General features: G+C 66.5%; 199 protein-coding genes, 7 tRNA genes, 4 pseudogenes and 1 riboswitch (2 of these 211 cut by a window edge). Of the genes and pseudogenes, 118 read left to right on the top strand and 92 right to left on the bottom strand.

All coding sequences use genetic code 11. The features are described from left to right. Together selD and senB are read right to left on the bottom strand one after the other, a co-directional pair. On the bottom strand, positions 1–422 hold the 5' end (the start) of the coding sequence (gene selD / locus HH212_RS25370; RefSeq protein ID WP_170204995.1) for a selenide, water dikinase SelD. It extends 643 nt beyond the left edge of the window; only the first 422 of its 1,065 coding nucleotides appear in the window; it begins with the start codon at positions 420–422; its stop codon lies beyond the left edge, outside the window. Next, positions 419–1,447 (bottom strand): selenoneine biosynthesis selenosugar synthase SenB, encoded by a 1,029-nt coding sequence (gene senB, locus HH212_RS25365; RefSeq protein WP_170204994.1) that lies wholly within the window; start codon positions 1,445–1,447, stop codon positions 419–421. The genes selD and senB overlap by 4 nt, the downstream gene beginning before the upstream one ends. 56 nt (positions 1,448–1,503) lie before the next feature. Between senB and senA the strand changes: the two genes are divergently transcribed. After that, on the top strand, positions 1,504–2,751 hold the full coding sequence (gene senA, locus HH212_RS25360) for a selenoneine synthase SenA (RefSeq protein ID WP_211172420.1): 1,248 nt from the start codon (positions 1,504–1,506) through the stop codon (positions 2,749–2,751). A 135-nt stretch (positions 2,752–2,886) separates the two neighbouring features. Here senA and HH212_RS25355 read toward each other — a convergent pair whose 3' ends face one another. Together HH212_RS25355 and HH212_RS25350 are read right to left on the bottom strand one after the other, a co-directional pair. Beyond that, complete coding sequence (locus tag HH212_RS25355) at positions 2,887–4,428, bottom strand: DEAD/DEAH box helicase (RefSeq protein ID WP_170204993.1); 1,542 nt, start codon at positions 4,426–4,428, stop codon at positions 2,887–2,889. Between the two features lie 475 nt (positions 4,429–4,903). Continuing rightward, positions 4,904–6,277: a transglycosylase SLT domain-containing protein gene (locus HH212_RS25350; protein WP_170204992.1), complete on the bottom strand. Its 1,374-nt coding sequence runs from the start codon at positions 6,275–6,277 to the stop codon at positions 4,904–4,906. Positions 6,278–6,717: 440 nt separating this feature from the next. On the opposite strand from HH212_RS25350, the gene HH212_RS25345 reads away from it, so the two are divergent. Both HH212_RS25345 and HH212_RS25340 read left to right on the top strand, forming a co-directional pair. Next, positions 6,718–7,287 (top strand): DUF1415 domain-containing protein, encoded by a 570-nt coding sequence (locus HH212_RS25345; protein ID WP_170204991.1) that lies wholly within the window; start codon positions 6,718–6,720, stop codon positions 7,285–7,287. After that, the gene (locus HH212_RS25340; RefSeq protein WP_170204990.1) at positions 7,268–7,507 is read left to right on the top strand and encodes a DUF1289 domain-containing protein; all 240 of its coding nucleotides are present in this window, start codon (positions 7,268–7,270) and stop codon (positions 7,505–7,507) included. The genes HH212_RS25345 and HH212_RS25340 overlap by 20 nt, the downstream gene beginning before the upstream one ends. A gap of 22 nt (positions 7,508–7,529) precedes the next feature. Here HH212_RS25340 and HH212_RS25335 read toward each other — a convergent pair whose 3' ends face one another. Then, positions 7,530–8,036, bottom strand: coding sequence for a DUF1993 domain-containing protein (locus HH212_RS25335; protein WP_211172419.1), 507 nt, complete (start codon positions 8,034–8,036; stop codon positions 7,530–7,532). Positions 8,037–8,273: 237 nt separating this feature from the next. Between HH212_RS25335 and HH212_RS25330 the strand changes: the two genes are divergently transcribed. Then, positions 8,274–11,477, top strand: a complete 3,204-nt coding sequence (locus HH212_RS25330) for an EAL domain-containing protein (RefSeq protein WP_170204989.1) — start codon at positions 8,274–8,276, stop codon at positions 11,475–11,477. A gap of 37 nt (positions 11,478–11,514) precedes the next feature. Here HH212_RS25330 and HH212_RS25325 read toward each other — a convergent pair whose 3' ends face one another. Further along, the gene (locus HH212_RS25325) at positions 11,515–11,940 is read right to left on the bottom strand and encodes a thioredoxin family protein (protein ID WP_170204988.1); all 426 of its coding nucleotides are present in this window, start codon (positions 11,938–11,940) and stop codon (positions 11,515–11,517) included. Positions 11,941–12,002: 62 nt separating this feature from the next. On the opposite strand from HH212_RS25325, the gene tsaB reads away from it, so the two are divergent. Genes tsaB through HH212_RS25305 form a run of 4 tightly spaced genes read left to right on the top strand, consistent with a single transcriptional unit; the run spans position 12,003 to position 15,341 of the window. Next, positions 12,003–12,740 (top strand): tRNA (adenosine(37)-N6)-threonylcarbamoyltransferase complex dimerization subunit type 1 TsaB, encoded by a 738-nt coding sequence (tsaB, locus tag HH212_RS25320; RefSeq protein ID WP_170204987.1) that lies wholly within the window; start codon positions 12,003–12,005, stop codon positions 12,738–12,740. Further along, the gene (rimI, locus tag HH212_RS25315; protein ID WP_370663897.1) at positions 12,737–13,276 is read left to right on the top strand and encodes a ribosomal protein S18-alanine N-acetyltransferase; all 540 of its coding nucleotides are present in this window, start codon (positions 12,737–12,739) and stop codon (positions 13,274–13,276) included. The genes tsaB and rimI overlap by 4 nt, the downstream gene beginning before the upstream one ends. After that, entirely contained in the window at positions 13,273–14,376 is a 1,104-nt protein-coding gene (locus HH212_RS25310) for a uracil-DNA glycosylase family protein (protein WP_229217459.1), read from the top strand. The genes rimI and HH212_RS25310 overlap by 4 nt, the downstream gene beginning before the upstream one ends. Then, a complete protein-coding gene (locus tag HH212_RS25305) occupies positions 14,373–15,341 on the top strand; it encodes a DUF1853 family protein (protein ID WP_170204986.1) in 969 nt (322 codons plus the stop codon). Before HH212_RS25310 ends, HH212_RS25305 begins: the two co-directional genes overlap by 4 nt. 79 nt (positions 15,342–15,420) lie before the next feature. Here the strand turns inward: HH212_RS25305 and lplT are convergent, their stop codons facing one another. Further along, positions 15,421–16,683, bottom strand: coding sequence for a lysophospholipid transporter LplT (gene lplT / locus HH212_RS25300; protein WP_170204985.1), 1,263 nt, complete (start codon positions 16,681–16,683; stop codon positions 15,421–15,423). Between the two features lie 153 nt (positions 16,684–16,836). Here lplT and alr point away from each other — a divergent pair, with 153 nt between their 5' ends. The 16 genes from alr to HH212_RS25220 all read left to right on the top strand — a co-directional run bounded on the left by alr (position 16,837) and on the right by HH212_RS25220 (position 34,604). After that, the gene (gene alr / locus HH212_RS25295; protein WP_170204984.1) at positions 16,837–17,952 is read left to right on the top strand and encodes an alanine racemase; all 1,116 of its coding nucleotides are present in this window, start codon (positions 16,837–16,839) and stop codon (positions 17,950–17,952) included. A 93-nt stretch (positions 17,953–18,045) separates the two neighbouring features. Next, positions 18,046–19,422 (top strand): DNA repair protein RadA, encoded by a 1,377-nt coding sequence (gene radA, locus HH212_RS25290; protein WP_170204983.1) that lies wholly within the window; start codon positions 18,046–18,048, stop codon positions 19,420–19,422. Positions 19,423–19,492: 70 nt separating this feature from the next. Then, positions 19,493–19,816, top strand: coding sequence for a PilZ domain-containing protein (locus tag HH212_RS25285; protein WP_170204982.1), 324 nt, complete (start codon positions 19,493–19,495; stop codon positions 19,814–19,816). A gap of 515 nt (positions 19,817–20,331) precedes the next feature. After that, positions 20,332–21,369 (top strand): phosphate ABC transporter substrate-binding protein PstS, encoded by a 1,038-nt coding sequence (gene pstS / locus HH212_RS25280; RefSeq protein ID WP_370663896.1) that lies wholly within the window; start codon positions 20,332–20,334, stop codon positions 21,367–21,369. 259 nt (positions 21,370–21,628) lie between these two features. Then, positions 21,629–22,561: a phosphate ABC transporter permease subunit PstC gene (gene pstC, locus HH212_RS25275; protein ID WP_229217775.1), complete on the top strand. Its 933-nt coding sequence runs from the start codon at positions 21,629–21,631 to the stop codon at positions 22,559–22,561. A gap of 23 nt (positions 22,562–22,584) precedes the next feature. Beyond that, positions 22,585–23,439 carry a phosphate ABC transporter permease PstA gene (pstA, locus tag HH212_RS25270; protein WP_170205692.1) on the top strand — a complete coding sequence of 285 codons (855 nt, stop codon included), beginning with the start codon at positions 22,585–22,587 and terminating at the stop codon, positions 23,437–23,439. A gap of 44 nt (positions 23,440–23,483) precedes the next feature. Continuing rightward, positions 23,484–24,278, top strand: coding sequence for a phosphate ABC transporter ATP-binding protein PstB (gene pstB / locus HH212_RS25265; protein WP_170205691.1), 795 nt, complete (start codon positions 23,484–23,486; stop codon positions 24,276–24,278). 198 nt (positions 24,279–24,476) lie between these two features. Continuing rightward, positions 24,477–25,184, top strand: a complete 708-nt coding sequence (phoU, locus tag HH212_RS25260; protein WP_170204979.1) for a phosphate signaling complex protein PhoU — start codon at positions 24,477–24,479, stop codon at positions 25,182–25,184. 3 nt (positions 25,185–25,187) lie between these two features. After that, a complete protein-coding gene (locus tag HH212_RS25255) occupies positions 25,188–25,880 on the top strand; it encodes a response regulator (RefSeq protein WP_170204978.1) in 693 nt (230 codons plus the stop codon). 30 nt (positions 25,881–25,910) lie between these two features. Continuing rightward, on the top strand, positions 25,911–27,203 hold the full coding sequence (gene phoR / locus HH212_RS25250) for a phosphate regulon sensor histidine kinase PhoR (protein ID WP_170205690.1): 1,293 nt from the start codon (positions 25,911–25,913) through the stop codon (positions 27,201–27,203). A 285-nt stretch (positions 27,204–27,488) separates the two neighbouring features. Then, positions 27,489–28,412: a patatin-like phospholipase family protein gene (locus tag HH212_RS25245; protein ID WP_170204977.1), complete on the top strand. Its 924-nt coding sequence runs from the start codon at positions 27,489–27,491 to the stop codon at positions 28,410–28,412. Between the two features lie 33 nt (positions 28,413–28,445). Then, positions 28,446–28,853: a GlcG/HbpS family heme-binding protein gene (locus HH212_RS25240; protein ID WP_170204976.1), complete on the top strand. Its 408-nt coding sequence runs from the start codon at positions 28,446–28,448 to the stop codon at positions 28,851–28,853. 214 nt (positions 28,854–29,067) lie between these two features. Beyond that, positions 29,068–30,246 (top strand): glutamine-hydrolyzing carbamoyl-phosphate synthase small subunit, encoded by a 1,179-nt coding sequence (gene carA, locus HH212_RS25235; protein ID WP_170204975.1) that lies wholly within the window; start codon positions 29,068–29,070, stop codon positions 30,244–30,246. Beyond that, complete coding sequence (gene carB, locus HH212_RS25230; protein WP_170204974.1) at positions 30,247–33,477, top strand: carbamoyl-phosphate synthase large subunit; 3,231 nt, start codon at positions 30,247–30,249, stop codon at positions 33,475–33,477. Positions 33,478–33,661: 184 nt separating this feature from the next. Beyond that, positions 33,662–34,135, top strand: a complete 474-nt coding sequence (gene greA / locus HH212_RS25225; protein WP_170204973.1) for a transcription elongation factor GreA — start codon at positions 33,662–33,664, stop codon at positions 34,133–34,135. 7 nt (positions 34,136–34,142) lie between these two features. Continuing rightward, positions 34,143–34,604 (top strand): DUF4149 domain-containing protein, encoded by a 462-nt coding sequence (locus tag HH212_RS25220; RefSeq protein WP_170204972.1) that lies wholly within the window; start codon positions 34,143–34,145, stop codon positions 34,602–34,604. Positions 34,605–34,683: 79 nt separating this feature from the next. Here HH212_RS25220 and yhbY read toward each other — a convergent pair whose 3' ends face one another. Beyond that, positions 34,684–35,154: a ribosome assembly RNA-binding protein YhbY gene (gene yhbY / locus HH212_RS25215; protein WP_170204971.1), complete on the bottom strand. Its 471-nt coding sequence runs from the start codon at positions 35,152–35,154 to the stop codon at positions 34,684–34,686. Positions 35,155–35,192: 38 nt separating this feature from the next. Between yhbY and HH212_RS25210 the strand changes: the two genes are divergently transcribed. From HH212_RS25210 to HH212_RS25180, 7 genes are all read left to right on the top strand, one after another. Continuing rightward, positions 35,193–35,840 carry an RlmE family RNA methyltransferase gene (locus HH212_RS25210; protein WP_170204970.1) on the top strand — a complete coding sequence of 216 codons (648 nt, stop codon included), beginning with the start codon at positions 35,193–35,195 and terminating at the stop codon, positions 35,838–35,840. A gap of 370 nt (positions 35,841–36,210) precedes the next feature. Further along, positions 36,211–38,097 carry an ATP-dependent zinc metalloprotease FtsH gene (gene ftsH, locus HH212_RS25205; RefSeq protein ID WP_170204969.1) on the top strand — a complete coding sequence of 629 codons (1,887 nt, stop codon included), beginning with the start codon at positions 36,211–36,213 and terminating at the stop codon, positions 38,095–38,097. Between the two features lie 103 nt (positions 38,098–38,200). Then, positions 38,201–39,043: a dihydropteroate synthase gene (folP, locus tag HH212_RS25200; protein WP_170204968.1), complete on the top strand. Its 843-nt coding sequence runs from the start codon at positions 38,201–38,203 to the stop codon at positions 39,041–39,043. A 40-nt stretch (positions 39,044–39,083) separates the two neighbouring features. Continuing rightward, the gene (gene glmM / locus HH212_RS25195) at positions 39,084–40,424 is read left to right on the top strand and encodes a phosphoglucosamine mutase (protein ID WP_170204967.1); all 1,341 of its coding nucleotides are present in this window, start codon (positions 39,084–39,086) and stop codon (positions 40,422–40,424) included. A gap of 64 nt (positions 40,425–40,488) precedes the next feature. Continuing rightward, positions 40,489–40,565, top strand: a tRNA-Pro gene (locus HH212_RS25190). 78 nt (positions 40,566–40,643) lie between these two features. After that, positions 40,644–40,720, top strand: a tRNA-Arg gene (locus HH212_RS25185). Between the two features lie 205 nt (positions 40,721–40,925). After that, positions 40,926–41,831, top strand: a complete 906-nt coding sequence (locus HH212_RS25180) for an MBL fold metallo-hydrolase (protein WP_229217458.1) — start codon at positions 40,926–40,928, stop codon at positions 41,829–41,831. 39 nt (positions 41,832–41,870) lie between these two features. On the opposite strand, the gene HH212_RS25175 is transcribed toward HH212_RS25180, so the two are convergent. Next, complete coding sequence (locus HH212_RS25175) at positions 41,871–43,178, bottom strand: family 1 glycosylhydrolase (protein ID WP_170204966.1); 1,308 nt, start codon at positions 43,176–43,178, stop codon at positions 41,871–41,873. Between the two features lie 255 nt (positions 43,179–43,433). On the opposite strand from HH212_RS25175, the gene HH212_RS25170 reads away from it, so the two are divergent. Continuing rightward, positions 43,434–44,573 carry a polysaccharide biosynthesis/export family protein gene (locus HH212_RS25170; protein WP_229217457.1) on the top strand — a complete coding sequence of 380 codons (1,140 nt, stop codon included), beginning with the start codon at positions 43,434–43,436 and terminating at the stop codon, positions 44,571–44,573. A gap of 113 nt (positions 44,574–44,686) precedes the next feature. Beyond that, a complete protein-coding gene (locus tag HH212_RS25165; protein ID WP_170204965.1) occupies positions 44,687–46,975 on the top strand; it encodes a polysaccharide biosynthesis tyrosine autokinase in 2,289 nt (762 codons plus the stop codon). Positions 46,976–47,227: 252 nt separating this feature from the next. Here HH212_RS25165 and HH212_RS25160 read toward each other — a convergent pair whose 3' ends face one another. The 14 genes from HH212_RS25160 to HH212_RS25095 all read right to left on the bottom strand — a co-directional run bounded on the left by HH212_RS25160 (position 47,228) and on the right by HH212_RS25095 (position 62,857). Further along, the gene (locus tag HH212_RS25160) at positions 47,228–48,415 is read right to left on the bottom strand and encodes an acyltransferase family protein (protein WP_170204964.1); all 1,188 of its coding nucleotides are present in this window, start codon (positions 48,413–48,415) and stop codon (positions 47,228–47,230) included. Positions 48,416–48,467: 52 nt separating this feature from the next. After that, positions 48,468–49,070, bottom strand: a complete 603-nt coding sequence (locus HH212_RS25155) for a phosphatase PAP2 family protein (protein WP_170204963.1) — start codon at positions 49,068–49,070, stop codon at positions 48,468–48,470. A gap of 9 nt (positions 49,071–49,079) precedes the next feature. Further along, positions 49,080–49,670: a sugar transferase gene (locus tag HH212_RS25150; protein ID WP_170204962.1), complete on the bottom strand. Its 591-nt coding sequence runs from the start codon at positions 49,668–49,670 to the stop codon at positions 49,080–49,082. Then, the gene (locus HH212_RS25145) at positions 49,667–50,893 is read right to left on the bottom strand and encodes a DegT/DnrJ/EryC1/StrS family aminotransferase (RefSeq protein WP_170204961.1); all 1,227 of its coding nucleotides are present in this window, start codon (positions 50,891–50,893) and stop codon (positions 49,667–49,669) included. Before HH212_RS25145 ends, HH212_RS25150 begins: the two co-directional genes overlap by 4 nt. Then, positions 50,886–52,145 (bottom strand): glycosyltransferase family 4 protein, encoded by a 1,260-nt coding sequence (locus HH212_RS25140; RefSeq protein ID WP_170204960.1) that lies wholly within the window; start codon positions 52,143–52,145, stop codon positions 50,886–50,888. Before HH212_RS25140 ends, HH212_RS25145 begins: the two co-directional genes overlap by 8 nt. Further along, positions 52,142–52,927 (bottom strand): polysaccharide deacetylase family protein, encoded by a 786-nt coding sequence (locus HH212_RS25135; RefSeq protein ID WP_170204959.1) that lies wholly within the window; start codon positions 52,925–52,927, stop codon positions 52,142–52,144. Before HH212_RS25135 ends, HH212_RS25140 begins: the two co-directional genes overlap by 4 nt. Next, positions 52,924–53,616: a hypothetical protein gene (locus tag HH212_RS25130; RefSeq protein ID WP_170204958.1), complete on the bottom strand. Its 693-nt coding sequence runs from the start codon at positions 53,614–53,616 to the stop codon at positions 52,924–52,926. Before HH212_RS25130 ends, HH212_RS25135 begins: the two co-directional genes overlap by 4 nt. A gap of 39 nt (positions 53,617–53,655) precedes the next feature. Continuing rightward, positions 53,656–54,810, bottom strand: coding sequence for a glycosyltransferase family 4 protein (locus HH212_RS25125; protein WP_170204957.1), 1,155 nt, complete (start codon positions 54,808–54,810; stop codon positions 53,656–53,658). 13 nt (positions 54,811–54,823) lie between these two features. After that, a complete protein-coding gene (locus tag HH212_RS25120) occupies positions 54,824–55,948 on the bottom strand; it encodes a DegT/DnrJ/EryC1/StrS family aminotransferase (protein WP_170204956.1) in 1,125 nt (374 codons plus the stop codon). A 58-nt stretch (positions 55,949–56,006) separates the two neighbouring features. After that, positions 56,007–56,651: an acyltransferase gene (locus tag HH212_RS25115; RefSeq protein ID WP_170204955.1), complete on the bottom strand. Its 645-nt coding sequence runs from the start codon at positions 56,649–56,651 to the stop codon at positions 56,007–56,009. A gap of 19 nt (positions 56,652–56,670) precedes the next feature. Continuing rightward, positions 56,671–57,732, bottom strand: a complete 1,062-nt coding sequence (locus HH212_RS25110) for a Gfo/Idh/MocA family protein (protein WP_170204954.1) — start codon at positions 57,730–57,732, stop codon at positions 56,671–56,673. Between the two features lie 10 nt (positions 57,733–57,742). Further along, positions 57,743–59,071, bottom strand: coding sequence for a nucleotide sugar dehydrogenase (locus HH212_RS25105; protein WP_170204953.1), 1,329 nt, complete (start codon positions 59,069–59,071; stop codon positions 57,743–57,745). Between the two features lie 84 nt (positions 59,072–59,155). Further along, positions 59,156–61,096 (bottom strand): polysaccharide biosynthesis protein, encoded by a 1,941-nt coding sequence (locus HH212_RS25100; RefSeq protein ID WP_229217456.1) that lies wholly within the window; start codon positions 61,094–61,096, stop codon positions 59,156–59,158. A 669-nt stretch (positions 61,097–61,765) separates the two neighbouring features. After that, positions 61,766–62,857, bottom strand: a complete 1,092-nt coding sequence (locus HH212_RS25095; RefSeq protein WP_229217455.1) for an N-acetylmuramoyl-L-alanine amidase-like domain-containing protein — start codon at positions 62,855–62,857, stop codon at positions 61,766–61,768. Between the two features lie 226 nt (positions 62,858–63,083). Here HH212_RS25095 and HH212_RS25090 point away from each other — a divergent pair, with 226 nt between their 5' ends. From HH212_RS25090 to HH212_RS25060, 7 genes are all read left to right on the top strand, one after another. Next, positions 63,084–66,035, top strand: a complete 2,952-nt coding sequence (locus HH212_RS25090; RefSeq protein ID WP_170204951.1) for a TonB-dependent receptor — start codon at positions 63,084–63,086, stop codon at positions 66,033–66,035. A 274-nt stretch (positions 66,036–66,309) separates the two neighbouring features. Next, positions 66,310–66,477 (top strand): hypothetical protein, encoded by a 168-nt coding sequence (locus HH212_RS25085; RefSeq protein ID WP_169433518.1) that lies wholly within the window; start codon positions 66,310–66,312, stop codon positions 66,475–66,477. Positions 66,478–66,501: 24 nt separating this feature from the next. Then, positions 66,502–66,678, top strand: a complete 177-nt coding sequence (locus tag HH212_RS25080) for a hypothetical protein (protein WP_170204950.1) — start codon at positions 66,502–66,504, stop codon at positions 66,676–66,678. Between the two features lie 243 nt (positions 66,679–66,921). Continuing rightward, positions 66,922–67,338, top strand: a complete 417-nt coding sequence (locus HH212_RS25075; RefSeq protein ID WP_211172418.1) for a LiaF transmembrane domain-containing protein — start codon at positions 66,922–66,924, stop codon at positions 67,336–67,338. Beyond that, on the top strand, positions 67,328–68,026 hold the full coding sequence (locus HH212_RS25070) for a LiaI-LiaF-like domain-containing protein (protein WP_170204949.1): 699 nt from the start codon (positions 67,328–67,330) through the stop codon (positions 68,024–68,026). Before HH212_RS25075 ends, HH212_RS25070 begins: the two co-directional genes overlap by 11 nt. A gap of 34 nt (positions 68,027–68,060) precedes the next feature. Then, positions 68,061–69,137, top strand: a complete 1,077-nt coding sequence (locus HH212_RS25065; RefSeq protein ID WP_308633230.1) for a sensor histidine kinase — start codon at positions 68,061–68,063, stop codon at positions 69,135–69,137. 18 nt (positions 69,138–69,155) lie between these two features. Then, positions 69,156–69,905 (top strand): LytR/AlgR family response regulator transcription factor, encoded by a 750-nt coding sequence (locus HH212_RS25060; protein WP_170205685.1) that lies wholly within the window; start codon positions 69,156–69,158, stop codon positions 69,903–69,905. Here the strand turns inward: HH212_RS25060 and HH212_RS25055 are convergent. From HH212_RS25055 to HH212_RS25045, 3 genes are all read right to left on the bottom strand, one after another. Beyond that, on the bottom strand, positions 69,886–72,279 hold the full coding sequence (locus HH212_RS25055) for an ATP-dependent DNA helicase (RefSeq protein ID WP_170204948.1): 2,394 nt from the start codon (positions 72,277–72,279) through the stop codon (positions 69,886–69,888). The two genes, HH212_RS25060 and HH212_RS25055, sit on opposite strands and share 20 nt — an antisense overlap. Beyond that, positions 72,276–73,925: a VRR-NUC domain-containing protein gene (locus HH212_RS25050; RefSeq protein ID WP_170204947.1), complete on the bottom strand. Its 1,650-nt coding sequence runs from the start codon at positions 73,923–73,925 to the stop codon at positions 72,276–72,278. Before HH212_RS25050 ends, HH212_RS25055 begins: the two co-directional genes overlap by 4 nt. 81 nt (positions 73,926–74,006) lie before the next feature. Continuing rightward, positions 74,007–74,819 (bottom strand): hypothetical protein, encoded by an 813-nt coding sequence (locus HH212_RS25045; RefSeq protein WP_170204946.1) that lies wholly within the window; start codon positions 74,817–74,819, stop codon positions 74,007–74,009. Positions 74,820–74,876: 57 nt separating this feature from the next. Between HH212_RS25045 and HH212_RS25040 the strand changes: the two genes are divergently transcribed. The 4 genes from HH212_RS25040 (at position 74,877) to HH212_RS25025 (ending at position 81,420) form a co-directional block, all read left to right on the top strand. Beyond that, positions 74,877–75,728: a M15 family metallopeptidase gene (locus tag HH212_RS25040; protein WP_170204945.1), complete on the top strand. Its 852-nt coding sequence runs from the start codon at positions 74,877–74,879 to the stop codon at positions 75,726–75,728. A 117-nt stretch (positions 75,729–75,845) separates the two neighbouring features. Further along, positions 75,846–79,658, top strand: coding sequence for a type VI secretion system membrane subunit TssM (gene tssM, locus HH212_RS25035; protein ID WP_170204944.1), 3,813 nt, complete (start codon positions 75,846–75,848; stop codon positions 79,656–79,658). Continuing rightward, a complete protein-coding gene (gene tagF / locus HH212_RS25030) occupies positions 79,655–80,632 on the top strand; it encodes a type VI secretion system-associated protein TagF (RefSeq protein ID WP_170204943.1) in 978 nt (325 codons plus the stop codon). Before tssM ends, tagF begins: the two co-directional genes overlap by 4 nt. Next, positions 80,626–81,420, top strand: coding sequence for an OmpA family protein (locus HH212_RS25025; RefSeq protein WP_370663945.1), 795 nt, complete (start codon positions 80,626–80,628; stop codon positions 81,418–81,420). Before tagF ends, HH212_RS25025 begins: the two co-directional genes overlap by 7 nt. Positions 81,421–81,666: 246 nt before the next feature. Here HH212_RS25025 and icmH read toward each other — a convergent pair whose 3' ends face one another. The 3 genes from icmH to tssJ form a co-directional block, all read right to left on the bottom strand. Continuing rightward, on the bottom strand, positions 81,667–82,428 hold the full coding sequence (gene icmH / locus HH212_RS25020; protein WP_170204941.1) for a type IVB secretion system protein IcmH/DotU: 762 nt from the start codon (positions 82,426–82,428) through the stop codon (positions 81,667–81,669). Continuing rightward, positions 82,425–83,771 (bottom strand): type VI secretion system baseplate subunit TssK, encoded by a 1,347-nt coding sequence (tssK, locus tag HH212_RS25015; protein WP_170204940.1) that lies wholly within the window; start codon positions 83,769–83,771, stop codon positions 82,425–82,427. Before tssK ends, icmH begins: the two co-directional genes overlap by 4 nt. An 85-nt stretch (positions 83,772–83,856) precedes the next feature. Then, a complete protein-coding gene (tssJ, locus tag HH212_RS25010; protein WP_170204939.1) occupies positions 83,857–84,480 on the bottom strand; it encodes a type VI secretion system lipoprotein TssJ in 624 nt (207 codons plus the stop codon). Between the two features lie 341 nt (positions 84,481–84,821). Here tssJ and HH212_RS25005 point away from each other — a divergent pair, with 341 nt between their 5' ends. The 7 genes from HH212_RS25005 to tssA all read left to right on the top strand — a co-directional run bounded on the left by HH212_RS25005 (position 84,822) and on the right by tssA (position 92,362). Beyond that, positions 84,822–85,295: a tetratricopeptide repeat protein gene (locus HH212_RS25005; RefSeq protein ID WP_229217454.1), complete on the top strand. Its 474-nt coding sequence runs from the start codon at positions 84,822–84,824 to the stop codon at positions 85,293–85,295. A 30-nt stretch (positions 85,296–85,325) separates the two neighbouring features. Next, complete coding sequence (tssB, locus tag HH212_RS25000) at positions 85,326–85,835, top strand: type VI secretion system contractile sheath small subunit (RefSeq protein ID WP_170204937.1); 510 nt, start codon at positions 85,326–85,328, stop codon at positions 85,833–85,835. A 3-nt stretch (positions 85,836–85,838) separates the two neighbouring features. Continuing rightward, positions 85,839–87,338 carry a type VI secretion system contractile sheath large subunit gene (gene tssC / locus HH212_RS24995; protein ID WP_229217453.1) on the top strand — a complete coding sequence of 500 codons (1,500 nt, stop codon included), beginning with the start codon at positions 85,839–85,841 and terminating at the stop codon, positions 87,336–87,338. A 41-nt stretch (positions 87,339–87,379) separates the two neighbouring features. Then, complete coding sequence (locus HH212_RS24990) at positions 87,380–87,871, top strand: Hcp family type VI secretion system effector (RefSeq protein ID WP_170204936.1); 492 nt, start codon at positions 87,380–87,382, stop codon at positions 87,869–87,871. Between the two features lie 62 nt (positions 87,872–87,933). Then, positions 87,934–88,455, top strand: coding sequence for a type VI secretion system baseplate subunit TssE (tssE, locus tag HH212_RS24985; protein ID WP_170204935.1), 522 nt, complete (start codon positions 87,934–87,936; stop codon positions 88,453–88,455). A 72-nt stretch (positions 88,456–88,527) separates the two neighbouring features. Further along, positions 88,528–91,311 carry a type VI secretion system ATPase TssH gene (tssH, locus tag HH212_RS24980; protein WP_170204934.1) on the top strand — a complete coding sequence of 928 codons (2,784 nt, stop codon included), beginning with the start codon at positions 88,528–88,530 and terminating at the stop codon, positions 91,309–91,311. Positions 91,312–91,321: 10 nt separating this feature from the next. Continuing rightward, complete coding sequence (gene tssA, locus HH212_RS24975; protein ID WP_170204933.1) at positions 91,322–92,362, top strand: type VI secretion system protein TssA; 1,041 nt, start codon at positions 91,322–91,324, stop codon at positions 92,360–92,362. 122 nt (positions 92,363–92,484) lie between these two features. Here tssA and HH212_RS24970 read toward each other — a convergent pair whose 3' ends face one another. After that, a complete protein-coding gene (locus HH212_RS24970) occupies positions 92,485–93,072 on the bottom strand; it encodes a phasin family protein (RefSeq protein ID WP_170204932.1) in 588 nt (195 codons plus the stop codon). Between the two features lie 87 nt (positions 93,073–93,159). Next, positions 93,160–93,366, bottom strand: a complete 207-nt coding sequence (locus tag HH212_RS24965) for a hypothetical protein (protein WP_308633229.1) — start codon at positions 93,364–93,366, stop codon at positions 93,160–93,162. A gap of 107 nt (positions 93,367–93,473) precedes the next feature. On the opposite strand from HH212_RS24965, the gene cueR reads away from it, so the two are divergent. Together cueR and HH212_RS24955 are read left to right on the top strand one after the other, a co-directional pair. Beyond that, positions 93,474–93,893: a Cu(I)-responsive transcriptional regulator gene (gene cueR, locus HH212_RS24960; RefSeq protein ID WP_211172417.1), complete on the top strand. Its 420-nt coding sequence runs from the start codon at positions 93,474–93,476 to the stop codon at positions 93,891–93,893. A gap of 43 nt (positions 93,894–93,936) precedes the next feature. After that, on the top strand, positions 93,937–94,881 hold the full coding sequence (locus HH212_RS24955) for an alpha/beta hydrolase (protein ID WP_170204931.1): 945 nt from the start codon (positions 93,937–93,939) through the stop codon (positions 94,879–94,881). Positions 94,882–94,973: 92 nt separating this feature from the next. Here the strand turns inward: HH212_RS24955 and HH212_RS24950 are convergent. The 4 genes from HH212_RS24950 to HH212_RS24935 all read right to left on the bottom strand — a co-directional run bounded on the left by HH212_RS24950 (position 94,974) and on the right by HH212_RS24935 (position 95,407). After that, a tRNA-Leu gene (locus HH212_RS24950) sits at positions 94,974–95,058 on the bottom strand. A 31-nt stretch (positions 95,059–95,089) separates the two neighbouring features. Further along, a tRNA-Leu gene (locus HH212_RS24945) sits at positions 95,090–95,174 on the bottom strand. Positions 95,175–95,205: 31 nt separating this feature from the next. After that, positions 95,206–95,290: transfer RNA gene (locus HH212_RS24940), tRNA-Leu, on the bottom strand. Between the two features lie 32 nt (positions 95,291–95,322). Further along, positions 95,323–95,407: transfer RNA gene (locus HH212_RS24935), tRNA-Leu, on the bottom strand. Positions 95,408–95,802: 395 nt separating this feature from the next. Here HH212_RS24935 and rnr point away from each other — a divergent pair. From rnr to HH212_RS24915, 4 genes and pseudogenes are all read left to right on the top strand, one after another. Beyond that, positions 95,803–98,017 (top strand): annotated as a pseudogene (gene rnr, locus HH212_RS27875) (ribonuclease R); the annotation flags it as partial. A 1,712-nt stretch (positions 98,018–99,729) separates the two neighbouring features. Further along, on the top strand, positions 99,730–100,476 hold the full coding sequence (gene rlmB / locus HH212_RS24925; RefSeq protein ID WP_170204930.1) for a 23S rRNA (guanosine(2251)-2'-O)-methyltransferase RlmB: 747 nt from the start codon (positions 99,730–99,732) through the stop codon (positions 100,474–100,476). A 360-nt stretch (positions 100,477–100,836) separates the two neighbouring features. Continuing rightward, the gene (gene cysE / locus HH212_RS24920; RefSeq protein ID WP_170204929.1) at positions 100,837–101,574 is read left to right on the top strand and encodes a serine O-acetyltransferase; all 738 of its coding nucleotides are present in this window, start codon (positions 100,837–100,839) and stop codon (positions 101,572–101,574) included. A 45-nt stretch (positions 101,575–101,619) separates the two neighbouring features. After that, entirely contained in the window at positions 101,620–102,315 is a 696-nt protein-coding gene (locus HH212_RS24915) for a YceH family protein (RefSeq protein ID WP_170204928.1), read from the top strand. A gap of 47 nt (positions 102,316–102,362) precedes the next feature. On the opposite strand, the gene HH212_RS24910 is transcribed toward HH212_RS24915, so the two are convergent. From HH212_RS24910 to HH212_RS24885, 6 genes are all read right to left on the bottom strand, one after another. Beyond that, a complete protein-coding gene (locus HH212_RS24910) occupies positions 102,363–103,355 on the bottom strand; it encodes a hypothetical protein (RefSeq protein ID WP_170204927.1) in 993 nt (330 codons plus the stop codon). Beyond that, positions 103,352–104,224: an ABC transporter ATP-binding protein gene (locus HH212_RS24905; protein ID WP_170204926.1), complete on the bottom strand. Its 873-nt coding sequence runs from the start codon at positions 104,222–104,224 to the stop codon at positions 103,352–103,354. Before HH212_RS24905 ends, HH212_RS24910 begins: the two co-directional genes overlap by 4 nt. Next, positions 104,221–104,610 carry a GntR family transcriptional regulator gene (locus HH212_RS24900; RefSeq protein WP_170204925.1) on the bottom strand — a complete coding sequence of 130 codons (390 nt, stop codon included), beginning with the start codon at positions 104,608–104,610 and terminating at the stop codon, positions 104,221–104,223. Before HH212_RS24900 ends, HH212_RS24905 begins: the two co-directional genes overlap by 4 nt. A gap of 166 nt (positions 104,611–104,776) precedes the next feature. Then, a complete protein-coding gene (locus HH212_RS24895; RefSeq protein WP_170204924.1) occupies positions 104,777–105,541 on the bottom strand; it encodes a UDP-2,3-diacylglucosamine diphosphatase in 765 nt (254 codons plus the stop codon). Positions 105,542–105,619: 78 nt separating this feature from the next. Further along, complete coding sequence (locus tag HH212_RS24890) at positions 105,620–106,114, bottom strand: peptidylprolyl isomerase (RefSeq protein ID WP_170204923.1); 495 nt, start codon at positions 106,112–106,114, stop codon at positions 105,620–105,622. 35 nt (positions 106,115–106,149) lie between these two features. Then, positions 106,150–106,773, bottom strand: a complete 624-nt coding sequence (locus tag HH212_RS24885) for a peptidylprolyl isomerase (RefSeq protein WP_170204922.1) — start codon at positions 106,771–106,773, stop codon at positions 106,150–106,152. Between the two features lie 250 nt (positions 106,774–107,023). Here HH212_RS24885 and cysS point away from each other — a divergent pair, with 250 nt between their 5' ends. The 7 genes from cysS to HH212_RS24850 all read left to right on the top strand — a co-directional run bounded on the left by cysS (position 107,024) and on the right by HH212_RS24850 (position 114,744). Beyond that, a complete protein-coding gene (gene cysS, locus HH212_RS24880) occupies positions 107,024–108,424 on the top strand; it encodes a cysteine--tRNA ligase (RefSeq protein WP_170204921.1) in 1,401 nt (466 codons plus the stop codon). A gap of 19 nt (positions 108,425–108,443) precedes the next feature. Beyond that, the gene (locus HH212_RS24875; RefSeq protein WP_170204920.1) at positions 108,444–109,115 is read left to right on the top strand and encodes a DNA-3-methyladenine glycosylase family protein; all 672 of its coding nucleotides are present in this window, start codon (positions 108,444–108,446) and stop codon (positions 109,113–109,115) included. Between the two features lie 117 nt (positions 109,116–109,232). After that, on the top strand, positions 109,233–110,210 hold the full coding sequence (locus tag HH212_RS24870) for an acetyl-CoA carboxylase carboxyltransferase subunit alpha (RefSeq protein WP_170204919.1): 978 nt from the start codon (positions 109,233–109,235) through the stop codon (positions 110,208–110,210). A 105-nt stretch (positions 110,211–110,315) separates the two neighbouring features. Continuing rightward, positions 110,316–111,725 carry a tRNA lysidine(34) synthetase TilS gene (gene tilS / locus HH212_RS24865; RefSeq protein WP_502572568.1) on the top strand — a complete coding sequence of 470 codons (1,410 nt, stop codon included), beginning with the start codon at positions 110,316–110,318 and terminating at the stop codon, positions 111,723–111,725. A gap of 139 nt (positions 111,726–111,864) precedes the next feature. Next, entirely contained in the window at positions 111,865–113,112 is a 1,248-nt protein-coding gene (locus HH212_RS24860; RefSeq protein WP_170204918.1) for an aspartate kinase, read from the top strand. Between the two features lie 97 nt (positions 113,113–113,209). Next, a tRNA-Ser gene (locus tag HH212_RS24855) sits at positions 113,210–113,302 on the top strand. Positions 113,303–113,523: 221 nt separating this feature from the next. After that, entirely contained in the window at positions 113,524–114,744 is a 1,221-nt protein-coding gene (locus HH212_RS24850; RefSeq protein WP_170204917.1) for a tyrosine-type recombinase/integrase, read from the top strand. Between the two features lie 236 nt (positions 114,745–114,980). Here HH212_RS24850 and HH212_RS24845 read toward each other — a convergent pair whose 3' ends face one another. Together HH212_RS24845 and HH212_RS24840 are read right to left on the bottom strand one after the other, a co-directional pair. Then, positions 114,981–115,898: a hypothetical protein gene (locus HH212_RS24845; RefSeq protein ID WP_170204916.1), complete on the bottom strand. Its 918-nt coding sequence runs from the start codon at positions 115,896–115,898 to the stop codon at positions 114,981–114,983. 228 nt (positions 115,899–116,126) lie between these two features. Continuing rightward, positions 116,127–117,089, bottom strand: coding sequence for a helix-turn-helix transcriptional regulator (locus HH212_RS24840; protein WP_170204915.1), 963 nt, complete (start codon positions 117,087–117,089; stop codon positions 116,127–116,129). Between the two features lie 377 nt (positions 117,090–117,466). On the opposite strand from HH212_RS24840, the gene HH212_RS24835 reads away from it, so the two are divergent. Continuing rightward, positions 117,467–118,716, top strand: a protein-coding gene (locus HH212_RS24835; RefSeq protein WP_229217358.1) for an IS3 family transposase whose coding sequence is annotated in 2 segments (ribosomal slippage) — positions 117,467–117,752 and positions 117,752–118,716 — 1,251 coding nt in all. Because the reading frame shifts where the segments join, the coding sequence is not laid out codon by codon here. A 48-nt stretch (positions 118,717–118,764) separates the two neighbouring features. Here HH212_RS24835 and HH212_RS24830 read toward each other — a convergent pair. Next, a pseudogene (locus HH212_RS24830) lies at positions 118,765–119,221 on the bottom strand (transposase); the annotation flags it as partial. Positions 119,222–119,899: 678 nt separating this feature from the next. Between HH212_RS24830 and HH212_RS24825 the strand changes: the two are divergent. From HH212_RS24825 to HH212_RS24755, 16 genes are all read left to right on the top strand, one after another. Then, a complete protein-coding gene (locus HH212_RS24825) occupies positions 119,900–120,181 on the top strand; it encodes a Flp family type IVb pilin (RefSeq protein ID WP_370663894.1) in 282 nt (93 codons plus the stop codon). Positions 120,182–120,268: 87 nt separating this feature from the next. Continuing rightward, positions 120,269–120,538 (top strand): Flp family type IVb pilin, encoded by a 270-nt coding sequence (locus HH212_RS24820; RefSeq protein ID WP_170204914.1) that lies wholly within the window; start codon positions 120,269–120,271, stop codon positions 120,536–120,538. Positions 120,539–120,624: 86 nt separating this feature from the next. Further along, positions 120,625–122,091, top strand: a complete 1,467-nt coding sequence (locus tag HH212_RS24815) for a pilus assembly protein TadG-related protein (RefSeq protein ID WP_170204913.1) — start codon at positions 120,625–120,627, stop codon at positions 122,089–122,091. Further along, entirely contained in the window at positions 122,088–122,960 is an 873-nt protein-coding gene (locus tag HH212_RS24810; protein ID WP_170204912.1) for a TadE family protein, read from the top strand. Before HH212_RS24815 ends, HH212_RS24810 begins: the two co-directional genes overlap by 4 nt. Positions 122,961–122,970: 10 nt before the next feature. After that, entirely contained in the window at positions 122,971–123,660 is a 690-nt protein-coding gene (locus tag HH212_RS24805) for a hypothetical protein (RefSeq protein WP_170204911.1), read from the top strand. A gap of 194 nt (positions 123,661–123,854) precedes the next feature. After that, the gene (cpaB, locus tag HH212_RS24800; RefSeq protein ID WP_170204910.1) at positions 123,855–124,970 is read left to right on the top strand and encodes a Flp pilus assembly protein CpaB; all 1,116 of its coding nucleotides are present in this window, start codon (positions 123,855–123,857) and stop codon (positions 124,968–124,970) included. 73 nt (positions 124,971–125,043) lie between these two features. Beyond that, positions 125,044–126,732 carry a type II and III secretion system protein family protein gene (locus tag HH212_RS24795; protein ID WP_170204909.1) on the top strand — a complete coding sequence of 563 codons (1,689 nt, stop codon included), beginning with the start codon at positions 125,044–125,046 and terminating at the stop codon, positions 126,730–126,732. A gap of 2 nt (positions 126,733–126,734) precedes the next feature. Further along, positions 126,735–126,935 (top strand): hypothetical protein, encoded by a 201-nt coding sequence (locus HH212_RS27780; protein WP_308633228.1) that lies wholly within the window; start codon positions 126,735–126,737, stop codon positions 126,933–126,935. Positions 126,936–126,979: 44 nt separating this feature from the next. Continuing rightward, positions 126,980–128,527, top strand: coding sequence for a TadA family conjugal transfer-associated ATPase (locus tag HH212_RS24790; protein WP_308633227.1), 1,548 nt, complete (start codon positions 126,980–126,982; stop codon positions 128,525–128,527). Positions 128,528–128,529: 2 nt separating this feature from the next. After that, positions 128,530–129,381 carry a type II secretion system F family protein gene (locus tag HH212_RS24785; protein ID WP_170204907.1) on the top strand — a complete coding sequence of 284 codons (852 nt, stop codon included), beginning with the start codon at positions 128,530–128,532 and terminating at the stop codon, positions 129,379–129,381. A 39-nt stretch (positions 129,382–129,420) separates the two neighbouring features. Beyond that, positions 129,421–130,308 (top strand): type II secretion system F family protein, encoded by an 888-nt coding sequence (locus HH212_RS24780; RefSeq protein WP_170204906.1) that lies wholly within the window; start codon positions 129,421–129,423, stop codon positions 130,306–130,308. A gap of 7 nt (positions 130,309–130,315) precedes the next feature. Continuing rightward, the gene (locus tag HH212_RS24775) at positions 130,316–130,690 is read left to right on the top strand and encodes a DUF192 domain-containing protein (protein ID WP_170204905.1); all 375 of its coding nucleotides are present in this window, start codon (positions 130,316–130,318) and stop codon (positions 130,688–130,690) included. Further along, on the top strand, positions 130,687–131,433 hold the full coding sequence (locus HH212_RS24770) for a TadE/TadG family type IV pilus assembly protein (RefSeq protein WP_170204904.1): 747 nt from the start codon (positions 130,687–130,689) through the stop codon (positions 131,431–131,433). The genes HH212_RS24775 and HH212_RS24770 overlap by 4 nt, the downstream gene beginning before the upstream one ends. After that, positions 131,430–131,909: a hypothetical protein gene (locus HH212_RS24765; RefSeq protein ID WP_170204903.1), complete on the top strand. Its 480-nt coding sequence runs from the start codon at positions 131,430–131,432 to the stop codon at positions 131,907–131,909. Before HH212_RS24770 ends, HH212_RS24765 begins: the two co-directional genes overlap by 4 nt. Next, on the top strand, positions 131,845–132,891 hold the full coding sequence (locus HH212_RS24760; protein WP_170204902.1) for an OmpA family protein: 1,047 nt from the start codon (positions 131,845–131,847) through the stop codon (positions 132,889–132,891). Before HH212_RS24765 ends, HH212_RS24760 begins: the two co-directional genes overlap by 65 nt. A gap of 39 nt (positions 132,892–132,930) precedes the next feature. Further along, positions 132,931–133,716, top strand: coding sequence for a hypothetical protein (locus HH212_RS24755; protein WP_170204901.1), 786 nt, complete (start codon positions 132,931–132,933; stop codon positions 133,714–133,716). A 158-nt stretch (positions 133,717–133,874) separates the two neighbouring features. Here HH212_RS24755 and HH212_RS24750 read toward each other — a convergent pair whose 3' ends face one another. Further along, a complete protein-coding gene (locus HH212_RS24750) occupies positions 133,875–134,417 on the bottom strand; it encodes a hypothetical protein (protein ID WP_170204900.1) in 543 nt (180 codons plus the stop codon). A gap of 147 nt (positions 134,418–134,564) precedes the next feature. On the opposite strand from HH212_RS24750, the gene HH212_RS24745 reads away from it, so the two are divergent. Further along, entirely contained in the window at positions 134,565–135,593 is a 1,029-nt protein-coding gene (locus tag HH212_RS24745; RefSeq protein WP_170203683.1) for an IS5 family transposase, read from the top strand. 190 nt (positions 135,594–135,783) lie between these two features. On the opposite strand, the pseudogene HH212_RS24740 reads toward HH212_RS24745, so the two are convergent. Next, positions 135,784–136,721: pseudogene (locus HH212_RS24740) on the bottom strand (IS5 family transposase). A 108-nt stretch (positions 136,722–136,829) separates the two neighbouring features. On the opposite strand from HH212_RS24740, the gene HH212_RS24735 reads away from it, so the two are divergent. Continuing rightward, positions 136,830–137,078 (top strand): hypothetical protein, encoded by a 249-nt coding sequence (locus tag HH212_RS24735; protein ID WP_170204899.1) that lies wholly within the window; start codon positions 136,830–136,832, stop codon positions 137,076–137,078. 185 nt (positions 137,079–137,263) lie between these two features. Continuing rightward, on the top strand, positions 137,264–138,049 hold the full coding sequence (locus HH212_RS24730) for a hypothetical protein (protein ID WP_170204898.1): 786 nt from the start codon (positions 137,264–137,266) through the stop codon (positions 138,047–138,049). A 111-nt stretch (positions 138,050–138,160) separates the two neighbouring features. On the opposite strand, the pseudogene HH212_RS24725 reads toward HH212_RS24730, so the two are convergent. The 5 genes and pseudogenes from HH212_RS24725 to HH212_RS24705 all read right to left on the bottom strand — a co-directional run. Then, positions 138,161–138,385: pseudogene (locus HH212_RS24725) on the bottom strand (IS5/IS1182 family transposase); the annotation flags it as partial. A gap of 233 nt (positions 138,386–138,618) precedes the next feature. Then, entirely contained in the window at positions 138,619–139,245 is a 627-nt protein-coding gene (locus tag HH212_RS24720) for a superoxide dismutase (RefSeq protein WP_170204897.1), read from the bottom strand. Between the two features lie 30 nt (positions 139,246–139,275). Further along, positions 139,276–139,764: a DUF2753 family protein gene (locus HH212_RS24715; RefSeq protein ID WP_170204896.1), complete on the bottom strand. Its 489-nt coding sequence runs from the start codon at positions 139,762–139,764 to the stop codon at positions 139,276–139,278. Positions 139,765–139,944: 180 nt separating this feature from the next. Next, on the bottom strand, positions 139,945–140,343 hold the full coding sequence (locus HH212_RS24710; protein ID WP_170204895.1) for a hypothetical protein: 399 nt from the start codon (positions 140,341–140,343) through the stop codon (positions 139,945–139,947). 93 nt (positions 140,344–140,436) lie between these two features. Then, positions 140,437–142,599, bottom strand: coding sequence for an FUSC family protein (locus HH212_RS24705; protein WP_170204894.1), 2,163 nt, complete (start codon positions 142,597–142,599; stop codon positions 140,437–140,439). 144 nt (positions 142,600–142,743) lie between these two features. Here HH212_RS24705 and HH212_RS24700 point away from each other — a divergent pair, with 144 nt between their 5' ends. Next, positions 142,744–143,196 carry a barstar family protein gene (locus tag HH212_RS24700; protein ID WP_170204893.1) on the top strand — a complete coding sequence of 151 codons (453 nt, stop codon included), beginning with the start codon at positions 142,744–142,746 and terminating at the stop codon, positions 143,194–143,196. A gap of 24 nt (positions 143,197–143,220) precedes the next feature. On the opposite strand, the gene HH212_RS24695 is transcribed toward HH212_RS24700, so the two are convergent. The 3 genes from HH212_RS24695 to HH212_RS24685 form a co-directional block, all read right to left on the bottom strand. Further along, complete coding sequence (locus HH212_RS24695; protein WP_170204892.1) at positions 143,221–144,459, bottom strand: phospholipase D-like domain-containing protein; 1,239 nt, start codon at positions 144,457–144,459, stop codon at positions 143,221–143,223. 154 nt (positions 144,460–144,613) lie between these two features. Next, on the bottom strand, positions 144,614–146,539 hold the full coding sequence (locus tag HH212_RS24690; protein ID WP_170204891.1) for a potassium transporter Kup: 1,926 nt from the start codon (positions 146,537–146,539) through the stop codon (positions 144,614–144,616). An 87-nt stretch (positions 146,540–146,626) separates the two neighbouring features. After that, complete coding sequence (locus HH212_RS24685) at positions 146,627–147,286, bottom strand: NUDIX hydrolase (RefSeq protein ID WP_170204890.1); 660 nt, start codon at positions 147,284–147,286, stop codon at positions 146,627–146,629. Positions 147,287–147,370: 84 nt separating this feature from the next. Between HH212_RS24685 and udk the strand changes: the two genes are divergently transcribed. Next, positions 147,371–148,012, top strand: coding sequence for a uridine kinase (udk, locus tag HH212_RS24680; RefSeq protein WP_170204889.1), 642 nt, complete (start codon positions 147,371–147,373; stop codon positions 148,010–148,012). 19 nt (positions 148,013–148,031) lie between these two features. Here the strand turns inward: udk and HH212_RS24675 are convergent, their stop codons facing one another. Further along, a complete protein-coding gene (locus HH212_RS24675) occupies positions 148,032–148,646 on the bottom strand; it encodes a LysR family transcriptional regulator (protein ID WP_170204888.1) in 615 nt (204 codons plus the stop codon). Positions 148,647–148,659: 13 nt separating this feature from the next. Then, entirely contained in the window at positions 148,660–149,529 is an 870-nt protein-coding gene (locus HH212_RS24670; RefSeq protein ID WP_170204887.1) for an amidohydrolase family protein, read from the bottom strand. A 163-nt stretch (positions 149,530–149,692) separates the two neighbouring features. Between HH212_RS24670 and HH212_RS24665 the strand changes: the two genes are divergently transcribed. Next, positions 149,693–150,616: a LysR family transcriptional regulator gene (locus tag HH212_RS24665; RefSeq protein ID WP_170204886.1), complete on the top strand. Its 924-nt coding sequence runs from the start codon at positions 149,693–149,695 to the stop codon at positions 150,614–150,616. A gap of 17 nt (positions 150,617–150,633) precedes the next feature. Here the strand turns inward: HH212_RS24665 and HH212_RS24660 are convergent, their stop codons facing one another. After that, on the bottom strand, positions 150,634–151,704 hold the full coding sequence (locus HH212_RS24660; RefSeq protein ID WP_170204885.1) for a porin: 1,071 nt from the start codon (positions 151,702–151,704) through the stop codon (positions 150,634–150,636). A gap of 108 nt (positions 151,705–151,812) precedes the next feature. Further along, on the bottom strand, positions 151,813–153,114 hold the full coding sequence (dctA, locus tag HH212_RS24655) for a C4-dicarboxylate transporter DctA (RefSeq protein WP_170204884.1): 1,302 nt from the start codon (positions 153,112–153,114) through the stop codon (positions 151,813–151,815). Between the two features lie 377 nt (positions 153,115–153,491). On the opposite strand from dctA, the gene HH212_RS24650 reads away from it, so the two are divergent. Beyond that, positions 153,492–154,235, top strand: a complete 744-nt coding sequence (locus HH212_RS24650; RefSeq protein ID WP_211172415.1) for an NlpC/P60 family protein — start codon at positions 153,492–153,494, stop codon at positions 154,233–154,235. Here the strand turns inward: HH212_RS24650 and HH212_RS24645 are convergent. Further along, a complete protein-coding gene (locus tag HH212_RS24645; protein WP_170204883.1) occupies positions 154,198–155,085 on the bottom strand; it encodes a LytR/AlgR family response regulator transcription factor in 888 nt (295 codons plus the stop codon). The genes HH212_RS24650 and HH212_RS24645 overlap by 38 nt on opposite strands. Then, a complete protein-coding gene (locus tag HH212_RS24640) occupies positions 155,082–156,278 on the bottom strand; it encodes a sensor histidine kinase (RefSeq protein WP_170204882.1) in 1,197 nt (398 codons plus the stop codon). The genes HH212_RS24645 and HH212_RS24640 overlap by 4 nt, the downstream gene beginning before the upstream one ends. Positions 156,279–156,491: 213 nt before the next feature. On the opposite strand from HH212_RS24640, the gene HH212_RS24635 reads away from it, so the two are divergent. Then, positions 156,492–157,514, top strand: coding sequence for an MBL fold metallo-hydrolase (locus HH212_RS24635; protein ID WP_170204881.1), 1,023 nt, complete (start codon positions 156,492–156,494; stop codon positions 157,512–157,514). A gap of 11 nt (positions 157,515–157,525) precedes the next feature. On the opposite strand, the gene HH212_RS24630 is transcribed toward HH212_RS24635, so the two are convergent. The 5 genes from HH212_RS24630 to HH212_RS24610 all read right to left on the bottom strand — a co-directional run bounded on the left by HH212_RS24630 (position 157,526) and on the right by HH212_RS24610 (position 163,104). Then, the gene (locus tag HH212_RS24630; protein WP_170204880.1) at positions 157,526–159,163 is read right to left on the bottom strand and encodes a L,D-transpeptidase family protein; all 1,638 of its coding nucleotides are present in this window, start codon (positions 159,161–159,163) and stop codon (positions 157,526–157,528) included. Between the two features lie 23 nt (positions 159,164–159,186). Further along, positions 159,187–160,038 (bottom strand): N-acetylmuramoyl-L-alanine amidase, encoded by an 852-nt coding sequence (locus HH212_RS24625; RefSeq protein ID WP_229217450.1) that lies wholly within the window; start codon positions 160,036–160,038, stop codon positions 159,187–159,189. A 138-nt stretch (positions 160,039–160,176) separates the two neighbouring features. Further along, a complete protein-coding gene (ligK, locus tag HH212_RS24620; RefSeq protein ID WP_170205678.1) occupies positions 160,177–160,860 on the bottom strand; it encodes a 4-carboxy-4-hydroxy-2-oxoadipate aldolase/oxaloacetate decarboxylase in 684 nt (227 codons plus the stop codon). A gap of 17 nt (positions 160,861–160,877) precedes the next feature. Continuing rightward, on the bottom strand, positions 160,878–161,903 hold the full coding sequence (locus HH212_RS24615) for an amidohydrolase family protein (RefSeq protein WP_170205677.1): 1,026 nt from the start codon (positions 161,901–161,903) through the stop codon (positions 160,878–160,880). 25 nt (positions 161,904–161,928) lie between these two features. Beyond that, the gene (locus HH212_RS24610; protein WP_170204878.1) at positions 161,929–163,104 is read right to left on the bottom strand and encodes a 4-oxalomesaconate tautomerase; all 1,176 of its coding nucleotides are present in this window, start codon (positions 163,102–163,104) and stop codon (positions 161,929–161,931) included. A 115-nt stretch (positions 163,105–163,219) separates the two neighbouring features. Here HH212_RS24610 and HH212_RS24605 point away from each other — a divergent pair, with 115 nt between their 5' ends. The 4 genes from HH212_RS24605 to HH212_RS24590 all read left to right on the top strand — a co-directional run bounded on the left by HH212_RS24605 (position 163,220) and on the right by HH212_RS24590 (position 168,570). Further along, entirely contained in the window at positions 163,220–164,461 is a 1,242-nt protein-coding gene (locus HH212_RS24605) for a LysR family transcriptional regulator (RefSeq protein ID WP_170204877.1), read from the top strand. Between the two features lie 210 nt (positions 164,462–164,671). Continuing rightward, complete coding sequence (locus tag HH212_RS24600; protein WP_170204876.1) at positions 164,672–166,012, top strand: MFS transporter; 1,341 nt, start codon at positions 164,672–164,674, stop codon at positions 166,010–166,012. A 30-nt stretch (positions 166,013–166,042) separates the two neighbouring features. Next, on the top strand, positions 166,043–167,359 hold the full coding sequence (locus tag HH212_RS24595) for a gallate dioxygenase (protein WP_170204875.1): 1,317 nt from the start codon (positions 166,043–166,045) through the stop codon (positions 167,357–167,359). 119 nt (positions 167,360–167,478) lie between these two features. Next, a complete protein-coding gene (locus HH212_RS24590; RefSeq protein WP_170204874.1) occupies positions 167,479–168,570 on the top strand; it encodes a porin in 1,092 nt (363 codons plus the stop codon). A gap of 55 nt (positions 168,571–168,625) precedes the next feature. Here HH212_RS24590 and HH212_RS24585 read toward each other — a convergent pair whose 3' ends face one another. After that, complete coding sequence (locus tag HH212_RS24585) at positions 168,626–169,375, bottom strand: siderophore-interacting protein (protein WP_170204873.1); 750 nt, start codon at positions 169,373–169,375, stop codon at positions 168,626–168,628. Positions 169,376–169,486: 111 nt separating this feature from the next. Between HH212_RS24585 and HH212_RS24580 the strand changes: the two genes are divergently transcribed. Together HH212_RS24580 and HH212_RS24575 are read left to right on the top strand one after the other, a co-directional pair. Next, entirely contained in the window at positions 169,487–169,906 is a 420-nt protein-coding gene (locus HH212_RS24580; RefSeq protein ID WP_229217449.1) for a MarR family winged helix-turn-helix transcriptional regulator, read from the top strand. Positions 169,907–169,915: 9 nt separating this feature from the next. Then, a complete protein-coding gene (locus HH212_RS24575) occupies positions 169,916–170,488 on the top strand; it encodes a M23 family metallopeptidase (protein WP_170204871.1) in 573 nt (190 codons plus the stop codon). On the opposite strand, the gene HH212_RS24570 is transcribed toward HH212_RS24575, so the two are convergent. Continuing rightward, positions 170,472–171,263: a prohibitin family protein gene (locus tag HH212_RS24570; protein ID WP_170204870.1), complete on the bottom strand. Its 792-nt coding sequence runs from the start codon at positions 171,261–171,263 to the stop codon at positions 170,472–170,474. The genes HH212_RS24575 and HH212_RS24570 overlap by 17 nt on opposite strands. Before the next feature lie 196 nt (positions 171,264–171,459). Between HH212_RS24570 and HH212_RS24565 the strand changes: the two genes are divergently transcribed. The 4 genes from HH212_RS24565 to pepA all read left to right on the top strand — a co-directional run bounded on the left by HH212_RS24565 (position 171,460) and on the right by pepA (position 177,147). Continuing rightward, complete coding sequence (locus HH212_RS24565) at positions 171,460–171,846, top strand: BlaI/MecI/CopY family transcriptional regulator (RefSeq protein ID WP_170204869.1); 387 nt, start codon at positions 171,460–171,462, stop codon at positions 171,844–171,846. A 64-nt stretch (positions 171,847–171,910) separates the two neighbouring features. Then, positions 171,911–173,539 (top strand): M23/M56 family metallopeptidase, encoded by a 1,629-nt coding sequence (locus HH212_RS24560; protein ID WP_170204868.1) that lies wholly within the window; start codon positions 171,911–171,913, stop codon positions 173,537–173,539. Positions 173,540–173,543: 4 nt separating this feature from the next. Continuing rightward, on the top strand, positions 173,544–175,742 hold the full coding sequence (locus tag HH212_RS24555) for a TonB-dependent receptor plug domain-containing protein (protein WP_170204867.1): 2,199 nt from the start codon (positions 173,544–173,546) through the stop codon (positions 175,740–175,742). Positions 175,743–176,301: 559 nt separating this feature from the next. Next, positions 176,302–177,147, top strand: a complete 846-nt coding sequence (pepA, locus tag HH212_RS24550) for a flocculation-associated PEP-CTERM protein PepA (RefSeq protein ID WP_170204866.1) — start codon at positions 176,302–176,304, stop codon at positions 177,145–177,147. A 94-nt stretch (positions 177,148–177,241) separates the two neighbouring features. Here the strand turns inward: pepA and HH212_RS24545 are convergent, their stop codons facing one another. From HH212_RS24545 to HH212_RS24535, 3 genes are read right to left on the bottom strand one after another with little or no spacing between them, the layout of a single operon-like run. Then, entirely contained in the window at positions 177,242–178,642 is a 1,401-nt protein-coding gene (locus tag HH212_RS24545) for an MFS transporter (RefSeq protein ID WP_170204865.1), read from the bottom strand. Then, positions 178,629–179,732: a glucokinase gene (locus tag HH212_RS24540; protein WP_170204864.1), complete on the bottom strand. Its 1,104-nt coding sequence runs from the start codon at positions 179,730–179,732 to the stop codon at positions 178,629–178,631. Before HH212_RS24540 ends, HH212_RS24545 begins: the two co-directional genes overlap by 14 nt. Before the next feature lie 33 nt (positions 179,733–179,765). Continuing rightward, positions 179,766–181,100, bottom strand: a complete 1,335-nt coding sequence (locus tag HH212_RS24535; RefSeq protein WP_170204863.1) for a GH1 family beta-glucosidase — start codon at positions 181,098–181,100, stop codon at positions 179,766–179,768. A 467-nt stretch (positions 181,101–181,567) separates the two neighbouring features. On the opposite strand from HH212_RS24535, the gene HH212_RS24530 reads away from it, so the two are divergent. Beyond that, the gene (locus HH212_RS24530) at positions 181,568–182,584 is read left to right on the top strand and encodes a LacI family DNA-binding transcriptional regulator (protein WP_170204862.1); all 1,017 of its coding nucleotides are present in this window, start codon (positions 181,568–181,570) and stop codon (positions 182,582–182,584) included. A 103-nt stretch (positions 182,585–182,687) separates the two neighbouring features. Here HH212_RS24530 and HH212_RS24525 read toward each other — a convergent pair whose 3' ends face one another. The 4 genes from HH212_RS24525 to HH212_RS24510 all read right to left on the bottom strand — a co-directional run bounded on the left by HH212_RS24525 (position 182,688) and on the right by HH212_RS24510 (position 187,216). Continuing rightward, entirely contained in the window at positions 182,688–183,296 is a 609-nt protein-coding gene (locus HH212_RS24525) for an OmpA family protein (protein ID WP_170204861.1), read from the bottom strand. A 218-nt stretch (positions 183,297–183,514) separates the two neighbouring features. Continuing rightward, positions 183,515–185,044, bottom strand: a complete 1,530-nt coding sequence (locus HH212_RS24520; protein ID WP_170204860.1) for a dienelactone hydrolase family protein — start codon at positions 185,042–185,044, stop codon at positions 183,515–183,517. Between the two features lie 627 nt (positions 185,045–185,671). Next, positions 185,672–186,475 (bottom strand): lipid II flippase Amj family protein, encoded by an 804-nt coding sequence (locus HH212_RS24515; RefSeq protein ID WP_170204859.1) that lies wholly within the window; start codon positions 186,473–186,475, stop codon positions 185,672–185,674. Positions 186,476–186,514: 39 nt separating this feature from the next. Then, positions 186,515–187,216 carry a hypothetical protein gene (locus HH212_RS24510; protein ID WP_170204858.1) on the bottom strand — a complete coding sequence of 234 codons (702 nt, stop codon included), beginning with the start codon at positions 187,214–187,216 and terminating at the stop codon, positions 186,515–186,517. A gap of 280 nt (positions 187,217–187,496) precedes the next feature. Here HH212_RS24510 and HH212_RS24505 point away from each other — a divergent pair, with 280 nt between their 5' ends. The 7 genes from HH212_RS24505 to HH212_RS24475 all read left to right on the top strand — a co-directional run bounded on the left by HH212_RS24505 (position 187,497) and on the right by HH212_RS24475 (position 194,954). Continuing rightward, positions 187,497–189,176 (top strand): alkaline phosphatase family protein, encoded by a 1,680-nt coding sequence (locus HH212_RS24505; RefSeq protein ID WP_229217448.1) that lies wholly within the window; start codon positions 187,497–187,499, stop codon positions 189,174–189,176. Positions 189,177–189,308: 132 nt separating this feature from the next. Then, positions 189,309–190,772, top strand: coding sequence for a Ppx/GppA phosphatase family protein (locus HH212_RS24500; protein WP_170204857.1), 1,464 nt, complete (start codon positions 189,309–189,311; stop codon positions 190,770–190,772). 17 nt (positions 190,773–190,789) lie between these two features. Next, a complete protein-coding gene (locus HH212_RS24495) occupies positions 190,790–191,761 on the top strand; it encodes an MYG1 family protein (RefSeq protein ID WP_170204856.1) in 972 nt (323 codons plus the stop codon). Between the two features lie 70 nt (positions 191,762–191,831). Then, complete coding sequence (locus HH212_RS24490; RefSeq protein WP_170204855.1) at positions 191,832–192,827, top strand: SMP-30/gluconolactonase/LRE family protein; 996 nt, start codon at positions 191,832–191,834, stop codon at positions 192,825–192,827. 257 nt (positions 192,828–193,084) lie between these two features. Continuing rightward, positions 193,085–193,249 (top strand): hypothetical protein, encoded by a 165-nt coding sequence (locus HH212_RS24485; RefSeq protein WP_170204854.1) that lies wholly within the window; start codon positions 193,085–193,087, stop codon positions 193,247–193,249. A gap of 12 nt (positions 193,250–193,261) precedes the next feature. Continuing rightward, positions 193,262–194,269, top strand: a complete 1,008-nt coding sequence (locus HH212_RS24480) for an alpha/beta fold hydrolase (protein WP_170204853.1) — start codon at positions 193,262–193,264, stop codon at positions 194,267–194,269. A 49-nt stretch (positions 194,270–194,318) separates the two neighbouring features. Continuing rightward, positions 194,319–194,954: a class I SAM-dependent rRNA methyltransferase gene (locus tag HH212_RS24475; protein WP_170204852.1), complete on the top strand. Its 636-nt coding sequence runs from the start codon at positions 194,319–194,321 to the stop codon at positions 194,952–194,954. Position 194,955: 1 nt separating this feature from the next. On the opposite strand, the gene HH212_RS24470 is transcribed toward HH212_RS24475, so the two are convergent. Both HH212_RS24470 and HH212_RS24465 read right to left on the bottom strand, forming a co-directional pair. Next, the gene (locus tag HH212_RS24470; protein WP_170204851.1) at positions 194,956–195,798 is read right to left on the bottom strand and encodes a DUF6159 family protein; all 843 of its coding nucleotides are present in this window, start codon (positions 195,796–195,798) and stop codon (positions 194,956–194,958) included. Positions 195,799–195,970: 172 nt separating this feature from the next. Then, positions 195,971–197,092 carry a Gfo/Idh/MocA family protein gene (locus HH212_RS24465; protein WP_170204850.1) on the bottom strand — a complete coding sequence of 374 codons (1,122 nt, stop codon included), beginning with the start codon at positions 197,090–197,092 and terminating at the stop codon, positions 195,971–195,973. A 373-nt stretch (positions 197,093–197,465) separates the two neighbouring features. Here HH212_RS24465 and HH212_RS24460 point away from each other — a divergent pair, with 373 nt between their 5' ends. After that, the gene (locus HH212_RS24460; protein WP_170204849.1) at positions 197,466–198,989 is read left to right on the top strand and encodes a dienelactone hydrolase family protein; all 1,524 of its coding nucleotides are present in this window, start codon (positions 197,466–197,468) and stop codon (positions 198,987–198,989) included. Between the two features lie 31 nt (positions 198,990–199,020). Further along, a complete protein-coding gene (locus HH212_RS24455; protein WP_211172414.1) occupies positions 199,021–199,716 on the top strand; it encodes an aspartate/glutamate racemase family protein in 696 nt (231 codons plus the stop codon). 3 nt (positions 199,717–199,719) lie between these two features. On the opposite strand, the gene HH212_RS24450 is transcribed toward HH212_RS24455, so the two are convergent. The 3 genes from HH212_RS24450 to HH212_RS24440 all read right to left on the bottom strand — a co-directional run bounded on the left by HH212_RS24450 (position 199,720) and on the right by HH212_RS24440 (position 203,754). Continuing rightward, positions 199,720–200,199 carry a SixA phosphatase family protein gene (locus HH212_RS24450; RefSeq protein WP_170204848.1) on the bottom strand — a complete coding sequence of 160 codons (480 nt, stop codon included), beginning with the start codon at positions 200,197–200,199 and terminating at the stop codon, positions 199,720–199,722. Further along, complete coding sequence (gene ppk1 / locus HH212_RS24445; RefSeq protein WP_170204847.1) at positions 200,165–202,324, bottom strand: polyphosphate kinase 1; 2,160 nt, start codon at positions 202,322–202,324, stop codon at positions 200,165–200,167. The genes HH212_RS24450 and ppk1 overlap by 35 nt, the downstream gene beginning before the upstream one ends. 503 nt (positions 202,325–202,827) lie before the next feature. Then, positions 202,828–203,754: a LysR substrate-binding domain-containing protein gene (locus HH212_RS24440; protein ID WP_170204846.1), complete on the bottom strand. Its 927-nt coding sequence runs from the start codon at positions 203,752–203,754 to the stop codon at positions 202,828–202,830. Positions 203,755–203,905: 151 nt separating this feature from the next. Here HH212_RS24440 and HH212_RS24435 point away from each other — a divergent pair, with 151 nt between their 5' ends. The 3 genes from HH212_RS24435 to HH212_RS24425 all read left to right on the top strand — a co-directional run bounded on the left by HH212_RS24435 (position 203,906) and on the right by HH212_RS24425 (position 206,498). Next, the gene (locus HH212_RS24435) at positions 203,906–204,607 is read left to right on the top strand and encodes a pirin family protein (protein WP_170204845.1); all 702 of its coding nucleotides are present in this window, start codon (positions 203,906–203,908) and stop codon (positions 204,605–204,607) included. A 37-nt stretch (positions 204,608–204,644) separates the two neighbouring features. After that, positions 204,645–205,589, top strand: coding sequence for a pirin family protein (locus tag HH212_RS24430; protein WP_170204844.1), 945 nt, complete (start codon positions 204,645–204,647; stop codon positions 205,587–205,589). Positions 205,590–205,769: 180 nt separating this feature from the next. Then, on the top strand, positions 205,770–206,498 hold the full coding sequence (locus tag HH212_RS24425; RefSeq protein WP_170204843.1) for an SDR family oxidoreductase: 729 nt from the start codon (positions 205,770–205,772) through the stop codon (positions 206,496–206,498). A gap of 222 nt (positions 206,499–206,720) precedes the next feature. Here HH212_RS24425 and HH212_RS24420 read toward each other — a convergent pair whose 3' ends face one another. After that, a complete protein-coding gene (locus HH212_RS24420) occupies positions 206,721–207,422 on the bottom strand; it encodes a glutathione S-transferase N-terminal domain-containing protein (protein ID WP_170204842.1) in 702 nt (233 codons plus the stop codon). Between the two features lie 159 nt (positions 207,423–207,581). Between HH212_RS24420 and tssF the strand changes: the two genes are divergently transcribed. The 3 genes from tssF to HH212_RS24405 are packed head-to-tail and all read left to right on the top strand — an operon-like array spanning position 207,582 to position 213,310. Further along, complete coding sequence (gene tssF, locus HH212_RS24415; RefSeq protein WP_229217447.1) at positions 207,582–209,477, top strand: type VI secretion system baseplate subunit TssF; 1,896 nt, start codon at positions 207,582–207,584, stop codon at positions 209,475–209,477. After that, positions 209,468–210,577, top strand: a complete 1,110-nt coding sequence (tssG, locus tag HH212_RS24410; protein ID WP_229217446.1) for a type VI secretion system baseplate subunit TssG — start codon at positions 209,468–209,470, stop codon at positions 210,575–210,577. The genes tssF and tssG overlap by 10 nt, the downstream gene beginning before the upstream one ends. 51 nt (positions 210,578–210,628) lie before the next feature. Next, positions 210,629–213,310, top strand: coding sequence for a heavy metal translocating P-type ATPase (locus tag HH212_RS24405; protein ID WP_170204841.1), 2,682 nt, complete (start codon positions 210,629–210,631; stop codon positions 213,308–213,310). A 191-nt stretch (positions 213,311–213,501) separates the two neighbouring features. On the opposite strand, the gene HH212_RS24400 is transcribed toward HH212_RS24405, so the two are convergent. The 6 genes from HH212_RS24400 to HH212_RS24375 all read right to left on the bottom strand — a co-directional run bounded on the left by HH212_RS24400 (position 213,502) and on the right by HH212_RS24375 (position 221,179). Continuing rightward, complete coding sequence (locus tag HH212_RS24400; protein ID WP_170204840.1) at positions 213,502–215,589, bottom strand: TonB-dependent receptor; 2,088 nt, start codon at positions 215,587–215,589, stop codon at positions 213,502–213,504. Between the two features lie 65 nt (positions 215,590–215,654). Beyond that, a riboswitch (cobalamin riboswitch) is annotated at positions 215,655–215,884 on the bottom strand. 43 nt (positions 215,885–215,927) lie between these two features. Further along, positions 215,928–216,986: an AI-2E family transporter gene (locus HH212_RS24395; protein WP_170204839.1), complete on the bottom strand. Its 1,059-nt coding sequence runs from the start codon at positions 216,984–216,986 to the stop codon at positions 215,928–215,930. A gap of 108 nt (positions 216,987–217,094) precedes the next feature. After that, positions 217,095–217,883 (bottom strand): class D beta-lactamase, encoded by a 789-nt coding sequence (blaOXA, locus tag HH212_RS24390; protein WP_170204838.1) that lies wholly within the window; start codon positions 217,881–217,883, stop codon positions 217,095–217,097. A 26-nt stretch (positions 217,884–217,909) separates the two neighbouring features. Further along, positions 217,910–218,857 (bottom strand): subclass B3 metallo-beta-lactamase, encoded by a 948-nt coding sequence (bla, locus tag HH212_RS24385; protein WP_170204837.1) that lies wholly within the window; start codon positions 218,855–218,857, stop codon positions 217,910–217,912. Positions 218,858–218,906: 49 nt separating this feature from the next. Continuing rightward, positions 218,907–220,784, bottom strand: coding sequence for a M56 family metallopeptidase (locus HH212_RS24380; protein WP_170204836.1), 1,878 nt, complete (start codon positions 220,782–220,784; stop codon positions 218,907–218,909). Next, positions 220,781–221,179, bottom strand: coding sequence for a BlaI/MecI/CopY family transcriptional regulator (locus tag HH212_RS24375; protein ID WP_170204835.1), 399 nt, complete (start codon positions 221,177–221,179; stop codon positions 220,781–220,783). Before HH212_RS24375 ends, HH212_RS24380 begins: the two co-directional genes overlap by 4 nt. Positions 221,180–221,363: 184 nt before the next feature. Between HH212_RS24375 and HH212_RS24370 the strand changes: the two genes are divergently transcribed. After that, positions 221,364–223,649, top strand: coding sequence for a putative bifunctional diguanylate cyclase/phosphodiesterase (locus tag HH212_RS24370; protein WP_170204834.1), 2,286 nt, complete (start codon positions 221,364–221,366; stop codon positions 223,647–223,649). A gap of 92 nt (positions 223,650–223,741) precedes the next feature. Here the strand turns inward: HH212_RS24370 and HH212_RS24365 are convergent, their stop codons facing one another. Beyond that, positions 223,742–224,152, bottom strand: a complete 411-nt coding sequence (locus HH212_RS24365; protein ID WP_170204833.1) for a hypothetical protein — start codon at positions 224,150–224,152, stop codon at positions 223,742–223,744. A gap of 156 nt (positions 224,153–224,308) precedes the next feature. Here HH212_RS24365 and HH212_RS24360 point away from each other — a divergent pair, with 156 nt between their 5' ends. Continuing rightward, positions 224,309–224,557, top strand: coding sequence for a DUF6582 domain-containing protein (locus HH212_RS24360; RefSeq protein ID WP_170204832.1), 249 nt, complete (start codon positions 224,309–224,311; stop codon positions 224,555–224,557). A gap of 23 nt (positions 224,558–224,580) precedes the next feature. Here HH212_RS24360 and HH212_RS24355 read toward each other — a convergent pair whose 3' ends face one another. From HH212_RS24355 to HH212_RS24340, 4 genes are read right to left on the bottom strand one after another with little or no spacing between them, the layout of a single operon-like run. Continuing rightward, complete coding sequence (locus HH212_RS24355) at positions 224,581–225,957, bottom strand: multicopper oxidase family protein (protein ID WP_170204831.1); 1,377 nt, start codon at positions 225,955–225,957, stop codon at positions 224,581–224,583. Further along, positions 225,954–227,399 (bottom strand): TolC family protein, encoded by a 1,446-nt coding sequence (locus tag HH212_RS24350; RefSeq protein ID WP_170204830.1) that lies wholly within the window; start codon positions 227,397–227,399, stop codon positions 225,954–225,956. The genes HH212_RS24355 and HH212_RS24350 overlap by 4 nt, the downstream gene beginning before the upstream one ends. Continuing rightward, positions 227,396–227,848 carry a hypothetical protein gene (locus HH212_RS24345; RefSeq protein WP_170204829.1) on the bottom strand — a complete coding sequence of 151 codons (453 nt, stop codon included), beginning with the start codon at positions 227,846–227,848 and terminating at the stop codon, positions 227,396–227,398. Before HH212_RS24345 ends, HH212_RS24350 begins: the two co-directional genes overlap by 4 nt. A 60-nt stretch (positions 227,849–227,908) precedes the next feature. Continuing rightward, positions 227,909–228,346, bottom strand: a complete 438-nt coding sequence (locus tag HH212_RS24340; RefSeq protein ID WP_170204828.1) for a hypothetical protein — start codon at positions 228,344–228,346, stop codon at positions 227,909–227,911. Between the two features lie 156 nt (positions 228,347–228,502). Here HH212_RS24340 and HH212_RS24335 point away from each other — a divergent pair, with 156 nt between their 5' ends. Beyond that, complete coding sequence (locus HH212_RS24335) at positions 228,503–228,847, top strand: hypothetical protein (protein WP_170204827.1); 345 nt, start codon at positions 228,503–228,505, stop codon at positions 228,845–228,847. A gap of 109 nt (positions 228,848–228,956) precedes the next feature. Here the strand turns inward: HH212_RS24335 and HH212_RS24330 are convergent, their stop codons facing one another. Then, positions 228,957–229,297, bottom strand: partial view of a cation diffusion facilitator family transporter gene (locus HH212_RS24330; RefSeq protein ID WP_170204826.1) — the 3' portion only. It continues 655 nt past the right edge of the window; 341 of the gene's 996 nt are visible here — the last part of the coding sequence; the start codon falls outside the window, past its right edge; the stop codon is at positions 228,957–228,959.

Below are 229,297 nucleotides of genomic sequence, written 5' to 3'. Positions count from 1 at the left end.
GGGATGCCGGCTTCGGCACAGATCGATTCGCCGCCCTGGATGATCTTGCCGATGGTGTCCAGCGGCAGCTTGTTGACCGGCATGCCGACCAGCGCCAGCGCCATGATCGGCGTGCCGCCCATGGCGTACACGTCGGAGATGGCGTTGGTGGCGGCGATGCGGCCGAAGTCGAACGGGTCGTCGACGATCGGCATGAAGAAGTCGGTGGTGGCGATCAGCGCCTGCTCGTCGTTGAGCTTGTAGACGGCGGCGTCGTCGGCGGTCTCGATGCCGACCATGAGTTCCTTCGGCACCGGGAAGCCGCTCGACTTTTGCAGGATCTCGGCCAGCACGCCGGGCGCGATCTTGCAGCCGCAGCCGCCGCCGTGCGAGAACGAAGTCAGTTTGAGGGGTTGTTCGGCTTGGCCGGAGGGAGTGCTCATGTCGGTTCCTGTGATGAAGATGCGCCGCCGTGCGGCAAGGTCAAAAGATTATCCACTAACTCCAGCAGGCGCGCTCGCTCGGCGGCGGGCCGGAACAGCCCGGCGCGCGCCGCGCACTGGCGCCGCAGGCGCGCGTGGAAGGCCGGGTCCTGCGCGCTGCGCTCGATCAAGCCTGCCAGCGCGGCCGCATTGCCCGCCGGGAACAGGCCGGCGTAGTCGTCGCCCAGCATGCCGCGGTTGCCGCCGACGTCCGACGCCAGCACCGGCACGCCGCTGGTCACGGCCTCGATGATGACGTTGGCGCCGCCTTCCATGCGCGAGGCGATCGCCATCGCATGGCAGCGCCGCAGCAGACGCCGCGTGGCCGTGTGGGGCAGGGCGCCCAGCCAGCGGTAGCGCGGCGCGGCTTCCTGCGCGGCGCGCGCGGCGTGCGCCAGCGCCGGGTCCAGCGCCGCGCCCACGTGCAGCAGGCGCACGCCGGGCAGCGTCACCAGCGCGGCGGCGCGCATGTAGGCGAGCGGATCCTTTTCCGGGCGCAGGTGGCCGATCATGACGATGTCGCACGGCGTGTCGCACGGCGCGCCGCGGTGCTGCGCGCGCGCGCGCAGGCGCGGCGCCGACTGGTAGATCACCTGCGCCTTCGCCGCCGCGCCGCCGGGCAGCGGCGCCAGCTGGCGCAGGCCGTCCGGCTGCAGCACCACCAGCGCGTCGGCCAGCGCCAGCGAGTCGCGTGCCCGGTCGTCCTCGAACACGTCGCGGTACAGGTCGGTCCCGGTCAGCACCAGCAGCGCCGGCCGCCGCGGGAACGCCGCCTTGAACGCGGCCAGCGCCGGCGCCGAGCGGCGCGCGTGCAATGCCACCAGCAGGTCGGGCGCGCCGCCGCCGTCCGCTGCCTGCCAATCGCGCGCGATGGCGACGCGGTAGTCGTCGCGCAGGAAGCGTTGCCAGCGGCTGGCGGTCTGCCAGTTGCCGTTGTTTTCGCGCGCGGAGGCGGGGCTGACGATGAGGATGTGCGGGCGTGGCATCGAGGGTGGGATGGATGGTGAAGGGGGAATCGCGTGATTCGCCGTAGAATACCGGCATGACAGAAGAAAACGCACCTTTCCGCCTGGCCGGACCGCGCGAACTGGGCGCCGGCATGCGCGCCGCGCGGCATTATACGCTGGCGCTGTTCGACGCACTGGCCGCGGCCGGCTACGACGCGCCCGAGCGCGTGCCGCGCCTGCCGATCGTCAATCCGCCGCTGTGGGAACTGGGCCATGTGGCCTGGTTCGGCGAGTGGTTCGTGCTGCGCGAAGCCAGCGGCAGCCATCCGGGCGAGGCGCTCGGCAATTCGCTGCTGGCGCGCGGCGACGACTGGTTCGATTCGAACACGGTGCCGCACCGGGCGCGCTGGACGCTCGACCTGCCGGCGCCGGGCGCATTGAAGACCTATTGCCGCGAGGTGCAGGACCGCATGCTCGACCGCCTGGCGCGCGAGCAGGACCTGGACGACGCGCTGTATCCGTACCGCCTGGCGCTGGCGCACGAGGACATGCACGGCGAAGCCTCGCTGTATACGCTGCAGACCCTGGGCGCGGCGCCGCCGGCGGCGCTGGCGCCGATCGGTCAGGACCTGCTGCCGGCGGCCGTCACGCCGGCACAATCCGGCGACGGCACGGACGCCGCGGCCGGCGACATCGCCTTCGATGGCGGCGTCTTCCTGCTCGGCGGCGACCAGGCGCGCGGCTTCGTGTTCGACAACGAGCGCCGGGCGGCGCCGTGCCGGGTGGCGCCGTTCGCGATCGCCGCCGACCTGGTGTCCAACGCCGACTATCTCGAATTCATGCGCTGCGGCGGTTACCAGAACGCGCGCTACTGGAGCGAGGCCGGCCGCGCCTGGCTGATGGGACAGGAGCGCTCGGCGCCGCGCTACTGGCGCCGCGACGGCGACGGCGGCGGCTGGCACGAACTGCGCTTCGGCCGCCGCAGTGCGCTCGACCCGGCCGAGCCGGTGCGCCACGTGAGCCTGCACGAAGCCGAGGCCTATTGCAGCTGGGCCGGACGGCGCCTGCCGCTGGAAACCGAATGGGAATACGCGGCCGCCGCGGGCCGCCCGGAATTCCGCTGGGGCCGGCTGTGGGAGTGGAGCGCGTCGCCCTTCCTGCCGTACGAAGGCTTCGGCGCCGACCGCTACCGCGAGTATTCGCAGCCCTGGTTCGGCACGCGCCAGGTGCTGCGCGGCGCCTCGTTCGCGACGCCGGCGCGCCTGCGCTCGCCGCGTTTCCGCAATTTCTTCACGCCCGGGCGCGACGACATCTTCAGCGGCTTCCGTACCTGCGCGCCCTGATCGGTGGGCACCGCGCCGCACGCTGCGTGGCAGGAACAAAAGAAAAAGGCTGCCGACGGCAGCCTTTGTTCTTGTCAGGGCGCGGCGACCGGATGTCGCCGTCACGGCCGGGCAGGAGAGCGCCCGGCCACCCGGTCAGCGATCGCCGAAGCTGCGGCGGGCGCCGTCGGCCGAACGCGGTTGGGCGCTGCCGCCGCTGCGGTAGCCTTCACGGCGCTGGCCGTCGCGCGGTGCGCCGGCGCCTTCGCGGCGCTGGCCGCCATCGCGGAAGCCGCCGCCATCGCGCGGGGCGCCCTGGCGGAAACCGCCTTCGCGGGGCGCGGCATCGCGCTGGCCGTCGCGGAAACCGCCGCCTTCACGGGCGCCGCTGCCGCTGCCCGGCTTGTGGAAGCTGCGCTGGCCCGGCTTGCCGGCGCTGCGGCCGTCGCCCGGTTTCCAGCCCGGACGGGCGCCGGTGCGTGCCGGCGCGGCGCGCTTCGGCTCGAAGCCTTCGACCACGTCGACCGGGATGGTCTGCTTGGTGAAGCGCTCGATGCGGCGTACGTTCATGTTCTCGGCGTGGTTGACCAGCGAGATCGCCACGCCGTTGCGGCCGGCGCGGCCGGTACGGCCGATGCGGTGCACGTAGTCTTCCGGGAACTTCGGCAGGTCGTAGTTCACCACGTGGGTGATGTTCGGCACGTCGATGCCGCGCGCGGCGACGTCGGTCGCCACCAGCACGCGCAGCTGGCCGCGGCGCAGGCCGTCCAGGGTGCGGTTGCGGGCGCCCTGGTGCATGTCGCCATGCAGCGCGGCGGCGGCGAAGCCGGCGATGTTCAGGCGGTCGGCGATGGTGTCGGCGTCACGCTTGGTGGCGGTGAACACCACGGCCTGGTCCAGGGTTTCGTCGCGCAGCAGGTGGTCCAGCAGGCGGTTCTTGTGCGACAGGTCGTCGACGAAGTGCACGCGCTGGGCGATGTTCTCGTGGCGGTTGCTGGCGCTGGCGATCTGGATCACTTGCGGATCCTTGGTGATGCGGCGCGCCATGTTGCCGACCACGCCGTCCAGCGTGGCCGAGAACAGCATGGTCTGGCGGCTGTCCGGGGTGGCGGCGACGATCTTCTCGATGTCCTCGATGAAGCCCATGTCGAGCATGCGGTCGGCTTCGTCCAGTACCAGGATTTCCAGCTGCGAGAAGTCGATCTTGCCCGATTCCATGTGGTCGATCAGGCGGCCCGGCGTGGCCACCAGGATTTCCGGGTTCTTGGCCAGCAGCTGCATCTGTTTCGGGTACGGCATGCCGCCCAGGATCGACACGGCGCGGATGCGGCGCATGTGCGCGGTGTACTGCTCGGTGGCGGTCGTCACCTGCAGGGCCAGTTCGCGGGTCGGGGTCAGCACCAGCATCTTCGGCTGGGCCGCCTTGAAACGCACGCGCTCGCCACGGGCGCGCGCCGCCTGCGCTTCCTGCGCCGGGGTGCGGCCGGCCGCAGCCGGCTCGGCGTTGGCGAACTTGTTCAGCGCCGGCAGCATGAATGCGGCGGTCTTGCCGGAACCGGTCTGCGAGGACACCAGCAAGTCGCGGCCGGCGATGCCGGCCGGCACCGCTTGCGCCTGCACCGGGGTCGGGTTTTCATAGCCTGCGTCGGCGACTGCCTTGACGATGGACGCGTGTAAGCCTAATGCTTCAAAACTCATTATCTGATTTACTTTCGGAATAACTTGTGGGCGTTCACGCGATCTGCGGAACGCAAAATAGCAACGCGAGCCAACAATACGAAATGACTCAAAAACGAAAGAGATTTCGGCACAAAAGCTTTGCGCCGGGACGGTGCCTGTTTCGGCACGCAGGGCGGGAGGGCTTTATGAAGGGGCATCCAACGAGATGCCGCCTGGGCTTGCGTAGCTGCTGTTTTTACTGCTGTGTTCTTGCCGCTGGCCGCTTGCGCATTATCGCTCGCGGCTGCCTGACTGCATCCGGTACGGTGCGTCATGCTGCAAAATCAATCCGCTGAATCCGCTGTCTCGAACAACGATTTGCCAGTGCATTTTGCAGCGCACAAACGACATCATACCGCAATTTCGTCGAATTTGCACGGACTCTGCAAAAAGTGCCGGCAGCCCGGCAGCATGATGCGGCCGGGCTAGATGAAACGGGATGCGGCCCGTCGGATCAGCGATGCTTGCGTCCGTTGCTGCTGGCGCTGGGCTTGCCGACGCGCGACACACGGCTCTTCAGCTCGGCCATGGCATTCGCGGCGGTGGCCTTGATGCGCTGGGCGCCGGTCAGCTTCTGGGTACCGCCCTTGTGCTTGGCGTCGCCGCGGTCGGCCTCGAACGCCAGTTGCGCGTTCTCGATGATGTTTTCGGCGATGTCGCTGGTGCTGCCGCTGGCCTTCGGCACCAGGATGGTCGAGCCGGCCTTCAGGCGCATCTGCGGCGGGATGTTGTTGGCCTGGCGGATCACTTCCGGGGTGGTGCCGAACTTCGACGCCAGCGACGCCAGGCTTTCGCGCGCCGAGGTGATCTTGTGCGTGGTCCAGGTCGACAGCGCATGGCCCCATTGCGCCAGGTTCAGGTGGAACTTCTCGGCGTTTTCCTTGGGTAGCAGGATCTTGGTCGACTCGCCGGTGATGACCGGCTTCTTGAACTGCGGATTGAGCGCCTTGAATTCGTCGATCGACATCTCGGCCAGCTGCGCCGCCACGGCCAGGTCGATGTCCGAGGTCTTGTCGACGGTGATGAAATACGGCTGGTTGTCGATCGCCGGCAGCGTCATGCCGTACTGGGCCGGGTTGGCGATGATGTTCTTGACGGCCTGCAGCTTCGGCACGTAGTTGCGGGTTTCTGCCGGCATCAGTTCGGCCAGGCTTTCGAAATCGGTGGGCTTGCCCAGCGAACGGTTCTTCTGGATTGCCTTCTGGACGTTGCCTTCGCCCCAGTTATAGGCCGCCAGCGCCAGCTGCCAGTCGCCGAACATGGTGTACAGGCGCTGCAGGTAGGTCAGGGCGGCGTCGGTCGAGGCCAGCACGCCGCGGCGCTCGTCCTTGAACATGTTCTGCTGCAGGTTGAAATCCTTGCCGGTGCCCGGCACGAACTGCCAGATGCCGGCCGCGTTCGCGTTCGACAGCGCTTGCGGATTGAAACCCGATTCGATCACCGGCAGCAGCGCCAGCTCGGTCGGCATGCCGCGCTTTTCCAGCTCCTGCACCACGTGGTACAGGTACAGCGAGGCGCGGCCGGAGGTGCGCACCAGGTTGTCGGAACGGCTGGCGAACCACTGGGTATGCTTGGCCACCAGCGGGGTGTCGAGGTCGGGAATCGCATAGCCGCTGCGGATGCGGCCCCACAGGTCCGGGTCCTTGTAGTCGTCGGCCTTGGCCGGCGCCAGGGCGGAGGGCAGGGCAGTCCTGGCGAGCGTGGCGCTGCCGCCTTGCGAGGAAGCGGTTGCGGCGCTGTCGGCGGCGTGGCCCAGGGCGGGAATCAGCAGGGCTGGGGCCAGGGCGGCGATGGCAAGGGCTTTGGTCGTGCGGGTCGTTTCGTACATGGCTTTCCAGTGTTGCGTCCAGGAACGTCAGAACTGACGAGTGAAAGCGGAGTTTAAGGACCAGTTCGCAAGTCAGTCAAGAATTAAGTCGGTGCGGTTACAAAAAACTTTGTCTACTACTTTTGATAACACCTTGTTTCAATTGAATGATCGAGATGGGAGTATAGGGTTCGTCAGAGTGGTCTTTGCCTTGGAAAGTTTGTGTTTGGAAGCCATACACTGGGGTGTATCAATGATTTCGTAAGCTAAATTGCATTGGTGCCAAATGTTTTAGTTGGTATTTTTATATTCGCAGGATTTGCCCGCGGCGGGTAATACCAGTGCATGACGCGGCGTTTCCCACGCTACCCGCATGCCCGGTCCGACCTATGAGGTGTGGCAAAGTGCGCGTACAATGCCGTCTTTGCACCACGCAATTTGTCATTTTTGAAAGCATGTCCATGAGTGTTGCCAACCTCAATGCCGACGACGACGAGATCGTCGCCGCTACCCGGCGCTGGCTCGAACGCGCCGTCATCGGCCTGAACCTGTGCCCGTTCGCCAAAGCCGTGTATGTCAAGGAACAGGTCCGCTACGTCGTCTCGCCGGCGCGCACGCCGGAAGAACTGCTGGAAACCCTGATGAACGAGCTGCAGGAACTGGCCGACACCGATGCCGACAAGGTCGACACCACACTATTGATCCATCCGTTCGTATTGAACGATTTCCTGGATTTCAATGAATTCCTGGACGTGGTCGACGCCGCGGTCGAAGACATGCAGCTCGATGGCGAATTGCAGGTCGCAAATTTCCATCCGGATTACCAGTTCGCCGATACCGATCCCAACGACATCTCGAACTACACCAACCGCGCCCCGTATCCGATCCTGCAATTACTGCGCGAGGACAGTATCGACCGCGCCGTGGAAGCGATTCCCGACGCCGCCGACATCTTCGACAAGAACATCGACACCATGGAAGCGCTCGGTCATGAAGGCTGGGACAAGCTCGATGTCGGCCCCGCCCGCTGAACGCGACTGCGGCGAGGGGCCGGCCTGCCCGGTCGACGCGCTGCCCAAGCGCCCGGACACGCCCTGCGTGGCGGTGTGCTCGACCACCTTCGACGACGTCTGCCGCGGCTGCGGCCGCACCGTGATCGAGGTGGCGCACTGGGTGTCGATGAGCGCCGAGCAGAAGGAAGGCGTGTGGCTGCGCATCCTGGCGCAGGGTTACCCGCGCCGGAATACCTGATCCGTCAAACAGGATAGCCGGTTCAGACGTTGCCGATGAAGTCGCGCTTGCCGATGTCGACGCCGTTGTGGCGCAGGATGTCGTACGCGGTGGTGGCGTGGAAATAGAACTGCGGCAGGGCATAGTGCAGCAGGTAGGGCAGGCCGGCGAACTGGCGCTGGTTGGCGCCCGTTCCGACCGTCACCTCGCGCGCGGCGCCGCCGTCGATCGCTTCGCGCTCCACGCTGTCGAGGAAGGCCAGGGTCCTTGCCAGGCGCGCCTGCAGGCCGGCGAAGTCGCGCTCGACGTCGTCGTAGCGCGGCACCTCGATGCCGGCCAGGCGCGCCGCCGCGCCCTTGGCGAAATCGGTGGCCAGCTGGACCTGGCGCAGCAGCGGGAACATGTCCGGGAACAGGCGCGCCTGCAGCAGGGCGTCGTGGTCGATCTTCTTCAGGTCGGCGTGGGACTCGGCTTTCTCCAGGATCGCGGCCAGGCTGCCCAGGATCTGGCGGAACACCGGCACCGAGGCGGCGTACATCGACATCGTCATGATTTTGATCTCCAAAGGTGTCTATCATAGCAAGCCCGGCGTGCGCCCGCCCGGCGCCGCGGGACGGGCGTGCGAACCGTGCATGCGGCATGAAGCCGGCCATGCGGCGCGTATCCGGCGGTTATCATTGCGCACGATAGTATTAGTAAGTGACGCAAGGAAATATTACGGGCATAATCAATTTCGTCGTATTCGCCCGCCATCGTCCACTGCGCCGCCGCTCGCCCATTCTCGCTCATGTCCACCACGGTTTCTCCGTTACGCGCCCTCCGGCGCGCCCTGTCCACGCGCCGTGCCGGGTTGCCGGGCCGCTCCCTGTCGCGCGCCCTGCTGCTGATGGCGATCGGCGGCCTGGTGGTGCCGGCGGCGATCGGCGGTTATCTGCTGATCGGCGTCCAGGAACGCCAGGCCGCCCGGGACGGATTGGACGACATCCTGCAGCGCGATGCCGACATGCTGGCGCTCGGCATGCAGGAGCCGCTGTGGAACGCCGATGCCGAGGCGGCGCGCCTGCTGGTAGATTCGGTGATGCGCGATCCGGCGGTGGTGCGCGTGCAGGTGCGCACCCGCGACGGCGTCGACCTGGTCGAGCGGAGCGCGCCGCAGGCGCCGGCCGGCCGCGTGCTGCAGGCCGAGCGCGACGTGACGGCGCACGACGCGCCGGTCGGCCAGGTGCTGGTCGAGATCGACGACAGCCGCAGCCAGCATGAATTGCGCGCCCGGCGCTGGCGCTATGCGGTGGTGCTGGCGGGCCAGCTGGCGGTGTCGCTGCTGCTGATCGCGCTGGTGCTGCGGCGCCGGCTGCTGGCGCCGCTGGGCACGCTGACGCGCTTTTCCGACAAGCTGGCGCAGGCCGACTTCGCCACGCCGCTGGCCTTGCGCGCCGACGACGAACTGGGCCGGCTGGGCGTGCAGATGGAGCGCATGCGGGTCGCCATCCGCGCCCTGTTCGAGGACGTCGAGCGGCGCGAGGAACGTTTCCGCACCATCGTCGCGCAGGTGCCGGGCGCGGTGTTCCGGGCGCGCCCCGGCGTCACGATCGACTTCGTCAGCGAGGCGATCGAGGACATCACCGGCTACCCGGCGCACAAGTTCATCGGCGCCAGCACCGACCGCTGGTCCGACATCACCGTGCCCGAGGACCGCCGCATGCAGCGCCGCCTGATCAAGCAGGCCCTGCTGGACGGCCTGCCGTACCAGATCGAATACCGCATCCGCGACGCCGGCGGCGTCGAGCGCTGGGTGCTGGAGAGCGGCCAGCCGGTCGGCTTCGGGGGCGAGGCCGCCTTCTGGGTCGACGGCATCATCTCGGACGTCAGCGAGCGCAAGCGCAACGAAATGCGCATCGAGGCGCTGCTGGCGCAGCAGAGCGCGATGCTGGACAACGTCATGTTCGGCATCCTGCACGTGCATCAGCGCCGCGTGGTGTCGACCAACCGCCACTTCGACGCCATGTTCGGCTATGCGGAAGGCGAACTGGCCGGCGATTCGATCGCCGTGCTGTTTCCCAGCATCGCCGATTTCGAGCGCGGCTGCGCCGCCAGCGTGCCGCTGCTGGCGGCGGGCAAGGACTATACCGACGAACTGCAGTGCCGGCGCCGCGACGGCAGCCTGTTCTGGTGCCGCGTGAGCGGCCGCCGCATCGACCCGGCGTCCGCCGCTGCCGGCAGCATCTGGGTGTATGCCGACGTCACCCAGCAGCGCCAGGCCGAGGAAAAACTGCGCCTGGCTGCCACGGTGCTCGAGCATATCGCCGACGGCGTGATGGTGCTCGACGCCCGCGGCGCGGTCGTCGCCGTCAACCGCGCCTTTACCCGCATCACCGGGCATGCCGAGGCCGAGGTGGTGGGCACGCGCCCGGCGCGCATCGTCGGCGGCGCGCAAGGCGTCGACGATGCCCCGTGGCGCGCCGTGGCCGGCACCGACTTCTGGCGCGGCGAGCTCTGGAACACGCGCAGCAACGGCGAGCGCTACCTCGAGAAACTGACGCTGTCGGCGGTGCGCGACGCGCACGACGCGGTCAGCCATTACGTGTGCGTGTTCTCGGACGTCACCGCGGCCAGGGAGGCGCAGGACAAGCTCGACCACCTGGCGCACCACGATCCGCTCACCGGCCTGCCGAACCGGCTGTTCTTCCACGACAGCCTGGAACGCGCGATGCGCCGGGCCGAGCGCGACGGCACCCAGCTGGCGGTGCTGTTCATCGACCTGGACCGCTTCAAGAACGTCAACGACACCCTCGGCCACGAGGCCGGCGACCGCCTGCTCGAACAGGTGGCCGCAGCGCTGGCCGGCTGCCTGCGCGCCGGCGACGTGCTGGCACGCCTGGGCGGCGACGAATTCATCGTGCTGGTCGAGGACGTCGACGGCGAACGCGGCGCGCGCCAGGTGGCGGACATGCTGATGCAGCTGTTCGAGCGTCCGCTGCAGGTGGGCAGCCACGAACTGTTCGTCAGCGGCAGCGTCGGCATCAGCCTGTTCCCGCAGGATGCCGGCGATCTCGACATGCTGATCCGGAATGCCGACGTGGCGATGTACCAGGCCAAGGCCAGGGGGCGCAACGGCTACCGTCTGTATGCGCCGTCGATGGCGGGCGAGGGCGTCGAGCGCCTGCGCCTGGAGGCGCTGCTGCGGCGCGCCATCGAGCAGCACGAGATCTGGCTGGCCTACCAGCCGCAGGTGGACATCGAGAGCGGGCGCCTGACCGGGGTCGAGGCGCTGGTGCGCTGGAACAGCGCCGAGCTGGGCCAGGTGCCGCCGGCGCGCTTCATCCCGCTGGCCGAGGAAACCGGCTTCATCGACCAGCTCGGCGCCTGGGTGCTGAACGAAGCCTGCCGCCAGATGGTGCGCTGGGAGCGCGCCGGCCTGCGCGTGCCGAAGATGGCGGTCAACCTGTCGGGGCGCCAGTTCGACCGCGGCGGCGTGGCGCCGCTGGTCGGCCGGGCGCTGGCCGAGACCGGACTGGCGCCGCAGCGCCTGCAGCTGGAAATGACCGAATCGGTGATCATGAACACCGGTGACGCGCTGCAGTACATCAACGACCTGCACGGGCTCGGGGTGCAACTGGCGATCGACGATTTCGGCACCGGCTATTCCTCGCTGGCCTACCTGCAGCAATTGCCGGTGCAGACCCTGAAGATCGACCGCAGCTTCATCAAGGACCTGGCGGCCGACGGCGCCAGCCAGAACGCGATCGCCATCGCCATCATCCAGCTCGGCAAGAGCATGGACTTGTCGGTGATCGCCGAGGGCGTCGAAACCGAGGAACAGGCCGCCTTCCTGCTGCGCCACGGCTGCCGGCGCGCCCAGGGTTACCTGTACGGCAAGCCGGTGGCGGCGGCGCAGCTGCTGGCGCAATGGGGCGTCGGGGCGCGGCGCGGCAAGGGCGGCGCCGCACCGGCGCAGCCGGCAGTGGACGCGCCGGTCCGGCAGGACGGCTGAGGCCGCAGCGGACGGCGTTGCGGCGGCGCCTGCCGCGTCAGGCGGCGTCGGCCAGCAGGGTGCGCAGGTTGCACTCGCGCTGCCAGCCGCGCCGCTCGGCGCTGGAAGCGGCCAGGCGCGCCAGTTCGGCGGCGTCGGCGCCGGCCTGGGACTGGATCAGGCGCTCGGCCACGTGCGCGTCCGGCAGCGTGGTGCCGAAAAAGGCGACGGTGTCGCCGCGCTGCAGCAGCAGGGTCGGGAAATTGTCGACGTCGAGCTCGCCGACCACGGCGGCCTGGTCTTCGATGTCGATCCAGACGAAGGTCTTGTCCGGATGGCGCGCGGCCAGGGCGTCGAAGGCGGCGCGCCAGGACGAGCAGGTGCCGCACCAGGCGGCGCACAGGCAGGCGACGATCCAGCCGCCTTCGCCGAGGACGGCGGCGACCCGGTCGCGGTTGTCGGACTCGAGGGTGAGGGAATGCATGGACGGGATTCTACAATGGCGCCGGCATTCCTTCAGGGATTTCGCTCGGGTTAAAATACGGCATGGCTATCATCCTCGCAATCGAAACTTCCTCCGAACTCGCCTCGTGCGCGCTGTTCGACAGCGCCGCCGGCAACCAGGCCAGCGCGCGCGAAAGCGCCGGCGTGCGCACCCATTCCCAATCCGTGCTGCCGATGGTGCAGGAACTGTTGCGCGAGGCCGGGATCGCGCTGGCCGACTGCGACGCGATCGCCTTCGGCGCCGGCCCCGGCTCCTTCACCGGCGTGCGCACCGCCTGTGGCGTGGCCCAGGGCCTGGCCTTCGGCGCCGGCCTGCCGGTGCTGCCGCTGGTCACGCTGGAAGCGATGGCCGAGGCCTGCCGCGCGCGCAGCGGCGCCGACCACGTGCTGGCGGTGCTGGACGCGCGCATGAACGAAGTCTATTGGGCGCAATACCGCCATGTCGGCGGCGCCTGGGAAGCCGTGAGCGCGCCGGCCCTGTGCGCCCCGCAGGCGGTGGCGCCGCTGGCGCTGCCCGAGGGCGCCGCGCTGGCCGCCTGCGGCAACGGTTTTACGGCCTATCCGGATGCATTCGCCGGCCAGGCCTTCGCCGCGGGCGCCCTGGCCGACATCCTGCCGCATGCGCGCGCGCTGGCGCTGCTGGGCGCGCGCGCACTGGCGGACGGCCGGGCAATGCCGGCCGATGCGGCGCAGCCGATCTACCTGCGCAACAAGGTAGCGTACACCAGCGCCGAGCGCCAGGCCCTGAATGCGGCGGCGCCGGGAGCGGGCGCCCGATGATGGACCGGTTCGCACGGGACGGGGTGTCCGGCGCGGCCGCGCCGGCCGGGCTGCAGGCGCAGAGCCTGGCGCTGCGCCCGATGGTGGCGGGCGACGTCGATGCCGTCCACGCGCTCGAATGCAGCGTGTTTCCGCATCCGTGGAGCCGCGCCAATTTCGTGGATTCGCTGTCCAGCGGCTACGACGCCTGGGTGCTGTGCGCGGACGATGGCGACGCGCAAGCCGATGGCGCAGGGGGCGCGCTGGCCGGGTATTTCCTGTTGATGTATGCGCTCGACGAAGCCCACCTGCTGGACGTGGCGCTGGCCGCCGCGCGCCAGGGCGCCGGCCTGGGGCGCTGGCTGCTGGACCGCATCGCGGCGCGCGCCCGCGCGCGCGGCATGGCATCGATCCTGCTCGAAGTGCGCCCGTCCAACGAACGCGCACTGCAGGTCTACCTGCGCTACGGCTACGCCGAGATCGGCCGGCGCAAGGGGTATTATCCGGCGCACGACGGCAAGCGCGAGGATGCGATCGTGATGAGGTACCCGCTATGAACGGATTTGTCGAGCGCGACGCCATCTTCCTGGCCGAGATGGGCCTGGGGCCGCTGTGGCGGCTGCGTGCGGCGCCGGCAGCGGCTGCCGGTGCGCAGGCGGGCGATGCCGGCGGCGATGACGTCGCCGTTTCCGAAGCGGCGTTCGCCGTGGCGCCGGCGCCTTCGCAGGGCGCAGCGCATCCGCCGTCGGGCGCCGGTGCCGAAGCCCGTGCTGCGGCGCAGCCGGCGCCGCCCGCGCCGCAGCAGGCGGCGGATGCCGTCCGTCCGCCGCCCGTTTCGCCGCCTGTGCTGCAGCAGGCGGCGCCGCAGGGGCGCACGCAGCAGGAGCCGCCGGCCGCGCCGCGTCCCGCCGCAGCGCAGACCGCGCAGCCGCTGCCGCCGGCGCCGACCGGGCCGCGTCCGCTGCAGCCGGTGGCGCAGGCGGTATCCGCGCTGGCGCCGGAGGCATCGGCCTGGGACGACGGCCCCGCCGCGCCGGACGCCACGCCCGAACAGATCGCGGCCATGGACTGGGACCAGCTGAACCTGGCGATCGCCACCTGCCGCCGCTGCAGCGCCTGCCGCGACGGCCGGGCGCCGGTGCCGGGCACGGGCGCCCGGACGGCGCGCTGGCTGGTCGCCGCCGGCGCCAGCACCGCCGCCGACGAAAAGGCGCGATTGCCGCTGGCGGGCGACCCCGGCAAGCTGCTCGACAACATGCTGGCCGCGGTCGGCATGGGGCGCGAGCGCGACGTCTATGTCACCAACCTGATCAAGTGCCGGCCCTTGACCGCCGCCGGCGCCGAGCGCGCGCCCTCGGCGACCGAAGCCGCCGCCTGCCGCCTCTACCTGGAGCGCGAGGCGGCGTTGACCGGTGCCGCCACCGTGCTGACCCTGGGCCAGATCGCCGCCAACACGCTGCTCGGCCGGCCGCTCGCGGAACCGCTGGCGGGGGCGCGCGGCGCCGTGCACGCGGTGCCGCTGAACGCCGCCGAACTGGCGCTGGTGGCGACCCTGCATCCGGGCGAGCTACTGCGGCGCGGCGCCGACAAGGCGCAGGCCTGGGCCGACCTGTGCCGGGCGCGCGCGGCGCAGCCCGGCCAGGCGGACGGCGGGTGACACCGCCGGCCGACAATTACCAGGCCGCATTCGAGCGGCGCTGGGGCCACCTGCGCCGCGAGCGGGTGCGCGCGCTGGCCTGGCTGCTGGATGCGCCCGACCTGCTCGACGTCCACGATCCGCACTGGCAGGGCCGCATCGCCACGCTGGGGCCGGTGACGCCCGCCACCGCCGCCTGGCTGGCCGAGCTCGACCGCGATCCGGCACGGCTGGACGCGGCGCTCGGCACGCGCCCGATGACGCGCCTCGGCCTGTACGCGGAAAAGCTGATGGCCTTCTATTTCGCCGAGCAGGGCCGGCTGGTGCTGCACGGCCTGCAGGTGCGCGCCGCGCGCAACGACACCGTCGGCGAATTCGATTTCCTGCTGGACGACGGCGCCGGCGGGCTCGAGCACATCGAATTCGCCACCAAGTTCTACCTGCTGCAGGATGGCGTCCACGGCGGCGCCGGCGGCAGCCTGGCGGCCGGCTTCGACAGCTTCGTCGGCCCCAACCTGGCCGACAGCCTGGGCCGCAAGATGCGCAAGGTGTTCGAGCGCCAGCTGGCGCTGGGCGACCATCCGGCCGCGCGCGCGGTGCTGCCGCGCCCGGTGACCGCGGCGCGCGCGCTGGTCAAGGGCTGGCTGTTCTATCCGGCCGGCACGTACATGGACATGAAAGGCATTTCGGCGCTGCATTGCCGCGGCTTCTGGTGCGCGGCCGGCGAGATCGGCCGCCTGGAAGCCGAGCGCTTCCTGGTCCTGCCGCGCCTGCAATGGCTGGCGCCGTTCCGCGCCGCTTCCGCGGCGTGGATGCTGGACCGAGCCCAGCTGGCGGCCGAATTGGCGGACCACTTCGCCGCCTCGGGGACACCGTTGCTGGTGGCGCTGGTGCGCGAGGAACCCGGCAGCATCGTCGAGATCGACCGCGGCTTCATCGTCCCCGACGACTGGCACACCCGCGCCGGCGCACGCCTGCATCCCTGATCGTGGATAGCAATTCGGGGTCAGAGCAATTCGGGGTCAGAGCACAATCCAGCATTGTGCTCTGACCCCGAATTGGAAGTCAGTGCTTGTGCTCGCCGATCAGCCCCAGCGAGTCGTGCTGGCGCTGGTTGGCCGTGTGGCGGCGCTTGATCAGGTACATGATGCCGGCCAGCGACAGCCCGAACAGCACGATGATGATGTTCAGGTCGAGCTTCAGCGTGATCATGATGGCGTACAGCGCCAGCATCGACAGGATCGACAGGTTTTCGTTGAAGTTCTGCACCGCGATCGAGTGGCCGGCGCTCATCAGGACGTGGCCGCGGTGCTGCAGCAGGGCGTTCATCGGCACCACGAAGAAGCCGGACAGCAGGCCGATGATCATCAACAGCGGCACCGCCACGTACAGCGAATGCACCATGGTCATGCTGGTGACCACCAGGCCCATGATGATGCCGAGCGGGATCACGCTCAGCGACTTGCGCAGCGGAATGACCTTGGCCGCCAGCGCGGCGCCGACCGCCACGCCGATCGCCACCACGCCGATCAGGCTGGTCGCCTTGTCGAGCGGCATATCCAGCGAGCGTTCCGCCCAGTTGATGACCACGAACTGCAGGGTGGCGCTGGCGCCCCAGAACAGCGTGGTCACGGCCAGCGAGATCTGGCCCAGCTTGTCCTTCCACAGCGTCGACGAGCACTCGGCGAAGTCGGCGATCAGCCTGGCAGGATTGCGTTCCTGGTGTTCGTAGCGGGCGCCGGTGTCCGGGATGCGCAGGTTGAAGCCGGCCGCCAGCGCGTACACGCCGATCAGCACCGCCAGCGAGGCGCGCGTCGGGCTGTTGATCGGTGTGTCGATGAAGGGAAAGTCGAGACTTGCCAGCCAGGCGCCGCCATGGGTGCCGACCAGCAGGCCGCCCATCACGGTGCCGAAGATGATCGACATCACGGTCAGGCCCTCGATCCAGCCGTTGGCGGCCACCAGCTTTTCCGGCGGCAGCAGTTCGGTCAGGATGCCGTACTTGGCGGGAGAATACACGGCGGCGCCGAAGCCGACCACCGCGCAGGCGATCAGGGGGTGCACGCCGACGAAGATCAGGCTGCAGCCGGCCACCTTGATCAGGTTGGCGATGAACATGACCCGGCCCTTGGGCATCGAGTCGGCGAACGCGCCCACGAACGCGGCCAGCACGACGTAGAACAGCGCGAAAGACAGTTTCAACAGCGGAGTCAGCTCCGCCGGTGCGTTCATTGCCGTCAGCAGGCCGATCGCGACAAAGATGAGCGCGTTATCGGCCAGCGACGAGAAGAACTGCGCCGCCATGATGGTATAAAAACCGCGATTCATTGAGACGTTCTAAAAACTAGTGTGGGTTGCTTTATACCATGAAAGGTCGCGCCACCAAAATAATCGACAATACGCCATTTCAATGGCAGCGTTAAAATAGACCGTTCGTTCGATCCCTCTTTGTTTGCTGTCATCCGACCCCATCTGCCGTCCATGCCCCGTCCTCTCCACGCCACCATCCACCTCGACGCCATGCAGCGCAACCTGGTCCGTGCCCGCACGTTTGCGCCGGCGGCCAGGATCTGGGCGGTGGTCAAGGCGAATGCCTATGGCCATGGCCTGGAGCGCGGCATGCGCGGCTTCGTGCAGGCCGACGGCCTGGCGCTGATCGAGACCGAGAACGCGCTGCGCCTGCGCGAACTGGGCTGGGTCAAGCCGATCTTGCTGCTGGAAGGAATCTTCGACGCGTCCGACGTGCCGCTGCTGGCCGAGTACAACATCAACAGCACCGTGCACTGCCTGGAGCAAATCAAGATGCTCGAATATACCCAGCTGTACCGGCCGATCGACGTGCAACTGAAGATGAACACCGGCATGAACCGTCTCGGTTTCCGTCCCGACGAATTCCGCACCGCCTACGCGCGCCTGCGCGCGATCCGCGGCATCCGCCACATCACGCTGATGACGCACTTCGCCAATGCCGACGAGCTGGAGCATCCGCGCCTGTCGATCGGCGAACAGGTGCGCCGCTTCCGCCAGGGCGCCGACGGCTTGCCGGGCGAGCGCAGCCTGTCGAATTCGGGCGGCGTGCTGCACCAGGCCGCGCTGTTCGGCGACGAGGCGGGCGAGCTGCACAACGACTGGGTGCGCCCCGGCATCATGCTGTATGGCGGCACGCCCGGCGCACGCCCGGCCGCCGACTTCGGCCTGCTGCCGACCATGACCCTGAAATCCGAGATCATCGGCATCCAGGAACTCGAGGCCGGCGACAGCGTCGGCTACGGCAGCCGCTTCCAGGCGCCCGGGCCGATGACGGTGGGCGTGGTGGCCTGCGGCTATGCCGACGGTTATCCGCGCCATGCCGGGCACGGCACGCCGGTGCTGGTCGACGGCGTGCGCACCAGCCTGGTCGGGCGCGTCTCGATGGACATGATGACGGTCGACCTGTCGCCGGTGCCGAACGCGCGCGTGGGCAGCAAGGTCACACTCTGGGGCGACGGTTTGCCGATCGACGAGGTGGCGCAGGCCGCCGGCACCATCGGCTACGAGTTGATGTGTGCGCTGGCCCCGCGCGTGCGCGTGGCCGAAGGGCGCGTCGACAGCGACTGAGACGGGCCTTCCGTCCGGCGCCGGCCGCGATCGCTGCCCGACCGCGGCCGCTCCCGTATACATTAGTTACCCAACACTGGATTCCACACCGACATGGCTAAACCACGTACCAGTTTCGTTTGCAGCGAGTGCGGCGCCGTCGCCAGCCGCTGGAGCGGGCAATGTCCAGACTGCAAGGCCTGGAACACCATGACCGAACAGGTCGAGACCGCGGGCCTGAACCGCATGTCGCAGACCCAGCATCATAAAAGCCTGGCGCAGACCGCGCCCGTGCTGTCGCTCAAGGACATCGAGGCGATCGACGTGCCGCGCTTCGGCACCGGCATCGAGGAATTCGACCGCGTGCTGGGCGGCGGCCTGGTCTCCGGCGGCGTGGTGTTGATCGGCGGCGATCCCGGCATCGGCAAGTCGACCCTGCTGCTGCAGGCGCTGTCGAGCCTGGCGGCCACGCGCAATACGCTGTACGTGTCGGGCGAGGAGTCCGGCGCCCAGATCGCGCTGCGCGCGCGCCGCCTGCAGGTGGAAGCGAAGGACCTCAAGCTGCAGGCCGAGATCCAGCTGGAAAAGATCCTCGGCACGCTGGCGGACCTGAAGCCGGACGTGGCGGTGATCGACTCGATCCAGACCCTGTACTCGGACGCGCTGACCTCGGCGCCGGGCTCGGTCTCTCAGGTGCGCGAGTGTGCGGCCCAGCTCACGCGCGTGGCCAAGCAGACCGGCGTGACCATCATCCTGGTCGGCCACGTGACCAAGGAAGGCGCGCTGGCCGGCCCGCGCGTGCTGGAGCACATCGTCGACACCGTGTTGTACTTCGAGGGCGACACCCAGAGCAGCTACCGCCTGGTGCGGGCGATCAAGAACCGCTTCGGCGCGGTCAACGAGCTGGGCGTGTTCGCGATGACGGAAAAGGGGCTGAAGGGCGTCTCGAACCCGTCGGCGCTGTTCCTGTCGCAGCACGACAGCCAGGTGCCGGGTTCCTGCGTGATGGTGACCCAGGAAGGCACGCGCCCGCTGCTGGTCGAGGTGCAGGCGCTGGTCGACGCCAGCCACCTGCCGAACGCGCGCCGGCTGTCGGTGGGCCTGGAACAGAATCGCCTGGCGATGCTGCTGGCGGTGCTGCACCGCCATGCCGGCATCGCCGCCTTCGACCAGGACGTGTTCATCAACGCGGTGGGTGGCGTCAAGATCACCGAACCGGCGGCCGACCTGGCCGTGTTGCTGGCAATCAATTCTTCGATGCGCAACAAGCCGCTGCCGCGCGGGCTGGTGGTGTTCGGCGAGGTCGGCCTGGCCGGCGAGATCCGCCCCGCGCCACGCGGCCAGGAGCGCCTGCGCGAAGCGGCCAAGCTGGGCTTCTCGGTGGCGGTGATTCCCAAGGCCAACGCGCCCAAGCAGCCGATTGAGGGCATGACCATCATCGCGGTGGAGCGCATCGACCAGGCCTTCAGCAAGCTGCGCGAGCTGGATTGAGCCGGCCTCCCTCATGACGGTGTTGCCAAATTGCACTATAATCGCTGCCTCGTTCGCAAGGCAGGGGTAGATGGTGTTTACGGAACAACGACAATCGGCGCGCAAGATCCTCAAGGTCAAGGCGCTGGTGGCGCTGGAGGGGCAAGCGCCGCTGCCGGCGCGCACGGCGGACATCGGCGCCAACGGCGTCAGCGTCACGCTGCAGCAGCCGCTGCAGGTGGGGCAGGGCGCCCAGGTCGGCTTCGACCTGCTGGTGGAGGGCAGGCCGGCGACGCTGCAGGCGCGCGTGAAGGTCATGTACTGCATCTTCGGCGGCGGCGAATTCAAGGTCGGTTTCCAGTTCGTCAACCTCGACCTGAAGGCCATGGGCCACCTGGCGCGCTTCCTGCGCTAGGGATTCGTACCGGCCAGCCACGCGAAAAGCGGCGAGTGCCTCGATGGCCTCGCCGCTTTTGTTTTTGCCTTGGTAAAGAACCGAGCGGTCCTGCGCTATTCGTGATAGCGGTCTTGCAGCTTGCCCGAGCAACCACGTCCCTCGACGATGGCTTCGAAGAGGACCAGGCCGGCGATGCCGCTTAATACGCCTGTAACAAACAACCCGACAATCATGACTCGAAACGCCGTTCAGCGAACCCTCCCGTGGTGTTGATCATGCTTTCAGGGTAGCAGGGACCGGCGTCTTTACAAGGAGCTTTTTCTTCTTCCGCCTGCTCGCGGCCCCCTGCAAGCGGTCTCTACCATTTATGACAGCCGGCGGCCTCTTGTATGACACGCGCCAGGCGGTGCCGCGGCGCGTGTCATCGTTTCATGACAAGCCATGTCATAAAGGCGTCATATTTGCTCATTACACTGCGCAGCATTCAAGGATTTCAACCCTCGTCAACACTCCATCAAGGACTTGATATGCGCATGAAGCAACTGCTGGCTACCATCATCATCGGCACCTCGGCCGCCTTTGCGGCCAACGCCGCGCTGGCTGCCGACATCACCGGTGCGGGCGCCACGTTCCCGTATCCGATCTACGCCAAGTGGGCCGAAATGTACAAGAAGGCCAGCGGCAACGGCCTGAACTACCAGTCGGTCGGCTCGGGCGCGGGCATCAAGCAGATCAAGGCCAAGACGGTCGACTTCGGCGCTTCGGACATGCCGCTGGCAGCCGACGAGCTGAACCAGGCCGGCCTGTTCCAGTTCCCGGCCATCATGGGCGGCGTGGTCACCGTGGTCAACCTGGACGGCATCGCTCCGGGCCAGATGAAGCTGACCGGCCCGGTCATCGCCGACATCTACCTCGGCAAGATCACCAAGTGGAACGACCAGCAGATCGCCGCCCTGAACCCGGGCGTCAAGCTGCCGGCCGAGGACATCACCGTGGTGCACCGCGCCGACAGCTCGGGCACCTCGTTCCTGTTCACCGACTACCTGTCCAAGACCAACGCCGACTTCAAGACCAAGATCGGCGCCGGCACCGCGGTCAAGTGGGCCACCGGCGTGGGCGGCAAGGGCAACGACGGCGTCGCCGCCAACGTCCAGCGCATCAAGGGTTCGATCGGCTACGTCGAGTGGGCCTATGCCAAGAAGAACAAGATGGCGCACACCCAGCTGAAGAACCGCGACGGCGCCTACCTGCAGCCGGACGACGACGCCTTCAAGGCCGCCGCCGCCAACGCCGACTGGGCCAAGACCCCGGGCTTCGCGGTGGTCCTGACCGACCAGCCGGGCAAGGCCGCCTGGCCGATCACCGGCGTGTCCTACATCCTGGTGCACAAGCAGCAGGCGGATGCGGCCAAGGGCAAGGAAGTGCTGAGCTTCTTCGACTGGTCGTTCAAGAACGGCGCCGCCGCGGCCACCGACCTCGACTACGTGCCGCTGCCCGCCAGCGTCACCAAGCTGGTGCAGGATGCCTGGAAGGCCAACATGAAGGATGCGTCGGGCAAGGCCGTCTGGTAAGCCGGATGCAGGCCGGCCCGGCAGCGTGAAGCGAGCGCCGCGCCTTCCCTCCCTGCGAGGGTGGGCGCGGTTCGCCGCTTGCACGCCCCGACGGCGAGCAACGGACGAGCAGTAAAACACGAGCAGTAAAAACACGAGCAGCAAAACAGTCAACAACGCAGTGAACAACGACATGAACGCACATTCCGCGATCGCCGCCGGCGGCGCCGACCGGCCCGCCGGGCTGGACGACGCCAGCCACGCCGCGCTGCGCAGCACCATGCGCACGCAAAGGATGCAGGACTTCATCTTCCACAAGGTGACCTTGCTGTTCGCCGCCTCGGTGCTGGTGGTCCTGGTCGGCATCATCATCTCGCTGGCGATCGGCGCCGCGCCGGCCTTCCGCGAATTCGGCCCGGCCTTCATCGCCAGCGCCGAATGGGATCCGGTCAACGATAAGTTCGGCGCCCTCATTGCCATCACCGGCACGCTGGCGACCTCGGTCATCGCGCTGCTGGTGGCGTTCCCGATCAGCTTCGGCATCGCGCTGTTCCTGACCGAGATCTGCCCGGCCTGGCTGCGCCGCCCGATGGGCATGGCGGTCGAGCTGCTGGCCGGCGTGCCGTCGATCATCTACGGCATGTGGGGCCTGTTCGTGTTCGCGCCGATCTTCGGCGACCACGTGCAGCCGCTGCTCAAGCACACGCTGGGCGTGCTGCCGGTCGTCGGTCCGCTGTTCCAGGGCCCGACCATGGGCCTGGGCGTGCTGACCGCCGGCCTGATCCTGGCGATCATGATCATCCCCTTCATCGCCTCGGTGATGCGCGACGTGTTCGAGATCGTGCCGACCGTGCTCAAGGAATCGGCCTACGGCCTCGGCTGCACCAAGTGGGAAGTGGTGCGCAAGGTGGTGCTGCCGTACACCCGCGCCGGCGTGGTCGGCGGCGTGATGCTGGGCCTGGGCCGCGCGCTGGGCGAGACCATGGCCGTCACCTTCGTGATCGGCAACGCCAACGAACTGTCGCTGTCGCTGTTCGCCGCCGGCAATTCGATTTCCTCGACGCTGGCCAACGAATTCGCCGAAGCCAGCTCGCCGCTGCACGTGTCCTCGCTGTTCGCGCTGGGCCTGATCCTGTTCGCGATCACCTTCATCGTGCTGTCGGCCGCCAAGCTGATGCTGCTCGGGATGTCGCGCAAGGAAGGGGCGAAATGATGGACACCACCGTACATACCGCCATGGACGCCGGCGCGAAAAACCCCGTCTACCGCCGCCGCCTGCTCGGCCACCGCATCGGCATCGCGCTGTCGATCGGCGCGATGGCCGTCGGCCTGGGCTTCCTGGCCTGGATCCTGGCCACCCTGCTGATCCACGGCGTCGGCGCGCTGTCGCACACGCTGTTCTCGCTGGACACGCCGGCGCCCGGCAGTGCCGGCGGCCTGCGCAACGCCATCCTCGGCAGCCTGCTGATGGTCGGCCTGTCGACCCTGGTCAGCACCCCGATCGGCATCCTGGCCGGCATCTACCTGGCGGAATACGGCCAGAACAACCGCTTCGCCGCCGTCACCCGCTTCGTCACCGACATCATGCTGTCGGCGCCGTCGATCGTGATCGGCCTGTTCGTGTACGCGCTGTACGTGGCCAAGGTGCAGCATTTTTCCGGCTACGCCGGCACCATCGCGCTGTCCCTGATCGCGATCCCGGTGGTGGTGCGCACCACCGACAACATGCTGCACCTGGTGCCTAACAGCCTGCTGGAAGCCGCGTTCGCGCTGGGCGCGCCGCGCTGGAAGGTGGCGCTGACGGTGCGCCTGCGCGCGGTCAAGGCGGGCGTGGTCACCGGCGTGCTGCTGGCCGTGGCGCGTATCGCCGGCGAGACCGCGCCGCTGCTGTTCACCGCGCTCAACAACCAGTTCTTCACTGCCGACATGAACCAGCCGATGGCCAACCTGCCGGTGGTGATCTACCGCTTCGCCATGAGCCCGTACGACGATTGGCAGTCGATCGCCTGGGGCGGGGCGTTGCTGGTGACCTTCAGCGTGCTGCTCCTGAATATCCTGTCGCGGACCGTGTTCCGCCAAAAGAATCCGTGATGATGACCAAGATGAACCAGTCCGCCTTTATTTCGACACCCGCCATGCAAGCCGTGAACGTGAACCAGGCCGCCGGCCAGCCGAAGACCAGGACCATCGATATCGCCGGCCTGAATTTTTACTACGGCAAGACCCAGAGCCTGAAGAACGTCAGCCTGGCGATCCACGACAAGCAGGTGACCGCCTTCATCGGCCCGTCCGGCTGCGGCAAGTCGACCCTGCTGCGCACGCTGAACCGCATGTACGATCTGTACCCCGGCCAGCGCGCCGAAGGCAGCATCCTCTACCGCGGACGCAACATCCTGGAGCCGGGCGTGGACGTCAACATGCTGCGCGCCAAGGTCGGCATGGTGTTCCAGAAGCCGACCCCGTTCCCGATGTCGGTGTACGACAACATCGCCTTCGGCGTGCGCCTGTACGAAAAGCTGTCCAAGGGAGAAATGGACGAGCGCGTCGAATGGGCACTGAAGAAAGCGGCGCTGTGGACCGAGGTGAAGGATAAGCTGAACAAGAGCGGCCTGTCGCTGTCCGGCGGCCAGCAGCAGCGCTTGTGCATCGCGCGCGGCGTGGCGGTGAAGCCGGACGTGCTGCTGCTGGACGAGCCGACCTCGGCGCTGGACCCGATCTCGACCGCCAAGATCGAGGAATTGATCAGCGAGCTGAAGCAGGATTACACGATCGCCATCGTGACCCACAACATGCAGCAGGCGGCGCGCTGCTCGGACTACACCGCCTACATGTACCTGGGCGAACTGGTCGAATTCGGCGAGACCGACCAGTTGTTCATCAATCCCACGCGCAAGGAAACGCAGGACTACATCACCGGCCGCTTTGGATAGGGGGCTCGGCAACCTGCTGCGCGTTGCAGGGCCGGTTTGCGATGCTCCGCTACGGCGGACCGGCCGTACAGGAGTACGGCTGCGCTTCTCAACCACCCCTGCCGCCGCTCGCGACGGTCGTCGAGACCCCCGAGACGCTGGCGCTAGGCTATGGACAGCCTAGTAATGTAATATCCATCTACATACAGGAAGCACAACATGGTAGGCGATCACTCTTCCAAGCAGTACGACCACGAACTCGAAGGCATCCGCTCCAAGGTGCTGCTGATGGGCGGCATGGTGGAAACCCAGTTCGACGAGGCGCTGAATGCCTTCCGCGTCGATAACGCCCAGCTGGCCGACAAGGTGATGGCGGACGACCAGGCCGTCAACCAGCTCGAGGTGCAGCTGGACGACGCCTGCAGCCACCTGATCGTGCGCCGCCAGCCGACCGCCAACGACCTGCGCACCGTGATGGCCACCATCAAGGTGATCACCGACCTCGAGCGCGTCGGCGACGAAGCCAGCAAGATCGCGCGTACGGCCAAGAGCCTGCACGAGCGCGGCCTGGTCAGCTTCAACCACTACGACATCGTGCGCACCATCTCGCGCGCCACCGCCGACATGCTGCACGACGCGCTGGACGCGTTCGCGCGCCTGGACGGCAAGTCGGCGCTGCAGATCATCGCCCAGGACGACGAGATCGACTACGAGTTCCGCACCATCCTGCGCAACATGATCACCTTCATGATGGAAGACCCGCGCACCATCTCGGCGGCGCTCGACACGCTGTGGGTGGCCAAGGCCATCGAGCGCATCGGCGACCATGCCAAGAACATCGCGGAATACGTGATCTACGTGGTCGAGGGCCGCGACATCCGCCACTGCAAGCCGGCCGCGGTCGCCGCCGGCAAGGGCGCCGGCTGAGCGATGGCGGCCAACACGAGCGTCCTGATCGTCGAGGACGAGCCGGCCATCGTCGCGCTGGTCAGTTATTCGCTGCGCGAGACCGGCTGGGAAGTGCGCAGCGCCGGCAACGTGGCGCAGGCATGGGAGTCGATCGTGCAGGCGCGCCCGGACCTGCTGCTGCTGGACTGGATGCTGCCCGACCAGAGCGGCCTGCGCCTGCTGTCGCGCCTGCGCGGCGACCGCGATTTCCAGGACGTGCCGGTGATCATGCTGACCGCCAAGAGCATGGAAGAGGACAAGATCGCCGGCCTGAACACCGGGGCCGACGACTACGTGACGAAACCGTTTTCGCCGCGCGAACTGCTGGCGCGCTCCAAGGCGCTGTTGCGGCGCAAGAGCCCGCACCTGGCCGAGGCGCCGCTGTCGGCCGGCGCGCTCACGCTCGATCCGGCCAGCTGCACGGTGACGCTGGAAGGACGCCAGCTCGACATGGGCAACGCCGAATACCGGCTGCTGAAGTTCCTGATGGCGCACCGCGAGCGCGTGTTCTCGCGCAGCCAGCTGCTCGACAAGGTCTGGGGCGACGCCGCCGCGGTCGAGGAGCGCACCGTCGACGTCCACGTGCTGCGGCTGCGCAAGGCGCTGAAGGAAGCGGAAAAGCTGATCCGGACGGTGCGCAGCGTCGGCTACATGCTGAGCGAAAAAGAAAAATAGAAAAGTAAAAGCATGCAAGTCAGTTCCGCCTTGAATCCGAAATTGCTGTTCTGGGTGCCGGCCGCGCTGCGGCTCGGCATGGTGCTGGCCGCGTCCGGCGTGGTCTGGTGGCTGCTCGGGCCCCTGGCCGGGCTGGCGCTGGCGCTGGCCACCACCATCGTGCTGCTGTTCGTGCAGCTGTCCTACCTGCACCAGCTGGGCGAATGGCTGGACGACCCGCACAGCAGCCGCCTGCCGGACGGCTGGGGCGCCTGGACCGACGTGTTCGCGCGCCTGTACCGCCTGCGCCGCGACGACGAGCGCCACCAGGAAGAGCTCAACGAATGGCTGGCGCGCTTCCGCCAGGCCATGCACCTGCTTCCGGAAGGGGTGGCGATCATGGACGACGTGCTGCGCATGGAGTGGTGCAATCCGGCAGCCGAACGCCACCTGGGCCTGACCCTGGAGCGCGACAAGGGCCGCCGCGTCACCAACCTGATCCGCCATCCGGAATTCGTCGACTACATCATCCTGGGGCGCTACGAGCAGCCGCTGACGCTGGCCTTCCGCGGACGCAAGCTGGTGGTGCAGATCATCCCGTTCGAGAACCGGAGACAGATCCTGGTCACCCACGACGCCACCGAGACCGAGCGCATCGAAGCGATGCGGCGCGACTTCATCGCCAACGCCTCGCACGAACTGCGCACGCCGCTGACCGTGATCGTCGGCTTCCTGGAAATCGCGCTGGCCGACCCCGGCCTGGACGCGCCCACGCGCACCGCCCACCTGACGCTGATGACCGAACAGGCCGAGCGCATGCAGCGCCTGATCGAGGACATGCTGACGCTGTCGCGCCTGGAGTCGGACGAATACCTGCTCAAGCGCGAGCGGGTCGACATCGCCGCGCTGGTGGAAGGCGTGGCCGCCGAGGCGACGGCGTTGTCGCGCGGACGCCATCGCATCGAATTCGTGGTCGACGGCCCCGACGTGATGGGCAGTGCCGACGAATTGCGCAGCGCTTTTGCCAACCTGGCCAGCAACGCGGTGCGCTACACCCCGGCCGGCGGCCATATCCGCCTGTCCTGGACGCGCGGCCCCAACGACCTGCGCTTCGAGGTGATGGACGACGGCATCGGCATCGACGAGCAGCACATCGCGCGCCTGACCGAGCGCTTCTACCGCGTCGACAAGAGCCGCTCGCGCGAGACGCAAGGCACCGGGCTGGGGCTGGCGATCGTCAAGCACGTATTGCTCAGGCACGGCGGCAAGCTGGCGATCCGCTCGGCGCCGGGGCAGGGCAGCGTGTTCACGGCGTCGCTGCCGAATACGTCGTTGCCGGGGTGAGTTTCACGGGGTGAGTTTCACGGGGTGGTGCCGGTTTTGGCGGCGCTCGTGGCATGCCGGCGTTTGCAATTCTGAAGCCGAGCATGGGTCCCCGCCTTCGCGGGGACGACGGATCGAAGGCTGTCGGTAAAAGTCGGCGCTTTTCCTAGAGCACACCTCGAAGCCGTCGTCCCCGCGCAGGCGGGGACCCAAGCTGACAGCGCAATAGAGTGAAATTTCGCGTCGCCACGCTATTGCGAAGGATCGGGTTACAATCCCCACTTTGCCTGCCCACGCGATTCCCGGATGACCCTTTCCCGCCGCTGCGCCCTGTCCGCGTTCGCCGCCGCCCTGCTGGCCGGCTGCGGTTCCACCCCCACCCAACCCGCCGCGCCCGTCGCCGCCGTCCCCGCGCCGCAGCCGGTCGCGCGCCACGTGAAGATCGGACTGGCCCTCGGCGGCGGCGCCGCGCGCGGGTTCGCCCACATCGGCGTGATCAAGGCGCTCGAGGCGCAGGGCATCGTGCCCGACATCGTGGTCGGCACCAGCGCCGGCTCGGTGGTGGGCGCCATGTACGCGGCCGGCTACAACGGCTTCACGCTGCAGCGCATGGCGCTGGAGATGGACGAGGCGTCGATTTCCGACTGGGCGATCCCGTTCTTCAGCAAGGCGCCCGGCGTACTGAAGGGCGAGGCGCTGCAGGCCTACGTCAACAAGACCGTGCGCAACCAGCCGATCGAAAAACTCAAGATTCCGTTCGGCGCGGTGGCCACCGACCTCAAGACCGGCCAGCCGATCCTGTTCCGGCGCGGGAACACCGGCCAGGCGGTGCGCGCCTCGTCGGCGGTGCCGAGCGTGTTCCAGCCGGTGAGCATCGGCGGACGCACCTATGTCGACGGCGGCCTGGTGGCGCCGGTACCGGTGCGCTTCGCCAAGGAGATGGGCGCCGAATTCATCATCGCGGTGAACATCTCGAGCGCCACCGAAGCCCAGGCCACGGCCAGTTCGGTGGACGTGCTGATGCAGACCTTCACCATCATGGGCCAGCGCCTCAACCAGCACGAGCTGCGCGACGCCGATATCGTCATTACCCCTTCGCTGGGCACCATGGGCAGCGCCGACTTCGCCGGCCGCAACCTGGCAGTGCTGGCGGGCGAGCAGGCCGCCGCCGCGGTCATGCCGCAGATTAAGGCCAGGCTGCGCGCGAAACAGTTCGCGCCCGCTCCCTGAGCATTTTCATCACCGAACCACGAGGAGACCATCATGCAGACCAAACCCATCCTGACCCTGGAAGACATCAAGAAGATCGCCGCCGCCGCCGAGCAGGAAGCGCTGTCGAACGGCTGGAAGGTCGTGATCGCCATCTGCGACGACGGCGGCCATCCGCTGTGGCTGCAGCGCCTGGACGGCGCCGCGCCCATCTCAAGCCACATCGCCCCGGAAAAGGCCAAGACCGCCGCGCTCGGCCAGCGCGAATCGAAGATCTACGAAGAGATGATCAACAACGGCCGCTTCGCCTTCTTGCGCGCGCCGGAACTCAACGGCGTGCTGGAAGGCGGCGTGCCGATCGTGGTCGACGGCCATACCGTGGGCGCGGTCGGCGTGTCGGGCGTGAAGGCGGCGCAAGATGCGCAGATCGCCAAGGCCGGCATCGCCGCGCTCGGCTTGTAAACCTGTCAACGCGCCGCCGCCGATGGCGGCGCGTCGATTGCGGGCGGGCGCAAATCGCGCTATAATTCAGAGGTTTAGCCATCACTTATCTGCCGTAGCGACTACCCACCCATTCCCCTCTCTAACGACCTGCAATCCGGGCCCGACGACGGCCCACACGCATGCAGAACGGTCTGACGTGGCGCAGCTACGGCAACTTTAACGGGAGTTGCCCTTGCCGCCATTTTTTTCCGGCCCAGCTGTTCCAGCCATCCTGGCCCTCGCAGACGGAACCATTTTCAAAGGATATTCGATTGGCGCCGCCGGTCACACGATCGGGGAGGTGGTGTTCAACACCGCCATCACCGGCTACCAGGAAATCCTGACCGACCCCAGCTACTTGCGCCAGATCGTCACGCTGACCTATCCGCACATCGGCAACCAGGGCGTCAACCCGGCCGACGTGGAAGCGTCGAAGGTGCATGCCGCCGGCCTGATCATCCGCGACCTGCCGCTGCTGGCGTCGAACTTCCGCTCGACCCAATCGCTGTCGGACTACCTGAAGCAGGAAAACACGGTCGCCATCGCCGGCATCGACACGCGTAAATTGACCCGTTTGCTGCGCGAGAAGGGCGCCCAGAACGGCGCCATCCTGACGGGCACGCAGGGCAACGAGCCGTCGGAAACGCAGGCGCTGGAACTGGCGCGTTCGTTCCCGGGCCTGAACGGCATGGACCTGGCCAAAGTCGTCTCGGTCAAGGCGCCGTATGAATTCCTTGAAACCGAATGGAAGCTGGGCGAAGGCTTCGGCAAGCAGGACAAGCCGACCTTCCACGTGGTCGCCTTCGACTATGGCGTCAAGCGCAACATCCTGCGCATGCTGGCCGAGCGCGGCTGCAAGGTCACCGTGCTGCCGGCGCAATCCACGGCCGCCGACGCCCTGGCCCTGAACCCGGACGGCATCTTCCTGGCCAACGGCCCCGGCGATCCGGCGCCCTGCACCTATGCGATCGAAGCCTCGCGCGAACTGATCGAACAGGGCATCCCGACATTCGGCATCTGCCTCGGCCACCAGATCATGGCGCTGGCTTCCGGCGCCAAGACTGTCAAGATGAAGTTCGGCCACCACGGCGCCAACCACCCGGTGCAGGACCTGGATTCGAAGCAGGTCTTGATCACGTCGCAGAACCACGGCTTCGCGGTGGACGCGGCGACCCTGCCGGCGAATTGCCGCGTGACCCACGTGTCGCTGTTCGACGGCTCGCTGCAGGGCTTCGAGCGCACCGACAAGCCGGCGTTCTGCTTCCAGGGCCACCCGGAAGCCTCGCCCGGACCGACCGACGTGAGTTATCTGTTCGATCGTTTCATTAGCAACATGAGCAAGCACACGAGTGCCGCCCGCGGAGAAAAATAAATGCCAAAACGTAGTGATATCAACAGCATCCTGATCATCGGCGCGGGCCCGATCGTCATCGGCCAGGCGGTGGAGTTCGATTACTCCGGCGCCCAGGCTTGCAAGGCCCTGCGCGAAGAGGGCTACAAGGTCATCCTGGTGAATTCCAACCCGGCGACCATCATGACGGACCCGGAAACGGCCGACGTCACCTACATCGAGCCGATCACCTGGAAGGTGGTCGAGCGCATCATCGCCAAGGAGCGCCCGGACGCGATCCTGCCGACCATGGGCGGCCAGACCGCGCTCAATTGCGCGCTCGACCTGCACCGCCACGGCGTGCTGGAGAAGTACGACGTCGAGCTGATCGGCGCCAGCCCGGAAGCCATCGACAAGGCCGAGGATCGCTCCAAGTTCAAGGATGCGATGACCAAGATCGGCCTGGGTTCGGCGCGTTCCGGCGTGGCCCACTCGATGGAGGAATCGCGTGCGGTGCAGCGCGAGCTGGGCTTCCCGGCCATCATCCGTCCGTCCTTCACGATGGGCGGCTCGGGCGGCGGCATCGCCTACAACGAAGAGGAATTCGAGGCGATCTGCAAGCGCGGCCTGGAAGCCTCGCCGACCTCGGAACTCTTGATCGAAGAGTCGCTGCTGGGCTGGAAAGAGTACGAGATGGAAGTGGTGCGCGACAAGGCGGACAACTGCATCATCATCTGCTCGATCGAGAACCTCGATCCGATGGGCGTGCACACCGGCGACTCGATCACCGTGGCGCCGGCGCAGACGCTGACCGACAAGGAATACCAGATCATGCGCAACGCCTCGATCGCGGTGCTGCGCGAGATCGGCGTCGACACCGGCGGCTCGAACGTGCAGTTCGCGATCAACCCGAACGATGGCCGCATGATCGTCATCGAGATGAACCCGCGCGTGTCGCGTTCCTCGGCGCTGGCCTCGAAAGCCACCGGCTTCCCGATCGCCAAGGTCGCGGCCAAGCTGGCGGTCGGCTTCACGCTGGACGAGCTGCGCAACGAGATCACCGGCGGCGCCACCCCGGCCTCGTTCGAACCGTCGATCGACTACGTGGTCGTCAAGATCCCGCGCTTCGCCTTCGAAAAATTCCCGGCAGCCGACAAGCACCTGACCACCCAGATGAAATCGGTGGGCGAGGTGATGGCGATGGGCCGCACCTTCCAGGAATCGTTCCAGAAGGCGCTGCGCGGCCTCGAAGTCGGCGTCGACGGCCTCAACGAAAAGACGCGCGACCGCGAAGTCATCGAGGAAGAGCTGGGCGAGCCGGGACCGGAGCGCATCTGGTACGTGGGCGACGCCTTCGCCCAGGGTTTTACGCTGGAAGAGGTGCACGGCCTCACCAAGATCGATCCGTGGTTCCTCATCCAGATCAAGGAAATCGTCGACATCGAGCTGTGGCTGGACCACCAGAAGCTGGACGGCCTGGACAAGCCGACGCTGTACAAATTGAAACAGAAGGGCTTCTCGGACCGCCGCCTGGCCTTCCTGATGCACACCACCGCGCAGGCCGTGCGCGAGAAGCGCCACGCGCTCGGCATCCGTCCGGTATATAAACGCGTCGACACCTGTGCCGCCGAGTTCTCGACCGACACCGCCTACATGTACTCGACCTACGACGAGGAATGCGAGTCGAACCCGACGGATAAAAAGAAGATCATGGTGCTGGGCGGCGGCCCGAACCGGATCGGCCAGGGCATCGAGTTCGATTATTGCTGCGTGCACGCCGCGCTCGCCATGCGCGAGGACGGCTACGAGACCATCATGGTCAACTGCAATCCGGAGACCGTGTCGACTGACTACGACACCTCGGACCGCCTGTACTTCGAATCGCTGACGCTGGAAGACGTGCTGGAAATCGTCGACCTGGAAAAGCCGGAAGGCGTGATCGTGCAGTACGGCGGCCAGACCCCGCTGAAGCTGGCGCTCGACTTGGAAGCCAACGGCGTGCCGATCATCGGCACCACCCCGGACATGATCGATGCCGCCGAGGACCGCGAGCGCTTCCAGAAGCTGCTGCAGGACCTGGGCCTGCGCCAGCCGCCGAACCGCACCGCGCGCACCGAGGCCGAGGCGCTGGCGCTGGCCACCGAGATCGGCTACCCGCTGGTGGTGCGTCCTTCGTACGTGCTGGGCGGACGGGCGATGGAGATCGTGCACGAGCAGCGCGACCTGGAGCGCTACATGCGCGAAGCGGTCAAGGTCTCGAACGATTCGCCGGTGCTGCTGGACCGCTTCCTGAACGACGCCATCGAAGTCGACGTCGACTGCATCTCGGACGGCGACGCCACCTTCATCGGCGGCGTGATGGAACACATCGAACAGGCCGGCGTACACTCGGGCGACTCGGCCTGCTCGCTGCCGCCGTACTCGCTGTCGCAAGAGACCATCGACGAACTGAAGCGCCAGACCGCGCTGATGGCCACGGGCCTGAACGTGGTCGGCCTGATGAACGTGCAGTTCGCAATCCAGCAGCAGCAGGTCGAGGGCAAGCTGCAGGACACCGTGTACGTCCTGGAAGTGAACCCGCGCGCCTCGCGCACCGTACCGTTCGTCTCGAAAGCCACCGGACTGCAGCTGGCCAAGATCGCGGCGCGCTGCATGGCCGGCCAGAGCCTGGCCAGCCAGGGCATCACGAAAGAGATCACGCCGCCGTTCTACAGCGTCAAGGAAGCGGTGTTCCCGTTCGTGAAGTTCCCGGGCGTGGACACCATCCTCGGACCGGAAATGAAGTCGACCGGCGAGGTGATGGGCGTGGGCGCAACCTTCGGCGAAGCCTTCGTCAAGTCGCAGCTGGCGGCCAGCATCAACCTGCCGACCTCGGGCCGCGTGTTCCTGTCGGTGAAGGGCTCGGACAAGCCACGCACCGTGAAGGTGGCGCGCGACCTGGTCGACCTCGGTTTCTCGCTGGTGGCGACCAAGGGCACCGCGGCCGTGATCGCCGCGGCCGGCATCCCGGTGGCGCCGGTAAACAAGGTGATCGAGGGCCGTCCGCACATCGTCGACATGATCAAGAACCACGAGATCGCGATGGTGGTGAACACGGTCGAGGAAAAGCGCAGTGCGATCACCGATTCGCGCGCGATCCGTACCTCGGCCCTGCAGGCGCGCGTGGTGACCTACACCACCATCGCCGGCGCCGAGGCGGCGGTGCAGGGCATGCGCCACCTGGACGAGTTGCGGGTCTACGATTTACAAGGCCTGCATAAGTCTCTACACTAAGCGGGAATCGTCAACCTGCTGCGCGTTGCAAAAGCGGCGCGCCACGGTTTCCGAATCCCCCTTCGAGCTGGGGGAGCAGTACCGTAAAAAACCACAGAGTTCGCGCGGCCCGGGCCGTGCGGCCCTGTGGTTTTCACTTTTGCACGCGGTACGCCATGTCTTCTAACATCACAACAGAATATTCATGAACACTCCTTTGACCAAATACGGCGCCGAACTCCTGAAGGACGAGCTGCACCAGCTCAAGACCAAAGAGCGCCGCAATGTGATCGATGCGATCGCCGAAGCGCGTTCGCACGGCGACCTCTCCGAAAACGCCGAGTACGATGCCGCCAAGGAGCGCCAGGCCTTCGTCGAGGGCCGCATCGCGGAACTGGAATCCAAGCTGTCCACCGCCCAGGTGATCGATCCGGCTACGCTGGACGCCGAGGGCCGCGTGGTGTTCGGCGCCACTGTCGACCTGGAAGACTTGGAGAACGGCCAGCAGGTGACCTACCAGATCGTCGGCATCGACGAAGCCGACCTCAAGCAGAACAAGGTATCGGTGACCTCGCCGATCGCGCGCGCCCTGATCGGCAAGTACGCGGAAGACGTGGTCGAGGTGCAGGCGCCGTCCGGCCCGCGCGAATACGAGATCCTGGAAGTGCGCTACGTCTGAGCCGGGCATGCCGACGATGAAGGGGGCGAGCGTCGCCAACCTCCGCCTGCTGCTGGCCGCGCTGTGGGCCGGCAGCATCTGGGGCGTGAGCTACCTGGCGGCGCCGAGCGCGTTCGCGGTGCTGGACAGCACGCTGGCCGGCAGTGTGGTCGGCACCATGCTGACGCGCGAGGCCTGGCTGTCGATCGTGCTGGCCGTGCTGCTGTTGGTGCTGTTGCGGCGCTCCGCCGACCTCGATGCCGGACGCCGGCGCTGGGCGCTGTGGTGCATCGGCAGCATGCTGGCCTGCAGCCTGGCGGTGTACCTGGGGCTGCAGCCGGCCATGGCGGCGATCCGGGAAAGCGCCGGGCCGGCCGGCGTCCGCGCTTCGCCGCAGTGGGGCACCTTCGCCGCGCTGCACGGGGTGTCGCAGCTGCTGTACCTGGTCGAGAGCGTGCTGGGCGCGGTGCTGGTGGTGAAGAGCCGGTAGGGTAGGCGGCTCCGCCGTCCACCCTACAGGCAAAAAAAACCGGGGCATCGGCCCCGGCTGTTCTTCGAAGCCGCTTACGTTATTTGTTGAGCGCGTTCTTCTTGGTGCTGGCCTGGCGCGGCTTGGCGCGCTTGATGTTGCCACCGGCGGTAACGCGTTCGTTACCCTTGAGCAGGACCTTGGTCACGGTCGGCTTCTTGGTACCGCTCGGGCTCGGCTTGACGATGGTGACTTCGCGCATGCCCTTGCCGGTACGGGTAGAGCGTTCCTTGACGGCTTCCTTCTTGGGGCGGTACAGGACCAGCAGCTTGCCGATGTGCTGCACGGGCGCGGCCTCGAGTTCCTCGCAGACCCGTTCGTAGATCGCGATGCGGGCCTCGCGCTCGTCGCCGAACACGCGCACCTTGATCAGGCCGTGCGCGTCCAGGCTGGCGTCGATTTCCTTCATGACGGCCTCGGTCAGGCCGGCTTCGCCGATCATGACGACAGGGTTGAGTCCGTGGGCTTCCGCACGCAAGGCGGCACGCTCGGCCGGTGTTAATTTGATCATAATAATTGAAGTACCTATAAAAGCAGTATTCTACGCGAATGGCCAAGAACAAATTCAACAAAAACTGGGTGCACGACCACATTAACGATCCGTATGTGAAATTGGCGCAAAAAGAGGGGTACCGCGCCCGTGCCGCCTACAAGCTGAAGGAAATCGACGAAGCCGAAAAGCTCATCAAGCCGGGCCAGGTGATCGTCGATCTCGGCTGCACGCCCGGCAGCTGGGGCCAGTACACGCGGCGCAAGCTGGCCGGCGGCGACGAAGGCGGTATCAAGGGCACGATGATCGGACTCGACATGTTGCCGATGGAGCCGATCGCCGATATGCAATTTATTCAGGGCGACTTCCGTGAACAGGGCGTGCTGGATGAATTGGCCGGCATCCTGGAGGGACGCATGGCCGACCTGGTCTTGTCCGACATGGCGCCCAACTTGTCGGGAATCGCTTCCGCGGATGCGGCGCGCATGGAAGATTTGATCGATCTCGCCATTGAGTTTTCTCAAGTGCACTTAAAGCCGTCGGGAGCATTGTTAGTAAAGTGCTTTAAGGATATGGGCTTTACGCAAATCCTCGAGAAGTTTCGCAGCGAATTCAAGGTCGTCAAGCAGATCAAGCCCAAGGCCAGTCGCGATAAATCTTCGGAAATCTTTTTGATGGGTCGCGGTCTGAAGAATCCGGCGCAGTAAAAACTGTCTCGGCAAAAAGGCACCTCGAAAAACCGGTGTCATAAAAACCGCAGTAATGTTCCATAAAAACCGCAGGAAGGGAGGCGCTGCTGATCTGCACTGCGATTTACCCTGGACGCGGCAGCATTTTCGCTCCTGGATACCCTTGATTTTCGGGAGTGCAACCGTATATCAGCCAGGGGCGGCATGTCGTGCAAGGCAAGCCGCATGGCGCCGTCGGATTTTCGGCGCCGTCCGTGCGCGGTGGAAATGAAAACCCGTTATAGTGTCGATTGGACATCTGGGCGGATGTGCGTGGCACGGCCTGCTTTTGCGGTAAAATCCGCCTTTGAAAATTGGGAAAAGATGCATCCGCATCAGAGGAGTCTTCGTGAATAATATGTTTTCCAAATCCGCCATCTGGGTGGTGGTCGCACTGCTGTTGTTCATGCTGTTCAAGCAGTTCGACAACCACAGTGTCGCGGGCGGCAGCAAGACCATTGCTTATTCCGAGCTGCTCGATGACGTGAAGGCGAAAAAGATCAAGGACGTGGTGATCGAGGGATCGAGCATCACGGCCACGCGCCAGGACGACAGCAAGGTGCGTACCACGGCGACCATGCTCGACCGGGGCCTGATCGGCGACCTGCGCGACAACAACGTGCGCTTCGACGTCAAGCCGCCGGAAGAGCCATCGTTCCTGCAGCAAGTGTTCATCTCCTGGTTCCCGATGCTGCTGCTGATCGGCGTCTGGGTATTCTTCATGCGCCAGATGCAGGGCGGCGGCAAGGGCGGGGCGTTCTCGTTCGGCAAGTCGAAGGCGCGCATGATGGATGAGACCAACAATACCATCACCTTCTCCGACGTCGCCGGTTGCGACGAAGCCAAGGAAGAAGTGGGCGAGATTGTCGATTTCCTGAAAGATCCGACCAAGTTCCAGAAACTGGGCGGCCGTATCCCGCGCGGCGTGCTGATGGTCGGTCCTCCGGGTACCGGTAAAACCCTGCTGGCGCGCGCCATCGCCGGTGAAGCGAAAGTGCCGTTCTTCTCGATCTCGGGTTCCGATTTCGTCGAGATGTTCGTCGGCGTCGGCGCCTCGCGTGTGCGCGACATGTTCGAGAATGCCAAGAAGCATTCGCCTTGCATCATCTTCATCGACGAGATCGATGCGGTCGGCCGTCACCGCGGCGCCGGCATGGGCGGCGGTAACGACGAGCGCGAACAGACGCTGAACCAGCTGCTGGTCGAGATGGACGGTTTCGAAGCCTCGTCGGGCGTGATCGTGATTGCCGCGACCAACCGTGCCGACGTGCTGGACAAGGCGCTGCTGCGTCCGGGCCGTTTCGACCGCCAGGTGATGGTGGGCCTGCCGGACATCCGCGGCCGCGAACAGATCCTGAACGTGCACATGCGTAAAGTGCCGATCGGTACCGACGTCAAGGCCGACATCCTGGCGCGCGGCACCCCGGGCTTTTCCGGCGCCGACCTGGCCAATCTGGTCAACGAAGCCGCGCTGTTTGCCGCACGTCGCAGCAAGCGCCTGGTCGAGATGATCGATTTCGAGGATGCCAAGGACAAGATCTACATGGGTCCAGAGCGCAAGTCGATGGTGATCCGCGAGGAAGAACGCCGCAACACCGCTTATCACGAGTCGGGCCATGCGGTGATCGCCAAGCTGTTGCCGAAGGCCGATCCGGTGCACAAGGTCACGATCATGCCGCGCGGCTACGCGCTGGGCCTGACCTGGCAGTTGCCGGAGCATGACAGCCTGTCTGGTTACAAGGACAAGATGCTGGAGGAAATCTCGATCCTGTTCGGCGGCCGTATCGCCGAGGAGATCTTCGTCGGCCAGATGTCGACCGGGGCCTCCAACGACTTTTCGCGTGCGACCAAGATGGCGCGTTCGATGGTGACCAAGTTCGGCATGTCCGAGAGCATGGGCGTGATGGTGTACGAGGATTCCGAGAACGAAGGTTTCTTCGGCGGTTCGGTCAAGACGATTTCCGAAGCCACCCAGCAAAAGGTCGATGCCGAGATCCGCAACATCCTCGACACCCAGTACTCGCTGGCGCGCCGCCTGCTGGAAGAAAACCGCGACAAGGTCGAAGTCATGACCAGGGCGCTGCTCGAATGGGAAACCATCGACGCCGACCAGATCAACGACATCATGGCCGGCCGCGAGCCCAAGCCGTCGGGTTCGGTACAGCTGACCAAGCGTTCGCCGCCGAGCGACACCGGCTCGGGTGGCGTCGCCACCAACGCGCCGGCACCGGCCTGACATCGATCCAGCTGGCAGCGTTACAAAAAGACACCCCTCGGGGTGTCTTTTTACGTTAACCTTCGTGCTTTTCCGCCTTCCTGCTTCAAAGCTTTGCCTCTTCATGCGCCAATATCTGCAGTGCGGCCGTTTCGGCCATGACCTCGCCAAGCGTCCGCTGGTGATGGGCATCCTCAATGTCACCCCCGATTCATTCTCGGACGGCGGCCGCCACCAGTCGCTCGAGTTCGCCTTCGAGGCGGCCGAGCGCATGATCAAGGATGGCGTCGACATCATCGACATCGGCGGCGAATCGACCCGACCGGGCGCGCCCGCCGTGCCGGTGCAGGAAGAATTGCGGCGCGTGATGCCGGTCATCTACGCGCTGCGCGAACTGGGCGTACCGCTGTCGATCGACACTTGCAAGCCGGAAGTGATGCGCGAAGCCATCATCGCCGGCGCCGACATGATCAACGACGTCAACGCCTTCCGCGCGCCCGGTGCGGTCGATGCCGTCAAGGACAGCGATTGCGCGCTGTGCGTGATGCACATGCAGGGTACGCCGCAAGACATGCAGGCACATCCCGGTTACGCCGATGTGGTCGGCGACGTGATCGGCTTCCTGCGCGAGCGGATGGACACCTTGCGTGCGGCCGGCGTGGCACACGAGCGCGTCACGATTGACCCGGGATTTGGATTTGGCAAGACAGTCGATCATAATTACATCTTGCTACGCAACATTTCCCGCATGCAGCATGAGCTGGGCTTGCCGGTACTGGCCGGCCTGTCGCGCAAGTCGATGATCGGCGCCGTTACCGGGCGCCCATTGGAGCAGCGCCTGGCCGGCAGCCTGGCTGGCGCCCTGGCTGCGGTAGCGCAGGGTGCACGCATCGTGCGCGTCCATGATGTGGCAGAGACGGTGGACGCGCTGAAGGTATGGCAGGCGGCCACCACGGACAATCGATAGACGACGTATCGTCAAATAAAGAACATTGAGCGAGAATGACATGGCACGTAAATATTTTGGTACGGATGGCGTACGCGGCCTGGTGGGCGCCGGACCGATCACCCCCGAGTTCGTGATGCGGCTCGGCTATGCCGCCGGCAATGTGCTGGCCAAGGGCAGCGCCGCCAAGGGCGGACGTCCGACCGTACTGATCGGCAAGGACACCCGTATTTCCGGCTACATGCTGGAAGCAGCGCTGGAAGCCGGCTTCTCGGCGGCCGGCGTCGACGTGATGCTGGCCGGCCCGATGCCGACCCCGGCGATCGCCTACCTCACCCGTGCGCTGCGCCTGCAGGCTGGCGTCGTGATCTCGGCTTCGCACAATCCGTTCCAGGACAACGGCATCAAGTTCTTTTCCGAACACGGCACCAAGCTGCCGGACGCGGTCGAACTGGAAATCGAAGAGATGATCGACCAGCCGATGGGCTGCGTCGCATCCGAGAAACTCGGCCGCGCCACCCGACTGCGCGATGCCCAGGGCCGCTACATCGAATTCTGCAAGGGAACCTTTCCCAACGAACTCGACCTGCGCGGCCTGAAGATCGTCGTCGATTGCGCCCATGGCGCCGCCTACAACATCGCCCCGCACGTGTTCCACGAACTGGGCGCCGAAGTGATCGAGCTGGGCACCAAGCCGGACGGCTTCAACATCAACGCCGGCGTCGGCGCCACCGCGCCCAAGGCGATGGCCCAGGCCGTGGTCGAGCACGAGGCCGACCTCGGCATCGCGCTGGACGGCGACGCCGACCGCCTGATCATGTGCGACGCCAGCGGCCGCCTCTACAACGGCGACGAGTTGCTGTATGTGATGGTGCGCGCGCGCATGGCGACCGGCCCGGTGGCGGGCGCGGTCGGCACCCTGATGACCAACATGGCGCTCGAGGTGGCGTTCAAGGAAATGGGCATCGGCTTCGCACGCGCCAAGGTCGGCGACCGCTATGTGCTGGAAATGATGCAGGAGCGCGGCTGGCTGTTCGGCGGCGAGGGATCGGGCCATTTGCTGGCGCTGGACAAGCACACCACCGGCGACGGCATCGTTTCGGCGCTGCAGGTGCTGTCGGCGCTCAAGCGCGGCAACCAGAGCCTGGAAGCGTGCTGCAGCGGCCTGCAACTGTATCCGCAGACCCTGATCAACGTGCGCGTGGCGCCGGGCTTCAAGTGGAACGATCACGCTGCCGTGGTGGCCGAGAAGGAAGCGGTCGAGGCGGAACTGGGCGAACGCGGCCGCGTGCTGATCCGTCCATCCGGCACCGAACCCCTGGTGCGCGTGATGGTCGAGGCCAAGGAGCCGGGCCTTGCAGAGAACATGGCGCGCCGCATCGCCGCCCGTTTCGAAGTGTGACGCGCATGCCGGGCGGGCTGGCCTCGATTGACGCTGCCCGCCGCGAGGGGTATGATCGCCCCATCGGAGTGTAGCGCAGCCCGGTAGCGCACCTGCTTTGGGAGCAGGGGGTCCAAGGTTCGAATCCTTGTACTCCGACCACCGTTTTCGAACGCGGGCTGTCTTCGACGGCCCGTTTTTCGTTTCTTGGCGCCGCGTTTCGTATCAGGCGCCGCATGACTGCCCATAGCTCAGTTGGATAGAGCATCAGCCTTCTAAGCTGAGGGTCGCTGGTTCGAACCCAGCTGGGCAGGCCAATCTTCCGCATCGTCGCTGCCGGTCTTGCCGTTCCATTTCGCCATGGTATGTGGGCAAGCGAACGCCATCGCCGCGACCTTCATGTTAGTGTCCGTTTCGACAACTGGCTTGCTAGATGCCCGATAGGGGCCGACACGAGGAGAAACGATGCCGTATCGCGGGTGGATGGGACGCACTGCCTTGCTGGCAGCGCTGGCATGTGGAATGAATCTCGGCGCCGATGTCCGTGCCCAGGAAGCGGCGCCGCTCGCCGCCGTCGATACGTTCACGCTCAAGCTGCCGCCCGCGGCGGCGCCGGTGGCTGGCGCCGAGGGCAGCGTCCAGTTCATCGGCACCGCTACCGTGCTGGTGCGCTACCAGGGTTTCACCATCCTCACGGATCCTAACTTCCTGCACAAGGGCGACCACGTGCACCTGGGCTACGGCCTGACGGCCGAGCGCCTGACCAATCCGGCGATCGACCTCGACAAGTTGCCGCCGATCGACCTGGTGGTACTGTCGCACATGCACGAAGACCACTTCGACAAGCTGGTGCAGGAAAAGCTGGACAAGAATACGCCGATCGCCACCACCAGGGAAGCGGCGGAGGCGCTCAAGCGGCTCGGCTTCACGCGCGCCATCGGCCTGTCGACATGGGACCGGCTCGAGGTCGAAAAGGGCGAGGCACGCCTGCGCATCACCGCCGTGCCGGGACGCCATGGCAAGGCCGGCATGCAGGCGCTATTGCCCAGCGTAATGGGCTCGGTGTTCGATTTCGGCCCGAACGTGGCCACGCCTGCCTACCGCATGTACGTCAGCGGCGATACGCTGATCTACGATGACCTCAAAACCATTCCGCAACGTTTTCCCGGCATCGACCTGGCACTGCTGCACCTGGGCGGCACGCGCATCCTCGGCGTGTTCAAGGTGACCATGGATGGCAAGGATGGCGTGCGCCTGATGCAGATCGTGCAGCCGCGGCGCGCGATTCCGATCCATTACGACGACTACGACGTGTTCAAGTCGCCGCTGTCGGCATTTGCGAGCGAGGTCAAGGCGGCCGGGCTCGACAAGCAGGTGACCTACCTGGCGCATGGCGAGACTTACACCTTTGCACCAGCGAAACGGTGAATGGCTGTGCCGTGCCCCTTGTAAAAAGGCTTTCCGAACCTATTCGCGCTCTTCGGTATTCGGCGCCATCGTCTGGTGCGCAACATCCTCGAACGGCCAGCCCGTCGGCGGCGCCACCTGGCGCTGGAATTCGTGCGGCATCATGATAGGCAGTTGCAGGCACACGCTCTGGGTCGGAAGGACTTCCATCCAGTCGCGCACCAGTTCCTTGTAGGCGGTGCCGACCGGACGGATCTTGCGGTCGAGGTCATACAAGCCGAGTGCATTCACGTTGCCGTTGTTCTCGCGCAGCGCGCTGTCCCAGTCGACCTGGTCGATCAGCGAGTACCATGTGAACCCCAGCAGGGGCACGCCATTGTTGCGAACGCGCAGCACGTTGGCCCATTCCTTGCGCAGCCATTCGACCGCCTCGGTGCCGCGCGGCCCCTGGCACAGGTTGGTTTCCGTGTGCATCACCGGGAGGCGGTAGCGGTTGTAGTACTGGTGGGTGATGACGGCGTAGCCGAAGATCTCACCGGCCGAACGCGTCAAGCCTTCCTTGGACACGTAGTGCTCGTTGGTCTGGTAATAATCGTTGCCCATGATGCAGTGGTGCTTCAGATTATTATTCAGGAAAAAATGGTATTCCTCGCGCGTCATGCCGTTGTCGAGCATGTACTCGTACATTTCGGAATCGACGCGGCGCCCGTAGTTCAGGTCGAGCGACAGGAAGCGGCGCGCGTTGTACAGTTCGGCCGGCCCGATCGCTGCCGGGTTTTCGGCATGGAAGTACTCGGTCGATTCGCTCTGCACGAACAGGGCGTCCGGGCGCACCTTCAGGATCGCGTGCATGGCCAGGATATTGGCCTTGACCAGATGCTTCATCGCCGTGATGAAGCTGCGGTCGGTGGTCATCTGTTCGTTCCACCAGCCGTACAGCGCAGAAAACAGCGCGCAGATCGACATTTCGTTGATCGGCGTATATAGCTGGATCCATGGATAACGGCGCGCGAAGGCACCGGCGTAATCCGCGAACAGGGCCGGAAAATCGGGATTCTGGAAGTTGCCGATCCAGTCGGGCACCCCGAAATGGCAGAGGTCGACGATCGACGCGATGTTACGGTGGCGCAGGTCGTTGAAAGCCAGGTCGGCGAACTCCCAATCGTAGCGTCCGGGACCGAGCCAGGTACGGTGCAGGGGCGGGCCATAGCGCAGCACCTTCAGGCCGAGTTCCTGCACCAGGTCGAAATCCAGCTTCCAGTGTGTGTAGTGGCCGCACTTTTCCAGTTCATCCATCCGCACCCGCCCGTTCTGGATGGTCGGATTGCTGTTTTCGATACCGGTGGCAAAAATAAATCCTGGAGACATTCGAATCCTCGCGCCTGATCGCTACGATGCATTGTAGTCCCGATGCCGCGGGCGGGTACTGCGCGCTTCGAACCGTGCGCAGCCGCGTTGCCTGGTTCGCCCCGATTTTTCCGCCATGTCATCCAATGCACCGGGAATAGGCGCGCCTCCGTCGACCTAAGCCTGCCGTTTGACATACACCAAAGCCCGGCTGGGTAGCGGGCTTACCCTGACTTTGATCGCCAGAGGCTGGCAGCACATTTCGACAGGCACATCATGGATGCTTCCAACAAGCAATTTCTTCTTCGGATGACCGGCGCCAGGTCGCTGGCTGCCGCTTTCCTGCCCATCATGCCCATCCTGTTCGTCGTGGCAGGATGCGCTTCGGGCCTGCAGTTCCGTGACGAGGGCGGCAGCAATGCCGACCCGGCGCCACCTACGGAGCTGATTACGGAACGCCTGATCAGCAACGAGCGCCAGGAACACCTCGACCTGTCCAACCAGAACCTGGAGAAGTTGCTGGTGCCGAACCCGCCGCCCTACAAGATCGGCGGCGGCGACGTCCTGGCGATCGTGGTCTGGGACCATCCCGAACTGGCCGGCAACATGGCGATTCCATCGTCCACCGATCCCGCCGGCGCCGCGTCCGCCGCGCCGCAGGGCTTCGTGGTGGACCACCTGGGGCGCATCCAGTTCCCGCTGGCCGGCTTGCTGACGGTCGAAGGCTTGACCGAGGAACAGGCGCGCGCGCTGCTCACCACGCGCCTGGCCAAGTACCTGGCCAGGCCCAACGTCACGCTGCGCGTGCAGGCCTACCGCAGCAAGCGCGTGTACATCGACGGCGAGGTCAAGTCGCCCGGCCTGCAGGCCATCAACGACATTCCGATGACCCTGGTCGAGGCGCTCAACCGCGCCGGCGGTTTGCTGCCCACCGCCGATCAGAGCCGCATCGCGCTCGAGCGCGGCCAGGAGCGCTATCGCATCAACCTGCGCGAGCTGGTGCAGAAAGGCGTCAATCCGGGACTGGTGATGCTGGCGCCGGGCGACGTGGTGCGCGTGCATTCGCGCGACGAAAGCAAGGTGTTCGTGTCCGGCGAGGTCATCACGCCCAAGGCGCTCACGATGCACGACGGCCGGCTCACGCTGAACGAGGCGCTCGGCGAGAGCGGCGGCATCAGTCCGCTGAGCGGCGATGCGCGCCAGGTCTACGTCGTGCGCAAGACGCCGGAGCGCACCCGCGTATTCCAGCTCGATGCGCGGGTCGCCGGTTCGCTGGCGATGGCGGAATCCTTCGAACTGCAGCCGAAGGACATCGTGTACGTGGCGGCGACCCCGCTGGCGAACTGGAACCGCCAGTTGAGCCTCCTGATCCCGGGCGCGCTTACATCGGCGGTCACCGCGACCAACCGGCCTTGAACCCAAGCGGCCTTGAACCCAAGCGGCCTTGAACCCAAGCGGCCCTGAACACGATCGGTTTGCACACAAGCAGCCTTGATCGCACGCGACCTTCGTCCGCACGGAGCACAACCATGAGTACCGCAAGCGAGCAGCATGCCCTGACCCAGATCGCGCCCAGCCCGCCGATCCTGGGCGTTCCGTTCGACCCGCGCGTCGTCGACGGGCCATCGGACGAAGCTTCGTTCGACCTCAAGGGCTACCTGCACACGCTGTTCGACAACCGCTGGCTGATCGGCGGCATCACCGCGATCATCACGCTGGTCGCGGTGCTGTACGCGCTGGTCGCCAAGCCGGTATACGAGGCCAACCTGATGATCCACGTGGAGGAAGAAAGCCCGAATGCATCCAAGAACATCCTGAGCGAGGCGTCGTCGCTGTTCGAGACCAAGAAGGCCGCCATCGCCGAGATGGAACTGCTGCGTTCGCGCATGGTGGTCTCGCGTGCGGTGGACAACCTGCAGCTGTACATCGACGTACAGCCGCGCTACTTTCCGATCGCCGGGTTCTGGTTCGCCAAACAGAACGGCAACAACCTGTCCGAGCCGGGCCTGTTCGGCTACGGCGGCTACGTCTGGGGCGCGGAAAAGGCCGAAGTATCGCTGTTCGAAGTGCCCGACGCCTGGCTGGGCCGTGAATTCACGCTGACCTCGCTGGGCAACGGCCGCTTCCGCTTTTCCGGCGGCGGCCAGCGCATCGTCTTCGACGGCAACGTCGGGCTGCGCTACCGGGTGCCGACGCCCGAAGGCGTGATCGAGCTGAAGGTGGACCACCTGTCCGCCAATCCCGGCGCGCGCTTCCTGCTGCGCCGCATGTCGCGCCTGGCCATGATCCAGGCGGTCCAGAACACGCTGGTGATCACCGAGCAGGGCAAGCAGTCCGGCATCATCGAGGTCAAGCTGCAGGGTGAAAACGCGCGCCGTACCCATGGCGTGCTGAGCGAGATCGGGCGCGAGTACATGCGCCAGAACCTGGCGCGCAAGACCGAGGAAGCGGAAAAATCACTCGCCTTTCTGAACCAGCAGCTGCCGATCCTGAAGCGCCAGCTGGAGCAGGCGGAAGACCGCTACAACCAGTTCCGCAATGCGCACGGCACGGTCGACCTGCAGGAAGAAGCGCGCATGAGCCTGGCGCAGGCGGCGGCGGCCCGTGCGCGCCGCATCGACCTGATCCAGAAGAAGACCGAGCTGCTGGCGCGCTTCACCGAAGACCACCCGGTGGTGGCCGCGGTCAACCGCCAGCGCCGCGCGGTCGATGCCGAGATCGACGAAGTCAATGCGCGCATCAAGGCCATGCCCGTGCTGGAACAGGACGAAGCGCGCCTGACGCGCGACATCAAGGTGAACACCGACCTGTACACTGCCTTGTCGAACACCGCCCAGCAGCTGCGCTTGATCTCGGTCGGCCGCGTGAGCAACGTGCGCATGGTGGATGCGCCGATCCCGCCGGAAAAGCCGATCAAGCCGAACCGTCCGCTGATCGTCGCACTGGCCGTGGTCACCGGGCTGTTCCTGGGCGCCCTTGTCGCGTTCACGCGCAAGGCCATGATGGGCGGGATCGACGATCCGCAAAAGATCGAGCAGCTACTGCGCGCGCGCGTGGTGTACGCCACCATTCCGCACAGCGCCAACCAGGAAAAGCTCATGCGCAAGGCGAAGGGCGGCAACGGCGTGCTACCGCTGCTGGCAACGATCATTCCGGAAGATCCGGCCGTCGAGAGCCTGCGCAGCTTCCGCGCCGCGCTGCAGTTCTCGATGCCGCACTTCAGGAACAATATCGTCATGTTCGCCGGTCCGACGCGCGGCATCGGCAAGTCTTTCGTCAGCGCGAATTTTGCCGCCGTCATGGCTGCCAGCGGTAAACGCGTGCTCCTGATCGATGCCGACTTGCGCAACGGCCAGCTGCACCATTATTTCGGCATCGGGCGCGACCGTGGCTTGTCGCGCGCCATCCTCGGGCAGTCGGCGGTGGACGAGGTCATCCACCACGACGTGGTCGACAACCTGGACTTCATCCCCACCGGAGAATTGCCGCCGAACCGTTCCGAATTCCTGCTGCACCTGAATTTCGGTAGCCTGCTGCAGCAGGTCAGCGCCCGCTACGACATCGTGCTGCTCGATCCGCCGCCGCTGCTGGCGATTGCCGATGCGCTGATCATCGGGTCGCACGCCGGCGCCGTGTTCATCGTCGCGCGTTCGGGACAGACCAACGAGTCGGACATCAACGAGTCGATCAAGCGCCTGAACCACGCCGGCATTTCACCGCAAGGCGTGCTGTTCAACGACATGTCGCCGCGCCTGGGCAGCTATGCCGCTTACCAGCGTCTCGGCACGACGAGCAGGATCGGGTATTCGGCGCATTGAATGCCCGGAACGGCATGCAGGGAACGTATCCTGCCATGCCACATTGCGCTCATGCGTTGCTGCTTCCGAAGCGTACCGACAAAACAGCCTTCTGGCGCGACTGTGGGGTTTGCGCAGCACGGCTGCCGTTCGGATCGGTGGCGTGACGATGACAGTGGCACCCGCCCTTGTCATCGCACGCATCAGTTCAGCGCTGCCACATCATTCACACTGCATCGACAGCATCGACTGCATTGCTTCGCGTCGTGCGGATCAGGCCGCGGTCATCGATGGGCGCTTGCTGCTCGGCGGGAGCACGGCCTTGACGGCGCGCCGGATGCGGAAGGTGTTCGACTCGAACAGCAGATAGGAACAATAGGATGCCAGCAGCACGAACAGCAGCATGCCGGCATACACCGCATAATCGGCCGGCGCGGTAACTGCGAGGCGATCGCGTCCGAACAGTTCCATGCCGAGATGGCGCGAGAGCTTGATCAGCGGTACGTGGATCACGTACAAGGTGAACGAACATTCCGACAGCAGGTGCACCGACCGCGCCAGGCAATGCCGCAAGGGCGAGGCGAGATCGAGCGGACGGTACAGCGCCGCCAGCAGAGCCAGCAGCGGCAGACTATAGGCCAGGTGCTGCAGGAACGAGTCGGCTTCCAGGTCATCCACCTGGCCGAACACGCGCGAGCCTGCGGCGATGGCCAGCGCCGCAAGCAGCATGGCGATGCGCCACGGCGGCGTGCAATCGATGCGGATGCGTGAAAACAGGGTGCCCAGCAGCCACAGCGCAAAATACAGCGTGATCGGCAACGGTAACGCAGCGCCCATCAATAGCAGTGCGGTGCATGCGCTCAACTGGCGCAGGCGGTTCTTGCCCGTGAAAGCGATCAGCAGCAGCGGGAACTGCACGTAGTACCAGGTTTCGTTGGCCAGGCTCCACAACGCGTAGTTGCCGGCAAAGGTCGGGACCACGATCGTTTGCAGGCCGAGCAGATTGCCGGCGAAGCTGGCGGCCGAGTACTCGTTGGCGGTCGAGAAGTCGGCCTGGCCGGACTGCACGGCGCCGATGACGCCGCCGATCGCCAGCATCAGGCACAGCGCCGGCATCAGCACCGTCCACAGCCTGGTGGCGCGGTCGATCGCATAGACGTGCAGGGCGCCCGGCTGGTCCAGCTTGTTGAGCAGGCTGCCGCCGACCAGCCAGCCGCTGATCAGGAAAAAGATCACCACCGCCTGGTGCGCGAAGCTGGTGGCCAGGGCCAGCATCTGGTAGTGCAGCGGCGGATTTGCCAGCTCGCTCAAGCCGGGAAACATCTCTGCGCGGAGGTGGGCGGCGGCGACTTCGAGCGCCGCCAGTCCGCGCATCAGGGCAATCAGGAAGGAATTGGCACATCGGCCGTCCAGCTGGTTCTGGCGCTGCCACTGGATCGTGGGAAATTGCAGACTGATCATGAAAAGCTCCTGTCAAAAAGGAGTGGAAAAGGCGGTTATGACATGGGCACCATCAGCCATCCTGGTCCCAGGGAAAAGGCGCATGGTTGCCAGATAGAAGCAAGGCCAGCTTGATCAGCCAGTAACCGACCGGCAGCCACCGGATGGCCCATGCCGTGGCGATGAATGCGGCGATGGCGCAAGCCAGGGCAACTGGACGCGGTGCAGGGGGCGCGTCATGCGTCAGCCGGACCGCGCACACGAATGCGCCGATGCCGATCAGCCAGCCGACCGTGGCCTCGGCCGGTGTATGTTCGCCTGCGTGCACCAGCGCCGCGGCAACCACGGCGGCCAGCGCCAGTGCCGTGCCGGTCACGGCGCGGCGCATGGCAGGCGCCAGCCGCGCCGCCAGCACGTGGCACAGCGTGGGAAAGGCCAGCGCAAAACCGGTGGCATGGCCGCTGAGCGCCTTGAATTGCAGTGCGGGCACGCCGGCGTCCCAGCCCAGGAAGGCGATCTTGCTGGCTGCCACCAGGCCCAGCGTGCATCCGAACACCAGCGTCCAGCCGGCGGCCGCGCGCCAGGCGCGGCCGGCCAGCAGCCAGGCGGCGATGGCGCTGCCCGTCGGGACCGTCAGGGACAGGTCGCCGAGGTGGAGCAGGTCGGACCATGACATGTCCGGCACCTACCTGACGATGGCGGCCAGGGTATGGAAAATGATGCGCAGGTCGAGCCAGAACGATTGCTCGCGCACGTAGCGCTGGTAATACCCGAGCTTGACCGGCAAGATGGTGTCGATGTAGGCGCGCTCGGGGTCGGCGGCGCGGCCGAGGATGGCGCTTTCCTCCTTGTACAGGATCGATGCCCAGTCGGTGATGCCCGGCGCCACCGACAGCACCGTGTCGCGCACGGCGGGCGGATAGCAGGCCACGTAGCGCGGCACTTCCGGACGCGGGCCGACCAGGCTCATGGTTCCCTGCAAGACGTTGAACAATTGCGGCAACTCGTCCAGCTTGGCGCGCCGCAGCAGGCGGCCGGCGCGCGTGACGCGGGCATCCTGGCCCACGGTCAGCTGGCGTTCCTGCGGCGCCCGGTGCGCCATGGTGCGGAATTTGAGGATCGCGAACGGCACCCCGTGGCGGCCGACGCGCTGCTGGCGGAACAGGACCGGACCGGGAGAGTCGAACTTGATCCACAGGGCGACGGCCAGCAGCAGCGGCGACAATACCAGCAGGCCGGCGCCGGCGGCGAGCACGTCGAACAGCCGCTTGCTCATGCCAGCAACTCGCGCACGGCCTGGATGACGCGGTCCTGGTCGGCATCGCTCATCCGGGTGTACAGCGGCAGCGTCAGCATGCCGCGATAGCAGGCTTCCGCTACCGGGAATTGTTCCGCCGACAGGCGGCAGGCGTCGCGCCAGTACGGCTGGCGGTGCAGCGGAATGAAGTGCACGCTGGTGCCGATGCCGCGCTGCGACAGCTGGTCGATCAGCTCGTCGCGCGCGAGCGGCGCGTCGTCCGTCAGGCGTACCACGTACAGATGCCAGGCGTGGGTGCTGGCGCCGCTCGCCTCTGCCGGCAGGCGTAGCGGCAATCCAGCCAGGCCGGCGTGGTAGCGCCGCGCCAGGTGTTCGCGGCGGCGCGCGAAACGGTCGATCTTGCGCAGCTGCTGGATGCCGATGGCGGAAGCGATGTCGGTCAGGTTGTACTTGAAGCCGGCGGCCACGACCTCGTAGTACCAGGCCGGCGTGCGCGAGACGTAGCGGTTGAACGCGTCCTGGCTGATGCCGTGGATGCGCATCAGGCGCACGCGGCGCGCCAGTTCAGCGTCGCGCGTGACCACCATGCCGCCTTCGCCGGTGGTCATGGTCTTGTTGGCGTAGAAGCTGAATACCGTCACGTCGCTGTCGAGCGTGCCCACCAGCCGGCCCTGCCAGCGCGTCGGAAAGGCGTGCGCCGCATCCTCGACCACGCGCAGGCCGTGGCGCCGCGCCAGGTCCAGCAGGGCATCCATGTCGCAGGCCAGGCCGGCGTAATGCACCGGGATGACGGCGCGCGTGCGCGGCGTGATGGCGGCTGCGACGGCCTCCACCGAGATGTTCATCCGTTCCGGATCGACGTCGACGAACACCGGCTGCGCGCCCAGGTAGCGCACCACCTCGGCGGTGGCGGTGAAGGTCAGCGTGGGAACGATGACTTCGTCGCCGGGACCGATGCCGAGCGCTTCCAGCGCCAGGTGCAGGCCCGCCGTGGCGGAATTCACCGAGATCGTTTCCAGGCCGCCGCCCAGGTAGGCATTGAAATCGTGCTCGAACTGGCGCGTCACCGGCCCGGTCGTGACCCAGCCGGAGCGCAGGCAGGCCACCACGGCGTCGATCTCGGCGTCGTCGATGTCGGGCAGCGCGAACGGCAGGAACGGCGCGGCAGCGGCTTCGGTGGCGGAGGTGGCGGCAGATGCGGCGGAAGCGGCGGCAGATGCGGCGGCTTGATGTTCAGCCATGGCTGGGTTCTCCTGCAAGGGCGGTTAGGAAGCGTTGTGCGAGGACCGGATACGTGTGGTGGGCGAGCGCAAAGGCGCGCCCGCGCCGGCCGAGCGCGGTGCGTTCGTCCGCGCCCAGCGCCAGCATGGTCAGGATGCCGTCGGCGACCGCGTGCGGGTCTTCCGGCGCCACGGTGAGGCCGCAGGCGGCGTCGCGCACCGGGTCGTTGCCGGCGTCGACCGCGTGCAATACCGGACGCGCCGCCATCATGTAGTCGATCAGTTTGTTGGGCGAGATGCCGAAGCGGTACAGCGCCTGGCGCTTCCAGCCGATGTAGGCGAGGTCGAAGCGCCGCAACAGGGCCGGCACCCGGGCCTTGGGAACCGGATCGAAGAAATGGACGTTGGCCAGGCCCAGCGCCGCGGCGCGCCGCACCAGTTCCGGCTTGGCCGGCCCGCCGCCGACCAGCACGAAGGCGACCGGGCGATCGCGCAGCAAGGCGGCGGCGTCCAGCAGGGTGTCGAGCGCGTTGGCGAGGCCGTGGGTGCCGGCATAACCGACCACGAACCGGCCCTGGATACGCAGGGTGTCGAGTGCACCGTCCAGCACCGGCGGCAAGCCTTCGGCATCGCCGCAGGCAGCGTCGCGCCATTCGTCCGGGTCGACGCCGTTCGGCACCAGGTGCAGCTTGTGCGGCGCCATGCCGTGCGCTTCCAGGTGCGTGCGTACCTTCGGCAGGATCGAGACCACGGCGTCCGCGTGGCGGCAGGCGAAGTTCTCGGCGGCTTGCAGCAGCATGATGAAGGGATGGCGCCGCGAATGGCCTCCCAGTTCCATCGGCGACAGCGGCCACAGGTCGTGCAGCTCGAACAGCAGGCGCGCGCCGGCGCGGCGGGCGATGCGGTGCGCCGGCCAGATATCGAGCGGGTAGGTGCTGGAGGCGATCACCGCGTCCGGCTTCAACGTGTCGGCCAGCCGCGCGCCTTCCCGCTGCAGGCGCAGCACGAAGGCGGCCATGTTGCGCACGCGCGCCAGGCCATTGCCGCGGTAGGGCGGCGTGGTCAGCCAGACGTAATCGATGCCGTCGATGGTCTCGCACTGGCGCCAGGCGCCTTCCATCGCCGGCGCCTGGGTGCGCACGTGCGATTCCGACGAGGCGACGATGGTCACCTTGTGCCCCTGGCGCACCCATTCGCGCGCCAGGTAGTAGGGCCGGTATTCCATCCCGTGGCGCACCGAGCCGGCGTAGTGGTTGATCAGCAGGATGTTCATGTGCGCCACGCCAGTTCTTCGGCCAGGCGCACCATGTTGCAGCGCGTCGTGTCGACCCAGTTGGTTTCCCATTGCAACGGATGGGTCAGGAAGCAGATGCGCTGGTGCCGGCCCAGCGCCTCGAACGGCGACAACGGAAAGTAGAACACCGGATACGGCCGGTCGCTGATGTACAGGTCGAAGTGGCGCAGCAATTCGCTGTCGTAGGATTCGCATTCGATGCCACAGCGCCGGCGCAGGTCCGGGTCGCGCAGCAGTTCGTGGTTGATCACCTTGAGGCGGCGGTTGGCGAAGTCGCCATGGCTGGCGACGGTGGCCAGCGGCGTGCCGAGATCGTCGCGGATGCGCTGGTAGTTGTGCACGAACATTTCGCGGATCTCGGGGAAGCGCTCGCGTACCTGGCTGCCGCAGCGCAGCCGGTGGCGCTTGGCGAAGGTCGCCACTTCCTCGTAGTGGTAGCTGGCCTCGCTGCCGGCAGCCTCGATGGCGCGCATGAAGCCATAGTCGAGCGTGCTCAAACGGAAGTAATAGCTGGCCCGCACCCCATGCTTGACCTCGAGCGCGAACATCTTGCGCGCCGTGCGCAGGTCGCTGTCGATATCGTGGCGGTGCACCACCACCTTGCCGGTGTCGCTTCCTTCCTGGCGGATCGCGCGGTGGAAGTCGCGCACCGACAGTTGCCGGTAACCGGACTGGCGCGCCTGCACGAGCAGCGCTTCGTACTCGCACAGGCGGGACGGCATCAGGTAATCCGAATAGACGCGATTGAGCAAAGTCTTCATTGCAAGCTGTACTTGGCGCGGTAGGGTTGGAAGCCGACGATGCGCTTGAACTGTTGCAGCCCCGGCTGGGCGCCGAAGAAGGTGTCGTACATGAGGTAACGCACGTCGTTGCGCTCGATCAGGCGCGACACGATGTCGACGACGAGCAGATGCATGATCCCGTCGTTGTTGCGCAGCCCCATGAGCTGCGAAAAGGCGTCGAAATTGCCGTAGTGGCCGACGTTGGCGTACGCTACCAGGCGTCCTTTGCCGTCGAGCACGCCGTAGTAGCTGAAATGCGGCTGGCGCTCGAAACGGGTGGTTTTTTCCAGGTAATGGCGGTCCATCGGCCGGCCCTGGCGGCTGTCCAGCGCCGTATTGATGGCGTGGATGCCGTCGACATGCTCGTTGCGCTCGATCTCGGTGCACACGTAGCCGCGCGAGCGGGCGCGCCTGGCGTGCCAGGCGCCCTGGTTCTTGCCCTGGATCGCATCCAGGTAGGCCGGCGTGTTCGCGAAGTGCTTGAGGTCGATCAGCGCCGCGCCCATCGTCTTGTTGCGGATCAGCTTGTAGCGTGGATGCCGCCTGGTGAAGTTGCGGTAGGTCGATGGAATGTCGTGCGGTTCGATGTGCGCTTCGAAGCGCAGGTCGGCCACGGGCAATTGCAGGATCTGGCGGACGGTCTCGTAATGGCGGAGGAAGGCGTTCATGGTCTGGCGCTCACGGTTTGCTTTGTGCTCACGGGTTGCTCATGCGCTGCGCTTGGCCGGGTACGGCGTCCGGCTGCCACCGGCGCGGCCATTGGCCAGGCGTTCGTAGAAGCCGGCCAGCTTGTCGGCTTCGCCGCGCCAGTGATAGGTGGCATGCGCCGCGCGCCGTCCGTTTTCTCCCATGCGCCGCGCCACGTCGGGGTGGCGGCACAGGTAGTCGATGGCGGCGGCGATGGCGGCCGGGTCGAGCGGGTCCACGCACAGGCCGCACTGGTTGCCTTCGACGATGTCCTGCCATAGCGGAAAACGCGAGGCGATCACCGGCAGGCCGGCCGCCATGTACTCGAACATCTTGACCGGCAAGGCATCCAGGTAATTGACGACCGGATGCAGCGTGACCAGCCCGGCCATCGCGCGCGCCATCGCGCGCTGCACGCCGGCACGGTCGAGGTGGCCGTGCGCATCCACCTGTTTCCAGCCGGGCAGGCGCCGCACTTCGTCGGCCAGCGCCGGCTCGGCGAAGCCGCCCACCAGCGACAGCCGTGCCGGCGATTCCAGCAGTGCGCACGCCTGTACCAGTTCACGGATGCCGCGGATGGCGGAGATGCTGCCGACGTAGCAGACTTCCTGCGTCTTGGCACCCCAGTCCGGCGCCGCGCCGAATTCCTGCAGCAGCGGATAATTGTTGACCCCGACCGTATTCGGATGCAGGCGCGCCAGCCGCGTGCGGATGAAGGGGGTGGCGGCGACCAGGCCGTCCAGGCGCGGGTAGGCATGGCGTTCGACCACGCCGAAAGCGCCGGACAGCAGGCGCCGCGCCAGCGGCGTCAGGTAGGGCTTGGCCAGCAGCTGGGCCGGCACGTCTTCGTGCGAATCGAATACCACCTGCTTGCCGCGGCGCTTGAGGAACAGCCCGGCCAGGAGCAGCTCGGGATCGTGCAGGTGATACACGTCGGCGTCGAGTACCAGCGCCGCGCGCAGCACCCGGCGCGTGGTGCGCAGCACCCGGTTCACGCGTCCGGGCAGGCGGCCGACGTCGACGATGCGTACGCCATCCTCCCATTCGTCGCCGAGGCCGTCGGCCACGACCAGGCTGACCCGGTGGCCGCGTTCGGCCAGGCTGCGGCATTGCTTGACGAACACCCGGGTGTCGTAGCGCGGGTGTACCGAGGTCAGGTGGACGATGTCGGCCATGATGGGGGTTGCTTCAAGCGGTCAGGATTGCGGCGTCGGCGGTGCGCGCCTCGCCCACGCAATCGAGCAGGGCGGCGCACACCGCGCCGATGTCCTCGTCCGTCAGGTATGGGCCCATCGGCAGGCTCATCACCGTGCCGGCCAGCGTGCAGGCGGCGGGGCAGGGGTCGCCGCCGCTCAGGGCGGCGTAGGCCGGCTGCCGGTGGACCGGAACCGGGTAGTGCACCGCGGTCGGAATGCCGGCGGCCTGCAGCGCCTGCTGCAGCGCTTCGCGCCGCTCGACCAGGACCGTGTACTGGGCGTGGACGCTGCTGCGGTCGGCGCGCCGGGCGACACGGCGCACGCGCGTGCCGAGCAGGGCGTCGTAGGTGGCGGCGGCGCGCCGGCGCTGGTGCAGCTCCCACTCGAACAGGGGCAGCTTGGCCAGCACGATCGCGCACTGCAGCGTGTCCATGCGGCCGCCGACGCCGATCCGGGTATGCACGTAGCGCCGGCTCTGGCCGTGTAGGCGGATCTCGCGCATGGCGCCGGCCAGTTCGTCGTCGCTGGTGAACAGGGCGCCGCCGTCGCCGTAGCAGCCGAGCGGCTTGCTGGGGAAGAAGCTGGTGCAGCCGATCGTCGACAGGTTGCCGCTCTTCCTGCCGCGGTAGTCGGCGCCGAAGCTCTGCGCGCCGTCCTCGATCACCGCCACGCCGTGGCGCGCGGCGATGGCGTTGATCTCGTCCATGTCGGCGGGCTGGCCATACAGCGACACCGGGATGACGGCGCGGGTGCGCGGCGTGATGCGCGCGTCGAGCTGGCCGGCGTCGAGGTTGGCGGTGAGCGGGTCGACGTCGACGAACACCGGCGTCGCCCCCAGCAGCACGATGACCTCGGCGGTGGCGATGAAGGTGAACGGCGTGGTGACGACTTCGTCGCCGCGACCGACACCGAGCGCCATCAGGGCGATCAGCAGCGCTTCCGTGCCCGAGGACACGGTGATGCAGTGGCGCGCGCCGGTGTACTGCGCCAGCGCGGCTTCGAGTTCGGCCACTTCCGGCCCCATGATGTACTGGCCATGGTCGAGCACGGCCTGGATGCGTGCGTTGACGAGGTCGCGCGTTGCCTGGTACTGGGACTTGAGGTCGATGAATTCCATGATGGTCGGGCCGGGTTGGATTGGGCTGGTTCGGAGCGCGTGGTCGGCGGGGACAATGTCATTCGCCGGCGTGCCGGCCGCAAGCCGGGGCAGCGCCGGCCGCCAGCGTGCAGACGCCGCCGCGCAGCAGGTAGGTCTCGCCGGTGTGCGGGCAGTGCGCTTCGCCGTCGCCGTGGCGCGGCAGCGCCAGGCGCTCGCCGAAGCGGCTGATCCAGCCGATCTGGCGCGCCGGCACGCCGGCCATCAGCGCGAAGTCGGGCACGTCGTGCTTGACCACGGCGCCGGCGCCGACGAAGGCATAGCGGCCCACCGTGACGCCGCACACGATGGTGGCGTTGGCGCCGATGCTGGCGCCGCGCCGCACCAGCGTGCGCCGGTACTGGTCCTTGCGGACTATGCCGGCGCGCGGGTTGTAGACGTTGGTGAACACCATGCTCGGACCGCAGAACACCTCGTCCTCGAGGGTGACGGCGTCGTACACCGAGACGTTGTTCTGGATCTTGACGCGGTCGCCGATGACGACGTCGTTGCCGACGAATACGTTCTGGCCGAGCGAGCAGGCAGCGCCGATGCGCGCGCCCGCGCACACGTGCGAGAAATGCCAGACGCGGGTGTCGGCGCCGAGCTCGGCGCCGGCATCGACGATGGCGCTGGGGTGGACCGCGCCGGAACGGCAGTCCTGGGATGCATCGGGAAGTGTCATGTTCAATACTCCAGCACGTTCAATATTCCAGAGGCAGGGCGACGCGCTTGCCGTCGCGCGCCGATTGGTAGGCGGCGACCAGCACCTCGAGCGATTTCAAGCCTTCGCGGCCGTCGGTCTCGGGTTCGGCTTCGCCGCGCAGCACGCGGATCACGTTGTCGTAGTACAGCGGGTGGCCGAAGCCGTACACCGACGTGGTCTGGTAGCTGGCGTCGCCGACCAGGTCGTCCTCCGGATCGGGCGCGGCGAATTCCCATTGCTGCACCTGGTTGACGGCGACGCCGCCGATGCGCACCGTGCCGCGCTCGCCCAGGATCGTGATCGAGCCTTCCAGGTTGTGCGGATAGGTGAGCATGGTGACGTTCATCGAGCCGAGCGCGCCGTTGCGCCAGCGCAGGCTGATCACGCCGGTGTCCTCGACCTCGATGTCGCGCGCCAGCGTGGCGGTGTAGGCCTGCAGGCTTTCCACCGGGCCGACGATCCAGTCGATCAGGTCGACGTAGTGGCTGGCCTGGTTCATGAAGGCGCCGCCGTCGAATTCCCAGGTACCGCGCCACTTGGCGCTGCGGTAGTACTCCGGCGGGCGGGTCCAGAACACGTTCAGGTTGACCATGTAGATGCGGCCGAAGCGCTTCTTCTCGACGGCGCGCTTGAGCAGCTGCAGGGTGGCGTTGCGGCGGTTCTGCTTGACCACGAACAGGCGCACCCCGGCGGCGTCGGCGGCCGCCACCATGCGCTTGCCGTCTTCCCAGCGCGTGGCCATCGGCTTCTCGGTGATCACGTGGCGGCCGGCCTGGGCGATGCGGATCGCCTGCTCCGGATGCAGGCCGGACGGTGTGGTGACGATGAAGGCGTCGGCGTCGCATTCGCGCAGCATCTGCTCCAGGCTGGCGTAGCCGGCGGCGCCGGTGGTGCCCACCGCGCGGTCGAGCGCACGCGCATCGACGTCGCATACGCCGGCCAGCTCGGCCCGCTCGTGGTGCTGGCGCAGCGCCTCGAAGTGGTTATTGGCGATGCGTCCGCAGCCGACCAGCGCGAAGCGGATCCTGCGGTCGTTGATGGGCGCGGGGTAGTTGCGCATGGCGGCTCCTTCAGGCCTTGACGACGTTCGGCAGCGAGGACAGGTACACGCCGCGCGTGTCGACCACCAGGTTCGCGTACTGGCCGATCAGGTCGTAGTCGAAGGCGCTGTGCGCGGTGGCCAGCAGCACCAGGTCGTACGAGGCGACGGTGCGGGCATCCAGTTCGACGCTCTTCAGGTCGAAATGGTGTTCGCGCATGCGCGGGAAGGCCGGCACGTGGGGGTCGGAGTAATCCACCGCGGCGCCCTTGTCGCGCAGGATTTCCATCAGCTCGACCGAGGGCGATTCGCGCATGTCCTCGATGTCCTTCTTGTAGGCGATGCCCAGCACCAGCACGCGGCTGCCCATCACCGACTTGCCGCGCCGGTTCAGGGCGTCGGTGACCTTGCCGACCACCCAGTGCGGCATGTCGCTGTTGATCTCGCCGGCCAGTTCGATGAAGCGGGTGTGCAGGCCGAACTCGCGCGCCTTCCAGGTAAGGTAGAACGGGTCGATCGGGATGCAGTGGCCGCCCAGGCCGGGGCCGGGATAGTAGGGGGTGAAGCCGAACGGCTTGGTGGCGGCGGCGCGGATCACCTCGTGGATGTCGATGTCCATGCGGTCGGCGATGATCTTCATTTCGTTGACCAGGCCGATGTTGACCGCGCGGTGGATGTTTTCCAGCAGCTTGGTGAGTTCCGCCGCCCGCGTCGAGCTGACCGGCACCACGCGGTCGATCGCCGGGCTGTACAGGGCGATGCCGGCTTGCAGGCAGGCCGCGGTGGCGCCGCCGCAGATCTTGGGAATGGTGCGGGTATGGAAATCGGGATTGCCGGGGTCTTCGCGCTCGGGCGAGAACACCAGGAAGGTGTCGCGCCCGATGACGAAGCCGCGCGATTCCAGGCGCGGCTTGAGCTCCTCGTCGGTGGTGCCCGGATAGGTGGTGCTTTCCAGCGACAGCACCTGGCCGGGACGCATGAAGGGCAGCAGGGCGTCGGCGGTATCCAGCACGAAGGAAAGGTCGGGCTCGCGGTAGGCGTTGAGCGGGGTCGGCACGCAGATGATCAGGGCGTCCGGCTCGCCGGCGCGGGTGAAGTTGGTGGTCGCTTCGAAGCCGCGCTCGCGGGCGGCGGCGATGTCGCTGCCGGCGATGTGCTTGATGTAGCTTTCGCCGCGGTTCAGGCGTTCGATCTTGGCGCCGTCGATGTCGATCCCGAGGACGCGAAAACCCGCCTCGGCGTAGCGCAGCGTCAGCGGCAGGCCGACGTAGCCCAGGCCGATGATGCCGATGACGGCGGTGCGGTCACGCAGCTTGCTGGTGAGCTGTTCGAGAAATGCCGGCTTGCTTTCGTCACGCATGAGTTTCCTCGCGAATCGGTAAGTAATGAATGAACGTCAAAAAAGTGCGTCGTACGGTTGCCCGGGCGCTGCACGCCGTGGCCGTCAGATGCGGAACGGCGTGAACTTCCTGATCAGCGCCAGGTGGTCGGACGCCGGCTCCGCAGGCGGCGTCGAGGCGGGCGCCACAGCCGCCGCGCCGGGCGCGGTTGCCGGCGTGGCCGGCTGCGGCTGCGGCTGCGGCTGCGGGTTGTATTCGGTGACGATGGCCTTGACCATCGATTCGATCATGGCGCGCTCATGGGTTTCGCAGGCCATCATCAGGCAGGTGATGAAGGTTTCCAGCACGCTGGGACGCAGCGCGCTTTCCTTCATGCGCATGATGCGCGGGTGCTCGCTCGGGAACACCACGCCGTCGGTCAGCAGTTCCTCGTGCAGTTTCTCGCCGGGGAACAAGCCGACGTAGCGGATCTCGATGTCGCCGCCCGCATGCTGCGCGCTGCGCTCGGTCAGCCCCGACAGGGCGATCAGGCTGCGCGCCAGGTCGACGATGCGCACCGGTTCGCCCATGTCGAGCACGAACACGTCCCCGCCCTTGGCCATGGCGCCGGCCTGGATCACCAGCTGTGCGGCTTCGGGAATCAGCATGAAGTAGCGCGACACGTCCGGGTGGGTGATGGTCAGCGGACCGCCGCGCGCGATCTGGCGCTGGAACAGCGGGATCACCGAGCCGGACGAACCGAGCACGTTGCCGAAGCGGACCATGGAAAAGGTGGTCGGGCTGTCGTGGCGCACCGCCGCAGCCTGGAAGATCAATTCGGCGATGCGCTTGCTGGCGCCCATGATGTTGGTCGGCCGCACCGCCTTGTCGCTGGAGATCAGCACGCAGGTCTCGACCGCGTGCTTGGCGGCCTGGGTGGCGATCACCTGGGCGCCGACCACGTTGTTGCGCAGGCCTTCGACGATGTTGCTCTCGACCAGCGGCACGTGCTTGTAGGCGGCAGCGTGGTAGATGGTGTCGACCTTGCCGTCGCGCAGGATGCGTTCGACCAGTTCGGCATTGCACACCGAGCCCAGGTGCGCGTCGATGGAAATCTGCGGGAAGCGCGTGGCCAGTTCCTGCCTGATCGTGTACAGCGCGAATTCGGAGTGGTCGAGCAGGTGCAGGCGGCGCGGCGCGAGCGTCACGATCTGGCGGCACAATTCGCTGCCGATGGAGCCGCCGGCGCCGGTGACCAGCACGGTCTTGGCATGCACGCAGCGGGCGAACAGGTCGAGCCGCGGCGGCACCGGCGGGCGGCCCAGCAGGTCTTCGAACTTCAGTTCGCGAATCGCCTCGCGCGGCGTGACCTTGTCGTCGCCCAGGTCGACCAGGCGGCTCAGGATGCGGGTGGCGACGCCGGCCTGGGCCAGGCGCTGCATGATGTCGCGCAGGCGCTCCGCCGAGACGCCGGGAATCGCGATGACGATCGAGCGGATGCGCATGGCGTTGACGATCTCTACCAGGCGCTCGGTATGGAACACGCGCAGGCCGCCGATGTTGCGTTCGATGAGCGCGTGCTTGTCGTCGAAGAAGCAGACCGGGCGGTAGTCCTCGCCGCCGAGCATGGTCTGGGCCAGCTTGGCGCCGGCCTCTCCGGCGCCGTAGATCGCCACCACTTCGGACACGGCGCGGCCGCGCGCATGGTGGTTGCGCAGGAAATTACGCATGCCGACGCGCGAGGCGACCACGTAGGAAAACACGATGAACCAGTAGATCGCCAGCGCGCTGCGTGGAAAGCTTTCCTCGTTGATGGCGAACATGACCAGGTAGGCGCACAGGATCGCCAGCGCCAGCGAGGCGCCGGTGACGCTCAGCAGGCGCTGGTCGATGAAGCGGATCACGGCGCGGTACAGGTCCGACACCGAGAACGCCGCGATGGTGAGGACGGCGACCAGCACGTACGAGGCCGGGCCGAAGTGGGACGCCAGTTTCAGGTCGCCGCCGCGCAGCAGCATGGCGATCAGGAAGCAGCATGGCAATGCGATCAGATCTGCCGTGACCATCAGCGCGATCTTTGCTGTTCGATGCAATGAAACCATTTTTGAACAGAATTGATTAATAACGCTGGAATGAATTGTTGGCATGATTCCGAAAACTGCATGAGGTTTCAGGGTTATCCGTCTTATTTTGGAATTTATTGAATAAATGAATTAAATCGATTCATTTTTTATGCCCGATCGACAAGGATCGATGGGATGTAAGTGGCTACTGTTTAGATCGTCTATTGCTGAGTAAGTTTATTATCTGAGCGCATAAGAATCGCGGATTTGACCATGCTCAACTAGGGAAATGGAATTAATTTTTTTCTCTATTAAGTGAAAATAAGAAATTTATTCTTAGAATTAAGTCGAGCTGAAAGCACTGCTGCAAAACCGCGCAATTCTGCAAACCCTGTTATTGAGCGCGTTCGGCCAGATGGATCGATGATCTTGGCCAAATGGCGCAATTGAAGGGTGCGATTATTAGATATGGAAAATGGCGCGAATTAAATTCAGGCCAATCGCAATAGAAGGGGGATGAATTGCCGATAAGAACACGCGACCCTGCGGCCGGGCCGGCGCCGGACATGGCGGCAGGCAAGACAGTTCAGAACGGATGGGAAGCGAACGCCGCCGGGAATGCAGCGTGGGAAGAAGGCTACGCCGGGATGCCTTCGCATCCCCGGCGGTGGATCACGGCGCGCCGGCCGTGCCGGCTGCGGCGCCGGCGCCGGGTTGCGGCGCGGCGGCTGGCCCCGGCATGCCCGGCCGCGGTTGCGGCGCCATCGGCGGCACCACGATCTCGTCGTTCAATCGCAGGAACTTGAAGCCGGCCAGCGACTGGCCATGCTTGCCTTCCTGGCGGTTGCGTTCCTCGCGCGCGGCGGCGCGCGCGATGTACGACGCGAAGGTTTCCTCGCGCACCTGCGGTTCGGATGAATGCAGGAAATGGCGTTCGCCGTCCGCACCCAGCACCACCAGTCCCACGTGCGAGGCCCAGTACTCGCCGTCGCGGGTCGAGATCACGTTGACGAAGTCACCTTCGCGCAACTGGCCGGCGATGGCCGCCACCCGCTCCTTGGCGACGTAGCTCTGGCGGCTGGATTCGACCGGGATGCCGGTCTCGGTGTGATGGCGCATGCGCAGGAAGCGCGCGCGGTCGACCGTCATGCCGTAACCGGGGCCGTCCGGCCCGGCCAGTCGGGCGCTGACGTCGGTCACCAGCCAGCGGTTGGCGACGTTCCAGTCCATCTCGGTGTAATGGTTGCGCGTGGCGACCCCGATCACGCCGTCGCGGTAGCGGATGCGCTGCAGCATCCAGAAGAATTCTTCCCACGATCGCGACAGCGCCATCGCGTAGGTGTGTTCCGCGAACACCACGCAATCGCTGTGGTCGAGGCTGAACATCGGCAAATCGTCGTGCACTTCGAACGGATACTCACCCAACAGGTTCAGCCGGTAGGGCTGGCCGATGTTCTTGCGGCCGATCGCCGCGATGCGCTTGCGCAGGTCCGGCTCGGCGTCATGCACCCAGGCCACGTAGCGCCCGGCCTGCACCGGCGTCATGCGGTAGATCGGCATGGCCAGGATGGCGTCCAGCGGCGTCTCGGCGGCGCGTCCGGCGGCGGCAGTTGCGGGCACCGCCCTGGCGGCGGTCGGCGTTGCCGCAGGCGGGGCGGCGCAGCCGGCGAACAGGGCGGCGCACAGCGGCGCCAGCAGGCGCATCGGACGCGCAGCGCAGCGAGCGGCGTAACGGGAAGGGCGGGATACGGCGGTTGGCAGCATGGCAAATCCTCGGTGGCCAGAACGCTACGCTAGCGCGTCCGGCAGGGATGCATGAAATGAAAAGTTTTCGTGCAGGTATAACACCACGTTGTGGGCTGAAACCATTCCTTGCGGTTATATATTCTGCAACACTAATCATTATCCAGGGACTTTACGCTCGTCAATACTGGACGCGCGACAGGGATCCACCTGGCCCAAAAAAAGAGACCGATTCAGGAGAGAGAACATGTTCAAACGGAAGCCGCTCGCGGCCGCTGTCTCGATGGCGCTGCTGGCTGCCGCCGCACCCGCTCGCGCCCAGAGCGAGGCCGGCGCCGCCCAGGCCCCCATGCAGAAGATCGAAGTGACCGGCATCCGTGCGTCGATGGCCAAGTCGCTCGCCGTCAAGCGCGACGCCAGTGCCAACGTCGAGGTGATCACCGCGGAAGACGTCGGCAAGATGCCCGACAAGAACCTGGCCGATTCGCTCCAGCGCCTGGCCGGCGTGGCGGTGCGCACCGACTACGACGAGGCCGAAAAGGTGTCGATGCGCGGCACTAATCCCGACATGTCGCTGATCGTCTTCAACGGCCACACCGTGTCCGGCGGCGACTGGTACGTCGGCGACCAGTCGTCCAGCAGCCGTTCGACCAGCCTGTCGCTGGTGCCCTCCTCGGTCCTGAACCAGGCCACCGTGTACAAGACCTCGCAGGCCGACATCGTCGACGGCGGCCTGGCCGGCACCATCAACGTCACCACCAGGAAGCCGCTCGACCAGAAGGAGCGCCTGTCGGGCGTGGTGAGCGTCGGCGCCAGCTACGCCACGCTGCCGGGCAAGACCGGCCCCGACATGAACGCCACCGTCAACTGGAAGAACGAAGCCAACACCTTCGGCGTCATGCTGCAGGGCTTTTCCGAGAAGCGCTACGTGCGCCGCGATTCCGTCTCGCGCCTGGCCTACGGCACCAGCAGCGGCTGGGACGTGATCAACACCAGCACGATGAAGGGCATCACCGACGAGTCGCTGGCCGGCACCGGCTACAAGGCCGCCGACCTGAACGGGGTGCGCCTGCCGGGTTCGATGAGCAGCGAATTCGTCGAGGGCGTGCGCGACCGCAAGGGCGGCCTGTTCTCGCTGCAGTTCAAGCCGAACCGCGACATCGACGTGACCATGACCGGCTTCCATTCGGCCATGAAGGCCAACAACTACGGCCGCCTGAAGGCGGGCGCGATCTACAGCATGCTGCTCGGCAGGGCGTCGCTGGCGGACGGGGCTACTACCGGCGCCAATGCACCGCTGACCAGTTCCAACGGCCAGCAGGTGTTCGCCTCGATCAGGAACCCGGTGATCGTCAACGAGACCACGCTGTACGGTAACCAGCTGCGCGTGCTGAAGAGCGCCGACATCCTGTTCCCGGACGGCACCACGCCGCAATACATCGGCAATTCGGAGGGTTTCTACCGCGACGGCGCCAAGGCCACCAGTTCCTTCCTCGACCTGGACGGCAAGTGGCGCGTCAGCCAGGACCTGACCCTCAAGACCCTGCTGTCGACCACGCGCGGCGTCGGCCAGACCGATACCGACCAGGGCCTGACCTACGCCAGCTTCGGCACCGGGGTCTCGTACGCGCTGGGCGACGTCCACGATGCGCCCTACGTGAAATACTACGGCACCGGCATCAAGCCGGACCAGCTGGTAATACGCACCATTTCCGGCCTGAAGACCACCGACCGCGAGAGCAGCGCCCAGCTCGACGGCGAATACAAGCTGGCGCAGGGCTGGCTGCAGTCGCTGCAGAGTGGTGTGCGCTTCGCCGACCACCGCCGCGACAGCGCGCGCCGCTCGCCCGCCTACCGTACGGCCGACCTGAACGCGGGCGCACCCGCCGGTAGCGTGCCGTGGCCGTCCGATTTCGGCGCCGGACTGGATGGCCCGGCCGGCTGGGACAACAGCGGCTATACCCTGACGCCGGAAGCCTTGAAGGCCTACTTCGCGTCGGGCACCAAGCCGACCAGCGCCGACTTCGAGCGCCGCGTCGCGTCCGAACTGCACATGCGCGAGCGCCAGAGCGCCATCTACCTGATGGCCAACCTGGAAGGCGAGCGCTGGTCGGGCAATGCCGGCCTGCGCTTCGTGCAGACCCGTGTCAACGCCGACGTGCCGACGCCGATCGCGGCCGGCATTTGCGCGCGCGCCGCACCGAACCAGCCTGCGATCCCGTGCGCCGCCTACCCGGGCGCGATCACCAGCGCCGGCGATCTGCAGCCGTACTATGACAACACGGTGTTCAATCCGCTCACCGGCAACACCTACTACTTCACCCGGACCGACCGCCGCTTCGACAACTGGCTGCCGAGCATGAACCTGCGCTACGAACTGACCAGGGAACAGATCGTGCGCTTCGGTGCCAGCCGCACCGTCGGCCGCCAGAACTACAACCTGCTGGGCGCGGGCTTCACCAGCGCCACCTGCAATGCCCAGGGCTGTACCGTCAACGGCCCGAACCCGGACCTCAAGCCGCTCACCGCCGACAATGTCGACCTGTCGTGGGCCTGGTATTTCTCGCGCCGCTCGCTGGTGGCAGCCAACGTGTTCTATTCGCGCATCCAGGGCTATGCCAAGACCGGCGCCTCGAACGGCGTGACGATCGACCTGTACGACGCGGCCTCCGGCGCCAACAAGACCTATGCGGTGAACACCACCGGCCAGCAGGGCGCGCACATCGGCGGCGTCGAGCTGTCGTACGAACAGCCGTTCGGCAACACCGGCTTCGGCTTCACCAGCAACGTCAGCCGCGCCAAGACCCGCGTCGACGACGGCCGTCCGCTGGTGGGCGCCTCGGAATGGGCCGCCAACCTGGGCGGCTACTTCGAGAACGACAAGGTGTCGCTGCGCCTGGTCGCCAACTACCGCAGCGAATACGTGAACAGCAGCACCGCGCCGGCGCCGAGCGCCAACAGCCAGGGCCTGTACAGCGTGAATGGCGTGCTGATGCCGACCGCACCGACCATGGCGGCGCCGGTGACCACGCTGGCCTTCAATGCCAGCACCAACCTCACGCCGCATCTGCTGCTCACCTTCGATGCGACCAACCTGACCAACGTCAAGCGCGCCTATTACCGTTACAGCGAAGCAGAGCAGCAGAAGCTCGATGTGATCGGCCGCCAGTTCTACCTGAACCTGAAATACCGCTTCTGATCGGTTGCCGCTGGAAACCGGCAAGGGGCTGCAGCCCCTTTTTCGTCCCGAAATAAGATCAGCGAGACGTTTTTGTAGGACTACAGCTCGTCCATTCATGCAGTGTGCGTCAGCTAACGGTGCACTTCACCCGCCGGCGATAGGATGAAGGCGTTGAGTGAGGGCCAGCGATCTTCCGCAGGTGCCGACTACCTCAACAGGTTAGCCGGTCGCCTCGAGGATCGGCACCAATTCCATGCCGGCGCGCCGGCCCCGTGGAAAGCGGAGGTTGTCCATGACCATGCCAACGACGAGCCATCCACCCAAGCACCTCGTGCGCGAGTATCTCGAGCGCCGTGCCAGGGAACCCGGCCCGCCGCCGTCGCCGGAAGAGATCCGGCGCCAGTTGGGATGGGGCATGTCGCTGCAGGCGGACGACGACGTCGCGCCCACGCTTTCCTGAATCGTTTTTTACAAGGAGAACACCATGACCGCCAAGATCGGCAACAAGAACATCGCCCAGCACCGTGGCCGCAAGGAGCGCCAGGATATCCGCAAGACCAACATTGCCCGCGAAGCCGTGCGCCAGGCCGAAGCCCGCGCCAAGTACCGCAACCAGGTCAAGGGCCAGCTGCCGCTGGCGCTGTCGGCAGCGGCAGCCTGACCCGCTTCACTCGATCCTAGCCCGCCCCGGTCACGAGGCGGGCTTTTTTGCGTCCGCGTCATCGTTCCGCTGATTCCGCTGATTCTACTTTCTTTGCCGCCGTGGGCTTCACTGCCCGCCGCGGGCGCCATTCACCGATGCCGGCGTCATTCACCGCCGTCCAGCCGCCGTTCGCCGAAAAGCGCTTTCCGTCCGCAGCACCGTTGCGGTATCGTGGCGCCATCCTGACAAACGGAGCGTGACATGAACAGCGAAGCTTCCTATCACTTGCGGCGCCAGGTCCTGTGGGGCCTGTTGCTGGTCGGCCTGGGCGTGGCCTTCCTGCTGGACCAGATGAACATCCTCGCCATCGAAAGCCTGTGGCACTATGCGCCGCTGTTGCTGGTCGTGATCGGCATTAACCAGACCATCGGCTATCCGAACGGGCGCGAATTCGCCAACGGCTTGTGGACCGCCTTCATGGGCATCTGGCTGTTCGCCGTGCTGGAAGACATGTTCGGCCTGACCTTCCGCAACAGCTGGCCGATCGCCATCATCATCTGGGGCGTGACGATGGCGGTGCGGCCCATCGCCGAGCGCAAGTTCGGCAAGACCGGCCGCCGCGACCGCCAACGTGGCTACGGCATCGACGCCAATGGGGAGAACGGCCATGGAAACTAGGACCAACCGCGCTTCCAGCCAGGTCATCCTCGGCCTGCTGGTGATCGGCATGGGCGTGCTGTTCCTGCTCGATAACCTGGACATCCTCGACTTCCACCGCGCCATCGGCTTCTGGCCGGTCGTCTTCGTCGCCGCCGGCGCGATCGTGTTGTCCGGCGACGGGCCGCGCAGCGGCAACGTCACCGGCCTGGCGTTGATCGCGCTCGGCGTGCTGATGATGCTGGGCCGGCTCGGACTGTTCCACATCAGCTGGGCCATGATCTGGCCGCTGCTGCTGATCGGGCTCGGCGGCCTGATCCTGTACCGTACCCTCGGCCCGGGACGCGTGGCGCGGCCGAACATGGTCGATGCGTCCGGGGACGAGACCGTGGTCGACGTGGTGGCGATCCTGGGCGGGGTCGAGCGGCGCGTGCGCACGCAGACCTTCCTGGGCGGCGAGATCACCGCGATCATGGGCGGCTGCGCGCTCGACCTGCGCGAATCGTCGATCCTCAAGGAAGCGGTGCTGAACGTGTTCACCATCTGGGGCGGCATCAACATCAAGGTGCCGCCGGACTGGACCGTGGTCCTGAACGGCACGCCGCTGATGGGCGGCTTTTCCGAAAAGACGGCGGCGGCGCCGGACGCCGGCAAGCGCCTGGTGATCCGCGGCTACGCCATCATGGGCGGGGTCGAGGTGCGCAACTGAGCGCGCGCGCCGGAGCAGGGCGCACGGAGCGCGGATGATGCACGGCGTGTTCGCCAGCTGGCGCGCGGCGCGCCTGTACCTGCTGGCCTGGCTGATGCTGGGCGTGCTGCTGGCGGCGATGCTGGCCGCCGGCGGGGCAGGCTTCGGCGCCAGCCTGGCATTCGCCCTGCCGCTGGCGCTGGTGTATGCGTACGCCACCGGGTTTTCTGCCTACTATGTGTGCCGCGCCTGGCCGCTCGGGCAGCGCCATCCGCTGGCGGTGTGCGCCGGCGTCGGCCTGCCGGCCCTGTGCGCCGCCGCCCTATGGTGCGCGCTCGGCGCCGCCTGGCACGGCGTGCTGGAAGCGCTGGCGCCGCAGGCGCGCGCCGTGGCCCTGGGCGCGCCCTTGCTGGCGTCGATGTTCGGCCTGGGCGTGATCCTGTACGGCCTGTCGGCCGCGGTGAACTACCTGATGCTGGAAACCGAGCAGGTGCGCCGGCTCGAGACGCACACGCTGGAGATGCGCCTGGCGGCCCAGGATGCCGAGCTGCGCCTGCTGCGCGCCCAGATCGATCCGCATTTCCTGTTCAACAGCCTGAACTCGATCAGCGCGCTGACGTCGCTCGATCCGCCGGGCGCGCGCGCGATGACGCTGCGGCTGGCGGACTTTTTCCGCCACAGCCTGGGGCTGCAGGCCGGGCGCATGGTCACGCTGGACGCGGAGCTGGCGCTGGTGCGCCATTTCCTCGCCATCGAACAGGTGCGCTTCGGCGCGCGCCTGCATGTCGAGGAAGCGGTGGATGCCGACGCGCTGCGCTGCCTGCTGCCGCCGCTGCTCCTGCAGCCGCTGGTGGAGAATGCGGTCAAGCACGGCATCGGCCGCATGCTCGGGCCGGGCCTGGTGCGCATCGCGGCGCGGCGCGCCGGTTCGATCCTGCGCATCCGCATCGAGAACGACGTCGATGCGGATGGCGTGGACGCCGGCGCCGGACTGGGACTGGGACTGGACAACGTGCGCCGGCGCCTGGCGGCAGCCTACGGGCACGAAGCGGCGGCGCACCGGTCGAACCAGGATGGACTGTTTTGCGTGGAGCTGGCGCTGCCGGCCCGCGAGCAACCGGGAGAGACGTGAGCGATGGGAACCGACACCTTGCGCGTACTGATCGTGGACGACGAGCACTTGGCGCGCGCACTGCTGCGCGAGTACCTGGCGGCGCATGCCGACGTCGAGATCGCCGGCGAGTGCGCCAACGGCTTCGAGGCGGTCAAGGCGATCGCCGAACTGGTGCCGGACCTGGTGTTCCTGGACATCCAGATGCCGAAGCTGGACGGCTTCGAGGTGGTCGAGCTGGCAGGGGCAGGACCGCAGTACGTGTTCGTCACTGCCTACGATGCGTTCGCGCTGCGCGCCTTCGAGGTGCACGCGCTCGACTACCTGTTGAAACCGTTCGGCCGCGAACGCCTGGATGCGGCGCTGGCGCATGCGCGCGCACTGCGCGGCGCCGCGCCCGCTGCCTCCACGTCGGCGCCCGGCGTGCAGGCGCTGGCGCAGGAGGCCGCACAGCGCCATGCGCCGCTGGAACGGGTGCTGATCCGCGACGGCGCGCGCGTGCACGTGGTGGCGGCCGCCGCCATCGACTACATCGAGGCCCAGGACGATTACGTGGCGATCTGCGCGGCCGGCAAGCGCTGGCTGAAAAACCAGACCCTGGGGCAGCTGGAACGCCAGCTGGATGGGCACGCCTTCCTGCGGGTGCACCGTTCCTATCTCGTCAACGTGGGCGCCATCGTGCGCATCGAGCAGGCCGGCAAGGACAGCTGGTGCGCCGTGCTGCGCGACGGCGCGCGCATCCCGGTCAGCCGCAGCGGCTACCAGAAGGTCAGGGAACTGCTGCGTTAGCCGGCCTGCCGCTGCCGCTGCTGCTGCTGCTGCCACTGGCGCCGGTCACGTCGACGTCCCACCAGCGCGGCAGCAGGTCGAGCACGTCGGCGCGCGCGAAGCGGTCGTCGATCAGCCACACGGTGCCGCAATCGTTCTCGGTACGGATCACGCGGCCGGCCGCCTGCACTACCTTCTGCATGCCGGGATACAGGTAAGTGTAGTCGTAGCCGGCGCCGAACATCGCCTGCATGCGTTCGCGCAGGCCCTCGTTGACCGGGTTCACCTGCGGCAGGCCGAGCGTCGCCACGAAGGCGCCGATCAGGCGCTTGCCGGGCAGGTCGACGCCCTCGCCGAACGAGCCGCCCAGCACCGCGAAGCCGATCCCGCGTCCGTCCGCCGTGAAGCGTCCGAGAAAGGCGGCGCGGTCCGCTTCGCTCATGCGGCGCGACTGGTGCCAGGTCGGGATGTCCGGATGGCGCGCCGCAAAGGCACCGGCCACCTGCTGCAGGTAGTCGAAGCTGCTGAAGAAGGCCAGGTAATTGCCGGGTGCGGTATGGTACTGGCGCGCCATCAGCTCGGCGATCGGCGCCAGAGACTGGCGCCGGTGCTGGTAGCGCGTCGAGATGCCCTGCGCCACGTGCACCTGCAGCTGGCTGGCGCGGAACGGCGATTCGACGTCGATCCAGGCGGTGTCGGCCGGCATGCCGAGCAGGTCGGCGAAATAGTTCCACGGTCCGAGCGTGGCCGAGAACAGCGTGGTCGAGTGGGCGAAGCCGAAGCGCGGCGCCAGGAACGGCGCCGGCACCACGTTGCGGATGCACAGCTCGGTGTCGCGCGCGTCGGCGCGGGTGACGTCGAGGATCGAGTGTGCGCCGAACGATTCCGCCAGCCTCGCGAAGCCGAGCAGGGCGAAGTAGAATTCCTGCAGCGCCGGGTCGAGCGGCGCCGGGAACGCCGCCAGGTGCTCGGTGATGGCGCTGCCGGCGCCCTGCAGGGCGTTCACCAGCTTGTCGGGAATCGTGTCCAGCACCTGGTAGGGCAGCGGCGCGGCCTTGCTGACGTCGAGCCAGGCGCGGCCGATCTTTTCCAGCGGCTTCTGCAGCGCCGGCGGGGCCACCGCGCGCGCCGCGCGCAGCGCCGCCCGGTCCAGCGTGGCGGTGTACATGGCGCGCGCGCGCGACACCAGGTTGTGCGCCTCGTCGGCCAGCACGCTGGTCTTCCAGCCGTTGGCCAGGGCCAGCGCATACAGCATGGCGCCGCCGTCGAACCAGTAATTGTAGTCGCCTACCACGACGTCGCTCCAGCGCACCATTTCGCTGGCCAGGTAGTACGGGCAGACTTCCTGCGCCAGGGCGATCGCGCGTACGGTCTCGCGGTCGAGCAGGACCGGGCCGGCCGGCATGGCGCCGTCTTCGCCGGCCACCGGGGCGGGCAACGCACCCGCCACCGTCACCGCCATCGCGCGCGCCGCCGGCAGGCGGTCGTAGAAGCCGCGCGCCAGCGGGCAGGATTCGCCGTGGCAGGCCTTGTCCGGGTGCTCGCAGGCCTTGTCGCGCGCGGTCAGTTCCAGCACCCGCAGCGGCAGCGCTTCGCGCTCCCCAGCGCCCTTCATCAGCGTGGCGGCAGCGTCCAGCGCCAGGCGGCGGCCGGGGGTCTTGGCGGCCAGGAACACGATCTTGTCCAGGCCTTCGCGCGGCGCCGCCTTCAGCACCGGGAACAGGGTGCCGACGGTCTTGCCGATGCCGGTCGGCGCCTGCGCCAGCAGGCTGCGCCTGCCGGCGTTGGCGCGGAAGATGGCCTCGGCCAATTGGCGCTGGCCCGGGCGGAAATCGGCGTGCGGAAAACGCAGCGCGCCCAGGGCGGCGTCGCGCGCCGTGCGGTGCGCCAGCTCCTGCTCGGCCCAAGCCAGGAAGCGCGTGCACTGGTCGGCGAACAGCGCCGCCAGTTCCTCGCTGCTACGGGTTTCGCGCAGCACGGTCTCGTGCTGGCTGCCGATGTCGAAGTACACCAGCGCCAGGTTGACCCGGTCCAGGCCGAGCTGGCGGCACAGCAGGTGGCCGTAGACGCGCACTTGCGCCCAGTGCAGGTGGCGGTGGTTGTCGGGGATGGCGTCGAAGCGGCCGCGGTGGGTCTTGACCTCTTCGATCAGGTTCTGCTCGGGGTCGTAGCCGTCGGCGCGCCCGCGCACGTGAAGCGTGCCGAATTCGCCTTCCAGCGGCAGCTCGGTGCGGTAGCCGCCGCCGCTGCGGCGCTCGGCCACCACGGCGTGGCCCTGGATACCTTCCTGGGCGGTGGGCGAGGGCGTGAAACGCAGGTCGAGGTCGCCCTGCTTGGCCGTGAATTCGCACAGCGCGCGCACGGCCACGCTGTACTTCCTGCTGGTTTCGCTCATGCCGCCGCCTGTTCCCACTGCAGGTAGCAGACGGTCAACGGCATGCCGTGCGCCGCGCAGTAGTCGATCCAGCGCAGCTGGTTGTCCTGCAGGCGGTCGCCCGGCCCCTTCACCTCGACCATGTTGTAGCGCCGCTCGGCCGGCCAGAACTGAATCAGGTCGGGAAAGCCGGTGCGGTTGTCGCGCACGTCCTGCAGGATGCGCAGGAACCACAGTTTCAAGTGCGCGGCCGGGATGCAGTCGAGCGCCAGTTCGATGATGTCCCAGTCCAGGTAGCCCCAGGAGACGAAGGGCGATTGCAGCCCCGCCTTCTGTTCCCAGGTGGCGCGCATGGCGGCGCGGTGGCTGCCGTCGTCCAGGCGCGCCAGGCAGGCGGCGAATTCCTGTTCGCGGCGCCGCGCGAAGTCGGCGCTGTACAGGTCGGCCGGGCCGCGCTGGAATGGGTGGAAAAAGGCGCCCGGGATCGCCGCGAACAGCGCCGGCCAGCACAGCAGGCCGAACAGGGTGTTCGCCAGCGTATTCTCGACGTAGAACACGGGCGCATCGTCGCGCCGCAGGTGCTCCAGCACCACGCCCTCGACGCGCCAGGCGCCGCCCGGCTGCGCCAGGCTCAGGTCGAGGCGGGCGGCCGGGGCGGCGCGCCGCGCCGGACCCTTCGGGTGACCGAGCTTGCGCGCCAGGCGCGGGCCGATGCGCAGCAGGTGCTGGCGCTCGGCTTCGCTCTCCGGCGCCGCATTCGCCTGTTCGAACAGGGCGTAGGCCTGGTCGAATTTCTCGTGCTTTTCCAGCACGCGCATGGCGCGCCCGCGCGCGCCGGGATAGCGGCAATCGGCGTAGACGGCGTGGGCGGCATCCCAGTCCTTGCCCTTTTCCAGCTGCTGGCCGAGCTGGAACAGCAGGCGCTCGCGCCGGCTGTCGAGCCAGTCGTTGTTAAAGGCGTGGCGCGGCAGGTCGCGCAGCACGTCGAGCGCCGGCTCCTCGGCGTAGTAGCGCTCCTTGCAGGCGTGCAGCTGCAGGTAATGGTCGATGTCCTGGCGGTTACGGAAACCGCGCGAGGCCGGCGAACATTCGACCTGCTCGTAGCGGAACACGCCCAGGTCGGACAGCACGAACTCGGTCCAGTCCTGGCGCAGGTTGCCGAAGAAGATCAGGCGCAGGCGGTCGCACAGTGGCTTGACCAGGATTGCGAACAGGGTGTCGGGACAGTCGCGGAACCAGGCGGAAAAGGCGCGCCCGTCGCTGCAGTCGGGACGCAGCGCCTCGAGCTGGTCACCCTTGCGCGCGGCGCGTTGCTGCGGCGGCAACTGGAAGGCGTCGGCGATCTCGGGCTTGGACAGCAGGTCGAACAATTCGTCGATGGAGAGCACCGGATCGAGCGCGATCCAGCCGGTGGGCAGCAGCGCCTGCACCGCGGCCACCGGGCAGCCGATTTCGGCATAGTCGAGCTTACTGGCGCGGAACAGGGTGCCCTTGCGCATCACCATGCGCACCAGCAGGGCGCGCGAAGCCTGGGGCAGGACGCCGAAGGCGTCGATGAAGGCCCGCTCATCGTCAGTGAGCAGGTCGGCGTAGCGCTCGGCGATCCAGTCCAAGACACGCTGGAAGTTGTCCAGGTAATAAAACGCGTTTTCCAACACCCTGATCATCGCCGACGCCAACTGGTTTTTTGTACAGTATAGCGGCGGCGCCGATCTTGTCCCAGCGCTTTTGGGGCATTTTCGCCACAGTCACGGCGTTTCGTGGTTTTTGTGGCCGGATACGGCGCCCATGCTGTCGTCCGCTGCCTGTGCGTGGGTATTGACGTGCTGGATGATGGCCGAGATCAGGGCGACGTCGGTGTCGAGCGCCGGCCTGGCGCCGGCCGCCCCTTTCGCATTGGCGGGGACCGTTCTGGCGCGCTGCGTTTCCTTGCGGCTGGACTGGAGCGTTGTGTGCGCCAGCGCGTGCGCTTTCGGCGTTGCTGGATGGGGTTTCGGCGCAGGTCCGTGGGCGAGGGCGTGCCGCAGCGCTTCGCTCGTGGCGCTGCGCTGGCCGGCGTGCCGGCTGGCCGAGCGCTGGGACGGGATCGAGTCCGGGGCAGCGGCCGGTTCCGGCGCCGGCCGCGCGGCTGCTCCTGCCGCCGCTGCCGGTTCCGGCGTCGGCTGCGAGGCCAGCTGCGTGGCCAATTCCTGCGTCTGGCGCGCGGCCGACGGCAGGGGCGGGGCTGTAGCGGTGCCCGCGTCGGACGCCGGCGCCGCTGTGTTCGCGGCTCCTGGCATGATCGCCGTCGCATCCGGCACGGCAGCGATGGCATCGTGCGCGCCGCCATCGCTGCCGGCGTCGTGCACCGCCCAGGCCAGTCCGGCAATCAGGCAACACGCGAGCACCCCGCCCGCGCCGTACCAGGCCGGCATGGGCCAGCCCAGCCAGCGCTTGCTGCGTGGCCGCGTGGCGTGGCGGTCGAGCATCGCCAGGATATTCACGTCGGTGCCGCTGCGGCGCGGCGCCGACATCAGGTTGGGCCGCCTGGACCCGGCTTGATCTTCATCTGTAGGGCGCACCGCGTAACTCCTAAGATTTGCACACTAATTCCCATTAGAAACAAACTGGAGAAGCGGATGCTGATCTTCCTCGTGTTGTCGTATTTTTGCCTGACCTGCGGCCTGATCTGGCTGGTCATGTTTCCCTCCGGCCGCGCCTCGGTGCTGCAAGTACTGGGCGCGTTGCAACGCCGGCTGCAAACGCGCGCCGGTGTCTTGCAGCGATCCGGCAGCGCTACCCTGCATGGCGCCGTCGATGCCGCGCGCGACGGGGCGCGCGTCCGCCTCAAGGAATGGCGGCGCCTGTTGCGCCGCCATTGGGCGTTCTGCGCGGTCGGCGTGCCGCTGGTCCTGATTCCGCCGCTGGTGGCGCTGCTGCTGCGCAATCCCGACATGCTGCCCGGCTACGAGCCGGCCGAGACCGTGGTCGACCCGCAGGTGACGGCGCTGCTCAAGGGCGAGCAACTGGTGCCGCCGGCTGCCTTGCCGCCGCTGGCGTTCACCACGCGCGAAGTCGAGCTGGTGCGGCCGATGCTGGTCGACGCCAGCCGCAACTGGGGCTTGCTGCATGCCGATTTCAGCCAGCGTCTGCTGCTTGTATTCAAGATCATGAAGGAAAAGCATGGCTACGAAATGGCACTGCTGGAGGGTTACCGTAGCCCGGCGCGCCAGGATGCGCTGGCGCAGATGGGCAGCGCGGTAACCAACGCGCGCGCTTTCCAGAGCTGGCACCAGTACGGCCTGGCGGCCGACTGCGCGTTCTGGCGCGACGGCAAGCTGGTCATTTCGGAAAAGGATCCGTGGGCGATGCGCGGTTACCAGCTGTACGGCGAGGTGGCCGAATCGGTCGGCCTGACCTGGGGCGGGCGCTGGACCATGATGGATTTCGGCCACACCGAACTGCGCCTGCGCGGGGTGATGCAGCGCTGACACGCATGCTGGCAGGGCAATGCAGGCACGGGGGCGGCCTTGTTTTCGCTCAAACTTTCGCGCTGGAAATAGTGCCAGACTTCGCCGTGGTCTCCCTCAACTTCCGACTCCACCGCCATGGCCCGACTCCGGCAATTCTTCACCGATCGACGCACCTTGACCGCGATCGGCCTCGCCGCATTCGCGGCCCTTCTGTACCTCGGCGCGGACACGCTCGAGATCGCCGCGCTGTGGACCCTGCTGGCCGGCCTGGTGCTGCTGGCGGCCTGGGGCGCCTGGTGGCTGGTGCGGGCGTCGCGCCGCAAGCGCGCGGCGGCGCAATTGAGCGACGCGGTGGTGGCGGCCGCGCAGGAGGGCGACGGCAGGTCCGCCGATGGCACCAACGGCGATACCGCCGTGCTGCGCAAGAACATGCTGGAAGCGATCGGCACCATCAAGACGTCCAAGCTGGGCCTGACGCGCGGCGCCGCCGCCCTGTATGAGCTGCCGTGGTACATGATCATCGGGAATCCGGCGGCGGGAAAAAGCAGTGCCATCAAGCATTCCGGGCTGACCTTCCCGATCCCCGGCCGCAAGGCGGTGCAGGGCGTGGGCGGTACCCGCAATTGCGACTGGTTCTTCACCACCGACGGCATCCTGCTCGACACCGCCGGCCGTTACGCCGTGTACGAAGCCGACCGCACCGAGTGGTTCAACTTCCTCGACCTGCTGCGCAAGCACCGCCCGCGCGCACCGGTCAACGGCATCCTGGTCGCGGTCAGCGTGGCCGAACTGGCCGGCGGCGCGCCGGGCGCCTCGATCGAACTGGCCAAGAGCCTGCGCACCCGGGTGCAGGAACTGACCGAGCGGTTGGGCGTGCATGCGCCGGTGTACGTCATCTTCACCAAGGCCGATCTGGTCGCCGGCTTTGCCGACTTTTTCCATGGCAGCGAACGCGGCGAGCGCGAGCGCGCCTGGGGCGCCACGCTGCGCTACAACCGGCGCAGCACGCCGCAGGACGTGCTGGGCTTCTTCGACCAGCATTTCGACGAACTGGTCGACGGCCTCCGGGAAATGAGCCTGGCCGGCATGGGCGCCAACCGCAGCGCCGCGATGCGGCCCGGCGTGTTCACCTTCCCGCTCGAATTCGCCTCGCTGCGCCCGCAATTGCGCGCTTTCCTGGCCACCCTGTTCGAGGAAAACACCTGGCAGTTCAAGCCGGTGTTCCGCGGCTTCTATTTCACCAGCGCGCTGCAGGAAGGCACGGTCGAGAACCTGTCGTCGCGGCGCGTGGCCGGCCGCTTCGACCTCAAGCTGCGCGAACAGCCGCACGGCCAGGCCGAGGGACAGTCCTTTGAACAGGCCGGCTACTTCCTGCTGGAGCTGTTCAGGAACGTGATCTTCGCGGATCGCGACCTGGTCAAGCGCTATACGAATCCGCATGCCGCGCGCATGAAGTACGGGGTGTTCTTCGCCGCCACCCTCGTGCTCGGCTGCGCGCTGGGCGGGTGGAGCTGGTCGACCATGGGCAACCGCCAGCTGGTGACCGGCGTGCAGGCGGACCTCGCCAGGGTCAACAAGCTGCAGGCCGGGCGCAACGACCTGCAATCGCGCCTGGAGGGACTGGAAATCCTGCAGGACCGCATCGAACAACTGGAAAAATACCGCAAGGAGCGGCCGCTGGCGCTGTCCTTCGGCTTGTACCAGGGCGCGGCGCTGGAGCGCAAGCTGCGCGACGAATACTTTGCCGGCGTGCGCGAGGGCATGGTGCTGCCGGTAACGGGCGCGCTGGAGGCGCTGCTCGCGGACATGAATGCCAACGCCGCCCAGCTCGATCCGAACGCCAAGGCGGCGCCGGTGGCACGTCCCGGCCAGCCGTACCAGGACGCCTCGCCCACCAACGTCGGCGATGCCTATAACGCATTGAAAACCTACCTGATGCTGGCCGATAAGTCGCACGCCGAACCGGGCCACCTGAACGACCAGCTGACCCGCTACTGGCGCGGCTGGCTGGCCCAGAACCGCGGCGCCATGACGCACGAGCAGACCATCCGCAGCGCCGAGCGCCTGCTGACCTTCGTGCTGGCGCACCTGGACGACCCGGCCTGGCCGCAGGTTACGCCCAAGCTCGGCCTGCTGGACACGGCGCGCGAAAACCTGCGCCGGGTGGTGCGCGGCACGCCGGCGCGCGAGCGCGTGTACGCCGACATCCGCACCCGCGCGGCCACCCGCTTCCCGGCGGTGACGGTGGCGCGCATCGTCGGCGAGCAGGACCAGGCGCTGCTGGTCGGCAGCTACGCGGTCAGCGGCGCCTTTACCCGCGACGCCTGGGAAAAATTCATCCAGGGCGCGATCCGCGAGGCGTCCAGCCGCGAACTGCAGAGCACCGACTGGGTGCTGAAGAGCGTGGCCAAGGACGACCTGACGCTGGAAGGCAGCCCCGAACAGATCCAGCGCGCGCTGGTCGACCTGTACAAGGCCGACTACGCGAAGGAATGGGCCAAGTTCGTGCAGGGCGTGACGGTGGCCGACCTGAATGGTTTCGAGGGCAGCGTGCAGGCGATGAACCGCCTCGGCGATCCGCAGGCCTCGCCGCTGGCCAAGCTGCTGCGCACCGTGTACGAGCAGACCGTGTGGGACGATCCGGCCCAGGCGCGGGTCGTCAACGAAAAGGTCAAGCGCGGCCTGCAGGGATGGTTCCGCGAAGTGATCCTGCGCCGGGCGCCGAGCGATGCGCGCCAGCTGGCCGATGCGGTCGGTCCGCTGCCGCTGGGCGGGGCGCCGGTCGCGGCGGGCCCGGTCGGGCGGGAGTTCGCCGGCGTGGCGCGCCTGGTCGGCACCAGGGAAAAGGACGCGTCCCTGATGACCGGCTACCTGGATGCGCTGTCGAAACTGCGCAGCCGGTTGAACGCGCTGAAGAACCAGGGCGATCCCGGCCCCGGCGCCAAGCAGCTGATGCAGCAGACGCTGGAAGGCAGCGGCTCGGAACTGGCCGACGCCTTGAAATACGTGGACGAGCAGATGCTGACCGGGATGAGCGACAGCCAGAAGCAGATGCTGCGCCCGCTGCTGGTGCGGCCGTTGACCCAGACCTTCGCCATGATCGTGCTGCCGTCCGAATCCGAGATCAACAAGACCTGGCAGGCCCAGGTGGTCGAGCCGTTCCAGAAGAACCTGGCGGCCAAATACCCGTTCGCGCCCTCGGCGCAGATCCAGGCCACGCCGGCCGAGATCGGCCAGGTGTTCGGACCGGAAGGCACGGTCGCCAAGTTCGTCGGCACCACCATGGGGCCGCTGGTGGTGCGGCGCGGCGACGTGCTTTCCAGCCGTACTTGGGCCGACCTCGGCATCACGCTGGCGCCGCAGGCGGTGAGCGGCTTTCCGGGCTGGGTGGCGCCGCTGTCGGCCAACGGCGTGGCGGCCAGCAGCGGACCGCAGCAGGTGTTCCAGCTGCTGCCGCTGGCGGCATCCGGCGTGACCGAATACACGATCGAGATCGACGGCCAGCAGCTACGTTACCGCAACACGCCGCCGGCCTGGGTCAACATGGTGCATCCGGGACCGCAGGGCACCAGCGGCGTGAAGATCAGCGCCGTGGCTTTCGACGGGCGCACGGTGGAACTGTTCAGCGAGCCCGGCCAGTTCGGCCTGCAGCGCATGATCGGCGCCGCCGAGAAGAAGCGCCTCGGCCCCGGCGTGCACGAGCTGCGCTGGAGCGCCGGCGGCGTGGCGGTGGCGGTCAACCTGAAGATCGTCAGCGATACCAACACCAGCGATGGCGCCGGCGGCGGCGCGGCCCAGGCCAGTCGCGGCTTCAACGGCTTGCGCCTGCCGGAAGCGATCGTCGGCCGCGCCGCGCCGGCCGCCGGTGCGGCGGCATCGGTTGCCGCCGGCGCCACCGCGGCCGCGGCTGCGGGCAGTGCGCCGGCACTGGCGAGAGCATCGCAATGACGCGCGCCGCCAACGCCAGCCGGGTCGGCTACTTCGGCAAGATTCCGGCGCACGACGACTTCATCAAGGCTGCCGACGACCAGCCGGTGGTGACCATGCTCGACGACTGGCTGGCGCAGGTGATGGCGCGGCTGCCGGCCGACGCGCGCTGGAAGCTGAACTACGACGGCATGGCGCCGGCCAGCTTCGTCTTTGCCGGACCGGCACGCCGGCACGCGGTGGCAGGACACGTGGTCGCCAGCCGCGACCGGTCGGGGCGGCGCTATCCTTTCCTCACCATGCGCACGCTGGACCTGCTCGACCCGGCCGCCTATTTCGCGCATTGCCCGCTGGCGCTGGGCCCGCTGTGGCGCCTGCTGGAGAATGCGGTACCGTGCGTGCTCGGCGCCGCCGATCCGGCCGCGCAATTGCAGGCGATCCTGGACGCGCCGCCGGCGCTGGGCGAGCCGGATGCCGCGCACGATGCGGCGCTGGCCGAGTTCCTGGCCGTGCATACGGTCGGTTCGCTATCGAGCCAGCTCGGCCTGGCGGCCAACCGCACGATCCTTGGCCTGGGATTGCTGCTGCAGCCGGTGATGCACAGCCGCCCGGCGGCGCTGCACAAGAGCCTGGTGTTGCCGCTGCCGCGCGACGATGGCGCCCGCTTCCTGGTGGCGGCGTTCTGGCTGGCGCTGGTCGCGCCTTTCGTGCGCCGCGCCGGCTACGACCTGGTGCTGTTCCTGACCCGGGTGCGCGAACGGCCGGCGCTGGTGATCGGCTTCGGCGGGGCCGCCGCCGCCGCCCTGCATGCGCTGATCGATCCGCTGGTCGCCGCCGAGCAGCAGGTGCACCTCGAGGACAACCGCTGGATCGACGAGCAGATGGGCATCGACATCGACGTGCGCGCACTGGCCAGCTACCTGGAACAGCCGATGCTGCCACTGCGCCTGGCGCGCGAACTGTTCCTGAAAACCTTTATCGGAGCCGCATCGTGAACACATCTCTCCCGTTTGCCGCCGCGTTCCTGGGCGCGGCGCTGGCCTGCGCCGTGCTGCCGGTGCGGGCGGCCACGACGGCGCCGGCAGCGGCGACTGCGCCGATCGTGGTGTCCGGCACGGTCGCCGACGATGCCGCCAAATCCGCCCTGCTGGCGCGCCTGCGCGCGCTGTACGGCACCGAGCGCGTGGTCGACCAGCTGGCGGTAGGACGGGTGGTGGCGCCGCCGGATTGGAACGAGCGGGTGGGCAAGCTGATCGGCCCAAACCTGAAGCTGGTCAGCCGCGGCCAGCTGCAGGTGGACGGCGTCATCGTCAGCCTGCGCGGCGACGTCGCCAGCGAGGAACAGCGCGCCAGGATCGGCGCCGACAGCGCGCTCGAGCTGGGCCAGGGCTACACGCTCAACAACGGCCTGCGCGTGGCGGCGTCGGAGCAGGGCATGCTCGATGCCGCGCTGGCCGACCGCATCATCGAATTCGAGTCGGGCAAGGCGGCGCTGACCGATTCCGGCAGGGCCATCCTCGACCAGATGAGCGTGGCGTTGCTGCGCATGAAGGACAAGAAGGTCGAGGTGATCGGCCATACCGACAACGCCGGTTCGCGCGCCGGCAACCTGTCGCTCAGCCAGGCGCGCGCCGAGGCGGTCAAGAGCTACGTGGCGGGGCGCGGCGTGAACGGCGACATGATCGCCGTCTCCGGCGAAGGCCCGGACCGCCCGGTGGCCGACAACCGCACCCCCGAAGGCCGTGCCCGCAACCGCCGCATCGAATTCAAGGTCGTCCAGTAGATTCGGGGTCAGATTCGGGGTCAGAGCACAATGTCGGGGTCAGAGCACTTCAGAAAGACATGGCCCTGCAGCAAAATCAGAGTGTGAGCGCGCTGTATCGACCAATGCTTCATTGCGAATGCCTGGGCTCGTCGACGTTGGATATGCTCAAACAATTGATCGACAAAGTGCTCTGACCCCGAATTGCGCCCGAATTGTGCCAGGGTCATTGCCAAAATTCGGGCTCTGACCCCGGTTTGATGCGTGTCAGGGAAGGGTAATGGTCACGTTGGCGGAGCGGGGCGGCAGTTTGACCAGGTCGTTGTAGCCGGCCAGCGCGCGGTCGGTCTCGTGGGCGAGGGCGGTGCGAAAACCCAGGTAGCCGCCCAGCGCCGTCAGCGCGAACACGGCGCTCAATACCCACAGCGACAGGTCGCTGCCGAGCGTGTGGACGATCTGGTCGGGCCGTTCGGCGTGCGGGGCGAAGCCGCGGCTCTTGCCGCGCATGCGCGCGATCTCGTCGCCCAGGCGCGCGGTCAGGTAGTTCAGCTTGTCCTTGCCGTCCAGGGCAAAGCGGCCCTGGAAGCCGAGCAGCAGGCACATGTGGAACACCTCGAGCGCCTGCAGGTGCACGCTGCCCTTGGCGCGCAGGTCTTCCAGGCGCTGGAAGAAGTGCTCGCCGGCGAGCTGGTCGCCGAACAGGCGCAGTTGCAGCGGCCGGGTTTCCCAGGCGTCGCGGATGTCGTAGTCGGAGCGCAGGATGATCTCGTCGACCGCCGCGCAGAACGCGTACTTGGCCGCGGTGACGTCTTCCGCCGGGATGCCGAGCGCCTTGGCGTTGCGGTCGACGTCGCCCAGGAACGTGGTCATGTGGTCGGCGAATGCGGTCTTGTCCTGCGGCCCGCTGCCGCCCTTGAGCAGGAACAGCGCGTAGAAACCCTCGGTCATGAGGTCGACCAGGGACTGGGGCGCGGCGCCGGCGGCGTTGCGCGGAGTGGGCGCGGCGCGCCGTTCGACATGTGGGCTCATGCTGCGATCGCGATCAGTTCGAGTTTGAGGTCGCGCAGGCCGTTCGGCACGTAGATCGAGATCGCCTGCGCCTTGAGCATGCTGTCGTACAGCACGCCGCGGTTTTCCAGCACGAAGTAATAGGTGTCCGGGCGCACCGGCAGCGCCGCCGGCAGCTGCGGCGCGTGCACCAGCTTCACGCCCGGCATGGCCGACAGCACCAGCTTGTCGACGTCTTCCGGGGCGCCGATCTTGAAGCGCAGCGGTACGATATCCACCAGCTGCAGCGCCGCCATGTCGGCCGACACGCCCAGGTACAGCGCGGTGTGGTGGTTGATCTTGCCCGAGTCGAGCATGCCCAGGTGATACGACGGACGCTCGTTCGACAGCGCGATCGAAAAATATTTCGAGGAGATCACGGTGTCGAGCAGTTCGCGCAGGATGCCGTCCAGGCGCGCGAACGCGGGGCCGGGATCCTGGTGCGCATAGGCCGGCAAGTCTTCCAGCTTGACGCTGCGCGAAAAGGTCATCAGGCCGCCCGCCAGCACCAGCAATTCCTGGAACAGCCGTTCCGGATGCAGTTCGCGGTGCGCCAGGTAATGGGCCAGCGCCGCATACCCGGCGCTGGCGGTGTGCAGCAGCCAGAACGAAGAGACGTCGCCGCCGCGCAGTTCGACCACGTTCTTGCTCGGCTCGCGGTAATGGCCGTACAGCGCGTGCACCTTGGCCAGCAGCTTTTCCATCAGGCGCGCCAGTTGCGCGTGCAGGCCGGGTGCGCCTTCGATCGACAGGCTGGGCGGGATGAAGTCGTGGTCTATCTCGAAGCCGCCGGTGGCCACGCGCCGCAGCCGCAGCAATGGAAAACTGTCGTAGAAATCCAGCGCTTCGCTTTCCAGCACCAGGCGCAGGCTCTTGGTCAGATACGCCACCGGGGCCGGCGCTGCATCGGTGAACAGGTCCTGGGTATCGTGCTCGCGCTGGCCGAAACGCGCGTCCGGCCGGGCTTCGCCGCGCGCGGCGCAGTTCTCGCCGTGCACCTTGAGCGAGGGCAGGGCGGCGTGGAAGCTGATGTCCTGCATCGCCGACGGCAGCTCGCCCAGGCGCACCTGGGGCGGCAGCATGTCGTGGTCGGGCGCGCGATAGACTTCGCCGTCGGGGAAGATCAACGACAGCTCGATGATGCGCAGCACGTCGGCCTTGAGGGCGTCGGCGTCGATGGTCAGTTTGCGTACGCCCCAGCAGTAAGGGTGCAGCGCGCCGGCGGTTTCGTTCAGGCGCGCTTCATGGTAGCGGTCCTGCTGCTGGAAATGCTGGGGACGCAGGAACAATCCCTCGCCCCACAAGACCTTCGACGCTGTCGTCACGCTTGCCTCCTTGTGCTGGTACGGGTTGGTTGCGGCATATCGTTAGTTGCTACCAATCCCTAGCTTGCTGGAAACTCTCGGCACGTCATTGACAGCGCACAAGCGCCAGGGACGTGGACCCGGCTTTGGCCACAGCGCCGGCGGCCGGCGCGCCCGCCCCGGCGCTCATCGCGCAGGCGTGCAGGCCGAGCGTCACGCCGGCCTGTTCGGCATCGGCGGCGGCAAACGCCAGGCGCCAGCCGTCGCGCGCAGGCGAATGGAACAGGGCGACGACGCCGATGTAGGAAGCGTCGCGCGCCAGCTTTTCGTTGAGGTCGAGACGCTGGCCGGGCACCAGCGTAAATTCCTTGACCTCGACCAGGTCGGCGCCCAGCGCCTCGCGCTCGGCCTGCGGCGACAGAAAGGCGGCATACGGCGCCTGCTCGAACGCGGCGCGCTGGCGCAGCTTATAGACGCGCACCAGCAGCGCCAGCGATTGCCCGCGCGGATCGAGGTTGAGACGCTTGGCCGCATGCAGGTGCAGGGCAACGTTGCGCGGCGGCTGCAGGGCTTCCGGCAGCGCCGGCGGTGACGGCTTGCGCAGGCCGGTCGCTTCCAGCGCGGCGCCGGCCAGCCCGTTGCCGCCGCCGGCGCAGCCGCCGACCAGCGCCAGGCAGGGCAGCGCAAGCAACAGCGGCACGAACGGACATGAGGTGGTAATGCGCGGCATCGTGGACCTCCATGGAATCGACAGACAGGCGGGCTGAACGGTGGCGGCCATCGGTTCCGATGGCGGCATGAGCATCCCTGCAACGTGCGCAATTTTCCCGGCAACAGCGCCACTAAAAATTGATTGCACGCAATTCTTTGCGGAAACTGTTCACGAATAATTGGCGCTTGCATCCAACCTGGGAGAGCCCAATGACATTCCACCGCTTCGTGTCCTGCTTATCGTCCCGCTTGTTATCCCGTTCGACTCCCGTACTCTGCGCAGCCCTGCTCGCGGCCTGCGCCGGCAACCCGCCCGCGGCCCCCGCAGCCAGGAAGGGCGCGCCGACCATCGCTGCCGCCATGGCCGAAGTCGACGCCGCCGTCCTGGCCGGCCAGAACGACAAGGCCTATGCGATCCTGAAGCAGGCCGGCAGCACCTTCCCGACCGACAAGACGCCCTGGGTGCGCATGGCCCAGATGCGTTTCGACAGCACCAACTACGGCGACGCCATTGCCAACGCGCTGGAAGCGCTGGAGCGCGACCCGGACGACACGCTGGCCAACAGCATCGTCGCCGTCAGCGGCCTGCGCGTGACCAGCAAGGCGCTGACCGACCTGAGCAAGAAGAACAACCTGACCGGCAACGTGCGCACCGAGGCGCAGGACCTGGCCAAGCTACTGCGCACCAGCCTCAACGAAGAAATCCTGGTGCCAGGCGGCGCGCGCGGCGCGGCCGGACGCGCCAAGGACGTGCCGAAGAAAGTCGTCGCCAATCCCGCCGCCCCGGCCGCGCCGCGTGCGGGTTCGAGCGATCCGTTCGGCGCGCTCAAGTGAGCCCGCATCATCACCATCCCCGGAGACCCCATGGCCAAGAATGAAAGCGTGCAGAAACGCCTGCAGAAAGTGCGCGCGCCGCGCGTACAGATGACCTACGACGTCGAGATCGGCGACGCCATCGAGAACAAGGAACTGCCCTTCGTGGTCGGCGTGCTGGGCGACTTCGGCAGCGATCCGGATGCGGCCAAGAAGCGCCTCAAGGACCGCAATTTCGTGAATGTCGACGCCGACAACTTCGACGAGGTGCTGGGCGGCGTCGCCCCGGTGGCATCGTTCCGCGTGCCGAACCACCTGTCAAGCGAAGGCGGCGAATTCGCGGTGCAGCTGCAGTTCCGCGAGATGGCCGACTTCCGTCCCGAAGCGGTGGTGCAGCAGGTGGCGCCCTTGAAGGGCTTGCTGGACGCGCGCAGCAAGCTGGCCGACCTGCGCAACAAGCTGGCCGGCAACGACCGCCTGGAAGACATGCTGAGCGAGGTCCTGAACAATACCGAAAAGCTGGGCAGCCTGCGCAAGGCCGGCGGCGCCAAGGAGGAATGACCGATGGCCGCCATTCTCGACAACATCAATGCAGCGCCGGCGCCGGCCCGGGCGCTGGAACTCGATACCGGCCTGCTCGACCAGATCGTCGAGCAGAGCCGGGTGGCGAAATCGACCAGCGAGCATGCGCGTGCGCGCGACATCATCTCCGAACTGGTGACGCAGGTGATGGAAGGGACCATGGTGGTCTCCACCAACCTGTCGGCCACCATCGATGCGCGCCTGGCGGAACTGGACCGCATGATTTCGGCGCAGCTGTCGGCTGTGATGCACGCGCCCGAATTCCAGAAGCTGGAACGCAGCTGGACCGGCCTGCACTACCTGGTCAAGAACAGCACCACCAGCAGCGGCCTGCAGATCCGCATGCTCAACGCCACCAAGCGCGAGCTGGTCAAGGACTTCCAGTCGGCCATGGAATTCGACCAGAGCACCCTGTTCAAGAAGGTGTACGAAGAAGAATTCGGCAGCTTCGGCGGCGCCCCGTACGGCACCCTGATCGGCGACTTCGAGGTCTCGCGCCAGCCCGAGGACATCTACTTCCTGGAACAGATGTCGCACGTGGCCGCGGCCAGCCACGCGCCCTTCATCACCTCGGCTGCGCCGGAACTGTTCGGTGTCGAAAGCTTCGGCGAGCTGGGTCGCCCGCGCGACCTGGCCAAGGTGTTCGACACGGTCGAATACGCCAAGTGGAAGGCGTTCCGCGAATCGGAAGATGCGCGCTACGTCGGCCTGACCCTGCCGCGCTTCCTGGGCCGCCTGCCGTACAACCCGGTGGACGGCACCGCCACCGAAGGCTTCAACTTCGTCGAGGACGTCGACGGCAGCGACCACCACAAGTACCTGTGGTGCAACGCCGCCTATTCCTTCGCCGCCAAGCTGACCAAGGCGTTCGAGGATTACGGCTGGTGCGCGGCGATCCGCGGCGTCGAGGGCGGCGGCCTGGTCGAGAACCTGCCGACCCACACCTTCAAGACCGACGAGGGCGAGGTCGCGCTGAAATGCCCGACCGAGGTGGCCATCACCGACCGCCGCGAAAAAGAACTGTCGGACCTCGGCTTCATCTCGCTGGTGCACTGCAAGAACACGGCCTACGCCGCCTTCTTCGGCGCGCAGTCGGCGCAAAAGGCGCGCAAGTATGCCAACGAGGCGGCCAACGCCAATGCGCTGCTGTCGTCGCAGCTGCAATACATCTTCGCGGTCTCGCGCATCGCCCACTACATGAAGGCCATGATGCGCGACAAGATCGGCAGCTTCGCGGCCGCCTCCAACGTCGAGGATTACCTGAACCGCTGGCTGACCCAGTACGTCCTGCTGGACGACAACGCCAGCCAGGAACAGAAGGCCCAGTTCCCGCTGCGCGAAGCCAGCGTGCAGGTGGCCGAGGTGCCGGGCCGGCCGGGCGTGTACCGCGCGGTGTCGTTCCTGCGCCCGCACTTCCAGCTCGACGAACTGTCCGTTTCGCTCCGACTGGTCGCGGAGTTGCCGCAGTCGACCAAATCCTGATTTTTCCCACCGCTTTTCAACCTTTTACTCTGGAGTAAAACATGGCAATTGACGTCTACCTGCAAATCGACGGCATCAAGGGCGAGTCGGCCGACGACAAGCACAAGGACTGGATCGAATGCAAGTCGGTCAACTGGGGCGTGCTGCAGCCGAAATCGGCGACTGCCTCGACCGGCGGCGGCCATACCGCCGAACGCTGCGAACACGAAGAGATCGCGATTTCCAAGCTGGCCGACCTGTCCTCGCCGGTGCTGCTGCAGACCTGCTCGTCCGGCAAGACCATCCCGAAGGCGAAATTCGAATTCATGCGTGCCGACGGCCAGGGCGAACGCGTGAAGTACTTCGAGATCGAGCTGGAAAACGTGCTGGTCAGCTCGATCAAGCCGGCCGTCAAGGAAGGCGACTTCATGCACGAGGCGGTCGGCCTGAAGTTTTCGAAGGTCAAGTGGAAGTACACCCAGCAAAAGATCGGCGGCGGCGCCGGCGGCAACACGTCCGGCGGCTGGGACCTGGCCACCAACAAGATCGCCTGACGCTCGCGTCATCACACGGGCGCGCCTTCCACGGCGCGCCTTTTCACGACCTCCGAGCTGCGATGAACCAGACCAACGGCCACCATGGGCCGCACCATCCGAACGGCGCCACGCCCGGGCTGCTGGAACGCCTGATCGGCGCAGGGCAGGGCGCCGGGCCGGCGACACCCGCTCCGCGCCTCGGGCTCGAACAATTCAAGGATTGCGTGGCGCGCGACCTGGAAGCCTTGCTGAATACCCGCGCCGGCTTTCCCGCCGGGCAGCTGGACGCCTATCCCGAGGCGCGCGCCTCGATCCTCAACTACGGCCTGGTCGACTTCGCCGGCTTCTGCCTGTCCAGCAGCGAAGACCGAGCCGCCATCTGCGCCAGCCTGAAGGATGCGATCGAGCGCCACGAGCCGCGCCTGAAGAACGTCAGCGCTTCGCTGGAGCAGGAACACGGCAGCGTCAACCGCCTGCACTTCGTGATCAACGCCTCGCTGCAGGCGGCGGGCGGCGCCGAGCCGGTCAATTTCAACGCCGTGCTGCAGCCATCCTCGCTGCACTACGCGATCAGCAAGGCCGGGCGCGTTTTCCGGCCCTGAAGCTTTCCCGCGATTCCGACCGCCGCCGCGTCCACACCGCGTGCGCCGGCAACCCCTATCAAGGACCCGACGATGGACATCAACCTGAAGACCCTGATCGGCAAGCTGAACGACACCAGCCGCGTTGCCGCGACCCGCGCGGCCGGCATCTGCGTCGGCCTCGGCCAGTACGAAGTCGACATCGAACACCTGTTCCTGGCGTTGCTGGAGCAGCCCGGCAGCGACCTGGTGGTGGTGGCGCGCCAGGCCGGCATCAGCCTCACCGCCCTGGAAACCGACCTGCGCAAGGAAGTCGAGCGCCTGCCCGCCGGCAGCACGCGCACGCCGGTGTTCTCGCGCCACCTGCCGCTGCTGTTCGAACACGCCTGGCTGATCGCCTCGCTGGGCGCCGCCCTGCACGCCGAGGCGCAGCAGATCCGCAGCGGCCACCTGCTGCTGGCGCTGCTGACCGAACCGGGCCTGGCCCAGCTGGCGCAGCGCGCCTCGCGCCGCTTCGCCGAATTCCCGCTGGACCGCCTGAAGCACGAATTCGACAAGCTCACGCGCGGCTCCCAGGAAGCGCCGGCCGCGATTCCCGCGGATGCGCGGACGGAAGCCGGCAACAACGCCTGCGTCGACCCGGTCGGCGAACTGGAGGCCACCTCGCCCGGCAAGACGCCCGCGCTCGACCAGTACACGACGTGCCTCACCGCGCGCGCGCGCGACGGCAAGGTCGACCCGGTGATCGGGCGCGACGCCGAGATCCGCCAGGTGATCGACATCCTGATGCGGCGCCGCCAGAACAACCCGATCCTGACCGGCGAGGCCGGCGTCGGCAAGACCGCCGTGGTCGAAGGGCTGGCGCTGCGCATCGCCCAGGGCGACGTGCCGGACGTGCTGCGCGGCGTCGAGATCCACACGCTCGACATGGGCCTGCTGCAGGCCGGCGCCAGCGTCAAGGGCGAGTTCGAGAACCGCCTGAAGAACGTGATCGAGGAAGTCGGCAAGAGCCTGCACCCGATCATCCTGTTCATCGACGAAGCCCACACGATGATCGGCGCCGGCGGCCAGGCCGGCCAGAACGACGCCGCCAATTTGTTGAAACCGGCGCTGGCGCGAGGCGAACTGCGCACCGTCGCCGCCACCACCTGGGGCGAATACAAGAAGTACTTCGAAAAGGATGCGGCGCTGGCGCGGCGCTTCCAGGTCGTCAAGGTGGAAGAACCGGACGAAGACACCGCCTGCGCCATGCTGCGCGCGATGGCGCCGCTGATGGAAAAGCACTTCGGCGTGCGTATCTACGACGAGGCGATCGTCGAGGCGGTGCGCCTGTCGCACCGCTACATCAGCGGGCGCCAGCTGCCCGACAAGGCGATCAGCGTGCTCGACACCGCCTGCGCCAAGGTGGCGCTGGGCCAGAAGGCGACGCCGGCCGCGCTCGAGGATTGCGCGCGCCGGGTGGAGCGCCTCGACGCCCGCATCCAGGCGCTGGTGCGCGAGGAAAGCGCCGGCGCCGACCACGGCGCCGCGCTGGATGCCCTGCGCGGCGAACGCGCCGCCGCATTGCAGGAACGGGATCGCCTGGGCGAGCGCTGGGAGCGCGAGCAGGCCTTGTCGGGCGAAATCCACGCCGCCCGCGCGCGCCTCGAAGCCGGTGCGGACAAGGCGGCCGGCGCCGCGCTGCAGGGACTGGTGCGGCAGCTGCACGAAGCGCAGGGCGAGGCGCCGCTGGTGCCGGTGCAGGTCGACGGCCAGACGGTGGCCGGCATCGTCGCGGCCTGGACCGGCATCCCGCTCGGGCGCATGGTCAAGGACGAAATCCGTACGGTGATGAATCTCAAGGCGCTGCTGGACGAGCGCATCCTCGGCCAGGGCCATGCCAGCGCCATCGTCGCCCAGCGCGTGCGCACGGCGCGCGCCAGCCTGGAAGACCCGAACAAGCCGAAGGGCGTGTTCCTGTTCGTCGGCACCTCGGGCGTCGGCAAGACGGAAACCGCGCTGGCGCTGGCCGACCTGCTGTACGGCGGCGAGAAGAAGCTGGTCACCATCAACATGAGCGAATACCAGGAAGCGCACAGCGTGTCCGGCCTGAAGGGTTCGCCGCCGGGTTATGTCGGCTATGGCGAGGGCGGCGTGCTGACCGAGGCGGTGCGGCGCAATCCGTACAGCGTGGTGCTGCTGGACGAAGTCGAAAAGGCGCATGCCGACGTGCTCGAGCTGTTCTTCCAAGTATTCGACAAGGGCGTGCTGGACGACGCCGAAGGACGCCAGATCGACTTCCGCAATACCATCATCATCCTGACCTCGAACGCGGCCTCCGGCCAGATCATGCAGGCCTGCCTGAACAAGCCGGCCAGCGAACGTCCTACGCCGGATCAGCTTGCCGACATGATCCGGCCCACCCTGATGAAGCACTTCAAGCCGGCCTTCCTCGGGCGCCTGGGCGTGGTGCCGTTCTATCCGATCGACGACGAGGTGCTGGGCAACATCATCCGCCTGAAACTCGACCAGATCAAACGCCGCATCGCCGTCAACCACGACGCCGCCTTCCACTACGACGACGCGCTGGTGGCGGCGATCCTGGCGCGCTGCACCGAAGTCGATTCGGGCGCGCGCAACGTCGACACGATCCTCAACGGTACGCTGCTGCCGGAGATCGCCGATGCGGTGCTGGCGCGCATGGCCGAGGGCGGCGCGATCGGCAAGGTGAAAGTGAGCGCGACCAAGGCCGGCCGCATCAAGTATGTGATCGAACCCGGGGCCGACGCGACAGTGCAAGCGGCCGGCACGTCCCTGCGCACGCCGGCGCCCAAGCGCACCGCGCCGCCGAAACCGGCGGCCGAGGATGCGGCGCCGCTGGCCGCAGAACCGGCCTGAGGAGAACGGCATGCTGAACATCGACAAGCTGCTGGCGCCGGTCGGCGCCGACCGGCCCTGCGGCGAAGACCTGGCGTTTTCCAGCGAGATCGACGCCATCGCGCGCGCCCGCCAGGCCGACGATCCGTCGCTGCAGCAGGGCGCCTGGGTCACGGAACTGAAGGAAGCCGATTGGAAGTTCGTCGCCAAGCAGTGCGCCCAGCTGATCGAGGTGCGCAGCAAGGACCTGCAGCTGGCGGTCTGGCTGGCCGAGGCCGCGGCCAAGACCGCCGGCCTGCGCGGGCTGGGCGAAGGCCTGGACCTGGTGGCGGCGCTGTGCGAGCAGTACTGGGACGGCCTGTATCCGCTGCCGGACGAAGGCGGTTTCGAGCAGCGCATCGGCATCCTGGCCTGGGTGGCGGGACGGATCGGACCGTGGCTGCGCGAGATCCCGCTGGTCGAGGGCGCCGACGCACACGCGCTGCGCGACGTCGAGGCGGCGCGCACGCGCGGTCCCGAGCACCTCGCCCGGCTGGAAGCGGCGCGCCAGCGCACGCCGCGCGGCGTCCATGAAGCGACCGTGCGCGATGGCGGATACTGCCTGGAAGCCATCGAACGGCTGGAACGCAGCGCCGATGCGCGCCTCGGCGCCGACGGTCCGAGCTTCAGCGCGGCCAGGTCGGTGCTGGAGAGCGTGCTGATGCTGGTGCAGCCGCTGGCCGGGAATGCACCGGGCGCGGCTGCCGCACAGGACAGGCAGGCCGGTGCGGCGGCCGCGGCGGCGCAGGGCAACCCGGCGCCAGGTGTGCCCGCAGTGGAGCAGGGCGCAGGCAGGACCGCGGCGCCCGGCGGCCCGCCGCAGGACCGGATGCAGGCGCTGGCCCAGCTGCGCGGCGTGGCCGAGTTCTTCCGCCGCACCGAGCCGCACAGCCCGGTGGCCTACCTCGCGGAAAAGGCGGCGCACTGGGGCGAGCAGCCCTTGCACGTGTGGCTGCGCTCGGTGATCAAGGACGACGCCTCGTTCGCGCACATCGAGGAAATGCTGGGGGTGCATCCGCCACCCGCGGCTTGACCGAGGGCGGCGCAGCACTTGCATATGAAAACCGCCGGCTGATCGCCGGCGGCATGCATTTGGAAGATGGCGGTGCAGCGCGGCCCAGCGGGCATTCGCGGCGCCGCCATCGCAAGCACGATTTACTGCGCCGGCGACGCGCCCGCTGCGGCACCCGGCTGCTGCGTCGCCTGGCCCGGCGCGGCCTGTACCTGGGCCGTGGCGCGCGCAACCTGTTCCTCGACGCGGCGCATGGCGTCGCGCGTCGATTGGGTCACCTGCTCGTAGCCCTTGAAAGCATTGTCGATCGCGGCCTTGATGATCTCGACCGCGTTTTCCTGGCCCGGCTTGACGTTCTGGGTGACGTCGTAGATCAGCGCCGACAGCGTGTTCTTGGCCTCGACCAGGTGGGTATCGGCGGCCTGCTGGAAATCCTTCTGGATGTCGCCGATGATCTGGCGCAGCTGTTCGCCGTAGGCGGTGGCTTGCGAGACGCCCGGCTGGATCTGCGACGAGACGGCATCGATGGCGGCCTTCGGATCGGCGGCCTGGGTCGCCTGGCGGCCGGCAGCCAGCGTGCTCTCCATCGAACTCTTGGCGGTCGCCATGTTCAGCGCCACGACCTGCTCGACGCCCTGCACGGCCTTGCTGGCCAGGGCGTTGAAGGTCTGCATCTGCAGGTCGAACAGTGTCTTGGTGGCGGATGCGAATTGCTCGGGATTGGTGAACATCGGTATCTCCTCGGTTGGTTTGCTACGGCAAGTACCACATGGCCCTGCGACTGCTTGTCGTTATCAGATTTTTACCGGACATGTGCATTATTTAGCAGACATGCGCTTTTCGCAATGGGCGTCACGGTAAGGCCCGCTCGATTTTTCCCAGCCGGGACCGAGCGGCGTCTGCGAGCAGACCAGGCTGCCGTCGGCCAGGCTGCGCCACTGGAACCAGGGGGCGGGCGCGGCGTCCGCCAGCAAGGGAATGGCCAGGGCCACGGCAACCAACCAACGCGGTGTCGTCTTCATCATCCGACGAGCTTAACCGCCTGGCGCCGCAAGTCAAGCACCTGCACCGGACCTTGCCATCGTGGTAAGGTGCAGGCTGCCGGCACACGAATGCACGAGCGGGAGGACACATGGACACGGCAAGCGGTGCGGATGGGCACCTGAACATCGGCGCGGCCGCGGCGGCATCCGGCGTGACGGCCAAGATGATCCGCCATTACGAAGCGATCGGCCTGTTGCCGGCGGCGCGCCGCAGCGAGGCCGGCTACCGGCTGTACGCCGGCCAGGACGTGCGCGTGCTGCAGTTCATCCACCGCGCCCGCGAACTCGGATTTTCTCTGGAGCGCATCGCCGAGCTGCTGGCATTGTGGCAGGACCAGGGCCGCGCCAGCGCCGACGTGCGCAGCCTGGCGCGCCGGCACATCGTGGAACTGGAGCGCAAGATCGCCGAACTGCAAGCCATGAAGCGCACGCTGGCGGCGCTGGCGGATTCCTGCCACGGCGACCAGCGTCCCGACTGTCCGATACTGGACGACCTGGCGGCCGGCTGACGGCGCCGGGCACGACGAGCATAGAACGATTACCGGAGACTTCATGCAGAAACCGCCTGGCGCCATCCGCTTCACCCGCAAACGCGTGCTGCTCGGCCTGTCGCTGGCGACCCTGGCCGGCGCCGGCGCGCTGTGGATGCTCGGTTCGATGCTGACGGCGGTCGCGCCGCGCACCGTCACGCTGCCGCCGGACCTCGGCGCGCAAGCAGTGACGCTGCCGGCCGGAGCGGGCCAGACGGCGGTCGGTTCCTTCATTCCCGGACGCGGCAGGGGCGCCGTGCTGCTGCTGCACGGAAACCACAGCGACCGTAACCAGATGGTCGGGCGCGCCCGCTTCCTGCATGCGCAGGGCTATGCGGTGCTGCTGATCGACCTGCCGGGCCAGGGCGCGAGCACGGCGGCGGCGGTCACCTTCGGTGTCAACGAGGCGCACGGCGTGCGCGCGGCGCTCGATTATCTGCGCGGACGGGCGCCGGGCCAGCGCATCGGCGTGATCGGGGTGTCGCTCGGTGCCGCTTCGCTGGTGCTGTGCCGCGATTGTCCGCCGGTGGACGCGGCGGTGCTGGAATCGCTGTACCCGACCATCGAGGAAGCGGTGCGGGACCGCCTGCGCACCTACCTCGGCGCGCTGGGCGTGCCGGTGGCCATCCCGCTGTTGTGGCAACTGCCGCTGCGCCTGGGTATCCGGCCGGCGCAACTGCGGCCGATCGAGCGCATTGCCGCGCTGGGGGCGCCGGTACTGATCGCCTCTGGCAGCGCCGATACCTACACCCTGCTATCCGAGACGGAGCGCCTGTATGGGGCGGCGGCGGCGCCCAAGGCCTTGTGGGTGGTGGAGGGCGCGGGACACGAGGACCTGCACGCGTTCGCGCCGACGGAATACGAACGCCGCATCGGCGCGTTCCTGGATCGATATGTCGGCGCCGCCGGCGGGGAGGGCGGCGCCGTCGCGGTCGATGCGGCTACGGAAGCCGCCGCCACGCTTTGAGAGGCAAACGCAAAACGCCGCAATCCTTTTGCAAAGATTGCGGCGTTTTGCGCCGGTATTCCGGTGATCGATCGGATCGATCGGGTAGCCTTTGGTGCCCACGGAGGGACTCGAACCCCCACACCTCGCGGCACATGGACCTGAACCATGCGCGTCTACCAATTCCGCCACGTGGGCACTGCAACTACAAATTTACTACCAACTACCTTGGTGCCCACGGAGGGACTCGAACCCCCACACCTCGCGGCACATGGACCTGAACCATGCGCGTCTACCAATTCCGCCACGTGGGCACTGCAACTACAAATTTACTGCCAACTACCTTGGTGCCCACGGAGGGACTCGAACCCCCACACCTCGCGGCACATGGACCTGAACCATGCGCGTCTACCAATTCCGCCACGTGGGCACTGCAACTACAAAATTTACTGCCAACTACCTTGGTGCCCACGGAGGGACTCGAACCCCCACACCTCGCGGCACATGGACCTGAACCATGCGCGTCTACCAATTCCGCCACGTGGGCACTGCACTTTCTTTTTGCTGCTGCTCGACGTTGCCGTCGAATTCCGCTACGATATCAGGCTTTCTCGTTTTGCGCCAGACCAACTTTCATTTGCCCGGGCAGGAAATCCTTATCGCCGCATCTTCGTTTCAGGCTGTGCCGTTTTCGAAGAGAGCGAGAGTATAGCGGATGATCGGAAAATGTCAAAGGTCCAATGCGAGGCGTCCGCCGCTCGTCGCATCGTGCAGGCGCCACCGCAAACCGGAGAGGCCCGGACCGGCCGTCCGCAGCACGCTTCACCGGCTATGTTAGGTGAATCTTCCGGTCTCCGTTACACTACGCGTGAAAGCGTGTCAATCCAACCCTTGGCGCCGATCGTCGGCCCATCCATGGCTCAACAAGATTAAGAAACCGATTTGAAGCACCCAACTCATACCATTCCAAGCCGCGAGGAAATTCTCGGCGTTTTCCGCCAGGAGAACCGGCCGCTCGACAGCGCCGCCCTGGTCCGTACACTGCAGGTCGACCCGGAAGCCGAAGGTGTCTTGTCGCGCCGCTTGAATGCGATGGAGCGCGACGGCCAGATCCGCGCCAACCCGGCCGGCGAATACCAGCTGACCGACCATTCCAGCTTCGTCTCCGGCCGCATCAGCGCGCACCGCGACGGCTTCGGCTTCGTCATCCCGGAAGAGGGCGGCGACGACCTGTTCCTGTCCGACAAGGAGATGCAGAAGGTCCTGCACGGCGACCGCGTGCTGGCGCGCGTGGTCGGCACCGACCGCCGCGGCCGTCCCGAAGGCTCGATCGTCGAGGTGGTCCAGCGCGCCAACACCCACATCATCGGCCGCCTGCTGAACGAGAACGGCGCCTGGGTGGTCGCGCCCGAAGACAAGCGCATCGGCCAGGACATCGTGGTGGAAGGCCATCCGGGCAAGGCCAAGGCCGGCCAGGTGGTCAGCATCGAACTGGTCGAGCAGCCGTCGCGCTTCCGCCAGCCGACCGGCCGCATCGTCGAGATCCTCGGCGAGCTGGACGACCCCGGCATGGAGATCGAGATCGCGGTGCGCAAGTTCGGCGTGCCGCACGTGTTCTCGGCGCTGGCGCTGAAGCAGGCCGCCAAGCTGCCGTCCGAAGTGCGTGGGGGCGACCTGGGCGAGCGCGTCGATTTGCGCGACGTGCCGCTGGTGACCATCGACGGCGAGGACGCGCGCGACTTCGACGACGCCGTGTACTGCGAACCGGTCGACGTCGGCAATGCCAGGGCCTATCGCCTGCTGGTGGCGATCGCCGACGTCAGCCACTACGTGCGCCCGGGCGACGGCCTCGACGGCGACGCCATCGAGCGCTCGACCTCGGTGTATTTCCCGCGCCGCGTGATCCCGATGCTGCCGGAAAAACTGTCGAACGGCCTGTGCTCGCTGAACCCGGCGGTGGACCGCCTGACGCTGGTGTGCGACATGGTCGTCAGCGGCGCCGGCGAAGTGCAGGCCTACCAGTTCTACCCGGCCGTGATGCACTCGGCGGCGCGCATGACCTACAACGAGGTCGCCGCCATCCTGGCCAACACCAACGGACCGGAAGCCGAGCGCCGCCCGCACATCGTGCCGCACCTGCTCGACCTGAACGCCGTATTCCGCGCGCTCCTCAAGGCACGCCAGAGCCGCGGCGCGATCGACTTCGAGACCACCGAGACCTACATCGTCTCGAACGCGATGGGCAAGATCGAAAAGATCATCCCGCGTACCCGCAACGATGCCCACCGCCTGATCGAGGAATGCATGCTGGCGGCCAACGTGTGCGCCGCCGACTTCCTGATCCGCCACGACCAGCCGAGCACCTTCCGCATCCACGCGGTGCCGACCGAGGAAAAGCTGAACCAGCTGCGCACCTTCCTCAAGCAGGCCGGCCTGAACCTGGGCGGCGGCACCACGCCGGCGGCGCGCGACTACGCCGACCTGATGCAGCGCATCAAGGAGCGCCCGGACGCGGCCCTGCTGCAGACCATGCTGCTGCGCTCGATGCAGCAGGCGGTCTACAGCCCGGACAATGTCGGCCACTTCGGCCTGGCCTACGAGCACTACGCCCACTTCACCAGCCCGATCCGCCGTTATCCGGACTTGCTGACCCACCGCGCCATCAAGGCGGTCCTGAAGGGCAAGAAGTACGAGCCGACCGGCATCGACCTGGGCAAGCTGAACACCACGGTGTCGAACGCCGCGCGCAAGCAGGCCGCCAAGGACCGCGCCGAGGGCAAGCAGAAGGACCCGAAAGATCTCACCATCTGGGACGCGCTCGGCGTGCACTGCTCGGCCAACGAGCGCCGCGCCGACGAAGCCTCGCGCGACGTCGAAAACTGGCTCAAGTGCTACTACATGCAGGACCGCCTGGGCGACGAGTTCACCGGCGTGATTTCCGGCGTGACCCCGTTCGGCATCTTCGTGCAGCTGGACGAGCTGTTCGTCGAAGGCCTGGTGCACGTCACCGGCCTCGGCACCGATTATTTCCAGTACGACGAGACCCGCCATGAACTGCGCGGCGAGCGCAGCGGCCAGGTGTACGGCCTGACCGGCCGCGTGACGGTGCAGGTGGCGCGCGTCGACCTCGAGGCGCGCAAGATCGACCTGGTGCTGGCCCAAGGCGCCAGCCAGGCCAAGGACGCCGTGCCGGCGCCGTTGGAACGTGCGCGTGCCGCCGCCCAGGAAGCGCTGGAGCCGAAGCCGCCGCGCCGCCGCAAGGCCAGGAACAAGGCGCGCCGCCAGGAACAGCAGGAGCAGGGCGGCCAACCCGGCAACCAGGCGGGCCGGGATGGCGCCTGGACGGCGGCCGGCGCCGATGCCGGCCGCGACGATGCGGCGCAGGTCGACGAGGCGAACGAGGTGGACGAGAACGAAGACGACATCGTCTTCGTGCCGCCGACGTCCTCGTCTTCGTCGTCGCGCCGCAAGCGCCGGAAGAACAAGAAGAAGGCGGCCAAGCTGGCGGCCCAGCAGCAGCAGCAGGAGCAGGCGCAGGAGCAGGCACAGCAGCCGGGCCAGGAAGCGGCGCAGGTTGCCGCGCCGGCACCGGCGCCGGTCCAGGCCGCCGCTGCAGTAGAGGCGCCGGCCGCAGCGGACGCGCGTCCATCGACCGCCGCTGCCGCCGAGCCGGTCGCCGGACAGGTGGCCGGATCGACCTTCCTGCCGGGCGCCACAGCGGGCGTGACGCCGGCGGCACAACCGGCGGCGCCGGTTGCCGCACCGGCCAAGGCCGCGTCCAGGCGCGCCGGCAAGAAGGCGGGCGTGACGCTGGCGCCGGCCCTCGGGGTCGAGTCGGTGCCGGTGGTGCAGGCGCAGGCGCAGGATGCAGCGCCGGCGCAGACGGATGCCGCTCCAGCACCGGCAGCAGCCCCCGCCCCGGCCACGGCGGTCCAGGCCAAGGCGCCGGCCAAGCGCGCCGCCGGGAAGGCTGCGCCGTCGCCGGCCGCCGGCGCGTTGCCGGATGCCGTGCAGGCGTCTGCGCCGAGCGCCGCAGCGGCGCCGGTCGCGGCTGCCGCGCCGGTGTCGGGCCAGGGCGCCGCGCCGGCACCCGAAGCGGTTGCCGCACCCACGGCGGCGCCTGCCGCCGCGGCCAAGGCTCCCGCCAAGCGCGCGCCCAGGAAGGCTGCGCCTGCTCCGGCAGAGGTCGCGGCCCCGACGCCGGTCGCAGCAACGCCCGGAGCGGCTGCTCCGGCCCCAGTTGCCGAAGCGGCCGTCCCGGCCCCCGCGGCACCGGTAAAAACGCCGGCCAAGCGTGCGCCGAAGAAATCCGCTGCCGCGTCCGCAGCACAGGCGCCGCTTGCGCAAGCGCCGGCTGCAGCGTCCGAGCCGGCTTCGGTGCCGGCGGCCGCCGCTGCGCAAAATGCCGCCGCGCCGGCATCCGCTCCCGTAACACAGGCGCAGGCGCCGGCCAGGAAGAGGACGTCGAAAAAGGCGTCCGCGGATGCCGTGGTCGAAACGGCGCCGGCCGCACAGGCGCCTGCCGTCGCGCCAGCGCAGCCCGACGCAACTGCGACTGCGCAGCCCGTGCCTGCCAAGGCGCCCGCCAAGCGCGCCGCCAGGAAGACGGCCGCTGCGGCGCCCGCCGCAGCCGCGCCGGCCGTGACGGACAGCCCGCTCGACGCGCCCGCCGAACCGGCAGCCAAGGCACCGGCCAAGGCGCCGGCGAAGGCGGCAGCCAGGAAGACCGTGAAACCGACCGCCGCCGGCAAGGCAGCGGCACCACAAGGCGGTGCGCAAGAGAGCGCCGCCGCAGCGGAGGAAGCGAAGCCGGCCCCGAGCCGGCCCGCCAAGGCCGCATCCAAAACCAGCAGGAAGAAGACGTAACGAATGAAAAACAAAATGATTTTTGGCTTCCACGCGGTGACCTCGCGCTTGCGTCACGAGGCGGCATCGGTGGAAGAGATCTTTGTCGACGCCGAGCGCCAGGACCGGCGCATGCAGGACCTGGTCGCCAACGCCAAGGCGGCCGGCGTGCGCGTCATGCCGGTCGAATCGGCGCGCCTCGACAAGATCGTCGGCACCCGCCGCCACCAGGGCGTGATCGCGTTCGCCAGCCAGTTGTCGCTGGCGCGCAACCTGGATGAGCTGCTGGACGCGGTGGAAGGTCCGCCGCTGCTGCTGATTCTGGACGGCATCACCGATCCGCACAACCTGGGCGCCTGCCTGCGCGTGGCCGACGGCGTCGGCGCGCACGCGGTGATCGCGCCGAAGGACCGTTCGGTCGGCCTGAACGCCACCGCCGCCAAGGTCGCCAGCGGCGCCGCCGAGACCGTGCCCTACATCACGGTCACCAACCTGGCGCGCACCATGCGCGAGCTGAAGGAGCGCGGCATCTGGCTGATCGGCACCACCGACGACGCCGACAAGGGCTTGTACGAAGGCGACTTCAGCGGCCCGACCGCGCTGGTGATGGGTTCGGAAGGCGAGGGCATGCGCCGCCTGACGCGCGAGACCTGCGACGTGCTGGTCGGCATTCCCATGTTCGGCTCGGTCGAGAGCCTGAACGTGTCGGTGGCGTCCGGCGTCTGCCTGTACGAGGCGCGCCGCCAGCGCCTGGCGCGCGAGCCGCAATAAGACTCGCCGCTCCACTCATCCGGTAAGTAGGCCGTCGTCCCCGCGCAGGCGGGGATCCATACTGAGCAAGAAAATTTGGTATCTCAGAAGCGCCGAAAATGCTTCAGCAATACCGACTTCGAATACTCAGCATGGGTCCCCGCCTTCGCGGGGACGACGGTTTTTAGGCCAGTAATATTATCTTGGACAGTGGTGCGCCTGCGCGGGGAGTCTTTTTTGGAAGTGCCAAAAAAGACGCATTGCGGACGCGAACGCCACTCCCTGTTTGCCATCTCCCAGATTGACCGGTTATAAGCATATACGCCAAGGATAGGCTACCATGCTGGCTGAATTGCCATTGTCACCACACAGACCCATCCTATGTTCTCCAAGCTGCGCGAAGATATCCGGAGCATCATCGAACGCGACCCGGCCGCCCGCAACGGTTGGGAAGTGCTGACCTGCTACCCCGGCCTGCACGCGGTCGTCATGCACCGCTGGGCGCACGCCTGCTGGCGCGCCGACTTCAAATGGCCGGGCCGCTTCATTTCCTACCTGGCGCGCATCGTCACCGGCATCGAGATCCATCCGGGCGCCAGCATCGGGCGGCGCGTGTTCATCGACCACGGCTTCGGCGTGGTGATCGGCGAGACCGCCGTGGTCGGCGACGACTGCACCATCTACCAGGGCGTCACGCTGGGCGGCACCACGCTGGTGGCCGGCGCCAAGCGCCATCCGACGCTGGAGCGCGGCGTCATCGTCGGCGCCGGCGCCCAGGTGCTGGGCGCGTTCACGGTGGGCGAATACGCCAAGGTCGGCTCCAACGCGGTGGTGGTCAAGCCGGTGCCGGCCGGCGCCACCGCGGTCGGCAACCCGGCCCACATCATCCGCAAGGAAGACCAGTCGCGCAGCGCGCGCATGTTCGCCGCCTACGGCGTCACGCCCAACGGCGACGATCCGCTGTCCAAGGCGCTGCGCAACCTGATCGCCCACGCCGCGGCCCAGGACGAGCAGATCGAGCGCCTGTGCGCGACCATGAAGGCGGCCGGCATCGCCTGTGCGAAGATGGACGAGAGTGATAAACTCGACCAGGACCGGCTGAACCGGCTGGTCGAGTAATCGCAATCGATCCAGCGCAACCAAGCGCAATAACCGAGGTACCGCATGCAAGACGACATCCCGGGCGCGTTCGACCCGGCATCCGACCTGGACCCCTACGAAATCCGCGTGCTGGGCGTGCTGGCCGAAAAGGAAGCGCTCACGCCCGACAATTACCCGCTGTCGCTGAACGCTGTCATGAACGGCTGCAACCAGCTGTCCAGCCGCGACCCGGTGCTGCAGCTGTCCGAGGACGTGGTGCACGACACCTTGCAGCGCCTGATGCAGCGCAAGCTCGTGGGCGGCATCTCGCAGGCCGGCGCGCGCGTGATCAAGTACGAGCACCGCATGCGCATCAAGTGGACGCTGGAGCAGGACAAGGTCGCCGTGCTGGCGATGCTGATGCTGCGCGGCCTGCAGACCGCCGGCGAAATCCGCACCCGCAGCGGGCGCGTGCACGAATTCAAGAGCGTGGCCGAGGTCGAGACCGCGCTGCAGTTCCTGGTCGACAAATACCCGCCGCTGGTGGCGCGCCTGGAGCGCGCCCCCGGCACCAAGGAGCCGCGCTACGGCCAGCTGCTGGGCGGGCCGATCGACGTCGCCCGCGCCGATGCGGCCGGCGGCGCGGCCGGCAGCGCGGGCGCGGCGGGCGGCTCGTCCGCTTCGAGGATCGCGCAGCTGGAGCAGGAAGTGGCTGCGCTGCGCGGCGAGGTCGACGAACTCAAGGCCCAGTTCGCGGCCTTCCGCCAGCAGTTCGAATAAACGGATCGTGGATCGCGACGGCGGCGCGTCCCGCGCCGCCGTGTGCCTCAACCCTCGTCGCGCCAGCGACGCAGGCGTACCGCGCCGAACAGCATGGCCGCGCCGAGCAGCACGCCGATCCAGGCGTCCGCGCCGGCGAGCGTCGCCCATGATTGTGCCATCACGTCGTTCATGTCGATGCCGCCGCCGTCCGGCCGCACCGCCACCGACAGGTTGCGGCCGTGGGTGAGCCAGATGCCGGGCACGGTGCCGCCGAGGATGCGCGCGGCCACGTCCTGGGCCAGCGGCATGATGCCCAGCGGCGTGCCGGAGAAGCGTTCCATCGTCGCGCTCATCCATTTCAGCACCAGCAGCGCGATCAGCGGCAGGCCCAGCGCCCACAGCAGCGGCTTGGAGCGCGCCCAGCTCGACACCAGCAGCAGCCAGCCGACGGTCGGCAGCGCCCATGCCACGTACACCGGCAGCAGCGCCACCAGGCGCAGCGGTCCCAGGTACAGTTCGGGCGAGGCCAGCACCGCACCAAGCATGTTGACCCCGTTCAGGCCGAAGCCGATGCAGGCCGCCAGCAGCAGCGCCAGCGAGGCCACGGTCGCCAGCGCGATCGTGATCAGCGGCGCCACCAGCGTCGCGGTGGCGGCCTTGGACAGGACCGTCATGCCGTCCGATACCGGCAGCGACTTCCAGAACAGGATGCTGCGGTCGGTGCGTTCGTTGTACAGCGCGCCCACGCAATAGAAGAACACCACGCCGCTCAGGATGCCGAACAGCGGCGTGCCGGCGCCCAGGTACATGCCGGTGGCGATGCGCGCCACCGTCAGCCTGGACGCGGTCGACAGCGCCGCCGCCAGCCCGCCCTGGGTGATGGTCTGGCCGTTGACGGTGACGTGCATCGGCATGCCGTGCGCCGCCAGCCCGTAGGCGACGGTGCCGCCGACCAGCACCACCAGCAGCGCGGCGACGATCAGCGGCGCCCACAGCATCGACCCCTTGTGTTCCCAGAATTCGCGCTGCAGCAGCCACTTCATGGTCACGGTGTTCATGCGTAGCTTCCTTTCATGGTGGCGACGAACAGGTCGGCCACGCTGGGGTTGCGGGTTTCGCCGAGGGCAGCCAGCTGCTGGCGCGAAGCGCCGCCCGGCGCGCCGGCGTCGAACAGCATCACCGACTTGCCGAACACGGTGCGGCGGTCGAGCGGCTGCAGCGCGTTGGCGGCGCTGATCTTGTCGTGCGAGACCATCACCTCGATGTAGCGCTCGCCGATCTCTTCCATCGACGCCGCCAGCACGATGCGGCCCTCGCGGATGAACATCAGGTCGGTCAGGATATGCTCGACTTCCTCGACCTGGTGGGTGGTGATGACGATGGTCTTGTGCTCGTCAAAATAATCTTCCAGCAGGTTCTGGTAGAACTGCTTGCGGTACAGGATATCCAGGCCCAGCGTGGGCTCGTCGAGGACCAGCAGCTTGGCGTCGATGGCCATCACCAGCGCCAGGTGCAGCTGCACGATCATGCCCTTCGACATTTCCTTGACCTTCATCGACGGCTGCAGCCTGGTGCCGGCCAGGTAGCGCTCGGCCTTGGCGCGGTCGAAGCGCGGGTGCACGCCGGCCACGAAGTCGACGGCATCCTTCACGCGCAGCCAGCGCGGCAGGATGGCGACGTCGGCGATGAAGCAGACGTCCTGCATCAGGTCGTCGCGCTGGGTGCGCGGATCGAAGCCCAGCACCGACAGTTCGCCCTCGAACGTGGTCAAGCCCAGCGCCGCCTTCAGCGTGGTGGTCTTGCCCGAACCGTTGGGACCGATCAGGCCGACGATGCGCCCGGCCGGGATGGTGAAGTCGATGCCGTCGACGGCGACGCGCTTGCCGTAGCGCTTGCGCAAGCCGCGCGCGCTGAGGACGGCGCTCATGCGGCACCGCCTTGCGTTTCCTCACGCGCCGCCGCATCGCTGTCGCGCAGCAGCCGGCCGGTGTCCAGGCCCAGGCGGCGGATACGCTCGAGCATCGCCGGCCATTCTTCCCGCAGGAAGCGTTCGCGTTCGCTGGCCAGCAGTTTCTCGCTGGCGCCTTGTAGCACGTACATACCGATCCCCCTTCGTTTTTCCACTAAGTTGTCGTCGACCAGTTCCTGGTAAGCCTTGGAGACCGTGATCGGGTTGAGCTGGTACTCGGCCGCGATCTGGCGCACCGAGGGCAGGGCGTCGCCGGCCTTGAGCGCACCGTCGAGCATCATGCCGATCACCTTGTCCTTGAGCTGCCGATAGATCGGCGTGTTGTCATTCCAGCCGCTGCTCATGCCCGGCCTCGTCGATCGTCGGTGCCGCGTAGTACATCATGCGTGCCTCCATGGTGGTGATGTAATGATTTGGTGTTGTAGTTAACTATAACACCAATTGCGTGATTGTCTACCCGGCTTTGGCCGGGATCGACCTATCCTTTTGGAGAGGGAAGGCGGGGCAGGGTCAGAGCGCGGCGCCGTCCAGCGCGTGGCGGGTGATGCGGCCGTTCGCATCGATCGCGATCCAGCCGCCACGCGCCGGCTCGGCGTCCAGTTCCCAGTCGGGCAGCACGTAGCGGCGGCGTCCGGTCGCCGCATCCAGGTGCAGGGCGGGGCGGTGCGTATGGCCGTGGATGATCACGTCGGCGCCGGCGTTGTCGTGCAGCGCGGCGATGGCGTCCGGGGTGACGTCCATCGTCTCGACCGACTTTTCCGTGTGCGCCGCGCGGCTGCCTTCGCGCAGGCCGGCGATGATCGCCTTGCGCTGCGCCAGCGGCATGGCCAGGAACTGGCGCTGCCAGGCCGGATCGCGCACCTGGGCGCGGAAGGCCATGTAGCGTTCGTCGCCGGTGCATTGGGCGTCGCCGTGCGCCAGCAGCACGCGTTGCCCTTTGATGACGGCCACGTGCGGATCCGGCAACAGGGTCAGGCCGGCCGCCTCGGCGAAGCCGGGGCCGACCAGGAAGTCGCGGTTGCCGGCCATCCAGTAGACGGCCACGCCGCGCTCGCCCAGCGTGCGCAGGGCGGCGGCGATGCGCCGGTGCAGGGGTGTATCGAGGTCGTCGTCGCCGGCCCAGTATTCGAAGACGTCGCCGAGCAGGTACAGCGCCTCGGCATGGACTGCGCGTTCGGCCAGGAAGCGGAAAAAGGCCTCGGCCGTGCGCGGATGCGATTCCTGCAGGTGCAGGTCGGAAATGAAGAATGCGAGCGTGCGCGCGGGACTGGTCATGGGATGGAATGCGGTGGACTGCCCACGTGCTGGAAGAGGGCTTGCCACGGTTACCGCGGCAAGCCCGGGATGACGGAATTACTGGACGACTTCGGCCTTCTCGATGATCACCGGATCGGCCGGCACGTCCGAGTGCATGCCCGAACGGCTGGTCTTGACGGCGTTGATCTGGTCGACCACGTCCTGGCCTTCGACGACCTTGCCGAACACGGCGTAGCCCCAGCCGTCCTGGCCCGGGTAGTTCAGGAAATCGTTGTTCTTGGTGTTGATGAAGAACTGGGCCGACGCCGAGTGCGGGGCCATGGTGCGCGCCATCGCGATCGTGTACTTGTCGTTCTTGAGGCCGTTCTTGGCTTCGTTCTCGACGGTCTTGTCCGTGTCCTTCTGCTTCATGCCCGGCTCGAAGCCGCCGCCCTGGATCATGAAGTCCTTGATCACGCGGTGGAAGATCGTGTTGCTGAAGTGACCCTGGTTCACGTAGTCGATAAAGTTGGCAACGGTCTTCGGCGCCTTGGCGTCGTCCAGCTCGACCTTGATGTTGCCTTTGTTGGTGGTCATGAGTACGGTGGTCATAATGATGTCCTGTCGCGGGTTGTGTTAAGAGTTCGCTATTTTACCGCCTTGTCGCCCTTCAGGAGCGTCGCGGACTGGATGACGATCGGCGTGACCGGTACGTTCTTCACGCCGCGTACGTCGTCCACCACCACGCCCTTGATCTTGTCGACCACCTCGCGGCCCTTGACCACCTTGCCGAACACCGCGTAGCCGGAGCCATTCATGTTCGGATAATCGAGGCCGGCGTTGTCGCCGAGGTTGATGAAGAATTGCGAGGTGGCCGAGTCCGGATGCGCCTCGCGCGCCATCGACACGGTGTACGCGGCGTTCGACAGGCCGTTGTCCGATTCGTTCTTGATCGGCTTGCGGGTGGCGCGGCCCTGCAGCTTGGCGTCCATGCCGCCGCCCTGGATCACGAAGCCGTCTTCCACGCGGTGGATGATGGTGCCCTTGTAGAAGCCGGATTTCACGTATTGCAGGAAGTTGTCGACCGTCTTGGGCGCCTTTTCCGGGTCGAGTTCCAGCACGATCTCGCCCATCGTGGTCTTCAGCGAAACTTGCGGCTCGGCGGCGTGGACGGCGCCGGCCGCCAGCAGGCCGGCGGCGAGGACGGCGGCGAGGACGGCCGCGGCGGTCTTGCCGAGGCGGGTGAACAGGGAGGGCGTCGGGATGTGCATGCGTGGCTTCCTCTAGTGGACAAAGCGGGTGGACAAAGCGCAAAGCGCTGTCAAGGGTTTTGCGAAAAAATAAACCTGAGCCATATGCGGCCAGGCCATATTTTATCAATGCTATACTGCGCGACGGACTGCCGATTTTATCAAACCAGCTTCCAAGGTCTTCAAGACCCGGCAGGCGGCGCACCCCCAAGAACGTTCCGCGGGAGGCGCCGGACCGGCGTCGTGCTTCAACCTTCAAGCCAACCATCCGATGAGCCAACTAAAGATTTACAACACGCTGGCGCGTGACAAGCAGGTATTCGTTCCCATCCAGCCCGGCAAGGTCAACATGTACTGCTGCGGCATGACGGTGTACGACTACTGCCACGTCGGCCATGCGCGGATGATGATGGCGTTCGACGTCATCTATCGTTGGCTCAAGGCGTCGGGCTACCAGGTCACGTACGTGCGCAACATCACCGACATCGAGGACAAGATCATCCGCCGCGCGGTCGAGAACGGCGAGACCATCCACCAGCTGACATCGCGCTTCATCCAGGCGATGGACGAGGACGCCGCCGCGCTCGGCATCCTGCCGCCGGACCACGCGCCGCGCGCCACCGACTACGTGCCGCAGATGCTGTCGATCATCGACAAGCTGGAGAGCAAGGACCTGGCCTACCGCAGCGACGATGGCGACGTGAACTACGCGGTGCGCAATTTTCCCGGCTATGGCAAGCTGTCCGGCAAGTCGCTGGACGATCTGCGCGCCGGCGAGCGCGTCGACGTCAACGGCGGCAAGCGCGACCCGCTCGACTTCGTGCTGTGGAAATCGGCCAAGGCATCCGAGCCGGCGGAAGCGAAATGGGATTCGAAGTGGGGCAGCGGCCGCCCGGGCTGGCACATCGAATGCTCGGCCATGTCGTGCGCGCTGCTGGGCGAGCATTTCGACATCCACGGCGGCGGCGCCGACTTGCAGTTCCCGCACCACGAGAACGAGATCGCCCAGTCCGAGGGCGCCTTCGGCAAGCCGATGGTGAACTACTGGATCCACAACGGCTTCGTGCGCGTGGACAACGAGAAGATGTCGAAGTCGCTGGGCAATTTCTTCACTATCCGCGAGGTGCTGCAGAAGTACGACGCCGAGGTGGTGCGCTTCTTCATCGTGCGCACCCACTACCGCAGCCCGCTCAACTATTCCGATGCCCACATCGACGACGCCAAGGGCGCACTGACGCGCCTGTACACGGCGCTGGCCGGCATCGACCTGGGCAGCGAGCCGGTGGCGGTGACCTGGGACGAGCCGCACGCCCAGCGCCTGCGCGACGCCATGGACGACGACTTCAACACGCCGCTGGCGGTGGCCGAGCTGTTCGCGCTGGCGAGCGAGGTCAACCGCAGCAAGTCGGTGGCCGACGCGCGCCAGTTGAAGGCGCTGGCCGGCGTGCTGGGCCTGCTGGAACGCGATCCGCACGCCTTTTTGCAGGCCGGCAGCCCGGCCCAGGAAGGCGGACTGGACGAGGCCGCGATCCTGGACGCCATCGCCCGCCGCGCCGCCGCCAAGAAGGCGCGCGACTTCGCCGGGGCCGACGCCATCCGCGCCGCGCTGACGGCGGCCGGCGTGGTGCTGGAAGACAAGCCGGACGGCACGACCAACTGGCGCCGTGCTTGAGGCCAGAGCGAACGACCGCATGGCACTCTCCAAGGATCTCGCGGGCCCGGCCGCCGACACTGCACTGACTGCGCTGCCCGGCGTCCCGTCCTACTGGGCGGAGGCGAAGGCCGAGCTCATGCGGCGCGACCGCATCATGAACAAGCTGATCCCGCAGTTCGGCGACATGCACCTGCGCGGCCACCCGGACCCGTTCACCACGCTGGCGCGCTCGATCGTCGGCCAGCAGGTGACGGTCAAGGCGGCCGAGCTGGCATGGACCAAGCTGCGCGAGCTGTGTCCGAAGATGACGCCGGCGCAAGTCATCAAAGCCGGCGCCGGGCCGCTGGCGGCCTGTGGCCTGTCCAAGCGCAAGACCGAATACATCCTCGACCTGGCCGACCACTTCAAGGCGCGCCGCGTGCATGCCGATCTGTGGTCGCAGATGGATGACGAAGCGGTGATCGCGGAACTGGTCCGCATCCGCGGCATCACCCGCTGGACAGCGGAGATGTTTTTGATATTTAATCTGCTCAGGCCGAACGTGCTGCCGCTCGACGACCCGGGCTTGATCCAGGGCATCAGCCAGAATTATTTCTCGGGCGAGCCGGTCTCGCGCAGCGATGCGCGCGAAGTCGCCGCCAATTGGGAGCCCTGGCGGACAGTTGCCACATGGTACTTGTGGCGTAGTCTCGACCCGAACCCGTTGTAGAATAGCGCCCTTTGCGGGACCTTCGGAAAACCGGCCGCCTTCCGGCAGCGGTTTTTCAAGGCGCCCGAACCGCCGCGCGGACGATCTTCCGCGGCCTGAAAAATACCCGGAGGTAGAATGAGCAAAACCACTTTCCTCAGTTTCGAGCAGCCGATCGCCGAGCTCGATTCCAAGATCGAAGAACTGCGCTTCGTGCAGGACGATTCGGCCGTCGACATCTCGGAAGAAATCGACCGCCTGGCCAAGAAGAGCCAGCAACTGACGAAAGACATCTATGCCAAGCTGACGCCGTGGCAGGTTTCGCAGATCGCGCGCCATCCGCAGCGCCCGTACACGATGGATTACGTGAACGCGATCTTCACCGACTTCCATGAGCTGCACGGCGACCGCACCTTCGCCGACGACCAGTCGATCATCGGCGGCCTGGCGCGCTTCAACGGCCAGTCGTGCATGGTGATCGGCCACCAGAAGGGCCGCGACACCAAGGAGCGCGCCATGCGCAACTTCGGCATGCCGAAACCGGAAGGCTACCGCAAGGCGATGCGCCTGATGAAGCTGGCCGAGAAATTCAACCTGCCGATCTTCACCTTCGTCGACACCCCGGGCGCCTTTCCCGGCATCGACGCCGAAGAGCGCGGCCAGTCGGAAGCGATCGGCCACAACCTGTACGTGATGGCCGAACTGAAGGTGCCGCTGATCGCCACCATCATCGGCGAGGGCGGCTCCGGCGGCGCGCTGGCGATCGCGGTCGGCGACGCCGTGCTGATGCTGCAGTACGCGACCTACTCGGTGATCTCGCCGGAAGGCTGCGCCTCGATCCTGTGGAAGACGTCGGAGCGCGCCGCCGACGCCGCCGACGCCCTCGGCCTGACCGCGCACCGCCTGAAGGCGATCGGCCTGGTCGACAAGATCGTCTCCGAACCGCTGGGCGGTGCGCACCGCGATCCGGCCCAGATGGCGACCATGCTCAAGCGCGCGCTGGCCGATACCCTGCGCCAGTTCCAGGGCATGAAGACCAAGGACTTGCTGGATGCCCGTCACGCCAAGCTGATGGCCTATGGCAAATTCAAGGAAACCCTGCCGCGCGAAGAATAAGCGCCGCGCCAGAATCATCGATCGAGCACTAGATTGACCCAAGGTAGCCACCCGGCCGGCCGCGGCGGTTCCGCGGCCTCCCTCCCCACGATCTTCGCCGACGCGCTGGCCCCGCTGCTAGCCCCGCTGCTGGCGGCGCCCTGTAGTGCGCATTCCGGCGCGCCGGCCATCGCGGTCGCGCTCAGCGGCGGCCTCGATTCCATGGTGCTGCTGCACCTGGCGCACGCCCACGCGCGCGAGCGCGGACTGGCGCTGCATGCCTTCCACGTCCACCATGGGCTCAGCCCGAACGCCGACGCCTGGCGCGACCACTGCGCCAGCGCCTGCGCCGCGCTCGGCGTGCCGTTCGACGCGCGCGAGGTCGTCGTCGCCAAGGGCAAGAGCGGCGTCGAGGCGGCGGCGCGCAAGCTGCGCTATGCGGCGCTGGGCGCCATGTGCCGCATCCACGGCGCCGGCCTGCTGCTGACCGCCCACCACCTCGACGACCAGGCCGAGACCGTGCTGCTGCAACTGCTGCGCGGATCCGGCCCGGCCGGCCTGTCCGGCATGGATGGCGCCAACCGCGCCGCCACGCTGCTGGGCGACGGCGACCTGGTGATGGCGCGTCCGCTGCTGGCGGCGGCGCGCGCCGACCTGGAGACGTTTGCAGCGGAGCAGGGCATCGCCTGGATCGAGGACGAATCGAACAGCGACCCGCGCTACGCCCGCAACGCGCTGCGCCATACCGTGATGCCGGCGCTGGCCGCCGCCTTCCCCGGCTTCCAGGAGCGCATCGCGCGCAGCAGCCGCCACGCGCAAGCGGCGCAGCGCCTGCTGGACGAACTGGCGGCGCAGGACCTGGCGGCCTGCCTGGAGGGCGACGCGGTCGACATCGGCTACCTGCGCGGCCTGAGCCTGGAGCGCGTGAACAACCTGCTGCGCCACTGGTTCTCGCTGCGGCGCCTGGCGATGCCGTCGGCCGCCTGGCTGGAACAGATGGTGGCGCAGCTGTTGTCGGCGCGCGGCGATGCCCAGCCGCTGGTCAGCCATCCCGCGTGCGACGTGCGCCGGCACCGCGACCGCCTGTACCTGGTGCCGAAATTGCCCGAGCTGGCCGGCCTGCGCGACCCCGACGACGAAGGCGTCATCGAACAGCATGCGCAGGCGTTCCGCTGGCAGGGCGAGGCGTCGCTGCCGTTTCCCGACTACGGCGGAATATTGCATTTCGATGCCGCCGTCGCCGATGCGCCCGGCTTCGACGCCGCCTGGCTGCGTGCCCAGCCGCTGACGATCGACTTCCGCAAGGGCGGCGAGCGCCTGAAGCTGGCGCCCAACCGTCCCAGCCGCAGCCTGAAGGCGCACTTCCAGGCCGGCAGCGTGCCGGTGTGGGAGCGCGCCCGGCTGCCGATCGTCGCCGCTGGCAAGGAACTGTTGTACGCGGCCGGCCTGGGCATGGATTGCCGCCATTTGGGTGCCACTGGCGAACGACTATCCTTGCGCTGGCAAAGCGACGCCAAGTCCGTGGACACCGAATAAGCTTCGGCGTAATACCTTTCCCGCATGTCCTTATTCCAATTCCGTATGGTTTTGGCACCCTCACGTCTTGTGATTCTGCAGCGCAGCATGTACAGTAAAAGGCTCTATTGACTTTTTACAAGCGGAAATTTCCACAGTCATGGCCTTTATAGTCCACAAATATGGCGGAACGTCGATGGGCTCGACGGAACGCATCAAGAACGTCGCGGCACGCGTCGCCAAATGGCACGACGCCGGCCACCGGGTCGTCGTCGTGCCCTCGGCGATGTCGGGAGAAACCAACCGCCTGATCGGCCTGGCCAAGGAAATCATGCCGCAGCCGGACCCCCGCGAACTGGACATGATCGCCTCGACCGGCGAGCAGGTGTCGGTCGGCCTGCTGGCCATGGCGCTGCTGGCGCGCGGCAAGGACGCGGTCTCGTACACCGGCTGGCAGGTCGGCATCAAGACCGACTCGGCCTTCACCAAGGCGCGCATCCAGTCGATCGACGACACCCGCGTGCGCGCCGACCTGGACGCCGGCAAGATCGTCATCATCACCGGCTTCCAGGGCGTGGACGAGGACGGCAACATCTCGACGCTGGGCCGCGGCGGTTCGGACACCTCGGCGGTCGCCATCGCGGCCGCGCTGAAGGCCGACGAATGCCTGATCTATACCGACGTCGACGGCATCTACACCACCGACCCGCGCGTGGTCGACGAGGCGCGCCGCTTGTCCAAGATCACCTTCGAGGAAATGCTGGAACTGGCCTCGCTCGGCTCCAAGGTGCTGCAGACCCGCTCGGTCGAATTCGCCGGCAACTACCGCGTGCCGACGCGCGTGCTGTCGTCGCTGACCGACCCCCTGATGTCGCTCGAAGAAGAAGCCAGCTCGGGCACCCTGATCTCGTTTGAGGAAGAAAGCAATATGGAACAAGCCGTCATCTCCGGCATCGCCTTCCAGCGCGATGAAGCCAAAATCACCGTCCTGGGCGTGCCGGACAAGCCGGGTGTCGCCTACCACATCCTCGGCCCGGTATCGGACGCCAACATCGAGGTCGACATGATCATACAGAATGTGTCGGTCGACGGTAAAACCGATTTCACCTTCACCGTGTCGCGCGGCGACTACCAGCGCGCCGTCGGCGTGCTGGAAGCCAACCAGGCCGAACTGGGCTTCGCGCGCCTGCTGGGCGATGCCAAGGTATCGAAGGTGTCGGCCGTGGGCGTGGGCATGCGCAGCCACGTCGGCGTCGCCTCGCAGATGTTCCGCACGCTGGCGGAAGAGGGCATCAACATCATGATGATCTCGACGTCCGAGATCAAGATCTCGGTGCTGATCGACGAGAAGTACATGGAGCTGGCGACACGCGCGCTGCACAAGGCGTTCAACCTGGAAAAAGCCTGAGTTTTTCCAGAAAATGGCCCCGCTTCCTTGACGAAATGGGGCGTGGCCATTAATATGCCTGCACTCAGCGACAACGAGCAACACCGTCAAGCTGATTGGAGACGTGGCCGAGTGGCCGAAGGCACATCCCTGCTAAGGATGCATACGGCTTATACCTGTATCGTGGGTTCGAATCCCACCGTCTCCGCCAGAACAATGTTTGCTGACCTCTAGCAAACAGCGAAAACCCCCGGATCTCATACTGAGGCCCGGGGGTTTTTTGTATTGTAGCGTCCGCTTGTGTCCAGCTGAGTCCAGGATTTATAGGGTATGTGTGAGGGTATACGGTAGACCCTCCTGCAATGTTTACCCTTAAACCCAGCCGAGCCCGCATATACCCCCTATGTCTGTAGAGAGTCGACAGGAGGTTGTATGCCCAAGTTAGCCAAGCCGCTCAGCGACATCCAGGTCAAGCGCGCCAAGCCTGGTGCCAAGCTTGTAAAGCTTTTTGATGGCCATGGTTTGTATCTCGAGATCCAACCATCTGGCGCCAAGTTCTGGCGCTTCCGGTACAACCAGGCGAACGGCAAGGAGACGACCATTACGTTTGGGCCATACCCTGAAGTCAGTCTGGCCGATGCTAGAGACAAACGCACCGAGGCGCGGCGGCAGCTTCTCGACGGTAAGGACCCAATTCAGGAGCGCGAGCTGACAAAACGTGCGAACCTGAAGACTAGCGAATACACGTTCCGCAAGATCGCAACTGAATGGCACGAACTCAAGTTGAAAGGCTGGTCTCCGGCATATGCCCAGAACGTACTGCACAGGCTGGAACTGGATATCTTTCCGAACTTGGGCAGATTTCCCGTGGATGAGGTAACACATCGCGACCTCATCGATGTCTTTCGCAAGATCGAGTCCCGTGGTGCTCATGAGATAGCCAAACGAAACAAGGCCGTTTGTGCGCAGATCTTCAGCTACGCGATTCAGACAGGAGCAGCGACGAGGAACCCCATTGCGGACATGAAAGACGTCCTGCAAGTCGTATCGCCTAGTAATTTTCCTGCAATATCGAGTGATGAATTGCCAAGGTTTCTCGAATCATTGCGCAACAATGAGGCGTGCATGCAGCCCCTGACGCGCATTGGCTTGAAGCTGTTGATGTTGGTGTTTGTTCGCACCAGTGAGCTTATTGAGACGCCTTGGAGCGAGATACAAGAAGGGTGCCCTGATTGGACTATTCCATGGTGCAGGATGAAGCTCGGCAAGCGTAGACTTAACCCGATAAAGAAGGACCACTTTGTTCCGCTGTCACGACAGGCAGTTACCCTTTTGGCCGAGTTGAGAGCATTGACAGGGGGAGGCTCCTATCTTTTTCCTAACATTCGGGACCGCAATCGTCCAATGAGCAACAATGCGTTTTTGAAGGCGATCGAAAGGATGGGTTATAAAGGAGACATGTCAGGACATGGATTTAGGGCACTCGCCATGAGTACAATTAAAGAGAAGCTGGGCTATCGTCACGAGGTAGTTGATAGGCAACTCGCTCATGTTCAAAAGGATAAAATTGCTCGAGCCTATGATCGTGCTGAATTCATTGATGAGCGTAAAGTAATGATGCAGGATTGGGCGGACTACATAGACAGCTTGTAGAAAAAATAGATTTTCAAGTAGATTTGACAAGGAGAGCGTCAATTTCTCTTTTTTGCAGATTGAACGAAGATCACAAGCAACCGAGTCATGACTGTTTTTTATCTGCTTCCGCATGGCTTAGTTTTTATATTAAGAAAGTGCTTTTGGGACTAAACTAGTCCCAATCGCGATTCATCTCAGACAATGATCTTCGATACCTTGAGGGTATTATCTGAATGCCGCCGGTGTATGCAATTTTAAGTCGGAGCGACCTCGACGATATATTGTCTCTCGGCGATAATAGAGCAAGTTCCTAAGATGATTCCCTGTGTGTCAACACTGTTTCCATTCATGTTACATGGATGGGCGATGTAGCGTCGTGGCTTTTTACCTGCGTCCGGATCAGTGATCCATTGGAGCTCATAATTCATTAGGCCAGGACCTCCTATTACTTCGGTACGCACTACCTTACGTGTTTCGTAAAGCAGATAGTAGTCTTGGTCTGCAATGAACACAGCATCCGTCCAGATACGGCAACCTTCCCGATTACCATGGCAACCCGCACCGCAAGTAAAGGTTGCTGTCAGCTCCTTTCGAGTCGTTCGAACTTCGAAGTGCCTAACCTTATCCAGTTGGATCAACGCTGTATCAGTGGTTTTGTTATGTCGGCTGATGCCATTGAAGCCAACCATGAAATCATTACTGGCGTCGTAGTCAAACATAAACATCTGGGTGCCGGCGCTGTGTAGAAGATTAATTGGATTTAATGGCGTAGCGCCAACGACCTGGATGTCGATGTCTTCATTCAGGCCATTACGTACATTGATGGCGATTTTGTTATCGGTGCTTTTGCTAACCCATGCGGAAAGAGGCTTATGTGAATTCTCTGCGAGGCAGCGTCCATAGGCTTCAGCGCTAGAGGCCGACAACGTACGGCGATACGAGCTACCTTGCTGACTCGAATAACCCGCGGCGATAAACAGTCTCGTCAATTCATTGCGTGCCAGCTTAAAATCATCATAGTTGCCAGAAAAATATTCGGGAAAATTTACGCTATATTTTCTCTTTATCTCATCGTAATTCTGCTGATTGATAAATTGCAGCATCGAGTATTCGTTGACAATGTTTGTTGTCACGGATTCGATATCGAACTGAATTAGGTCTTCGCAAGGCATTATTTTCTCCAGGAATAAAAGTATATATACCTAACATGGCCGCAATTTTTCATGGCGGTAGAACAGTATCGCACTCCTCCCCAACATTGCCTATGATGCAAATGCATCATGTTTGATCAGTATGCAGCCTAAATTCCTGTAGTTTTTAGAATGAAATATATCTTTAAAGCAAGGACCCTTGTTTTTGGTTTGAATGGTCTAAGTGTTCTACAGTTTGCATCTACACCTTTATATGCCGTGCTGAACAAGGAGTTGGGCCAGTTCGGCCTTATCGTGCACGTTCAATTTCTGATATATTTTTTGTAGTGTGTTGCGCGCTGTTGCCTGAGAAATGCTTAACTCCTTTGCCACCGCTTTCGCTGCTAATCCCCTACCATACAGACGCGCTACTTGCAGTTCGCGTGGTGACAGACGCGTTCGCGGCGAATGAGCTGTTACGTGCAGGAACAGCAGAGCATTGCGGCGCTGGCAGCGAATAACGATCCGCTGGCCACGGTATTCTGTTGAACCAAGCCTGCGCAGATCTTCAAGTAAAAAAACAGGTAGGCACGCCGGGCGCCAGTCAGGCCATTCAGATAACATCAAGTGGCGGCCTTCAGGTGTTGAATAGTGGATTAGACCATCCAGCTGTGCGATGAGTAGTACATTGCGTTCGTCCGCAGGCATTGTCGCTACAGCTAGTTGGCGATTCAGCTTCAAGGCTTCCTGCACATGTGGCATCAGGTCGACCATAAGATGTTGTTCGCGGGCGCCAAAATGTGCATCGGCATCCGCACGGTACAACGATAGGCCATCTACCAGCGGGTTTTCTGGACTGGCTAGTACCATTACAAGGCCATTTCGATGTTCGTACCGTTGAACGTAGTCACGCATGATTGCATGCTGGCGTTCAGCGAACAGGGTAGGGCAATGAAACGAGACGGGTATACCGAGATTGGCGAGTGCATATGGCAATACTAAGTCCCGTCGCTGGATGCTTTCCCAGTCTAAAGCATTGTTAGTCGGGATGTTGTACATGATGCTGCTTTGGACTACTACTTCGCCATTGCTTATGTCCGCACCCAGTAGTCGCGCAGCGTCGAAGTCCAGCTTCGTCCGTAACATTGCCATAATTGCTACGTTGAACTCGTCTGGGGTCAGATTCCTAGCTGCCTGATAAATATTGAGCAATAAGCTGCTGTAGCTATCCATGGCGCGATCTTCAGTATCGACTGTGCGCTAGTTTAGCACCAGCTCAGTTGAAGTCGTTGTATTTTTGTTACTTCCGGACTCGTTTGATATTTGGACCAATCAAGGAATATGTCTTGGCGTTCTTACGAGTGGGATAACCGCTTGTGCTCCAGGTTGGCTAATCGCTCCATGGCAGCCTTGGGTGTCGTAGGCGACGTCGCCGATGACCCTCGCGACGGTTCGTCTAACGAGAGTCTAGTCCTGCAAGTATAACAATACTCGTGCATTGCCGGTGGCACTATCGGTCACTTTAATGGCCCGGGTTTCTAGTATGACTATAGTGGACCCCGAATTTGAGACAGTGGTTTAAGCTGTCGTCCGCGAAAGGATGACAGCGAATGAGTGAAGGTAAAAAACGCAGGGTGCACAGTGCCGAGTTCAAGGGCAAGCTCGGGCTGGAAGCGGTGCGCGGGGTGAAGACGATCAACGAGATCGCGCAGGAGCACGACGTGCATCCGCAGTTGGTGACGCAGTGGAAGAAGGAGATTCTGGAGAACGCCGGCGCGCTGTTCGACGTCAAGCGCGGGCCGAAGCCGGTGGACGAAAGCAGTCCCGAGGACAAGCTGTACAGCGAGATCGGCAAGTTGAAGATGCAGGTGGATTGGCTCAAAAAAAAGCTTGGGGAATGAGTCCTGCCGAGCGGGCACGGTGGATTGCGCGGGAAGACGCGATGCCGCTGACCATGCAGTGCGAACTGGCCGGCGTGCCGCGTTCGACGGTGTATCGGCGGCTGGAAGCGGTAACACGCCAGGCATGCATGAACGAGGAAGACGACCGATTGCGCGCCCTGATCGACGAGGAATACACCGGCCGGCCGTTCTACGGTAGCCGGCGCATGGCGGTGTTCCTGCGAGGTCGAGGGCACCAGGTCAATCGCAAGCGCGTGCAGCGCTTGATGCGGGAAATGGGTCTGGCGGGCATGGCGCCGGGGCCGGCGACGAGCAAGCCGCATCCGCAGCACAAGGTCTATCCATACCTGTTGCGCGGGGTAGCAGTCACGCGACCGAACCAGGTGTGGAGTACGGATCTGACCTATATCCGCCTGGCGCGTGGCTTTGCCTACCTGGTGGCGATCATCGACTGGTACTCGCGCCGGGTACTGGCCTGGCGCATCAGCAACAGCATGGACGCGTCGTTCTGCGTGGACTGCCTGGAAGATGCGCTGCGCCACCACGGCAGGCCGGATGTATTCAACAGCGACCAGGGCGCGCAGTTCACCAGCGACGCCTTTACCGGCGTGCTCAAGCGCGAAGGTGTGGCGATCAGCATGGACGGACGCGGGCGGGCGCTGGACAACATCTTCGTCGAGCGCTTGTGGCGCAACGTGAAGTACGAAGACGTGTACCTGAAGGGTTATGCCAACATGCCCGAACTAACAGTCGGCCTGGCGCAGTACTTTGTGTTCTACAACGCCGAGCGACCGCATCAGGCGTTGAGATATGAGACGCCGGATCATGTCTACCGCGCCGGTGTCGGAGGCGGTGCGCTGATCGTCGACAGGTTCGGCGACGCGGGCCTAGAGCAAGAAAAAATCGGCAGTACGGGGCAGCGCCGGGCAGCTGCTGAAGTGGAAACGGACACAGCTTAAACTAGCCGGCTGAGTGTCTTGACTGATGGGTCCACTTTAGACTGTGCCAATGCCAAGGTGTACCTTACGCCACTGGCTACGATAGTCGGCGTCATGTTTTTTGGTCTTCCACTCGTGTTTGCCTAGCATCTTGATGCCCATGCTGTCGACCAAGCGGTGCAATCCCGTTGGAGTGGGCTGTGTTGTGATCGTCACCGAAAGATGCTTCTGGCGTCGGCTGACCGCCTGAGATCTGGCATCTGCCAGTCCAGGCCAGCGAGCTTGAGCAGGCTTTGCGTCATACCCGTTGCCTGGCGCAGCGCCGGGTTGAACAATCCCTTGATCGTCAGGCAGAACTGGATTGCTGCCTCGCTGAATTTCGGATTGAAGACATGCTTGCCGCTGGGACTGCCATGTCTATACATGTTCTTGTCCAACCAAATGAGCAGGCATCCGCCTGCTTTAGCGTTGCGTTGTAGTCTTTCCAGTTGGTCGTTCGATACGTCAGTTTTGCTGTTGCACTCATGCCTTCAATTTAAGGCGCACTTGTGCTCTACCACAGCACAAGCCGATTTTTACAACAAAGTAACTCAGTGTAATCGCTCGTCGACAGCCTCTGTAGGAAGTGACATCCACGAATACAACAGGAGATGTATTTTTAACAATTAAAAATATACAGAAATATATTGCATTAGAGAATTAGATTCTATTCTACAAGTAATATTTCAAATGTTCAATCAAAAGTCAAATGTGAAATAAAATATTTGAATTATTTAATAAATCATTGAACCCTTAATTTTAGGAAAGAATCATTTATTTAGAAAGTTTAAAGAAAAAATTATGAGCCAAAAAACTATCTGATAGACATAAACGATATGTAAGAATTGCTTAGGAAAAATCTTAACTAAAAATTCTAAAATTTTATTTTATGCACAACGCATAAATAGTAGATTATTTATGATTCTTTATGGAAATAAAAATTCTTTTAAAAAATAGAATGAACGTTCAATTCTTACAATTCAACTGTATTGCTAGCGAACATATGAATGTAAGCAATGCAATGTGATTAATCGATAGAGAAAAACAATATTCTGAATCGATAAAATTTTGAATATTTACGATACTATCCAGCCAAACCAAGTTGGCCTCGAACATGAAACTTGAGCCCGAAAAATAACGCCAAAATGATTGCTAGGGGAGCAGAATGACTGACATGATGTGGCATCGCGTTCGTCGTCAAAGGGGACAAGGGATGATGGAGTATGTGATCATCGTGGCCCTCATTGCCGTTGCTGCTATCGGGATCTATTCAGCTTTCGGAAAAACGGTACGTGTGCAAACTGCCGGCATGGCACAAGAAGTGTCAGGAAAAAAGGCTAGTACTGAAGCCGCTACAGAGGCAGCCAACGCTGCTGCAGGCCGTGCGAACGATCCCAAGAAAACCGGTATGGGCCAATACAATTACGCCAATGACCAGCACAATTAGAATATTTCGGATTGAGTTGATTTTAATGTCGATTCATGCCGGATATGGTGGTAAGTAGTCGATTTTTTTTCTTATATGGAGGTCAATATGAAATTTGTCGGTAAAATGAGGCAGCGTGGCCAAGGGATGATGGAGTACGTCATTATCGTCGCGTTGATTGCGGTTGCAGCGATCGGTGTCTACAGTATGTTTGGTAAAACGGTACGTAACCAAACCGCTGGCTTGTCGAAGGAAATGGCAGGTTCCGACTCCTCTACCCAGATCCAGGCTGCTGGTACTTCGGCAACCTCTGCTGCTACACGCGGAAATACCACGAAAGGGCTTGGCGAATATAATAAAGACAACGATCAGAATTAAGCATTGCGAGGTCTTGTGTAATGATGAGCATAACATTGCCTGATAGCAGATCCTTAGCCGCATTGCCAAGGCAACGTGGTCAGGCAATGATCTTCACCCTGCTTTTTGCTGCTGCAAGTGCTTTGGTCTGTCTAGTGCTCTATAACAGCGGACAATTGGCAAATTCTAAAACGCAGCTACAGAATGCGGCAGATGCTGGCGCGTACAGTGGCGCGCTTCTCTTGGCGCGAGACCACAATTTCTCTGCCTATACCAATCGGGCTATGGTTGCGAACCAAGTATCGGTTGCCCAGCTCGTCAGTCTCAAGTCCTATACCGAAGACGCAGCAGCCACGCACAAGCGTATGGGAAATGCCGCTCATACGTTCACTGCAAACGTCGTACCATCCTTCAAGCCATTCTGGACGATCGCGAAAGCCGAGCCGGTCGAGGCATTGGCTGCCGCCTATGCTGCCGTGGCGCCGACTGCAGTTAAGCTGCTGGACGAATTGATCAGGCTTTTCGAGCAGGCTCAAGAGCTACATCACGATACGACGGCTCTCGATGTTACCTTGGTGGCGAACGAAGTCGTCAAACAAAATGATGACAAAGCTGGCATCAGCCTGATGAGCTTTCAGACCGCCTATACTGCTGATCAACTGCGCAACTGGAAGGCTTACTCCGCGAGGCATAGTGCTGTCGCACTGACCCAAGTCGCGGACCGTTTTGCCAATGTGGTGGTGAATCGTGAATCGACGGACGAATTGATACGGGATCGTGGTTCGGTATTGGTGGCGTCTTGGGAGTCGATTCCAACTTCGGTTGCATGCCCACCTCCCGCCATCCCTGTATTCACTCTATATGGTTTTGCGCATGATGGAGGAACACTCCTCAGCGCCAATAAAAAACGTTGGCTAGCATTGGATGCTACGCAGGGCGCAGGTTTTGTGGCCTGTGAGACGCCGGTAGGAATACCTTTTGGCTATCCACTGCTGCAAGACGGTGCTGGCGGCTCTGGCGGTGGGCTCGCCGGAAGCAGGGGCGGCTACGGCACACGGATCGGCTTCAATGGTAATCCTCGTGAGACACGCAATTATGGTGGTGCCATGACGGGTCTGATGGCAATTCCTGCGCGCTCGCGCTACTCACGTGGCCCAGGTACAAGCCTGGATGCGGCGACAGGAGGCTTGCAGGACTACTATCGTGATATCGCCAATCCATTAGCAGCTGGCGGAGCACCTGCGAACCAAAGCGCTGCGTTAAATGGGGGCGCCTTACCATTCACAATAGAGGTAAGGCATGACGCCGTAGACATCCGTACATCGACGCGCGTGATGGGAAGTGGAGCTCGCACCATTCGATCTGATCCGGAGATGAAAGGTGACACAATGCGGACCCTGGCATCAGGCAGTGCTTACTTCTATCGTTCCAATATAGATACTGGATTTACAAAGGCAGGGTGGGCAAGAAGTGACAGGAAAACCGAAATGGCCAACTTGTTCAATCCCTATTGGCAAGCACAGTTGGTAGAGAATCCAGCATCGGCGGTTATTGCATCGATGGGGGCGCCTTGAAATCTTTCTCCATTCTTCGAATTCGTCGGCCGTCATGCAAGCGAAAAGCTAACGGCCAAGCGCTGGTGGAGTTTCTGGTAGGCGGCATATTCTTCCTGGTACCCTTGTTCCTCGCCATGGTCGTGATCGGCAAACTTGCCGACGTTCGCCATACGGCCAACATGGCCGGACGCTATGCGGCATGGGAGCGCACGGTGTGGTATGACAATGGTTCTACGCGTTTTGCTCAACTCAACGCACCCAATCAAAAAAGTGACCGTGAAATCGGTAACGAGATCGCTGTTCGTATGTTGAACGATCGTTCGCAACCGACCACCGTCATCAAGCAGAGCGATCGGAACGCTAGCACCTTTGCTAACGGCGTTGATCCAATGTGGCGAGACAACGCAAATGTTGCATATCTCGACCGTTATGATCAGCTTGGTAGCGCGATCAATAATTCCCGGCCAACTAACGATATTGCCGGACGGGCAGTTGGGTTGTTGGAGACAGTGTCGATCCCCGGCGTAGTCAGCATCGTTCCACCGCTTCCAACTGACACGCTCGCGATCGCTAATGTGCGCCTCGAGGAAATCGGCAAACGCAGCACCGCTTATCAGCGCCTATGGCCGCGTGATTCGGTATGGCGTGATCAATGGAATGGACTGAATTTTACTGGAAAGGGCGCCATCCTTTCGAACACATGGGCTGCAAACGGGTCGGTCAGTACTACCGCTATGGTCCAAGAGGCAGTACCGATGGCAAAAGGCCTTGGCAACTATGCGGGAAACGCTGCCGTGCTCAGCATGCGTGCATGGAACTTGAACGGCCCGAGTGCGGATTTCGGCAAAGTAGCGCCCGACGTCGTTCCCGCCGATCGCTTGCGGTGAAGAGGCGTCGATGATACCAGCGCGTCCAGCTCTCTTTTCATTCCTGTTTGTTTCTTGGTTGTTTGTGACCGTCCTGGCGGCACCCATTGCCGTGGCTTGTCCTGAAAAGGTTCCAAATGGAATGAGCGCGACTAGCGTTGCGGACAAGGTCACGGTCGATGGCATGGCGCTTTCCATCCTGCAGGTTGAAAGTAGAGAGGCAATGCCAGCAGTGCTCGAGCGGCTCGAAAAAGAATGGGCCGAAGCAGGCTATGCGGTTCGCCGCAACCAGGCGCAAGGCTGGAACGTACTGTCGGCACTCAGCGAAAAATGCATGACGACCCTCCAGTTGATCGACCAGGGTGGATCATTCGGCTACCTTGCCGTGAATCGCTTGAAAAAGCCAACTTCGCTTCGCAATCCAGCGCCAATGCCCGCCGGTGCCAAAGTGCTATCGACCGTCACTAGCGAAGACGATGGGCGCAAGGGTAGTACGGTACTTTTGGAAAGCAACCAGTCGGTCGAGGATCTGGTGACGTTCTACAAAAGACGTTTGACAGATGATCAATGGGGTAGCGTACGTGCTAGCGGCATGATGGGCCGCGACCAGCGGTTTACCGGCGCTTCCGTAAGTGCCCAGCGTGGTCGTGAGCGGATCGAGGTTGTAATCCGGCGCGAAGCTGGCAGTAAAGTCGTTGTTAATTTGGCGCAAGAGCTATGAGGAAGCCAGCGTTTAGTCAACAGGGACAAGCCATGACCGAATACCTTGTCGTGGCTGTTTTCTGTCTGCTCGTGCTTGTTGCTGTTGCCCTGGGGCCCAGTCCTATCCAAGAGCTGATCACTGCCATAAAAAAATTCTTCAGCGCGTATTCGTTTGCGATATCCCTCACTTCATGAAAGCGATGTACGAAAAAAATGGCAACATCTCCCCCGGCAAGGTTAAACAAGTTCAAAAGCCCCATCGTCCTGCTTGCCATAGCGGCATTGATGGCTGCAGCTGTTGCTTGGTTTGCGTATGTTTATTTACAGCAGCGTGAAGCAAGTATGAAGGCGGAGATTGCAGCGAAGGGCAAGCGCAGTGCCACGCAGATGGTTACCGTTGCAGTTCCTGTAGTCGATGCAAAGGAAGGAACAGTCCTCAACCGCACTAACTTCGTTTCGAGGCCGGTAGAGGCGGACCTGGTCTACCCTGACAGCATCCTTGCCGATGATTTCCTGACGATGGAGGGTATGAAGCTCGCGCGTCCGGTGCTTAGGGGACGGCCTCTACGGCTGACGGACCTGATGGCGCCGGAGGTGCGAGACGTCGCGACCATCCTGCCGGCAGGACAGCGTGCATTGACCATCGAAATCGATAATGTGAATTCGATCGCGCAGACGTTGCGCCCGAATCACCGTATCGATCTTTTCCTGTTGTCGAAGGTACCCAAGCGTCCCCAAGGAAGCAATACGAGCGATGGTCCTGAATCGGCAGAGGCGGATATCGACCAGGCCAGCCTGTACATGCAGGACTTGGTAGTGCTGGCAACGGGAACAGATTTCCAGGACGTCAACCAGCCTGACATCCGTACTGCAAACATGGTAAGGCCAGGGGAAGTACAGGGAAAAGACAAAAGCTTTGACACAGTGACCGTGCTGGTCTCACCACGCGAGGCGGCGCGCCTCCTGATTGGTCAGAAGATGGGAACTTATCGTATTGCCCTGCGCGGTAGTACCGATCGTGCGCCTGTGGCCCTCGCAGCGGTGCGCGGCACGGAATTGCTTCCTGGCGCACGTCGTGACCGTAACGCTGGCATCGAATTCATCGTTGGTGGAAAGGAAAAATTAATTTCCCAGTTGAGCGTTCCACCGTCGATGGATATGGCAAGGGCCTTGCGGCAAGCAGGTGCGCAGAACGCGGCTGCCGTTCCAAATGCAGGAAGTACACAGGGTATGCCGAGTTCCGACACAAGCGAGCGAAATGCAGCACCCACTTTCCAACTGACTCCAGTTACCCGGGCCAATAGCCCAGTACCGGCGCTACGCAGGTAAAGGATCATGGTCTATGGAAATATACGTTCCAGTACCTTCTTCATCTAAATAAGAGAAAAAACACAGGTCGTTCATGAAAAAAAGAGTATTTCTACTGGATACATCGCTTCTTTCCACATTGTGTTTGTTGATGTTTCCATTGCAGCATGTTTATGCAATAACTCCGGTTTCCATGGAATCCACGGACGCCGCTTCTGCATCGCCGAACCCCTTTGAACAAGCTTCTAAACCCGTTAACAAGATTATTACCGTACCGGCAAAGGGGACCGGAGTACTGATCGACAATTCCGCGAAACTAGCAGTACCATCGATGGCCAATGCGGCTTCGCCTGCGACGGCGTCAACTGCGGTTCCGACAGCTTGCGCCCCCGCTACCTTGCCAGCCAGATGCGTCTCTCCCAAGCCCACTGCCCAAGTACGACGCAACCCCGTACGTGTGCATCCCCTGGCGGCACGAGCCGCAGCGTCCGAGCCGGTCTATGCTCCGGTTCAGCCGCTATCGATCGTGCTTGGCGAGATCAAGTTGGTTCCTGTGAAAGGCAAGGTAACCCGCGTAGCGCTTGGTAATGGAAACATTGTCAGCGCCACTGCCGTCGATAAGAATCTGCTTCTGATCGCCGAGCAGGTCGGCGATACCAGCCTGATGGTCTGGAGCGGCAATACAGTCGATAATTACCGCGTGCAGGTCCTGAGCAAGGACATGGCGCTAGTACGCAGTAAGGTGGAAGCGCTCATCGGGGACAACAAGGGCATTGTGATCACTCAGGTAGGACCGGATCTCATGCTTTCCGGTACCGCTCATCGCGAAGTACTGGCGCGCATAGGTGGCCGCCTTGCGGAATTGCCAAATGTAGTCAACAACATCCAGGAAGACCAGGGCAGTGCTTTTACCCGCTCCGTATTGTTCAGGCTGACATTCGTGGAAGTCAAACGTACCCTGCTCGAGCAACTCGGGATCAACTGGGCAAATGACGCCGCCGGCCCGACTATAGGTGCTACCGGAGTCGCCAAGAATACGGGTATATACGGTAATATTTCCCCACCGAGGGGCGAAGGAAACCTGTTGGCGGCCAACCCCGAGTTCATCACCCGCAATGGCGCTACCAGGGGCATTTTCTTCGGCCTGGCCACCACGCTGACTTCACGGTTGAACCTTGGTATTACCGATGGCGACGCGCGCGTGCTCGCTTCGCCGGAATTGACCGCACGTAGCGGCGGCAAGGCAAGGCTGCAGGTCGGTGGGGAGGTACCAATTCCTTTGACCGGTGCATTCGGCGCGACGACTGTCGAGTTCAAGCCGTATGGGATGCTGTTCGATATCGAGCCTACCATCGATGCAAGCGATACTATTTCGGCAAAACTCTCTACTGAATTGTCCCAGATAGATACTGCGGTTTCCGTGGGCGGCATTCCAGGGTTTATCACGCGCAATACGGCAACCGAAGTCAGCATCAAGCCTGGCGAGGTCGTTGCCCTGTCCGGCTTGGTTAACAGTGAATTGTCGAGCGCTATCGACCGGGTTCCTGCCCTCAGCCGGATTCCGATCTTCGGGCGTTTGTTCCGCTCCGATGACTTCCGAAACAACAAGACAGAATTGGTCGTGCTGGTACAGGCGGAAATTATCAAGGCGGGTGATGGGTTGGCCACCCAATTGCGGGAGCGCGGCTTAGAAGGACAGCGCGAGTTCGAGCGCAAGGTGCAGGGCTCAACCAAGCCGCCATTCGACATCAATCCTTCCTCGCCTGCGGGAAGGAAGGAGTAGACATGATCCGCGTACAGGTATTCCGACGCGACGAATTGCTCGGCGATCTGACCACTGAGGATACCGAATGTTTTCTCGGGAAGGACGCAGGCAGTCTGTTGACCTTGACGGGATGGCGAGTCGGACGCCGCCAATTGCAGATCAGTGTCGTCAACGGTGGCGTATTCATCAAGGATGGCGGGGGATCGCCCCATTGCGTGTAAACGGCGCAGCGATCAATGAGTATGGTCCGGTCGCCAGCACCGACGTGATCGAACTGAACGATTACATGGTGCGCGTCAATCATGTCGATCCAGCGCTGGCAAGGGTTGGCCAAGCCCAAGTAGTGCGGCCTCAGCAGGCTGGCGTGCCAGCATCGGTGCCCGCGCCGCCCCCTGTTAGCCAGGCGAGCACGATTGCGCCAGTCGCTACCCAGCCATCTGGACGCGTCGAACGACGCCTCGTGCCCCGCATGAGTCCAGAAGAGGCGGGCGAGAGCCCTCTCGAAAAGCCTGAAGGTATTGCTGCCCGTGGTGCCCTCCACAAGAAACTGATCGGTGCGATGGACCTCCGCCGGGTGAACGTATCGCGTATGGGCGACACCGAACTCCGTGAAACGGTCCACAAGATCATCAACGAAATCATCGATACCGATGTGGCGTTTCGTCCGATGCTGCATTGGCGCAGCATGCTGCGTGACCTGGTGCTGAACGAGGTGGTTGGACTCGGACCCTTGGAAGCGCTGTTGAACGACGAGACAGTGACCGAGATTATGGTGAATCGGCACAACGATATATTTATCGAGCGCAGTGGTCAATTGGCGCGTTCGCACGTCACTTTTTCCAATGATGCGTCTGTATTGGCGGCAATCGAGCGCATCGTTTCTCCTTTGGGCCGGCGTATCGACGAAAGCTCACCAATGGTCGATGCACGTCTCAAGGATGGATCGCGTGTGAATGCGATCATTCCTCCTCTGGCAATCAAGGGCCCGAGCCTGACGATCCGGAAGTTTGCTCGCAAGAAGCTGACTACCGATGATCTGGTCGGCTTCGGCGCGATCGATCCAGCGATGATCGCATTCTTGCGTGTAGCCGTGGAGCGCCGTGCCAATATCGTCATATCGGGCGGTACCGGCTCCGGCAAGACGACCTTGTTGAACGTGTTGTCGAATTTCATCCCGGATGACGAGCGCATTGTTACCGTCGAGGACGCGGCCGAGCTACAACTTTCGCAGCCCAATTTGGTTTCGCTGGAAGCGCGGCCAGCGAATATCGAGGGTCGCGGCGCCATCACGATACGCGACCTTGTCAAGAACTGCCTACGGATGCGTCCTGACCGTATCGTGGTCGGCGAGTGCCGTGGCGGCGAGGCGCTCGACATGCTGCAAGCGATGAATACGGGTCACGACGGGTCCTTGACGACGGCGCACGCCAATAGTCCGCGGGATTGCCTCTCGCGACTGGAGGTGATGACGTTGATGAGTGGGCTGGACATTCCAATGCAGGCGATCCGCGAGCAGATATGCTCGGCCGTCAACCTGATCGTGCAGCAGACGCGCTTTTCATGCGGTACGCGACGGGTAACATACATCACCGAAGTGACGGGGATCGAGAACAATATCGTATCGATGCAGGATATCTTCCGCTTTGAACAGGACGGGTTCACGCCAGAAGGCAAGGTCAGCGGGCGATTCGTACCGACCGGTCACATTCCCGATTTCATCCAGGATCTCGCGACGCGTGGCATCCCGGTCGACATGTCGATCTATGGACGCGAGGACTCCACAATGGCGCGTACGGTAAAGCGGGTATTTTGATCATGGATAATCCAGCATTACTCATCGCGGTTTTCTTCTTCTGCGGTCTTGTCCTCATCTTCATGGCGCTGTACTTCGGCAGCCGCTGGTTTGCACAACGCCAGAATCGCCAGGCATCGAGCGCCAAATCGGACTTGGAGGGGATGTTCATTTTTACCGACGCCAGCCGCATCCTGGCGATCAACGTAGGCGTGCTGATCCTGTCGCCATTAGTGGCATGGGTGCTGTTTAGGAACGTCGTACTGGTCGCTATGTGCGTGGCCCTTGCGTTCGTGGCACCGCGCTATGTGGTGCGTTTCATCGCCCGCCGCCGTCTGCGCCAGTTCGAGCAGCAGCTGCCCGACGCCTTGATGATGATCACGGGAGCGCTGCGCGCTGGCGCCAGCCTGCAGATTGCATTGGAAAGCGTAGCTACCGAAGCAATGCCTCCGGTTTCGCAGGAATTTGAACTGTTGCTGCGGGAAATGCGCTTGGGTGCGGATTTCAGCGCCGCCTTGCAAAACCTGGAGCGCCGTGTCCCCCTTCAGGATTTGGCGATGGTGACTGCCGGTATGGCCTTGGCACGCGAAGTCGGCGCCAATCTAGCTGAAACGCTGGAGTCGATTTCTCGGACCATACGCGCTAAGCTGCAAATGGAGGGAAAGATCCGCAGCCTAACCGCGCAGGGCAAGATGCAGGGAATTGTCATGTCCGGCTTGCCAGTATTTCTGATTCTGATCCTACGCGTCATGGAGCCGGATGCAATGGCACCGTTGTTCAGCGAATGGTATGGCTGGTGTACTTTGGCGGTGATCTTAATTGCAGTTGGCGTCGGCTATCACTTCATCAGCAAAATTACCCAGATCGATGTTTAGTATTTTTAGACAAAGCATGAATCTATTGGAGTACATGACATGCTGACCCAGCTACTAATCGCAATTTTCGTCGGGCTTTCCTTTGTGGCGTTCGCAGCGGCGGTCATCTACAGCGCCTTGCGCCTGAAGGCTGAAGTACCCGAAGAAGATCGCGAATACCTTGATCCACTGCCGCGTGGGTTACGCATGCTTTGGCCCTTGCTTCGTGTAGTGGATTACCACGTGTGCCAGCGACTGCCGCAACGATTGCTGGCGGGTCCAGCCGAATCGTTGCGACTGTCGGGACTGCTGTACTTGATGAGCCCGACGCAGTTCCTGGCCCTTTGCCTGGTAGGGATGATTGGTTTCTTCGTGCTGGCGCTGGTAGCATGCAAGCTGATTGATGTGGACAGCTTCCTCGTCCTGTTGGGCGCAGCCGCCTTCGGCTTCATCTATCCCAGGGTCTGGCTCAAGGATTCTCTCAAGAAGCGTCGCAAACTCATGGTGAAAGCGCTTCCCGTCTACCTTGACTTCTTGACCATGGGAGTGGAGGCCGGGTTGAACATGGCAGGTGCGATCGGGCAAGCAGTTTCCAAAGGACCTACGAGTCCGCTGAAGAATGAATTCGCCTTCGTGTTACGCGACCTGCGTGCTGGCCTTACTCGTGCCGAGGCACTGCGTAGGATGGATGAGCGGGTACAAATTCCACAAGTTAGCAGCTTCATAAGTGCCGTAATCCAAGCGGAACGGATGGGCGCAAGCCTTGGACCGACTTTCCGCAGCCAAGCCGACCAGCGTCGCATCGAACGTTTTCAGCTGGCCGAGAAACTGGCCATGGAAGCGCCTGTCAAGCTGATCTTTCCGCTGGTGGCCTTTATATTTCCCGTGACCTTCCTCGTGTTGATGTTTCCGATCGCTGTCAAATTCATGCAGTCGGGCGCTTTTTGAGGACTTGATGGATATTTACACAATTGATTTTTCCGGCGAGGCTGGCCTGCGTCGGATCAAACTGGCGGTGGCATCAACGCCGTTGGAACGCATGCGTGGACTACTCGGTCGCCCGCGTTTGGAGCCAGGCGAGGGCATGCTCCTGCAATCTTGTCGTCTGATTCACACGGTAGGAATGGGCTACCCGCTCGACCTTATCTATCTAGATCGCGCCGGGCTGGTCTTGAAAGTAACTACCGATTTGCCCGCATTTCGCATGGATGGTCATTGGCGAGCACATAGTGTTCTGGAAATGGCTGCTGGTGAAGCGGAAGTCTGCGGTATTTGTCAGGGCGTGCGTCTTCCTTTTGATTGCGCCTTAGGGCGTAACATGCCAGCATGAAGCCCGCATCGCAATTGGTGCATGTGTCGCATCTGGAAGCACAAGCGGGTCAATCCACGACAGAGTTCCTGATTGTCTTTCCTTTGCTGATACTTCTTGTGTTCGGTGTGATCCAGGTGGCGTTGATCTATCAGGCGCGCGCCACCTTGAATTACGCGACCATGCTTGCCGCGCGAGCGGGGGCAGTCAGTAATGGGAGCGACGCCAAGATGCGCCAGGCGCTGGCAGGCGGATTGGCGCCGCTGTTTGCCAAGGATCCGAGCATGGCAGGATATGGAGCGGCCCTGATCGATGCGAACAAGGAAACCATAGCAGGAATGGGCATGGTGGAATTGAATGTGTTGAATCCTACCCGTGCGGCGTTGCGCGATTTCGGGCGCAACCGGCTTGACGGTGTAGGTGGCCGTGAATTGCCGAGCGATACGCTCAGCTACCGGAACAGCGGTCCAGGTACTGCGTCCCGCATTTCGATCCAGGACGCGAACATTCTGCATGTGAGAGTGGACTACTGCTTACGCTTGATCGTACCGGTCATGGATCGAGTGATCTATGCGGGTGTTAATGCACTATCTCCATTTTCACCGGCTTTGTCTGCGAATGGAATGAGCGATCCTTTCGGGACAAGTGGTTCTACACTCCCTCGCAATTGCATCAATCCACTATTTCGTGGTCCACGGATTGTCATCCGTAGTGAGGCGATGGTACGCATGCAATCGCCCTTTTTCGAAGCCAATCTAAGATGAAAATACTCGGTTTTTTATTCATGCTAGGCTGGTCGATGACTGCTACAGCGCAGATCGAAGCGACGCGATACATTGACGCGCAGGGAATCGAAGTAATCCACAATCGTAATGCCGGAACAGGTTCGCAAATGGCTAAGACGATCGAGGCCGCTCCCGCGAAAGTAGTGCCGCTTGTGACGCCAGTAGTTCCGTCCAAAGTTAGACAAGTAGCATCAACAAGTGCTCAGGATCCGCGCATGCAGATCAGCGCAGGCGAACAGGCCAGCCGCGACCGTGACCGAGTCGTAATCCTGCAAGAAGAACTGGAATTGGAAGCACGTAAGTATGCGGACGCTTTTAAACGTTCACAGGACAAGCCAGAAGGTCGTAAACCTAGCGCTGCCGAAAACCAGCGCATCAACGAGGAGTTGTATGAGCATCAAAGGAATATCCAGTCTCTTCATGCAGAATTGCGGCGTGCGCGCCCAGTCCGCTGATGCAGTCATTGCCATGCTGGTGCTTTTGTTGGCATTCGCGAGCAATGCCCAAGCGGCAGATCCTTTCAATAGCGACCGTCCCGGAGGCAGCGACCATGCTTTGGTGTCGCGCTACCAGGGATCGATCCTCTATGGTTTTGGCGGACAGAATGTTGGCAGTGCCTCGGTTGTGATTAACGAAAAAAGCCGGGCTGTATTGAAATCATTCGAAGGTAAGGTAAGTGACCGCTGGTACTTGGCTCCAAAGGGAATCACTCCCCTGGAGGTATATCGCAACTACCGCAAGGCTCTGGAAGCTGCGGGCTTCGAGACGCTGTATGCCTGTGAGTCGGCGCAATGCGAATCTGCTGGCGTGCAACCAATGATCGTCGAATTGCCTCGCCGCGCAGCCTGGAAGACCGCGGACAGTATTACCCGCAACATCTTCAACAGTGGTAATCAGCCCGGCTTTCACTACTATAGCGGAAAGAGGAACGGTGCTAATGGACCAACCTTTGTAACAGTTGCATTGGTGGGAGGCCTTCCCGAAAAACCGATCGAAGGCCGCGTGCGTCAGTTCATCGAAATCCTGGAGCCTGCGACAATTGATCTTGGCAAGGTCACGGTTGACGCTAATGCAATCCGCAATAGTCTGCAGCGCGAAGGCAAGATCGCATTGTACGGCATCACTTTTGACACGAACAAGGCTGAGGTTCGCGAGAATTCTTCGGACCAATTGGCCGAAATGGCAAGTGTCCTGAAGGCAGCTCCTGCAATGAAGGTATTCATCGTCGGCCATACCGATAATCAGGGTGAATTTGCTGCTAATAGTATATTGTCGCAAAAGCGTGCGGATGCCGTGGTTGCAGTCCTCAGTACCAAATATGGGATTGCATTGCCCCGCATGGTAGCGCGCGGTATTGCCAATCTAGCGCCGGTGGCAACGAACGACAGTGAAGAAGGCCGAGCAAGAAACCGGCGTGTCGAAATGGTAGTACGCTGATGAGGTGTGCTGGATAGTAGAGTTTGGAAAAGAGAGGATTTGAAATTGAAAGAAACCGGATCAGATTTGAACATTGCTAAAATCTTGACGCTGCCCGCAATGTTGTTGTGCATTCACACACCGTCGACATATGCCGCTCCAGTATCCGTCACAGACCCGTTTCCGCCGCCAGGTCTCTACCGTATCGACACTGACGCACAGATTCGCAGCCAAAGTACTACGCAGCGCGTTACACAGCAAGGTACGTCCGGCCGCGCTACCATTAATTCACAGGCTCCAGGTCGTGCGAATGATATTCGGAACGTGCAAGGTGAAGCATCCAAAAATTTCTGCATGGGTCCGCGTAGTGCTAATGATGGATTATTGCCACCAGCTTCCTCATGCCGCGGTGGCAAGTTAGCAAGTAGTGCGAATGGCACGACGTACACCATGCAATGCGGTTTTGCCGACATCACGACCGTGGTGCGAAAATTGAATGCGACCACTTGGGAGTACAGAGTATCGACGGTCGAACGTCAAGGCGGCGGAGAAATCCCGGGATTACCCAGCTTTGCTCAACAAAAAGCCATGTTCGCCGTGACTGCAAAAAATGGTGCAACGGCCGAGGATCGGGCTGAAGCGCAACACAATCTCAGCCATTGGGATGAGTATGTTGCCAAAGCACGTGCCGAGGCTGCAGAGATGGCTAAGGAAGACGCTGCCTTGGGTGAGTCCACCGGTGCTTCGGCGATACCTGCGCGTACATCGACTTCGATACACCGCTTAGTTCGTATAGGCGATACATGTACGCCTACCAAAGGAGCTTTGCCACTAACCACACATTAACAGATCTATGCGGTTTAATTGCACGAATCGGCGCGTGTAGCGGTCGAGCATGGGTGCGCGAGAAACTGATGGCATGAATGCGCCAGCAAAACCGAAATACCTAAAACTAGCGGTACGCATGTCCTCGACCGGGTTTGCCATCCTCCCAGTATTGAGAGTTACTGATATCCGTGACTATCGAGTACTTGCTGCATATTCGCTCCTTCCCACGAACCAGGCCGGGTATTTGTCATTGCCGCGTCTTCGGCAAGCATGAGGAGCAGCTTCGGTACATCTAGGCTCCCATGTGTTGTCGCGCCTTGGTTATTCTTCTCCGCAAGATTACAGTTGGCAACCACCGCCAGAAGATTTGTGTATGCTTCTCGGTCAAAAGCAAGCGCGATCGCAACAGGCGCATCTGTAACCACGCCCATATCAGAAGAAGTTGAAGCTGCCTCCCATTCTGCCTCAACATGATTGCGCCGATCGGAAACCAAACCTTCGGTATCCTTATTCGAAAGTCCGAAGTGGACACGGTCGCTACGCTTCGCTTCGTATTTCGAGGATAAAATCTCAACTACCGGATCGAAACTGTATTCGACTTCGCTAAGTGTCTCGTCATCAAAGATGAGGGCGCCGTCGAGACTGATGGTTATGGTCCCGTCCGGATCGCATTCCTGAAGAGCTGTAATCAGGTCGCCAATCCTAGTAATGGTGTTCATCGCTACCTCTTCCCGTTGAAGATGGAGCGATTTCGCCGGCCTTGATGGCGCCATCGCTCGGTTAAGGCCACCTCTAAAAACCTCGGCTGACCTGACGCCGGCTGGGTAAAATCTTGAGATCGAACCAAGCCAGTGAGTGTCGCCGTGATGAAACCCCGGATCAGTCTATTTGCCGAGCAGGAGCGCGAGGACCGGCGCGCGAAGCTGGGCGATCCGCTGGTGGGCCTGGCCGAGCATGTGGATTTCGAGGCGCTGGCGGGGAGCATCGATGCCGCCGCGCCGCGTCCGTCGCGTGCCAAGGGCGGCCGTCCGCCATACCCGACAGTGTTGATGATCAAGATCCTGGTGCTGCAACAGCTCTACAACCTGGCCGACGACGCGCTGGAGTATCAGTTGCTGGACCGGCGCAGCTTCCTGCGTTTTCTGGACCTGACGGAAAGCAGCAGCATCCCCGACGCCAAGACGATCTGGCTGTTCCGTGACCGTTTGGCCCAGGCAGGCGTAGGCAATCAAGTATTCGAGCAAGTCCAGCAACAGCTGCTGTCGCAAGGCTATCTTGCCCGCTGCGGCCAGATCGTCGACGCTTCGCTGGTCCAAGCCCCGGTTCAACGTAACAAGCGGGAAGAGGCCGAGACGGTCAAGGAAGGCACGATGCCGCTAGGCTGGAAACCGCATAAGCGCGCGCAAAAGGACGTCGATGCCAAGTGGACCAAAAAGCACGGCAAGAATCATTTTGGGTACAAGCTGCACGCCAGCGTCGACAAGCGTTGCAAGCTGATCCGCAAGATCGCCATCACCCATGCTGCCGTAGCCGACACCACGGTCTTCGAGGAATTGCTCGACCTGAGCAACACAAGCCGGGATGTCTATGCCGACCGTGGCTACCCCAGTATCGAACGCGAAGCCAGATTGAAACAAGCCGGGTGGCGCGTGCATATTCAACGACGCGGCCATGCGACCAAAGGCATTTCCGAGACGCAGAAACGGCGCAACCGCGCGATCGCCACACCGCGAGCCCGTGTCGAGCATGTATTCGGCGCCCTGGCTCAAATGGGTGGAAAACTGGTGCGCTGCCTCGGCATCGTGCGCACGACCTTCGTCCTGCAGTTGAAGGCTGCCAGTTACAACCTCAAGCGTCTCGTATTCTTGAAAGAACGCGGTCTGGCACCGTTCTAAACCCACGGTTTGGCAGCCTGCGGCTGCCAAACCAGCCTGTTCATGTACGTGTCGCGATCAAAAATCGCGTTGTCGGAGAGTCGCGGCACGCTAAATCGTGGTTCAGATTGCCTGCTGACGTTCAAAACTGGGTTATTCGAGGTGGCCATAAATCAGCAGAATTCGTAATACCCCCAAACCCCAAACCGAATTACGGCATGGTCACTGCCACAGTTGTGGGCGTACCCAACCGCGTGAAGCGATTGAGGATGACGGCAAGGATCTGTAACTCGACGACCTGGCGGTCGAAGTCACTCGCCATGACGCGTTCACCAAGTAGCTTGAGGCAACGTATTTTAGTCTCGACAAGGCTACACCGATGACACCTGCTCCACTTTTTCCATATTTTTCGGCCAAGCTGGCGCGTGGTCGCTAGAATGGCATTGCGGGCTTCAGCGGCGGAACGCAGGTCCTTGCATGGCGTGGCCTTCTTTCGAGTAGGGATAATCGCCTGTGCCCCAAGTTGCGCATCGCTTCGTGACAGCCTTTCGTGTCGTAGGCGCCGTCACCATTGACGCTCGCGATCATCTCCGCGACGGGAATCTGGTCGAGCAGGCATGGCAGTATCGGATCATCTCCGGTGGCATTATCGGTCACCTCGATGGCCCAGATTTCCAACGTGGTCGCATCAATCCCAAGGTGGACCTTGCGCCATTGGCGACGGTAAGCGGCACAATGCTTTTTGGTTTTCCACTTGCCTTCGCCCAGCATCTTGATGCCCGTGCTGTCGACCAGCAGGTGCAATCCCGTTGTCGTCGTCTGCGCCCCGATCGTCACCGAAAGATGCTTCTGGCGCCGGCTGACCGTGCTGAAATCGGGAAACCGCCAATCCAGCCGGGCCAAGTCGAGCAGGCTCTGCGTCATGACCATCACCTGACGCAAGGGCAGATTGAACAGGCCCTTGACGGTCAGGCAGAACTGAACAGCCGCCTCGCTGTACGTCGGAGTGCGCCCCCGCTTGCCGCTGGTACTACCGTGCCAACACATGTCCTTGTTCAGCCAGATCAGCAGTGAGCCGCGGGCCTTCAATGCGGCGTTGTAGTCTTTCCAGTTCGTCGTTCGGTACTTCGGTTTTGCAGGGGCGGTCATGCCTTCAGCTTACTCCTGCCCCGCCATGACCGCTGCAGGGCCAATTTATGCAACAAAGCCACTGCAAGAGACCAGCGTCACCATTCAAGACGCCGTCACGCACACGCAATGGAAGCGGCCTTCGCCGCCATCGTTGCCGATCCGGCCTCGCGTGCCGAGCAGATGCCTCCGATGCCGCAGCGCCCCGTCGGCGCGGCCGAATTCAAGCTCGGCGACACTGTCGGCTTCACCGACAAGCATCTGCGCGAACGTATCAGCACGGTCACGCTCATCAACGCGAAGTCATGTTCGCTGCTGTGTGACGGGGAGCAATGGCGCGTCTCGCCGGGGCTGCTGCGTGAGATCATCGATTTTTAAGCAGCGCTGCTGACATGGATTCCGCTGACACTTACGACCGGGGCGACGCTCAGGCGTAAGATCCCGAAAATTTTGGCGGGATGCAAACGTGCTATTCTCAGCCGTTGCCCAGTAACTGGCGGCCGCGCATGGTGCAGGAGTCGCACATCGGCGGCCGTCGTGCGGGCCTTCCTTGGGAGAATGCCATGCCACCACTCGACGCCAACGACTGGGAAGTTCTTGAGCAAACAGGCAGGCACGTCATCATGCGTGCTAAAGAACTGATTCGACCGGGGAATCATCCTGATTCGTGCCTTGAACACCAAGTGAGGGCGGCAGCGGCCTACGACCTCAACCATAACTATGGAGTCGCTCCCGACCGGATCGGGGTGAGAATAACCGGATTTGGGCAGGACCTTAGATTCAGGATTCCAGGAGTGGTTCATCTCGATGTCGATGAGCGGGCGGAATTGGAGCGGCTCGGCGATGATCACCCGCGAAGAAAGGCGACTGCCGCGGTCCTGCTCGGCGCCGGCAACTGCGACCACTATGCGGCTTTTTCCTGGGCCATGTTGCGCGACTGTCTGACCGATCGCTACACGGTTGCAATGGTATCAGCCGCACACCCCATACCCCACCGCTTCACCATCGCTGGACTGACCAGCGACTTCAACTCCGCCACGCTAACAGACCGCATGGTCGCCATCGATCCCTGGCCTGCTCAGGCAACAGTCGTTCTGGTGCGCGACCATTTTTCGTGCGCCCCGCAAGCATCTGATTTCGGCGCGAGTGGTCTTCGGTGGATGAGTAGTAAAGTCTGCCGCGGCAATGGATTACCTCTTGACCAGTTCGAGGCAACGAAAGTCCGATTCCAAATGCAGCATTTCATAGAAAACAGTCGCAGCCAGCACTTGCTGGAGACCAACAGTAACGTCCGATATCCTTCGGATCACCCGGAAGCCCGCTATTACCGGTTCACCTCCAGAACATAGCAACCGGAGGCGGAACAGCGTTCTGCTTCGCTGCAGTTCGCGCACTGCCGGCCGAAAGGGCTTTGTTGCATAAATCGGTTGAGCGCGTAGCACTCCAAACCCCAGACGGATTTACGGCATATTTACTGCCACCGTCGTGGCCGTGCTCAAACGGGTTAAGCGATTGAGGATGGCGGCACGAACGTACAACTCGGCGACCTGACGGTCGAAGTCGCGCGCCATCACGCGTTCACCAAGCAGCTTGAAGCAACGCATTTTGGTCTCGACAAGGCTGCGCCGGTGATATTCATTCCACTTTTTCCAGATCTTCCGGTCAAGCCGGCGGGTAGCCGCCAGGATCTATGTAAGCAACCGCCTGCTCGATCCACTCGTAGGGCAAGGCGCGCCCAATTCGGAGCTTTCTGAGCTTGCACGAGAAAATGGAGCGCGTCATCAAACATGGTGACGCAGGTTAACAGCTCCTGCTACCGCTTACAACACCTGAAAAGAAAAATGCCGTTCAGCCTTCACTGAACGGCATTACACCGCGAGGTGGCTTTTCTTTTTTCCGCAGCTTTTGCAGCGCGGCTTCAGCGCGCCGACGTGGCAGCATGGCGCCGCGCTACCTCCGCCCAATCGACCACGTTGTAGAACGCGGCGATGTATTCCGGCCGCCGGTTCTCGTACTTCAGGTAGTACGCGTGCTCCCACACGTCCAGCCCGAGGATCGGCGTATTCCCCGAGGCGATGCCGGTCATCAGCGGGCTGTCCTGGTTGCCGCTGCTTTCCACCACCAGCTTGCCTTGGCGGTCGACACTCAGCCATGCCCAGCCGCTGCCGAAGCGCGTCAGCGCGGCCTTGGTGAACGCCTCCTTGAACGCGTCGAACCCGCCGAGGTCGGCGTCGATTGCCTGCGCGAGCGCGCCTTCCGGCCGGCCGCCGCCCTGCGGCGACATCACCGTCCAGAACAGGCTGTGGTTGGCATGGCCGCCGCCGTTGTTGCGTACCGCCAGCCGGATCGATTCGGGCAGCGATTCGACCCGGGCGACCAGGGTCTCCACCGGCAGGTCCGCGTATCCGGTTCCCTCCAGCGCGGCATTCAGGTTATTGATGTAGGCCTGGTGATGCCTGGTGTGGTGGATGTCCATCGTGCGCGCATCGATGTGCGGTTCGAGGGCGTCCACCGGGTAGGGCAAGGCGGGCAGGGTATACGGCATGTTGATCTCCTGAAGGGTTGAAACGGCGGTTCAGTGCCGCGCCGGGCCGCGCTCGAAGGCGAGCATGCCCTGGCGCAGCGCGCGGGTGATGCGGTCGTGCGGTCCATGCCGCGCCGCATGCGCTACCAGTGCCAGATGCGTTTCGCGCAGGTGCCGCAGCGCGGCCTGGCGCAGGCAGGCGTCGCGGCCGTCGTCGGAGGCCAGCGCCAGCAGCGCTTCGTGCGCGCGGCACAGGTGAGCCGCGGCGCCACCGGTATCGCCGCGCGCGCGCCACAGGTCGGCAAGGTTGTGGTGCGACACCACCAGTGCGGCCACGCAGTCCTGCGCGCGGCCGGACGGCGGCGCGTCGATGAGGCGGCAGGCGATGGCCAGCGCACACTCGTGGTCGGCCAGGGCCGGGCCCGCGCCGGCGCTGCGCATGAGCGCGATCGCCTTGCGGGTGACGGCTTCCCAGCGCGGCAGGCTGATCTCCTGGGGCGAGCGGTTCCACGAGAGCGATGCGGCGATATCCATGTGCATGACAAACCCCTGGCTGGTGCGGGACGGCCGCACGATTTATTCTAATGAATGATAATCATTCTCATTTGAATTGACAAGTCGGGTCGTTCTGGACGATCTTGTCCTTAGCGATACAGACAGGGGCGCCACGAAGCGGCTCGTTTCACCGTGCGGGGATGGCGCGCAGGGCGCCGGGATGCGCTAGGCGTCGGGAAAATACCGGTGTAGGGATTCGAGGGACTGGGTCAGCTGGTGCCGTACCTTGCGCAGGTCGGCGGCCCAATCGGGGTTGGCCGGCCCGGTGACGGGAAACCTGGAGAACTCGGCGTGCGCCTGGCGCACCGCGACGCCGAAGAACACGCGTTCGACGTCGCTGTAGGGTTGGCGCGCGCCGTAGATGGTACCGAAGCGGTCGAGCGCGCGCAGTTCGTCGCGCAGCCGCGAGGTTTCCATCTTCAGCAACAGGTTCTGGGCGGCGATGCTCGATTGCGCGATGCCTTCACCCTGCTTGAGGAGACGATCGAACCGGGCCACCAGGGCTTCGAGCGCCGCGCGTACGCGCCGCGCCTCGGAAACAAGATGTTGGTCGATATCGCTCATATGTACATGCTGAAGTACCTGAGCAACTATAGCCCATCACTGTTGTCCTAAAGATTGCGGATTGTAACATTGGAAGAAAGAAATTTTTACGGATCAGGCAATCTTTTCAGTGACTGTTTTTTCCGGCAGTGACCTTCCCAGGGCCGCATCGATGGCGGCCCCGCTCAGCGCCAACTGCGCCGCGTCCTGCTGCAGCAGGCGGATGCGCCGCTGCAGCGGCACCCAGCCCGCCCATGCCGTGTTCCGTCCCGGCTGTCCACCCGCAGCGACACCGGCCGGTGCCGGCGCCGGCGCCGCGCCCGGGGCCACCCCCGGCCCGGCGAACAGGCATCCGAGCACGGCTTCCACCTCCGCCCGCGGCAAGCCTTCCGCGTAACGCCGCAACAGCACCCGCAGCGCTGCCACGTGCGCCGCCAGCAGGTAGTTCTGGACGGTGAACCTGTTCAGTTCCGCCACCGCGCGCCGCTTGCGCGCCGGCTCTTCCAGCATGCGCCCGAGCGCCGCGCTCAGGTTCGCCAGGCTGTCCATGAAGCCCTTGCGGCTGATGCGGTAGGGCACGTCGTCGCCCGTGCGGCCCAGCAGCAGGTCGGCGGCGGCGCCGATGTACTTGCGGTGGGCTTCGCGCACCGCGTCCACCAGCAGCGGCAGGCTCTGGTATTCCCAGCTCGGCAGCACGTAGCTGAAGAAGGTGGCGATCAGGGTACCGAGCAGCGTGTCCAGCAGGCGCTCGCTGATGACGCTGGCGTCGTGCGGCACGGTCAGGCCGATCAGCAGCAGGGCCTGCACGCTGGCGGCGATCGCGGTGTAGCGGTACTTGATGGTGAGGAAGGTGGGGCCGGCCGCGGTGGCCACGAACAGGAAGCCGAACAGCAGCGCCGGCGCGTGCACGAAGTGCAGGATCGCGGCGGTCAGCAGGCAGCCGACCAGGGTGCCGACCAGGCGGTCGGCACGGCGCTGGCGGGTTAGGCTGAAGTTCGGCTTCAGCACCACGGCGATGGTCAGCGCGGTCCAGTAGCCGTGCGAGGTCCAGGGCAGCCATTCGGCCGACACCAGGCCGAGCGAGATCGCCATCGCCACCCGCAGCGCGAAGCGGAAGGTGGGCGAGGTCCAGCGCAGGTTCGACAGCAGGATGCCGAGGCTGTAGCGCTGCTGGGTCAGCAGCGGTTTGAGGGCGGCGCCGGATGCCGCCGGCAGCACGCCCTGGGGCGCGCGGCTGGCGGCGTGCAGGCGCGCGTTCGAGGCGATCACCTCGCCGATCTTGTTGTGCGCGGCGCGCAGCACCGCCTGCGCATCGATGGTTTCGCCGGTGCCGGGCGGCAGCCTGCGCAGCGCGGCGCCGAGCGCGCGCAGCTCGGGCTGGTAATCGATGCTGCTGCGCGACGGCCGATCGCGCGTCATCGCATACGCCACCGATTCGATGTCGAGCGCGGCCTTGCCGATCAGGTCGCCCAGCAGCGGCAGCACCGGATCGTCGGCGAAATGCTGGCGCAGCAGCACGTAGTCGGTATGGGTCGACAGCACCAGCTCGTACAGGTCGAACATGGCGTAGTGCACCTGCAGCAGCGCCGCTTCGTCCGCTTCGGGCTTGCCGCGCAGGATCAGGTCGCGCGCCGCCTGCTGGCGTTCGGCCAGCACGCTCTGCTGGCGCACCAGCTTTTCCATCTGCGCGGCGAGCGGATTGGCCATGTCGTAGCAGCCGGCCTTGGCGCTGGTGTACGCCGCCAGCTCGTACAGCGCCTCGGCCAGCACCTGCTGTTTCAGACGCCGCTGCAGCAGCCACACCACGACCATCGCGTACGCCATGTAGCCGGCGCCGCCGCCGAAGAACAGGGCGCCGTGGCGCAGCGCCTGCAGCGGCGTGGCCGCCGCCTCGCTCGACAGCATCATCACGAACAGCGCCACGAACTGCAGCGGCATCGCCTTGCGGCCGTACACCACCATCATGCTGGCGAGGAAGGAGACCAGCACGATCACGCTACGCAGCAGCCAGGGAACCGGCGAGCACAGGCTGACGACGAAGGCCACCAGCGAGCACATCAGCACGCCGGCCAGCATCTCGTTGAACTTGTGGCGCAGGGGGCTGGGCAGGTCCATCAGGCTGGTGCACAGCGCGCCCATCGCCACCACCATCGCGGTGGGCAGGTCGGCCACGGCGTACGCGAGGGAGGTGAGGCCGACGATGCCGGCGGCGATGCGCAGGCCGGTATAGAAATAATGGCTGAAGAGGAAGGTGCGCGGGGCGAGGGCGTAGTGCATGGGGTTCGGGTCGTTCGCTTGCGCGAGCGGAAATGATGCCTCCATTATAACGCCGGCACCGGCGCCGGCGCCGTCCGTGGCGTGGACGATTGAATCGGCGCGGGCCGGACGCATATGCGGGTTTTGGCCTCCGTCCCGACGCCCATGTCCGATCCCTCCACGTCGTCCGCCGGCGCGCCCGTGCACACCCTCGCCATCGACGGCGCCGCCATCCACGGCATCGCCTCGTTCTACGACGAGATCAACCGCGTCTTCATGGCCGGCGAGGATTGGACGCTCGGCCCGAGCCTGGACGCGCTCGACGACATGCTGTACGGCGGCTACGGCGCGCTGCGCGGCCGGGCGCCGGCGCTGGTGCTCTGGCACGGCATGGACCGGGCGCGCGCCGCCCTGGGCGTGGCGGCCACGCGCGCCTATTACCTGGACAAGCTGGCGCAGCCGCAGTCGTTCAAGCCCGAACCGGTGCGCGCCGCGCTGGCGCGCCTGGCGCAGGGCGGGCCGACCTATTTCGACCTGGTGCTGCAGGTGTTCGCCGGCCATCCGAACATCGTGCTGCGTGCGGCGCCCGGGCAGGAGCACGGCGGTCCGCCGGCGTGAGCGCCAGGTGCCACCGGACGCGAGTCAGCCGCCTTTCAGCGGCTTCGGATAGCGGCGCACGACGTCGATCGGCGCGGCGTACGGCGAGTCCCAGGTCTGGCGGTGCAGCTGCAGCAGGCGCGCGGCGAAGCGCGCGTCGTTCAGCACCAGCTCCAGGTTGCGCGAGCGGTCCAGGTAGCCGCCGGCCCAGTTGCTGGTGCCGATCCAGGCGGTGCGGCCGTCGACCACCATCAGCTTGCTGTGGATGACGCGCGCGAACGGAATGACGCCCTGCGCCGCCGGCGGCAGCGTGACGATGCGAACTTCCACGTTCGGCAGCACCGCCAGGCTTTGCAGGTAGTGGATCGCCGGTTCCTCGGTATTCCAGTTGGAGACCATCAGCTTGACCTTGACCCCGCGCGCCGCCGCCGCGCGCACGGCGTCGTCGATCACCGCGTAGTACGGGCGCGTGTGGTTGGGACCGTAGGACAGCGGTGCGTAGTCGAGCAGCTGCACCGCGACTTCTTCCCGGGCCTGACCCAGCAGGCGCACCAGCTCCGCCTCGGCATCGCGCACCGCGCCGGGCGTGAAGGCGGCCGGGCTGGCGACCAGGTAGACGTCCGGGCGCGCGCCGGCGGATGCCGTTGCGGACGCCGCATCGGATGCCACCGTGCGCGCCGGCGCAGCCACGGACTGCCCGTGCGCCAGCAAGTCCTGCGCGCGCCAGTCGTAGTCGAAGATCGCCTGCATCTGCGCGGCGACCGTGGCGTCATCGATGCGCACGCCGGTCTCGTGGATGTGCTCGAACGCGCGCCAGTCGAAGTTCTGGCTGCCCAGGTAGGCCGCCTTGCCGTCCACCACCAGGTACTTGGCGTGGATGATGCCGTCGGCGGACAGCTTGCCGTACTCCAGGTAGCGCAGTTCCAGGTTCGGGATGCGGCGCAGGCGCGCGACCGTCGCCGGGTCGGAAATCGATTTACCGCGCTCTTCCAGCAGGAAGCGGATGCGCACCCCGCGGGCGCCGGCCGCCGCCAGCCGCTCGATCACGCGCTCGAAGCGCGCACCGCGCTGGCTGGCCGCGTAGAACTGGGCGATCACGATCTCCTTGTTCGCGGCGTCGAACAGCTCGCTCCACACCACGGTGGGGTCGCGCAGGTCGGGCGTGGCCAGCGCGGTCTCGACGGGAACCGTGTGCACCAGTTCCACGCCGCGCGCGGCGAAGTCGGCGAGGGCGGGACGGGCCAGCAGCAGGCCGAGGGAGAGCAGCAGGAGCGGAGCGCGCATGGCGGGAAGCGGATAGTGGCGGACGGCGCATGCTACCCAAGGGTGCCTCGAAACGCAAGACCCTTGCATTTGCTTTTCGCACCAGGACCACCCTCATGCGCCACATCCTGGCCGACCCATTCCCGGCCCGGGAGCGGGCGGATGAGGAAGCAGCCTAGATTTCCACCTGCGTGCCCAGTTCGATCACCCGGTTGCTGGGAATGCGGTAGTAGTCGGCGGCGTCGCGCGCGTTGCGCTGCATCGCCACGAACAGGTGCTCGCGCCACGGCATCATGCCGGCGCCCGGCGTCGAGATCACGGTCTGGCGCGAGATGAAGAACGAGGTCTGCATCATGTCCAGCGCCAGGCCATGGCGCGCGCACAGCATCAGCAACGCCGGGATGTCCGGCTCGTCCTTGAAACCGAAGCTGAGGTCGACCTGGTGGCAGCCGTGGCCGAGACCGGCCACCTTCACCCGCGCCGCCTCCTCGGCGCGCGGCGCCTCGACGATGCGCACGGTCAGGAACACGATGCGCTCGTGCAGCACCTTGTTGTGCGAGAGGTTGTGCAGCATCGCGTGCGGCACGCCGTCACGTTCGCCGCGCAGGAAGATGGCGGTGCCGGGCACGCGCAGCGGCGGCGCCAGGAACAGCGATTCCAGGAAAGCGTCGAGCGGGATCGCGTGCTTCTGCAGGTTGTCGAACACCAGCTGGCGGCCGCGCCGCCAGGTCAGCATCAGCGTGAACAGCAGCAGGCCGAGCGCCAGCGGGAACCAGCCGCCGTGCAGCAGTTTCAACACGTTGGCCGAGAAGAAGCCGGCGTCGATCGCCAGGAACAGGGCGGTGGCGCCGAGGCACAGCGCCAGGTTCATTTTCCAGCGGTAGCGGATCACGAAGAAGGTCAGCAGCGTGGTGGCCAGCATGGTGGCGGTGACGGCGATGCCGTAGGCCGAGGCCAGCGCGTCCGAGGAGCCGAAGCCGACCACCGCCAGCAGCACCGCGGCCAATTGCAGCCAGTTCACCGCCGGCACGTAGATCTGGCCGATCTCGCGCTCCGACGTGTGCACCACGCGCATGCGCGGCAGGAAGCCGAGCGCGATCGCTTCCTTGGTCATCGAGAAGGTGCCGGAGATGGTCGCCTGCGAGGCGATCACGGTGGCCACGGTGGACAGCAGCACCAGCGGGTACACGCTCCAGCTGCCCAGCTGGCGGTAGAACGGATTGGCGATCGCCTCCGGGTGCGCCAGCAGCAGCCCGCCCTGGCCCAGGTAGTTCAGCGCCAGCGCGGGAAAGGCGACCGCGAACCAGGCCAGGCGGATCGGCTTCTTGCCGAAGTGGCCCATGTCGGCGTACAGCGCCTCGGCGCCGGTAAAGGCCAGCACGACCGCGCCCAGCGCCAGGAAGCCGATTGCGCGGTTGTCCACGAAGAAGCGCACCGCGTGCCACGGGTTGAGGGCGGCCAGGATCGCCGGGCTGCGCGCGATGTTCAGGATGCCCATCGCCGCCAGCACCGCGAACCACAGCAGCATGACGGGGCCGAACCAGCGCCCGATGCCGGCGGTGCCGTGGCTCTGCACGGCGTACAGCGCGACCAGGATGACGATGGTCAGCGGCACCACGTAGGGCTGCAGCGTCGGCGTGGCCACTTCCAGGCCCTCCACCGCGGACAGCACCGAGATCGCCGGCGTGATCACGCTGTCGCCGTAGAACAGGGCGGCGCCGAACACGCCCACCAGCAGCAGCGCGAAGTGCAGGCGTCGCCGTTCGCCGACCGCGCCCAGGGCCAGCGCCAGCAGCGCCATGATGCCGCCTTCGCCGCGGTTGTCGGCGCGCAGCACCAGCGTGACGTACTTGAACGAGACGATGACGGTCAAACCCCAGAAGATCAGCGAGACCACGCCGAGCAGGTTGGCCGGCGTGAGCGCCAGCCCGTGGGCCGGGTCGAACACGGTCTTGAGGGAATACAGCGGGCTGGTGCCGATGTCGCCGTAGACGATGCCGATGGCGGCCAGCGCCAGCCCGGCGAGCTTTCTTTGCTGCGCTTGATGCGAATGGTGGTGCGAATCCAAGGCGAAACCTGCGAAGTGGTCAGGGATCGCCATCGTATCGGCGCGCGCATAAAAATTTTGTAAAAAGACGCGTTGCGGCGCGCGATCCTGACGCGCCCTTGATGCGCGGCGGCGCTTTCTTTACCCGGTTTTTAGGCCGTTCGTGGCAGCCAGGTGCCGCTCCAGCGCCGCGATGACGGCCTCGTCATTGGGATGGACGGCCACCGCGCGCAGGCGCGCTGCCGGCACCAGGTGCACCGCCTGCGTCTCCCAGCCCATGGCGGCCGGATCGCCGCCGATGCGGCGCGCCAGGTAGTAGCGGGTATACGTTTGGGTGCGGCGCACGTCGACCAGGAAGGCGTCGATGCGCACCTGCAGGCCGGATTCCTCGAAGGTTTCGCGGATCGCCGCGCAGGCCAGGCCGGCGCCGGGATCGACGCGCCCCTTGGGAAAGGTGGCGGCATAGCCGCCGAAGGCATTGCTGGGCGCGACCAGCCACACGCGGCCGTCGTCCTCGAGCACCACGGCGCCGGCCGCCGCCGCGGTGCCCGGCGGCTGCGCGAACGGCGGTTCGTCCAGCGCGAGGCCGCCGGCCAGCGCGCCCCAGCCGGCGCCGCAGGTAGGCGCGGCAGGCCACGGCGCCACGGCGATGCCGTTCAGGCAAGGCGGCATCGCGCCGCCCGGGACGACGGTGGCGATGGCGCCGGGGTCGCGCCAGTGCGGCAACGGCGTCGGCATGCTCGGCCGGTGCAGGCGCACCGGCCGGCCGTCGTCGTCGGGGAAGGGGTGGAAGGTGTGCATGGATCGGGCCTCGGGTATGCTCAAGCTGCATTCTGCACCAACCGGCCCCTGTCGGTTCGGGCGCCGCTCCGGTATCATGCGGGGATGAATCAGATTTCTTTCTCCCCGTTCGTGATCGGCGTCGCCGGCGGCAGCGGCAGCGGCAAGTCGACGGTGACCCAGCAGGTGCTGGCCTCCTTCGGCGCCGAGATGGTCTCGGTCGTGATGCAGGACGATTACTACCGCGACCAGTCCGACCTGACCCCGGAAGTGCGCCGCAAGCAGAACTACGACCACCCGCAGGCCTTCGACTGGCCGCTGCTGGTGGAGCACGTGCAGGCCCTGCGCAACGGCGACACCATCGCCATGCCGGAATACGACTTCACCATCGACAACCGCTCCGACAAGACGATTCCGGTCAAGCCGGCCCCGGTTATCGTGATCGAAGGCTTGTTCGCCCTGTACGACGCCGACCTGCGCAAGATGATGTCGCTGAAGATCTTCGTCGACACCGCGCCCGACGTGCGTTTCATCCGCCGCATGCAGCGCGACATCAGGGAGCGCGGCCGCTCGATGGAGAGCATCGTCGCCCAGTACCTGGAAACGGTGCGCCCGATGCACAAGCAATTCATCGAGCCGACCAAGCGCCACGCCGACGTCATCCTGCCGCATGGCGCCAACGGTCCGGCGGTGGATGTCATCACCACCAAGGTGGCGAGCGTGATCGGCAAGCTGAAGCGGAATTGAGCCGGTTGCCCCTCCCTTATCACCCCATGCAAGGCGGCAGCGGCGCCCCGTAGTCCGTGTAATGTCCTTCGTCGGGGCCGCCATCCACTCCGCGCCGCAGGCGGTCCAGCTCGTCCAGGATATCGTTGAAGCGCCCGATCCAGCGCGCGCCGGCCTCGGTCGGCGCCATGCGCCCGGCGCCGCGCACGAACAGCGCCTGTCCCAGGTCCGCTTCCAGCCGGGCGATGCCCTGGCTGACCGCCGGCTGCGATAGGGCGCTGGCATGCGCCACCTTGGGCATGCGGCCCATGTCCGCCAGCAGCACCGCCAGGCGCAGGCGGCGCTCGCTGAACAGCGCCTCGACCCCGGCCACCGGCCCGCTGCGCAGGCGCGAGCGCAGCGCCTGGCGATGCACCGCGTGCAGGATGGCGGCGATGCGGCGCGCATGGGCCAGCACCCGTTCGCCGCTGCGCGTCAGGCGCATGCCGTGCGCGCCGCGTTCGAACAGCTCGGCCGCCAGCATGCGTTCCAGGCCGGCGACGGTGCGCGTCACGGTGGAAGGGTCGCGCACCAGCACGCTGCCGGCGCTGCGCACGCCGCCGCGTTCGGCCACGGCCTGGAAGGCGTGCAGGTGGCGCAGCGTGTCGGGCGTCATGGCCGGAAGGCGCTCATTCGGCCCAATACAGGCGCGTCGGGTTGTCGACCAGGATCTGCCGCAGCACCGCTTCGTCGCTGGTGAACGCGTACAGCAGGTCGACCAGTTCGCCGTCGTTCGGCATGTCCTTGCTGATGTTCGGGTGCGGCCAGTCGGTGCCCCACAGCAGGCGCTCGGGCGCGGTGGCGATCAGGGCCCGGGCGAACGGCACCGCATCCAGGAACGGGCGCTTGCCGGCCGAGACGCGTTCGGCGCCGCAGATCTTGACCCAGGCCAGCGGGTTCTCGCGCATCAGTTGCAGCAGCAGCTGGAACGGGCGCTGCTCCAGGCCCTGCTCGGCGCGCACGCGGCCCATGTGGTCGATCACGAAGGGCACCGTGATCCGGCGCAGCAGGTCCTGCTGCTCGGGGATGTCCTCGGCGTCGAAGTGCAGCACGATGTGCCAGCCGAGCGGCTTGATGCGCTCGACCAGGCGTTCGACCACGGCCACGTCCGGCACGCCGCCCAGGTGCTTGACGAAGTTGAAGCGGATGGCGCGGATGCCGCCGGCGTGCAGCGCGGCCAGCTCGGCGTCACCGATATCGGGATCGACGTTGGCCACGCCGCGGTAGGCGCCGTCGCTGGACGCGATCGCATCCAGCGTGACGCGGTTATCGGTGCCGTGGCAGCTGGCGTGCACGATCACGGCGCGCGATACGCCCAGGCGACGGTGCAATGCGCGCAGGGCTTCCTTGGGCGCGTCCGGCGGGGTGTAGCTGCGGTCGGCGGCGTACGGGAACACGGCGGCCGGGCCGAACACGTGGCAGTGGGCGTCGCAGGCGCCGGGCGGCAGCTGGTGGATGGGCTTGACCGGATGCGGGTCGGGAGGCAGGCAAGATTTCATGGCGGTTCCTGTGGAGATGGCGCTGTTGCTGGCGATCGCTTGGGCGGGCAGTCTGGATGTGCTGCACCGGTCAGCGGATTGTGCCGATGGCGCCAGGCCGATACAATGCCGATACCTCACTAGCTCCTATGCGTTTTCCGCATAACCGGAATCGACCACCGCCATGAACCTCGACCAGCTCGAAGCCTTCGTCCACGTCGCCGAACTCAGCAGTTTTACGCGGGCGTCGGCCATCCTCGGCCGCACCCAGCCGGCCCTGAGCCGCCTGGTGCGCCAGCTGGAAGTGGATTTGCGCCAGAACCTGTTGCGCCGCAACGGCCGCGGCGTGGTGCTGACCGAGGCCGGCAAGGTGCTGCTGGAGCACAGCAAGGGCATCCTGCACCAGGTCGAGGCGGCGCAGAACGCGCTGAAGAATTTGCAGGGCACGCTCGACGGCCACGTGCGCATCGGCCTGGCGCCGAGCGTGGCCCGGTTCGCGACGATGGCGCTGGTGCGCGGCTTCCAGACCCAGTTCCCGCAGGCGAACATCACGGTGTCGGAAGGCTTGTCGAGCTACCTGGCCGAGTGGCTGGCGATGGGGCGCATCGACGCCGCGGTGCTGTACGACACCGGCGAGACGCCGCTGGTCGACAAGCGCCTGCTGTTCAGCGAAGAGATGTTCTTGATCAGCAAACCGGATGCGCCGGCCCCGGCCACCATCACGCTGGCCGAGCTGGCGCGCTATCCCCTGATCATTCCGGGGCGCCTGCACGCGATCCGCACGCTGGTCGAGATGCACGCGGCCGAGCGTGGCGTGCAGCTGAACATCGCGCTCGAGATCGACGCCGTGCCGCCGCTGCTCGACCTGGTCGACGAGGGCTACGGCCACGCGGTGCTGCCGCTGAACGCGATCCTGGCCGACCCGCGCCAGCGGCGCTTCCGCTGCACGCGCATCGCCGATCCGGCCATCCGCAGCCGCGTGGCGATCGCCACCAGCAACCAGCATCCGCTGTCGCGCCTGGCCAACCGCGCGGTGGCCATGCTGGAAAGCGAGATCATGCCGCTGTACGCCGCGCGCCAGCAGAACATCGACGCCTACCTGGCGTGAGCAGCGGCGGCCACCGGTCAGAAGGTGTGGCGGATGCCGAGCGCGTAGCTGTTGCCGCTGGCGCGCCCCTGCACGCGGTCGTACAGATACGTGACATAGACGTCGGTGCGGCGCGACAGGAACAGGTCGTAGCCGAGGGCGCCGGTATTGCGCGCGGTCTGCGCCAGCGCCGGCCGCTCGACGGTCGTGCGCGCCACCGATGCCAGGACCGATCCGCCCTGGGTCACCGGCACCGACGTGCCGAGCTGCCAGGTGCGCGAGGCGATGTCGGTGACGGCATTCTCGGTGCGCTGCGCCGAGGCGTACAGCTTGGCCCAGCCGGCGTCGTAGGCGGCGCCGGCCAGCCAGGCTTGCTGGCCGGTCGACGGCGCCACCGCCGCGGTGCGCACGCGCTGCGCCGACAGCACCGCGCTCCAGTGGCCTTGCACGTAGCGCAGGTGCACGCCGGCGTTGTTGACGCCGGCGTTGCCGGCCACTTCGCCGGGCGCGTACAGGACCGTGGCGTTCAGGCCGGCCACGGTCGGCGACACGTACTGGACCACGTTGTTCCATACCGTGTCGCCGATCACCACCCCGCCGAAGGTCGACACGTAGCTCTGCAGCACCAGCGGCGAGAACACCACCGAGGCGCCGAACGGGTTCACCATCTGCATCGACACGTAGTAGGGCGAGGTGTGGCGGCCGACGGTCAGCTGGCCGAAGCCGCCGGAAAAGCCGACCCAGGCGCTGCGCGAAAAGCCGCCCGGATCGCTGGGGCTGCGGCCGGCGCCGCCGGTGTCGGGCTGGAAGAACTGTTCGAGCTGGAAGATGGCGCGGGTGCCGCCGCCCAGGTCTTCGCCGCCGCGGATGCCCCACCACGAGGTGGTCAGGCCGCCCGAGCCGACCACGGTCGCGCGCTCGACGTTGTCGCTGCGCTTGATGCTGCCGGCGTAGCTGCCGACCAGGCCGTAGATCTGGAGATTGTCGGCGGCGGCCGCCTCGACGGCGCACAGGCCGAGGCATGCGCCGGCAAGGGCGCGCCACAGGGCGGGGCGGACGAAACGGCGGGCAAGGGAAGGGCCTGCGGCCCGGTGCGGGAGGCTGCTCATGGTGTCTCCAGGAGGTGGATATGGCGGACTCTGCGGCCCGCGCGGAAAGGGATGCGGCGGTGGCGGCCCGGCAGCATGTACCGGGCGCCGGGCGCCGGGGGTGGCGGCTCAGGCCTGTTTCTTGTCCAGCACGCGCTGCAGCTGTTCCATGTCGAGCGCCTTTTCCCATTTCGAGATGACGATCGTGGCCACCGCGTTGCCGATCAGGTTGGTCGGGGTCAGGCCTTCGGACAGCAGGCGGTGCACGCCCAGGATCAGCGCCACGCTCGCCACCGGAATCGTGCCGACCGTCGACAGCGTGGCCGCCAGCACCACGAAGGCGGCGCCGGCCACGCCGGCTGCGCCCTTGGAGGTCAGCAGCAGCACGCTCAGCAGCACGATCTGCTGGGTCAGGTCGAGCGGCGTGTTGGTGGCCTGGGCCAGGAACACGGTCACGCTGGCCAGGTACAGGCAGGTGCCGTCCAGGTTGAACGAGTAGCCGGTCGGGATGATCAGGCCGACCACGCTCGGCTTGCAGCCGAGCTGCTCCATCTTGGTCAGCATGCGCGGCAGCACGCTTTCCGAGGACGTCGTGGCCAGGCACACCAGGATTTCCTCGCGCAGGTAGCGCATCAGCTTGAACAGGCTGAAGCCGCTCAGGCGCGCGATCGGGCCGAGGATGCCGAAGATGAAGATCAGGCAGGTCACGTAGAAGCACACCAGCAGGTTGCCCAGCGAGAGCAGGGCGCCGGCGCCGTACTTGCCGACCGTGAAGGCGATGGCGCCGAACGCGCCGATCGGCGCCGCCCACATGACGATGGCGACCATGCCGAAGAAGACCTTGGCGAAGCCGTCCATCACCTCGATGATCGGCTTGCCGACGCTGCCCAGGCGCGCCAGCACGCAGCCGAACAGCACCGAGATCAGGAGCACCTGCAGGATGTTGCCCTCGGCCAGCGAGCCGACCATGGTGTTCGGGATGATGTTCATCAGGAACGGGATGATGCCGCTCTCGTGGCCTTGCGCCACGTAGCGGCTGACCGAGGCGGCGTCCAGGTTGGAGGCGTCGACGTTCATGCCGGCGCCCGGCTGCCACAGGTTGACCACGACCAGGCCGACCACCAGCGCGATGGTGGTCATCACCTCGAAATAGATGAGGCCCTTGACGGCGACGCGGCCGACGCGCGACATGTCGTCCATCTTGGCGATGCCCAGCACCACGGTGCAGAAGATGATCGGCGCGATCAGCATGCGGATCAGCTTGATGAAGCCGTCGCCCAGCGGCTGCAGTTTGGTGCCGAGGTCGGGGAAATAATGGCCGATCAGGATGCCCAGCGCCATCGCGATCAAGACCTGGATCCATAACTGCTTGTACCAGCGGCGTGCCGCCGGCGGTGCGGACGCGGCGGCGCCAGTCGTGCTGCTCAACATGCTTGTCTCCTGTGGTTGTCGTGGCCCGGGCGCATCGTGTAGAGCTTCGCGCCGGGCAATTGGTTGACGCATTCTGTCACAGCATCGAAAACATACAATGCCAATACCGGACTAGCTGATATGCGTGTTCCGTATAGCGGACCACCGGAAAAGCATCGAGTCCATTCTTTTGGAATGATCTCGCCGGCCTGTATCGCATGCCGATCTGGCTGAAACTTTCTCAGGCTGGCCAGCGCAACGGCGGTCGTTTGACCCAGGACAGGGCGGATTGCGGACATCCTGGCATATGCAATCGGCATACATTAGTGTGCATGCTGGCGCCGGCAATCCATTCCACCTGCATGTCGCAAGCCGGGCCCACCACAGGGAGCATTGTCATGAGCATCAGCATGGGCACCAGGGAAATCCAGGAAGCGCTGGCCCGCGTCGGGCTCGATCCGGGTCCGATCGACGGTATCTGGGGCCGCAGGACGGTGGCGGCGGTCAAGCTGTTCCAGGGCCGCGAAGGGCTGGTGGTGGATGGCATCGTCGGGCCGGAAACGGCGGCGCACCTGCAGGGCGCGGGCATCCCGGCGCCGGCGGCGCGGCCGGGCGCCCCGGCACTGTCCTTACCGCTGCCATGGATGGAAGAAGCGGTGCGTCTCGTGCGGACCCGCGAATTCCTGGGCGCGGCCAGTAATCCGGTCATCCTCGACTGGGCCAGCCTGCTTGACCTGCCCTACAACGGCGACGACATTCCCTGGTGCGGCTTGTTCGTCGGGCACTGCGTCTCCAGCACCTTGCCCGAGCAGGTTCTGCCGAACGGGCTGTTGCGTGCGCGCTCCTGGGGCCGCTTCGGTAGCCGGGTCACGCCGCGCGAAGGTGCGGTGATGGTCTTCACGCACGGCGGCGAGCAGTCGGGCAACGGGCACGTCGGGTTCCACGCCGGCGAGCAGGGCAACGCCTACCGTATCCTCGGCGGCAACCAGGACAACAAGGTGTGCTACATCCTGATCCACAAGGACCGGCTGCTGGAGGCGCGCTGGCCGGACACGGCGATGTCGCTCTATGCCCAGGCGCCGGCGGCTGGCGCGCCCGGCGCGCCTACATCTGCCGGAACAGGTGCGCGAACAGCGGGCTGACGCGCAGCCGTTCCGGCCGCCCGCGCAGCGCCAGCGTCAGCTTGCCCATGTCGTCGCGGCTGGCACTGGCCACGTGGCGCAGGTTGACGATGCTGCCGCGGCTGACCTGGCAGAAGCGGTTGCCGTCCAGTTGCGGCAGCAGTTCCTTCAGCGGCAGGCGGATCAGGGCGTCGCCCTCGGCGGTGGCGACGTTGACGTACTTGTCGAGCGCCTGGAAGAACAGCACGTCCTCGACCCGGATCATGCGTACCACGTTGCCGACGGCGGCGCGGATGATATCCAGGCCTGCGCCGGCGCGTGCATCCGGATCGCCGGGCGGCGCGGCGGGCGGCAGGGCGGGCGGCAGCAGCGCGCGCATCTGCTCGACCAGGCGCGCCAGGCCGCGGTCCGGCGCGGCGGCCGCCGTCCCGTCGTGCGCCGCGGCGGCGTCGGCGTCCGCAGCGGCGTACGCAGCAGTGGAAACATCGGCGGCCAGGCGCCGCTGCACCCGCTCGACCGTGCGCGCCAGGCGCGCCGCGCTCACGGGCTTGAGGACGTAATCCAGCGCCGCGCTGTCGAAGGCCTGCACCGCGTAGTCGTCGTAGGCGGTGACGAACACCACCTGCGGGAACGGCGCCGGCCCGTCCCAGCGTTCCAGCAAGTCCTCGACCGCCTCGATGCCGCTGCGGCCGGGCATCTTGATGTCCAGGAACAGCGCATCCGGACGCAGCGCCAGCGCCTGCTCGACCGCGGCGATGCCGTTCGGCGCCTGCGCCACGACCTGCACGCCGGGCCACAGGCCGCGCAGCGTCGCCGCCAGCACCTCCGCCAGCACCGGCTCGTCCTCGGCGATCAGGATGCGCGCGCTCATGCGTCCTCCAGCGGCAGGGTCAGGCGCGCCACGGCGCCGCACGGCAGCCCGTCGCGCACGCCGGGTTCGAGCACCAGGGCGGCGCGCCCGCCGTACAGCGCGCGCAGGCGCTCGCGCGTGGTCGCCAGGCCGATGCCGCCGTTGCCGACTGCGCTGCCGTTATCGCCGGCGCTGCCGGCGTCACTGTCGGCCGGCGTGCGACCGGCATCGAGGCCGAGGCCGTCGTCGCGCACCACGATCTCCAGCATGCCGCCGTGCGCTGCGGCCTCGACGCTCACCGTGCCGCCGTCCACGTGCGGCTCCAGGCCGTGCAGGATGGCGTTTTCCACCAGCGGCTGCAGCAGCATGGCCGGCAGGCGCGCCGTGCGCAGCGCCTGCGGCAGGCGGCAGCGGCAGGCCAGGCGCGGCCCCATGCGCACCGCCATCAGGCCCAGGTAGGCTTCGATGGCGCCGAATTCCTCGGCCAGGGTGGTGTTCTCGGCGCGGGTGGCGCCGAGGGTGGCGCGCAGGTACTGGATCAGCTGGTCGAGCATGCGGCCGGCGCGCGCCGGGTCGAGCGCGATCAGTCCCTGCAGGTTGGCCAGGGTGTTGAACAGCATGTGCGGCTCGATCTGCGCCTGCAGCAGGCGCAGCTGGGCCTGGGCCGCCTGGCGTTCGACGGCCTCGGCGCGCGCCCGCGCCTCGGCGCGCTCGGCCTGGATGCGCTGCATGCGTTCGCGGTTCAGGATGATCAGGAAAGTGGCGCTGATGCCGAGCAGGGTGAACACGATCATGCGCAGCTGCGGCGCGTTCGGGTACGCCGCCAGGCTGACCGGGCCGTTGCCCAGGATCGCGCTGCCGAGCACGATGCCGGTGTAGTGGGACAGCGGCGCGCTCAGCACCACCAGCGCCACCAGCGGCAGCGCGCGCGGGGCGCGCCGCGCCGGGTCGCCCAGCAGGCGCAGGCGCGCGCCGTCGATGACGGTCACCGCCACCAGGCCGATGCAGATCGAGTACACCAGTTGCGGATACAGCTCCGCCGGCCGCCCGTCCACCAGCGTGATCAGCACCGCGGCCCAGGCGCTGAGCACCACGCTCATGCCGAGGTCGTCGAGGAAGCGCTTCAGGCGCGGCGTCCCGGCGGCGCACGCGGCAGACTCGGAAGCGGGCGGCGATGCAAGTGGCGATGCGGGGGTGGAAGCGAGGGTGCTCATGGCGGACTCCGCTGGGGATGGAATACGCCACATTCTGCCCAGCGCGGCGCGGCGCGGCAAGGCGCCGGCGACGAAAGCGGGCAGGGACGGCGCCAAACCGCGCCGCGGGGGTATGGAACGCGGCGGCGCGCCTTGCCTGGCCGCTCATCCGGGCGCTCATCCCGGCCATCATCCGGGCGATAATCGCCCATCGCTACCGCACAGGACCGCATCATGGAATTCCAGTTTCTCGGCACCTCCGCCGGCACCCCTACCCGACGCCGCAACGTCAGCGCGCTGGCGCTGCGCAGCGAGGGCGCGCGCCACTGGGCGCTGGTCGATTGCGGCGAGGGCACCCAGCACCGCATCCTGCGCACGCCGTGGTCGCTCAACGACTTGCGCGCGGTCTTCGTCACGCACCTGCACGGCGACCATTGCTATGGCCTGCCGGGGCTGCTGGCCAGCGCCGCCATGATGAACCGCACTGCGCCGCTGGTGCTGGCCGGGCCGGCGCCGCTGCGCGCTTTCCTGGAGGGCGTGATGGCGACCACCGGGCTGGGCTTGCCGTATGCGCTCGACTTCGTCGAGGTGGGCGGGACGGCCGCCTCGGCCTTGCCCGACCACGTGATGCCGGATCTCGCCGTCGCCGCCACCGCCCTGTCGCACCGGGTGCCCTCGTTCGGCTACACGTTTACCGAGCGCCGGCTCGAGCGCAAGCTGGACCCGGCCCGGCTGCAGGCCGCCGGCGTGGCGCGCGGCGCGGCGTGGGGGCGGCTGCAGCGCGGCGAGGACGTGGTCTTGCCGGACGGACGGCCGGTGCGCGCCGACGATGTGCTGGCGCCGCCGCGCAAGGCCAGGCGCGTGATCGTCGCCGGCGACAACGACCGCCCCGAACTGTTGCTGGAGGAGGCGCGCAGCGCCGAGGTGCTGGTGCACGAAGCCACCTACACCGACGAGGTGCTGTGCAGGATCGGCCCGGGACCGCAGCACAGCTCGGCCAGGATGACGGCCGCCGCCGCCGCGGCGGCCGGGGTGCCGAACCTGGTGCTGACCCATTTCAGTCCGCGCTACCAGCAGCACGGCGCGCTCGCCATGGCCGATCTCGAGGAGGAGGCGCGCGCGGCCTACGGCGGGCGGCTGTTCCTGGCCAACGATTTCGACCGCTTCCAGCTGGACCGCGACGGCGTCCTGCATCGGCTGGAGGACGATGCCGGCAAGGCCGGCCCCGCGCCGGCCGGGGCGCAGGCGCAGCGCTAGCGCCGGTATCCCTACGCCGGACCCGGCGCCGCTGTTGCCGCTGTTGCCGCCGCAATGGCGGCATGGCGCGCCGCCAGCTGCTTTTCCAGCGCCGCGTCGCGGCCGTAGATGTCGGCGGCGAAGCGCGGCTTGCCGTCGGCGCCGACGCCGGCGGTGGCATAGAAGATCACCACCGGCACCGGCGCGGCCAGGTCGACGTGGCGGGTCGGCCCCGGCTGCAGCGCGCGCCCGACGGCGGCGGCGTCCCACTGGCCCTGGCGGGCCAGCACGTACTGCGCCAGCGCGGCCGGATCCTCGACCCGGATGCAGCCGTGCGACAGGTCGCGCCGGCTGCGCCGGAACAGTTCGGGCGCCGGAGTCGAGTGCAGGTAGATGTCCATTGGATTCGGCATCGCGAACTTGACCGCGCCCAGCGCGTTCTTCGGCCCCGGGCGCTGGCGCACGCGCGCGCGGCCCGCCTTCAGGTCGGCCATGCCGGCGCCCGCCGGCACCGTCTCCATGCCGTTCTGCGCCAGGTAGTCCGGATTGCGCGCGAGCCTGGGCAGGATGTCCTTTTCCAGGATGCTGCGCGGGACGTTCCAGTAGGGGTTGAACTCGAGGTAGCGCATCTGGCCGACGAACAATGGGGTTTCCGTCTTGAGCGCGCTGCCGATCACCACGCGCATGTCCAGCGCCGCCGGCATGTTCCCCGCCGCGCCGCCCTGCGGCTGCGCCCACAGGCGGTAGGCCGGCAGGTCGACCATGACCAGCGGACCGGCGCCGAAGTCCGGCAGCCAGCGCAGGCGCTCCAGCGTCAGCGCCAGCTGGCGCGCGCGCCGCGCCGGCGGCACGTTCAGCGCATCGACGGTGGCGCGGCCCAGCATGCCGTCCGGTTCCAGTCCGTGACGGGCCTGGAAACGGCGCACGCCCTGCGCCAGTCGGGCGCCGTAGGTGCCCTCGGGTGCGGACGGCGCGGCGGCCGGCAGGTCGCCCAGCGCGGCCAGGCGCTGCGCCAGCGCCGCCGCGCCGGCATAGGCGGCGCCGGGCGCCAGCCTGGCGGACGGTTTCGGCAGCGCGGCCCAGGGCTGCCCGGCCAGCGCGCGGTAGCCCGCCAGCGCCGCCTTGACCTGGCCGTACTGCGGCAGCCGCGGTTCGGCCGCCTGCACCGCGGCCTGCAGCCGGCCGGCGGCGAGTCCGGCGCGCAGCCGTTCGACCGGGTCGTAGCCCTTCAGGCGTGCATCCTGCGGGCGCGCATGGTATTCGGAGCGCACGCGGCCGACGCGCAGGTCGGCCAGGTAGCGCAGCATCGATAGGGTAAGGGCGGCGTCGAAGCCGGCGCCGCCGGCCGCGCCCGCGCGCAGCTGGCGTTCCAGCGCGGCGGCGCCGTAGTCGAGCGGGTCCAGGCCCTGCAGCGCGGCGCGCCGCAGCACCCACAGGGCGGCTTCGGCGCTCGCGCCGTTCCAGGCGGGCGCGTACTTGCGCGGAGCGTAAAAACGTTCCAGCCAGCCGTGTTCGTCGTAGGGGCCGGCCGGCGCCGCGGGCGCGCCGGACGCTTGCGCGGCCAGCGTGCGGATGGCGGCGGGAACCGCTTGCGCGCGGGAGGAAACCGGGGCGAATGCGGCGGCGGCGCAGAACGCCAGCGCGGCGCCGATGTGGTGGCTGAGCTTCATCGGTGATTCCGGAGCGGGCTTCGTCAATCCTTGCCGGCCGCGGCGCGCACGCGCATGGGACTGTCCAGCAGGGCCGCGGTTTCCGCATCGGGTTCGCCGTCGATCCTGGCGGGGCGGTAGTGGGTCTGGAAGGCGGCCAGCACGTTGCGCGTTTCCTGGCTGGCCTGGCCGTCCTGCGGCACCACGTAGCCGAGCGCGGCCAGCCTGCGCTGGAACCAGAGCAGGTCGGGCAGGTCGGCGGCATATTCGATGCGCTTGCGCGCGGCGATGTCCGGGTCGGGCCAGGGCACGATGCCTTCCGCGGCCAGGCGCTGCCATGGAAACAGCGCGCCGGGATCCTGCTTGCGCTGCGGCGCGATGTCGGCGTGGCCCAGCACGTGTTCGGGCGCGATGTGGTGGCGCGCCATGATGTCCTTGACCAGCGGGATCAGGGTATCGATCTGCTTGTCCCGATACGGCGCCCAGCTGCGTCCCTTGGGTCCGTCGTTCCAGCCGGCATTCACGATCTCGATGCCGATCGACATGTTGTTCAGGTTGCGGTCGCCCTTCCAGCCCGAATCGCCGCCGGCCTGGTAGGCGGCCCGGCTTTCGTCGACGATGCCGTAGATGACCGGCCTGGGATCGTCGCTGAGCAGGTAATGGATGCTGGCCTCGACCCCGGCCTTGTGCGTGAAGATGCGGATCGATTGCGGCGTATCGGTGACGGTGTAGTGCAGGATCAGGTACTTGACGCGGCTGCGCTGGTCGGGCGTCGACAGCGAGCGGTCGATGCGCGGGCCGCTGCAGGCGGCCAGCACGGCCAGGACGAGTGCGCCCGCCGCCACGAGCCAGGCCAGCGCCTTGATCCAGGGCGCCCTCGTGGTCGGTGTGTTCAACGCGCGCCACCCTGGCGGCGGCCGCATTCGTGCATGGTAAAAAGCATGTTCCCGCAAGCGCTGCAAAGCCGCTAGTTTACCCGCTATCGGGAAAACCGGCAGCGCGCCACGCGCGCCGGTGCAACCTCTGCCTGCGGATCAATCGATGTACTTCAGCCCCGCCGCCTGCAGCGCGCCGCGCATGTCGTACATGTCCAGCCCCAGCACGCCGGAGGCCAGCCTGGCGCGCTTTTCGCCTTCCAGGTCTTCGCGCTTCCTGGCGGCGGCGGCCACGCGCGCGGCGTCCGCCGCCGGCACCACCACCACGCCGTCGTCATCGGCCACGACCGCGTCGCCCGGGTTGACCAGCGCGCCGGCGCAGACCACCGGAACGTTCACCGACCCCAGCGTCGCCTTGATCGTGCCCTTGGCGCTGACCGCGCGGCTCCACACCGGAAAGCCCATTTCCGTCAGCACGCGCACGTCGCGCACGCCGGCGTCGATCACCAGCGCGCGTGCGCCGCGCGCCATGAAGCTGGTGGCCAGCAAGTCGCCGAAGAAGCCGTCGGTGCATTCGGCGGTGAGCGCGGCCACGACGATGTCGCCGGGCTGGATCTGTTCGGCCGCCACGTGCAGCATCCAGTTGTCGCCCGGGTGCAGCAGCACCGTCACCGCCGTGCCGGCCACCTGGGCGCCGGCGTAGATCGGGCGCATGATGGGTTTCAGCAGGCCGACCCGGCCCATCGCCTCGTGCACGGTGGCGCTGCCGAACGTGGCCAACTGGTCGACCACGGCGGCGTCGGCGCGCGCGATGTTGCGCTTGACGACGCCGAGCTGGTTCATCGGGGGAGTGGTCATGGTCATTGTCCTTTTTGCGTGAGAACGGCATCCAGGCGCGCGAACACGCGCCGCGCATTGCCTTCGAAGATCTGGAAGCGCTCGGCATCGCTGATCGCGGCCGCCTCGATGTAGCGCCGGGTATCGTCGTAGTAGTGGCCGGTCTCCGGGTCGATGCCGCGCACCGCGCCGATCATCTCGGAGGCGAACAGCACGTTCTTCACCGGGATCACGTGGGTCAGCAAATCGATGCCGGGCTGGTGGTACACGCAGGTGTCGAAGAAGATGTTGTTCAGCAGGTGTTCCTGCAAGGGCGGCTTCTTCATTTCCTGGGCCAGGCCGCGGAAGCGTCCCCAGTGGTAGGGCACGGCGCCGCCGCCGTGGGGGATCAGGAACTTCAGCGTCGGGAAATCGGAGAACAGGTCGCTGGTCAGGCACTGCATGAAGGCGGTGGTGTCGGCGTTCAGGTAGTGCGCGCCGGTGGTGTGGAAGCACGGGTTGCAACTGGTCGAGACGTGGATCATCGCCGGGATGTCGTACTCCACCATTTTTTCGTAGATCGGGTACCAGTAGCGATCGGACAGCGGCGGCGCGGTCCAGTGCCCGCCCGACGGGTCCGGGTTGAGGTTGATGCCGACCATGCCGTATTCCTTGATGCAGCGTTCCAGCTCGGGGATGCAGGTGCGCGGGTCGACGCCGGGCGACTGCGGCAGCATGGCGGCGCCGATGAAGTTGTCCGGGAACAGCCGGGACACGCGGTAGCACAGCTCGTTGCAGATCGCCGCCCAGGTGGCGCTGGTCTGGAAGTTGCCGATGTGGTGTGCCATGAAGCTGGCGCGCGGCGAAAAGATCGTCAGGTCCGAGCCGCGCTCCTTCATCAGGCGCAGCTGGTTGCCTTCGATCGATTCGCGCAGTTCGTCGTCGCCGATGCGCAGGTCGGACGGCTTCGGGCCGCGCTCCGGCGTGGCCAGGTTGGCGACCTGCGCGTTGCGCCAGTCTTCCAGCGCCCTGGGGGCGGTGGTGTAGTGGCCGTGGCAATCGATGACCAGCGGCTTGCGCGCCGGGGCTGTCTGCTTATTGTCCATGCTGTTCTCCTGTCCGGATTTGTTCGGGTAGATAGACCTCGCCGCGCATGATCGGGCGCGCGGTGCGCAGCAGGGCGGCGCGGGTCACGCGTTGCGGGTCGGCGGCGTCGAGGCCGAGCGCCACGCTGAATTCGCCGGTCGGGTGCTCGACCGAGACGGTCTTGTCCAGGCCGGGCGCCACCCGGGCGAGGCCGGCGGTCACGGAACCTTCCAGCACGCAGGCGGTGGCCACCGTCACCGCCGCCAGCACGCCGATCGCCTCGTGGCACACGTGCGGGATGAAGCAGCGGGTGGCGACGGCGCCGCCTGCGCGCGGCGCCGCCACCAGGCACATCTTCGGGTAGCTCTTGGAGGCCACGTCGCCCAGGCCCATCAGCGGGCCGCAGGCCAGGCGCAGCGCTTCCAGGCGCGCGCGCAGCGCTTCGTTCGCGTTCAGTTCGGCCACCGTCTCGTCGCCGCCGGCGCCCAGGTCGGCGGCGCGCACCAGCACCATCGGCATGCCGTTGTCGATCAGGGTGGCGTCGATGGCGAAGGGCTCGATGCCGGGGGCGTCCACGGCCACGCGGTCGAGCACGCGGCCGCTGGGCAGCAGCCCGGGGCAGACCGAGCCGGCCGTGTCCAGGAAGGCGATGCCGATCGGCGCCGCCGTGCCGGGCACGCCGTCGATGCGCGCATCGCCCGTATAGGCCAGGCGCCCGCCGGGCGTCTGTACCGTCACGTCGCACTGCATGCCGGTGTTCAGGGTCAGCACGCGCGCGCAGGTGGTGCCGTCCTGGATCGGCAGCAGGCCGCGCTCCAGCGCGAACGGCAGCACCGCGGCCAGCATGTTGCCGCAGTTCGGCGTGACGTCCACCGTGTCGCGGTCGGGCTGCAGCTGGGCGAACAGGAAGTCGAGGTCGACGCCGGGCGTGCCGCTCCTGCGCACGATGCCGGCCTTGCTGGTCAAGGGATGGGCGCCGCCCAGGCCGTCGATCTGGCGCGGGTCGGGCGAGCCCATGGCGGCCAGCAGCACGCGGTCGCGCAGCGCCGGGTCGGCGGGCAGGTCGGATTCGAGGAAGAACGGGCCGCGCGAAGTGCCGCCGCGCATCAGGATGCAGGGGATGGCGGCCAGGTCGCGCTGCGGCGCCGGGCCGGGCGCGGCTGCCTGCTGGTGTTCGATATTCATGGGGAAGCCTCGTGCTCGGAAGGCCCCAGTATCGGCCGCGCGCGACGCGCAGTGGTTGCTTTGTGGGCCGTGCTTTGTTCTAATCTGCTTATCGACCGACCATTTCGAGATGCCCATGCCGCTCCTCAGCCTGCGCCACCTGCACGCCTTTTGCGCCGTCGCCGCGGCCGGCGGCATCCGCCGCTCGGCCGACAGCCTGTACCGCGCCTCGTCGGCGGTGGCGCGCTCGGTGGCGGCGCTGGAAGAGGGCCTGGACGTGCCGCTGTTCGAGCGCAAGGGGCGCGGCATGCTGCTCACCGCGGCCGGCGAACTGGTGCGCCTGCGCGCCGACCGCATCGAGGCCGAGCTGCGCGGCGTGCGCGACGACGCCGTGCGCCTGCGCGAGCGCGCGCTGGACAAGGCGGGCAACGCCGCGGGCGCCAAGGTGGCCGGCAAGGTCGGCGGCATCGAGGCGCTGCTCAACGAGCGCCGCCTGCAGGCCGCGGCGCTGCTGGCCGAGATGCACTACATGCCGGGCGTGGCGCACGCGCTCGGCACCTCGCAGTCGGCGGTGAGCCAGGCGGTGGCGCGCCTGGAAGCCATGCTGGGCCAGCCGCTGTTCTTGCGCACCGCGCACGGCATGCTGCCGACCGACGCCGGGCGGCGCTGGATCGCCGCGTTCGAGCGCGCGCTGGCCGAGCTGCGCCACATCCCCGAGGACATCGCCGCGCTGGCCGGCGTGGTGCAGGGCGTGGTGACGATCGGCGCGCTGCCGCTGGCGCGCTCGCAACTGCTGCCGACGGCGATCGCGGCGGCGCTGCGCAGGCATCCGCGCCTGCGCGTGCGTTCGCTGGAAAGCCCGTACGACGAACTCGGCGCCGGCCTGCTGAGCGGGCGCATCGACTTCATCGTCGGCGCGCTGCGCAGCCCGGCCGGCGACGCCTTCGAATCGCGCGCGCTGCTGCGCGACGACGCAGCGCTGGTGGCGCGCGCCGGCCACCCGCTGGCCGGCAAGGCGCGCTTGAGGATGGCGCAGCTGGCCGGCTACCCGTGGGTGCTGGGCCGCGCCGGCACCCCGCTGCGCGAATCGATCGAGCAGTTCTACCGCGGGCGCGGGGCCGAGCCGCCGCTGCCGGCGGTGGAGACCGGCGACCTGGCGCTGCTGCGCGGCTTGCTGCTGGAAAGCGACATGCTGACCGTGCTGTCGGCGCACCAGCTGCACCACGAGGTGCGCACCGGCCAGCTGATCGTGCTGCCGTTCGCCATGCCCGGCCTGGCGCGCGCGATCGGCGTCACCACGCGCCGCGGCGCCCACCTGTCGCCCGGCGCGCGCGCGCTGCTGGCCGAGATCGAGCACGCCGCCGCCGCCTTCGTCTGAAGCGCGCCGCAGCCGCCGCGCCGGCCGCGGCGCAGAATCGCCGATAAGCAGAATGCAACGCTGGCGCAGCCGAAAGCAATACAGGCCGCCGAGCCGAAACGTACACTGGGACTCCAGTGGCCCCCCTTCCCATTCCAAATATAAGCACGGGGGCAGCCGCGACGCGACGGCAACGTCGACCACACGATTCGTATTCGAACTGGAGACATAATGAATACAGCACACACGCTGGATGTGCGCCAGCACATCAACGGCCGCCGCATGTCCGCTTACCAGTGGCTGCTTCTGTTCCTCTGCTTCCTGATCGTCACCACCGACGGCATGGACGTGGCCATCATGGGCTTCCTGGCGCCGAACATCACCAAGGAATGGGGCATCTCCAAGGCGGCCTTCGGCCTGGTGATGAGCGCCGCGCCGCTCGGCCTGGCCATCGGCGCGCTGCTGATCGGGCCGCTGTCCGACCGCTACGGCCGCAAGCGCCTGCTGATGGTGGCGGTGGCCTGGTTCGGCGCCTGCAGCATCCTGTGCGCGCTGGCGCAGGACGTGATGCAGCTGTCGCTGCTGCGCTTCCTGACCGGCCTCGGGCTGGGCGCGGCGATGCCCAACACCACGACGCTGCTGTCCGAATACGTGCCGGAAAAGTCGCGCGGCACGCTGCTGGCGATCATGTTCACCGGTTTCAACCTGGGCTCGGCGCTGGTCGGCTTCGGCGCCGCGGCGCTGCTGCCGCATTACGGCTGGCGCACGGTGCTGGTGGCCGGCGGCGCCATTCCGCTGGCCTGCCTGCCGTTCTACCTGTGGCTGGTGCCGGAATCGGTGCGCTTCATGGTGGTCAACGGGTATCCGGCCGAGCGCATCGCGCGCACGCTGCGCCGCGTGGTCGGCGCCGATGCCGCCGCCGGCATCGATGGAAACACGCGCTTCACCGTCAGCGAGCAGAAGGTGGCCAGCAAGGCCAAGGCCGCCACGCTGCTGACCCTGGCCTTCCGCGGCGTCACGCTGTCGCTGTGGGCCACCTATTTCATGGGCCTGCTGGTGATCTACCTGCTGTCCGGCTGGCTGCCCACGCTGATCAAGGATGCCGGCCTGCCGATCGAGCGCGCCGCCACCATCACGGCGATGTTCCAGCTGGGCGGCACGGTCGGCGCGCTGTTCGTCGGCTGGCTGATGGACCGCTCCACCCCGAACCGCGTGATCGCCTCGACCTACGTCGCCGGCGCCGCCTTCATCCTGCTGCTGGCGTCCAGCAGCGTGGAAGCGGCCCTGTTTCCGGTGTTCGTGCTGCTGGCGGGCTTCTGCATGAGCGGCGCCCAGACCGGCCTGAACGCCTTCGCGCCGTCGTGCTATCCGACCGCGGTGCGCGCCACCGGCGTCAGCTGGATGCAGGGCATCGGCCGCTTCGGCAGCATCTTCGGTTCCTTCGCCGGCGGTGTGTTGCTCAGCATGGGCTGGGGCTTCAGCGCGATCCTGGCGATCCTGGCGATTCCCGCCACCATCGCCGCGCTGTCGATCGTGTTCACCCGCTTCGCGCCGCGCACCGCCGCCGCCTGAAGCACGGCATAACTTTTCAGGAAAACCATCATGGCCAACATCATCGGCGCCATCGCCTCATCGCATACCCCGACCATCGGCTTCGCCCTGGACGCCAACAAGCAGCACGACGCCGTGTGGGCGCCGATCTTCGCCGCCTACGAACCGGTGCGCCGCTGGCTGGCCGAGAAAAAGCCGGACGTGCTGCTGGTGGTCTACAACGACCACGTCACCTCGTTCTTCTTCGACCATTACTCGGCCTTCGCGCTCGGCATCGGCGCGCAGTGGCGCGTGGCCGACGAGGGCGGCGGCGCGCGCGACCTGCCGCCGGTGGACGGGCACGCCGCGCTGGCGCGCCACATCGGCGAATCGCTGATGGCCGACGAATTCGACATGGCCTTTTTCCAGGATAAAGGGCTCGACCACGGCTGCTTCTCGCCCTTGTCGATCATGTGGCCGCAGGCCGAGGGCACGTGGCCGGGTGCGATCGTGCCGCTGCAATGCGGGGTGCTGCAATTCCCGGTGCCCTCGGCGCGCCGCTGCTTCAAGCTGGGGCAGGCGCTGCGGCGCGCCATCGACAGCTATCCGGACGACCTGGACGTCGCCATCGTCGCCACCGGCGGCCTGTCGCACCAGGTGCACGGCGAACGCTGCGGCTTCAACAACACCGCCTGGGACCGGCAATTCCTCGACCTGTTCGAGAACGACCCCGAGGTGCTGCTGAACATGACGCAGGCCGATTTCGCGCGCCTGGGCGGCTGGGAAAGCGCGGAAATCGTCATGTGGCTGGTGATGCGCGGCGCCATGCCGGCCAAGGTGGACTGCGTGCACCGCGAATACTACCTGCCGTCGATGACCGGCATCGCGGTGGCGCTGTACGAACCGGCGGCGGCGCCCGATCCGGCGCTGGCCACGCGCGCCAACGCGGCGCAGCGCGCCCACATCGCGCACCAGACCGCGGGCGCCGAGGACCTGCCCGGCACCTACCCGTTCACCCTGCAGCGCAGCGTGGAAGGCTACCGCATCAACCGCTACCTGCACCAGCTGGTCCGCCCGGACTTCCGCGCGCGCTTCCTGGCCGATCCGGAAGCCACGTACGACGAAGCCGCATTGACGCCGGCCGAGCGCGACATGGTCACGCGGCGCGACTGGCAGGCGCTGATCCGCTACGGCGTGATCTTCTTCCTGCTGGAGAAGCTGGGCGCGGTGGTCGGCGTCTCCAACCTGCACATCTACGCGGCCATGCGCGGCGAGTCTCTCGAGGACTTCCAGAAGACGCGCAACACGCGCGCCATGTACTCGGTGGCCGGCAAGGATGCGGCCGGCGCGGCCGGCTGGAACCGCGCCGACGCCGGCCCGCAGTCCTGACCGCGGGCGGCGCTTGGCGCCGCCGCGCACGCACCCATGCAGGCGCACCGTCCCGGCCGGGGCGGCGCCTGCGCACGACCAAAAAAGATAAACGGTTTCCAAAAACACCGGAGGAGCACATGAAGAAGATCGCCATCGCCGCCGCCATCGCGGCCTGCACCGTCCCAGGGATGCAGGCCCGGGCCCAGACCGCGGTACAAATCTACGGCATCGTCGATGCCGCCGTCGAGCACTACACCAACGCCGACGCGGCCGGCCACAGCCGCACCTGGATGCCCAGCCTGGGCGGCGGCATGTTCCCGTCGCGCCTCGGCTTCAAGGGCAGCGAATACCTGGGCGGTGGCCTGAAGGCGATCTTCACGCTGGAAAACGGCATCCAGCTCGATACCGGCGCCAACGGCCAGAACCGCCTGTTCGGACGCCAGGCCTGGGTCGGCCTGGCCGGCGACTGGGGCCAGGTCACGCTGGGCCGCAACTACAACATGATCTACAACTCGATGCCCGAGTTCGACCTGTCCGGGCCATCCCAATACGGCCTCGGCTCGCTGGACCCGGCGATCCCGAACGGGCGCACCGACAATTCGATCGCCTACAAGGGCAGCTTCAAGGGCGTGACCGTGGGCGCCACCTACAGCCTGGGACGCGACGTGTCGAACGCCGGCGGCCCGGCCGGCACCAACTGCGCCGGCGAGAACGCCGCCGATGCCCAGGCTTGCCGCGAATGGTCGGCCATGCTGCGCTACGACGGCGCCGCCTGGGGCGCGGTCGGCGCCTACGACCGCAAGCGCGGCGGCGCCGGCGCCGCGGCCGGACTCACGGCCAGCACCCTGAGCGACAGCCGCGCGCATGGCGGCGTATATGCCCGGTTCGGCGCCTGGAAGGTGTCCGGCGGCGCCGTGGTGCGCGACAACGAAGGCGCGCCGGCCGCGCCGCGCAGCAATCTGTACTACCTGAGCGCCGCATACAAGCTGACGCCGGCACTGACCGTCGACGGCCAGCTGGCGCGCCTGGATTACCGCAACAGCGGCAACGACAGCAAACAGGCGCTGCTGCGCGCGATGTTCGACTTCTCGAAACGCACCACGGTGTACGTGGCCGGCGGGCGCATCGACAACGGCGGCAGCGCCGCCGTCACCATCACCGCCGGCGGCTCGGTCGGTGCGGGCCTGGCGCAGAACGCGCTGCTGGCAGGGATCAAGCACGGTTTCTGAGTTCTCGTGGTCGCCGGCGCTGCCGGCACCGGCTTCGATACCGTTTCAGCCAGCCTCACTCCAGCCGCTCGTGATGGTCGGCCACGCCGCGCTTCCAGTAGGCCGACACCCGGGTCAGCTCGCGCGGCACGCCTTTTTCGTCCAGCACCCGGCGCACGCGCGCCATCGCCTGCGCCTCGCCGCCGCCCCAGGCGAAGCCGTGGCCCGGCGGCAGGTCCAGCGCGCGCAGCGCGGCTTCGAGCGCATCGGCGCTGTCCACCCAGGTCAACTCCACCGCGGCGGCGCCGGGCAGCGCGCGCCGGTCGGCCGCGTCCACCAGCGCGATCACGAAGGCGCGCTGCCCGGCCGGCAGTTCTTCCAGGCGGCGCGCGATGGCGGGCAGGGCGGTGCTGTCGCCCACCAGCAGGTGCCAGTCGAGTTCGGGCGGCACGATCATCGAGCCGCGCGGCCCGCCGACCAGGGCGTGCTGGCCCACTACCGCGCTGCGCGCCCAGTCGGATGCCGCGCCGTCGCCGTGCAGCGCGAATTCCAGCGTCAGCGTGCGCGCCGCGCGGTCGAAGCGGCGCGGCGTGTAGTCGCGCCGCACAGTTTCGCTGCCATCCACGCCGTCCAGCATCAGCTTGACGTGGTCGTCGAAGGAAAGCGAGGTGAAGTCCGCCAGCGCCTCGCCTTGGAAGGTGAGGGCGACGAACCCCGGCCCCAGCGGCGCGACCTCGACGATTTCCAGTTCGCGCAGCTTGAGTTCGTGGCGCACGCGCCGGACGGCAGGTGCGGGAGCGGCTTGGTTCTGGCTTGCATCGTTCATAATGGTGTCCTCGTTTGTATCGCGCTTTAGTTGACAATGTCACCCATTATCCAAAAACAAGTTGATCAAGTCAACGAAAATTCCGGTCGCCGGGTGTCGGGGGCGCAGGAGGTGCTGGAAACCATCCACGCCATCATGCACCTGGTCCGTTCCCGGCAGCACCGCAGCCTGCGCGCGGCCCAGCACGACCTGGCCCACATGGACGTCAAGGTGCTCGGTTATTTCGCGCGCCATCCCGGCGCCACCCAGAGCGACCTGGCCGCGCATTCCGGGCGTGACAAGGCCCAGCTGACGCGCCTGGTACGTGGCCTGCGCGAACGCGGCCTGCTGGACGCCGAGGCCGACGCCAGCGATCGCCGCAGCACGCGCCTGCGCCTGAGCGAGGCCGGCCGCGCTTTGCACGCGGCATTGCACGTCGACGACGGCCGCCTGGCCGAGGCGGCAATGGAAGGCATGGGGGACAGCGAACGCGCCGCGCTGCAGGCGCTGCTGGACCGGGTGCGCGCCAACCTGGAAGCCGGTCAGGACTGAGCGGCGGCGATGCGCCTCTTCGTCCGCAGCCTGTTGATCGCGCTGGCGCTGATCGGCGCCGAAGCCGTGCTGCGTCCCTGGCTCGAGAACGCGCTGTACCTGGTGCGCTTGCAAGGCTTGCCGGCGCCTTCGGTGCTGCCGGTGCCCGTGGCCGGGGTCGAGCCGGCCGGCCTGCGCGACACCTGGGGCGGCGCGCGCAGCGAGGGCCGGCGCCACGAAGGCATCGACATCTTCGCCGCGCGCGGCACGCCGGTGCTGTCCAGCACCGAAGGCGTGGTGCTGCGGGTGGGCGGCAACCGCCTGGGCGGGCAAGCGGTGTGGGTGCTGGGGCCGGGCGGGCAGCGCCATTACTACGCGCACCTGGACCGCTACGGCGACGTCCATGCCGGCATGCGCGTGGCGCCGGGGCGGGTGCTGGGCTACGTCGGCAACACCGGCAATGCCGCCGCCACGCCGCCGCACCTGCACTACGGGATCTATACGGCGGACGGAGCGGTCAATCCGTATCCGTTCCTGCGTGCGCCGGCGCGGGCGGCTGCGCCGCCGAAGAGAGGGACGCGGCGCGCTACTGCTTCACGTTGATGAAGGGGACCGCCCCGCCGGATACGTTGGGCAGCTTGCCGTCCCACTTCTCGATCGCCAGGCGCTGGTTTTCCATCTCGCGCAGGCGGATCAGCTCGGGCGTCACCTGCTGGCGCTGGATCGCCAGCGACTCGGCCTCGGCGCGCGCCTGCGCCACGCGCTGCTTGGCCTCGACCTCGATGCGCTGCAGGTCGCGCTCGGCCTTCAGCTTGAGCTGCTCGGCGGTGGTCTTGGCTTCGATCGCATCGTTGAACGACTTGGAAAAGTTGAAGTTCACGATCGAGAACTCGTCCACCGCCACGCCGTGGCGCGCCAGCCGCTCGCGCAGCTGGGCCACGATCTGGTCGCGCACGTCGGTGCGCTTGGCCACCAGCTCCTCGGCGGTGAAGCGCGCGGTGACCGCCTTCACCGCTTCCTGCACGGCCGGCAGGATGATGCGCTGGCCCGGCTCGTTGCCCAGGTCGCGGTACACCGACACCGCGCCTTCCGGCAGCACGTGGTAGTTCAGCGCCACGCGCGTGTGCACGGTCTGCAGGTCGCGCGAGGCGGCGTCGCCTTCGCCTTCGCCCTTCTGGATCGAGACGTTGACCAGGTTGAGCCGTTGCGCCAGCGGCACGCGGAAGTGGATGCCTTCGCTGAGCACCTGCGCGCCGGGACTGCCGAAGGTCGTCATCACGCCGCGGTAGCCGGCCGGCACGGTGCCGAACGGCGCCAGCGCCCACAGCAGGATCAACGCCGCGACGACGGCGAGCGGCTTCAACGAAATCCGATTCATGTCGATGTCCTTTCCGGTTGGCCGCGCCCGGGATGGCAAACGGTTGCATTGCAAGATAGCATTTTTTGGGTGGTCGAAACCTCTCCGATTCTTGCATCCGGTCACACCCTATACAACCTGCGACATCTGTCGCATAAACGACTTGCAACGCCTGCGACACCTGTCGCATAATGGTGTCGTCCATACGGAGGCCACCATGGTGTTACCGGCAACGATTCCTTCCCCCACCGAACTGAGCCTGCTGAAAGCGCTCTGGCGCGACGCGCCGCTGAGCGCGCGCGCCCTGCACGAGCGCGTCGAGCAGGAACTCGGCTGGTCGTATTCTTCCACCCGCAAGACGCTGGAGCGCATGCTCGACAAGGGCATGGTGGCGCAGGAGAGCGCCGCCGGCATCCAGGTGTACCGCCCGCTGCTGGAAAAGGTCGGCACGCTGGCCGCGTTCGCACGCGACTTCGGCCAGCGCGTGATGGAGATGGAGGCGCCGCTGGCGGCCGCCATGTTCACCGGCAGCAAGCTGGTCGACGCCGACGAGCTGGCGCACCTGGACCGCCTGCTGCACGACTGGCCGGAAGACACGCCATGAGAGCGCCTCGCAAAAACCCTCGCAAGACGACCCGGCAACGTGCAGCAGCTTCCTGGAGGCGCCCATGAACGACGCGCTGCAACTGGTCCTGCTGCGCTTCGGCGCCGCCTGCGCCGCCAGCGTGCCGTTCGCGCTGCTGCTGGCGCTGCTGCTGCGGCGCGCCGCCGCGCGCTGGCCGGCCCTCGAGGCGCACCGCAGCGTGTGGCTGTCGGCGCAGGCGGCCGTGGTGCTGGCGTTCGCGCTGGGCTGCGCGCCGCTGCCGCGCGGCGCCGTCGTTCCGGCCCTGGCGCTGCCGCCGTCGATCCTCGATGCGGCGCCCGGCGCGGCCGCCCTGGACGCCGCCGCTACCGCCGCCGCCGGTGCACCGGACGGCGCTGCCGTGGCGCTGCCGCCCGCGCCCCGGGCCCAGCTCGCGTTGCGTGTGCACCCGCTCGACATCGTGCGGCTGGCGATGCCCTGGCTGCCGGCCGCCTGGTGCAGCGCCTGGCTCGCCGGCCTGGCCTGGCATGCGCTGGCGCGCCTGCGCGCGCGCCGCCACTGGCGCCATCTGCTGCGCCATGCGCGCATCCTCAGCGGCGCCGAACTGCGCGCCCTGCCGGCGCTGACGCCGGCCCAGTGCGCGCACATCGCCCGCCTGCGCTTGACCGTGCTGGCCACCGACTTGCCGCTGTCGCCGATGCTGCTCGGCGTGCTGCGTCCGCGCCTGCTGCTGCCGGCGCACCTGGCCACGCTCGACCCGGCCCAGCAGCGCCTGATCGTCGAGCACGAGCTGACCCACTGCCGCCGCGCCGATCCGCTGTGGCTGGCGCTGTCCGGCGCGCTCGGCCTGCTGTTCTGGTTCAACCGTCCGCTGCGGCGCCTGGACGCCGGCCTGCGCGAGGCGGTGGAATGCGGCTGCGACGACGCCGTGCTGGCCGGGCGCGACGCCGGCGAGCGGCGCGGCTATGCCGCCGCCCTGGTGGCGCAGCTGCGCCTGCAGCTGGCAGTGCAGGCCCCCGGCCATGCCGGTACCACCGCCTTCGGCAATCTCGGCGTGGCCGGACGGGTGCAGCGCATGCGGGCGGCGCGGCCGCCGCGCCTGTCGCCCCGCGGCCGCATGCTGGCCGGCCTGGGGGCGCTCGGCTGCGCGCTGGCCGGCGCGGCGCTGCAGCCGGCGTTCTCGTCGAACCCGGACAGCGGCTATCCGGCGCCGGCGGCGCCGCCGGCCGCCGCGGCGGCGGCGCCCGAACCCTGGCGCTACCCTTTGGACCAGGTGCGCGTGACCGCCCTGTACGGCGTGCGCAGCCCGAGCGTGCCGAACGGCCAACACGGCGTCGACTTCGCGGCGCGGCGCGGCACGCCGGTGCATGCGGTCTCCGCCGGCCGCGTGGTGGAGGCGGCCTTCAACCCGACCTGGGGCCATTACGTGCGCGTCGAGCACGGCGCCGGCGTCAGCTCGCTGCTGATCCACCTGGACCGGGTCGACGTCGCCTACGGCCGCAATGTCGCCGCCGGCGAACTGCTCGGCGCCTCCGGCGCCAGCGGCAGGGCCAGCGGCCCGCACCTGCACCTCGAATACTGGAAGGACGGGCGCCGCCTCGATCCCCAGGCCATGCTGCCCGACCTGTCCGGCCGCGCCACGCCGCGCGCGCTGGCGCGCCGCCGCCAGCAGGGCAATCCGGTTCCCGACACCTTCGTCACCATCAGCGAGTAATGCCATGCAGACCATCCGAAACGGCAGCGCCGGCGCGCTGCTGCTGGCGGCGCACGCCTGTGCGCTGGGCCAGTCCGCGCCCGATCCCGCATCCCAGGCCGGCGCGCAGCCGGTCCAGCAGGTCGTGGTCAGCGCCGGCGCCGACGCCCAGCGCCTGCAATCGACCACCACCGCCATCGTGGTGCGGCGCGACGAACTCCTGCGCCACGGCGACGCCACGCTGGCCGACGTGCTCAAGCGCCAGCCCGGCATCACCCTGGACGCCAGTCCCGGCAAGGCGCCGGCGATCCGCATGCGCGGCATGGGCAGCGGCTACGTGGCGATCCTGCTGAACGGCGTGCCGGCCCCGAGCGGCTTCGCGCTGGAATCGCTGACGCCGGACATGGTCGAGAGAATCGAGATCGGGCGCGTGGCCACCGCCGAGACCAGCGGCCAGGCGGTGGCCGGCACCATCAACGTGATCCTGCGCCGCGCCGGCCCGGCCGGGGGCGCCGCCGCCGATGAAGTCAAGGCGGGCAGCGCCTTCGTGGATGGTAGCGCGGCGCCGCAATTGACAGTGCAGCACGACGGCCGCCGCGGCGCGCTGGCGTACACGCTGGCGGCCACGCTCAGGCGCACCCAGAACCCGGTCACGGCGCTCGTCACCGAGGAGGGCGCGATGCCGGCGCTGCTGCGCCGCACCGCGTGGTTCGACCACCAGGTCGACGACCTGCTGGAACTGGCGCCGCGCCTGTCCTGGCAGGCGGACGCGCGCGACACGCTGGCCGCGCAAGCCTATGTACGCTGGCGCCACATCCACAACGCCATGCGCCAGAGCGAAACCACCGAGATCGGCAGCCCGACCGCCTTTCCCCGCGCCGCGCAACGCTACGAGACGCGCCCGCTGCACGCGTATGCCGACCTGGCCTGGACCCGCAAGCTGGACGGCGGCGCGCGCCTGGCCGCCAAGCTGTCCGGCTTTCATACTGCGCGCGACGCCGACTTCCTGTACCGCGGCATGGATGCCAGCGATGCGTTGCTGGCGACCCACCGCGTCGCCTCCGGGCCGGTCGAGCGCGAGTGGACCTTCAGCGGCAGCTGGCGCCGCCCCTTGTGGCGCAGCCACATGCTGGCGGCCGGCTGGGAAGCCGGGCGCAAGGCGCGCAGCGAATACCGGCGCGAGCGCCAGACCGACGCCGGCGGCGCGCTGCTGCTGGCCAGCGACGAGGATTACCGCGCCAGGGTGGTGCGCGCCGCCCTGTTCGTCCAGGACGAATGGGACATCGACGACGCCTGGTCGGCCTACGCCGGCCTGCGCCGCGAAGACCTGCGCACCAGCGGCGCGGGCAATGCGCATGCCGCGGTCGACGTGCATGCCGGCGCCTGGAGCCCGATCCTGCAGGTGCTGTTCAAGCCGCGGCGCCCGGATGGCGCCCGGGGCGATGACGGCGACGATGGCGGCGGCAGTGGCGACGAACCGCGCGACGGTTTTCGCTTCGCCGTGAGCCGCACCTACAAGGCGCCCGAGATCAGCCGGCTGATGCCGCGCCGCTATACGGTCGACAACAACAACAGCGCCACCAACCCGGACCAGCAGGGCAATCCCAACCTGCGCCCGGAACTGGCGCTCGGCATCGACCTGGCCTGGGAACGCAGCGTCGGCAAGGACGGCATGCTGAGCGTCAGCGCCTTCCACAAGCGCATCCGCGACATCACCCTGGTGCGCATCTACCGCAGCAACGGCGTGTGGATCGCCACGCCGGACAACCAGGGCGGCGCCACCGTGCGCGGCATCGAGTTCGAGGGCAAGGCCACGCGCGGCGCGCTGTCGGGGCGCGTCAACCTGGCGCGCAACTGGTCGCACGTCGACAGCCTGCCGCAACCCGGCAACCGCATCGAGGGCCAGCCGGCCTGGAGCGGCAACCTGGGCCTGGATTACGCGTCGGCGCGGCGCCTCGACCTGGGCGCCACCTATACCTATCGCGGCCGCGTGGCCAGCCGCTCGGGGGCGCTGTTCTTCAGCGACGACGCCGCCACGCGCCGGCTCGACCTGGTCGCGCTGTGGAAGCGCGACGCCAGGTCGCGGCTGCGGCTGTCGGTAGCCGACCTGCTGCACCGGGACGTGCGCGAGCGGCTGGCCTACCAGGGAGACAGTGCGCTCGTGAGCACGACGGTGTTTCGCACGCATACGACCTGGCGGCTGGTATGGGAGCAATCCTTGTAGATACCGGTCCGTATCCGATCGGGAAATGGAATGTCCCGGCATCGCTTTATCAGGTAATTCAATTGGGCAATATATGTGATGGCTTGAATAAAAGCGCGGCGTGATTCCCATGAAGGAAAAAGATAATCCGGATTAACGCTTTCCATGCATGGATAACGGTAATCCATTTGCATCCGGTCCATGCGTCAAGGGTAAATCCGAGGATATCGATTCGCCATCATTTCATGAAATGCCATTCCCGTTGTTTTTGGTAACTACTTGTTTATAAGCGGCTTTCTGACGTTCGGTCGGTCGCGGACAGATCGATCGATCCGCACCATTACCTCAGAATATGAAGAATGCATAATAGGCCGATAAATAAAATTTCCATATGGAATTATAAATGGATTGGGTTAAATGAGGCTTGCCTCGATCGTGTCGGATTATTTATACACACGATTTCAAATACGCTGCGATAAATACAATAAGTAAAAATTTTTGAAATATTCTCTGGCATAATGATTTTCGATTAGTCGCCCCCCTACACCATGATTCACCCTTGGAGAGAATGATGAAAGTCGTGTCGAAAACCATTCTGGCATGCTCGCTGGCAGCCCTGTTCGCTGCCAATGCCAGTGCCGATACCTTCAATCCGTTTGCCGATGCAGCGGCCAGCCCGGCCCCGTTCAACCAGTTCACGGTGACCCCGTACGGCCCGACCGTCACGCGGTCGTTCAACGCCGACAAGATCACCGGCAACTACACCGAGATCGCCACCTTCAATACCAACGGTACCTTCAACGTGTCGTTGTACTGGAACGCCGGCCAGTTTGTGGGCAACAATGGCAACACGGCGCTGAACGCGCGTACAACCGGCCTCGGCACCGACTACGGCCTGTACGCGCTGTACAGCGCGTCCGGCACCTATTCCACCAACAACGGCGCCACCACCTTCAATTTCCTGCCGGGCACCGGCACGCTGGGCCTGTACCTGGACCGCGGCGTCGACACCGAGGTGAGCGCCAACCCGACCAGCGGTAGCGGCCAGTTCGGCCTGGCCGGCACCGGCAACGACATCCTGCTGGCCACCGGCAGCCCGCTGTCGGGCGAAGGCAACCTGAACCCGAACCTGAGCACCTGCGGCCCCAACGGCATCAACTGCGGCAGCTTCGGTTCGCAGACCTCGCTGACCCTGACCGCCGCCGGTAAGGATTTCTTCATCGCGCCGAATCCGTTCTACAGCCTGTCGTTCCAGTCCGGTCACCTGAACAACTTCACCCCGAGCGGCACCCAGCTCATCAACGGCTCGCTCGACGTGGCCTTCGACGCCGTGCCGAACCCGGTGCCGGAACCGGCCTCGCTGGCCCTGGTCGGCCTGGGCCTGCTGGGCGTGGGCGCCGCGCGCCGCCGCCGCAAGCAGGCCTGATGGATAGAACAGCGGCCGCGCCGGCATGCCGGCGCGGACTGGCGAAAAAAAACCACTGCGTCCGCAGTGGTTTTTTTACGTTCGTGCCGCGTGCTCAAGCCGGCTTGTGCACCGCGGTCTCGTGGGTCGGGTCTTCCAGGATGCGGTCCGGCGGGCCGGATGCCGGGCCGGCGCCGTCGTCGTGGTGGAAGGGCGCGAACCAGGTCGCCAGGAACGACGGCACGGTGGCCGCCATGACGAAGGCGAAGTAGCCGACGTAGCCCATCATTTCCTGCAGGTGGCCGCTGACCACGCCGGTCACCATGTTGCACAGTCCCATCAGGCCGGTGCCGAAGGCATAGTGGGTGGTGGCGTACTTGCCCGGCGCCAGCTGCTGCATCAGGTAGATCATGAAGCCGACCGCGCCGAAGCCGTAGAAGAACTTTTCGATCACCACGCCGGCGCTGATCGCCAGCACGCTCGACGGCAGCGTCAGCGCCAGCGCCAGGAAGGTCAGGTTCGGGATATTCACCGCGCAGCACAGCACGAACAGCACGCGCTTGAGGCCGCGCCGCGCCACGAACCAGCCGCCCAGCAGCGAGCCGAGCAGCACCGCCGCCAGGCCGTAGGTGCCGTACACGATGCCCAGCTGTTCGTTGGACATGCCGAGGCCGCCCTTGGCGGCGCCGTCGACCATGAAGAACGGCCCGATCTTTTCCAGCAGGCCGATACTGGTGCGGAACAAGAAGGCGAAGGCGATCATCTTCCACACGTCGCGCTTCTGGAAGAAGGTGACGAAGGAATCCCACAGGATGTCCCAGGCGCCGCGCAGGTTGGTCGGGGTGTTCTCGGCGCGCGCGCCTTCCGGCATCACGCGCGCGTGCCACAGCGCCATCAGCACGATGACGGCGGCGACGATGAAGAACACCACGCGCCAGGCGTCCATCCATTCCGGGCCGAAGGCTTTCGGATCGTGGTGGAACACCTCGGTGTGCAGCTTGCCGCTCACGTAGACCAGCAGGCCGGAGGCCACGATCGGGCCGACGTTCCACGACAGGCTCTGCACGCCGCAATACAGCGACTGGGTGCGGATATCGAGCGAGGTCACGTACACGCCGTCGCTGGCGATGTCCTGGGTGGCGCCGAGGAAGGACATGGCCCAGAACAGCGGCAGCAGCACCGTCATGTAGTTCGGCATGTTCATCGCCAGCGCGGCGCCGGCGAAGCCCAGGCCGACCAGCACCTGGGTGCACAGCACGAAGAACTTCTTGGTGCGGTACATCTCGACGATCGGCGCGAACACCGGCTTGATGGTGTACGCCAGGATCAGCATGCTGGAATAGGCGGCGGCATCGCCGTTGTTCATGCCCAGGTTCTTGAACATGATGGCGGTAACGCTGGTCAGCATCATGTAGCCCAGCGCCATCGTGAAGTAGCCGGTCGGCACCCACAGCAGCGGGTGGCGCAGCGGCGCCTGCGCGCGCCTGGCCGGCACGGCCGCCTCAGGCGTGCGCATGGCGTGCCTCCGTGCCGGCCAGGACGGCGTGGCCGTTGGCGTGCTGCGGCGCCGTGCCGTCACGGGCTCCGGCGCCGGCAGCGGCGCCGGCGTCGGCCAGGTGCTGCTCCAGCATGGCGGCGGCGCCGGCCAGGGCCGGGTAGGGTGCGCGGATCACGAAGCACGGGATGCGCGCGGCAAAGGCGCTGAAGCGGCCCTTGTTCTCGAAGTGGGCGCGGAACGGCGAGCGCGCGAACCAGTCGCCCAGGCGCGGCACCACGCCGCCGCCGATGTAGATGCCGCCGCGCGCGCACAACGTGACGGCGACGTTGGCGGCCACCGTGCCCAGCATGCCGCAAAAGATTTCCAGCACTTGCGTGCAGAGCGGATCGTTGTCTTCCAGCGCGCGCTCGACCACCACGGCCGGGTCCAGCGGCGCCGCCGGCGCGCCGGCCAGCGCCGACAATGCCTCGTGGATCAGCGACAGGCCGGGGCCGGACACCAGGCGCTCGGCCGACACGTGCGGGTAGCGCTGCCAGCACCACGCCAGGATGTCCTGCTCGCGCGCGTTGGACGGCGAGAACGCCACGTGCCCGCCTTCGCTCTGCAGCACGGTCCAGCGGCCGTGCGCCGGGATCAGGCCGGCCACGCCCAGGCCGGTGCCGGCGCCGACCAGGCCGATCACGCCATCGGCCTTGCCCGCTTCGTCCGCGGGGACGAGCGTGCCGCCCACCTGCATCAGGTCCGAGGCCGGCAGTTCCGGCACCGACATCGCCAGCGCCGCGAAGTCGTTCACCACCAGCAGCGTGTCCAGGCCGAGTTCCTCGCGCGCCTGGCGGATCGAGAATTCCCAATGGTGGTTGGTCATCTTGACGAAGTCGCCCTCGACCGGATTGGCGATGGCGATCACCGCGTGGCGCACCCGGTCCGCCCCCGCGCGCGCGCCGAGATAGGCGCGCACCGCGTCCACCAGGCGCGGATGGTTGGCGCAGGGCAGGGTGGCGATGTCCTCGATGCGGCCGGGACCGCGCTCCAGGGCGAAGCGCGCATTGGTGCCGCCGATGTCGGCCAGCAGGCGCGCGCCGCCGTGCTGATGGGATGTTGCGATCATGCTGTGTCTCCTGTTGCTTCCTGGTGTTGCTTATTATGCGGCCTTGCGCTGGCGCTGGCCGGCGATGAAGTCGCGGTACCACAGCGCGCTGTCCTTGGGCGTGCGCTCCAGGGTCGCGTAGTCTACGTGGACGATGCCGAAACGCTTGGCGTAGCCCGAGTTCCACTCGAAATTATCCATCAGGCTCCACAGGAAGTAGCCGCGCACGTCGATGCCCTGGTCCATCGCCGCCTTCAGCGCTTCCAGGTGGGTGCGCACGTACTCGATGCGCACGGCGTCGGCCACCTTGCCGTCTTCCAGCACGTCGACCGCGGCCATGCCGTTCTCGGTGATGTACACCGGCGGCAGCGAAGGATATTCCTCCTTCAGCTTGAGCAGCAGCTCGGTCAGGCCTTGCGGGTAGATTTCCCAGCCCATGTCGGTGAAGCCCATGCCGCCTTCCGGCTTGCGCGGCGGGACTTCCGCGCTCATGACTTCGCGGCGGTAGTAATTCACGCCGAGGAAGTCGAGCGGCTGGCCGATGATCGCGAAGTCGCCCTCGTGCACCACCGGCGCGTCGGCGCCGTGCGCCTGCAGCGACAGTTCCGGGTAGCGGCCCTTGAAGATCGGGTCCATGAACCATTCGATCGAATTGGCCCACTCCAGGTCGGCCAGGCGGCGGTCGGCGGCGCTGCTGGTCGCCGGGTCGGCGGTCCACTGGTTCAGCACGATGCCCAGTTCGGCCGTCGGCGCGGCGGCGCGCATCGACTGCATCGCCAGGCCGTGCGACAGCAGCAGGTGGTGCGACACCTGGATCGCCTGCTTCTTGTCGGCCACGCCCGGCGCGAACTGGGCATTGCCGTAGCCGAGGTTGGCGGTGCACCACGGCTCGTTGTGGGTGGCGATGGCGTCCACGCGCTTGCCGAAGCGGCGCGCCACTTCGTGCGCATAGTCGGCGAAGCGGTGCGCGGTGTCGCGCGACAGCCAGCCGCCGCCGTCCTGCAGGCCTTGCGGCAAGTCCCAGTGGTACAGCGTCAGGTGCGCGCGGATGTTCTTTTCATCGAGCGCGTCCAGCAGGCGTTCGTAGAAATCGAAGCCGGCTTCGTTCCAGGCGCCCTTGCCGGTGGGTTGCACGCGCGCCCAGGCCAGCGAGAAGCGGTAGGCATCCACCCCCAGCGAAGCCATCAGCGCCACGTCGTCGCGGTAGCGGTGGTAGTGGTCGCAGGCGATGTCGCCGTTGCTGTGGTCGATGATGTTGGCGGAATTGCGCGAAAAGGTATCCCAGATCGAGGGACCCTTGCCGTCGGCATCGGCGCCGCCTTCGATCTGGAAGGCGCTGGTGGCCACGCCCCAGACGAAGTTGGAAGGGAAGCGGGTGGAATCGGTCATGTCGGTTCGTTCGTTGGAAGGGATGGACCCGGATGGGTGCGCAGGCATCGGCGCGCCGTAAGCCGGTGGCGCGCGCGCGGGCAGCCGCTGGGCGCGATGCCTGAAATCGATTTCATCGTACCGTCATGCTTCATTGCGTGTCAAACATATTTTTTGCACAAGGTCGGAAACGGCGGCGCGTTGTCGTGTTCATCATCTTTGCTCGCCATGAAATCGGTTTCCTGATGAAAGGCGCCGCTGTTATACTGGGAGCCTATACCAGTAGCCCGGAGTCGCTATTGCCGCGCCTGGCAAACGGGCGCTGCGTTGCTCGTCCTTGCATGGCTCGCCATGCGGCGTCCTCGCGCCTTACTCCCGTTTCCCATGCATCGGCACTAGCTTCCCCCTGTCTACTGGGATACGCTCCAACAACTCATATCAGGATCGCGGCCGCGCCGCCCACTACCGGCCTTCCAGCTCCGACCCGCATGACAAAAGATTCCAGTACGCCGATGGTCACCGTCCACGAGGTCGCTCGGGTGGCCGGCGTCTCGGCGGCTACCGTGTCGCGCTTCCTGAACGGCACCGCCCGCGTCTCGGAAGACAAGCGGCGCGCCATCGAAGGCGTGATCGAACGCCTCAACTACAAGCCCAACGTGTTGGCGCGCAATCTCAAGACCGGCAGCTCGCGCACCGTGGGCGTGCTGACCCAGTCGCTGGTGTCCGGCTACTTCGCCGACGCGCTGGCGGGCGTCGACGACGCCCTGCAGGGCACCGGCTACGCGCCGCTGATCGTCTCCGGCCACTGGCATGCCGACGAAGAGGCCGAGCGCATCGAACTCTTGATCGCGCGCCGCGTCGACGGCCTGGTGATCCTGAGCGGCAACCTGAAGGATGCACAGATCCTGAAACTGTCGCAGCGGGTGCCGATCGTCGCCTTCGGCCGCCGCCTGGAAGGCACGCGCGCCTACGGCTTCTGCTTGGATAATTATCGCGGCGCCTGCGACGCGGTCGAGCACCTGCTGGCGCACGGCCATCGCGACATCGCCTTCATCACCGGCCCGTCCGACCATGCCGACGCGCTGGCGCGCCTGGCCGGCTACCGCGACACGCTGGCGCGCCACGGCATCCTAGAACAGCCGCAACTGGTGCTGCCCGCCGACTTCGACGAATCGAGCGGCCTGGCGGCGGTGGAACGGCTGCTGGCGTCCGGGCAGCGCTTCTCGGCCATCTTCGCCGCCAACGACCTGAGCGCCTACGGCGCGCGCCTGGCGCTGTACCGGCGCGACATCCGCGTGCCGGACGACGTCTCGGTGGTCGGCTTCGACGACCTGCACAGTTCGATGTACACGACGCCGCCGCTGACCACGGTGCGCCAGCCGCTGTTCGACGTCGGCCGCTGCCTGGGACGGGCGATCCTGGCGATGATCGGCGGGGAAAAGATGGCGCGGGAGATGCCGGAACTCAGCCTGGTGGTACGCGAGTCGGTGCGGCGGGTGGCTTGAAGCGGCGGGTAGCTTGATGCGGCGGGCGGCGTGAAGCGCCGTTCGGCGCGAGGAAGGAGCGCGGCCGGCGGCCGCGCTCGATACTGCCGGGTCTAGTGCTGGATCAGCGTTGCAGCACGATCAGCTCGGTGCGGCGGTTTTCGGCCTGGCCGGCCGACGTGGCGTTGGTATCGACCGGGTTGTTCTCGCCGCCGGTCGCGGTTTCCAGGCGGTCGGCAGCGATGCCTTCGGCCACCAGCGCGGCCTTGACGCTCTCGGCGCGTTCCTTGCCGAGGGTGGCGTTGCTCGAGGCGGCGCCGCGCGCGTCGGCGTAGCCGACGATGCGGACGCGCGCGTTCGGGTGCTGCTTCATGGCGGCGGCCAGTTCGTCTACCTCGCTGCGGTCGGCGGTGCGGATGTCGCTCTTGGCGGTATCGAAATTCAGCTTCTCGAACACGAAGGTGCGCGGCAGCGCTTCGGTTCCGCCGAGGAAGCCGCCGAGTCGCGAGGTGCCGACCAGGACCGCCACGCCGCCGGTGGCAGGTACGGCGACAGGCGCCGTGTCGACGCGGGCAAGCCCGTTGTCGTGGCTGCAGCGCTTGAGGCCGAACAGCAGGGCAATCAGCCCCAGTGCCAGGAACAGCCAGGGCAGCCAGCCCTTTTTCCTGTTGTTGGCGCCAGTGTGGATGTTATTCGGCGGTACGCCATTGCCGCGGTCATTCGGGTTTGCCATTGCTTATTCTCCATTTCTCATGTTGATCGTTGCCATCAATGTTGTCTTTTGATTAGCGTTTCATCGATGGCGATCATATGGGGGATGGGTGGATCGCCTTGTAGGCCTACTGCGTAGGACGCTGTAGGAAATTGGATTGACTTTTATGCAATTGTTCCAACCGCAAGGGCGAGTTGAAGAATGCTGCCGCGACATGGGTTGTCGCGGCACGGCCATGGTCATTCGGCGGTGGCTGCCTGCAGCGCCTTGATGCGCGCGATCGCGTTGACCTGGTTCTTGTCCAGCGCGACCGCCTTCTGGTAGGCGGCGATCGCCAGCGCCGGTTCATGCAGCGCCTCGTAGGCTTCGCCCTCGCTGTCGAAGGCGTTGCCGTAACGCGGTTCGATGGCGGTGGCCAGCTTGAACAGTTGCACCGCGCCGCGCGCGTTATGCGCCCGCAGCAGCTGGTAGCCCAGGTTGTTCAGGTTGATAGGGCTGAGCTTGAAATCCGGCGACTGCGCGGCCATCCGCTCGTACAAAGCCTGGGCATCGGCATAGCCGCCCTTGGCGAAGGCGCGCAGGAAGTCGCCCTCGCCCAGCAGGGTCGCGCTGGCCGGGTGGAATTCCATCGACAGTAGCTGCGGGCCGATGCCGTGGCGCGCCGGCGACGCGCGCAAGAAGGCCAGCGCCGCGGCGTCGTGCTTCAGGTAGGCGTCCAGGAAGGTGCGCGCGTACAGCGCCACGCCGCGGTAGGCCCGCAGCACCTCGGCGCGCCCGTAGTCGCCGAAGTCGTCGTCGGCCGCGAAGCGCAGCCCCATCGAACTGAAGTCCTTGTGCAGCATCGGCGGCGCCGTGGTGACGTACACGTCCGAGTACACCATGGTGTTGAGGTAGCTTGCGCCCAGCTTGTCGCTCCGCGCCATCGCCTCCGCCGTCGGCGTGCGCGCACCCAGGAACAGCAGCGGCACGGCGGTGCGCGCCGGGCGCACGGTGGTGGCCGCGCCCCAGATCTTCGGGTGGAAGCGGATCGAACCGTCCAGGCTTACCAGCGCCTTGATGCGGCTGGAACGCGCCGCCGCGAACACGTTGGCCATGCCGCCCCAGCTGTAGCCGGCGGCCGCCATGTTGCCGGTGTCCGCCTGCGGCAGCGTCTGCGCGTAGTTGGCCAGGAAGGCGATGTCGGCCGCCTGCGCCTCCACGCCGTCGACGTCGTCGGTCATCATGGCCGAGCGCGCGCCCAGGCTGCGGCTGGCGATCACCACGTAGCCGTGGCTGGCCAGGTATTCGCACAGGTCGAGGTTCTCGTCCGCCGCGGCGGCGAAGCTGGGCGCATAGATCACCACCGGGAAGCGGCCATCGGCGGGCGCGGCGCCGCGTACCGCCAGCGTGGCCGCGCCGTACTGCGCCCTCACCGGTCCGGCCATCCAGCCGGCGCGCTGTTCGGCCGCCTCGGCGCCGGGCAGGGCGAAGTCGACGTCGGCCAGGCCGGCTTGCCGGTAGTCGGCCACCGTCATCGGGGCGGCGCCGCTGCGCCTGGCCGGGTACCAGACCAGGGTCTGGATGGGACGCGCCGGCCCCACGCGCCCGTCCTTGCCGAAGGCGTCGACCGGCGCTTCCAGCGCGCGGCTGTAGTCGTATTGCTGGACGATGCGCAGGCCGACGGCGTGCGGGCCGGCTGGGGGGAGGATATCGGCCGAGCCGAGTGCAGAGACGGCTGCCTGGGCGTTCACGGTAACGACGAGGAGGGCCAGCAGGGGGCGGAGGATCATGGGTGTGGTTTTGTCGTTTTAGATACTGAACAATAAGCGTTGAGCGATGTTATTGTTTGGATAATGCGACGGACGGTCGACATGGCGCGGTAAGGCGTATGCGCCTGCCTGTGGCGCGTCACGAATGCTGCTTGGCGCAAAGCGATTCGATCGATAACGTGGACTGCGCCGGGAGGCGGGATGCCGACATGAAGACGCAAATAGCCATTTGATCTTCTGAGAACCCGCTAATATGACATGTGAAGGTAACGGGTCAGGAATGCGCCGCGCATAATATAACGAATGCGCCTGGGGGTTTCGTCTTCAGCAAATGCTCAACGACTTCGCTACCTGCACCATCGAATGTGACCGCTGCAGAGCATCCACGAGGAATACAGTCTACCTGTCGCCGAAATACATTCGAGCTTGCAAGCACAAGTTGAAACGCTTGTGTATGGCTTTTGCCCGAACACCGAAATTCGTCACCGTCAGGCGAAAACGTTGCCCACCATACCGTTTGGAAAAGGGTGTGCAGCGGAATATCTACCGCACAATTGTTCGTGACAATGGCACGCTTATCTTCGAAAACATGTGACACCAAAATTTGGTAGGTCATCGTTACCAATCCATTACTTTGCAGTTATGTTGTCAGATGACACGCGCCACCGCCGCAATTAGCAGCGCAGCCGGCACTAGCAGCGCCTGTGCTACCACCGTCCCCGCCAGCCGGCTCCCCACCAGCCACACGACCGCCTTCCTGAACTGTCCCTCGCCGATCTTTCCTTCGATGACGTCGTCGGTCATGCCCGACATGTGCGGGTCGATGAACACCGCCATCATGATGGTGGCGCCGCCGTTGATGATCGACGACAGCGTACTCGACGTCACCCGTACCGACGGATCGAGCACGCCCGCATACAGCGAGGCGAACACGCCGACGGTCCACAGCGCCGTGGCGCTGATGTTGAGCGCGGTGATCCGGCGCGACACGCCATGGCCGTGGCGGATGGCGCCGACGTTGGCGGCCGCCGGGGCGCTGGCCACGTCGCGCACGTAGGACAGGCCGCCCTTGAAGAAGCCGTGCAGGATCAGCTTGGGAATCGAGCGGTGAACCTGGAAATGCAGGACCGCACGGCAGAACACGCGCTGGAAGGTCGGGATCAGCAAGGCGCCGGCGACCGTCGCCAGGCTGGCCGCGACCAGCAGCCAGCGGAAATCGGCCAGCAGCAGGGCGCCGGCCGGGCCGTCGAGATTGGTCTCCACGCGCTTGGCCAGGAACGGGCCGAGGAAGGAATTCGACGTGCGCGACACCAGCATCAAAATGCTGAACAGGGCCAGCGAGACGGCGATCCTTCTGGTGCGGATGCCGGCGATACGCACCGAATAGGCGAGCGTGCCGATCAGGTGGATCACGAAGGTGAGGAAGCAGAGCAGGAGAAGTTGGCTGTCCATGTTTTCAATAGCGGTACTTGTCCGGCGATGGCGGCCGCATCACCACTTGCAACCCTTGTCCCTGACCGTGTCGATCACGAGCGGGATCACCGCCAGCAGGCTCAGGCCGGCATACGCGGTGCGGCAATCGCCGCGGCGCGCCCGTTCCATCGCCTGCTGGGCCTTTTCTTCGCGCTCGCGCTGCAATACGACATTGGGCGTGTGCTCGGGCAAGGCGACCAGGTTCTTGTCCTGCCTGCCGCCCTGGCGCGCGGCGCGGCGTGCGGCCGCGATGTCGAAACGCGGTGCCGAGGACTCGTCCCTGGCGGCGGCGCCCGGCGCGTCCTCGGCCGCCGGCATGGGAGGAGCGGCGGCGGTCGGGGTGTCGGTGGAGGACGGCGTGTCGACGGCGATGGCGGCTATATCCGGCGCGCTCGCGGCCGGCGTTGACGGCTTCGGCGTGACGACTGGCGCTGCGCGGCGCGCCATCCTGGCCGGGCGTGGCGGCGTGGCCGGCGCGGCAGCGGCCGGCCGTTCGCGGACGGCGTCGGGGGCGCTGGCCAGCGGCGCACCGGTATCCGTCACTCGCGGCGGCACCAGCACGAATTCGATGCGCGTCTCCGTGACCGGTGGCGGCAGCGGCGGGCGCGCCTGCAGCAGCCAGCCGAGCAGGCCGGCGTGCACCAGCAGGCTGATGCCCCATCCCCAGCCCCAGCGCCGGCCGGACGCGGCGGCAGGCAGGGCGAACGTGAGTGTTGTCATGCGAATCATTCTAGCGAAGCTTGGCGCGTCAAAGTTCACCAACTCTCACGCCGCCGGCATAAGATGGACGGTACCGGCCGGTATTGACGCTGCCGGCGCCTTGGTGTTCACTGGGCGTCGCGTCGCCGTATCGCGTGCATGTCATCGAGCCGATGTCATCAAACTGAAACCTGCGTTTCCTAGAATGGCCGATCGCCATCGTCACCGTCCACCCACCATCATCCATCGATCCATGTCCCGACCCATCCAACCGTCCACAACGTCCCCGTCCCCGACGCGCTTGCCCGTCCTGCGCCTGCTGTCCGCCATGCTCGGCTGCGCCATCTTGCTGGCACCTGCCGCCGAAGCCGCCAGGCCCGTGCCCGCCGCCGCGCCGGCCCAGGCGCAAGGACAGATGCAGGCGCCCAGGCTGGTGGTGGTGATGGTCGTCGACGGTTTGCCGGCCGAGCAGCTGCAGCGCTACCGCGACCAGTTCGGCCCCGGCGGCCTGCGCCGCCTGCTGGAGCAGGGCGCCTCGTTCACCAATGCGCACCAGGCGCACGGCATCACGGTGACGGCGATCGGCCACTCGGCGGTGCTGAGCGGCGCCTATCCGTACCGCCACGGCATCATCGGCAACAACTGGCTCGACCACGACGGCAAGCAGGTTTACTGCACCGAGGACGCCCGCTACCACTACATCGGCGCCGAGACCGGCGCCCACGACGGCACCTCGCCGGCGCTGCTGCGCGTGGACACGCTGGGCGACCAGCTGCGCTACGCCAGCGGCAACCGCAGCAAGGTGGTCACCGTGTCCGGCAAGGACCGCGGCGCCATCCTGTTGGCCGGCAAGACCGGCACCGCCTACATGTTCATGGACGACAGCGGCGACTTCGCCAGCTCCACCTACTACATGCAGCAGCACCCGGCCTGGGTCGAGCGCTTCCATGCCGCCAAGCCGCAGGACCGCTACTACGCCAAGTCGTGGAAGCCGCTGCTGCCCGACAGCGCCTACGCCGACGATGCGCCCGACCCGGCACCGAGCCTGAAGAGCCCGAACCGCTTTCCGTTCACCTTCTACAGCGAGAGCGGCGCGCCCTCGGCCGACTACTACGCGCGCCTGAAGGCGAGTCCGGCGGTGGACGAATTGACGCTGGACTTCGCCGAGGCCGCGGTCGACGGCGAGCGCCTCGGGTCCAACCCGAGCGGCGCCACCGATTTGCTGGGCGTGAGCCTGTCCGGGCACGACTACGTGAACCATGCCTACGGGCCGGAAAGCCGCATGTCGCACGACCACCTGCAGCAGCTCGACCGCCGCATCGCGCGCTTCTTCGATTTCCTCGACCGCCGCGTCGGCATGGACAAGGTGCTGGTGGTACTGACCGCCGACCACGGCTTCGCCAACACCGCGGAATTCTCGCAGGCGCGCCACATCGACGCGCGCCGCATCGACGCCAAGGCGCTGGCCACGCGCCTGGACGACGCGCTGGGCCAGCGCTTCAAGGTCGGCAAGCTGGTCAAGAACGTGTACGCGCCCGAGGTGTATCTCGACTACGCCGCGATCGAGCGCAACCGCCTGGGCCGCGCCGAGGTCGAGGACGCCGCCGCGCGCATCCTGATGGCGCAGCCGGGCATCGCCGACGTGTTTACGCGCACGCAGCTGGAGCAGGGCCTGGGCGGCGCCACGCGCCTGCGTTTGCTGATGCAGCGCGCCTGGAACCGCGACCTGTCCGGCGACCTGCTGCTGGTGCCGGCCGCCTATTCCTCGTTCGGCGGCGGCGACAGCGGCGCCACCCACGGCACGCCCTACAACTACGACACCAACGTGCCGCTGCTGATGATGGGCGGGCGCTGGATCAGGCCGGGCGTGGTGCCGCAGTACACCGAGGTGGCCGACATCGCGCCGACGCTGGCGCAGATCCTGCGCGTGCGTCCGCCGGCCGCCGCCGAGGGGAGGGTGCTGACCGAAGCGCTGCGCTGAGGTCCGGCACCGGCTCGCATGGCGCGCGGCGCATCCCGACAGGGCTCCTTGCAAGCGGGGAGCGCCGCGCTTGTTCGGTGGTCCGCTATACTGCGCGATAACGCGCCGTCCGGCGCCTCCACGGACTTTTCCATGTACGCAGCAGTCGACCTCGGTTCCAACAGTTTCCGCCTCCACATCGGCGAGGCGCTCGCGGGCCAGATCCACATCGTGCGCACCGCGCGCGACCCGATCCGCCTGGCGGCCGGCCTGGGACCGGACGGCATGCTCAGCGCGGAGTCGATGGACACCGCCGTGCGCTGCCTGCGCGACTTCGGCGCCATCCTGCGCCAGTACCGCCTGGAGGCGGTGCGCGTGGTCGCCACCAACACCCTGCGCGTGGCACGCAACGCCGAGGCGCTGCTGCCGCGCCTGGAAGAAGCGATCGGCTACCCGGTCGAGATCATCTCGGGCGAGGAGGAAGGGCGCCTGATCTACATGGGCGTGGCGCGCGCCCTCGGCCCCCAGGCGGCGCAAGAGAAGCGCCTGGTGATCGACATCGGCGGCGGCTCCACCGAACTCATCGCCGGCACCGGCGACGCCATCCGCCTGGTCGAATCCTTCAGCATCGGCACCCACCCGCAGAGCGCCGCCTGGTTTCCCGGCGGGCGCATCGAGGCGGCCGCCTTCGACGCCGCCATCGTGGACGCGCGCGCCCGCTTCGAGGATGCGGCCGGCCAGTACCGCGCCATCGGCTGGGACGGCGCGGTCGGCTCGTCCGGCACCATCCGCGCCATCTCGGAAGTCATTTCCCGCAACGGCATTGGCGACGGCAGCATGTCGTTGCCCAGCCTGCTGGCGCTGCGCGACAAGCTGGTCGCGCTCGGCCACGTCGACGCGTTCGACCTGCCCGGCGTGAAAAAGGAGCGGGTGATCGTGATGGTCGGCGGCTTGAGCGTCTTGATCGGCGTGATGCAGGAACTCGGCGCCGAGCGCATGGGCGCCATCAACGCCGGCCTGCGCCTGGGCGTGCTGTCCGACCTGGAGCTGCGCGCCAACCGCCACGACCGGCGCGACCTGGCGATCCAGGACTGCATGCGCCGCTTCGGCGTCGACCACGGCCGCGCCGCGCGCACCGCCGCCATCGCGCGTAAACTCTTCGAGCGCCTGGCGCCGCAGGACGAACCGCTCAAGGCGCAGCTGCTGCGCGCCGCCATGCTGCACGAAGTCGGGCTGGCGGTGTCGCACACCGGCGCCCACAAGCACGCCGCCTACATCGTCGAGCATGCCGACCTGCCCGGCTTCACCGCGCGCGAGCAGCGCCTGCTGGCGACCGTGGTGCTGGCCCAGAAGGGCAACCTGCGCAAGGTGCGCGAGGCGCTGGCGGTGCCCGAGCTGGCGCGCGCGGTGCTGGCGCTGCGCCTGGCGGCGGTGTTCATGCATGCGCGCGTGGACGCCGATGTCGAAGCGATCCGCCTGCGCATGAAGGGACGCGTGGAAATCGAGACGCCGCGCGGCTGGCTGCGCCAGCATCCGACCGTGGCCGCCTGGTTCGAGAAGGAAGCGGCGGCCTGGATCGAGGTCGGCGTCGGCTTCCAGGTAACGCAGGCGGCATGAACATTCAAGGACCCACAATGGTAATCGTGACTCACAGCGGCAAGTTCCATGCGGACGATGCATGGGCGGTGGCCGTGCTCGACATCGTGTTCCCCGGCAGCGACATCGTGCGCACGCGCGACGCCGCCACCATCGAGACGGCCGACTTCGCGGTCGACGTCGGCGGCATCTGGGACCCGGCCGGCGGCCGCTTCGACCACCACCAGAAGGGCTTCGACGGCGCCCGCCAGAGCGGCGTGGTGTACGCCAGCGCCGGCCTGGTATGGCGCGAATACGGCCCGCGCTGCGTGGCCATCCTGGCCGAGCGCCACACCGGCCACAAGCTTTCCGACGACGCCGCGCGCGAAATGGCCTACGCGATCGACGCCGACATCGTGCAATACCTCGACATGTCGGACACCGGCGCGGCCAGGAACGCGCCCGGCAGCTACGGCCTGTCGGCGGTGGTGTCCGGCTTCAACCCGAACTGGATGGACGAGCAGCGCATCGGCTACGGCGAGCCGACCGAAGCCTACCGCCTGACCCAGTTCAGGCGCGCCATGGCGCTGATGGCCGACGTGATGGTCAACGCCGTGAAATACCGCGTCGGCGCCCAGCTGGCGCTGGAACAGGTGCGCCATTCCGAGCCGCTGGAAGGGGGCAGGGTGCTGTTCCTGAAGAACGGCGCATTGCCCTGGACTTCGGTGGTGCGCAAGGAAATGCCGAAGGTGCTGTTCGTCATTAGCCACAATATCGGCGAGGGCCGCTACATGATCCACACCGTGCCGACCAGCCCGGACACCTTCGAGGCGCGCGCCGACCTGCCCGCATCCTGGGCCGGCCTGCGCGATGGCGACCTGGCGGCGGTGACCGGCGTGGCCGACGCGGGCTTTTGCCACAACGGCCGCTTCATCGCCGCGGCCAAGTCGTTCGAAGGCATCCGCGAGATGGCGCGCCAGGCGCTGCGCGAGGTCGACGGCGGCAGCCGGGCGTCCACCGAGTGCGGCTGAAGACGCGACGTTAGCGATCCTCGGCGGCGAACGCGTTCCACCCCGATCCAGTATAAATGATATGAACGATATGAACGAACGACGTACCGCCCCCGCTTCTTCCCGCATCCGTCTTGCGGCTGCCGCCCTGGTGGCGGCGCTCGCCGTTCCGGCCCTGGCGCAGCCGATGGCCTGCAGCGGCAAGGCGCCCGCCGGCGAACTGCGCGCCGAGCGCATCGCCGCGGTCGAGCCGACGCGCAGCGAGGGACTGTACGAAGGCCCGGTCTGGATCGAGGGCGCGCTGTACTTTTCCGACTTCGGCAACGGCCCGGCCTTCCCGTCGCGCATCCGCAAATTGGCGGCGGACGGCAGCGTGCGTACCGTCGTCGAGGACAGCGGCAGCAACGGCCTGGCGGTGGACGCCGGCGGCAACCTGGTGACGGCCAACCACAAGCAGAAGGCGGTGACGCGGCTGGCGCTCGACGGCGCGGCCGCAGCAAAAGGTAACGGCGGGGGCAAAAGCGGGGACAAGGGCGCGGTGTTGGCGGGGCGCTACCAGGGCCAGGTGTTCAATTCGCCCAACGACATCGCCATCGCCGCCGAGGGTACCCTGTACTTCACCGATCCGGACTTCCAGAAGGCGGCGGCGCCGGGCGGCCAGCCGGTGACCGGCGTGTACCGTGTCGGCACGGACGGGCGCGTGACGCTGGTGGACGGCAGCCGCCGTAACCCCAACGGCATCGCCCTGTCCCCGGCCGGCGACGTACTGTACGTGAATGCCGGCGACGGCCTGCTGCGCGCGCACCCGGTCGCCGGCGGCGTGCCGGGCGCGGGCCGCGACATCGTGCGCGGCTTGGAGGTGCCGGACGGGATGGCGGTCGATTGCCACGGCAACGTCTACGTGACCGAGCACACGGCGCACCGCGTGCGCGTGTTTTCGCCGCAGGGCAAGGAGCTGGCCACGATCCGGGTCGATGCCAACGTCACCAACGCGGCTTTCGGCGGCGCCGACGGCAAGACGCTGTACCTGACCGGGGCGGGGGCGCTGTGGCAGGTGCGGCTGGATGTGACCGGGTCGCCGTATTGAATCGCGGGTGAGTGCGCGCGGCTGGCGTGGCGGCGTCATGACGATCGATCCGCCCGATGTCCGCTGTGTGGGTAAGCCTCGTGGACGGGCAAGTGGAATGGATTTCCAGATGTGAGATTTTCTTTCCAGCGATGGGAACCGATTGTGGCAGTCTGCGCTTTTTCACGCTCGACAAGCTGCTATGCTGGCTCGAACCATCCCGGTAAAAGCGAATGCACGAAAATGCAGTTCGCTCAATCGAGTTTCCATTGACGCACATGAAGAATACCTTGTCCATCGCCCTCGGCAGCGCTGTCGGCACGCTCCTGTACACCGCTCTCCTGAGCGATATGCACGAACCCGACTGGGGGCGCGCCATGATCGTGGCGGTCGTGTGCGCCATCCTTTCGGCTGCATCGTCCAGGATGTTTTCTTCTCGATGAAGGAGCGATCCGATGAATGACGGTGTGGCTGGACTGGTCACGTCCGCATTGGCCGGCGCGTCGACTCTTGCAATGGCGGCGCCGGTAAGCTCGTCGACGTCCAGCGGCGCTTTCGCCAGGCCACACCAGCTGGTCGACATCGGCGGCCGCAAGATGAACCTGTATTGCAGCGGCCAGGGCGCCACTACGGTGGTCTTCGATGCGCCCTCCGGCGAGGCCGGCTGGAACTGGTTCAAGGTACAGCCGGCGGTTGCCAGGCGCACGCGCGCCTGCGTGTTCGACCGCGCCGGCCTCGGCTTCAGCGATTCCGCCGGCCGCCCGAACACGGCCGAGAACGTGGCGCAGGACTTGCACAAGCTGCTGGCCGGCGCCGACGTCAGGCCGCCGTACGTGCTGGTCGGGAATTCACTGGGCGGCGCCAACGTACAGGTGTATGCGTATCGCTACCCCACCGAGGTCAAGGGGTTGGTGCTGGTCGAGCCGCAGCACGAGGACGAAACCAGCCGCCTGGACAAGGCCAGCCGGGGCAACCTGAAGAAGGTGTATGCGATGGTGGCGCAGCAGAACGACTACTGCCTGGCCGCCGCCGTCAAGGGTTTCAGGGCCGGCAGCGAGGAATGGAACAACTGCATCGGCAATCCGGCGCAAAGTTATGGCCCCGCGCTGGGCGCGGCCGTGACGGCGGCGACGACCAGGGCTGCCTACTGGCGCGTCAATGCCGACGAGTGGCATGCCATCCCGGACAGCGACGGGCAGCTGCGCAAGCTGCGGCGGCCGTTCGGCGACCTGCCGGTGATCGTGCTGACGCGCGGCGTGAGCCCGTATGCCGTACCCGGCAAGCCGCAGAGCGCCCTGAACAAGGCGATGGAAGACGAGAACGCCGCCATCCACAAGGAGACCGCCGCCTTGTCGACGCGCGGCAAACAGCGCGTAGTGGCGGATGCCGGTCATGTGATCCATGCCGACAAGCCGCAGGCCGTGGTCGACGCGGTGCTGGAAGTGGTGGGTCAGGTGAAGTAGTGCTGTATCATCGCGCACCTCGAAGCGAAACGATACACGAAGGCTGCGCATGCTCATCATTACCATCAAGCAGGGCAAGGAAAAAGCCCTGCTGTCCGGCGACCCTTGGATCTACCTCTCGGCCATCGACAAGGTCGACGGCAAGCCGCAGGAACGCAACAAGCCCGGCGCTACCGCCATCGTTCAGACCTCGGCGCGCCGCTTCCTGGCGCGCGCCGCCTACAACGCCAGGTCGCAGATCGCCGCGCGCGTGTGGACGCTGCGCGAGGACGAGCCGGTCGACCATGCCTTGATCAAGCGCCGCGTCCAGGCCGCCGTGCAGGCGCGCGCCGCGGCCCTGCGCGCTGCCGATCCGCAGGCGCTGGTGCAGCTGGTCGATGGCGAGAAGGATGGCTTGCCGGGCCTGCTGGTGCACGGCTACGGCGGCGCCGCCGGCTGGCTGGTGTGCCAGTTCAACGCCGCCGGCGTCGACCTGTGGAAGGTGGCCGTGGTGCAGGCGCTGGTCAAGGCCACCGGCTGCGCCAACGTGTACGAACGCTGCGACGTGCTGCTGCGCAAGGGCGAAGGCCTGGGCGTCATGGCGCGCGCGCTGGCCGGCGACGAGCCGCCGTCGCGCCTGATGGTGCGCGAGGGACGCGGATTGAAGCCGATGGATATCCGCAGCGGCTTCGTCTATCCGAAGTGATTCAGGATTTCTGGCGGAAGCTCGACGCCAGCATGCCGGCGTCGAAACCCGGCGTGCCGTTGCCACCGGCCGCGTAGCGGTACACCACCGCCGAATAAATCCCGCTCAGGGTGGCGTGGAACAGGATGCAGGCCAGGGACGCCAGCACCACCACCGTCGCGAACGCCACCATCAGCACGGGCGCGATGCTGCCCGCGACCGGCGCCAGCAGCAGCGCCACGCCCACGGCGGCGGCGATCAGGAGGAAATACACCAGGCCGAACGCGGCGCTCAGCCCGGTCTGCCCGACCAGGTTCTCACCCCAGGTGCGCTTGACCAGGGAGGTGCTTTCCGAAATCGCGTCCAGGGTGCCGTGGTCGCGCGTGACGATCACCGGCACCACCAGGAAGGTGGCCACGGCCCAGCCCGCGCCGACCAGGCCGACCACCAGGCGGCCGACGAAGCCGAGCCGCTCCTGCAGCGCGCGCAGGATCACGCCCACCGTCGCGGCAATCACGGCGTAGCCGAGGATGGTGCCGAAGCGGCCGTTGGCGATGCGCAGGCCGTCGCCCAGCGTCGGCGCGCCGCCGTCGAGCCGGATCATCACGGCGCCCACCAGGGCGGTATTGAAATAGAAGATGACGAAGTACTGCACCACGTAGAACAGGAAGGCCAGCGAATACACACCGCCCTTGCCGACGCCGTCGAACGAGGCCATGCCGAACAGCGGCAGCGCGAACGCGGCCAGCACCAGCAGCATGGCCACGGCGGAAATGATGGGGAACAGCAGCAGGTGCTTGTCCTGCCGCAGCACCTGGGCGCTGGCACGGACGAGATCGAAACTGCGTTTGATGCGGTCGAACATGGTGGGCTCCCGGTTAACCGCCGATTCGCCGGCGGGTTCCCGCACATCATAGCGGGAACCCATCCGCGAAAATGCGCTCTTTATCACAGGAAATTCAAGCTGGCCCTGCCACGTATCGCGCATCGGGCTGCAGGCCGGGCGGATGGCCAGCGGGCCTGCGCTGCGCCGGTCTTCAGGCGCGCAGCGCGATCCGCCGCTTTTCGCGCGCCGACTGGTACACCGCCTCGATGATGCGGATGTCGCGCAAGCCTTCCTCGCCGGGCACGATCGGCTGGCGGTCCTGCAGCACGCACTGCGCCATGTGGTCGAGCTGCCCGGCCCACTGGTTGGCGCCCGGTCCCGGCGGCGGCGTGATCTCGTTCTCGCGTCCGTTGCCGACCCACAGCCGGTTGCCGCGGTAGCCGGTGCCCGGCTCCAGCTCGATGCGCCCCTTGTCGCCCATCAGCAGGATGTGGTTCTGGTTGGCGCTGTACATCGACATGCACGAACCCAGCACGCCCGACGGGAATTCCAGCTCGAACTCGATCATGTCTTCCACTTCGCGAAAGCGCGGGTCGCTGCGGTCGGTGCGCTCGGTGGCATACACCGCGTTTGGCTCCTCGCCGGTCATGTAGCGCGCCGCATTCAGGGCGTAGATACCGATGTCCATCAGCGAACCGCCGCCCGACATCGCTTTTTTCAGGCGCCAGGCCGACGGGTTGTTGGCCGTGAAGCCGTGCTCGGAGCGGAAGTAGCGCAGCTTGCCGATCTCGCCGACGCGCGCGCGGCGGATCGCTTCCAGGTTATAAGGCTCGAAATGGCAGCGGTAGCCGATCATCAGCTTCTTGCCGGCTTGTTTGCAGGCGGCGATCATCGCTTCGCAATCGGCGGAAGAGGGTGCCATCGGCTTTTCGCACAGCACGTGCTTGCCGGCCTTGGCGGCGCGGATCGTGTATTCGGCGTGCATCGACACCGGCAGGCAGACGTAGACGATGTCGATGTCCGGGTTGTCGCGGATGCCGTCGTAGTTCTGGTAGTTGTAGATGCCGCGCTCGGGCACGCCGTATTCCGCCGCCACGCGTTGTGCCTTGGCCGGGTCGCCGCTGACCAGCGCCACCAGCCGGCTGTTCTGGCAATGCTTGAATTGCGGGATGATGACGCCCAGGCCATAGCTGCCGAGGCCGACGATCGCATAGCCGAGCTTGCGGCCAGACGGGGCGGCCACGGGCGCAGCCCAGCTGGATGCGCCGATGCCGGCCGCTGCCATCGCGCCGCCGGCGGCCAGGACCAGGCCGCGCCGGTTCAGATCTACCATGTTTTTCTCCTGTTATCGTGAATCGTAGGGACTTCATCCACACGTTTGGGAAGAAATCGATTTCATTTATTGAAAATATTGTAATTCAAGTTCGGTCTGGTTTGGTGTCATTGCTTCGGAACTTGGCCGGAGCCAGCACTTGAAGAACGATATCGAGCAGTGAACCTCGGATATTTATGCAACTAACCGACACTTAAGTATTTCTATAGGACGACAGGCCTTCGGCCGCAAGCATTCACGATCGAAGCGTGCATATTCGCGCATATTGGAACGTCAAAAATCGATAAGCTGTCATGCGATAAAAACCGGCATTACCATTCATCAAAGGAAATCGATGCACAGGATCGTTTTGCTTGCATTGTCATGCGCTGTGATGTTCACGAGCCACGCAGCCAATTTCAGCCCGCCGAATGGCGCCGGCGCCTATGGCGTCGGTTTTCGGGTTATCCAGCAATACGACCGCGCCCGCGTCTTCCGCCAGAAAACCGACCTGACCAGCGGCGCACCTGCCGCCGGCGAAAGGGCGCGACCCTTGCAGACCCTGGTCTGGTATCCCGCCGGGAAGAGCGCCGGCAGGCAGCTGCACTATCGGGATTATCTGGGTACGACGGCCACGGAGACGCTGTTCGAGCGCAGCGCTACCGAAGCGGGTCGTGTCGTCGCCAGGACGCTGGAAGAGGAGTATGCCAACCTGAGCGCGCAACAGGCGCGTACCGAAATGGACCAGCCGATGCTGGCGCTGCGCGATGCGCCTGCGGCGCCCGGCACGTTCCCGGTCGTGATCTACGCGCCCGGGTCGAGTTCTCCGGCGCACGAGAATGCGGACCTGTGCGAGTACCTGGCCAGCCACGGTTACGTGGTGATGGCCAGCGCCAGCATGGGCGTCGACACGCGCGGCATCACCATCGACCTGGACGGCGCCGAGGCGCAGGCGGCCGATATCGGTTTCCTGGTGGGGCATGCGGCCACGGTGGCCCAGGCCGACCGTACCAGGATCGCCGTGGTCGGCTACAGCTTCGGCGGGCTGGCCAACGTGCTGGCGGCGGCGCGCGACGACCGCATCGGCGCCCTGGTGGCGCTGGACGGATCGGTGCGCTACCACCCTTCGATTGCGCAAGCCGCAGCATATGCGACGCCCGAGCGGCTGGCCCTGCCGATGCTGTACATGGGCGGCAAGCCAGCGACCGCCGAGGCCATGAACCGCAACGGGCAGGTTCCCGCCTACAGCCTGTTGAACCGGATGAAGTATGCCGATCTCTATAACGTGACCATGTACACGATGGCGCATGCGGCCTTCCAGTCCGAATCGCTGCGCCTGGGACCGGAAGGGCGCTTCGGCGAGTATTCGCGCGACGAGGCCGCGCTGGCGTACGGCTGGATGGAAAAATATGTGCTGGCTTTTCTCGACGCCCATCTCAAGGGCGATGCCCAAGCCTTGCAGTTCATGCAGGCGGCGCCGAAAGCGAATGGCGTGCCCGCCCACCTGCTGGCGGTCGACGTGCATCGCGCAGAAGGCGCGCCGCCCACGCTGGCGACCCTGGCGGCCGCATTCGCCGCCCGCGGCCATGCCGGCCTGGCCGCCGTCTACCGCGACATGAGCAGGCGCGCACCGGACTTCAAACCGGCGGAGCGCGCCTTGATCTCCTGGGGCGAGCCGTTCCTGGAACAGCAACGGTATGCGCAGGCGATCGACATCTTCGCGCTCGCGAATGCCCTGTATCCGGACAGTTGGCGGGCAGCCTTCTATCTGGCCATGGCCTACGACAGGAACCGGGACAATGCGCATGCCATCGAACAGTACGAGCGCGTGCTGGGCTATTGGCCGGACATGGCGGAGGCAAGACAAAGCATCGTGCGTTTGCGCGCGCAGGCGCCGGGCACCGGCGCCCCGCGCTGAGCGGCATCCATCACCAAAGGAACCTATCTCCATGCGCAAAATCGGCCTGATCGGCGGCATGAGCTTCGAAAGCACCGCCATCTACTATCGCCACCTCAACGAAGCGGTCGGCCGCCGCCTGGGCGGCCTGCATTCCGCCGAGCTGCTGCTGCATTCGCTGGATTTCCAGACCGTCGTCGACAAGCAGAAGGCGGGACGCTGGAAAGAAGCCGGGCAGCAGCTGGCGCAGGCCGGACAAGGCCTCGAACGGGCCGGCGCCCAGTGCCTGCTGATCTGCGCGGTGACGATGCACCTGGTGGCCGACGCGGTCGCCGCCGCCGTCGACATCCCGCTGATCCACGTCGTCGACGAGACCGCGCACGCGCTCAACGCTGCGGGTCGCGCCAAGCCGCTGTTGCTGACCACGCGCTACACGATGGAAAACGGCTTCTACCAGGAACGCATGCGCCGCCACGGCATCGACGTCGTGGTGCCGGAGGCGCCAGGGCGCGGCGCGCTGCACGACATCATCTTCGACGAACTGTGCGCGGGCAAGGTGCTGGACGCCTCGCGCACCAGATTGATGGCGCTGATCGATGCGGCAGCGAACGAGGGCGCCGATGCGGTCATCTTCGGCTGCACCGAGATCGGCATGATCCTGGACGCCGCCGACCTGCCGCTGCCGGCGTTCGACTCGGCGGCCCTGCACGCCGACGCCGCAGTCGACTTCGCATTGCGCGAAGGCTGAGGATCAGCGCAGCTTGCCGATCAGGTCCGGCCCCACCGCCAGCCGGATGAATGGTTGCGGATCGTCCTCGTCCTTGCGCGCGATCCACAGCACGCTGGCCTTGCGGATCTTCCAGTCGTGCGCCTGCCCGGAAAAGACCAGCGCCGCCACCTGGCCCAGCAGCGGCTGGTGACCGACCACCACCACCGGCAGCTTCTGGCCGGGCCAGCCGCAGGCGTCCAGGATGCGCTCGGCACTGGAATCGGTGTTCAGCGCTTCCACGGCGGCGAACTTGCGGCCCAGCGCCTGCGCGGTCTGCACGCAGCGCGCCGCCGGGCTGGCGACGATGCGGCAGTGCGCCGGCAACTGGCGGTCGAGCCAGGCGCCCACGCGCGAGGCGTGGCGCGCGCCCTTGGCGGTCAGGTTGCGCGCCTGGTCGCCTTCGCGGTCGCCCGGCGCGACGTGCGCTTCAGCTTCGGCGTGGCGCCACAGAATCAGTTCCATTTTCCGGTTCCTTGTTGTGTGCGTGGGCATCGCCGGCGGCGCCCAGCATTTCCATCAACGCCGCCTGGGCGCTGAAGCGCGCCTGGCTGCCGCGCGGCTTGCGGCGGCGGTAGCGGCCATCGCTGCCGAGTTCCCAGGCGTTGACGTTGTCCTTCAGGTACACCTGCAGCCCTTCGCGCAGCACGCGTTTCTTCAGCGCCGGCGCGCGTACCGGGAACGCCACTTCGACCCGCCGGAACAGGTTGCGGTTCATCCAGTCGGCGCTGCTCAGGTAGACGTCGTGCTTCAGGTTGTTGCGGAAGTAGAAGACGCGCGTGTGCTCCAGGAAGCGCCCGACGATCGAGCGCACCCGGATGTTGTCCGACAGGCCCGGCACGCCGGGGCGCAGGGCGCAGGCGCCGCGCACGATCAGGTCGATGCGCACGCCGTCCTTCGAGGCGTCGTACAGCGCGCGGATCACCGATTCGTCGGTCAGCGAATTCATCTTGGCGATGATGCGCGCCGGCTTGCCGTCCTTGGCGATCGCGCCCTCGTGGCGGATCGCGCGCACCACTTCCTTCTGCAGCGAGAACGGCGCCAGCCAGATGGCGTCGAGCTGGGTCGGGCGCGTCAGGCTCGTCAAATGGATGAAGACCTCGTTGACGTCGGCGGTGAGCGCCTGGTCCGCCGTCAGCAGCCCGAAGTCGCTGTAGTGGCGCGCCGTGGTCGGGTTGTAGTTGCCGGTGCCGAGGTGGGCGTAGCGGCGCAGGCCGCCCGGCTCGCGCCGCAGCACCAGCGCCATCTTGGCGTGGGTTTTCAGGCCGACCACGCCGTACACCACCTGGGCGCCGGCTTCCTCCAGGCGCTCGGCCCAGTTGATGTTGGCTTCCTCGTCGAAGCGCGCCATCAGCTCGACGATGACGGTGACTTCCTTGCCGCGCAGGGCGGCATTGATCAGCGCCTCCATCAGCTCGGAATTGGCGCCGGCGCGGTAGATGGTCTGCTTGATCGCCACCACGTTGCCGTCGGCGGCGGCGCAGCGGATGAAGTCGATCACCGGCTGGAACGACTGGAACGGGTGGTGCAACAGCACGTCCTGGCGCCCCAGCACGGCGAAGATGTCGTGGTGCTGGGACAGCTTGGCCGGAAAGCCCGGCGTGAACGGCGCGAATTTCAGGTCGGCGCGGGTGCTGCCGCTGGCCAGTTCCAGCAGGCGGCCCATGTTGACCGGGCCGTCCACCGCGAACAGGCGCGAGCGGTCGATGGCGAACTGGTCGAGCAGGAAGTCGGCCAGGTGGCGCGGGCAGCCGCGCCCGACTTCCAGGCGCACCGCGAAGCCGTACTGGCGCCCGTGCAGTTCGCTCTGCAACGCCTGGCGCAGATTCTTGACTTCTTCCTCGTCGACCCACAGGTCGCTGTTGCGGGTGACGCGGAACTGCGAGTACGACACCACCTCGCGCCCTGTGAACAGGTCGGCCATGTGCGCCTGGATCACCGACGACAGCAGGCAATACGAAGCGCCCGGCTTGTCGGAGAGTTCGTCCGGCAGGCGGATCACGCGCGGCAGCACGCGCGGCGCCTTCATGATGGCGATGCCGGTGCCGCGCCCGAAGGCATCCTTTCCGGCCAGCTCGACGATGAAGTTCAGGCTCTTGTTGATCACGCGCGGGAACGGGTGCGCCGGATCCAGGCCCACGGGCGTCAGCAGCGGTCGTACCTCGCGGTCGAAATACTGCTTTACCCAGGCTTTTTGCGCAGCGTTGCGGTCGGCGCGGCGCAGCAGGTGGATGCCGTTCTCGGACAGGCGCGGCAGGATTTCCTGGTTCAGCAGCGCGTACTGGCGCGCGATCAGCTGGCGGCATTCGGCGCTGGCGCCGTCCAGGTCGAAGTCCGGGTCGGCATGGGCGGCGGTGCCGGCCTGCTGGTGGTGCGCCAGCAGGCTGGCCACGCGCACTTCGAAGAATTCGTCCAGGTTACTGCTGACGATGCACAGGAAACGCAACCGTTCCAGCAGCGGCAGCGCCGGGTCTTCGGCCTGCTCCAGCACGCGGCGGTTGAATTCGAGCAGCGACAGCTCACGGTTGAGGAACAGCGCCGGGTTGTCGTCCAGCTGGGCGCCCTCGTCCGGTTTCGACTTCACATCCATTTTTCTAAAATATTTCACTGGTGATAACAGATTGTAGAAGCCGGAGATGACAGGATTGTGACAGGGTGCGCGCCCGTGCGGCGCCGCTCAGCGGCAGGGGCACCGGCGCCGCTATGCGGGCGGCAGCGTTGGAGGCGAATCCGGTAAGCCCGTCGCGCGCGGCATCAATGCGCGTCACCGTTTGTCGCGCCGGCGTCACGCACCGTTCCGACAGGTGGCGCCGTCACCGTGGCGTCATAAGATGCTGTCACGCTGTCATATGATGTCACGCTGTCATCGCGGCGCGCCGCTCGCGCGTTGATGCGTTTTCCAGCCGGAGCGCCGGCCGCCGCCGAGGAGTGCAAGCATGAAGTTCTACCTGACGTTCGTCGGCCTGGGCCTGCTGATGAGCGCGATGTGCCTGCTGTTGAAGGCCCACGCGCCGCCGCCGGCGATGGCGGTGATGGGCCTGTTCGGCACGTGATCGTCCGGCGCCTGTGCAGGCTGCGGCCCGCGGCGCTTGCTCAGCCGCCGGCCGGCGGCTGCAGCGCCAGCATGCGCGCCAGCGGCGGGGCGCTGCGCATGCGTTCGCGCCACCAGCGCAGCGCGGCGCCTTCTTCTCCGGTGCGCCAGGCCAGGTACAGGGTCTCGTCCGGTTTCGGCTCTTCCACCGCCTTTGCCAGCAGCCGTCCAGCGGCGATGTCGGCGCGCGCCCAGGCTTCCGGGAGGAAGCCGAAACCCAGGCCGGCCAGCTGGAAGGCGTGCTTGGTCTGCATGTCCGGCACGCTCAAGGTGTCCTGGCCGAACAATAACCCCACCGTGCGCGCCTGCAGCGTGCGCACCGAATCCGCCACCGACACCGCGCGGTAGGGCGCCAGGTCCGACTTGTCGAGCCGGTGGCGCACGGCTGCCAGCGGGTGCGACGGCGCCACCACGAACACGAAGGCCATCGTGCCCAGCGGCTCGGCGATGTAGCCGCCGCCGGGCGGCCCTTCGCCGGCCGCGCCCACCAGCAAATCGGCGCGGCGGTCGAGCAGGCTTTCCCAGGTGCCGGACAGCGCTTCCCTGACGATGCGCAGCCGGGTCTGGTCGGCGACTTCGTAAAAGGCGCGGATGTCGTCCTGCAGGCCGAGCGGCGACAGCGCCGAATCGATGCCGATCGCGAATTCCGTCTCCCAGCCGGATGCCACCCGCCGCACCCGGCTTTCCAGGTCGCCGGCCGCCTTGAGCAGGTAGCGGCCTTCCTTCAGCAATTCCTCGCCGGCGGCGGTGAGCGCTACGCGCGGGCCGAAGCGCTCGAACAACTGCACGCCCAGGTCTTCCTCCAGCTTGGACACCGTGTACGAGATGGTGGAGGGTACCCGGAACAGTTCGCGGGCGGCGGCCGAGAAGCTGCCGCGGCGGGCGATGGCGTCCAGGGTGAGCAGGGCGTCGAGGCTGAGCTTGAGCATGCTTGGGAGGCGAGAAGCGAAAGATGGGAACGAAGGCAGCTGGCATGGTATCGAAAAAATCGACGATAGCAAATGAAATAACTCGTTTTTTGTTTTGCCCGGGAGCGTCGATAATTCGGTTCATGCAAACGCGCCTACAAGGAGAATCCCCATGCTGAACGTCCGTAAAAGCCAGGAACGCGGTCTCGCCGATTTCGGCTGGCTGCACTCGCAGCACACCTTTTCGTTCGGAAATTACTACGATCCGGCGCACATGCAGGTCGGCCCGCTGCGCGTGATCAACGAGGACCGCGTGGCGGCGGGGCGCGGTTTCGATCCGCACAGCCACCAGAGCATGGAAATCATCTCGTACGTGCTGGACGGCGCGCTCGAACACAAGGACAGCATGGGCAACGGCTCGGTGCTGCGCCCGGGCGACGTGCAGCGCATGAGCGCCGGCAGGGGCGTCACGCACAGCGAGTACAATCATTCGAAGACGGCGCCGGTGCACTTCCTGCAGATCTGGATCGTGCCGGCCGCGGCCGGCGGCGCGCCGGGCTACGAGGAAAAGCATTTCGATGCCGCCTCGAAGAAAGGCCGGCTGCGCCTGGTGGCATCAAACGACGGCCGCGACGGCTCGGTGACGCTGCGCCAGGACGCGGCGCTGTTCGCCACCGTGCTCGACGGCGACGACCGGGTCGAACATCCGTTGGCCGCCGGCCGCCAGGCCTATGTGCAGGTGGTGCGCGGCAGCGTGGTGGCGAACGGCGCGGCGCTGGCGGCGGGCGACGCGGTGCACGTGGCGGACGAAGCGGCCGTCACGCTCGGCGGCGCGCAGGATGCCGAAGTGCTGCTGTTCGACCTGCCGGCATAACGTATCCATCCAGGACTGCCCCATCGGAGACACGACCATGACAGCGCAAGACCAGAACCGGCAAGACCATCATGACGACCACGACGCGATGCTGGAAACGGTCGTGGTGCCGCGCATCCACGACCTCGGCGACGGCTTCGAAGTGCGGCGCGCGCTGCCGCACCGCGAGCGCCGCATGGTCGGACCCTTCGTGTTCCTCGACCAGATGGGGCCGCACGTGTTCCAGCCGGGGCGCGGCATCGACGTGCGTCCGCATCCGCACATCGGCCTGGCGACCGTCACCTACCTGCTGTCCGGCGAGATCTCGCACCGCGACAGCCTGGGCACGGTGCAGGACATCAAGCCGGGCGAGGTCAACTGGATGACGGCGGGGAAGGGCATCGTCCATTCCGAGCGCACCGGCGCGGGCCAGCGTGCGGCCGGGTCGACCCTGTCCGGCCTGCAGTGCTGGGTGGCGCTGCCGCAGGCGCAGGAAGAAAGCGAGCCCGCCTTCACGCATGTCGGCGCGGACGCGTTACCGCTGATCGAAGGCGAGGGCGTCACGGCGCGCGTCGTCGCCGGCGAATACTTCGGCAAGCGCGCGCCGGTGCCGGTGGCCTCGCCCATGTTCTACGTCGACCTGGTGCTGGCGCCGGGCGCGCGCCTGGGCCTGCCGGCCGACTACCCCGAGCAGGCCGTGTACGTGGTCGAAGGCCGGCTCGACCTGGGCCGCGACGGCGCGTTCGACGCCGGCCAGCTGCTGGTGCTGAAACCGGGCGCGCGCGTCACGGTGGGCAGCCACGCCGGCGCGCGCGTGATGCTGCTCGGCGGCGATGCGATGGACGGCCCGCGCTACCTGAGCTGGAACTTCGTCTCCAGCTCGGAAGAGCGCATCGAGCAGGCACGCGCAGACTGGCGCGCCATGCGCTTCGCACCGGTGCCGGGCGAGACCGAATTCATCCCGCTGCCCGACACCCCGGGCCGCCCCGTGCACTACCCATGATCACGCGCAAACCGGGGTCAGAGCCCGATTTTTGGAAATGACCATCTGGAACTTGCCCAAATTCGGGCTCTGACCCCGGTTTGATGCATGTCTTGGGTTGCATGGCGTTTGGTGGACGGCACCCGCCTGCGCTACCATGCGATTGCGCGCGCCGATGGCGGCCGTCACCAGGAGACCAGCATGAAAGCGATCGTTACCGGCCATACCAAGGGCCTCGGCGCCGCCCTGGCGCACAACCTGCTGGCGCGCGGCGTGCCGGTGATGGGCCTTGCGCGCAGCCGCGCACCCGAGCTGGCGCGCGCCTATCCGGCGTTGTTCGAGGAGGTCGAGCTGGACCTGGCCGACGGCGCTGCGCTGGCGGCGTGGCTGGCGGACGGCATCCTCAAGGACTACCTGGACGGCACCGGCGCCGTGCTGCTGCTGAACAATGCCGGCATGGTCAGCCCGGTCGGTCCGCTCGACCAGCAGGACCCGGCAGCGGTGCTGCGCGCGGTGACGCTGAACGTGGCGGCGCCGCTGGCGCTGTCGGCCGCGGTGGCGCGCGCCAGCGGCGGCGCGCAGCGGCGCATCCTGCACATCTCCAGCGGCGCCGGGCGCAATGCCTATCCCGGCTGGAGCGTGTATTGCGGCACCAAGGCCGCGCTCGACCAGCACGCACGCGCGGTGACGCTGGACGGCGCCCCCGACATCAAGATCTGCAGCCTGGCGCCGGGCGTGATCGACACCGGCATGCAGGCCGAGATCCGCGATACGCCCGAGGCGAACTTTCCGATGCGCAGCCGCTTCGTCGAGTTGAAGGAAACCGGCAGCCTGGTCGATCCGGACGAGTGCGCCGAGCGCCTGGTGGATTACCTGCTCGGCGCCGGGTTCGGGGACGAGGTGGTGGCGGATTTGCGGTCGCTGGGCTGAATCCGGCCGTATTTCCGTCGTCCCCGCGGAGGCGGGGACCCATGCTGAGCAACCAGCATCGTTATCTTGGAAGTACCCGGGTGTTTCCACATGCGGACTCCGGAACCTCAGCATGGATCCCCGCCTGCGCGGGGACGACGGTTTTTAGGCCAGCAATACTATCTTTGACAGTAGTGCGCCTGCGCGGGAAGTCGTTCTCGGCAATGCCGGGGATGACGGTATTCAGGCAGCCGGTATTTTCAGGCCCCTGACCACCGCCGGCCGCTGCAGGAACACATCCACCACTCGGTTCACCTCCGGATAATCGCCCACGTCGATCAAGCCTTTTGCCTCCGGCATGCTGCGCAGCGCGTTCACCCAGGTGAAGGTGATGACGTCGGCGATCGTGTACTCGCCGCCCATGATCCATTCGCGTCCCTGCAGCCGCTTGTCCAGCACGCCCAGCAGGCGCTTGGCCTCGCCCACGTAGCGGTCGCGCGGGCGCTTGTCTTCCCAGTCCTTGCCGGCGAATTTCAGGTAGAAGCCGAGCTGGCCGAACATCGGGCCGATGCCGCCCACCTGGAACATCACCCACTGGATGGTCTCATAGCGCGCCGCCGGATCGGTGGGCAGCAGCTTGCCGGTCTTTTCGGCCAGGTACAGCAGGATGGCGCCGGACTCAAACAGCGCCAGCGGCTCGCCGCCGGGGCCGTCCGGATCGAGGATGGCGGGGATCTTGTTGTTCGGGTTCAGCGCCAGGAATTCCGGCGAGGTCTGCTCGTTGGCTTCGAACGACACGCGGTGCGCCTCGTAGGGCAGGCCGATCTCTTCCAGCATGATCGCCGCCTTGACGCCGTTGGGCGTGGTCATCGAATACAGCTGCAGGCGCTCCGGGTGATGCGGCGGCCATTTACGTGTTACCGGGAAATTGCTCAGGTCAGTCATGGATCGCTCCTTTGCGATGGGTGTCACCCGATGGTAACAGCGCCGGCGCCGATGCCCTGCACGGCAGCGGCGCGGACCGGGTATTGATGGTCCGCAAGGTATCGACAAGGCGCGGGTGGGAGCATAGACATTGGTTTTGAGCAATTACAGGTGGAACACATGGACGAGCTGCTGCGTTATTACGAGGAAGAACTGGGCCTGTTCGGCCAGTTCGCACGCGAGTTCCGCGCCCGCTATCCGAAGCCCGCCGGCGAACTGCACCTGTCCGGCGACAGCTACGACGACCCCAGCGTGGCGCGCCTGATCCAGTCGGTGGCCCTGATGAGCGCACGCATCAAGAAGCGCCTCGACGACGATTATCCGAAGTTCACCGAATCGCTGCTGGAAAGCCTGTATCCGCATTACCTGCGTCCCTTGCCCTCGCATACCGTGGTTCAGGTGGGCTATCGCGACCAGGCCGAGATTCCGGAAACGCCGTCGATGCTGGCGCGCGGCACCATGCTACGCACCAGCGCCGAGCGCGACAACATCTGCCTGTTCCGCACCGTCTACGACGTGGTGCTGGCGCCCTTGAAGGTGAGCCGGGTGGCGTGGGCGCCGCTGCTGGCGCCGCCGCGCGCGCTGCGCCTGCCGCGCGGGGCCGGCAGCGGCATCGCCATCACGATCGAGCAGGCCGGCGGCGCCCACGCCGGTTTGCCGGCGCTGCTGCCGCCGACCTTGCGCCTGTTCGCCGACGGCGAAGCCTCGCTGCGCGCCGCCTTTGTCGATGCGCTGTTCCTGCGCTGCGCCGGCGCCTGGGTACAGCCGGAGGGCGATGGCGCCTGGCTGCCGCTGGCGCGCATTCCGCTGCGCCTGGCCGGCTTTGCCGAAGACGACGCTATGATCCCGTTCCCGGCGCGCTCGCATCCGGCGCTGCGCCTGCTCACCGAATACTTCTGCTACCCGGAAAAATTCAACTTCATCGACCTGGAACTGGACGAGCTGCGCGCGCTGCTGCCGCCGCGCTGCGCGCGTTTCACCCTGCACCTGGCGCTGAGCGGCATCGGCGCCGATTCCGATACCGCGCACCTGCTGTCCGGCCTGGACGCGCACAACCTGCTGCCCGGCTGTACGCCGGTGATCAACCTGTTCCCCAAGGCCGGGGCGCCGCTGCAGTTGTCCTATACCAGCGCCGACTACCCGCTGCTGGCCGACAGCGCCCATGCCGGCGCCTACGAGATCCACAGCGTGGACGCGGTGCGCCTGGTGCGCGAAGGCGGCCACCGCGCCGGCGTGACCCGCTTCGCGCCGCTGTACACGCTGGACTGCGGCCTGGATGGCGCAGCGGAGGAGCCCGAGCAAGACCGCACGCGCGAGCGGCCCGGCGCCGGCGGCCGCATGCATTACTGGATCACCCGGCGCGACCACGCTACCGCCGCCGTCAGTCCCGGCCACGAGATGCGCATCGCCCTGATCGACGGCGACTTCCGCAGCACCGAGACCACCGGCGCCACCCTGTCGAGCGACCTCACCTGCACCAACCGCGACCACCCGAGCCACCTGCGCTACGGCAGTGCGCACGGCGACCTGCGCACCGACGAACTGGCCGGCATCGCACCGATCCGCATGCTGCGCAAGCCGTCGCCGAGCTGGCGCTTCGACAGTGCCAAGGGCGCGCACTGGCGCCTGATCTCGCACCTGTCGCTGAACCCGGGCGGCGCCATCATGGCCGGCCTGGCGGACTTCCAGAAAATGCTGTCGCTGTACGACCTGGCGCGCTCGCCGGACGTGCAGCGCCGCATCGGCGGCATCGTCGGCCTGGAGCACGGCGCGGTGCGCGCCTGGGTGCGCTCGGCACCGGTATCGACCCTGATGCCGGGCATCGGCATCCGCCTGACGGTGGACGAGGACGCCTTCGCCGGCGCCGGCCTGTACGTGTTCGCCCAGGTGCTCGACCATTATTTCGCGCTCAACGCCCAGATCAACTGCTTCACCCGCCTGCAGGTGGTGTCCAGCCGCAGCGGCCGCGAGATCCTGGCCTGCGCGCCGCGCACCAGCGTGCGGGAATGGCTGTGATCGAGCGCCTGCTGGCCGAGCCGCAGCGCTTCGAATTCTTCCAGGCGGTGCGCCTGCTCCTGCTGTGGCTGGAGGAGCGCGGGGTGCCGCCGCAGCGCGCGCTGGACCAGCACCTGCGCTTCGCCAACAGCCTCTCTCTGCGCTTCCCGGCCGGCCAGGTGGAAGCGCTGGCGCTGGAGCGCCATGGCGACGCCGTGCGCCGCGCCGGCGTGTCAGGCCCGCAGTTCCGCCTGACCCCGACCTTCATGGGCCTGCTGGGCGCGCACGGCACGCTGCCGGCGCACGTGACGGAACGCATCCAGGAAGCGCAGGCGCTCGACAAGGGGCCGGACGGCGAGGCGGCGCGCGCCTTCCTCGACATGCTGTCGACGCGCATGCTGGCGCTGTTCTACGGCGCCTGGAGGAAGTACCGCATCGAGCATGCGGTGGCCGGCCCGGGCGACGCCTTTTTGCCGCTGCTGCTGGCGCTGGGCGGTTTTTCATGCGGCAGCCTGCATGGCGGCGCCGGTGCCGCGGCGCTGCCGGCCGGCGTGGACCGGCGCCTGCTGGCCCTGTACGCCGGCGTGCTGCGCCAGGGGCCGGCCTCGGCGGCGCTGCTGGGCCGCATGCTGTCCGACGTGTTCGGCGTGCCGGTGGCGGTGGAAGAGGGCATCGGCCACTGGGACCGCCTGGCGCCACCGGAGCGCACCGCGCTGGGCGGCGCCAACGCGGTGCTGGGCCAGGCCGCGCTGCTGGGCGCGCGCTGCTGGCGGCCCGACCTGCGCGTGCGCGTGCGCATCGGCCCGCTGGGCAAGGCACAGTTCGAGCGCTTCCTGCCGCATGGCGCCGCGGCCGCCACCCTGCGCACGCTGCTCGGCCTGTTCGCCGCCCCGACCTTGGCCTACGAGATCGTGCTGGTGCTGCGGCGCGAGGCAGTGCGGGCGATCCGCCTGGGCGGCGCAGCGGACCGAGATGCACCGCCGGCAGCGCATGGCCGTCTCGGCCTCGACAGTTATCTCGCCACCGCGCCGGCCGCGCGCGACCGCGCCGACATGCGCTACGAACTGCGGCCCATGCCGCCGCTGCCGCCGCTGCCGCCGCTTCCCGTACAAAACCCTTGACCTTCCCATGGTGGGAAGCCATATCCTGTCAGGGTGAGACAGGAGAACACCATGGAAGCGATCGTCAAGGACACCCCCGCGCTGCAGTTCGACATCCGCGGCATGACCTGCGCCTCGTGCGTGGCGCGCGTCGAAAAGGCGCTGGCGGCGGTGCCGGGCGTGCAGGATGCCAGCGTCAACCTGGCCACCGAAAAGGCCAGCGTGCGCGGCGCCGGCCTGGATGCCGGGCTGCTCGCCGCCGCGGTGGTCAAGGCCGGCTACGAGGCCGACCTCATCGACCAGGCGCGCACGTCCGCGCCACGCCGCGCCCAGGAACAGGGCGCGCGCCTGCCGGCGTGGTGGCCGGTGGCCGCCGCCGCCGCGCTCAGCCTGCCGCTGGCGGCGCCGATGCTGCTGCGCCCGCTCGGCATCGATTGGATGGCGTCCGGCTGGCTGCAACTGCTGCTGGCGACCCCGGTGCAGTTCTGGCTCGGTGCGCGTTTCTACCGCGCCGGCTGGAAGGCGCTGCGCGCCGGCGCCGGCAACATGGACCTGCTGGTGGCGATCGGCACCAGCGCGGCGTATGCGCTGTCGCTGTGGATGCTGCTGGCGTCCGGCGCGCACCACCTGTATTTCGAATCCTCGGCGGTGGTGATCACGCTGGTCCTGCTCGGCAAGTGGCTGGAGGGCAGGGCGCGCGGCCAGACCGTGCAGGCGATCCGCGCGCTGGAAGCGCTGCGGCCCGCCACCGCGCTGGTGCGGCGCGGCGGCCGCGACGTCACCGTGGCGCCGGACGCGCTGCGCAGCGGCGACGTGCTGGTGGTGGCGCCGGGCCAGCGCGTGGCGGCCGACGGCCGCGTGCTGGAAGGCGCCAGCCACCTGGACGAATCGCTGCTGACCGGCGAAAGCCTTCCGGTGGCCAAGGGGCCGGGCGCGCGCGTCACGGGCGGCGCGGTCAACGGCGAAGGCTTGCTGCTGGTCGAGGTGACGGCGGTCGGCGCGGACACGATGCTCAACCGGATCATCCGCATGGTCGAGGATGCGCAGGCCGTCAAGGCGCCGATCCAGCGCCTGGTCGACCGCGTCAGCGCGGTGTTCGTGCCGGCGGTGCTGCTGGTGTCGCTGGCCACGCTGTTCGGCTGGGGCCTGGCCACCGGCGACTGGCGCCAGGCGCTGCTGAACGCGGTGGCGGTGCAGGTGATCGCCTGCCCGTGCGCGCTCGGCCTGGCGACGCCGACCGGCATCATGGTCGGCACCGGCGCCGCCGCGCGCCACGGCATCCTGATCAAGGACGCGGAAGCGCTGGAAACCGCGCATGCGCTGCAGGCGGTGGTGTTCGACAAGACCGGCACCCTGACCGAGGGCCGGCCGCAGGTGGTGGCGCTGGAAGGCGACGATCCGCGCCGCGTCCTGGCCCTGGCGTGGGCGGTGCAGCAGGGCAGCACGCACCCGCTGGCGCGCGCCGTGAGCGAAGCGGCGCAGGCACGGCTGGGCAGCACGCAGGCATCCGCCATCGACGACGATGTGTACGCCAACACGGCGGCCGCCGCCGCGCGCGCGCCGGCGCCGTTGTCGACACCATTGCCGGCGCTGGACGCCATGGCGCTGCCCGGCCGCGGCGTGCAGGCGCGCGTGGACGGCGAGACGGTCTATCTCGGCAGCCGGCGCCTGATGCGCGAACTCGGCGTGGCGACCGGGCGGCTGGACGACGCGGCGCGCCGCCACGAAGCCGATGGCCGCACCGTGTCCTGGCTGGCCGCCGGCTTGCCCGGTGCATTGCAGGTGCGCGGCCTGCTCGCTTTCGGCGACCGCGTCAAGCCGACCAGCGCGGCGGCGGTGGCGCGCCTGCGGGCGCTGGGCATCGAGGTGGCCATGCTGAGCGGCGACAACCGCGGCGCTGCCGCCGCCGTGGCGCGGCAGCTCGGCATCGAGCGCTTCACGGCCGAGGTGCTGCCGGGCGACAAGGCGGACGCGGTGCGCGCCATGATGGCGGCCGGCAGCAAGGTGGCGATGGTCGGCGACGGCATCAACGACGCGCCGGCGCTGGCCGCGGCCGACGTCGGCATCGCCATGGCCGGCGGGTCCGACGTCGCCATGCACACGGCCGGCGTGACGCTGATGCGCGGCGATCCGCTGCTGGTGGCCGACGCCATCGACGTTTCGCGCCGCACCTACCGCAAGATCCGCCAGAACCTGGCCTGGGCCTTCGTCTACAACGTGGTCGGGATTCCGGTGGCGGCGCTCGGCCTGCTCAATCCGGTGCTGGCCGGTGCGGCGATGGCGCTCAGCTCGGTGAGCGTGGTGACCAATGCGCTGCTGCTGCGGCGCTGGCGCCCGGCAGATGCGGTGGCGGCGGCGCCGCTTGCGCAAGCGGAGCTGCCGGCACTGGCGCTGTTGCCGGCGGCAGTGCCGCAAACGATGGAGAATGTGGCGCAGCCTGCGCCATCGACCGACACGGCGCACTCTGCGCCATCAAGCAACGAGGCGCATCCGGCGCCCATTGTGAACGCGGCGCATCCGGCGCCGCAGCCAACAGGAGAACACACGATGTACCAACTGACCGTCGAAGACATGAGCTGCAAGCACTGCGTGGGCCGCGTCACCAAGGCCGTGCAGGAAGTCGACCAGGATGCCAGGGTCGAGATCGACCTGCCGACCAAGCAGGTCACCATCGACAGCGGCGCCGACCTGGGCCGGATCGCCGAGGCGATCGACGCGGCCGGCTACCCGGTGACGGCGCGCGCCGGCGGGTGATGACCCGATAGCGCATATACGTCGTCCCCGGCCTAGGCGGCCCCCTTGGCGGAGACCCATGCAGAGCCAACAGAACCCAGTGATCCCGGAACAGCCCCGGTACTTCAACGTAACAACTTCGGATACTCAGTATGGGTCCCCGCCTTCGCGGGGACGACGGTATCAATGGTGCTGGTCAAAAATGGTACTGGTCAGAACGTGGTCCGCAACGTCAACCGCAGCGTGCGCGGCTCCACCGGGTGGTAGTGGATATCGTCCACCCCGCCCGCCGGCTCGCCCGGCAGGCGCGACGCGTAGTAATAGTCGACGTCGCTCGCCTTGTGGTCGAACAGGTTGAACACGTCCGCTGTCAGCTGCCAGCGCCGATCGATGCGGTAGCCGGCGCGCAGGTAGGCGATGGCGGTGCTGGAGGAGCGCACGCTGTCGTCCTCGATCAGCGGGCGCGGGCCGAACCAGCGCAGCTGGAACGCGCCCGACCACGGGCCGGCATCGTTGACGGTGGCGCCGAACGAAGCCACCTTCTCGACCGCGCCCGGCACGTGGTCGCCGGCCGCGTCGACGCCGGTGTAGCGGGCGCGCGACCAGGCCAGGTCGAGGTCGAGCAGCAGCCAGCGGTTGGCCACGTAATGGTTGTTCCACTCGATGCCGGAGCGCTTGCTGGCGCGGCTCGGCGAGGTGTCGCCGGCGTCGCCCGAGAACACCAGTTCCGAGGCCGAGCGCAGTCCCCACAGCGCCATCGAGCTTTGCAGGCCGGGCACGATCTCGCTGCGCGCGCCGATCTCGGCGCCGCGCGTCTTCACCAGCGGCGTCACCGGGTCCACCGGTTCCAGCTCGCGCGCCGCTAGGTGCGCGGTGGTGCCGCGCGCGTCGTTGCTGTGGAAGCCTTCGCCGTAGTTGGCGAAGAACTCGGTCTTGTTCCACGGCCCGAACACCAGCGACAGCTTGGGCGAGGCGACGTGGTCGTCGGCCGTGCCGCTGTTTTCCAGGATCGAGCTGGCCACGTCGAAGCGGTAGCGGTCCCAGCGCACGCCGGCGATCGAGCGCAGCCAGGGCGTCCACTGGACCGTATTCTGGAACCAGGCCGCGGCGCTGGCTTCGGACACGCGCGATTCGGCCGTGGTGGACAGGATGCGCTGGCGTGCGCTCGCGTACAGGCCGAGCGGCGCGATGCGGTCGAAGCGGCCCTGCAGCCCGACCGCGTTGTTCATCGGCCGTCCCGCCAGCTGGCCGAACCAGGTGTGGGCGAGGTCGAAGCCGCCCATCTTGCGCCGCTCGGTCTGCAGGAACTGGTCGCCATTGACCGGGTCGTCGAGGAAGTAGGTAAAGTCGTTGTACAGCGCCAGGTCCGAGCGCACCGCGTAGGCATGCGCCTCGCTCAGCGTGTCCGCCGTGCGCCGGCGCCATTCGGCGCTCAGGCTGTAGCGCGCCGTGTGGCCGCCGTCGCTCGGGTCGACCGCGGCGAATTCGTCGAGCGCGCCGCCCTGCACCGCGCGCAGCGGGATCTGGCTGGTGGCGTGCCAGGCGCCCCGGTAGGCCATCGCGGTCAAGCTGAAGCGGTCGATGCCGATAGCGCCGGTCCAGCGCAGCAGCGCCGACGATTTATGGAAGGCTTCCGGCGTCCGCCAGGGGCCGTCGTTGTGCGCCAGCTCGACCGCATACAGCAGGTTGCCGGCGCCGAGCGCGCTCGAATCGGCCGCCACGGCGCGGCGGTAGCCGTCGGCGCCGACGGTGAGCGCGGCCAGGCCCCGGTCCAGCTTGTCGACCAGGCCCATGTGGGCGGCGCCGGCCGAGGCGAAGTCGCCCTCGTCGGCGTAGTACGGCCCCTTGCGGTAGTGGATCTTGCCGATCAGTTCCGGGATCAGGAAGTTCAGGTCGGTGTAGCCCTGGCCGTGCGCGTGGGTGCGCATGTTGACCGGCATGCTGTCGACGAAGGTGGCGAAGTCGGTGCCGTGGTCGAGGTTGAAGCCGCGCAGGAAGTACTGGTTGGCCTTGCCGTCGCCGCTGTGCTGGGTGACGATCACGCCCGGCACGAATTCCAGCACCTCGCCCGGCCGCAGCGCCGGCCGGCTGGCGATCAGCGCGGCCGTGACCGTGCCTTCGCTGGCGGCGTCCGCGGTGCCGACGCCGTTGTCGTAGTGGGCGCTGACGCGCACCGTCGCCGGGATCGGCTGCACCGGGTCTTGTTGTTGCGATGGGAGGGAATCGGGCGCGGTCTGCGCCTGTGCGTGCGCGACGGCGCACAGCGCCCCGGCCAGGCCGAGGATCAGGGATGGTTTCATTGATGGATACGTGAACCTGCAGTCTCACCCGCTTCCCCGCGGGTACGACTGAACAGCGCCTCATCTGAAGCGCCACCTGCCTGGCCGGTATCCGGGCTCGCAAGCCGGACCGTCCCACCTTCCCATGTCCATGGACACAGTGGTTGTTCGAGACGGCCTGTCGTCGGCGACGACGCTTGTTCACCGTTGCGGGGGCAGCACACCCTGGCCGGCCGCGCGCGGCGGCATGGCCATGTGTTTCCCGTTTAACTGCGCATGGAACCATGCGCGCTGCACCAGGCGCGGGCGATTATACGTGCATGGGATCGCTTTGCAAAACCGCTATCGCATCCCGCGCCTCACTCATCGTGGAATTCCTCCGCCGACGCGAACAGGTCCCACGCCGCGATGAACAGGGCCGCCACCACCGGCCCGATCACGAAGCCGTTCAGGCCGAACAGCTCCATGCCGCCGATGGTCGACAGCAGCACCACGTAGTCCGGCATCTTGGTGTCCTTGCCGACCAGCAGGGGGCGCAGCAGGTTGTCGACCAGTCCGATCACCAGCACGCCGAACACGACCAGGAAGACACCTTGCCAGATGGCGCCGGTGGCCAGGAAGTAGATGGCGACCGGTACCCACACGATGGCGGCGCCGACCGCCGGCAGCAGCGACAGGAAGGCCATCACCACGGCCCACAGCAGCGGCGCTTCCACGTGCAGGAACCAGAACGCCAGGCCGCCCAGCGCACCCTGCGCCGCCGCCACCAGCACGTTGCCCTTGACGGTGGCGCGGATCACGGTGGTGAAGTTGTCGAACAGGCGGCTCTTGTACTTGCGGCCCAGCGGCACCGCGTGGCGGATGCGGCGCGCCAGCGACTCGCCGTCGCGCAGCAGGAAGAACAGCAGGTACAGCATCACGGTCAGGCCGACCAGGAAGTCGAAGGTGTTCATGCCGAAGTTGAGCGCGTACTTGGCGCCGGTTTGGCTGATTTGGGTGGCGCCGGCAGTCAGCTTCTGCTGCAGCGAGGCCATGCTGGTCAGGCCAAAGCGCTCCAGCAAACCGACCATCCAGCTTGGCAGGGCGTGGAGGATGCGCTGGAAGTATTCGGCGAAGTTGATCTGGCCGGAGCCGACCCGGCTGTACACCGTGGCCGCCTCGTTGACCAGCGAGGCGGTGATCAGGCCGAGCGGGATCAGCACCGACACGATCACGGTCAGCAGCGTCAGCAGCGCGGCCCAGGTCGGCTTCTGCTTGGTCACGCCGAGGAAGCGGCGGTACAGCGATTCGAACAGGATCGCGAACACCATGCCCCAGAACACGGCGCCGAAGTAGGGCATCAGGATCCAGACGAAGCCGATGGTGACGATGGTGAGAAGGAGCAGGAAGCATTTCTGCTGGAGGGTCAACTGGGTCATAGGAAGTCGATCATGTCATTTTGGTAATGGTTATGGAACACATGATAGTCCACCCGCCGCGTTTTTCCCGTTCGCCGGCCCACATAGCGGCGCACTTCGCGCCGTACTTTACGGCGACAGCAGGCCGAGCGCCTGCAAGGCCGCCCGGCCCAGCAGTACGCGCTTGGCGCCGGTGGCGTCGTCTGGAATGTCCAGGTTCAAGGCGAAGGTATGGGCCTTGCCGTCCTTGACCACCCAGCCGACCCACCAGCCGATGTCGGCGTCCGCATCGGGCCGTACGCCCCAGCCGGTCTTGGCGTACAGCTCGGCGCCGCCTTCCTGGCGCAGGATGGCGCGCACGGCCGCCATCGCCGGTTGCGGCAGCGGCAGGCGGTCCTGCACCAGCTTGTCCAGGAAGCGGGTCTGTTCCAGCGCGCTGATCGTCAACGGTCCCTCCAGCCAGAAGGTATCGACCACCGTGCCCGGGTCCATGTTGCCGTAGTCGAGCCGGCGCAGCCCCTCGCGCATGCGCGCCAGGCCGATGCGCCGCGCCAGGCCCTGGTACACCGGCACGTTGGAGACGCGGATGGCGTCGCGCAGCGACATGTCGTGCGCCCATTCCGGGCGGCGGGTCGGCTTGCCGCCGTAGGGCAGCACTTCGTCGACGCTGGCCACCGCACCCGTGGCGAGGCCGATCAGGCTGTTGGCAATCTTGAAGGTCGATGCCGGGATGTAGCGCGTCTCGGCGCGGCGGCGGTCGTGCACCGTGTACGTGTCGGCGGCCAGGTCGTGCACGATGAAGGTGGCATGCACGTGCTGGTCGCCGAACAGGCGTTCCAGTCGCGCATCTTCCTTCCATTCGGCGCCGTGCGCCAGCGCGCAGGCGCACAGCAGGGCACCTGCCAGCCATCGTTTCATCGTCGTCTGTTTCATCGTCGCTTGTGTCATCGCCGGCTTCCTCCTTCAGTGATCGATCGGTGCGCCGCGGCCGCCTCGGACGCCAGCGTGTCGCGCAGCCGGGCGCGCGCTGCGTCGGCGTAGGCGCGGCAGGCGTTGCGGTCGATGAAGGCGGCCTGGCCGGAGCGGGCGCGGCGCGCCAGCCGCGTCCACAGGCCGCTCTGCTCGGGGTGGGCGGACACCAGGATGTCGCAGGGCAGGCCCGCGAGCAGCGCGCTGGAGCGCTCGATGTCGGCGCGCGCCGCCGGATAGCGGGTGTTGCCGCCGTAGCGGAAGGCGTCGTCGCCGATCGCGTTCAAGCTGTCGGCGTAGACCATGTCCACCGTGCGTGCGCCGGCGCGCGCCTGCCAGGTCCAGCTGGTGCCGCCGCGCGTGTGGCCGGGCGTGGCGTGCGCGGTCAGGCGCAGCGGGCCGAGCGCGATCGTCTCGCCGTCGCCGATCGCGCGCACCCCGGCGACCGGCTGCATCGGCGTCAGGTTGGCCGCCTGCGGGTCGTTGCGGTCCGGCTGCCCGCTTTGCAGCACCGGCAGCGCCGCCGCGCCGGCGACCACGGTGGCGCCGGACCGGCGCTGCAGTGCGGCGATGCCGCCGGCGTGGTCGATATGGGCGTGCGAATTCAGAATGTAGCGGATGTCCTCGACGCGGAAACCGAGGCGGCGCACGTGGCGCGCGATCTGCGCTGCGCCGTTGGGACCGGCGCCGTCGATCAGGACGTGGCCGGCGGGCGAGGTGACCAGCACCGCGCTCAGGCCGCGGGTGCCGACGTAATAGGTGTCGCCGAACAGCTCGAACGGTTGCTGCGGGTCGTCCCAGCCGGCCGCCGCCACCGTGGCCGGTGCGGCCGGCAGCAGGGCGGCGCAAAGGAAAGCGCCGCGCAAGAGGGTGGCAAACGGCAGCGGCAGGGAAGCGGCGAGCGCATCGCGGGATGGCGTCATGTGGGTCATCGGTGGCTGGCGTGGAAGTGGATGAAGGGCGCGCCGGGCGTCACAAGGCGCGCAGGCGCGCAGGCAAGCGGCGCAGGAAATCGTCGCGCACGCGCGGGCCGGCGTAGCTGCCTTCCTGCGTCGGCACCAGCGCCAGCTCGGCGAACACCACATCGCGGCCGTCCTTGCTGGCCCAACCGACGAACCAGCCGTAGGCGTGGCCGGGGTCTTCGCTGCCGTCCGCCCGGCGCGGCGAGGCGGTGCCGGTCTTGCCGTGCACCGTCCAGCCGTCCACCAGGCCCGGCAGGCGCAGCAGGCGCGCCGTCATCTCGTAGGCGCGCGGCTGGAGCGGCAGTTCGCGCCTGACCACCTTGCGCAAAAAGGCCGCCTGCTCAGTCGCCGAGATCTGCAGGGTCGAGCCGACCCAGGCCGGCAGCTTGCCGTCCGCGCCGGCATGGTCGCCGGACAGGTCGCGGTTGCCGTAGCCGAAGCCGTCGACGTAGCGCTGGACAGCGGCCGCGCCGATGCCTTCGACCACGCGCTGGGCATACCACACGTTCGAATTCCCGATCCAGCTGGTGGGGTCGGTGCTGGCGCGCCAGCTGGCGTTCCAGTCGGCATAGCCGGGCGCGTACGGCAGCCGCGGGGTGTGCTCGTCGCGCAGGATGCCGGCGTCGAAGCCCATCAGGCTGACCGCGATGTTGAAGGTGGAGGCGGGCGTGATGCGGGTGTCGCACTGGCCCTGGCGCAGCAGGGGGCGTGCGCTGGCGGCATCGACCAGTTCGATGCAGTGCAGCGGCGCCGCCGCGGCCGTGCCGGTGCTGGTGCCGGTGCTGAGATTCATGCCGGTGTGCGCGCCTGCACGCGCCGGCGCGCTGCCTGGGGCAGGGCCGGCATCTCCGTCCAGTGCCGGCTGCAGCATCAGGCCGGCGCCCAGCAGCACGGCGAGGGCGGCCACGGCGGCGGCGCGCGCTCCCGCACTGCGCAGGCGGCCGTGCCGGGCGCGCGCCGGATCGCGGATCAATGCCATGCGCGCGCCCAGCATGTCGCCACTCATGCCGGCGGCGCCGGCGCCGAACGCCAGCCCCGCGGCGTTGGCCGGGTGCTGCAGCCTGAGCTGCGCCAGCAGCGCCATGGCATAGGCCTTGCGCTGCGCCGGCGGGCGGCCGCGCAGCACGTCGCGGTCGCAGCCGAGTTCCTGCGCCTGCACCAGCCCGGCGCCCAGCACCCGCATCGCCGGATTGAACCAGAACAGCGCCTGCAGCAGCACGCACGCCGCGCTCCAGTGCAGGTCGCCGCGCCGCAGGTGGGTCAGTTCGTGGGCGACGATCAGTTGCTGCTGCAGCGGTTCGAAGGCGCGCAGGTGCAGGGGCAGCAGCAGGCGCGGCTTGAACGGACCGAGCAGCATGGGCGAGACCGGCGCATCGACTTCGATCACCGCCACGCCGTCGTGCAGGCAGGCCGGCGACCCGCCCGGCGCCAGGCGGCGGCCGGCGCCGGCCAGGCGTGCCAGCAGGCGCTGTCCGCGCGCCAGTCTCCAGGCCGCGTGCGCCAGGCCGAGCAGGTAGGCGGCGCACCAGGCGCGCGCCGCGAGCACCGGCCAGGCCGGCGTGGCTGGCGGCGTTGCCGGCGCCGCCAACGCCGCCGCGGCCGGCGCGGACGCCGGAGCCGGCGCGGCCGGCGCACCCGCCGGCATGCCGGCCAGCTCGTCGATGGCGATCGCCGGCACCATGCGCAGGCCGTCGCCGTGCGGCAGCAGCACGGATGCAAAGGCGGCGGCCACGGTCAGCTGGCCCAGCAGCCAGGCCGAGCGCTGCAGCGCCAGCGTCGGCAGCAGGCGCATGCCGATGGTCGCCAATGCCCATACCCCGAGTCCGGCGCCCAGGCTGGCCAGCGCGGCCAGCCCGAAGCGCAGCGCGAACAGGTCGATGCCGCTCATGCGCCGCCGTCCTTGCTGCCTGGCGCTTCGTCATCCGGCCAATCCTGCAGCAACTGTTCCAGGCGCGCCAGTTCCTGGCGGTCGACCAGCTTGCTGCCGGTGAACATGGTCACCGGCAGCGGCGTGTCGATCTCCATCACGCGCTTGCCGAAGTCGTGGGCGAAGGCGGCCAGCGTGTCGACCTTGTCCGGCACCGCCTCGTACACCTGCACGCCATGGCGCTGCTGCTGCGCCACCATGCCTTTTTCCAGCATGCGCTCGAGGGTCTTGCGGGTCGAGGAAAACGACCAGCCGAGTTCGTCGGCGACCTGCTCGTGGATTTCGCGCGCGCTCAGCGGCTGGCGACGCCACAAGGCTTTCAACAGGCTCAGTTCGGAGATCGAAGGGACAGCCATGGCAGGACTCCAGCATGTGACGAATGAAGCAATTTTGCGACAGGTGTCGCACTGTTGTCAATTGTCGCATAATGATTGCGAACAGCAATAAATCGCGTGACAATTTCACCTGCGAAATATACAATGCTGGATTGTAACTAGCCTCCGCGCCGGCGACACGTTTGGTGCCCCCATCCGAGCTTCCATGGTCAATGTCAACGATATCGCCAGCTGGCGCGAACGCATTTTTGCGTCCCTGCTGTCCGTCGTACTGGTGGTCGGCGCCATCTCGACCCTCGCCATCATCCCGTTCCTCGTCAAGCAGGGCCTGTGGCCGGTGGCGCTGGCCGACTCGATCGCGCTGGTGTGGATCTTCGTCATCTGGCGCCTCAAGCAGCTGTCGTACAACACCCGCGTCCTGAATTTCCTCGGGGTCGTGTACGTGCTGTCGATCGCCTTGCTGCTGTCGATCGGCCCGGCCAGCTTCAGCTACCTGCTGGGGCCGCCCCTCATCGCATCCATCCTGCTCAGCCTGCGCCCGGCCATGCTGTCGCTGGCGCTGGGCGCGGTGTCCCTGGTCGCCCTCGGCGCCACCGGCCACATCAGCCTGAGCGTGCCGGGCTGGGAGCACGATCCCCTCAAGGCCTCGATGGTCGCCGCCATCAACTACACCACCGTGGGCGCCATGCTGAGCCTGACCTGCAGCACGCTGCTGCAGGGCCTGGCGAAGTCCCTGGGCGAACTGGAGCTGACCTCGGCGGCGGTATCGCGCCTGAACGACATGGTGCTGATCGCCAAGGCCGCCGATAGCGAAGGGGCCGCGCAACCGGTCACCTTCGCCAACGACGCTTTTTTGCGCCGCACCGGCTACGCGCGCGAGGCGATCGTCGGACACGACCTGACCGTGCTGCAGGGGCCGGGCACCGACCAGGCCGCGATCGCGCGCATCCACCAGGCGATGGCGTCGGGCCAGCCCTGCAACACCGAACTGATGATCTATACGCGTGGCGGCGACGCGTTCTGGGTCGAGATCGAGATGGTCCCGTTCGCCCGTTCCGGCGAGCGCCACAGCCACTGGGTGATCGTCGGACGCGACATCACCGAACGCCGCACCGCGGCCGACGCCATCCACCGCCTGGCCTTCTACGACGTGCTGACCGGCCTGCCCAACCGGCGCCTGCTGATGGAGCGGCTGGGCGCGGTGGTGGAGCAGGCGCGCGCGGGCAGCGACCTGGGCGCCGTGCTGTACCTGGACCTCGACAAGTTCAAGGACGTCAACGATGCGCGCGGCCACGCCACCGGCGACGCGCTGCTGCAGCACGCCGCGCGCCGCCTGGGCCAGGCGGTGCGCGTGAGCGACACCGTGGCACGCATCGGCGGCGACGAATTCGTGGTCCTGCTGGAGGGACTCGGCACGGATGCGGCTGCCGCCGCCGGCGCCGCCATGGCGATGGCCGACCTGGTGCGCAGCACGCTGGCCGCGCCGCTCGATCTGGAAGGCCAGGCCTACCAGATCGCTTCCAGCATCGGCGTGGCGCTGTCGCTCACGCCCGGCGCCAGCGCCCACGACCTGCTGCGCGAGGCCGACACCGCGATGTACCATGCCAAGGCCGCCGGCCGCAACGGCGTGGTGCTGTTCGAGCGCGCCATGCTGGCCGACGCCCAGGACAAGCTGACGCTGGAGCGCGACCTGGCGCTGGCGCTGGACAACGGCGAACTGGCGATGCACCTGCAGCTGCAGGTCGACCACCGCGGCGCGCCGGCCGGCGCCGAACTGCTGATGCGCTGGCGCCGCGCCGACGGCAGCATGGTGCGGCCGGACATCTTCATCCCGGTGGCGGAATCGAGCGGCATGATCGTCTCGCTGGGGCATTGGGCGCTGCGCCAGGCCTGCGAGGCCTGGCTGGCGCTGGCCGCGGCAGGGCACGCGATGCCGCTGTCGATCAACGTCAGCCCGCTGCAGTTCCGCCAGCCGGACTTCGTGCAGCAAGTGCGCGCCGTGCTGGCCGAGACCGGCGCGCCGCCGCACCAGCTCATCTTCGAGGTCACCGAGGGCCTGCTGATCGAGGACATCGGCCAGACCATCGTGCGCATGCGCGAGCTGGCCGGACTCGGCATCCGCTTCTCGGTCGACGACTTCGGCACCGGCTATTCGAACCTGGCCTACCTGCGCCAGATGCCGCTGTACGAACTGAAGATCGACAAGAGCTTCATGCACGGCACCCCGCACGACGTCAACGGCACCGCGATCGTGCAGTCGATTCTGTCCATGGCCGGCCACCTCGGCCTGCGCGTGGTCGCGGAAGGCATCGAAACGCAAGCGCAGGCCAGCTACCTGGCCGAGCACGGGCAGCCGCACATGCAGGGCTTCCTGTACCACCGGCCGATGCCGCTGGGGCAGGTGCTCGAGCGGCTGGGCATCGCCCCATCCACGCCGGCCGGTGCAGCGGCTTTGCCGGCGCAGGCACAGTACGAAACATCCGGCGTGTGAGACCGGCTTGCGATCGGTCCCTTTTTTGTTCAAGATCGTGAGCGAGATCGGGTGCGTTCACGCAATCGAGCCTTGTCCGGTCATGGGAGCCGTCAAGCATCCGGTGACGGCTGCGTATAGATTCCAGCTTCCCGGAGGGCCGACCTGAAAGCGAGGATCGTAGCGACGTAATAGCAGCTCAGCTTCGAATCCGTTTCATGGAATGCCCCGTCGACAACCCGGATGCGGGTATCGTAAAGTCGATCCGCCGAGCAGGATTCGTCTGCGAGTACTCTCTTGATCCCTGAAATGACACCGTCGAGGTAAATCAGCGGAATCTTTTCTTCCGCGACTTCCCAGCTCAGGAAGCAGCCCAGTGACGCCTTGGCGCACGGTTCGACGATCAGGTCGATCACACCGAAACGTCCTGGAGGGCCGTTCTGCCGGACGTAGCGTCCTGCACCGGCATGAGCCTTGGTAACGGCGGCGCCGCGTGGGCCCTGCATGAATAACGCGAATTCCATGGGCTGGCGTATCCGGATCGAAGTTGCTCTTCACCGAGGATAGCAGGACCGGCATCGGCATGCCATCACGTTCGCGCCTGCCAGCGCCAGGCGTCCGCCGCCGCAGCGGCCGAACATGCATAATCGGGTCCTCTTGCATCGACACCGGGAGCCATCATGAGCAAGCTGGACCAGGAAGACCGCGACGACATGTCCGCCAAGCAGTTCGCTTTTCCCAAGCAGCGCAAGGAACCGCTGGAAGACGCCAGCCACGTGCGCAATGCCATCGCCCGCTTCAACCAGGTGCAGGGCGTGACGGACCACGAGCGCGACGAGGCCTGGAAGCACATCCGCGCCGCGGCGAAGAAATTCGACGTGGAAGTCAACGAAACCGATTGGCGCGAGATCGGCAAGGGCAAGAAGTAAGCCCTGCCGGCGCCGGCCGGGCGTCAATGTCCGTCGTGCATCGTGTGCCCGTCGCCGCGCTTGACGTTCGCCACCGGTTCGTCCGGTGCCGCCGGCGCGGCGGCCGCCCGCACCGGTTCCGGCGCCGGCCCGGTCCACTCGCGCGCCACCGTCCCCTGCGGATGCGCGTACCAGCCGGGGTCGCGGTAGTCGCCGCGCGCCAGGCCTTCGCGTACCTTGATGGTGGTGAACATGCCGCCCATCTCGATCCCGCCGAACGGGCCTTGGCCGTCCATCATCGGCAGCGTGTTTTCCGGCAGCGGCATGCGCATGCCGCCCATCGAGACGCCCTTGTCGCCCATGACCATGTAGCCCGGCACCAGGTCGTTGATCTTGCGCGCCACGCCGCGGTGGTCGACGCCGATCAGGTTCGGCACGTCGTGGCCCATGGCGTTCATCGTGTGGTGCGACTTGTGGCAGTGGAACGGCCAGTCGCCGGGCGCGTCGGCCGTGAATTCGAGCGCGCGCATCTGGCCCACGCCGATGTCGACCGTGACTTCCGGCCAGCGCGCCGCCGGCGCGATCCAGCCGCCGTCGGTGCCGGCCACTTCCATGCGGTGGCCATGGATGTGGAACGGATGGTTGGTCATCGACAGGTTGCCGATGCGGATGCGCACGCGGTCGTCCTTGCGCACCGCCAGCGCGTCGGTGCCGGGGAAGGCGCGGCTGTTGATGGTCCAGATATTAAAGTCGAGCATGGTGTTGACGTTGGGCGTGTAGGCGCCCGGCTCGATGTCGTAGGCGTTCAGCAGGAACACGAAGTCGCGGTCGACCGCGTGCTGGCGCGGGTCCTTCGGGTGCGTGACCCAGAACCCCATCATGCCCATGCCGATCTGCGCCATTTCGTCGGCGTGCGGGTGGTACATGAAGGTGCCGGCGTGGCGCGCCGTGAATTCATAGACGAAGGTTTTACCGGGCGCGATCGGCGGCTGGGTCAGGCCGGACACGCCGTCCATGCCGTTCGGCAGCAGCTGGCCGTGCCAGTGGATGCTGGTGATTTCCGGCAGGCGGTTGGTGACGAAGATGCGCACGCGGTCGCCCTCGACCACCTCGATGGTCGGGCCGGGGCTCTGGCCGTTGTAGCCCCACAGGTTGGCCTTCATGCCGGGGGCGATCTCGCGCACCACGGGTTCGGCCACCAGGTGGAATTCCTTGACGTTGTCCTTCATGCGCCACGGCAGGCTCCAGCCGTTGGGCGTGACCACCGGGTTGTAGGGACGGCCGTTGGGCGGCGGCGGGGGCGGCACGGTGGCCGCCGAGGATTGCTGCGGCGCTTCGGGTACCGCGCCCATGGCGGCCTTGCTCACGGCCGCGGCGCCGGCCATGGCGGCGCCGGTGATGAAGTTTCGGCGGGATGTCATTGGTGATCCTCGTGTCGGTTCGCCGCGGGCGGCATGGGTTGCGCGCCGGGCATGTCGATGCGGTCGCCCAGCGCCGCCTGCAATGCGGCCTGGGCGCTCCAGAAGTCGCGCAGGGCGTCAATGTAGGCGTTGACGGCCCCGGCCTGTTCGCGCGAATCGGCCAGCAGGGCTTGCGTACTGGCCAGCATGCCGTTGTAGCGCAGCAGGACCTCGTGCGAGATCCGCTTGCGCAGCGGGATCACGCTGTCGCGGTAGTGCGCCGCCAGGTCGTAGGCGCTGCGGTAGTCGAGGTAGCTTTCGCGCGCCTCGCTGCGCGCCGTGACCGCCGTGTCGGCCACGCGTTGCAGCGCCTGCATGTAGGTCGCTTCGGCGCGCGCCACGCGGGCGCCGCCCCAGTCGAACAGCGGCAATTCCAGCGACAACGCGTAGCCGCGCATCGACGGCGCGCTGCGTTCCGACTTGCCGGCGTAGCCCAGTTCCAGCACGTTGACGAAGCGGGTGGTGCGGCTCAAGCCGAGGCTGGCGGCGGTGGCTTCGGCATCTGCCTTGGCGGCCTGCACGTCCAGGCGCCGTGCCAGGGCGAGGCGCTCGACGTCGCGCAGTTCGGCCGGTGCGTCGGGCAGGTCGGGCAGGCGCTCGGGCAGGGTATATTGCGTGTCCTGGCCCCACAGCCCGAGCAGGCGCGTGAGCTTTTCGCGCGCCGCCGTGACTTGCCGGCCGCTTCGCGCCAGCGCGGCGGCGGCGTCCGCCTGGAATGCCTGTTCGCGCGCCAGGTCGAGCCCGGCGATGTTGCCGGCGCCGCGCATGCGTGCGGCCAGCTCGGCGCTGGCTTCGGCGGCGGCATGCACGCGGCGGGCGTAGTCGAGGCTCTGCTGTGCGGCCACGGCCTCGATCCAGGCGCGCCGCGTCTCCAGCGCGTGGCGCTCGATGGCGGCGCCGACCTCGCGCCGCACCGCATCGAAGCGGCGCGCTTCCAGGCGCGCGGCCAGCGGCGCGGTCAGCACGGCGGCCAGGTTGACATTCAAGCCGCGCTCGATCTCGACCTCGCCCTGGCCGCTGACGCGCTGGAAGCCGAGCGCCGGATTCGGTAGCCGCGACGCCTGCGCCAGTTCGGCCTGGGCGATGCCGACGTTCCAGTAGGTCGCCTGCAGGCCGGGGTTGTTGATCAGCGCGACGCGCACCGCGCCGTCCATGGTGAGCGGCGCGGCCAGTTCGGCGCGCACGATTTCCTGCAATTCCTGCGCCGCGGCGGCGTCCTGCGCCAGGCGCGGCGTGGCGCCGATGCGTTCCCGGGTGCTGTCGGCTACGCCGGCGAAGCCGTGGTCCGGTGTAACGCCGGCGCAGCCCGCGAGCAGCGCCGATGCGAGTGCGGCGGCGCACAGCGTAGCGGGAGCGGTTCGGTGCCGGCGCTGCGGCGCGCGCTTGTGGCGGTGCGCGCTCATGGCGACTCCTTGTGCTGGTGCTGGTGCTGGTGCGGCTGCTCGGGCGCCGCTGCGGGCGCGGGCACCGGCGTGGATGCGGCCGGCGCCGTGTGCATGGCGCCATGGCCGGATTGCGCTGCGTCGCCGGCCGCCGGCATCGCGTGGCCGGCGTGCCCGCCCATGCCCTTCATCGTCAGCGACATCGCGTTGTAGGCGGCGACGGTGGCGTTGGCGTCGCGCCAGCGCTGGTCCGGCGTGGTCTCGGGTTCTGCCGCGGGCATGGAGGGCGGCAGCAGCGGGCGATAGAGGGTGGGCGGCACGGCAGCGTGCGGGTCGGCGGCGCCGGCCGCCGGCGGCGCAGGGTCGGCGGCGTGCGCCAGGCCGGCGGCCAGCAGCAGGGCGGCCGCCTGTGCGGCAAGATGGTGCAAGGGACGGCCGCGCGCGCGGCCATCGGGACGAACGATATGCATGTAAACCTCGTCTGGATGCGGAAAGACAGCCGCCGGCAGGGCGCACGGCGGCGGCGCGGGTCAGGCGAGGGCGGTCCTGGGCGGACGTTCGGGCAGGGCCGGGTCGACGCTCGGCACGTGGCCGGCGCGGAACGGAATCGATGCCGAGGGTGGCGACGGCATTGCCGGCAAGGGCGGCAGGGCGCTCGCCATCGCGGCGCCGATGCAGCAGGCGGCGCAGTGGCTGGCGCCGGGATGGGACTTGGCGCCGTCGTGGGATGCGGCGCCGTCGTGCGGCTGGCCGCGCGCGGCGGACTGGGCGCCGCTGGCGTCGTGGCAGGACGCTCTTGCGGACGCGGATGCATCGTGCGCCATGGTCGCATGCGCCGGCGCCGCCATGGCGGTACGCGCGCCAATGCCGTCCGCTACGCACGGCAGCATGCGCGCCGCCGCGACCCCCTGGAACGGGAGCGCCAGCAGCAACAGCCAGACCAGCAGCGAACGGACGATGGATTTCACCCGGCCATTCTAGCATGGGCTGCATGGGCAACCGGCGTGGGATACGCTCTCGGCCTGGAAACGCAACTTCGGCGGCCGCAGCGATGCCTTGCATGTTTTGCAAGGCAATCCTACTATACGGCTTTCCTTTTCATGCGGCGACTTGCAGAAGCAGACATGATGAATCATCGTTCCGCAGCTATATCGAATGCTGTCTTCGTTGCCGCCACATTCGCCGTCGCGTTCTGGACGGTGCACCGGCTCGCCGCCGGCGTCCAGGTGGCGATTCACTGGGGTCCGGATAACCGTGCGGACGCGTGGGTCGGCGGATCGGCGATCCAGCTGGTCAATCCGATCATTGCCCTGGTGCTGTGGTTCCTGCTCTCCACCTGTCCGCAAGGTTTTTCATCGACGGCCGAATCGACCAAGCGCGTCCACATGCGGTTTTCCGGCGTGTTCCTGATCCAGCTGATCATCCAGTTGCTCATGGCAATGCATGTGCTGGGCATGGTCGTCGCCTGAACTGCTGCCAACAAGATTCTTCCACAAGAATCGCGCTGACATTGGCCTGCTTGCGCTTGCGCCTGGATGATTCTGGACTGTGGCTTGAGCTCGAATCGGCGCCATCCGGTCAGCGCATGGACGAGCGCAGCGCGCTCGACTCGAAATACACGTGCCTGATGTGCGGGTAGGCCGCCGCCACCGCCGCTTCCAGGCGCGCGATCGCCGCTTCCACCTCGCCGATGCGCATCTCGCGCCGGAACTTGACGGCCACCGTCACCAGCGCCTCGTCCGGCCCGAGCTGCATCGACTGCAGCGCGCCGACTTCCAGGATCGCCGCGTCATCCTCGAAGATCCGGCGCACGCGTCTGGTCGCGTCGGCGCCGATGCTTTCGCCCACCAGCAGGCCGCCGGTCTCGCGCGCCAGCGTGAAGGCGGCGCCCACCAGCAGCAGGCCCACCAGCACCGAGG

Source organism: Massilia forsythiae (genome assembly GCF_012849555.1).
In the GTDB taxonomy this organism is placed as follows: Bacteria; Pseudomonadota; Gammaproteobacteria; order Burkholderiales; family Burkholderiaceae_D; genus Telluria; species Telluria forsythiae.
This window is presented reverse-complemented; position numbering and strand designations above follow the sequence as displayed.

Excerpts from the sequence above, each read along its gene's own strand:
- senB (WP_170204994.1), bottom strand. The coding sequence starts at position 1,447 with ATGCCACGCCCGCACATCCTCATCGTCAGCCCCGCCTCCGCGCGCGAA.
- senA (WP_211172420.1), top strand. The coding sequence starts at position 1,504 with ATGACAGAAGAAAACGCACCTTTCCGCCTGGCCGGACCGCGCGAACTG.
- HH212_RS25355 (WP_170204993.1), bottom strand. The coding sequence starts at position 4,428 with ATGAGTTTTGAAGCATTAGGCTTACACGCGTCCATCGTCAAGGCAGTC.
- HH212_RS25350 (WP_170204992.1), bottom strand. The coding sequence starts at position 6,277 with ATGTACGAAACGACCCGCACGACCAAAGCCCTTGCCATCGCCGCCCTG.
- HH212_RS25345 (WP_170204991.1), top strand. The coding sequence starts at position 6,718 with ATGAGTGTTGCCAACCTCAATGCCGACGACGACGAGATCGTCGCCGCT.
- HH212_RS25340 (WP_170204990.1), top strand. The coding sequence starts at position 7,268 with ATGTCGGCCCCGCCCGCTGAACGCGACTGCGGCGAGGGGCCGGCCTGC.
- HH212_RS25335 (WP_211172419.1), bottom strand. The coding sequence starts at position 8,036 with ATGACGATGTCGATGTACGCCGCCTCGGTGCCGGTGTTCCGCCAGATC.
- HH212_RS25330 (WP_170204989.1), top strand. The coding sequence starts at position 8,274 with ATGTCCACCACGGTTTCTCCGTTACGCGCCCTCCGGCGCGCCCTGTCC.
- HH212_RS25325 (WP_170204988.1), bottom strand. The coding sequence starts at position 11,940 with ATGCATTCCCTCACCCTCGAGTCCGACAACCGCGACCGGGTCGCCGCC.
- tsaB (WP_170204987.1), top strand. The coding sequence starts at position 12,003 with ATGGCTATCATCCTCGCAATCGAAACTTCCTCCGAACTCGCCTCGTGC.
- rimI (WP_370663897.1), top strand. The coding sequence starts at position 12,737 with ATGATGGACCGGTTCGCACGGGACGGGGTGTCCGGCGCGGCCGCGCCG.
- HH212_RS25310 (WP_229217459.1), top strand. The coding sequence starts at position 13,273 with ATGAACGGATTTGTCGAGCGCGACGCCATCTTCCTGGCCGAGATGGGC.
- lplT (WP_170204985.1), bottom strand. The coding sequence starts at position 16,683 with ATGAATCGCGGTTTTTATACCATCATGGCGGCGCAGTTCTTCTCGTCG.
- alr (WP_170204984.1), top strand. The coding sequence starts at position 16,837 with ATGCCCCGTCCTCTCCACGCCACCATCCACCTCGACGCCATGCAGCGC.
- radA (WP_170204983.1), top strand. The coding sequence starts at position 18,046 with ATGGCTAAACCACGTACCAGTTTCGTTTGCAGCGAGTGCGGCGCCGTC.
- HH212_RS25285 (WP_170204982.1), top strand. The coding sequence starts at position 19,493 with ATGGTGTTTACGGAACAACGACAATCGGCGCGCAAGATCCTCAAGGTC.
- pstS (WP_370663896.1), top strand. The coding sequence starts at position 20,332 with ATGAAGCAACTGCTGGCTACCATCATCATCGGCACCTCGGCCGCCTTT.
- pstC (WP_229217775.1), top strand. The coding sequence starts at position 21,629 with ATGCGCACGCAAAGGATGCAGGACTTCATCTTCCACAAGGTGACCTTG.
- pstA (WP_170205692.1), top strand. The coding sequence starts at position 22,585 with ATGGACGCCGGCGCGAAAAACCCCGTCTACCGCCGCCGCCTGCTCGGC.
- pstB (WP_170205691.1), top strand. The coding sequence starts at position 23,484 with ATGCAAGCCGTGAACGTGAACCAGGCCGCCGGCCAGCCGAAGACCAGG.
- phoU (WP_170204979.1), top strand. The coding sequence starts at position 24,477 with ATGGTAGGCGATCACTCTTCCAAGCAGTACGACCACGAACTCGAAGGC.
- HH212_RS25255 (WP_170204978.1), top strand. The coding sequence starts at position 25,188 with ATGGCGGCCAACACGAGCGTCCTGATCGTCGAGGACGAGCCGGCCATC.
- HH212_RS25245 (WP_170204977.1), top strand. The coding sequence starts at position 27,489 with ATGACCCTTTCCCGCCGCTGCGCCCTGTCCGCGTTCGCCGCCGCCCTG.
- HH212_RS25240 (WP_170204976.1), top strand. The coding sequence starts at position 28,446 with ATGCAGACCAAACCCATCCTGACCCTGGAAGACATCAAGAAGATCGCC.
- carB (WP_170204974.1), top strand. The coding sequence starts at position 30,247 with ATGCCAAAACGTAGTGATATCAACAGCATCCTGATCATCGGCGCGGGC.
- greA (WP_170204973.1), top strand. The coding sequence starts at position 33,662 with ATGAACACTCCTTTGACCAAATACGGCGCCGAACTCCTGAAGGACGAG.
- HH212_RS25220 (WP_170204972.1), top strand. The coding sequence starts at position 34,143 with ATGCCGACGATGAAGGGGGCGAGCGTCGCCAACCTCCGCCTGCTGCTG.
- yhbY (WP_170204971.1), bottom strand. The coding sequence starts at position 35,154 with ATGATCAAATTAACACCGGCCGAGCGTGCCGCCTTGCGTGCGGAAGCC.
- HH212_RS25210 (WP_170204970.1), top strand. The coding sequence starts at position 35,193 with ATGGCCAAGAACAAATTCAACAAAAACTGGGTGCACGACCACATTAAC.
- folP (WP_170204968.1), top strand. The coding sequence starts at position 38,201 with ATGCGCCAATATCTGCAGTGCGGCCGTTTCGGCCATGACCTCGCCAAG.
- glmM (WP_170204967.1), top strand. The coding sequence starts at position 39,084 with ATGGCACGTAAATATTTTGGTACGGATGGCGTACGCGGCCTGGTGGGC.
- HH212_RS25180 (WP_229217458.1), top strand. The coding sequence starts at position 40,926 with ATGAATCTCGGCGCCGATGTCCGTGCCCAGGAAGCGGCGCCGCTCGCC.
- HH212_RS25175 (WP_170204966.1), bottom strand. The coding sequence starts at position 43,178 with ATGTCTCCAGGATTTATTTTTGCCACCGGTATCGAAAACAGCAATCCG.
- HH212_RS25170 (WP_229217457.1), top strand. The coding sequence starts at position 43,434 with ATGGATGCTTCCAACAAGCAATTTCTTCTTCGGATGACCGGCGCCAGG.
- HH212_RS25165 (WP_170204965.1), top strand. The coding sequence starts at position 44,687 with ATGAGTACCGCAAGCGAGCAGCATGCCCTGACCCAGATCGCGCCCAGC.
- HH212_RS25160 (WP_170204964.1), bottom strand. The coding sequence starts at position 48,415 with ATGATCAGTCTGCAATTTCCCACGATCCAGTGGCAGCGCCAGAACCAG.
- HH212_RS25155 (WP_170204963.1), bottom strand. The coding sequence starts at position 49,070 with ATGTCATGGTCCGACCTGCTCCACCTCGGCGACCTGTCCCTGACGGTC.
- HH212_RS25150 (WP_170204962.1), bottom strand. The coding sequence starts at position 49,670 with ATGAGCAAGCGGCTGTTCGACGTGCTCGCCGCCGGCGCCGGCCTGCTG.
- HH212_RS25145 (WP_170204961.1), bottom strand. The coding sequence starts at position 50,893 with ATGGCTGAACATCAAGCCGCCGCATCTGCCGCCGCTTCCGCCGCATCT.
- HH212_RS25140 (WP_170204960.1), bottom strand. The coding sequence starts at position 52,145 with ATGAACATCCTGCTGATCAACCACTACGCCGGCTCGGTGCGCCACGGG.
- HH212_RS25135 (WP_170204959.1), bottom strand. The coding sequence starts at position 52,927 with ATGAAGACTTTGCTCAATCGCGTCTATTCGGATTACCTGATGCCGTCC.
- HH212_RS25130 (WP_170204958.1), bottom strand. The coding sequence starts at position 53,616 with ATGAACGCCTTCCTCCGCCATTACGAGACCGTCCGCCAGATCCTGCAA.
- HH212_RS25125 (WP_170204957.1), bottom strand. The coding sequence starts at position 54,810 with ATGGCCGACATCGTCCACCTGACCTCGGTACACCCGCGCTACGACACC.
- HH212_RS25120 (WP_170204956.1), bottom strand. The coding sequence starts at position 55,948 with ATGGAATTCATCGACCTCAAGTCCCAGTACCAGGCAACGCGCGACCTC.
- HH212_RS25115 (WP_170204955.1), bottom strand. The coding sequence starts at position 56,651 with ATGACACTTCCCGATGCATCCCAGGACTGCCGTTCCGGCGCGGTCCAC.
- HH212_RS25110 (WP_170204954.1), bottom strand. The coding sequence starts at position 57,732 with ATGCGCAACTACCCCGCGCCCATCAACGACCGCAGGATCCGCTTCGCG.
- HH212_RS25105 (WP_170204953.1), bottom strand. The coding sequence starts at position 59,071 with ATGCGTGACGAAAGCAAGCCGGCATTTCTCGAACAGCTCACCAGCAAG.
- HH212_RS25100 (WP_229217456.1), bottom strand. The coding sequence starts at position 61,096 with ATGGTCACGGCAGATCTGATCGCATTGCCATGCTGCTTCCTGATCGCC.
- HH212_RS25095 (WP_229217455.1), bottom strand. The coding sequence starts at position 62,857 with ATGCTGCCAACCGCCGTATCCCGCCCTTCCCGTTACGCCGCTCGCTGC.
- HH212_RS25090 (WP_170204951.1), top strand. The coding sequence starts at position 63,084 with ATGTTCAAACGGAAGCCGCTCGCGGCCGCTGTCTCGATGGCGCTGCTG.
- HH212_RS25085 (WP_169433518.1), top strand. The coding sequence starts at position 66,310 with ATGACCATGCCAACGACGAGCCATCCACCCAAGCACCTCGTGCGCGAG.
- HH212_RS25080 (WP_170204950.1), top strand. The coding sequence starts at position 66,502 with ATGACCGCCAAGATCGGCAACAAGAACATCGCCCAGCACCGTGGCCGC.
- HH212_RS25075 (WP_211172418.1), top strand. The coding sequence starts at position 66,922 with ATGAACAGCGAAGCTTCCTATCACTTGCGGCGCCAGGTCCTGTGGGGC.
- HH212_RS25070 (WP_170204949.1), top strand. The coding sequence starts at position 67,328 with ATGGAAACTAGGACCAACCGCGCTTCCAGCCAGGTCATCCTCGGCCTG.
- HH212_RS25065 (WP_308633230.1), top strand. The coding sequence starts at position 68,061 with ATGATGCACGGCGTGTTCGCCAGCTGGCGCGCGGCGCGCCTGTACCTG.
- HH212_RS25055 (WP_170204948.1), bottom strand. The coding sequence starts at position 72,279 with ATGAGCGAAACCAGCAGGAAGTACAGCGTGGCCGTGCGCGCGCTGTGC.
- HH212_RS25050 (WP_170204947.1), bottom strand. The coding sequence starts at position 73,925 with ATGATCAGGGTGTTGGAAAACGCGTTTTATTACCTGGACAACTTCCAG.
- HH212_RS25040 (WP_170204945.1), top strand. The coding sequence starts at position 74,877 with ATGCTGATCTTCCTCGTGTTGTCGTATTTTTGCCTGACCTGCGGCCTG.
- tssM (WP_170204944.1), top strand. The coding sequence starts at position 75,846 with ATGGCCCGACTCCGGCAATTCTTCACCGATCGACGCACCTTGACCGCG.
- tagF (WP_170204943.1), top strand. The coding sequence starts at position 79,655 with ATGACGCGCGCCGCCAACGCCAGCCGGGTCGGCTACTTCGGCAAGATT.
- icmH (WP_170204941.1), bottom strand. The coding sequence starts at position 82,428 with ATGAGCCCACATGTCGAACGGCGCGCCGCGCCCACTCCGCGCAACGCC.
- tssJ (WP_170204939.1), bottom strand. The coding sequence starts at position 84,480 with ATGCCGCGCATTACCACCTCATGTCCGTTCGTGCCGCTGTTGCTTGCG.
- HH212_RS25005 (WP_229217454.1), top strand. The coding sequence starts at position 84,822 with ATGGCCGAAGTCGACGCCGCCGTCCTGGCCGGCCAGAACGACAAGGCC.
- tssB (WP_170204937.1), top strand. The coding sequence starts at position 85,326 with ATGGCCAAGAATGAAAGCGTGCAGAAACGCCTGCAGAAAGTGCGCGCG.
- tssC (WP_229217453.1), top strand. The coding sequence starts at position 85,839 with ATGGCCGCCATTCTCGACAACATCAATGCAGCGCCGGCGCCGGCCCGG.
- HH212_RS24990 (WP_170204936.1), top strand. The coding sequence starts at position 87,380 with ATGGCAATTGACGTCTACCTGCAAATCGACGGCATCAAGGGCGAGTCG.
- tssE (WP_170204935.1), top strand. The coding sequence starts at position 87,934 with ATGAACCAGACCAACGGCCACCATGGGCCGCACCATCCGAACGGCGCC.
- tssH (WP_170204934.1), top strand. The coding sequence starts at position 88,528 with ATGGACATCAACCTGAAGACCCTGATCGGCAAGCTGAACGACACCAGC.
- tssA (WP_170204933.1), top strand. The coding sequence starts at position 91,322 with ATGCTGAACATCGACAAGCTGCTGGCGCCGGTCGGCGCCGACCGGCCC.
- HH212_RS24970 (WP_170204932.1), bottom strand. The coding sequence starts at position 93,072 with ATGTTCACCAATCCCGAGCAATTCGCATCCGCCACCAAGACACTGTTC.
- HH212_RS24965 (WP_308633229.1), bottom strand. The coding sequence starts at position 93,366 with ATGATGAAGACGACACCGCGTTGGTTGGTTGCCGTGGCCCTGGCCATT.
- cueR (WP_211172417.1), top strand. The coding sequence starts at position 93,474 with ATGGACACGGCAAGCGGTGCGGATGGGCACCTGAACATCGGCGCGGCC.
- HH212_RS24955 (WP_170204931.1), top strand. The coding sequence starts at position 93,937 with ATGCAGAAACCGCCTGGCGCCATCCGCTTCACCCGCAAACGCGTGCTG.
- rlmB (WP_170204930.1), top strand. The coding sequence starts at position 99,730 with ATGAAAAACAAAATGATTTTTGGCTTCCACGCGGTGACCTCGCGCTTG.
- cysE (WP_170204929.1), top strand. The coding sequence starts at position 100,837 with ATGTTCTCCAAGCTGCGCGAAGATATCCGGAGCATCATCGAACGCGAC.
- HH212_RS24915 (WP_170204928.1), top strand. The coding sequence starts at position 101,620 with ATGCAAGACGACATCCCGGGCGCGTTCGACCCGGCATCCGACCTGGAC.
- HH212_RS24910 (WP_170204927.1), bottom strand. The coding sequence starts at position 103,355 with ATGAACACCGTGACCATGAAGTGGCTGCTGCAGCGCGAATTCTGGGAA.
- HH212_RS24905 (WP_170204926.1), bottom strand. The coding sequence starts at position 104,224 with ATGAGCGCCGTCCTCAGCGCGCGCGGCTTGCGCAAGCGCTACGGCAAG.
- HH212_RS24900 (WP_170204925.1), bottom strand. The coding sequence starts at position 104,610 with ATGAGCAGCGGCTGGAATGACAACACGCCGATCTATCGGCAGCTCAAG.
- HH212_RS24895 (WP_170204924.1), bottom strand. The coding sequence starts at position 105,541 with ATGACCAGTCCCGCGCGCACGCTCGCATTCTTCATTTCCGACCTGCAC.
- HH212_RS24890 (WP_170204923.1), bottom strand. The coding sequence starts at position 106,114 with ATGACCACCGTACTCATGACCACCAACAAAGGCAACATCAAGGTCGAG.
- HH212_RS24885 (WP_170204922.1), bottom strand. The coding sequence starts at position 106,773 with ATGCACATCCCGACGCCCTCCCTGTTCACCCGCCTCGGCAAGACCGCC.
- cysS (WP_170204921.1), top strand. The coding sequence starts at position 107,024 with ATGAGCCAACTAAAGATTTACAACACGCTGGCGCGTGACAAGCAGGTA.
- HH212_RS24875 (WP_170204920.1), top strand. The coding sequence starts at position 108,444 with ATGGCACTCTCCAAGGATCTCGCGGGCCCGGCCGCCGACACTGCACTG.
- HH212_RS24870 (WP_170204919.1), top strand. The coding sequence starts at position 109,233 with ATGAGCAAAACCACTTTCCTCAGTTTCGAGCAGCCGATCGCCGAGCTC.
- HH212_RS24860 (WP_170204918.1), top strand. The coding sequence starts at position 111,865 with ATGGCCTTTATAGTCCACAAATATGGCGGAACGTCGATGGGCTCGACG.
- HH212_RS24850 (WP_170204917.1), top strand. The coding sequence starts at position 113,524 with ATGCCCAAGTTAGCCAAGCCGCTCAGCGACATCCAGGTCAAGCGCGCC.
- HH212_RS24845 (WP_170204916.1), bottom strand. The coding sequence starts at position 115,898 with ATGCCTTGCGAAGACCTAATTCAGTTCGATATCGAATCCGTGACAACA.
- HH212_RS24840 (WP_170204915.1), bottom strand. The coding sequence starts at position 117,089 with ATGGATAGCTACAGCAGCTTATTGCTCAATATTTATCAGGCAGCTAGG.
- HH212_RS24825 (WP_370663894.1), top strand. The coding sequence starts at position 119,900 with ATGACTGACATGATGTGGCATCGCGTTCGTCGTCAAAGGGGACAAGGG.
- HH212_RS24820 (WP_170204914.1), top strand. The coding sequence starts at position 120,269 with ATGAAATTTGTCGGTAAAATGAGGCAGCGTGGCCAAGGGATGATGGAG.
- HH212_RS24815 (WP_170204913.1), top strand. The coding sequence starts at position 120,625 with ATGATCTTCACCCTGCTTTTTGCTGCTGCAAGTGCTTTGGTCTGTCTA.
- HH212_RS24805 (WP_170204911.1), top strand. The coding sequence starts at position 122,971 with ATGATACCAGCGCGTCCAGCTCTCTTTTCATTCCTGTTTGTTTCTTGG.
- cpaB (WP_170204910.1), top strand. The coding sequence starts at position 123,855 with ATGGCAACATCTCCCCCGGCAAGGTTAAACAAGTTCAAAAGCCCCATC.
- HH212_RS24795 (WP_170204909.1), top strand. The coding sequence starts at position 125,044 with ATGAAAAAAAGAGTATTTCTACTGGATACATCGCTTCTTTCCACATTG.
- HH212_RS27780 (WP_308633228.1), top strand. The coding sequence starts at position 126,735 with ATGATCCGCGTACAGGTATTCCGACGCGACGAATTGCTCGGCGATCTG.
- HH212_RS24785 (WP_170204907.1), top strand. The coding sequence starts at position 128,530 with ATGGATAATCCAGCATTACTCATCGCGGTTTTCTTCTTCTGCGGTCTT.
- HH212_RS24780 (WP_170204906.1), top strand. The coding sequence starts at position 129,421 with ATGCTGACCCAGCTACTAATCGCAATTTTCGTCGGGCTTTCCTTTGTG.
- HH212_RS24775 (WP_170204905.1), top strand. The coding sequence starts at position 130,316 with ATGGATATTTACACAATTGATTTTTCCGGCGAGGCTGGCCTGCGTCGG.
- HH212_RS24770 (WP_170204904.1), top strand. The coding sequence starts at position 130,687 with ATGAAGCCCGCATCGCAATTGGTGCATGTGTCGCATCTGGAAGCACAA.
- HH212_RS24765 (WP_170204903.1), top strand. The coding sequence starts at position 131,430 with ATGAAAATACTCGGTTTTTTATTCATGCTAGGCTGGTCGATGACTGCT.
- HH212_RS24760 (WP_170204902.1), top strand. The coding sequence starts at position 131,845 with ATGAGCATCAAAGGAATATCCAGTCTCTTCATGCAGAATTGCGGCGTG.
- HH212_RS24750 (WP_170204900.1), bottom strand. The coding sequence starts at position 134,417 with ATGAACACCATTACTAGGATTGGCGACCTGATTACAGCTCTTCAGGAA.
- HH212_RS24745 (WP_170203683.1), top strand. The coding sequence starts at position 134,565 with ATGAAACCCCGGATCAGTCTATTTGCCGAGCAGGAGCGCGAGGACCGG.
- HH212_RS24735 (WP_170204899.1), top strand. The coding sequence starts at position 136,830 with ATGGAAGCGGCCTTCGCCGCCATCGTTGCCGATCCGGCCTCGCGTGCC.
- HH212_RS24730 (WP_170204898.1), top strand. The coding sequence starts at position 137,264 with ATGCCACCACTCGACGCCAACGACTGGGAAGTTCTTGAGCAAACAGGC.
- HH212_RS24720 (WP_170204897.1), bottom strand. The coding sequence starts at position 139,245 with ATGCCGTATACCCTGCCCGCCTTGCCCTACCCGGTGGACGCCCTCGAA.
- HH212_RS24715 (WP_170204896.1), bottom strand. The coding sequence starts at position 139,764 with ATGCACATGGATATCGCCGCATCGCTCTCGTGGAACCGCTCGCCCCAG.
- HH212_RS24710 (WP_170204895.1), bottom strand. The coding sequence starts at position 140,343 with ATGAGCGATATCGACCAACATCTTGTTTCCGAGGCGCGGCGCGTACGC.
- HH212_RS24705 (WP_170204894.1), bottom strand. The coding sequence starts at position 142,599 with ATGCACTACGCCCTCGCCCCGCGCACCTTCCTCTTCAGCCATTATTTC.
- HH212_RS24700 (WP_170204893.1), top strand. The coding sequence starts at position 142,744 with ATGTCCGATCCCTCCACGTCGTCCGCCGGCGCGCCCGTGCACACCCTC.
- HH212_RS24695 (WP_170204892.1), bottom strand. The coding sequence starts at position 144,459 with ATGCGCGCTCCGCTCCTGCTGCTCTCCCTCGGCCTGCTGCTGGCCCGT.
- HH212_RS24690 (WP_170204891.1), bottom strand. The coding sequence starts at position 146,539 with ATGGCGATCCCTGACCACTTCGCAGGTTTCGCCTTGGATTCGCACCAC.
- HH212_RS24685 (WP_170204890.1), bottom strand. The coding sequence starts at position 147,286 with ATGCACACCTTCCACCCCTTCCCCGACGACGACGGCCGGCCGGTGCGC.
- udk (WP_170204889.1), top strand. The coding sequence starts at position 147,371 with ATGAATCAGATTTCTTTCTCCCCGTTCGTGATCGGCGTCGCCGGCGGC.
- HH212_RS24675 (WP_170204888.1), bottom strand. The coding sequence starts at position 148,646 with ATGACGCCCGACACGCTGCGCCACCTGCACGCCTTCCAGGCCGTGGCC.
- HH212_RS24670 (WP_170204887.1), bottom strand. The coding sequence starts at position 149,529 with ATGAAATCTTGCCTGCCTCCCGACCCGCATCCGGTCAAGCCCATCCAC.
- HH212_RS24665 (WP_170204886.1), top strand. The coding sequence starts at position 149,693 with ATGAACCTCGACCAGCTCGAAGCCTTCGTCCACGTCGCCGAACTCAGC.
- HH212_RS24660 (WP_170204885.1), bottom strand. The coding sequence starts at position 151,704 with ATGAGCAGCCTCCCGCACCGGGCCGCAGGCCCTTCCCTTGCCCGCCGT.
- dctA (WP_170204884.1), bottom strand. The coding sequence starts at position 153,114 with ATGTTGAGCAGCACGACTGGCGCCGCCGCGTCCGCACCGCCGGCGGCA.
- HH212_RS24650 (WP_211172415.1), top strand. The coding sequence starts at position 153,492 with ATGAGCATCAGCATGGGCACCAGGGAAATCCAGGAAGCGCTGGCCCGC.
- HH212_RS24645 (WP_170204883.1), bottom strand. The coding sequence starts at position 155,085 with ATGAGCGCGCGCATCCTGATCGCCGAGGACGAGCCGGTGCTGGCGGAG.
- HH212_RS24640 (WP_170204882.1), bottom strand. The coding sequence starts at position 156,278 with ATGAGCACCCTCGCTTCCACCCCCGCATCGCCACTTGCATCGCCGCCC.
- HH212_RS24635 (WP_170204881.1), top strand. The coding sequence starts at position 156,492 with ATGGAATTCCAGTTTCTCGGCACCTCCGCCGGCACCCCTACCCGACGC.
- HH212_RS24630 (WP_170204880.1), bottom strand. The coding sequence starts at position 159,163 with ATGAAGCTCAGCCACCACATCGGCGCCGCGCTGGCGTTCTGCGCCGCC.
- ligK (WP_170205678.1), bottom strand. The coding sequence starts at position 160,860 with ATGAACCAGCTCGGCGTCGTCAAGCGCAACATCGCGCGCGCCGACGCC.
- HH212_RS24610 (WP_170204878.1), bottom strand. The coding sequence starts at position 163,104 with ATGAATATCGAACACCAGCAGGCAGCCGCGCCCGGCCCGGCGCCGCAG.
- HH212_RS24605 (WP_170204877.1), top strand. The coding sequence starts at position 163,220 with ATGCCGCTCCTCAGCCTGCGCCACCTGCACGCCTTTTGCGCCGTCGCC.
- HH212_RS24600 (WP_170204876.1), top strand. The coding sequence starts at position 164,672 with ATGAATACAGCACACACGCTGGATGTGCGCCAGCACATCAACGGCCGC.
- HH212_RS24595 (WP_170204875.1), top strand. The coding sequence starts at position 166,043 with ATGGCCAACATCATCGGCGCCATCGCCTCATCGCATACCCCGACCATC.
- HH212_RS24590 (WP_170204874.1), top strand. The coding sequence starts at position 167,479 with ATGAAGAAGATCGCCATCGCCGCCGCCATCGCGGCCTGCACCGTCCCA.
- HH212_RS24585 (WP_170204873.1), bottom strand. The coding sequence starts at position 169,375 with ATGAACGATGCAAGCCAGAACCAAGCCGCTCCCGCACCTGCCGTCCGG.
- HH212_RS24575 (WP_170204871.1), top strand. The coding sequence starts at position 169,916 with ATGCGCCTCTTCGTCCGCAGCCTGTTGATCGCGCTGGCGCTGATCGGC.
- HH212_RS24570 (WP_170204870.1), bottom strand. The coding sequence starts at position 171,263 with ATGAATCGGATTTCGTTGAAGCCGCTCGCCGTCGTCGCGGCGTTGATC.
- HH212_RS24565 (WP_170204869.1), top strand. The coding sequence starts at position 171,460 with ATGGTGTTACCGGCAACGATTCCTTCCCCCACCGAACTGAGCCTGCTG.
- HH212_RS24560 (WP_170204868.1), top strand. The coding sequence starts at position 171,911 with ATGAACGACGCGCTGCAACTGGTCCTGCTGCGCTTCGGCGCCGCCTGC.
- HH212_RS24555 (WP_170204867.1), top strand. The coding sequence starts at position 173,544 with ATGCAGACCATCCGAAACGGCAGCGCCGGCGCGCTGCTGCTGGCGGCG.
- HH212_RS24545 (WP_170204865.1), bottom strand. The coding sequence starts at position 178,642 with ATGCGCACGCCTGAGGCGGCCGTGCCGGCCAGGCGCGCGCAGGCGCCG.
- HH212_RS24540 (WP_170204864.1), bottom strand. The coding sequence starts at position 179,732 with ATGATCGCAACATCCCATCAGCACGGCGGCGCGCGCCTGCTGGCCGAC.
- HH212_RS24535 (WP_170204863.1), bottom strand. The coding sequence starts at position 181,100 with ATGACCGATTCCACCCGCTTCCCTTCCAACTTCGTCTGGGGCGTGGCC.
- HH212_RS24530 (WP_170204862.1), top strand. The coding sequence starts at position 181,568 with ATGACAAAAGATTCCAGTACGCCGATGGTCACCGTCCACGAGGTCGCT.
- HH212_RS24525 (WP_170204861.1), bottom strand. The coding sequence starts at position 183,296 with ATGGCAAACCCGAATGACCGCGGCAATGGCGTACCGCCGAATAACATC.
- HH212_RS24520 (WP_170204860.1), bottom strand. The coding sequence starts at position 185,044 with ATGATCCTCCGCCCCCTGCTGGCCCTCCTCGTCGTTACCGTGAACGCC.
- HH212_RS24515 (WP_170204859.1), bottom strand. The coding sequence starts at position 186,475 with ATGGACAGCCAACTTCTCCTGCTCTGCTTCCTCACCTTCGTGATCCAC.
- HH212_RS24510 (WP_170204858.1), bottom strand. The coding sequence starts at position 187,216 with ATGACAACACTCACGTTCGCCCTGCCTGCCGCCGCGTCCGGCCGGCGC.
- HH212_RS24500 (WP_170204857.1), top strand. The coding sequence starts at position 189,309 with ATGTACGCAGCAGTCGACCTCGGTTCCAACAGTTTCCGCCTCCACATC.
- HH212_RS24495 (WP_170204856.1), top strand. The coding sequence starts at position 190,790 with ATGGTAATCGTGACTCACAGCGGCAAGTTCCATGCGGACGATGCATGG.
- HH212_RS24490 (WP_170204855.1), top strand. The coding sequence starts at position 191,832 with ATGAACGAACGACGTACCGCCCCCGCTTCTTCCCGCATCCGTCTTGCG.
- HH212_RS24485 (WP_170204854.1), top strand. The coding sequence starts at position 193,085 with ATGAAGAATACCTTGTCCATCGCCCTCGGCAGCGCTGTCGGCACGCTC.
- HH212_RS24480 (WP_170204853.1), top strand. The coding sequence starts at position 193,262 with ATGAATGACGGTGTGGCTGGACTGGTCACGTCCGCATTGGCCGGCGCG.
- HH212_RS24475 (WP_170204852.1), top strand. The coding sequence starts at position 194,319 with ATGCTCATCATTACCATCAAGCAGGGCAAGGAAAAAGCCCTGCTGTCC.
- HH212_RS24470 (WP_170204851.1), bottom strand. The coding sequence starts at position 195,798 with ATGTTCGACCGCATCAAACGCAGTTTCGATCTCGTCCGTGCCAGCGCC.
- HH212_RS24465 (WP_170204850.1), bottom strand. The coding sequence starts at position 197,092 with ATGGTAGATCTGAACCGGCGCGGCCTGGTCCTGGCCGCCGGCGGCGCG.
- HH212_RS24460 (WP_170204849.1), top strand. The coding sequence starts at position 197,466 with ATGTTCACGAGCCACGCAGCCAATTTCAGCCCGCCGAATGGCGCCGGC.
- HH212_RS24455 (WP_211172414.1), top strand. The coding sequence starts at position 199,021 with ATGCGCAAAATCGGCCTGATCGGCGGCATGAGCTTCGAAAGCACCGCC.
- HH212_RS24450 (WP_170204848.1), bottom strand. The coding sequence starts at position 200,199 with ATGGAACTGATTCTGTGGCGCCACGCCGAAGCTGAAGCGCACGTCGCG.
- ppk1 (WP_170204847.1), bottom strand. The coding sequence starts at position 202,324 with ATGGATGTGAAGTCGAAACCGGACGAGGGCGCCCAGCTGGACGACAAC.
- HH212_RS24440 (WP_170204846.1), bottom strand. The coding sequence starts at position 203,754 with ATGCTCAAGCTCAGCCTCGACGCCCTGCTCACCCTGGACGCCATCGCC.
- HH212_RS24435 (WP_170204845.1), top strand. The coding sequence starts at position 203,906 with ATGCTGAACGTCCGTAAAAGCCAGGAACGCGGTCTCGCCGATTTCGGC.
- HH212_RS24430 (WP_170204844.1), top strand. The coding sequence starts at position 204,645 with ATGACAGCGCAAGACCAGAACCGGCAAGACCATCATGACGACCACGAC.
- HH212_RS24425 (WP_170204843.1), top strand. The coding sequence starts at position 205,770 with ATGAAAGCGATCGTTACCGGCCATACCAAGGGCCTCGGCGCCGCCCTG.
- HH212_RS24420 (WP_170204842.1), bottom strand. The coding sequence starts at position 207,422 with ATGACTGACCTGAGCAATTTCCCGGTAACACGTAAATGGCCGCCGCAT.
- tssF (WP_229217447.1), top strand. The coding sequence starts at position 207,582 with ATGGACGAGCTGCTGCGTTATTACGAGGAAGAACTGGGCCTGTTCGGC.
- tssG (WP_229217446.1), top strand. The coding sequence starts at position 209,468 with ATGGCTGTGATCGAGCGCCTGCTGGCCGAGCCGCAGCGCTTCGAATTC.
- HH212_RS24405 (WP_170204841.1), top strand. The coding sequence starts at position 210,629 with ATGGAAGCGATCGTCAAGGACACCCCCGCGCTGCAGTTCGACATCCGC.
- HH212_RS24400 (WP_170204840.1), bottom strand. The coding sequence starts at position 215,589 with ATGAAACCATCCCTGATCCTCGGCCTGGCCGGGGCGCTGTGCGCCGTC.
- HH212_RS24395 (WP_170204839.1), bottom strand. The coding sequence starts at position 216,986 with ATGACCCAGTTGACCCTCCAGCAGAAATGCTTCCTGCTCCTTCTCACC.
- blaOXA (WP_170204838.1), bottom strand. The coding sequence starts at position 217,883 with ATGAAACGATGGCTGGCAGGTGCCCTGCTGTGCGCCTGCGCGCTGGCG.
- bla (WP_170204837.1), bottom strand. The coding sequence starts at position 218,857 with ATGACGCCATCCCGCGATGCGCTCGCCGCTTCCCTGCCGCTGCCGTTT.
- HH212_RS24380 (WP_170204836.1), bottom strand. The coding sequence starts at position 220,784 with ATGAGCGGCATCGACCTGTTCGCGCTGCGCTTCGGGCTGGCCGCGCTG.
- HH212_RS24375 (WP_170204835.1), bottom strand. The coding sequence starts at position 221,179 with ATGGCTGTCCCTTCGATCTCCGAACTGAGCCTGTTGAAAGCCTTGTGG.
- HH212_RS24370 (WP_170204834.1), top strand. The coding sequence starts at position 221,364 with ATGGTCAATGTCAACGATATCGCCAGCTGGCGCGAACGCATTTTTGCG.
- HH212_RS24365 (WP_170204833.1), bottom strand. The coding sequence starts at position 224,152 with ATGGAATTCGCGTTATTCATGCAGGGCCCACGCGGCGCCGCCGTTACC.
- HH212_RS24360 (WP_170204832.1), top strand. The coding sequence starts at position 224,309 with ATGAGCAAGCTGGACCAGGAAGACCGCGACGACATGTCCGCCAAGCAG.
- HH212_RS24355 (WP_170204831.1), bottom strand. The coding sequence starts at position 225,957 with ATGACATCCCGCCGAAACTTCATCACCGGCGCCGCCATGGCCGGCGCC.
- HH212_RS24350 (WP_170204830.1), bottom strand. The coding sequence starts at position 227,399 with ATGAGCGCGCACCGCCACAAGCGCGCGCCGCAGCGCCGGCACCGAACC.
- HH212_RS24345 (WP_170204829.1), bottom strand. The coding sequence starts at position 227,848 with ATGCATATCGTTCGTCCCGATGGCCGCGCGCGCGGCCGTCCCTTGCAC.
- HH212_RS24335 (WP_170204827.1), top strand. The coding sequence starts at position 228,503 with ATGATGAATCATCGTTCCGCAGCTATATCGAATGCTGTCTTCGTTGCC.